The sequence below is a fragment of the Monashia sp. HAY1-11D genome, from assembly GCF_056868035.1.
Genome location: NZ_CP200320.1, coordinates 797,109 through 1,024,575, shown reverse-complemented (window position 1 = coordinate 1,024,575; position 227,467 = coordinate 797,109). Strand labels below are relative to the sequence as shown.

The 227,467-nt window shown below is 70.2% G+C and carries 210 protein-coding genes, 3 tRNA genes, 9 pseudogenes and 2 riboswitches (1 of these 224 running past the window's edge); of the genes and pseudogenes, 144 read left to right on the top strand and 78 right to left on the bottom strand.

Annotated elements, in window-relative coordinates; translation table 11 throughout:
• Positions 1-91: 91 nt before the first annotated feature.
• On the top strand, positions 92-607 hold the full coding sequence (locus AC1VM9_RS04735; RefSeq protein ID WP_481346568.1) for a vitamin K epoxide reductase family protein: 516 nt from the start codon (positions 92-94) through the stop codon (positions 605-607).
• 39 nt (positions 608-646) lie between these two features.
• On the opposite strand, the gene AC1VM9_RS04730 is transcribed toward AC1VM9_RS04735, so the two are convergent.
• Positions 647-1,891 (bottom strand): DUF4032 domain-containing protein, encoded by a 1,245-nt coding sequence (locus AC1VM9_RS04730; protein ID WP_481342535.1) that lies wholly within the window; start codon positions 1,889-1,891, stop codon positions 647-649.
• A gap of 160 nt (positions 1,892-2,051) precedes the next feature.
• Complete coding sequence (locus tag AC1VM9_RS04725) at positions 2,052-3,155, bottom strand: ABC transporter ATP-binding protein (protein ID WP_481342534.1); 1,104 nt, start codon at positions 3,153-3,155, stop codon at positions 2,052-2,054.
• A gap of 311 nt (positions 3,156-3,466) precedes the next feature.
• Between AC1VM9_RS04725 and AC1VM9_RS04720 the strand changes: the two genes are divergently transcribed.
• From AC1VM9_RS04720 to AC1VM9_RS04700, 5 genes are all read left to right on the top strand, one after another.
• The gene (locus tag AC1VM9_RS04720) at positions 3,467-4,777 is read left to right on the top strand and encodes a sugar ABC transporter substrate-binding protein (protein ID WP_481342533.1); all 1,311 of its coding nucleotides are present in this window, start codon (positions 3,467-3,469) and stop codon (positions 4,775-4,777) included.
• A 114-nt stretch (positions 4,778-4,891) separates the two neighbouring features.
• Positions 4,892-6,448: an ABC transporter permease subunit gene (locus AC1VM9_RS04715; protein WP_483121465.1), complete on the top strand. Its 1,557-nt coding sequence runs from the start codon at positions 4,892-4,894 to the stop codon at positions 6,446-6,448.
• 1 nt (position 6,449) lies between these two features.
• Positions 6,450-7,361 (top strand): sugar ABC transporter permease, encoded by a 912-nt coding sequence (locus AC1VM9_RS04710; protein WP_481341693.1) that lies wholly within the window; start codon positions 6,450-6,452, stop codon positions 7,359-7,361.
• Positions 7,358-9,250, top strand: a complete 1,893-nt coding sequence (locus AC1VM9_RS04705; protein WP_481341692.1) for a glycoside hydrolase family 13 protein — start codon at positions 7,358-7,360, stop codon at positions 9,248-9,250. Before AC1VM9_RS04710 ends, AC1VM9_RS04705 begins: the two co-directional genes overlap by 4 nt.
• Position 9,251: 1 nt before the next feature.
• The gene (locus AC1VM9_RS04700) at positions 9,252-10,265 is read left to right on the top strand and encodes a LacI family DNA-binding transcriptional regulator (RefSeq protein ID WP_481341691.1); all 1,014 of its coding nucleotides are present in this window, start codon (positions 9,252-9,254) and stop codon (positions 10,263-10,265) included.
• A gap of 64 nt (positions 10,266-10,329) precedes the next feature.
• Here the strand turns inward: AC1VM9_RS04700 and AC1VM9_RS04695 are convergent, their stop codons facing one another.
• The 3 genes and pseudogenes from AC1VM9_RS04695 to AC1VM9_RS04685 form a co-directional block, all read right to left on the bottom strand.
• Positions 10,330-10,476: a hypothetical protein gene (locus AC1VM9_RS04695; RefSeq protein ID WP_483121462.1), complete on the bottom strand. Its 147-nt coding sequence runs from the start codon at positions 10,474-10,476 to the stop codon at positions 10,330-10,332.
• Between the two features lie 169 nt (positions 10,477-10,645).
• Positions 10,646-11,023 (bottom strand): annotated as a pseudogene (locus AC1VM9_RS04690) (trehalose-phosphatase); the annotation flags it as partial.
• A gap of 107 nt (positions 11,024-11,130) precedes the next feature.
• Entirely contained in the window at positions 11,131-12,609 is a 1,479-nt protein-coding gene (locus tag AC1VM9_RS04685) for an alpha,alpha-trehalose-phosphate synthase (UDP-forming) (RefSeq protein WP_481346752.1), read from the bottom strand.
• A gap of 289 nt (positions 12,610-12,898) precedes the next feature.
• Between AC1VM9_RS04685 and AC1VM9_RS04680 the strand changes: the two genes are divergently transcribed.
• The 7 genes and pseudogenes from AC1VM9_RS04680 to AC1VM9_RS04650 all read left to right on the top strand — a co-directional run bounded on the left by AC1VM9_RS04680 (position 12,899) and on the right by AC1VM9_RS04650 (position 19,668).
• Positions 12,899-13,330 (top strand): CBS domain-containing protein, encoded by a 432-nt coding sequence (locus AC1VM9_RS04680; protein ID WP_481341688.1) that lies wholly within the window; start codon positions 12,899-12,901, stop codon positions 13,328-13,330.
• A gap of 63 nt (positions 13,331-13,393) precedes the next feature.
• Positions 13,394-15,238, top strand: a complete 1,845-nt coding sequence (locus AC1VM9_RS04675; protein ID WP_481346753.1) for a serine/threonine-protein kinase — start codon at positions 13,394-13,396, stop codon at positions 15,236-15,238.
• A gap of 324 nt (positions 15,239-15,562) precedes the next feature.
• A riboswitch (cyclic di-AMP (ydaO/yuaA leader) is annotated at positions 15,563-15,748 on the top strand.
• A 5-nt stretch (positions 15,749-15,753) separates the two neighbouring features.
• Positions 15,754-16,416 carry a transglycosylase family protein gene (locus AC1VM9_RS04670; RefSeq protein ID WP_481346754.1) on the top strand — a complete coding sequence of 221 codons (663 nt, stop codon included), beginning with the start codon at positions 15,754-15,756 and terminating at the stop codon, positions 16,414-16,416.
• Positions 16,417-16,607: 191 nt separating this feature from the next.
• Positions 16,608-16,679, top strand: a tRNA-Thr gene (locus tag AC1VM9_RS04665).
• 52 nt (positions 16,680-16,731) lie between these two features.
• Positions 16,732-16,953: pseudogene (locus tag AC1VM9_RS04660) on the top strand (hypothetical protein); the annotation flags it as partial.
• 496 nt (positions 16,954-17,449) lie between these two features.
• Positions 17,450-18,943 (top strand): aldehyde dehydrogenase, encoded by a 1,494-nt coding sequence (locus tag AC1VM9_RS04655; RefSeq protein WP_483121459.1) that lies wholly within the window; start codon positions 17,450-17,452, stop codon positions 18,941-18,943.
• Positions 18,940-19,668 carry a gamma-glutamyl-gamma-aminobutyrate hydrolase family protein gene (locus AC1VM9_RS04650; RefSeq protein WP_481347527.1) on the top strand — a complete coding sequence of 243 codons (729 nt, stop codon included), beginning with the start codon at positions 18,940-18,942 and terminating at the stop codon, positions 19,666-19,668. The genes AC1VM9_RS04655 and AC1VM9_RS04650 overlap by 4 nt, the downstream gene beginning before the upstream one ends.
• 27 nt (positions 19,669-19,695) lie before the next feature.
• Here the strand turns inward: AC1VM9_RS04650 and AC1VM9_RS04645 are convergent, their stop codons facing one another.
• Entirely contained in the window at positions 19,696-20,379 is a 684-nt protein-coding gene (locus AC1VM9_RS04645) for a TetR/AcrR family transcriptional regulator (protein WP_481347526.1), read from the bottom strand.
• 252 nt (positions 20,380-20,631) lie between these two features.
• Between AC1VM9_RS04645 and AC1VM9_RS04640 the strand changes: the two genes are divergently transcribed.
• The 13 genes from AC1VM9_RS04640 (at position 20,632) to AC1VM9_RS04580 (ending at position 33,850) form a co-directional block, all read left to right on the top strand.
• Entirely contained in the window at positions 20,632-21,780 is a 1,149-nt protein-coding gene (locus tag AC1VM9_RS04640; protein ID WP_483121456.1) for a pyridoxal phosphate-dependent decarboxylase family protein, read from the top strand.
• Positions 21,777-22,049: a hypothetical protein gene (locus tag AC1VM9_RS04635; protein WP_483121454.1), complete on the top strand. Its 273-nt coding sequence runs from the start codon at positions 21,777-21,779 to the stop codon at positions 22,047-22,049. The genes AC1VM9_RS04640 and AC1VM9_RS04635 overlap by 4 nt, the downstream gene beginning before the upstream one ends.
• A 39-nt stretch (positions 22,050-22,088) precedes the next feature.
• Complete coding sequence (locus AC1VM9_RS04630; protein WP_481346979.1) at positions 22,089-23,783, top strand: FAD-dependent oxidoreductase; 1,695 nt, start codon at positions 22,089-22,091, stop codon at positions 23,781-23,783.
• Positions 23,780-24,556, top strand: coding sequence for an SDR family NAD(P)-dependent oxidoreductase (locus AC1VM9_RS04625; protein ID WP_481346978.1), 777 nt, complete (start codon positions 23,780-23,782; stop codon positions 24,554-24,556). Before AC1VM9_RS04630 ends, AC1VM9_RS04625 begins: the two co-directional genes overlap by 4 nt.
• Positions 24,557-24,603: 47 nt before the next feature.
• Positions 24,604-25,959, top strand: coding sequence for a glutamine synthetase family protein (locus AC1VM9_RS04620; protein ID WP_483121451.1), 1,356 nt, complete (start codon positions 24,604-24,606; stop codon positions 25,957-25,959).
• Between the two features lie 60 nt (positions 25,960-26,019).
• Complete coding sequence (locus AC1VM9_RS04615) at positions 26,020-26,841, top strand: acetoacetate decarboxylase family protein (RefSeq protein WP_481346977.1); 822 nt, start codon at positions 26,020-26,022, stop codon at positions 26,839-26,841.
• Positions 26,838-28,340: an aldehyde dehydrogenase gene (locus tag AC1VM9_RS04610; RefSeq protein WP_483121449.1), complete on the top strand. Its 1,503-nt coding sequence runs from the start codon at positions 26,838-26,840 to the stop codon at positions 28,338-28,340. Before AC1VM9_RS04615 ends, AC1VM9_RS04610 begins: the two co-directional genes overlap by 4 nt.
• Complete coding sequence (locus AC1VM9_RS04605; protein ID WP_481346976.1) at positions 28,340-29,296, top strand: DODA-type extradiol aromatic ring-opening family dioxygenase; 957 nt, start codon at positions 28,340-28,342, stop codon at positions 29,294-29,296. The genes AC1VM9_RS04610 and AC1VM9_RS04605 overlap by 1 nt, the downstream gene beginning before the upstream one ends.
• Positions 29,293-30,147, top strand: coding sequence for a fumarylacetoacetate hydrolase family protein (locus AC1VM9_RS04600; protein ID WP_481341674.1), 855 nt, complete (start codon positions 29,293-29,295; stop codon positions 30,145-30,147). The genes AC1VM9_RS04605 and AC1VM9_RS04600 overlap by 4 nt, the downstream gene beginning before the upstream one ends.
• A gap of 216 nt (positions 30,148-30,363) precedes the next feature.
• A complete protein-coding gene (locus AC1VM9_RS04595) occupies positions 30,364-31,239 on the top strand; it encodes a transporter substrate-binding domain-containing protein (protein ID WP_483121446.1) in 876 nt (291 codons plus the stop codon).
• 133 nt (positions 31,240-31,372) lie between these two features.
• Complete coding sequence (locus tag AC1VM9_RS04590; RefSeq protein WP_483121444.1) at positions 31,373-32,245, top strand: amino acid ABC transporter permease; 873 nt, start codon at positions 31,373-31,375, stop codon at positions 32,243-32,245.
• Complete coding sequence (locus AC1VM9_RS04585; protein ID WP_481347077.1) at positions 32,242-33,006, top strand: amino acid ABC transporter ATP-binding protein; 765 nt, start codon at positions 32,242-32,244, stop codon at positions 33,004-33,006. Before AC1VM9_RS04590 ends, AC1VM9_RS04585 begins: the two co-directional genes overlap by 4 nt.
• A gap of 298 nt (positions 33,007-33,304) precedes the next feature.
• Positions 33,305-33,850, top strand: coding sequence for a DinB family protein (locus AC1VM9_RS04580; protein ID WP_481347078.1), 546 nt, complete (start codon positions 33,305-33,307; stop codon positions 33,848-33,850).
• An 897-nt stretch (positions 33,851-34,747) separates the two neighbouring features.
• Here the strand turns inward: AC1VM9_RS04580 and AC1VM9_RS04575 are convergent.
• Both AC1VM9_RS04575 and AC1VM9_RS04570 read right to left on the bottom strand, forming a co-directional pair.
• On the bottom strand, positions 34,748-35,713 hold the full coding sequence (locus AC1VM9_RS04575; RefSeq protein ID WP_483121442.1) for an endonuclease/exonuclease/phosphatase family protein: 966 nt from the start codon (positions 35,711-35,713) through the stop codon (positions 34,748-34,750).
• A 538-nt stretch (positions 35,714-36,251) separates the two neighbouring features.
• Positions 36,252-37,172 carry an AraC family transcriptional regulator gene (locus AC1VM9_RS04570; RefSeq protein ID WP_481347083.1) on the bottom strand — a complete coding sequence of 307 codons (921 nt, stop codon included), beginning with the start codon at positions 37,170-37,172 and terminating at the stop codon, positions 36,252-36,254.
• Positions 37,173-37,536: 364 nt separating this feature from the next.
• Here AC1VM9_RS04570 and AC1VM9_RS04565 point away from each other — a divergent pair, with 364 nt between their 5' ends.
• From AC1VM9_RS04565 to AC1VM9_RS04550, 4 genes are all read left to right on the top strand, one after another.
• The gene (locus AC1VM9_RS04565) at positions 37,537-38,901 is read left to right on the top strand and encodes an ABC transporter substrate-binding protein (RefSeq protein ID WP_481347084.1); all 1,365 of its coding nucleotides are present in this window, start codon (positions 37,537-37,539) and stop codon (positions 38,899-38,901) included.
• Between the two features lie 415 nt (positions 38,902-39,316).
• Entirely contained in the window at positions 39,317-39,943 is a 627-nt protein-coding gene (locus tag AC1VM9_RS04560) for a carbohydrate ABC transporter permease (protein WP_483121440.1), read from the top strand.
• Positions 39,940-40,770, top strand: coding sequence for a carbohydrate ABC transporter permease (locus AC1VM9_RS04555; protein WP_481343699.1), 831 nt, complete (start codon positions 39,940-39,942; stop codon positions 40,768-40,770). Before AC1VM9_RS04560 ends, AC1VM9_RS04555 begins: the two co-directional genes overlap by 4 nt.
• A gap of 29 nt (positions 40,771-40,799) precedes the next feature.
• Complete coding sequence (locus tag AC1VM9_RS04550) at positions 40,800-41,546, top strand: SDR family oxidoreductase (RefSeq protein ID WP_481346777.1); 747 nt, start codon at positions 40,800-40,802, stop codon at positions 41,544-41,546.
• A gap of 131 nt (positions 41,547-41,677) precedes the next feature.
• Here the strand turns inward: AC1VM9_RS04550 and AC1VM9_RS04545 are convergent, their stop codons facing one another.
• From AC1VM9_RS04545 to AC1VM9_RS04530, 4 genes are all read right to left on the bottom strand, one after another.
• Positions 41,678-42,073 (bottom strand): (R)-mandelonitrile lyase, encoded by a 396-nt coding sequence (locus AC1VM9_RS04545; protein ID WP_481346778.1) that lies wholly within the window; start codon positions 42,071-42,073, stop codon positions 41,678-41,680.
• Between the two features lie 43 nt (positions 42,074-42,116).
• Positions 42,117-42,701: a cyclophilin-like fold protein gene (locus AC1VM9_RS04540; protein WP_481346779.1), complete on the bottom strand. Its 585-nt coding sequence runs from the start codon at positions 42,699-42,701 to the stop codon at positions 42,117-42,119.
• A gap of 11 nt (positions 42,702-42,712) precedes the next feature.
• Positions 42,713-43,735, bottom strand: a complete 1,023-nt coding sequence (locus AC1VM9_RS04535; RefSeq protein ID WP_481346780.1) for a zinc-dependent alcohol dehydrogenase family protein — start codon at positions 43,733-43,735, stop codon at positions 42,713-42,715.
• Between the two features lie 87 nt (positions 43,736-43,822).
• Positions 43,823-45,130 (bottom strand): multidrug effflux MFS transporter, encoded by a 1,308-nt coding sequence (locus AC1VM9_RS04530; RefSeq protein ID WP_481346781.1) that lies wholly within the window; start codon positions 45,128-45,130, stop codon positions 43,823-43,825.
• Between AC1VM9_RS04530 and AC1VM9_RS04525 the strand changes: the two are divergent.
• The 5 genes and pseudogenes from AC1VM9_RS04525 to AC1VM9_RS04505 all read left to right on the top strand — a co-directional run.
• Positions 45,129-45,902: pseudogene (locus AC1VM9_RS04525) on the top strand (helix-turn-helix transcriptional regulator); the annotation flags it as partial. The gene AC1VM9_RS04530 and the pseudogene AC1VM9_RS04525 overlap by 2 nt on opposite strands.
• A 46-nt stretch (positions 45,903-45,948) precedes the next feature.
• Entirely contained in the window at positions 45,949-46,116 is a 168-nt protein-coding gene (locus AC1VM9_RS04520; RefSeq protein WP_483124059.1) for a hypothetical protein, read from the top strand.
• A gap of 302 nt (positions 46,117-46,418) precedes the next feature.
• Entirely contained in the window at positions 46,419-46,739 is a 321-nt protein-coding gene (locus AC1VM9_RS04515; RefSeq protein ID WP_481343724.1) for a divalent metal cation transporter, read from the top strand.
• 31 nt (positions 46,740-46,770) lie between these two features.
• Positions 46,771-47,856 (top strand): homoserine dehydrogenase, encoded by a 1,086-nt coding sequence (locus AC1VM9_RS04510; RefSeq protein ID WP_481343723.1) that lies wholly within the window; start codon positions 46,771-46,773, stop codon positions 47,854-47,856.
• On the top strand, positions 47,849-49,288 hold the full coding sequence (locus AC1VM9_RS04505) for an aldehyde dehydrogenase family protein (protein WP_483121436.1): 1,440 nt from the start codon (positions 47,849-47,851) through the stop codon (positions 49,286-49,288). The genes AC1VM9_RS04510 and AC1VM9_RS04505 overlap by 8 nt, the downstream gene beginning before the upstream one ends.
• Positions 49,289-49,365: 77 nt before the next feature.
• On the opposite strand, the gene AC1VM9_RS04500 is transcribed toward AC1VM9_RS04505, so the two are convergent.
• On the bottom strand, positions 49,366-50,838 hold the full coding sequence (locus tag AC1VM9_RS04500; protein WP_483121434.1) for an ABC transporter substrate-binding protein: 1,473 nt from the start codon (positions 50,836-50,838) through the stop codon (positions 49,366-49,368).
• A 574-nt stretch (positions 50,839-51,412) separates the two neighbouring features.
• Positions 51,413-51,913 (bottom strand): Lrp/AsnC family transcriptional regulator, encoded by a 501-nt coding sequence (locus AC1VM9_RS04495; RefSeq protein WP_481343868.1) that lies wholly within the window; start codon positions 51,911-51,913, stop codon positions 51,413-51,415.
• Positions 51,914-52,288: 375 nt separating this feature from the next.
• Here AC1VM9_RS04495 and AC1VM9_RS04490 point away from each other — a divergent pair, with 375 nt between their 5' ends.
• Together AC1VM9_RS04490 and AC1VM9_RS04485 are read left to right on the top strand one after the other, a co-directional pair.
• Positions 52,289-52,525 carry a hypothetical protein gene (locus AC1VM9_RS04490; protein WP_483121432.1) on the top strand — a complete coding sequence of 79 codons (237 nt, stop codon included), beginning with the start codon at positions 52,289-52,291 and terminating at the stop codon, positions 52,523-52,525.
• A 92-nt stretch (positions 52,526-52,617) separates the two neighbouring features.
• Positions 52,618-53,352 (top strand): SDR family NAD(P)-dependent oxidoreductase, encoded by a 735-nt coding sequence (locus AC1VM9_RS04485; RefSeq protein WP_483121430.1) that lies wholly within the window; start codon positions 52,618-52,620, stop codon positions 53,350-53,352.
• Between the two features lie 158 nt (positions 53,353-53,510).
• Here the strand turns inward: AC1VM9_RS04485 and AC1VM9_RS04480 are convergent, their stop codons facing one another.
• The 6 genes from AC1VM9_RS04480 to AC1VM9_RS04455 all read right to left on the bottom strand — a co-directional run bounded on the left by AC1VM9_RS04480 (position 53,511) and on the right by AC1VM9_RS04455 (position 58,461).
• On the bottom strand, positions 53,511-53,864 hold the full coding sequence (locus AC1VM9_RS04480) for a cupin domain-containing protein (protein WP_483121428.1): 354 nt from the start codon (positions 53,862-53,864) through the stop codon (positions 53,511-53,513).
• Between the two features lie 46 nt (positions 53,865-53,910).
• Positions 53,911-55,353 carry an NAD(P)/FAD-dependent oxidoreductase gene (locus tag AC1VM9_RS04475; RefSeq protein ID WP_483121427.1) on the bottom strand — a complete coding sequence of 481 codons (1,443 nt, stop codon included), beginning with the start codon at positions 55,351-55,353 and terminating at the stop codon, positions 53,911-53,913.
• 109 nt (positions 55,354-55,462) lie between these two features.
• Entirely contained in the window at positions 55,463-56,227 is a 765-nt protein-coding gene (locus AC1VM9_RS04470; RefSeq protein WP_481343903.1) for an amino acid ABC transporter ATP-binding protein, read from the bottom strand.
• Positions 56,224-57,141, bottom strand: coding sequence for an amino acid ABC transporter permease (locus AC1VM9_RS04465; protein ID WP_481346996.1), 918 nt, complete (start codon positions 57,139-57,141; stop codon positions 56,224-56,226). Before AC1VM9_RS04465 ends, AC1VM9_RS04470 begins: the two co-directional genes overlap by 4 nt.
• Positions 57,142-57,221: 80 nt before the next feature.
• A complete protein-coding gene (locus tag AC1VM9_RS04460; RefSeq protein WP_483121424.1) occupies positions 57,222-58,040 on the bottom strand; it encodes an ABC transporter substrate-binding protein in 819 nt (272 codons plus the stop codon).
• A 175-nt stretch (positions 58,041-58,215) separates the two neighbouring features.
• A complete protein-coding gene (locus AC1VM9_RS04455; RefSeq protein ID WP_481343351.1) occupies positions 58,216-58,461 on the bottom strand; it encodes a hypothetical protein in 246 nt (81 codons plus the stop codon).
• Between the two features lie 259 nt (positions 58,462-58,720).
• Between AC1VM9_RS04455 and AC1VM9_RS04450 the strand changes: the two genes are divergently transcribed.
• The 4 genes from AC1VM9_RS04450 (at position 58,721) to AC1VM9_RS04435 (ending at position 62,262) form a co-directional block, all read left to right on the top strand.
• A complete protein-coding gene (locus tag AC1VM9_RS04450) occupies positions 58,721-59,257 on the top strand; it encodes an Lrp/AsnC family transcriptional regulator (RefSeq protein ID WP_483121422.1) in 537 nt (178 codons plus the stop codon).
• A 73-nt stretch (positions 59,258-59,330) separates the two neighbouring features.
• Entirely contained in the window at positions 59,331-60,089 is a 759-nt protein-coding gene (locus tag AC1VM9_RS04445; RefSeq protein WP_483121421.1) for a (Fe-S)-binding protein, read from the top strand.
• Positions 60,086-61,591, top strand: a complete 1,506-nt coding sequence (locus AC1VM9_RS04440; RefSeq protein ID WP_483121419.1) for a lactate utilization protein B — start codon at positions 60,086-60,088, stop codon at positions 61,589-61,591. The genes AC1VM9_RS04445 and AC1VM9_RS04440 overlap by 4 nt, the downstream gene beginning before the upstream one ends.
• 182 nt (positions 61,592-61,773) lie before the next feature.
• Positions 61,774-62,262 carry a LutC/YkgG family protein gene (locus AC1VM9_RS04435; protein WP_483121417.1) on the top strand — a complete coding sequence of 163 codons (489 nt, stop codon included), beginning with the start codon at positions 61,774-61,776 and terminating at the stop codon, positions 62,260-62,262.
• A gap of 103 nt (positions 62,263-62,365) precedes the next feature.
• Here the strand turns inward: AC1VM9_RS04435 and AC1VM9_RS04430 are convergent, their stop codons facing one another.
• The 3 genes from AC1VM9_RS04430 to AC1VM9_RS04420 all read right to left on the bottom strand — a co-directional run bounded on the left by AC1VM9_RS04430 (position 62,366) and on the right by AC1VM9_RS04420 (position 64,221).
• Positions 62,366-63,067, bottom strand: coding sequence for a GntR family transcriptional regulator (locus tag AC1VM9_RS04430; protein WP_481343346.1), 702 nt, complete (start codon positions 63,065-63,067; stop codon positions 62,366-62,368).
• A 73-nt stretch (positions 63,068-63,140) separates the two neighbouring features.
• Positions 63,141-63,386 carry a cupin domain-containing protein gene (locus AC1VM9_RS04425; protein ID WP_483123970.1) on the bottom strand — a complete coding sequence of 82 codons (246 nt, stop codon included), beginning with the start codon at positions 63,384-63,386 and terminating at the stop codon, positions 63,141-63,143.
• Between the two features lie 157 nt (positions 63,387-63,543).
• The gene (locus AC1VM9_RS04420; protein ID WP_483121415.1) at positions 63,544-64,221 is read right to left on the bottom strand and encodes a haloacid dehalogenase type II; all 678 of its coding nucleotides are present in this window, start codon (positions 64,219-64,221) and stop codon (positions 63,544-63,546) included.
• Between the two features lie 255 nt (positions 64,222-64,476).
• Between AC1VM9_RS04420 and AC1VM9_RS04415 the strand changes: the two genes are divergently transcribed.
• Both AC1VM9_RS04415 and AC1VM9_RS04410 read left to right on the top strand, forming a co-directional pair.
• Positions 64,477-64,686, top strand: a complete 210-nt coding sequence (locus AC1VM9_RS04415) for a dodecin (RefSeq protein ID WP_481343343.1) — start codon at positions 64,477-64,479, stop codon at positions 64,684-64,686.
• A gap of 391 nt (positions 64,687-65,077) precedes the next feature.
• Positions 65,078-65,566 (top strand): hypothetical protein, encoded by a 489-nt coding sequence (locus AC1VM9_RS04410; protein ID WP_481346254.1) that lies wholly within the window; start codon positions 65,078-65,080, stop codon positions 65,564-65,566.
• A gap of 384 nt (positions 65,567-65,950) precedes the next feature.
• Here AC1VM9_RS04410 and AC1VM9_RS04405 read toward each other — a convergent pair whose 3' ends face one another.
• The 4 genes from AC1VM9_RS04405 to AC1VM9_RS04390 all read right to left on the bottom strand — a co-directional run bounded on the left by AC1VM9_RS04405 (position 65,951) and on the right by AC1VM9_RS04390 (position 70,315).
• Positions 65,951-66,871 (bottom strand): carbohydrate ABC transporter permease, encoded by a 921-nt coding sequence (locus AC1VM9_RS04405; protein ID WP_481343341.1) that lies wholly within the window; start codon positions 66,869-66,871, stop codon positions 65,951-65,953.
• Positions 66,868-67,737, bottom strand: coding sequence for a carbohydrate ABC transporter permease (locus tag AC1VM9_RS04400; RefSeq protein ID WP_483121412.1), 870 nt, complete (start codon positions 67,735-67,737; stop codon positions 66,868-66,870). The genes AC1VM9_RS04405 and AC1VM9_RS04400 overlap by 4 nt, the downstream gene beginning before the upstream one ends.
• A gap of 60 nt (positions 67,738-67,797) precedes the next feature.
• Positions 67,798-69,120 carry an ABC transporter substrate-binding protein gene (locus AC1VM9_RS04395; protein ID WP_483121410.1) on the bottom strand — a complete coding sequence of 441 codons (1,323 nt, stop codon included), beginning with the start codon at positions 69,118-69,120 and terminating at the stop codon, positions 67,798-67,800.
• Positions 69,121-69,307: 187 nt separating this feature from the next.
• Entirely contained in the window at positions 69,308-70,315 is a 1,008-nt protein-coding gene (locus AC1VM9_RS04390) for a LacI family DNA-binding transcriptional regulator (protein WP_481346257.1), read from the bottom strand.
• A gap of 197 nt (positions 70,316-70,512) precedes the next feature.
• Here AC1VM9_RS04390 and AC1VM9_RS04385 point away from each other — a divergent pair, with 197 nt between their 5' ends.
• Positions 70,513-71,871, top strand: coding sequence for a glycoside hydrolase family 172 protein (locus tag AC1VM9_RS04385; protein WP_481343784.1), 1,359 nt, complete (start codon positions 70,513-70,515; stop codon positions 71,869-71,871).
• Positions 71,868-73,106 carry a glycoside hydrolase family 32 protein gene (locus AC1VM9_RS04380; RefSeq protein WP_483121408.1) on the top strand — a complete coding sequence of 413 codons (1,239 nt, stop codon included), beginning with the start codon at positions 71,868-71,870 and terminating at the stop codon, positions 73,104-73,106. The genes AC1VM9_RS04385 and AC1VM9_RS04380 overlap by 4 nt, the downstream gene beginning before the upstream one ends.
• Positions 73,107-73,145: 39 nt before the next feature.
• Here AC1VM9_RS04380 and AC1VM9_RS04375 read toward each other — a convergent pair whose 3' ends face one another.
• From AC1VM9_RS04375 to AC1VM9_RS04365, 3 genes are all read right to left on the bottom strand, one after another.
• A complete protein-coding gene (locus AC1VM9_RS04375) occupies positions 73,146-74,300 on the bottom strand; it encodes a glycosyltransferase (RefSeq protein ID WP_483121406.1) in 1,155 nt (384 codons plus the stop codon).
• 125 nt (positions 74,301-74,425) lie between these two features.
• Positions 74,426-75,421 (bottom strand): glycosyl hydrolase family 32, encoded by a 996-nt coding sequence (locus AC1VM9_RS04370; protein ID WP_483121404.1) that lies wholly within the window; start codon positions 75,419-75,421, stop codon positions 74,426-74,428.
• A gap of 48 nt (positions 75,422-75,469) precedes the next feature.
• Positions 75,470-77,026, bottom strand: coding sequence for a glycoside hydrolase family 32 protein (locus AC1VM9_RS04365; RefSeq protein ID WP_483121403.1), 1,557 nt, complete (start codon positions 77,024-77,026; stop codon positions 75,470-75,472).
• A 145-nt stretch (positions 77,027-77,171) separates the two neighbouring features.
• On the opposite strand from AC1VM9_RS04365, the gene AC1VM9_RS04360 reads away from it, so the two are divergent.
• Positions 77,172-77,666: a hypothetical protein gene (locus AC1VM9_RS04360; RefSeq protein WP_483121401.1), complete on the top strand. Its 495-nt coding sequence runs from the start codon at positions 77,172-77,174 to the stop codon at positions 77,664-77,666.
• On the opposite strand, the gene AC1VM9_RS04355 is transcribed toward AC1VM9_RS04360, so the two are convergent.
• The 5 genes from AC1VM9_RS04355 to AC1VM9_RS04335 form a co-directional block, all read right to left on the bottom strand.
• Positions 77,636-79,222, bottom strand: a complete 1,587-nt coding sequence (locus tag AC1VM9_RS04355) for an ABC transporter substrate-binding protein (RefSeq protein ID WP_483121399.1) — start codon at positions 79,220-79,222, stop codon at positions 77,636-77,638. The genes AC1VM9_RS04360 and AC1VM9_RS04355 overlap by 31 nt on opposite strands.
• 142 nt (positions 79,223-79,364) lie before the next feature.
• A complete protein-coding gene (locus tag AC1VM9_RS04350) occupies positions 79,365-80,318 on the bottom strand; it encodes a carbohydrate ABC transporter permease (RefSeq protein ID WP_481346264.1) in 954 nt (317 codons plus the stop codon).
• Entirely contained in the window at positions 80,315-81,295 is a 981-nt protein-coding gene (locus tag AC1VM9_RS04345) for an ABC transporter permease (protein ID WP_483121397.1), read from the bottom strand. The genes AC1VM9_RS04350 and AC1VM9_RS04345 overlap by 4 nt, the downstream gene beginning before the upstream one ends.
• A complete protein-coding gene (locus AC1VM9_RS04340; RefSeq protein WP_483121395.1) occupies positions 81,292-82,332 on the bottom strand; it encodes a LacI family DNA-binding transcriptional regulator in 1,041 nt (346 codons plus the stop codon). Before AC1VM9_RS04340 ends, AC1VM9_RS04345 begins: the two co-directional genes overlap by 4 nt.
• A gap of 107 nt (positions 82,333-82,439) precedes the next feature.
• Entirely contained in the window at positions 82,440-83,645 is a 1,206-nt protein-coding gene (locus tag AC1VM9_RS04335) for a LacI family DNA-binding transcriptional regulator (protein ID WP_483121394.1), read from the bottom strand.
• A gap of 138 nt (positions 83,646-83,783) precedes the next feature.
• Between AC1VM9_RS04335 and AC1VM9_RS04330 the strand changes: the two genes are divergently transcribed.
• The 4 genes from AC1VM9_RS04330 to AC1VM9_RS04315 all read left to right on the top strand — a co-directional run bounded on the left by AC1VM9_RS04330 (position 83,784) and on the right by AC1VM9_RS04315 (position 88,295).
• A complete protein-coding gene (locus AC1VM9_RS04330; RefSeq protein WP_483121392.1) occupies positions 83,784-85,109 on the top strand; it encodes an ABC transporter substrate-binding protein in 1,326 nt (441 codons plus the stop codon).
• An 82-nt stretch (positions 85,110-85,191) separates the two neighbouring features.
• On the top strand, positions 85,192-86,043 hold the full coding sequence (locus tag AC1VM9_RS04325) for a carbohydrate ABC transporter permease (protein WP_483123969.1): 852 nt from the start codon (positions 85,192-85,194) through the stop codon (positions 86,041-86,043).
• Positions 86,040-86,876, top strand: a complete 837-nt coding sequence (locus AC1VM9_RS04320; protein WP_481340419.1) for a carbohydrate ABC transporter permease — start codon at positions 86,040-86,042, stop codon at positions 86,874-86,876. The genes AC1VM9_RS04325 and AC1VM9_RS04320 overlap by 4 nt, the downstream gene beginning before the upstream one ends.
• A 66-nt stretch (positions 86,877-86,942) precedes the next feature.
• A complete protein-coding gene (locus AC1VM9_RS04315) occupies positions 86,943-88,295 on the top strand; it encodes a right-handed parallel beta-helix repeat-containing protein (RefSeq protein ID WP_483121390.1) in 1,353 nt (450 codons plus the stop codon).
• 99 nt (positions 88,296-88,394) lie between these two features.
• On the opposite strand, the pseudogene AC1VM9_RS04310 reads toward AC1VM9_RS04315, so the two are convergent.
• A pseudogene (locus AC1VM9_RS04310) lies at positions 88,395-90,775 on the bottom strand (GH32 C-terminal domain-containing protein).
• Positions 90,776-91,109: 334 nt separating this feature from the next.
• Positions 91,110-92,120, bottom strand: coding sequence for a LacI family DNA-binding transcriptional regulator (locus tag AC1VM9_RS04305; protein ID WP_483121388.1), 1,011 nt, complete (start codon positions 92,118-92,120; stop codon positions 91,110-91,112).
• A 184-nt stretch (positions 92,121-92,304) separates the two neighbouring features.
• Here AC1VM9_RS04305 and AC1VM9_RS04300 point away from each other — a divergent pair, with 184 nt between their 5' ends.
• Positions 92,305-93,195, top strand: a complete 891-nt coding sequence (locus AC1VM9_RS04300) for an SDR family oxidoreductase (RefSeq protein ID WP_483121387.1) — start codon at positions 92,305-92,307, stop codon at positions 93,193-93,195.
• Positions 93,196-93,220: 25 nt separating this feature from the next.
• On the opposite strand, the gene crcB is transcribed toward AC1VM9_RS04300, so the two are convergent.
• The 4 genes from crcB to selD all read right to left on the bottom strand — a co-directional run bounded on the left by crcB (position 93,221) and on the right by selD (position 95,706).
• Entirely contained in the window at positions 93,221-93,592 is a 372-nt protein-coding gene (gene crcB, locus AC1VM9_RS04295) for a fluoride efflux transporter CrcB (protein ID WP_483121385.1), read from the bottom strand.
• Complete coding sequence (locus AC1VM9_RS04290; protein ID WP_483121383.1) at positions 93,589-93,996, bottom strand: DUF190 domain-containing protein; 408 nt, start codon at positions 93,994-93,996, stop codon at positions 93,589-93,591. The genes crcB and AC1VM9_RS04290 overlap by 4 nt, the downstream gene beginning before the upstream one ends.
• Entirely contained in the window at positions 93,993-94,553 is a 561-nt protein-coding gene (locus AC1VM9_RS04285) for a fluoride efflux transporter FluC (RefSeq protein WP_483121381.1), read from the bottom strand. Before AC1VM9_RS04285 ends, AC1VM9_RS04290 begins: the two co-directional genes overlap by 4 nt.
• Positions 94,554-94,683: 130 nt before the next feature.
• On the bottom strand, positions 94,684-95,706 hold the full coding sequence (gene selD / locus AC1VM9_RS04280) for a selenide, water dikinase SelD (protein WP_483121380.1): 1,023 nt from the start codon (positions 95,704-95,706) through the stop codon (positions 94,684-94,686).
• A gap of 97 nt (positions 95,707-95,803) precedes the next feature.
• On the opposite strand from selD, the gene AC1VM9_RS04275 reads away from it, so the two are divergent.
• Together AC1VM9_RS04275 and selA are read left to right on the top strand one after the other, a co-directional pair.
• Positions 95,804-95,898: transfer RNA gene (locus AC1VM9_RS04275), tRNA-Sec, on the top strand.
• Between the two features lie 80 nt (positions 95,899-95,978).
• A complete protein-coding gene (gene selA / locus AC1VM9_RS04270; protein ID WP_483121378.1) occupies positions 95,979-97,280 on the top strand; it encodes an L-seryl-tRNA(Sec) selenium transferase in 1,302 nt (433 codons plus the stop codon).
• Between the two features lie 101 nt (positions 97,281-97,381).
• Here selA and AC1VM9_RS04265 read toward each other — a convergent pair whose 3' ends face one another.
• Entirely contained in the window at positions 97,382-97,966 is a 585-nt protein-coding gene (locus AC1VM9_RS04265; RefSeq protein WP_481340439.1) for a helix-turn-helix domain-containing protein, read from the bottom strand.
• 77 nt (positions 97,967-98,043) lie between these two features.
• Here AC1VM9_RS04265 and AC1VM9_RS04260 point away from each other — a divergent pair, with 77 nt between their 5' ends.
• Positions 98,044-98,766, top strand: a complete 723-nt coding sequence (locus tag AC1VM9_RS04260; RefSeq protein WP_483121375.1) for a class I SAM-dependent methyltransferase — start codon at positions 98,044-98,046, stop codon at positions 98,764-98,766.
• Between the two features lie 15 nt (positions 98,767-98,781).
• Here the strand turns inward: AC1VM9_RS04260 and AC1VM9_RS04255 are convergent, their stop codons facing one another.
• Together AC1VM9_RS04255 and AC1VM9_RS04250 are read right to left on the bottom strand one after the other, a co-directional pair.
• Positions 98,782-99,993: an MFS transporter gene (locus tag AC1VM9_RS04255; protein WP_483121373.1), complete on the bottom strand. Its 1,212-nt coding sequence runs from the start codon at positions 99,991-99,993 to the stop codon at positions 98,782-98,784.
• Positions 99,994-100,018: 25 nt separating this feature from the next.
• Positions 100,019-100,825: a sigma-70 family RNA polymerase sigma factor gene (locus tag AC1VM9_RS04250; RefSeq protein ID WP_481340445.1), complete on the bottom strand. Its 807-nt coding sequence runs from the start codon at positions 100,823-100,825 to the stop codon at positions 100,019-100,021.
• A gap of 209 nt (positions 100,826-101,034) precedes the next feature.
• Between AC1VM9_RS04250 and AC1VM9_RS04245 the strand changes: the two genes are divergently transcribed.
• A complete protein-coding gene (locus tag AC1VM9_RS04245; RefSeq protein WP_481345984.1) occupies positions 101,035-101,364 on the top strand; it encodes a DUF952 domain-containing protein in 330 nt (109 codons plus the stop codon).
• A gap of 42 nt (positions 101,365-101,406) precedes the next feature.
• Here AC1VM9_RS04245 and arfB read toward each other — a convergent pair whose 3' ends face one another.
• From arfB to AC1VM9_RS04205, 8 genes and pseudogenes are all read right to left on the bottom strand, one after another.
• Positions 101,407-101,862 (bottom strand): alternative ribosome rescue aminoacyl-tRNA hydrolase ArfB, encoded by a 456-nt coding sequence (gene arfB / locus AC1VM9_RS04240; RefSeq protein ID WP_483121371.1) that lies wholly within the window; start codon positions 101,860-101,862, stop codon positions 101,407-101,409.
• Positions 101,863-101,959: 97 nt separating this feature from the next.
• Entirely contained in the window at positions 101,960-102,727 is a 768-nt protein-coding gene (locus tag AC1VM9_RS04235; RefSeq protein WP_483121369.1) for an SDR family NAD(P)-dependent oxidoreductase, read from the bottom strand.
• Between the two features lie 82 nt (positions 102,728-102,809).
• Positions 102,810-103,961 (bottom strand): acyl-CoA dehydrogenase family protein, encoded by a 1,152-nt coding sequence (locus AC1VM9_RS04230; protein WP_481345985.1) that lies wholly within the window; start codon positions 103,959-103,961, stop codon positions 102,810-102,812.
• A gap of 149 nt (positions 103,962-104,110) precedes the next feature.
• Positions 104,111-105,190: an ABC transporter ATP-binding protein gene (locus AC1VM9_RS04225; protein ID WP_481345986.1), complete on the bottom strand. Its 1,080-nt coding sequence runs from the start codon at positions 105,188-105,190 to the stop codon at positions 104,111-104,113.
• The gene (locus AC1VM9_RS04220; RefSeq protein WP_483121367.1) at positions 105,187-105,972 is read right to left on the bottom strand and encodes an ABC transporter permease; all 786 of its coding nucleotides are present in this window, start codon (positions 105,970-105,972) and stop codon (positions 105,187-105,189) included. The genes AC1VM9_RS04225 and AC1VM9_RS04220 overlap by 4 nt, the downstream gene beginning before the upstream one ends.
• A 100-nt stretch (positions 105,973-106,072) precedes the next feature.
• Entirely contained in the window at positions 106,073-106,477 is a 405-nt protein-coding gene (locus AC1VM9_RS04215) for a substrate-binding domain-containing protein (RefSeq protein ID WP_483121365.1), read from the bottom strand.
• Positions 106,478-106,592: 115 nt separating this feature from the next.
• Positions 106,593-106,718: pseudogene (locus AC1VM9_RS04210) on the bottom strand (extracellular solute-binding protein); the annotation flags it as partial.
• Positions 106,719-106,915: 197 nt separating this feature from the next.
• On the bottom strand, positions 106,916-107,311 hold the full coding sequence (locus tag AC1VM9_RS04205; protein WP_481340461.1) for a TOBE domain-containing protein: 396 nt from the start codon (positions 107,309-107,311) through the stop codon (positions 106,916-106,918).
• Positions 107,312-107,448: 137 nt separating this feature from the next.
• Here AC1VM9_RS04205 and AC1VM9_RS04200 point away from each other — a divergent pair, with 137 nt between their 5' ends.
• The 5 genes from AC1VM9_RS04200 (at position 107,449) to gabT (ending at position 110,928) form a co-directional block, all read left to right on the top strand.
• Complete coding sequence (locus tag AC1VM9_RS04200) at positions 107,449-107,841, top strand: ArsR/SmtB family transcription factor (RefSeq protein WP_481340463.1); 393 nt, start codon at positions 107,449-107,451, stop codon at positions 107,839-107,841.
• Positions 107,838-108,332, top strand: coding sequence for an SRPBCC family protein (locus tag AC1VM9_RS04195; RefSeq protein ID WP_481340465.1), 495 nt, complete (start codon positions 107,838-107,840; stop codon positions 108,330-108,332). The genes AC1VM9_RS04200 and AC1VM9_RS04195 overlap by 4 nt, the downstream gene beginning before the upstream one ends.
• 5 nt (positions 108,333-108,337) lie before the next feature.
• The gene (locus AC1VM9_RS04190; protein ID WP_483121362.1) at positions 108,338-108,778 is read left to right on the top strand and encodes a VOC family protein; all 441 of its coding nucleotides are present in this window, start codon (positions 108,338-108,340) and stop codon (positions 108,776-108,778) included.
• A gap of 69 nt (positions 108,779-108,847) precedes the next feature.
• Positions 108,848-109,438 carry a dihydrofolate reductase family protein gene (locus tag AC1VM9_RS04185; RefSeq protein WP_481340469.1) on the top strand — a complete coding sequence of 197 codons (591 nt, stop codon included), beginning with the start codon at positions 108,848-108,850 and terminating at the stop codon, positions 109,436-109,438.
• Between the two features lie 152 nt (positions 109,439-109,590).
• On the top strand, positions 109,591-110,928 hold the full coding sequence (gabT, locus tag AC1VM9_RS04180; RefSeq protein WP_481340471.1) for a 4-aminobutyrate--2-oxoglutarate transaminase: 1,338 nt from the start codon (positions 109,591-109,593) through the stop codon (positions 110,926-110,928).
• A gap of 153 nt (positions 110,929-111,081) precedes the next feature.
• Here the strand turns inward: gabT and AC1VM9_RS04175 are convergent, their stop codons facing one another.
• The 3 genes from AC1VM9_RS04175 to AC1VM9_RS04165 form a co-directional block, all read right to left on the bottom strand.
• Positions 111,082-112,077: a DUF559 domain-containing protein gene (locus AC1VM9_RS04175; protein ID WP_483121360.1), complete on the bottom strand. Its 996-nt coding sequence runs from the start codon at positions 112,075-112,077 to the stop codon at positions 111,082-111,084.
• A gap of 244 nt (positions 112,078-112,321) precedes the next feature.
• Positions 112,322-113,146, bottom strand: a complete 825-nt coding sequence (locus tag AC1VM9_RS04170) for an SGNH/GDSL hydrolase family protein (RefSeq protein ID WP_481340475.1) — start codon at positions 113,144-113,146, stop codon at positions 112,322-112,324.
• The gene (locus AC1VM9_RS04165; protein WP_483121358.1) at positions 113,143-113,820 is read right to left on the bottom strand and encodes a uracil-DNA glycosylase; all 678 of its coding nucleotides are present in this window, start codon (positions 113,818-113,820) and stop codon (positions 113,143-113,145) included. Before AC1VM9_RS04165 ends, AC1VM9_RS04170 begins: the two co-directional genes overlap by 4 nt.
• A 45-nt stretch (positions 113,821-113,865) precedes the next feature.
• Between AC1VM9_RS04165 and AC1VM9_RS04160 the strand changes: the two genes are divergently transcribed.
• The 6 genes from AC1VM9_RS04160 (at position 113,866) to AC1VM9_RS04135 (ending at position 119,433) form a co-directional block, all read left to right on the top strand.
• Positions 113,866-115,047 (top strand): N-acetylglucosamine-6-phosphate deacetylase, encoded by a 1,182-nt coding sequence (locus AC1VM9_RS04160; RefSeq protein ID WP_483121356.1) that lies wholly within the window; start codon positions 113,866-113,868, stop codon positions 115,045-115,047.
• A 25-nt stretch (positions 115,048-115,072) separates the two neighbouring features.
• On the top strand, positions 115,073-115,720 hold the full coding sequence (locus tag AC1VM9_RS04155; protein WP_481340481.1) for an HAD family hydrolase: 648 nt from the start codon (positions 115,073-115,075) through the stop codon (positions 115,718-115,720).
• 88 nt (positions 115,721-115,808) lie between these two features.
• The gene (locus tag AC1VM9_RS04150) at positions 115,809-117,170 is read left to right on the top strand and encodes a pyridoxal phosphate-dependent decarboxylase family protein (protein ID WP_481340483.1); all 1,362 of its coding nucleotides are present in this window, start codon (positions 115,809-115,811) and stop codon (positions 117,168-117,170) included.
• Positions 117,171-117,520: 350 nt separating this feature from the next.
• Entirely contained in the window at positions 117,521-117,820 is a 300-nt protein-coding gene (locus AC1VM9_RS04145; RefSeq protein ID WP_483121354.1) for a DUF3263 domain-containing protein, read from the top strand.
• Between the two features lie 87 nt (positions 117,821-117,907).
• Entirely contained in the window at positions 117,908-118,372 is a 465-nt protein-coding gene (locus tag AC1VM9_RS04140) for an N-acetyltransferase family protein (protein ID WP_481340487.1), read from the top strand.
• Positions 118,369-119,433, top strand: coding sequence for a P1 family peptidase (locus AC1VM9_RS04135; protein WP_483121351.1), 1,065 nt, complete (start codon positions 118,369-118,371; stop codon positions 119,431-119,433). Before AC1VM9_RS04140 ends, AC1VM9_RS04135 begins: the two co-directional genes overlap by 4 nt.
• A gap of 51 nt (positions 119,434-119,484) precedes the next feature.
• Here the strand turns inward: AC1VM9_RS04135 and AC1VM9_RS04130 are convergent, their stop codons facing one another.
• On the bottom strand, positions 119,485-120,996 hold the full coding sequence (locus AC1VM9_RS04130) for an MBL fold metallo-hydrolase (protein WP_483121349.1): 1,512 nt from the start codon (positions 120,994-120,996) through the stop codon (positions 119,485-119,487).
• Here AC1VM9_RS04130 and AC1VM9_RS04125 point away from each other — a divergent pair.
• Positions 120,995-121,429, top strand: coding sequence for an HIT family protein (locus AC1VM9_RS04125; protein ID WP_481340493.1), 435 nt, complete (start codon positions 120,995-120,997; stop codon positions 121,427-121,429). The two genes, AC1VM9_RS04130 and AC1VM9_RS04125, sit on opposite strands and share 2 nt — an antisense overlap.
• Before the next feature lie 239 nt (positions 121,430-121,668).
• Entirely contained in the window at positions 121,669-123,297 is a 1,629-nt protein-coding gene (groL, locus tag AC1VM9_RS04120) for a chaperonin GroEL (RefSeq protein WP_481340495.1), read from the top strand.
• A gap of 90 nt (positions 123,298-123,387) precedes the next feature.
• Here the strand turns inward: groL (AC1VM9_RS04120) and AC1VM9_RS04115 are convergent, their stop codons facing one another.
• Positions 123,388-123,678, bottom strand: a complete 291-nt coding sequence (locus tag AC1VM9_RS04115; protein ID WP_483121347.1) for a WXG100 family type VII secretion target — start codon at positions 123,676-123,678, stop codon at positions 123,388-123,390.
• Between the two features lie 133 nt (positions 123,679-123,811).
• Here AC1VM9_RS04115 and AC1VM9_RS04110 point away from each other — a divergent pair, with 133 nt between their 5' ends.
• Complete coding sequence (locus tag AC1VM9_RS04110; RefSeq protein WP_483121346.1) at positions 123,812-124,585, top strand: DUF4031 domain-containing protein; 774 nt, start codon at positions 123,812-123,814, stop codon at positions 124,583-124,585.
• Positions 124,586-124,659: 74 nt separating this feature from the next.
• Positions 124,660-126,144: an NAD-dependent malic enzyme gene (locus AC1VM9_RS04105; protein WP_483121344.1), complete on the top strand. Its 1,485-nt coding sequence runs from the start codon at positions 124,660-124,662 to the stop codon at positions 126,142-126,144.
• A gap of 27 nt (positions 126,145-126,171) precedes the next feature.
• Here AC1VM9_RS04105 and AC1VM9_RS04100 read toward each other — a convergent pair whose 3' ends face one another.
• Positions 126,172-126,666 carry a YajQ family cyclic di-GMP-binding protein gene (locus tag AC1VM9_RS04100; protein ID WP_481340503.1) on the bottom strand — a complete coding sequence of 165 codons (495 nt, stop codon included), beginning with the start codon at positions 126,664-126,666 and terminating at the stop codon, positions 126,172-126,174.
• Positions 126,667-126,832: 166 nt separating this feature from the next.
• Between AC1VM9_RS04100 and AC1VM9_RS04095 the strand changes: the two genes are divergently transcribed.
• Both AC1VM9_RS04095 and AC1VM9_RS04090 read left to right on the top strand, forming a co-directional pair.
• A tRNA-Tyr gene (locus AC1VM9_RS04095) sits at positions 126,833-126,913 on the top strand.
• Positions 126,914-127,058: 145 nt separating this feature from the next.
• Entirely contained in the window at positions 127,059-127,415 is a 357-nt protein-coding gene (locus tag AC1VM9_RS04090) for an AAA family ATPase (RefSeq protein WP_483121342.1), read from the top strand.
• Positions 127,416-127,530: 115 nt separating this feature from the next.
• Here the strand turns inward: AC1VM9_RS04090 and AC1VM9_RS04085 are convergent, their stop codons facing one another.
• Both AC1VM9_RS04085 and AC1VM9_RS04080 read right to left on the bottom strand, forming a co-directional pair.
• Entirely contained in the window at positions 127,531-129,114 is a 1,584-nt protein-coding gene (locus tag AC1VM9_RS04085; protein WP_483121340.1) for an FMN-binding glutamate synthase family protein, read from the bottom strand.
• Positions 129,115-129,220: 106 nt separating this feature from the next.
• Positions 129,221-129,394: pseudogene (locus AC1VM9_RS04080) on the bottom strand (response regulator); the annotation flags it as partial.
• A gap of 926 nt (positions 129,395-130,320) precedes the next feature.
• On the opposite strand from AC1VM9_RS04080, the gene AC1VM9_RS04075 reads away from it, so the two are divergent.
• The 3 genes from AC1VM9_RS04075 (at position 130,321) to AC1VM9_RS04065 (ending at position 135,017) form a co-directional block, all read left to right on the top strand.
• Positions 130,321-132,738, top strand: coding sequence for a GmrSD restriction endonuclease domain-containing protein (locus AC1VM9_RS04075; RefSeq protein WP_483121339.1), 2,418 nt, complete (start codon positions 130,321-130,323; stop codon positions 132,736-132,738).
• A gap of 422 nt (positions 132,739-133,160) precedes the next feature.
• On the top strand, positions 133,161-133,583 hold the full coding sequence (locus AC1VM9_RS04070; RefSeq protein ID WP_483121337.1) for a DUF1003 domain-containing protein: 423 nt from the start codon (positions 133,161-133,163) through the stop codon (positions 133,581-133,583).
• A 1,077-nt stretch (positions 133,584-134,660) separates the two neighbouring features.
• A complete protein-coding gene (locus AC1VM9_RS04065) occupies positions 134,661-135,017 on the top strand; it encodes a DUF1622 domain-containing protein (RefSeq protein ID WP_483121335.1) in 357 nt (118 codons plus the stop codon).
• Between the two features lie 189 nt (positions 135,018-135,206).
• On the opposite strand, the gene AC1VM9_RS04060 is transcribed toward AC1VM9_RS04065, so the two are convergent.
• Both AC1VM9_RS04060 and AC1VM9_RS04055 read right to left on the bottom strand, forming a co-directional pair.
• The gene (locus tag AC1VM9_RS04060; protein WP_483121334.1) at positions 135,207-135,902 is read right to left on the bottom strand and encodes an SCO family protein; all 696 of its coding nucleotides are present in this window, start codon (positions 135,900-135,902) and stop codon (positions 135,207-135,209) included.
• A 131-nt stretch (positions 135,903-136,033) separates the two neighbouring features.
• Positions 136,034-137,644 (bottom strand): chloride channel protein, encoded by a 1,611-nt coding sequence (locus tag AC1VM9_RS04055; protein ID WP_483121332.1) that lies wholly within the window; start codon positions 137,642-137,644, stop codon positions 136,034-136,036.
• Between AC1VM9_RS04055 and AC1VM9_RS04050 the strand changes: the two genes are divergently transcribed.
• Positions 137,628-138,353 (top strand): MarR family winged helix-turn-helix transcriptional regulator, encoded by a 726-nt coding sequence (locus tag AC1VM9_RS04050; protein ID WP_483121330.1) that lies wholly within the window; start codon positions 137,628-137,630, stop codon positions 138,351-138,353. The genes AC1VM9_RS04055 and AC1VM9_RS04050 overlap by 17 nt on opposite strands.
• Before the next feature lie 71 nt (positions 138,354-138,424).
• On the opposite strand, the gene AC1VM9_RS04045 is transcribed toward AC1VM9_RS04050, so the two are convergent.
• Both AC1VM9_RS04045 and AC1VM9_RS04040 read right to left on the bottom strand, forming a co-directional pair.
• The gene (locus tag AC1VM9_RS04045; RefSeq protein ID WP_483121328.1) at positions 138,425-138,745 is read right to left on the bottom strand and encodes a hypothetical protein; all 321 of its coding nucleotides are present in this window, start codon (positions 138,743-138,745) and stop codon (positions 138,425-138,427) included.
• A gap of 281 nt (positions 138,746-139,026) precedes the next feature.
• Positions 139,027-139,221, bottom strand: coding sequence for a hypothetical protein (locus tag AC1VM9_RS04040; protein ID WP_483121327.1), 195 nt, complete (start codon positions 139,219-139,221; stop codon positions 139,027-139,029).
• Positions 139,222-139,315: 94 nt separating this feature from the next.
• Between AC1VM9_RS04040 and AC1VM9_RS04035 the strand changes: the two genes are divergently transcribed.
• The 4 genes from AC1VM9_RS04035 (at position 139,316) to AC1VM9_RS04020 (ending at position 141,919) form a co-directional block, all read left to right on the top strand.
• Complete coding sequence (locus AC1VM9_RS04035) at positions 139,316-139,645, top strand: PadR family transcriptional regulator (protein WP_483121325.1); 330 nt, start codon at positions 139,316-139,318, stop codon at positions 139,643-139,645.
• Between the two features lie 89 nt (positions 139,646-139,734).
• Complete coding sequence (locus AC1VM9_RS04030; protein WP_483121323.1) at positions 139,735-140,037, top strand: hypothetical protein; 303 nt, start codon at positions 139,735-139,737, stop codon at positions 140,035-140,037.
• 394 nt (positions 140,038-140,431) lie between these two features.
• Positions 140,432-141,280 carry a polysaccharide deacetylase family protein gene (locus AC1VM9_RS04025; protein WP_483121322.1) on the top strand — a complete coding sequence of 283 codons (849 nt, stop codon included), beginning with the start codon at positions 140,432-140,434 and terminating at the stop codon, positions 141,278-141,280.
• Between the two features lie 315 nt (positions 141,281-141,595).
• The gene (locus tag AC1VM9_RS04020) at positions 141,596-141,919 is read left to right on the top strand and encodes an ANTAR domain-containing protein (protein ID WP_483121320.1); all 324 of its coding nucleotides are present in this window, start codon (positions 141,596-141,598) and stop codon (positions 141,917-141,919) included.
• Positions 141,920-142,854: 935 nt separating this feature from the next.
• Here AC1VM9_RS04020 and AC1VM9_RS04015 read toward each other — a convergent pair.
• Positions 142,855-144,312 carry a right-handed parallel beta-helix repeat-containing protein gene (locus AC1VM9_RS04015; RefSeq protein ID WP_483121319.1) on the bottom strand — a complete coding sequence of 486 codons (1,458 nt, stop codon included), beginning with the start codon at positions 144,310-144,312 and terminating at the stop codon, positions 142,855-142,857.
• 558 nt (positions 144,313-144,870) lie between these two features.
• Between AC1VM9_RS04015 and AC1VM9_RS04010 the strand changes: the two genes are divergently transcribed.
• The 15 genes and pseudogenes from AC1VM9_RS04010 to AC1VM9_RS03940 all read left to right on the top strand — a co-directional run bounded on the left by AC1VM9_RS04010 (position 144,871) and on the right by AC1VM9_RS03940 (position 159,810).
• Positions 144,871-145,083 carry a hypothetical protein gene (locus tag AC1VM9_RS04010; protein WP_483121317.1) on the top strand — a complete coding sequence of 71 codons (213 nt, stop codon included), beginning with the start codon at positions 144,871-144,873 and terminating at the stop codon, positions 145,081-145,083.
• The gene (locus tag AC1VM9_RS04005; RefSeq protein ID WP_483121315.1) at positions 145,080-145,565 is read left to right on the top strand and encodes a sensor histidine kinase; all 486 of its coding nucleotides are present in this window, start codon (positions 145,080-145,082) and stop codon (positions 145,563-145,565) included. The genes AC1VM9_RS04010 and AC1VM9_RS04005 overlap by 4 nt, the downstream gene beginning before the upstream one ends.
• A complete protein-coding gene (locus AC1VM9_RS04000) occupies positions 145,562-146,257 on the top strand; it encodes a response regulator (RefSeq protein ID WP_483121313.1) in 696 nt (231 codons plus the stop codon). The genes AC1VM9_RS04005 and AC1VM9_RS04000 overlap by 4 nt, the downstream gene beginning before the upstream one ends.
• 268 nt (positions 146,258-146,525) lie before the next feature.
• Positions 146,526-147,293 (top strand): ABC transporter ATP-binding protein, encoded by a 768-nt coding sequence (locus tag AC1VM9_RS03995; protein WP_483121311.1) that lies wholly within the window; start codon positions 146,526-146,528, stop codon positions 147,291-147,293.
• Between the two features lie 10 nt (positions 147,294-147,303).
• Positions 147,304-148,065 (top strand): ABC transporter permease, encoded by a 762-nt coding sequence (locus AC1VM9_RS03990; RefSeq protein ID WP_483121310.1) that lies wholly within the window; start codon positions 147,304-147,306, stop codon positions 148,063-148,065.
• Positions 148,066-148,135: 70 nt separating this feature from the next.
• Positions 148,136-148,909, top strand: a complete 774-nt coding sequence (locus tag AC1VM9_RS03985) for a MerR family transcriptional regulator (RefSeq protein WP_483121309.1) — start codon at positions 148,136-148,138, stop codon at positions 148,907-148,909.
• Positions 148,910-149,034: 125 nt separating this feature from the next.
• Positions 149,035-149,147, top strand: a riboswitch (SAM riboswitch).
• A gap of 32 nt (positions 149,148-149,179) precedes the next feature.
• The gene (locus AC1VM9_RS03980) at positions 149,180-149,251 is read left to right on the top strand and encodes a putative leader peptide (protein ID WP_483123967.1); all 72 of its coding nucleotides are present in this window, start codon (positions 149,180-149,182) and stop codon (positions 149,249-149,251) included.
• A gap of 349 nt (positions 149,252-149,600) precedes the next feature.
• On the top strand, positions 149,601-150,623 hold the full coding sequence (locus AC1VM9_RS03975) for an ABC transporter substrate-binding protein (protein WP_483121307.1): 1,023 nt from the start codon (positions 149,601-149,603) through the stop codon (positions 150,621-150,623).
• A 5-nt stretch (positions 150,624-150,628) separates the two neighbouring features.
• Positions 150,629-151,525 carry an ABC transporter ATP-binding protein gene (locus AC1VM9_RS03970; protein WP_481346088.1) on the top strand — a complete coding sequence of 299 codons (897 nt, stop codon included), beginning with the start codon at positions 150,629-150,631 and terminating at the stop codon, positions 151,523-151,525.
• Positions 151,525-152,467 (top strand): annotated as a pseudogene (locus tag AC1VM9_RS03965) (ABC transporter permease). The gene AC1VM9_RS03970 and the pseudogene AC1VM9_RS03965 overlap by 1 nt, the downstream one beginning before the upstream one ends.
• Before the next feature lie 98 nt (positions 152,468-152,565).
• The gene (locus AC1VM9_RS03960; RefSeq protein WP_483121305.1) at positions 152,566-153,534 is read left to right on the top strand and encodes a TauD/TfdA dioxygenase family protein; all 969 of its coding nucleotides are present in this window, start codon (positions 152,566-152,568) and stop codon (positions 153,532-153,534) included.
• Between the two features lie 823 nt (positions 153,535-154,357).
• Entirely contained in the window at positions 154,358-154,768 is a 411-nt protein-coding gene (locus AC1VM9_RS03955; RefSeq protein WP_483123966.1) for an ANTAR domain-containing protein, read from the top strand.
• Positions 154,761-156,320 carry an alkaline phosphatase D family protein gene (locus AC1VM9_RS03950; protein WP_483121303.1) on the top strand — a complete coding sequence of 520 codons (1,560 nt, stop codon included), beginning with the start codon at positions 154,761-154,763 and terminating at the stop codon, positions 156,318-156,320. Before AC1VM9_RS03955 ends, AC1VM9_RS03950 begins: the two co-directional genes overlap by 8 nt.
• Before the next feature lie 355 nt (positions 156,321-156,675).
• Positions 156,676-158,910 carry a LuxR C-terminal-related transcriptional regulator gene (locus AC1VM9_RS03945; RefSeq protein WP_483121301.1) on the top strand — a complete coding sequence of 745 codons (2,235 nt, stop codon included), beginning with the start codon at positions 156,676-156,678 and terminating at the stop codon, positions 158,908-158,910.
• A 408-nt stretch (positions 158,911-159,318) separates the two neighbouring features.
• Positions 159,319-159,810 (top strand): pyridoxamine 5'-phosphate oxidase family protein, encoded by a 492-nt coding sequence (locus AC1VM9_RS03940; RefSeq protein WP_481341246.1) that lies wholly within the window; start codon positions 159,319-159,321, stop codon positions 159,808-159,810.
• 379 nt (positions 159,811-160,189) lie between these two features.
• Here AC1VM9_RS03940 and AC1VM9_RS03935 read toward each other — a convergent pair whose 3' ends face one another.
• Positions 160,190-162,067: a glycoside hydrolase family 15 protein gene (locus tag AC1VM9_RS03935; protein WP_483121299.1), complete on the bottom strand. Its 1,878-nt coding sequence runs from the start codon at positions 162,065-162,067 to the stop codon at positions 160,190-160,192.
• 194 nt (positions 162,068-162,261) lie between these two features.
• On the bottom strand, positions 162,262-164,049 hold the full coding sequence (locus AC1VM9_RS03930; protein WP_483121297.1) for a sigma-54-dependent Fis family transcriptional regulator: 1,788 nt from the start codon (positions 164,047-164,049) through the stop codon (positions 162,262-162,264).
• A gap of 264 nt (positions 164,050-164,313) precedes the next feature.
• Here AC1VM9_RS03930 and AC1VM9_RS03925 point away from each other — a divergent pair, with 264 nt between their 5' ends.
• The 9 genes from AC1VM9_RS03925 to AC1VM9_RS03885 all read left to right on the top strand — a co-directional run bounded on the left by AC1VM9_RS03925 (position 164,314) and on the right by AC1VM9_RS03885 (position 173,486).
• A complete protein-coding gene (locus AC1VM9_RS03925; RefSeq protein ID WP_481341249.1) occupies positions 164,314-165,945 on the top strand; it encodes a ferritin family protein in 1,632 nt (543 codons plus the stop codon).
• Positions 165,946-166,076: 131 nt separating this feature from the next.
• Positions 166,077-167,153, top strand: coding sequence for a 2Fe-2S iron-sulfur cluster-binding protein (locus AC1VM9_RS03920; RefSeq protein WP_483121295.1), 1,077 nt, complete (start codon positions 166,077-166,079; stop codon positions 167,151-167,153).
• 48 nt (positions 167,154-167,201) lie between these two features.
• Positions 167,202-168,308, top strand: a complete 1,107-nt coding sequence (locus tag AC1VM9_RS03915) for a ferritin family protein (RefSeq protein WP_483121293.1) — start codon at positions 167,202-167,204, stop codon at positions 168,306-168,308.
• Positions 168,309-168,310: 2 nt separating this feature from the next.
• Positions 168,311-168,646, top strand: a complete 336-nt coding sequence (mimD, locus tag AC1VM9_RS03910) for a propane 2-monooxygenase effector subunit MimD (RefSeq protein WP_481341263.1) — start codon at positions 168,311-168,313, stop codon at positions 168,644-168,646.
• Between the two features lie 114 nt (positions 168,647-168,760).
• Positions 168,761-169,801 (top strand): amidohydrolase family protein, encoded by a 1,041-nt coding sequence (locus AC1VM9_RS03905; protein ID WP_483121291.1) that lies wholly within the window; start codon positions 168,761-168,763, stop codon positions 169,799-169,801.
• Positions 169,798-170,586, top strand: coding sequence for an iron-sulfur cluster assembly protein (locus AC1VM9_RS03900; RefSeq protein WP_481346451.1), 789 nt, complete (start codon positions 169,798-169,800; stop codon positions 170,584-170,586). The genes AC1VM9_RS03905 and AC1VM9_RS03900 overlap by 4 nt, the downstream gene beginning before the upstream one ends.
• Complete coding sequence (locus AC1VM9_RS03895; RefSeq protein ID WP_481341254.1) at positions 170,583-171,608, top strand: NAD(P)-dependent alcohol dehydrogenase; 1,026 nt, start codon at positions 170,583-170,585, stop codon at positions 171,606-171,608. Before AC1VM9_RS03900 ends, AC1VM9_RS03895 begins: the two co-directional genes overlap by 4 nt.
• A gap of 69 nt (positions 171,609-171,677) precedes the next feature.
• On the top strand, positions 171,678-173,327 hold the full coding sequence (gene groL, locus AC1VM9_RS03890; protein ID WP_481341255.1) for a chaperonin GroEL: 1,650 nt from the start codon (positions 171,678-171,680) through the stop codon (positions 173,325-173,327).
• Between the two features lie 9 nt (positions 173,328-173,336).
• Positions 173,337-173,486 carry a hypothetical protein gene (locus AC1VM9_RS03885; protein WP_481341256.1) on the top strand — a complete coding sequence of 50 codons (150 nt, stop codon included), beginning with the start codon at positions 173,337-173,339 and terminating at the stop codon, positions 173,484-173,486.
• Positions 173,487-173,585: 99 nt separating this feature from the next.
• On the opposite strand, the gene AC1VM9_RS03880 is transcribed toward AC1VM9_RS03885, so the two are convergent.
• Complete coding sequence (locus AC1VM9_RS03880) at positions 173,586-173,789, bottom strand: hypothetical protein (protein ID WP_481341257.1); 204 nt, start codon at positions 173,787-173,789, stop codon at positions 173,586-173,588.
• 239 nt (positions 173,790-174,028) lie between these two features.
• Here AC1VM9_RS03880 and AC1VM9_RS03875 point away from each other — a divergent pair, with 239 nt between their 5' ends.
• The 5 genes and pseudogenes from AC1VM9_RS03875 to AC1VM9_RS03855 all read left to right on the top strand — a co-directional run bounded on the left by AC1VM9_RS03875 (position 174,029) and on the right by AC1VM9_RS03855 (position 179,873).
• Complete coding sequence (locus AC1VM9_RS03875) at positions 174,029-175,198, top strand: Nramp family divalent metal transporter (RefSeq protein WP_483121287.1); 1,170 nt, start codon at positions 174,029-174,031, stop codon at positions 175,196-175,198.
• Positions 175,199-175,327: 129 nt separating this feature from the next.
• Positions 175,328-176,089, top strand: a pseudogene (locus AC1VM9_RS03870) ((Fe-S)-binding protein); the annotation flags it as partial.
• A 187-nt stretch (positions 176,090-176,276) separates the two neighbouring features.
• The gene (locus AC1VM9_RS03865) at positions 176,277-177,683 is read left to right on the top strand and encodes a multidrug effflux MFS transporter (RefSeq protein WP_483121285.1); all 1,407 of its coding nucleotides are present in this window, start codon (positions 176,277-176,279) and stop codon (positions 177,681-177,683) included.
• A gap of 132 nt (positions 177,684-177,815) precedes the next feature.
• Positions 177,816-178,664 carry an alpha/beta fold hydrolase gene (locus tag AC1VM9_RS03860; protein ID WP_483121283.1) on the top strand — a complete coding sequence of 283 codons (849 nt, stop codon included), beginning with the start codon at positions 177,816-177,818 and terminating at the stop codon, positions 178,662-178,664.
• A 42-nt stretch (positions 178,665-178,706) separates the two neighbouring features.
• Positions 178,707-179,873, top strand: a complete 1,167-nt coding sequence (locus AC1VM9_RS03855) for an acyl-CoA dehydrogenase family protein (protein WP_483121281.1) — start codon at positions 178,707-178,709, stop codon at positions 179,871-179,873.
• A gap of 140 nt (positions 179,874-180,013) precedes the next feature.
• Here the strand turns inward: AC1VM9_RS03855 and AC1VM9_RS03850 are convergent, their stop codons facing one another.
• Positions 180,014-180,820 carry an IclR family transcriptional regulator gene (locus AC1VM9_RS03850; protein WP_483121279.1) on the bottom strand — a complete coding sequence of 269 codons (807 nt, stop codon included), beginning with the start codon at positions 180,818-180,820 and terminating at the stop codon, positions 180,014-180,016.
• Positions 180,821-181,132: 312 nt separating this feature from the next.
• Between AC1VM9_RS03850 and AC1VM9_RS03845 the strand changes: the two genes are divergently transcribed.
• From AC1VM9_RS03845 to AC1VM9_RS03780, 14 genes and pseudogenes are all read left to right on the top strand, one after another.
• Entirely contained in the window at positions 181,133-182,128 is a 996-nt protein-coding gene (locus tag AC1VM9_RS03845; protein WP_481343218.1) for an ABC transporter substrate-binding protein, read from the top strand.
• A gap of 63 nt (positions 182,129-182,191) precedes the next feature.
• On the top strand, positions 182,192-182,983 hold the full coding sequence (locus AC1VM9_RS03840; protein ID WP_481343217.1) for an ABC transporter permease: 792 nt from the start codon (positions 182,192-182,194) through the stop codon (positions 182,981-182,983).
• A 1-nt stretch (position 182,984) separates the two neighbouring features.
• Positions 182,985-183,767, top strand: a complete 783-nt coding sequence (locus AC1VM9_RS03835) for an ABC transporter permease (protein ID WP_483121276.1) — start codon at positions 182,985-182,987, stop codon at positions 183,765-183,767.
• Positions 183,764-184,618, top strand: coding sequence for an ABC transporter ATP-binding protein (locus tag AC1VM9_RS03830; protein WP_481343215.1), 855 nt, complete (start codon positions 183,764-183,766; stop codon positions 184,616-184,618). The genes AC1VM9_RS03835 and AC1VM9_RS03830 overlap by 4 nt, the downstream gene beginning before the upstream one ends.
• A complete protein-coding gene (locus tag AC1VM9_RS03825) occupies positions 184,615-185,091 on the top strand; it encodes a GlcG/HbpS family heme-binding protein (RefSeq protein ID WP_483121274.1) in 477 nt (158 codons plus the stop codon). Before AC1VM9_RS03830 ends, AC1VM9_RS03825 begins: the two co-directional genes overlap by 4 nt.
• A gap of 77 nt (positions 185,092-185,168) precedes the next feature.
• Complete coding sequence (locus tag AC1VM9_RS03820) at positions 185,169-186,353, top strand: flavin reductase (protein ID WP_481343213.1); 1,185 nt, start codon at positions 185,169-185,171, stop codon at positions 186,351-186,353.
• 106 nt (positions 186,354-186,459) lie between these two features.
• Entirely contained in the window at positions 186,460-187,329 is an 870-nt protein-coding gene (locus AC1VM9_RS03815) for a VOC family protein (protein WP_483121272.1), read from the top strand.
• A gap of 23 nt (positions 187,330-187,352) precedes the next feature.
• Positions 187,353-188,519 (top strand): acyl-CoA dehydrogenase family protein, encoded by a 1,167-nt coding sequence (locus AC1VM9_RS03810; protein ID WP_481343211.1) that lies wholly within the window; start codon positions 187,353-187,355, stop codon positions 188,517-188,519.
• Positions 188,519-189,406: an alpha/beta fold hydrolase gene (locus tag AC1VM9_RS03805; RefSeq protein WP_483121270.1), complete on the top strand. Its 888-nt coding sequence runs from the start codon at positions 188,519-188,521 to the stop codon at positions 189,404-189,406. The genes AC1VM9_RS03810 and AC1VM9_RS03805 overlap by 1 nt, the downstream gene beginning before the upstream one ends.
• A 147-nt stretch (positions 189,407-189,553) precedes the next feature.
• Entirely contained in the window at positions 189,554-190,345 is a 792-nt protein-coding gene (locus AC1VM9_RS03800; protein ID WP_483121268.1) for an IclR family transcriptional regulator, read from the top strand.
• Positions 190,346-190,480: 135 nt separating this feature from the next.
• Positions 190,481-191,218, top strand: coding sequence for an IclR family transcriptional regulator (locus AC1VM9_RS03795; RefSeq protein ID WP_481344873.1), 738 nt, complete (start codon positions 190,481-190,483; stop codon positions 191,216-191,218).
• 92 nt (positions 191,219-191,310) lie between these two features.
• On the top strand, positions 191,311-192,201 hold the full coding sequence (locus AC1VM9_RS03790) for a fumarylacetoacetate hydrolase family protein (RefSeq protein ID WP_483121266.1): 891 nt from the start codon (positions 191,311-191,313) through the stop codon (positions 192,199-192,201).
• A gap of 9 nt (positions 192,202-192,210) precedes the next feature.
• On the top strand, positions 192,211-193,179 hold the full coding sequence (locus AC1VM9_RS03785) for a cupin domain-containing protein (RefSeq protein ID WP_483121264.1): 969 nt from the start codon (positions 192,211-192,213) through the stop codon (positions 193,177-193,179).
• An 11-nt stretch (positions 193,180-193,190) separates the two neighbouring features.
• Positions 193,191-194,377 (top strand): annotated as a pseudogene (locus AC1VM9_RS03780) (FAD-dependent monooxygenase).
• Between the two features lie 87 nt (positions 194,378-194,464).
• Here the strand turns inward: AC1VM9_RS03780 and AC1VM9_RS03775 are convergent.
• The 4 genes from AC1VM9_RS03775 to AC1VM9_RS03760 all read right to left on the bottom strand — a co-directional run bounded on the left by AC1VM9_RS03775 (position 194,465) and on the right by AC1VM9_RS03760 (position 198,882).
• On the bottom strand, positions 194,465-195,874 hold the full coding sequence (locus tag AC1VM9_RS03775) for an MmgE/PrpD family protein (RefSeq protein WP_483121262.1): 1,410 nt from the start codon (positions 195,872-195,874) through the stop codon (positions 194,465-194,467).
• Between the two features lie 66 nt (positions 195,875-195,940).
• Positions 195,941-196,741 (bottom strand): cyclase family protein, encoded by an 801-nt coding sequence (locus tag AC1VM9_RS03770; protein ID WP_483121261.1) that lies wholly within the window; start codon positions 196,739-196,741, stop codon positions 195,941-195,943.
• Positions 196,738-197,619, bottom strand: coding sequence for an HpcH/HpaI aldolase/citrate lyase family protein (locus AC1VM9_RS03765; RefSeq protein WP_483121259.1), 882 nt, complete (start codon positions 197,617-197,619; stop codon positions 196,738-196,740). Before AC1VM9_RS03765 ends, AC1VM9_RS03770 begins: the two co-directional genes overlap by 4 nt.
• A complete protein-coding gene (locus AC1VM9_RS03760) occupies positions 197,620-198,882 on the bottom strand; it encodes a CaiB/BaiF CoA transferase family protein (RefSeq protein ID WP_483121257.1) in 1,263 nt (420 codons plus the stop codon).
• Between the two features lie 209 nt (positions 198,883-199,091).
• Here AC1VM9_RS03760 and AC1VM9_RS03755 point away from each other — a divergent pair, with 209 nt between their 5' ends.
• From AC1VM9_RS03755 to AC1VM9_RS03705, 11 genes are all read left to right on the top strand, one after another.
• Positions 199,092-200,675: a thiamine pyrophosphate-binding protein gene (locus AC1VM9_RS03755; RefSeq protein ID WP_483121256.1), complete on the top strand. Its 1,584-nt coding sequence runs from the start codon at positions 199,092-199,094 to the stop codon at positions 200,673-200,675.
• 54 nt (positions 200,676-200,729) lie between these two features.
• Complete coding sequence (locus AC1VM9_RS03750) at positions 200,730-201,914, top strand: acyl-CoA dehydrogenase family protein (protein WP_481343037.1); 1,185 nt, start codon at positions 200,730-200,732, stop codon at positions 201,912-201,914.
• 3 nt (positions 201,915-201,917) lie between these two features.
• The gene (locus tag AC1VM9_RS03745) at positions 201,918-203,396 is read left to right on the top strand and encodes an MmgE/PrpD family protein (protein WP_483121254.1); all 1,479 of its coding nucleotides are present in this window, start codon (positions 201,918-201,920) and stop codon (positions 203,394-203,396) included.
• A 12-nt stretch (positions 203,397-203,408) separates the two neighbouring features.
• Entirely contained in the window at positions 203,409-204,551 is a 1,143-nt protein-coding gene (locus tag AC1VM9_RS03740) for a beta/alpha barrel domain-containing protein (protein ID WP_483121252.1), read from the top strand.
• Positions 204,548-207,277 (top strand): aldehyde dehydrogenase family protein, encoded by a 2,730-nt coding sequence (locus AC1VM9_RS03735; protein ID WP_483121250.1) that lies wholly within the window; start codon positions 204,548-204,550, stop codon positions 207,275-207,277. Before AC1VM9_RS03740 ends, AC1VM9_RS03735 begins: the two co-directional genes overlap by 4 nt.
• Positions 207,278-207,303: 26 nt before the next feature.
• Positions 207,304-208,083, top strand: coding sequence for an enoyl-CoA hydratase/isomerase family protein (locus AC1VM9_RS03730; protein WP_481343996.1), 780 nt, complete (start codon positions 207,304-207,306; stop codon positions 208,081-208,083).
• A gap of 89 nt (positions 208,084-208,172) precedes the next feature.
• The gene (locus AC1VM9_RS03725; RefSeq protein WP_483123965.1) at positions 208,173-209,465 is read left to right on the top strand and encodes an MFS transporter; all 1,293 of its coding nucleotides are present in this window, start codon (positions 208,173-208,175) and stop codon (positions 209,463-209,465) included.
• A gap of 105 nt (positions 209,466-209,570) precedes the next feature.
• On the top strand, positions 209,571-210,419 hold the full coding sequence (locus AC1VM9_RS03720; RefSeq protein WP_481343119.1) for a 2-keto-4-pentenoate hydratase: 849 nt from the start codon (positions 209,571-209,573) through the stop codon (positions 210,417-210,419).
• Positions 210,416-211,396, top strand: a complete 981-nt coding sequence (locus tag AC1VM9_RS03715) for an acetaldehyde dehydrogenase (acetylating) (protein ID WP_483121248.1) — start codon at positions 210,416-210,418, stop codon at positions 211,394-211,396. The genes AC1VM9_RS03720 and AC1VM9_RS03715 overlap by 4 nt, the downstream gene beginning before the upstream one ends.
• Positions 211,393-212,490, top strand: coding sequence for a 4-hydroxy-2-oxovalerate aldolase (gene dmpG, locus AC1VM9_RS03710; RefSeq protein WP_481344858.1), 1,098 nt, complete (start codon positions 211,393-211,395; stop codon positions 212,488-212,490). Before AC1VM9_RS03715 ends, dmpG begins: the two co-directional genes overlap by 4 nt.
• A 539-nt stretch (positions 212,491-213,029) precedes the next feature.
• Positions 213,030-213,353: a histone-like nucleoid-structuring protein Lsr2 gene (locus AC1VM9_RS03705; protein ID WP_481343116.1), complete on the top strand. Its 324-nt coding sequence runs from the start codon at positions 213,030-213,032 to the stop codon at positions 213,351-213,353.
• Between the two features lie 347 nt (positions 213,354-213,700).
• Here AC1VM9_RS03705 and AC1VM9_RS03700 read toward each other — a convergent pair whose 3' ends face one another.
• Positions 213,701-214,114 carry a cupin domain-containing protein gene (locus tag AC1VM9_RS03700; protein ID WP_483121245.1) on the bottom strand — a complete coding sequence of 138 codons (414 nt, stop codon included), beginning with the start codon at positions 214,112-214,114 and terminating at the stop codon, positions 213,701-213,703.
• Positions 214,115-214,634: 520 nt separating this feature from the next.
• On the opposite strand from AC1VM9_RS03700, the gene AC1VM9_RS03695 reads away from it, so the two are divergent.
• Together AC1VM9_RS03695 and AC1VM9_RS03690 are read left to right on the top strand one after the other, a co-directional pair.
• The gene (locus tag AC1VM9_RS03695; protein ID WP_483121243.1) at positions 214,635-216,476 is read left to right on the top strand and encodes an NAD(P)/FAD-dependent oxidoreductase; all 1,842 of its coding nucleotides are present in this window, start codon (positions 214,635-214,637) and stop codon (positions 216,474-216,476) included.
• Complete coding sequence (locus AC1VM9_RS03690) at positions 216,469-217,911, top strand: adenylate/guanylate cyclase domain-containing protein (RefSeq protein WP_483121241.1); 1,443 nt, start codon at positions 216,469-216,471, stop codon at positions 217,909-217,911. The genes AC1VM9_RS03695 and AC1VM9_RS03690 overlap by 8 nt, the downstream gene beginning before the upstream one ends.
• Positions 217,912-218,071: 160 nt before the next feature.
• Here the strand turns inward: AC1VM9_RS03690 and AC1VM9_RS03685 are convergent, their stop codons facing one another.
• Positions 218,072-218,254, bottom strand: coding sequence for a hypothetical protein (locus AC1VM9_RS03685; RefSeq protein ID WP_483121239.1), 183 nt, complete (start codon positions 218,252-218,254; stop codon positions 218,072-218,074).
• A gap of 528 nt (positions 218,255-218,782) precedes the next feature.
• The gene (locus AC1VM9_RS03680; protein ID WP_483121237.1) at positions 218,783-219,502 is read right to left on the bottom strand and encodes a DUF4386 domain-containing protein; all 720 of its coding nucleotides are present in this window, start codon (positions 219,500-219,502) and stop codon (positions 218,783-218,785) included.
• Between the two features lie 69 nt (positions 219,503-219,571).
• Here AC1VM9_RS03680 and AC1VM9_RS03675 point away from each other — a divergent pair, with 69 nt between their 5' ends.
• The 3 genes from AC1VM9_RS03675 to AC1VM9_RS03665 all read left to right on the top strand — a co-directional run bounded on the left by AC1VM9_RS03675 (position 219,572) and on the right by AC1VM9_RS03665 (position 222,108).
• Positions 219,572-220,309, top strand: a complete 738-nt coding sequence (locus AC1VM9_RS03675; protein ID WP_483121235.1) for a TetR/AcrR family transcriptional regulator — start codon at positions 219,572-219,574, stop codon at positions 220,307-220,309.
• Between the two features lie 148 nt (positions 220,310-220,457).
• A complete protein-coding gene (locus AC1VM9_RS03670; RefSeq protein ID WP_483123964.1) occupies positions 220,458-221,249 on the top strand; it encodes a DUF11 domain-containing protein in 792 nt (263 codons plus the stop codon).
• 514 nt (positions 221,250-221,763) lie between these two features.
• Entirely contained in the window at positions 221,764-222,108 is a 345-nt protein-coding gene (locus AC1VM9_RS03665; RefSeq protein ID WP_483121233.1) for a hypothetical protein, read from the top strand.
• 36 nt (positions 222,109-222,144) lie between these two features.
• Here AC1VM9_RS03665 and AC1VM9_RS03660 read toward each other — a convergent pair whose 3' ends face one another.
• Positions 222,145-222,750 (bottom strand): LysE family translocator, encoded by a 606-nt coding sequence (locus AC1VM9_RS03660; protein WP_483121232.1) that lies wholly within the window; start codon positions 222,748-222,750, stop codon positions 222,145-222,147.
• Positions 222,751-223,034: 284 nt separating this feature from the next.
• Positions 223,035-223,667 carry a TetR/AcrR family transcriptional regulator gene (locus AC1VM9_RS03655; protein WP_483121231.1) on the bottom strand — a complete coding sequence of 211 codons (633 nt, stop codon included), beginning with the start codon at positions 223,665-223,667 and terminating at the stop codon, positions 223,035-223,037.
• 292 nt (positions 223,668-223,959) lie between these two features.
• On the opposite strand from AC1VM9_RS03655, the gene AC1VM9_RS03650 reads away from it, so the two are divergent.
• From AC1VM9_RS03650 to AC1VM9_RS03630, 5 genes are all read left to right on the top strand, one after another.
• Positions 223,960-224,715: an SDR family NAD(P)-dependent oxidoreductase gene (locus tag AC1VM9_RS03650; protein ID WP_483121230.1), complete on the top strand. Its 756-nt coding sequence runs from the start codon at positions 223,960-223,962 to the stop codon at positions 224,713-224,715.
• A gap of 212 nt (positions 224,716-224,927) precedes the next feature.
• Positions 224,928-225,530: a sulfite oxidase-like oxidoreductase gene (locus tag AC1VM9_RS03645; RefSeq protein ID WP_483121228.1), complete on the top strand. Its 603-nt coding sequence runs from the start codon at positions 224,928-224,930 to the stop codon at positions 225,528-225,530.
• Complete coding sequence (locus tag AC1VM9_RS03640; protein WP_483121227.1) at positions 225,530-226,252, top strand: FAD-binding oxidoreductase; 723 nt, start codon at positions 225,530-225,532, stop codon at positions 226,250-226,252. The genes AC1VM9_RS03645 and AC1VM9_RS03640 overlap by 1 nt, the downstream gene beginning before the upstream one ends.
• A 178-nt stretch (positions 226,253-226,430) precedes the next feature.
• Positions 226,431-227,321 (top strand): sigma-70 family RNA polymerase sigma factor, encoded by an 891-nt coding sequence (locus AC1VM9_RS03635; RefSeq protein WP_483121226.1) that lies wholly within the window; start codon positions 226,431-226,433, stop codon positions 227,319-227,321.
• Between the two features lie 81 nt (positions 227,322-227,402).
• Positions 227,403-227,467 carry the beginning of a TraR/DksA family transcriptional regulator gene (locus AC1VM9_RS03630; RefSeq protein WP_483121224.1) on the top strand. It continues 286 nt past the right edge of the window, so 65 of the gene's 351 nt are visible here — the first part of the coding sequence; the start codon lies at positions 227,403-227,405; its stop codon lies beyond the right edge, outside the window.

Sequence of the window (227,467 nt, the reverse complement as noted above, 5' to 3'; positions counted from 1 at the left end):
CAGCTGTGCCAGCTGACCGGCGGCAAGCCGACGAACGTCTGCACGTCGACGGGCGTCATGTCGGCCTCCGTCCTGCTGAAGAAGTGACGCCGTGAGCCGCGTCGACCGTGCCGGCCACGCCGGCGGCACCCGTGCGCCGGGCGGGCGGGTCCGCCCGCCGTGGCTGGCCCCGACGACCCTCGCCCTCGTCGTGGTCGGCCTCGGCGTCTCGGTCTACCTGACCGTCGAGCACTTCACGGACAACGCGACGCTCGCGTGCAGCATCGGGGGCATCGTCGACTGCGCCAAGGTGACGACGAGCGCGTGGAGCACGTTCATGGGGGTCCCGGTCGCGCTGCTCGGGCTCGTCTTCTTCCTCGTGCTGCTGCCCCTGGTGTGGCCCTCGACGTGGCGCAGCCGGGTCGGCTGGCTCGACGTGGCGCGCCTCGGCTGGCTCACCGTGGGTCTCGGCATGGTGCTCTACCTCGTGTGGGCCGAGCTGTACCGCATCCACTCGATCTGCCTGTGGTGCACGGCGGTCCACGTCGTGACGTTCCTGCTGTGGGTCGTCGTGCTCTTCGGGCAGATCCTGTCCGGGCCTGCCGACGAGACGGCCTACGACGCGTGACCGAGGTGTGACCGAGGCGGGACCGAGGCTTGACCGAGGTCAGTCCAGCCGGCTGATGACCGGCATCTCCTCGGTGTCGACCCCGAGCACCGACTGCTCCTCCGGCTTGGCGGGCAGCACCGTCGACAGGTAGTCGCGCACCGCCTCGTCCATCGGCACGTCCCCGCCCGCCCGCTCGCTCATGTACCAGCGGTGCTCGAGGATCTCGTGGAACACCTCGGCCGGCTCGAGGCGACCGACGAGCTCGCGCGGCACCGACCGCACGACCGGCTCGTAGACCTTGGAGAGCCACTCGTGCGCGACGATCTCCTCGTCGACGCCCTGCTGGTCCGTGGCCGCGACGTAGGCGTCGAGGTCGTTGAGCAGGCGGCGTGCCTGGTTCTCGCCGACGTCGAGGCCGGTGAGGCGCAGCAGACGCCGCGAGTGGTGGCCGGCGTCGACGACCTTGGGGGTGATGACGATCTCGGTGCCGCCGATGTCGGTGGTGATCTGCAGCTCGTCGACGTCGAAGCCGAGCTCGTTGAGGCGGCGGATCCGCTCGTCGACCCGCCACCGGTCACCGACCTCGAACCGCTCGGTGCCGGTCAGGGCCTCCCACAGGGCGTGGTAGCGCTCGATGATCGAGCCGGACACCTCGAACGGGTCGGCCTGCTCCTCGAGGAAGCCGCCGGCCTGGAGGTCCATGAGCTCCCCGGCGATGTTGACCCGGGCGATGTCCAGGTCGTGCTCGCGCTGCCCGTTGGACAGCGAGGGGTGCAGCTCGCCCGTCTCGGCGTCGACGAGGTAGGCGGCGAAGGCCCCGGCGTCGCGGCGGAAGAGGGTGTTCGACAGCGACACGTCGCCCCACCAGAAGCCGTGCAGGTGCAGCCGCACGAGGAGCAGGGCGAGGGCGTCCATGAGCCGCACCGCGGTGTCGGGCCGCAGGTTCTGGCTGTAGAGGGCCCGGTAGGGCAGGGAGAACTGCAGGTGCCGGGTGACGAGGCACGCGTCGAGCGGCTCCCCGTCGGCGTCGGTGCGGCCGTGGACGACGCCGAACGGCTCGACGCACGGGATGTCGAGGCGGCGCAGGTTGCGCAGCATCGCGTACTCGCGGTCGGCGATGTCGGACTTGATCTCCTTGACGGCGAGGACACGTCGCCCCAGCTTGACGAAGCGCACGACGTGGCGCGAGATGCCACGGGGGAGGGCTGCCAGGGTGCTCTCGGGCCAGTCCTCGAGGGGCGTGGACCACGGCAGGTCGAGGAGGGCCGACTCGGGCCGGGCGGTGGTGATCTCCAGCGTCACGCGCTCATCGTGGCACGCGCCCGGGAGGGGCGTCGATCCGCCGGCGGCTCATGGGCACCCGGCGCAAGGAGGACGCGAGGCGGGTCGCCGGGAGACGGCACCGGGCCGGCACCCCGCGAAGGGTGCCGGCCCGGCGGCGTGTGCCGTTGGCGCGTCGTGCTCAGTCCCCGATGCGCTCGCCCGACTCCGGGTTGAACAGGTGGACGTGACCCTGCTTGGGCTTGAGGTGCAGGACCTGGCCCTTCTCCGGGGGACGGCGACCGTCGACGCGGGCGATGAACGGCTTGCCCGACTCCTCGTCGCCCTCGATGTCGATCTGGTGGGCCTTGGTCGAGCCGTAGATGTACGCGTCGGCGCCGAGCTCCTCGACGACGTCGACAGTGACAGCCAGGCCCGCGCCGTCCTCGGCCACCTCGAGGTCCTCGGGGCGGACGCCCATCGTGATGTGCTTCCCGACGCCGCCGAGCAGGCCCCGCTCGATCGGCACCGCGTGGCCGCCGAAGTCGGCGCCCGACTCGGTCAGCGGGACATCGAGCAGGTTCATGGCCGGAGACCCGATGAAGCCGGCGACGAAGACGTTGGCGGGGTGGTCGTACATCCGGCGCGGGGTGTCGCACTGCTGGAGGATGCCGTCCTTGAGGACCGCGACGCGGTCGCCCATCGTCATGGCCTCGATCTGGTCGTGCGTGACGTACACCGTCGTGACGCCGAGGCGCCGCTGGAGCGAGGCGATCTGCGTGCGGGTCTGCACCCGGAGCTTGGCGTCGAGGTTCGACAGCGGCTCGTCCATGAGGAACACCTGGGGCGAGCGGACGATGGCGCGGCCCATGGCGACGCGCTGGCGCTGGCCACCGGAGAGGGCCTTCGGCTTGCGGTCGAGGTACGGCTCGAGGTCGAGGATCTTGGCGGCCTCGTCGACGCGCTTGCGGATCTCGGCCTTGTCGACGCCGGCGATCTTGAGCGCGAAGCCCATGTTGTCCGCGACCGTCATGTGCGGGTAGAGCGCGTAGTTCTGGAACACCATCGCGACGTCGCGGTCCTTGGGGGACAGGTTCGTCACGTCGCGGTCACCGATGAGGATGCGGCCGCCGTTGACCTCCTCGAGGCCGGCGAGCATGCGCAGCGAGGTGGACTTGCCGCACCCGGAGGGTCCGACGAGGACGAGGAACTCACCGTCCGCGATGTCGATGTTGAGCTTGTCGACGGACGGCACCGGGTTTCCCGGGTACTGACGCGTCGCGTTGTCGAACGTCACTGTTGCCATGGCTTCTTTGCCTTCCTTCACCGGCAGGAACGTGCCGGACGATCCGTTGTAAAGGGCTGCCGCCCGGGCGGGCAGGCACCGCCATCCTGCCGCATGCCCGCCGTGGTGACCACCCCTGGCTCACCCCGGACGGCCGGCGCCGGCCCGTCGTACCCCGAGCGCAGCCGAGGGCCGGCGAGCGCGGTGTCCAGGAATCGTTTCCCGATCGTTGCAAGATCTTGCTGCAAGTGGATGGAAAGATCGCTGCAACTTCTTGCTATGGTCTGCGCCACCGGTGGCGGCGTGTGCCACCAGGCTTCAAAGGAGAATCCATGCACAAGCGTGCGTTCGGCGCTGTCGCCGTCACGGGTGTTGCCGCCCTGGCCCTCAGCGCCTGTGGTGGTTCCACCCCCACCACGACGAACACCGCGGGAGGCTCGAGCTCGACGACGACCTCGTCCGCGGCCCCCGCCCCGTCGAACACCACGGCCGCCCCGGTCCGTGACGCGTCGGTCGACCTCGTGATCTGGACCGACAACGACCGTGCCGCGGCGATCAAGAAGTACGCGGACATGTTCGGCCAGGAGCAGGGCATCAAGGTGGCCGTCCAGGTGGCCCCCGACGTCCGCGCCAACTTCAAGGACGCCACGAACGCGGGCAAGGGCCCGGACGTCATCGTCGGCGCGCACGACTGGCTCGGCGAGCTCGTCCAGAACAACGCGGTGTCGCCGATCAACCTCTCGAGCGACCTGCAGGCCAAGTTCTCCAAGGACGCCATGGCGGCCACGAAGTTCAACGGCCAGATCTACGGCGTGCCCTACGCCGTCGAGAACATCGGCGTCGTGCGCAACACCGCCCTCGCGCCCGATGCCCCGAAGACCTACGAGGAGATGGTCGCCAAGGGCAAGGAGCTCAAGGCGGCCGGCAAGGCCGACGGGACCGTCGTGCAGGAGGTCTCCAAGGTCGGCAACGCGTACTACACCTACCCGTACCTCAAGGCCTTCGGCGGCGGCATCTTCGCGCAGAAGGACAACGGCGACTACGACCCCAACAAGGTCATCGTCGACAACGCCGGCTCGATCCAGGGCGCCGAGCAGCTCGCGAAGCTCGGCAAGGAGAAGGTCCTGACGACGAACGTCGACGGCACCAACGCCGACGCGCTCTTCGACTCGGGCAAGTACCCGTACTACATCACCGGCCCGTGGGCCATCGACAAGGCCAAGAAGGCCGGCATCAAGTACGCCATCTCGCCGCTGCCGACGATCGGCGGCAAGAAGATGGAGCCGTTCCTCGGCGTCCAGATGTTCTACGTCTCGGCCAAGGCCAAGAACAAGGCCTTCGCGGAGGAGTTCGTCACCAAGTACGTCCCGAACAAGGACCTCCAGGTCGACCTGTTCAACGTCGGCCACCGCCCGCCGGCCCTGACCGAGGCCTACCAGCAGGTCGCGGCGAGCGACCCCGACGTCAAGGCGTGGTTCGAGGCCGGCCAGGGTGCCCTGCCGATGCCGAACATCCCCGCCATGAACTCCGTGTGGGGCCCGCTGGGCCAGGCCGGTGCGGACGTCATCTCCGGCAAGGCCGGCGCGCAGGAGCGCTTCGCCGCCGCCGCGAAGGAGATCGTCGCCAACATCAAGAAGGGCTGACGCCCGCGTCGACCTGACGTCGTACCCACCGCGGGCGGTGGCCGGGGCCCCGCGCTCCGGCCACCGCCCGCGGACCACCGCCCCCAGCCCTTCCCTCCCGACGGAGATTCAACGATGAGTCGCTCTCCCTACGTCGTGCTCAAGTGGGTCGTCATCGCGGTCGTCCTGGCCGCCGTCGTCTACATGGCCGGCCTGTTCGCCGCCAACGGTCAGCTCATCGGCACCGTGGTGCTCGGGCTCGTCGGTCTGGCGGTGCTCCTCGTGTACTCCACGCGGCGCAACGTCCCGGCCAAGTACCTGTTCCCCGGCCTCGTCTTCTTCCTCGCCTTCCAGATCTGGCCGGCCGTCTTCACCGGCGCCACGGCGTTCACGAACTGGGGCGACGGCCACAGCCTGAGCAAGGAGGAGTCGGTCGCGGCCATCGTCGGCTCCTCGGTGGAGGAGGTGCCCGGCAAGCCCCGCTACGCGCTGAGCGTCGCGGTCAAGGCCGGTGACGACAAGGCCACCGGCGACCCGGTCTACATCCTGACCGACCCGACGACCAAGAAGGTCTACGCGGGGACCAAGGACGGCCTCACCGAGCTGCCGGCCGGCGACGTGACCGCCGGCCTGACCGGGAAGGTCACCGCGGTCAAGGGCTACACGATCCTCAACGGTCGCGAGGTCAACGGCCGCCAGGACCTCGACGACTTCTCCGTCCCGACGGGCGGTGGGGCCGCCATCAAGCGGGTGGGCCTGTCCGAGGCGTTCGAGGGCAAGCCGGCCGTCAGCTACGACGCGAGCACCGACCGGCTCACCGACAGCCGGCCGGTCGCCGACGGGCAGCCCGCGAAGGTGTACGGCCCGAACAACGCGTCGTGGGTCAACCTGGCCGACCCCAACGACCGGCTCCCGCAGGGCTGGAAGGAGAGCGTCGGCTTCAAGAACTTCTCGAACGCGCTGACCGACCCGACGCTGCGTTCCGGGTTCTTCAAGATCCTGCTGTGGAACTTCGTCTTCGCGGCCGTGTCGGTGCTCTCGACGTTCCTGCTCGGGCTCGCCCTCGCCCTGCTCTTCAACGACGACCGGCTCAAGGGCAAGAAGATCATGCGCGCGGTCCTCGTCCTGCCCTACGCGCTGCCCGGCTTCGTCACGGCTCTCGTCTGGGCCTCGATGTTCAACCAGCAGTTCGGGCTCATCAACAACGTCACCGGCCTGACGGTCGACTGGCTCGGCAGCGGCACGGCGGCCAAGGCGGCGATCCTCATCACCAACCTGTGGCTCGGCTTCCCCTACATGTTCATCGTGTGCACCGGTGCGCTGCAGTCGGTCCCGGGCGACGTCAAGGAGGCCGCGGCCATCGACGGCGCCACCGGCTTCCGGACGGTCCGGTCGATCATCATGCCGCTCGTCCTCGTCGCCGTCGGGCCGCTGCTCATCGCCTCGTTCGCCTTCAACTTCAACAACTTCAGCCTGATCTTCCTCATGACCGAGGGCGGGCCGTTCGAGGGCAGCCAGAGCGCCATCGGGTCCAGCGACCTGCTCATCACGTACGCGTACCGCCTCGCCTTCACGAGCGCGGCACCGAACTTCGGCTACGCGGCGGCGATCTCGATCATCATCTTCTTCATCGTGGCGGTCATGTCGTTCATCGGCTTCCGCCAGACCAAGGCCCTGGAAGAGGTGAACTGACATGGCGACGACCACGACGACGGCCACGACCTCGGCCGACCTCGAGCAGGCCAACGCGATCCACCCGGTCGGGCAGAAGCGTCGGTCCGGCATGTGGTGGAAGTACGTGCTGGCGGCGGTCGCCCTCGTCTGGGCGCTGTTCCCGCTCGTGTTCATCGTGTCGGCGGCGGTCAACCCGTCGGGGACGCTGAGCACGACGAGCCTGCTGCCGAACAACGCCGGTTTCGGCAACTTCGGCGAGCTGTTCGACCTGCGTCCGTACTGGTCGTGGTACCGGAACACGCTCGTCATCTGCGGTGTCGGAGCGTTCGCGAGCGTGATGATCGGCGCCTCCGCGGCGTACGCGTTCTCGCGGATGCGCTTCTACGGCCGCCGGGGCGGGCTCATGGCGCTCCTGCTGGCGCAGATGTTCCCCGTCATGCTCGCGTTCGTGGCGATGTACCTGACGTTCGACTACATCGGGGACTCCGTGCCTCCGATCGGCCTCAACACCCAGGCCGGCCTCATCATCGCCTACCTCGGTGGTGCCATGGGGGCCAACGTCTGGCTCTTCAAGGGGTACTTCGACACGGTGCCGCGCGAGCTCGACGAGGCGGCGAAGGTCGACGGCGCCAGCCACGCGCGCATCTTCTTCACGATGACGCTGCGCCTCGTCCTGCCGATCCTCGCGACGGTCGCGATGCTGTCGTTCGTCGGCCTCTTCAGCGAGTTCCTGCTCGCGAGCATCTTCCTCAAGGACGCGGAGAACCAGACTCTCGCCGTGGGCCTGTGGTCGCTGCTCAAGGCGGACAAGAACAAGTACTTCGGCCCGTTCTGCGCCGGCGCCCTCCTCGCGTCGGTGCCGGTCATGGCCCTCTACTTCGCCGTCCAGAGGTATCTGGTGGGCGGGCTCACCGCGGGCTCGGTCAAGTGAGCCCGAGCCCCGCACCGATCCCCACCCTCCTGTCCGAACCGCATCACGACGGTTCCGCCCGCTACGTCTCGAACCTCACGCCACGGTTGGGCGACACCGTCGACCTGCTCGTGCGCGTGCCGCTCGAGTGCGAGGTCGACGCCGTGCACGTGCGTACGGCGCCGGACGGCGAGCAGCAGTTCGCCAGGGCGCGCCTCGTGCGGACGACGGCCACCGACGCGTGGTGGAAGGCGAGCCTCGTCTGCCACAACCCGGTGACGACCTACCGGTTCCTGCTCGCCGGTGGCCCGACGAGGTACGCATGGCTCAACGGCACCGGCGTGCACCTGCGCGACGTGCCCGACGCGAGCGACTTCCGCCTCGTCGCGCACGAGCGCCCGGCGCCGGCGTGGGCCCAGGGCTCCGTCGTCTACCAGATCTTCCCCGACCGGTTCGCCCGGTCGGCCCGGGCCGACCGCCGCGCCGTGCCCGACTGGGCGGTGCCGGCGGCGTGGGACGACCCGGTGGACACGAGCCGGCGCGCCATCGCCCACCAGCTCTACGGCGGCGACCTCGACGGCGTCGTCGAGCGCCTCGACCACCTCGAGTCCCTCGGCGTCGACGTCGTGTACCTGACGCCGTTCTTCCCGGGCCGCTCCAACCACCGCTACGACGCGTCCTCCTTCGAGGCCGTCGACCCGCTGCTCGGGGGCGATGCCGCGCTGCGTCGCCTGACGACCGCCGCGCACGAGCGGGGGATGAAGGTCCTCGGGGACTTCACGACGAACCACACGGGCGACGCGCACGAGTGGTTCCTCACGGCGTCCGGACCCAACGGCAAGGGGACCCCGGAGCGCGACTACTACATCTGGCAGGGCCACGACTACGTCTCGTGGCTCGGCGTGAAGTCCCTGCCCAAGCTCAACCACCTCAACCACGGCCTCCGCCGGCGCCTCTTCGAGGACCGCTCCGGTGTCGTGCGCAAGTGGCTGGGGCGCTCGGGCGGGCTCGACGGCTGGCGCGTCGACGTCGCGAACATGACCGGCCGGTGGCGCGCCACCGACGTCAACCACGAGGTGGCCGCCCAGATGCGCGACGCGCTGGGGCGATGGGCACCGGAGGCGCTCCTCGTCGGCGAGCACGTCCACGACTACACGGTCGACATGCCGGGTGACGGCTGGCACGGCGTCATGAACTACGCCGGGTTCTGCAAGCCGGTGTGGACGTGGCTGCGCGAGGAGACCGGGGACCCGAACTTCCTCGGCGCGCCGGTGCCCGTGCCGCTGCTCGAAGCAGACGCCGTCGTCGAGACGATGCGGGACTTCACCTCCCGCATCGCGTGGTCCTCGCTCGTCCACTCGTTCAACCTCGTCGGCTCGCACGACTCGACCCGCGTGCGCACCCTCGTCGGCGACGACGACCGCAGGGTCGACGCGGCCGCCGGCCTGCTCTTCACGCTACCGTCGATGCCCATGCTGACCTACGGTGACGAGATCGGCATGCGGGGCAGCTTCGGCGAGGACGGCCGCCGTCCGATGCCGTGGGACGAGTCGGCTTGGGACACCAGGATCCTGGGGACCTACCGAGGACTGATCTCGGCCCGGAGGCGGTCCGCCGCGCTTCGGCACGGCGGTCTGCGCTGGGTGCACGCCGCGGGTGATGCCATCGTCTTCCTCCGCGAGACGGCCGACGAGGTGGCCCTCGTCCACGTCGCCCGCGCCGCCCACGAGCCCGTCGTGGTCGACAGGCGCCACCTCGGCGGCATCGAGGAGGGCACGTCGGCGTACGGACACCGTCCGAAGATCGGCGCCCGTGCTGTCACACTGTCGGCGACCGGCCCGGGGGTGCGCATCTGGACGTGGAGGCCCACCGACGGCGGCGCCAGGCACGTCCGACGGAGAGGGCACTGAGGTGAAGGCACGGCTGCGCGACATCGCCGAGCAGGCGAACGTGTCCGAGGCGACGGTGTCGCGCGTGCTCAACGGCAAGCCCGGCGTGGCCGAGTCGACGAAGCAGGCGGTGCTGACGGCCCTCGACGTCCTCGGCTACGACCGACCGAGCCGCCTGCGGCGCAAGAGCGCCGGTCTCGTCGGACTCATCGTCCCGGAGCTGACCAACCCGATCTTCCCCGCGTTCGCGCAGATCATCGAGAGCTCGCTCGCGCAGAACGGCTACACGCCGGTGCTGTGCACCCAGGTGGCCGGGGGAGTCCACGAGGACGACTACGTCCAGATGCTCCTCGAGCGCGGCGTCGCCGGCATCATCTTCATCTCCGGGCTGCACGCCGACACGATGACCGACCCCGAGCGCTACATCGCGCTGCGCGAGCGGGGGCTGCCGCTCGTGCTCGTCAACGGCTACATCGAGGGTGTCGACGCGCCCTTCATCAGCAACGACGACGTCGCGTCCATGGGGCTGGCCCTCGAGCACCTCGTGGCGCTCGGGCACCGCGAGATCGGCCTGGCCGTCGGCCCGGACCGGTACGTGCCCGTCATCCGCAAGATCGCCGGGTTCCGCCACTCCATGCAGGAGCTCACCGGCCGGCCCGACGTCGACGACCTCATTGAGCGGTCGCTGTTCTCGGTGGAGGGCGGGGCCTCCGCTGCCGGGCGGCTGCTCGACCGGGGGGCGACCGCTGTCGTCTGCGGCTCGGACCTCATGGCGCTCGGTGCGATCCGCGAGGCGCGCAAGCGCGGCCTGCAGGTGCCGCGCGACTTCTCGGTCGTGGGGTACGACGACTCGACGCTCATCGCCTTCACCGACCCGCCGCTGACGACGGTGCGCCAGAGCGTCAACGCGATGAGCGCCGCGACGGTGCGGGCGCTGCTCGACGAGATCGCCGGGCAGCCTTCTCCGCGTGCGGAGTACGTGTTCCGGCCCGAGCTGGTCGTGCGCGGCTCGACGGGCGCCGCCCGGCACCGTTGACCCGACACGCCGGACGCGGCGAACGTGGCGTGCGTGCGCCGGCGGTCAGCGCGCGCGCCCGCGGTCAGTCGGCCGTGTGCGTTCCCCGGCGTTCCTCGAGCAGGCTGGTGAGGAACCGGGCGACGGCGGGCTCGTCGTCGAGGCGGTAGCGGGCCGCGGTCGAGCCGGTGCCGACCTTGACCGTGACGTCCTCGGGACGCGTCATCCTCATGAAGGCGTCCTCGTCGGTGACGTCGTCGCCGAGGTAGACGCGAGCCGTGGCGCCGACCGCCCGGCCGAGGGCGGTGACCGCGGATCCCTTGTCCGCGTGGGAGACCGAGAAGCTCGAGCACCGACTTGCCCTTGAGCACCTTGACGCCCTGGTGGTCGAGGGCCACGCGTCGGGCGTCCGCGATGGCCGCATCGCCGACCTCCCTCGGCAGGCCGCGCGTGTGCACCACGACCGCGGCCGCCTTGTGCTCGATGCCTGCGTCGGGGTGGCGCTCCTTGACGAGCGCCTCGATGTCTGAGCGCAGCTCGGCGAGGGTGACCTCGTCGTCGGGGGTGACGGCCGCGGCCTCCATCGCCGCGCGCACCCGCCCGTCCGAGGACTCCGCGCCGTGGCTGCCGATGAGCACGAGCGGCTCGTCCTCGGTGATACGGGTCAGGATGCGCAGCGTGGCGAGGTCGCGACCGGAGACAACGGCGACGGTGACGCCCGGCAGCCCGGCCAGGGCGCGCAGCGTGTCGACGCTGCCGGGCAGGGGCGCGGCGCGCATCGGGTCGGTGTCGAACGGCGCCAGCACGCCGTCGTAGTCGGTGGCGACGAGCAGCGTCGGCGCCGACGCCGCCTGCCGGAGGGCTGTGTCGGGCAGCGCGGACGCGCTCATGCCGTCGCCTCCCGACGGGTGGACCCGGGCGCGCGGCCGGCCGCGTCGTCGGGCACCGGATGCGGCACGTCGGGGGCCGCGTCGAGGGCGGCGAGGAAGCGCGCGGCCCACCGCTGGACGTCGTGGTCGGCGACGCGTCGGCGCAGCGCCCTCATGATCCGCTGCTTGTCCTTGGCCGGAGTGTTGATGGCGCGCAGGATCGTCTGCTTGAGGCCCTCGATGTCGTGCGGGTTGCACGCGAAGGCCTGGTGCAGCTCGTGCCAGGCGCCGGTGAACTCCGACAGCACGAGGGCGCCGCCGAGGTCGTACCGGCAGGTCACGTACTCCTTGGCGACGAGGTTCATGCCGTCGCGCAGCGGGGTGACGAGCATGACGTCGGCGGCCTGGAACAGCGCCGCCATCTCCTCGCGCGGGTACGAGTGGTGCATGTAGTGCACTGCCGGCGCGCCGATCTTGCCGAGGTCCCCGTTGATCCGGCCCACCGTCTGCTCGATCTCCGCCCGGAGGTTGCGGTAGGCGTCGACGCGCTCACGGCTCGGCGTCGCGACCTGGACGAGCGTCACCTCCGGTGGGCCGAGGCGCCGCTCGGACAACAGCTCCTCGTAGGCCTTGAGGCGGTGCCGGATGCCCTTGGTGTAGTCGAGGCGGTCGACGCCGAGCATGAGCACCTCGGGGTTGCCGAGGCTCTCGCGGATCTCGCGCGCCCGCGCCATGACCTCGGGGGTCCTGGCCAGCTCCTCCAGGCCGTGGAAGTCGACGGAGATCGGGATGGCCGCTGCCCGGACGCGCCGCCCGGTGCCCTCGACCGTGACGAGGTCCCGCTTCGTCGGTGCCCCGAGCAGCTGCCGGCACGCGCGGACGAAGTTGCGGGCGTCGGCCTGGCGCTGGAAGCCGAGGAAGTCGGCGCCGAGCAGCCCCTCGAGCAGCTGGGCTCGCCACGGCAGCTGGGCGAACAGCTCGACCGGCGGGAACGGGATGTGGTTGAACCAGCCGATCCGCACGTCGGGTCGCAGCCGGCGCACGAGGGCCGGGACGAGCTGGAGCTGGTAGTCCTGCACCCAGACGCGGGCGCCCTCGGCGGCCACCTCCGCAACGGCGCGGGCGAACCGCTCGTTGACGGCCTGGTAGGCGGCCCACCACTCGCGGTGGAAGGTGGCCGGCACGATGACGTCGTGGTAGATCGGCCACAGGGTGTCGTTGGAGAAGCCCTCGTAGTAGTCGCGGACCTCGTCGGCGGACAGCGCCACCGGGTGCAGGTGGATGCCGTGCTCGTCGAACGGTTCGGGCGCCTCGCCGGAGTCCCCGGCCCAGCCCACCCACGCGCCGGGCTGCGAGCGCATCACCGACTCCATCGCGGTGACGAGACCGCCGGGGGAGCGGCGCCACTCGCTGGCGCCGTCGTCGAGGACCACCTTGTCGACGGGGAGGCGGTTCGCCGCGATGACGAGGTCGAAGGTCTGCCGGTCGGACGGCACCGGGGATCAGCTCCTGTCGTTGGGGCGCGACGCCGCGGGTGACGTCGTGCAGGTCGTGCTGCCTGGCCACCACCCGGCATACCCACCGAGACGACTCGGGTGGCGACGGGCGGGACCGCGGCGGTCGCGTCGGCGCGAGGACGTGCCGGCGGATCGGTCTCACTCTAACGAGGGAACGGTGGCGCCCCGTCGGCGTGCGCTCTAGGGTCGAGTCAGGGCACCGCGCAGGGTCGTCGAGATCGACGGAGGCACGTGTCCGGGGCACTCACCCGAGGTGAAGGAGGTCGCCGTGAAGATTTCTGACGTGCTGAGGGCGAAGGGCGGCGGGGTCGTCACCGTCCGGCCCGACGAGACGGTGTCCGGGCTGCTCGCCGTGCTCGACGAGCACCGCATCGGAGCCGTCGTCGTCAGCTCCGACGGCACGACCGTCGAGGGCATCGTCAGCGAGCGCGACGTCGTACGGCACCTGCACGCCGCCGGGGCCGGCATCCTCGACGCACCGGTGTCGCAGATCATGACGAGCGAGGTGTCCACGGGCACCGCCGCGGACAACATCGCCGACCTCGCCGCGACGATGACCGAGCAGCGGGTGCGCCACGTGCCGATCCTCGACGACGAGGGCCGCCTCACCGCCATCGTCAGCATCGGTGACATCGTCAAGCACCGGCTGTCCGAGCTGCAGTCCGAGCGTGACCAGCTGCGGGACTACATCTCCCGCTGAGCCGACCTGCGCCACGCGCCGAGGTCGTCGGCGACACCCCCTGCGGTCGCATACCGTAGGAGCATGACTGCGTACGACCGGACCGAGCGGGTCGCCGCTCCGCGGTCCGGCCGGCGCACCGGCCCGCGCACCGGCGGCGTGCCCATCGGCGCCGGCCGCGACGCGTACGGCTCCGGGCGCATCGGACCGTACCGCCTCGTCGAGGAGATCGGCGAGGGCGGCATGGGCGTCGTGCACCTCGCCCTCGACCCGCGCGGGCGTGCCGTCGCCATCAAGGTGCTGCGGGCGCACGTGGCCCACGACGCCGACGCCCGGCAGCGCCTCATGCGTGAGGTCGAGACGCTCTCGCGCGTCCGCGACCCGCGCGTCGCGAGCGTCATCGACGCCGACGTCATGGGCCCGCGCCCGTACATCGTCACCCGCTACGTGCCCGGGCCGGCGCTCGACGAGATCGTCGAGGAGCACGGCCCGCTCCATCCGGGCGAGCTCGTCAGCCTCGCGCGAGGCGTCGCGGAGGCGATCCGGTCGATCCACGCGTGCGGCGTCGTGCACCGCGACATCAAGCCCGGCAACGTCCTCGTCGAGGAGGGCGAGCCGGTCCTCATCGACTTCGGCATCGCGCACGTGCAGGACGACGTCCGGCACACCGTCGGCGGTCTGGTCATGGGCACGCCCGGCTACCTGTCGCCCGAGCTCGTCGAGGGTGCCCCGATCACCGACGCCACCGACTGGTGGGGCTGGGCGGCGACGATCACGTACGCCGCGTCCGGTCGCCCCCCGTTCGGGCGCTCGCGGATGGACGCCGTGCTGAGCCGAGTGCGCGCCGGTGACGTCGACGTCGACGGTGTCGATCCCCGTCTCGTGCCGCTGCTGCGTGCCTCCCTCTCGCCCGACCCGGCCCGCCGGCCGCAGGCCGACGAGGTCATCGCCGCCCTCGAGCAGTACGCCGCCGGGCGGGCGGCCACCGTGCCCTCCCCGAGCGCCCCGTGGGACGACGGGCGCACCGAGGTCCTCGACGCCGCGGGCGACACGCAGGTCTTCCCGGACCGCGGTACCGCGGTCCTGCCGCCGGTGGCCCCGCCGCCGAGCCCGTCGCCGACGCCGTTCCTGACGCGGCCCGCCCCGGACGACGTCCGGTGGGCGCCGCCGCCGAGCGGGCCGCGTCGCAGCGCCGCGCCCCAGCACGACCCGGCACCGTGGGACGGTGACCGTGGCCGGGACCTCTACGACGAGCGCCACGGCCCGGGCGCCGGGCCCGACGACTGGGACGACGACTGGGACGAGGAGGAACCCGAGCAGGCCCCGCGCGAGGGTGACCCCCGCATCGGCCTGGCCATGCGCACCGGGCTGCTCGGGGCCGCGGGCATCGCCTGGGTCGGCGCCCTGATGTCCTGGCCGGGGTACGCGTTCCTCGCGCTGCTCGTGTGGTCCGTCGTCGCCCGCGCCACCGACCGGTCGGTGTCCGCGCTCGTGTTCCGTCGGTACGCCCATGGCCGCCGCGGCACCGACATCCCGCTCGCCGTCGTGACGAGTCCGTGGCACCTCCTCGTCGGCGCCGTCGCCACGGCCGTGAGCCTGGTGCTGCCGCTCGCGGTGGCGCTCGCGGGCATCTTCGCGACGGCGTTCCTGCTGGCCGGTGCCACCGGTTCCGACCTCGGGCCGGGATCGCCGACGACGCTCGCCGTCGGTGGCATCGCGGGGCTCGCCATGCTGTGGTGGGGTCCCGGCGGGGTGTCGCTGCGCCGCGGGTCCCGCTCGATCGTGCGCCGGCTCGTGCCGGTGGGGACACCGTCGCAGGTCGTCGCGGTGGCACTGGTCGTTGCCGGGCTCGTCGTCGGGCTCGTCGCCGTCGACCAAGGTTCGAGCCTGACCTGGCTGCCCTTCAGCGGCAACCCGTTCACCCGCTGAAGCGCTCGCGGGGTGGGTGTGGCGGCGTCCGTGGCGGCCGCCGTCCGGTCCTTGCCGATCGGCCCCGTTCGGTCAAGGCCAGATCTCGAGAAGATCACGAAATCATCTCGGATCGGGTTGTGGTTCATTCACTCGTCACGTACCGTCGTGCCTCGGCGGTCCCGGTTCTCCGGGCCGGAAAGGGGTGGTCTCGGGTTTCCGGGGTGTCCACCACCGGTAGGCGCCGTGCGTCCGGCCTCCACACGGCACGCTGGATAACTTCACATGGACACCCAGCAATCCGGTCCCTGAGCGCGCCGAGCCTCGCCAGCCAGGGACGCAGCCCACACCCGTGGGCCGGGCGAGGACGGGGGACCCAGTGTGGTCAGTGAGTTGTCATGTCGAAGACCGTCGTTCGCCGACGGTCGAGGGCCGACTCGACTGACCTTGGGGTGAAGCCGCAGCCGCGGCAGGGCACCTGACGTCCCCAACCCGACAGCTAACCCCGCAGGCGCGCGTCAGGAAGGAATACCCCTATGCAGTACCTGTCCAAGCATGCTGCCGCCAAGCGGGTCTCGATGAAGCAGCGCATCGCCGGAGTCGGCATCGCCGGAGCGGCCACCGTCGTCGGTGGCGTCACCGCCGCCGGGTCGGCCAAGGCCGCCACCGTGTGGGACGCGGTCGCCCAGTGCGAGTCCGGTGGCAACTGGCACATCAACACCGGCAACGGCTACTACGGCGGCCTGCAGTTCTCGAGCAGCACCTGGGTCGGCTTCGGCGGTCGCGCCTACGCCTCCCGCGCCGACCTCGCGAGCAAGGCCGAGCAGATCACCATCGCCCAGAAGGTCCTCGCCGTGCAGGGCCCCGGTGCGTGGCCGGTCTGCTCCAAGCGCGCGGGTCTGACCCGAGCCAACGGTGGCGCCGACGCCGCCGCGTCGCGCTCGAGCGACCGCAAGCCGGTCACGACGAAGAAGAAGGTCTCGAAGAAGAAGACCTACGCGACGAAGAAGACGACGAAGAAGGTCAACAGCTACGCCGGAACCGGCAAGCGGGTGACCGTCCGTCGGGGCGACACGCTGGGCACGCTGGCGCAGCGGTACCACGTCTCCGGCGGCTGGAAGACGCTGTACGCTGCGAACAAGGCTCGGGTGCACAACCCGAACCTCATCTACGTCGGCCAGGTGCTGCGTCTGCCGTGACGCTGTCTGACCGAGCCTGACCGGACGGCCTCGCGCGACCAACCCCTGGGTCCCGCGGGGCCGTCCTTCATGTGTCGCCCTGGTTCCATGGTGGGGCAGGGCTCCGCTCCTCGACCGGTCTGGGCCCGGAGGCTAGTGCTCGGTTACGCTGGCGCCCGACCGGGCGGGGCGATAGTCGCTCCACCGGTACCGCTGGCGTGGCGCAATTGGCAGCGCACCTGTCTTGTAAACAGGTGGTTGGGGGTTCGAGTCCCCCGCCAGCTCTGTGCTCAGCGCGTCGGATAGTGCCCCTGACCTGCGGTTTCGCCGTTATGGGTGCGAGGGACGTCGAGGGACACGAGTGGAGGGGTAGGGGCGGTAAGCCACTCGGCCTCGCACGCAGATTGCCGGACTCGCTCGCCGCCGCTGCCCGTCCGGCAGCACGCAGGACGGCGACCAGAGTGTCAAGTAGGCCGAACCGCCGAGGGTTTCGGATACTTGCGAAGATTGCCCTCGAAACGATGGCAGGCCAGCTACATCGGGCCGGATCTCACTAGACACCGTGCTCCGCCCAAGCCAAGGCGCTGCTGGCCGGGGGTCCGGGCGCGGGACGCCGTGGGCAAGACCCGCAAGCGCGTGGCCATGGAGCTGGTGGCCGGCCTGGAGCGGATCCATGCCAAGAAGAAGGCCGCCGACACCGAGCTGTAGCAGCTCGTCGCGGCGACCGGGACCTCGCTGCTGGGCCTGCACGGCATCGGGCCTTCGGGTGTGGCCCGGCTGCTCGGCGACTCAGCTCGTAGCGGCGGGGCTGCTTTCGCCACTTCGCGCTGGGCCGCACCCCTTGGACCCAGAGCCAACCCTTATCGAAAGCGTGACCGACATGTCTGGCGTCGTGGCGGGCGACTCTTGAGCGCTTGACGACTCTTCGGCCCGGGCTTAAGTTGGACACCTGTAGAAAAACGCACCCGCGTCTACCAGCGAACCGCCTCCTGAGCATGGATCCGTCTGCTGAGGAGGCCCACCCGCGAACCTCCTCGCAACGAAGGGTCACCCGATGCCAGCCGGACAGACAGCAGAGATGTGGCGCGCCCAAGCGGAATCGCTGGCCCCGCCCCGGCTGATGGTCATCGATGGTCGCTGCCGGCCGGCGGCGGACGGACGCGTGATGGAGGTCCTGGCGCCTCGAGACGGAAAGCCCTTGGCGACAGTCCCGGACGGGACGGCCGTCGATGTCGACATGGCGGTCGCGGCGGCCCGGCGTGCCTTTGCCGATTCGCCCTGGTCCCGGATGTCCCCTGCGGATCGGAAGCGTGTGCTGCACCGTTTCGCCGATGTCATCGAGGCTCGCCGCGACGAGCTTGCCTTGTTGGTCTCGCTCGAGATGGGTAAGCCCATCGAGTATGCGCATTCGATCGAGATGCGGACGACCGTCGCGTGCTACCGCTGGTATGCCGAGTGGGCGGACAAGCTGACTGGTGAGGTGCCCGAGGTTGGCAGCAATGCGCTCGCGCTCGTCACGCGCGAACCGGTTGGAGTGGTTGGCGTGGTCGTGCCGTGGAACTTCCCCATGACCCTGCTGGCATGGAAGGTGGCTCCCGCTCTGGCGGTTGGATGCACCATCGTGGTGCGACCATCGGAGCTGTCGTCGCTGTCGGCCTTGCGGGTGGCGGAACTCGCGCTCGAGGCAGGTCTGCCCGATGGCGTGCTCAATGTCGTTACGGGCCAGGGTTCTACGACGCCGCGAGCCCTGGCACTGCACCCCGACGTCGACACGGTCGCCTTCACCGGGTCGACGGAGGTTGGCAGGGAGTTCCTGCGCTACGCCGCGGACTCCAACTTGAAACGGGTCTGGCTGGAGCTCGGCGGGAAGTCACCGAGCATCGTGCTGCCGGACGCCGACCTTCCTGCAGCTGTGGCGGGCACCGCCGGAAACATCTTCTTCAACCAGGGCGAGATGTGCACGGCACCCTCGCGTCTCCTTGTGCACCGTTCGGTGCGAGACGAGGTGGTCGATGGGGTCGTCCGGGCTGCGGAAGCGCTGCACATCGGTGACCCGCTGGACCCTGGGACCCAGGTCGGTCCGCTGGTCAGCGCAGCTCATCGGGAGCGAGTCGAGGCGCACACCGCCCGGGCCCTCGATGAGGGCGCGCGGTTACGTACCGGCGGGGGTAGGCCACCCGTTCCGCAGGACGGCTTCTACTCCCGGCCCACCGTGCTGGACAACGTCGAGCCGCACATGGCCATCGCCCGGGATGAGGTGTTCGGGCCGGTCCTGTCGGTTCTCACGTTCGAGGACGAGGCCGAGGCCGTGCGTATGGCAAACGACTCGGTCTACGGCCTCGCCGCCGCCGTGTGGACCCGCGACGTCGGAACCGCCCACCGGGTCTCCCGCCGGCTCCAAGCCGGGACGGTGTGGGTGAACTGTTACGAGGAGGGCGACATGACCGTTCCCTTCGGCGGTTACAAGCAGAGCGGCAACGCTCGTGACAAGTCCGTCCACGCGCTGGAGAAGTACACGGAGCTCAAGACCACCTGGCTGGCCCTGTGAGCCGTCGACCGCTGATCATTGTTCCGGCTCGGTTCTCCGAGTCCGCGTCAGCCCTGAGGTTTCGCGCTGAGGTCACTGCGCGCGCCTTGGCTACTGCAGTGTTCGAGGCCGGGGGTGAGCCGGTCGCCGTGCATCCTCACGCGCCGGACGGGCTGGTGGATGAGGTGCAGGTCGCCGATCGCTTCGACTTCGCTGACGGAGTGCTACTGCCCGGAGGCGGAGACATCACGCCGGCCCTGTATGGCGGCGTCGAGCATGCGGAGCACTACGACATGGATCCTGAGCAGGACGCCTTCGACCTCGCTGTGGCGCGATGGGCGTTTCGCACCGGGCGGCCGCTGCTTGCCGTCTGCCGGGGGCTGCAGGTGGCGAACGTCGCGATGGGCGGAACCCTGGTTGCTCACATGGATCGTCCGCACCGCCATGTCGTCTCCGAGCTCGCACTCGAGCCGGGGTGCGCCCTGACCCAGGCTCTCGGCACCCGCATGCTGTCGGTCAGCTGCTACCACCATCAGGCGCTGGACCGGCTGGGTGATGGGTTGGTGGCGGTCGCCCGGTCGGTAGACGGCACCGTGGAGGCCGTCGAGATGGTTGCACCCGACACGCCATGGTTCCTGGGCGTGCAGTGGCACCCGGAAGACACCGCGGCGATCGACCCCCTGCAGAAGGGCATCTTCACCCAGTTCGTGGCAGCCAGCCGTCGGACGCTGCAGCCGTCGAGCTGAAAGCCATCGGCACCGGCCGGGCGTGGCTCAAGAGTGAAGCAGTGATCGATCCAGTAGGACGTCCGGCGGGTCGACAAGGCCGGCCACGTCGGCGGGCCACCTGCCACGGAGCGACGTTCCGGGCTCGGTCCACGGCGCCAGGATCTGCTCGACCAGGAGCCGCTGCATCGCCGGTGGCGTGCGCTGGGGCAGTGTCACCACTCGGACCTGCATGGCATGCACGGTGGTAACGAGCAGCTCTGCCAGCGGCGCCGGCTCCGCCTCGGCTCTCAGGTCATGGGCCTCGATCGCCTGCTCGAGCATCTCCTGGGTGCTCCGGGTCCAGGCTTGGTGTTCCTTGGGCAGCAAGGTGCGGAGGCCCTCGTCGGTGGTGATCCGGCCCCAGAAGCAGACGACGATGCGGGCCTCGTCGACGGTCGCGGCCTCCATGGGAAGCAGCTCGCGCAACGTCGCCAGGAGCGCGTCGAGACCCTTCAGACCGGCAGCGCGTTCGGCGGCGCGCGCATTGGTCCGGGCGAAGACCTCTTCGTAGGTGGCGGCCAGCAAGGCGTCCTGATTCGTGAAGTAGTGGCCCACCGCCCCGTTGGCGACGCCGAGCTCCTTGGCGATGGCCCGCATGGTGGCGCCCCCGAGCCCATCCCGGGCCACGAGACGCAGGGTGGCATCGATGATCTCGGCCCGGCGCTGTTGGTGGTCGACAAGTTTCGGCACGGTGCCGCCCTCTCCTCGGTGCTGGCTGTTCAGCCACGACTGTCGCCGCGGACCGGCAGGGCCGACCCGAGCCGGGCCCATCGGGGGCGGCGATCGCTCGCCGCTGAGCCTACCGCGAGTTTTTGGTCATGCGTCCAAGAAAACTCTGGACACGGATGGGGGGCTGTCGCTACGGTGGCAGAAGTTGACTCTACAAGTGTAGAAGAAAACAAGGCAACGAACCGCCCACGGGCCACGAGAGGCAGGGACACGATGACGATCCCCGGAGCGCCAACTCCCTTCGAGGCGGCACCGACGGCCCCGGCACAGCTGCAGGACAACCTCGCTCGCGTCGTCGACGGGATCTCGCAGTGGATGTCACAGTTCGGAGCCTTCGAGCCTCATCCGGCGACGGCGATCGACGAGGACCAGCTCGACGCCGCCCTGCACGCGCTGATCGGTCGGCTGGGGGACAACTATCCCTTCTTCCATCCCCGCTACGCCGGCCAGATGCTCAAGCCGCCGCACCCCGTGTCAGTGATCGGATACCTCGCCGCGATGCTGATCAACCCCAACAACCACGCCCTCGACGGCGGGCCGGCCACGGCAAAGATGGAGAAGGAGGTCGTCGCCAAGCTGGCGGCCATGTTCGGGTACGGAACCGACTTCCTTGGTCACCTGACCAGCAGCGGCACCATCGCGAATCTGGAGGCCCTGTTCGTGGCCCGGGAGACCCACCCCGGCAAGCACATCGCCTTCAGCGCGGACGCTCATTACACACATGGCCGCATGTGCCACGTGCTCGGCGTCGAAGGTCATGCTGTGGCCACGGACTCGGCCGGCCGGATGGACCTGGCAGCCCTCGAGGACCTGCTGCGCACCGGAACCATCGGCACCGTCGTCCTCACCACCGGCACCACCGGGCTCGGAGCCGTGGACCCGGTCCACGAGGCAGTGCCGCTGTGCCGCAGATACGGCGCGCGCATCCACGTCGATGCCGCCTACGGGGGGTTCTTCCGCCTCATCGCCGATGACTCAGCCGATGGGGTGCAGGCGGCGCCGTTCCGGTCGATCGCCGACTGCGACTCGGTGGTGGTCGACCCGCACAAGCACGGGCTGCAGCCGTACGGCTGCGGGGCGGTGCTCTTCAAGGACCCGCAGGTGATCCGGTTCTACACCCACGACTCCCCGTACACGTACTTCACCTCGGACGACTCCACCTGGGCGAAATCTCTCTCGAGTGCTCACGCTCCGGTGCCGCCGCAGCGGCGCTCTGGGTCACGTCCCAGGTGCTGCCGTTCACGGCAGAGGGCCTGGGCCGTGTGCTGCGACCGGGCCGGCGAGCGGCCCTTGCCTGGGCAGACCTGCTCGCTGACTCCGCCACGCTCGACCTGTACCAACCGCCGGAGCTGGACATCGTGACCTACCTGCCCCGTCGGACCTGTCTGTCCGACGTTGATCGGGCATCCGCCCACGTGCTCGAGGCGGGGATGACGAGGCCCAAGGAAGACGCGGTGTTCGTGGCGACGTACAGCGTGACCGCGGAAGCCCTCGCCGCCCGGGGCCACGACATCACGGCAGACGTGGATCAGGGCCGGATTCTCCGCAGCGTGCTGATGAAGCCGGAGAGCGAGCACTGGGTCGACTTCCTGCACACCGCAATCGACGAGCTCGCCTCGGCCGCCCGCTGACAGCCCGTCGCCACCACCAGTTCACCGAAAGGAGAGCCGATGAGTACCAAGACGGAGCACTACGACGTTGCGGTCGTCGGCTCTGGGGGAGCGGGACTTGTCGCGGCATGTGCAGCGGCCGACCACGGCGCCAGGGTTCTGGTGCTCGAGGCCACGGATCTGTTCGGCGGCGTCACCGCGGTGTCCGGCGGCCAGCTCTGGATACCCGACAACCCCGTCATGCACCGAGCCGGCTACACCGACTCGCGAGCCGATGCCCTGCAATACCTCCGGCGGAACACCCTCGGAGCCGCCAGCGAGGCGCACCTCAGCGCGTTCCTCGAGGCCGGTCCGCGGCTTGCTCGGTACCTCGAGGAGCTGGGGATTCCACTGCAGGCCGTCCCTCGACCCGACTACCACCCGGCGTGGCCCGGGGCGCGGACCGGCCGAAGCCTGGAACCGCTCCCTGTCCCCACGGAAGCGTTGGGAGAGTGGCGCGGAAAGATGCGGACGTCATCGGTGCGAGAACCGCTGACCAGCACCGAGTCGCGTGAAGGCCTCGACCCCAAAGAGCTGCTGGTTCGACAGAGCCGTGACGTGAGGACTCAGGGGGCCGGTCTGGTGGCCGGGCTGGCCGCCGCGGCACTGGCGCGAGGCGTAACGCTCGTGGCCGGGCATCGCGTCCGGTCGATCTCGCGGGGCCGAAGCGACGGGTTCACCGTCACCGCTCGCCGCCCCGACGGTTCGAGGAGTGCTGTCGACGCCGACGCGGTCGTCCTCGCCAGCGGAGGCTTCGCCGAGAACACCGCGTTGCGACGCGACTTCCTCCCGCCGGTTCAGATGCTGCCCACCGCGGCGGTCGGCAGTCTTGGCGATGCCCTCCGCCTGGCACTGCCTCACGGCGCCCACCTGGCCGGCACGAGCGAGGCATGGTGGACAGCAGCCACAACGATTCCCGCCTCGAAGGGGGCGCCGGCGACTCATCGCAACCTCGTGCGCGAGCTCGCTTACCCTGGGTCCGTCCTCGTCAACGACCGCGGCGCCCGGTTTGTGGACGAGGCCAGCTCCTACAACGATCTGGGCAAGGCGTTCCTGCGCTTCGACCCGGGCACGCACAGGTACCCGAACGAACGCGCCTGGCTGGTCTTCGACGCGGCGTTCAAGAGCCAGTACGCGGTCGCTGGCATCGCACCCCACATGCCCGCTCCAGAGTGGTTCGCATCAGCACCAGATCTTCGATCGCTCGCCGAGCACGTCGGGATCGAACCGGCCGGGCTGATGAGGACGGTCGCCGCGATGGCCCAACATGCCCTGCGCGGCGAAGACCCGGACTTCGGTCGCGGCGGCAACCCGCACGACGCCTTCAACGGCGACAGCAGCCACCGGCCGAACCCCTGCCTGGGCACCCTGGGCACCGCGCCGTACTTCGCCATCACGGTCTCGTTGGGCCTGAACGGCACGAAGGGTGGCCTGGTCACCGACCCCACCGGCACGGTTGTGGACTTCGACGGCAAACCCATCCCCCGTCTATTCGCCTGCGGCGAGGCCGCGGCCGCGCTGATGGGCCCTGGCTACGCCGGATCCGGAGCCTCGCTCGGTCCGGCTCTGACGGCGGGCCTGCTCGTAGGCGAGCGCATCGGGAGCCCGGTCCTCCGCCCGGGTGGCGCCGTGAACGAAACACCGGGGCAGTCGCACACGGCGTCACACGGCCACCTGCCGAACGCCACGGAACCGATCAGGGAGAAGACATCGTGAGCACGTCTCGTTTCGCCGGCCGCGTGGTGATCGCGACCGGCACCGCTTCCGGTTTGGGCCTGGCGGCTGCGCGGCAATTCGCAAGCGAGGGCGCCGATCTCGTCCTGGTGGACCGAGACGAAGCGTCCCTGCATGACGTCGTCACCGCCCTGTCCGCCACGGGTGCGCACGTCGTTTCCGTGGTGGGTGACGTCTCGCGCGCCGCCACCGCGACGCAAGCCGTACGGACCGCCCTTTCGCAGTTCGGGCGTCTCGACGTCCTGTTCAACAACGCCGGAATCGACCCGCTGGAAGCCACCACGCTCGTGGAGACCACCGAGGAGCTGTGGGACGCGATCATCAACGTCAACGTCAAGTCCGCATACCTGTTCGCGAAAGAGGCGATCCCCGCCATGATCGCTGCGGGGGGCGGCTCGATCGTCAACACGGCGTCATCGGCCGGGATGCGGGCCTCGGCACACGAAGCGGCCTATGGCATCTCGAAGGCCGCCATCATCGCCCTGACCCGGTCGCTGGCCCGAGACTTCTCCGGTCAAGGCATCCGCACCAACGCCATCTGTCCGGGGCCACTCGAAGCGATCACCACCGACCGCCGGGCCACCATGAGCGAAGACGAGAAGGCGGCCCGCCGCGAACGGGTCAGCGGGCTTGTGCCCCTGGGGCGGGAGGGGACATACGAAGAGGTCGCCCGGTCCGTCCTCTTCCTGGCCAGCTCGGAGTCCAGCTACACCAGCGGCGCGGCGCTGCTCATCGATGGCGGGTTGATCGCGTGAACGGCTCCCGGCACCCCACGCGTCCAGGTCACACCAGGAGCAGGTCTGTGAAGCTGGACATGAACGGCCCGCTGACCGACGCTGCCGCGCAGCTCACCGCTGCGGGAAGCGACGTCCTGCGAGTCGGGTACGCGGACGTGCTCGGCACCGAGCGCGGCCGCGATGTCCTGGTCAGCACGCTGCCGCGCAGTCTGGGAGGCGGTCTGGCCTTCTGCCGGTCGGTCTTCGGCACAACCCCGCAGGGGGACACCGTCGACATCGACGGCGGGCGCGGCGACGGCTTGCCCGACGTCGTTGCCGTGGCGGATCTGGCGACACTGCAAGCCGTGCCATGGGAGCCCGGGGTCGCGCACTGCATCGCCGACCTCTACGAACCGGACGGCTCGCCGGCCGGCGACAGCCCCCGTCAGGTGCTTCGTCGGGTCATCGACCAGTTCGCCGAGCTGGGCCTTCGCCCGGTGGTGGGGCCCGAGCTGGAGTTCTATGTGCTCGAGCGCGCCCCCGAAACCCCGACGGGCTGGCGGCGTTACGGCGAAGCGCCCGGCAACGTCTACGTCTCCGGGTTGAAGGGCGACCCCGACAACTTTCTCCTTCGGACCCTGCGGCTGCTGGGTGACTACGGCATCGAGGCTGTGTCCGGCAACCACGAGTACTCCTCAGGTCAGTTCGAACTGAACCTGTGGCACTCGGATGCGCTTGATGCTGCCGATCGGGCCTTCCGCTTCAAGGCAGCCATCAAGGAGCTTGCCCGCCGGGAGGGCAAGATGGCCACGTTCATGGCCAAGCCGTTCAACGACGAGGGCGGGTCAGGCTTCCACCTGCACTTCTCGGCCTGGGCTGACGACGGTTCAGCCGCCTTCGACGGAGGGCCGGGCTCCGAGCACGGGTTGTCCAAGACGGCACTGTCAGCGCTCGCCGGAATTCTGGCCCATGCCCCCGCGCTGGCCGCCGTGAGTAACCCGACGATCAACTCCTACAAGCGATTTGGACCAGACACCATTGCCCCGTGGCTCATCGACTGGGGCCTGGACAACCGCAGCGCGATGGTGCGCGTCCCACCCGAGCGTGGAAAGGCGACCCGGCTGGAGCTTCGGCTCGGTGACGCCACCGCCAACCCGTACCTGGCCATCGCCGGGCTGCTCAGCGCTGCCTATCTCGGGATCCGCGATGCCCTCGTCCCGCCGGACCCACTTGAGGGCTACGGATACGACCCCACCAAGGCCGACAAGCTGCCCGCCGACCTGGCTGCTTCACTCGCCGCCCTGGAGTCGGACACCGAGCTTCCAGAAGATGTTGGGCCCCAAGTTCATCAACAACTTCCTGACGTACAAGCGCAACGACTCGAACGCTACTCCCGCTTCGTCACCGACTGGGAGTTCACCGAATACGCCTACCACCTCTGATCCAGACACCAGCTGTAACCGGGGCAACGTCGCCCCATCCGTACCAGCAAAGGAGTTCCTGTGGCCAAGGTCCAGGGTTTCTATCACCCGAGAACGGCGACCGGACGAGCTTCGCTGCTTCCGCCGCCGCCGTGGCACTACTCCGGCGACCTCCTCACGGTCGAGTACCGCACAGATCCACGACGCGTCGCAGACCTGTTGCCGGACCCGCTGGAGCTGGCCGAGGACGATCCCGGGGCCGTTGCCTTCATCTGGGCCGACTGGCAGTCAACGGCCGCCGACGGGGCCCAGCTGCTGGACCCGGTGCTCGGCCAGTACAAGGAAGCCTTCGTCGTCGTTCGGTGCCAGTTCAAGGGCCAGACGTTCAGCCGCTGCGTGTTCATCTGGGTCGACACAGACTTCGCCATCGCACGCGGCATCCACCAGGGCTACCCGAAGAAGCTCGGTTCCATCCACCAGACCCGGCCGCACCCGTACGGGCCGGCGCCCCGCCTGGAAGCCGGCGCCCGGTTCGGTGCCTCGCTGGCGGCGGCAGACCGAAGACTCGCGGAGGCACGGATCACGCTGACCGGTCCCTCTGCCACCAACGGCTTCGTGAACAGCCACAAGATGGCGCACCACCGGCAGGTCAGCGCCATAGACAAGTCAGGCACGTACCGACTCGACGAGATCATCTCGACCGGCGCTGCGTCGGCCGAAGGCGGAACCCCATGGCACGCCGACGTCGACACCTTCACCCTCTTCGACTCACCCACCGAGGAGCTGACCATGCTTCAGCCGCAAGAACTCATCGGTGCCTATTACTGCCAGGTCGGCGTGATCTGGGACGGCGGCGAGGTGCTGCACGACAACCTCGCCGCAGCGAAGGTGGAAGCCTCATGAGCGGTGCGGCGACCCTGGGACAAGAGACGATCGAGGTCGAGGGCGTGCAGGTGGACACCCGGCATTGGATCGACGGACGGCGGGTGGGCTCGCGGACGACCTTCGCCGACGTGTCGCCCATCGACGAGGCCGTGCTCGGGCACATCTCGGCCGGCGGCACGGCTGAGGTCGACGCCGCCGTCTCAGCAGCACGCCGAGCCTTCCCGGCCTGGAAGGCCTTGCCGGCGGCCGCACGCGCCGACGTGCTGGAGCGGGTTGCAGACGGTATCGACGCCCGCGCGGAGGAGCTGGCCCGGGTGGAGACCCGCGACAACGGCTCCCTGCTGCGTTCACATCGCCGCAGCGTGATGCCGAGGGTGGGTCACAACTTCAGGTTCTTCGCCGACCAGCTGCGAACCCTCATGCACGCAGACAGGGAGATCCGGGGCCACCGCGAGCGCATCACCTACAACCCGTCGGGCGTCACAGCAGTCATCACACCGTGGAACGCGCCGCTGATGCTCGCGACGTGGCGCATCGGGCCGGCGCTGGCGTCGGGCAACACCGTGGTGTTCAAGCCACCGGAGTGGGCTCCGCTCACCGCCTCCCTGCTCGCCGACATCACGTCAGACGCCGGCCTGCCGCCCGGCGTGCTCAATGTCGTCCAGGGCCTGGGCCCCGATGCCGGAGCAGCACTGGCAGGACACCCCGGGATCCGCCGCCTGTCCTTCACTGGGTCGGTACCGACGGCCGGCAAGGTCGCATCCGCGGCGGCACCCAACATCGTCCCGCTTTCTCTGGAGCTGGGCGGGAAGTCGCCACTGGTGATCTTCGACGACGCAGACTTCGAGCTCGCCGTCTCGCTGGCGGTCGAGCAGTTCGACAACGCCGGCCAGGTCTGCCTCGGCGCCTTCCGCATCCTGGTCCAGGACACGCTCTGCGACCGCTTCATCGAGGCGGTCGTCGAACGGGGCCGCCACCTTCGACAAGGTGATCCGCGGGACGACACCACTGATGTGTCGGCACTGATCTCCCGACAGCACTTCCAGCGTGTCAAGGGCTTCGTCGACCGTGCGCGTGCGGAGGGGGCGACGGTGCTGCTGGGCGGTGGCCCCAACACGAACCTCGGAGGCCTCTATTTCAGCCCGACGATCCTCACGAACGTATCGCCCGACAGCGAGATCGTCACCGAAGAGGTGTTCGGGCCTGTGCTGACCGTGCAGACGTTCGGCACCGAGGAGCAGGCGATCCACATGGCCAACGACACCCGGTTCGGGTTGGCGGCCACTCTCCTGACGGGCGACCCCGAGCGCGCAGAACGTGTTTCGGCCGCGCTCGACGCCGGCACCGTCTGGGTCAACTGCTTCTTCGTCCGTGATCTCGGTGCGCCGTTCGGAGGCAACGGGCACTCGGGCATCGGTCGCGAGGGCGGGCTGTGGTCGTTCGACTACTACTCCGACATCAAGAACACCGTCTTCTCGCCGACCGGCTGGAGTGCGAAGCAGAAGGGAAGCAGGTAATGGGTGAAGTCATGGGCGCCGGCCTGCTGGCGCACGTCCCGACCATCGTCCTACCGGAACAGGTACGCCGAGAGCTCAACCACGGCGAGGACTCGACCTTGCCCGCCGGGCTCAGGCAGCTGCGGCGCGAGGTCTTCGAGACGCCCGACTACGACACGGTAGTCGTGCTGGACTCCCACTGGGCAACCACGGTCGAGTTCGTCGTCACGGCCCAGCCGCGCCGGTCGGGTCTGTTCACCTCCGAGGAACTTCCCCGCGGGATGAAGCAACGACCGTACGACTTCGCGGGCGACCCTGAACTGGCGCACCTCATCGCCTCCAAGGCAGGCGACCACGGCACCTGGATCACGGCGATCGAGGACGAGCACCTACCGATCTTCTACGCCACCACCAACCTGTGGGAGTACCTCGGCCAAGGTCTACCCGAGAAGAGATGGATATCGATCGGGGTCTGCCAGACCGCAGACACTGAGGACAATCTGCGGCTCGGTCGGGCCCTCGGCGACGCCATCGCCGAGTCCGACCGAAGGGTGTTGCTCATCGCCTCCGGTGCGATGAGCCACACGTTCTGGCCGCTGCGCCAGCTACGCGAACACGAAGCGGCAGGCGTCGAGCACATCTTCACGCGCGCTGCCTACGAGGCCGACATGCAGCGGCTGGACTGGTTCGCCAGTGGAGATCACGCCAAGGTCCTCGAGTCGATGCCGGAGTTCTACCGGTTCAGTCCGGAGGCACGCTTCGGGCACTACCTCATGATGATCGGAGCCCTCGGCGAGGGCGCCTGCACGGCGCCGTCCCGGCAGTTCGGGGAGTACGAGAACTCGATCGGCACCGGTCAGGTGCACCTGTGGTTCGACCGACCAGCGGAGGGCTTTCCCCGGCCGCGGCGCACCCACATCAAGCCGGTCACGGCAGAGCAGCCGGCGTTGCACGACTCCGGGGTGGCGGGATCATGACCGAGTACCGCCGGATCCTGCTGGACGGCGCCCAGGTCGAGGCAGTGCGCGCAGGTGACGACCTCATCGTCGGCGACGGCCGTGTGGTCGCCATCCAGGACGCACGGCACCTCCCACCCGTCGTCCCCACCAAGATCATCGCGGTTCATCTGAACTACCGAAGCCGCGTCGAGGAGTTCGGGATCAGCCTGCCCGAGACACCTACCTACTTCCACAAGCCCACATCATCGCTGAACAGCCACGACGGGGCGGTCGTGCGTCCCGAGCGGTGCAAATGGCTGAACTACGAGGGCGAGATCGCGATCGTCATCGGACGAACGTGTCGCAACATCTCCGCGGAAGACGCAGGCCAGTACATCCGGGGCTACACGGTGGCCAATGACTACGGCCTGCACGACTTCCGGGACACCGATGCCGGCTCGATGCTTCGCGTCAAGGGGTCGGACACGCTCTGCCCCCTCGGACCCGGACTGGTCGAGGACTGGGACTTCCGGAACAAGCGGATCCGGGTGACGGTCAACGGCCAGGTCAGACAGGACGCCAACACCGACGAGATGGAGTGGGACATGCACTACCTCGTCGCGGACATCGCCCGCACCATCACGCTCTACCCAGGCGACGTACTGCTTTCCGGTACTCCAGCGAACTCCCGAACTGTCTACCCCGGCGACGTGGTGGAGGTGGAGGTGGAGGGCCTTGGCACCCTCCGCAACCACATCGTCACCGGCCCGACCCCCGTGCGGGATGACGTCGGCGCCCAACCCACCGAGTCCGACGAAGTCCTCTCGACGGCCCAGGGCGGCGACTGGCCGCACCGCGGAACACGGGCAGCACACCCACCGCGGCCCTAGAAGAACGGCTCAGCGCGCCGTCCCGACGAAGAGGCAGCCCTCGAGCCGACGAGCCCACCAGCCTCACCACGCGAGATCCAAGAACCCGCACCGAGTCCCAGCCCACACACCCGAAAGGCACACCCCATGTCCACGCACCCGCTGTCCGGGCGGCCTACGCCGCGCACCAACCGACCGCGTCCCAACTGCCGACGGACCATCGGCACGCTGGCCGCCGTGAGCACCATCACGCTCACCGCGGCGGCATGCGGCGCCTCCGGCGACGCATCCGCCAATGGGGGCTCATCCAGCGGCGCCGGCAGCCATAGCGCGAAGTTCGACCAGAGCATCGCCGACCAGCTCCCGCCCGCGATCAAGAGCGCGGACGAGATCAAGAACATCGTCTTCAACAACTCGCCGCCGGCAACCTTCCAGAAGGATGGCAAGGAGGTTGGGTGGGCGATGGACTTGAGCTCCGCAGTCGCTGACGTCCTGGGCGTGAAGATGAACACCACCGTCTCCGGTGACTTCTCCACCTTCATTCCCGGCATCCAGAACGGCCGCTTCGATGGCAGCTTCGGTCCGCTCATCGTCACTCCGGAACGTCTCCAGCAGATCGACATCGTCGGGGTCTTCAAGGTCGGCACGGGCTTTGCGAGCAAGAGCGGGAGCGATGTCAACATCAACACCCCGACGGACGTGTGCGGGCTCACCGTCGCAGCCGTCGAGGGCAGCGCTTTCATCAAGAGCGTCGAGTCGATCAACCCGAAGTGCCAGGAAGCCGGCAAACCGGTTCCCGTCGTGCAGTCCTTCCCCAACAACGCGGCCGCCCAGCTCGCAGTCAGCAACGGCCGCGTGCAGGTCTTCGCCAGCAACGCCGATGCACTGCAGTACCTCATCTCCCAGACCGGCGACCGGTTCGAACGCGAACCGCTCGACTACCAGCCGATCATCGAGGGCATCGGACTGAACAAGAACTCGGGCCTGTCCAAGGCGGTCAAGGCAGCGGTCGACAAGCTGATCGCGGACGGCACCTATGGAGAGATCCTCAAGAAGTGGGACCTGTCCGAGAACGCGGTCACCGAAGCAGTGATCAACCCGTCCACCAGCTAGTCGAGGGGAGACCATGGCAATGTCCAACGTCAAGGCGCCAACCGGGTCATCGCCTCCGCACGGGGGTCGCACGTCCGGCGGTGTGGCCTCCTGGGTCTCCAACGCTCACCCGGCTCGCACGGCAGGACGGGTGGTGGTGACGGCCATTGCGCTGGTCCTGGGCGCAATGTTCCTCAACCTGCTGGTGACCTCACCGACCCTCCAGTGGGACGTCGTGGCGCACTACTTCACGGGCCGGGAGGTGATCGACGGTCTCATCAAGACGATCGAGCTGACCATCGCCGCCATGGTCATCGGAGTGGTTCTCGGGATCGTGCTTGCGCTCATGCGAATGTCGCGCAGCCTGGTCCTCACCACGGGGGCGTCGGCGTTCATCTGGCTGTTCCGCGGCACACCCCTGCTGGTACAGATCATCTTCTGGTACAACCTGTCGTCCTTCATCCCCCGCATCTCCGTGGGAATACCGTTCGGCCCGAGCTTTGCGTCGTGGGACGTCAACCACATCATCACTCCACTGGCGGCGGCCCTTCTTGCGCTCGGCCTGAACGAGGGCGCGTACATGTCTGAAATCGTCCGGGCGGGCATCGCCTCGGTCGAGGGCGGCCAGATGGAGGCATCGCTCGTGCTGGGCATGACGAAGGGTCAGGCGATGCGACGCATCGTGCTACCGCAGGCGGTGCGGATCATCATCCCTCCCACCGGCAACCAAGCCATCGGGATGCTCAAGGGGACCTCATTGGTCAGCGTGATCTCGACGCCCGAACTGCTCTACTCCGTACAGATCATCTACGCCCAGACCTTCCAGACGATCCCGCTGCTGCTGGTCGCCAGCATCTGGTACCTCATCCTCACCACCGTGCTGTCCGTCGGGCAGTACTACCTCGAACGCCACTACGCCAAGGGTGCCTTGAGGGCCATGCCGCTCACCCCACTCCAGAAGGTCCGACGCTGGTACGCGACTCACGCACCAAGCGAAGTAGCCAAGAAGACGGGATCCCTGCGATGAACGAGAGGCCTCTGCTCCGCGTCGAGGACGTCCACAAGTGGTTCGGGAACGTCCAGATCCTTCGCGGTGTGTCGCTGGACGTAACGCTCGGCGAAGTGCTCTGCGTCATCGGGCCGTCAGGCTCGGGCAAAAGCACGCTGCTGCGCTGCATCAACCACTTGGAGAACCTGGACGCCGGTCGGATCTACCTCGAGGACGAGCTCATCGGCTACCGCGACGAGCGCGGCAAAGTCGTCGAGCGCACGGCCAAGGACCTTGCTCGTCAGCGAGCAGCGATGGGCATGGTGTTCCAGCAGTTCAACCTGTTCCTGCACAAGACCGTCCTCGAGAACCTGATAGAGGCACCGATGCTGGTGCTGAAAGAGTCTCGCGCGTCGGCCGAGCAGCGCGCCCACGAGCTGCTCGGCCAAGTTGGGTTGGCTGAGAAAGGACACCAGTACCCACGCCAGCTGTCCGGCGGGCAACAGCAACGGGTAGCCATTGCCAGAGCGCTCGCCATGCGGCCGAAGCTCATGCTCTTTGACGAGCCCACGTCCGCCCTCGACCCGGAGATCGTCGGCGACGTCCTCACGGTCATGCGTGATCTGGCGAAAGCCGGCATGACCATGATCGTCGTGACGCATGAGATGGAGTTCGCGCGCGAAGTCGCTGATCGCCTCATCTTCATGGACGCGGGAGCGATCGTCGAGGAGGGTGATCCCGCCAGCATCCTGACCCAGCCCACTGAAGCCAGAACACGACAGTTCCTCGCTCGGCTCTGACGGGGCCGACTCGCCGGCTCGACGTGGGACTCGATCTCAGTGGAGACTCACCCCCTCGATGGCAAACGGCGAGGGGCAAGGACGCCAGACCTCCGGGGAAGCACTCCCCCCAGCTCTCCGGCCTGCGGATGCGTGGCGCGAGCAGCGCTCATGACCCGCTCACTCACCGGTTCGCCCACCTCTTTCAGCCGCGGGGCGGCCCGGCTGAGGGTCTGCCCACCTCCGCGGCAACAGCTGGACCGAACCGCCACCGTCTACCGTTGATCCGGCACCACCTCACAGCCTTCCGGAGCGACGCATGGACAACGATGAGATCCACGCAGAGCTCGACCGTGTGCGCCGCGACTTCCGGTACCTGCTCGAGACCGCGACCAAGGCGGAACTCGGCCGGCCGAGCAACGGCACCAAGTGGACCAATGAGCAACTGCTCTTCCACATGCTCTTCGGATACCTGCTCGTACGCAACCTGCGCCCCCTCGTGCGCGGGTTCGCCAGATTGCCCGACCGGGCCTCCAAGACCTTCGCGGCGGTGCTGGATGCCGCGACCCGGCCATTCCATGTCGTCAACTACATCGGCTCCCTCGGCGGCGCCCGGATCCTCGGGCGACCCCGCATGGTCCGTCTCATGGACCGGAACATCGAACAGCTGCACGCGTCGCTCGACGCAACGCCCGAGAACACGCTGCGACGCGGGATGCACTTCCCGGTCGGCTGGGACCCCTACTTCGCCGACTTCATGACCCTGCGAGACGTCTACCACTACCCCACGCAGCACTATGAACACCACCGGCGCCAACTCACGCTGGCCAATGCCCGTGACCAGGGACACTCTCCCGGAACCTAGCCGCCGACCACCCGACTCTTCACTGCGCCAAGGACTTTCGCGCGACTTCGTCTCGAATGTCGTCCTCTACGACATCGAAGGCCGCCTGCTGCTGGCTGACGGTTATCACCGAATAGCTGCGGCCCGACAACTCCGCAGAACGGTCATCTCGGCAGATGTACGAAGAGGCACCCGAGCTGATGTTGTGCGTTTCGCCGCGGACCTGGCGCGGCAGCAGCGCGACTTCCGGAGGAACAGGTGCTGGCCGCCATCATGCGAAGGGCCGACGGCCGTACGGGATCTCACTGCCATCGGGACGATCGCCTCGGTTCGCCGCATGTGCGCGCGCTGCCGGGATACTGAACGGGTGAGTCCCTCCGTGCTGAGTGCCTTGCTCGTGGTCCTGGCCGTCGGAGCCGCCAGCCTTTGGGTGCTGGCGGATGCCCGGTCACGGGTGAAGCTCGACCGACCCGTCGTCGCCAGGTTCGGTGATCTCACGGTTGATAGGCCGGAAGTGTGGGCGGCCCTATGCCTATTGGTGCTGGTGCTGTTCTTGCCGCTTTACCTCGTGGCCCGCAGCGCCGAGTAACCCAGGGCACCTTGCACGCCCTCTCATCGGTGCGGGTTCAGGCGGTCATTGCAACGCTTCCGCTAGTGCTTCTGATGGTGTCTTGAAGCCGAGGGTCTGTCGAGGGCGGGCAACCAGCGCGGATCACGACTGTCGTCGCGTCGGTCATCACCGCGGTCATCGTCGGCCTCTGTGGCTACCTCGTCGCCACCGGACCCTGATCTGGTGGCGGTACGAGTCGCCCGCGTTCGGGTGCCAGCCCAGCGGGTCGACCTACTCGACAACCCCGCCGAGCCCTGCCGCGCCGGAGTGACGTCCGGACCTGCCGCGGTCCGCTCGAGGTCGCTCGCTCACGTCCGTTGTCCCGGGTTGAGCTCGAACTCGACCCATAGTGGGTAGTGGTCGCTGATGCGCCACGAGACCGCGATCTTCGACATGCCCGCGTAGACGTAGGGCAGGAAGTCGATGTTCCCGGCTCGTCCGGTGTAGGTCATGCCGTGGAGCAGGTTGTGGACCTGGCCGGTGGCGTCGACATCGGAGAACCAGGCGATCTGGTCGTAGTAGTGGCGCTTGCTCGGGGTGTCGAAGATGGTGCGGGGCAGCGTGCTGAGCTCGCCGGGTGGGAACAGGCCGGTGGAGACGAAGGCCCGGTAGAGCGGTGTGCCGGGGCCCTCGAGGTTGAAGTCGCCGAGCGCGAGGAGGTTGCTGTTCCAGTCGTGGCCGCGGACGGCCCAGGCGTGCATCCAGGTCGCGAAGGCGGTGATCTCTGGGATCCGGCTGGCCGGGGCGTCCCAGACGATGTGCACGGTGGTGAGGATGAACTCCACCGCGTTGCGGGTGAAGCTGGCCGCGTACGGGGTGCGGGCGAACTGTGCCGCGGCCGTGGCCGCCTGCGGGGGCAGGACGATCTCGCCGACGAGCCCGGAGGGGCGGACCCGTGTGGAGTCGTAGAGGAACGTCAGGCGCTCCCCGTTGCCGGCCTGGCCCTCGGTGACGTCACTGCAGACGAACTGCCAGTCCTGCCCGAGCGTGGTTGTCAACGCTCTCAGGGCTGTGGTGTCCCGGCGGACCTCCTGGACGGCGACGACGTCGAACGCGGACGCGACGGCGGCGATGAGGGTGATCGCGCGCCGGTCCCGTCGCGGGATGGCGTTCGCCGGTGGGTCCCAGGACTCGGTCACGTCGGAGAACCCGCGCAGGTTCCAGGACCCGATGAGCAGGTTGGTGTCCGTTCGGGCCGGCACGATGTGCCGGACGGCCGCCTGCAGGGCCGCAGCCTCGGCCTGAACCGCCGGGGGCGGCTGCGAAGTCAGCATGGTGCCATGTCAGCACGCACTACCAGCCCTCGGCACGAGAACGCGCATACCGCTCAGAGGAACCCTGACCTCGTCCTGCCTTGCCGCCGAGCGGCGGCCTTGCCGATCGAGAGCATCAGCCCGCGGGCCTCCGACCCGATCTGGCGCCGGCTCCTCGAACCTGGGTGATGGGTACACGGCCACCCCCGACCGGGTCGAACCCAGCAGCTTCCGGGTTCCCGATGCGCCGAGTGCACGGTCGTTGCTCCGAACGGGCCATGAGCTGGCTGCCCGTCTTCGCGCTGAGGGCGGCAGCGTCGACCACTTCCACGACGGCGTCGCCCAGCGAGCTGTGGTCGGCGGCTGGATCCATGCCGACCATGCCGCAGATGGCGCGTGTCATGGTGCGGGCGGCAGCCATGCCCGTGAATCTCGCAACCGTCTGAGCTTCGGTCAATAAACCGAGGGCCTTGATCATGGTGGGTCAGGCCCGTGGACGGCTTCCCTTGGAGGCAGCCGCATTCCCACCGGCACTGGACCCTGACCGACTGGGACGAGCTCAGTCCGACGGTGCGCGCCGGTTGAGGCTCAGGATCTCCGGCGGCGGCTTCTGCGCGCTCTCGAGACGCCGGTAGTTCGTGGGCGTCGTCCCCACCTCGGCGAGGAACTGCCGGTTGAAGTTGGCCATGTTGTTGTAGCCACTCATCTGGGCAATCTGCGCCACTGACGCCTCAGTGGTGTCGAGAAGGCGTCTGGCGTAGGCAATCCGCAGCTTCTTGACCATGCTCGAGAAAGTCATTCCCGTGGCCGTCTTGAAGTACTTGGAGAACGTCGGCTCCGACATGTAGGCGAGTCGGGCCGCAGTCGAGAGCCGGATGTCCCCGGTGAGGTTGTCGAAGATGTACGCCAGGCCCGCCTCGCCGGCGTCGCGCGACGCGGCGTCCGTGGGCCGACCCAACCACTCGCTCGCCACGACCTCGTACTCGTCATGGGGGGCCTGTGCGAAGAGCGCCAGGAGCTTGAAGAGGTGGGCCAACTGCTCGACCCCCTGGCTGTGCACGCACGCCAGGATCGTCTCGGCTGCGCGCCACGCGGTCGCGCCGGAGAAGACGAGTCCGCGGGTCGAGCGCTGCAGCACCTCCGAGAGCTCCACCAGCTCCGGCAGGTGCTTCATCGCCCCGCGGATCCACTCGTCGCTGAACTGGATGACGGCATCCCGGTCGACGGCGACCTGTCCCTCGGCCAGGTCGCTGACCCAGTCGTGAGGCAGCTCTGGCCCCATCATGCTGACGTGTCCCGGCGTGAACGTACCGATGTAGTCGCCGGCGATGAAGCTGCCACGCGTCTTGGTGATGAGGTGGATCTCGTACTCGGGGTGGGCGCCCCAGCCGCAGATCTCACTCGGGAAGTCATGCGTGAGCACACGCACCGAGGCCTGCGGGTGCGGTGGGATGTACTCACGCCGAATGGCTGGGCTCATCGTGGCACTCGGCGGACGGGTGGCCGCACGTGCCGGCTTCGCCCCACGGGCGGTGCCTCGATCCGGCGGGGGACCCGGTCGATACGAAATTGTCGGCTCCTTTGCAGCAGGGACGTCGTCCTTGCAGCCTCCGTGCGAAGTTCTGGCTTCGAGGGCGGCTCCGGTCGACATCCATCGGAAAAATAGTACCAACAGCGCACCGCCTGTGTCCTTGTTGACGCCGGCGCGGCCCCTCTAGCGTTCCGGCAAGTTCCAGTCAAGTCCACGCCGGACGACGCGTCCGGGCCCTTGGCCGCCACCGTTCCCGTATGCCGCTGGCGCTCGGGCCGGGTGGAACGAGAGATGCCTACCAAAGGAGTTGGGAATGCTTGCGAACAAGCGCATGCTCACGTTCGGCACGGGCATGGTGGCGATCACCGTGGCCCTGGCCGCGTGCTCGTCCGGCGCCGTCCAGGCCGGCGGCGGTTCGACCGGGGGAGCCGGTGGCACCGTCACCCTCAAGCTGGCCACGGTCAACAACGGCCAGATGAAGGACATGGAGAAGCTCAAGACCGAGTACGAGGCGGCCAACCCGGGCGTCAAGGTCAACTTCCAGGTCATGGAGGAGAGCGACCTGCGGGCCGCCGTGACGGCGGACGTGGCCAGCGGCGCCGGCCAGTACGACATCGTCACCATCGGCGCCTACGAGACGCCGCAGTGGGGCGCCAACGGCTGGCTCGTCGACCTCACCCCCGATCTGCAGAAGGACTCCTCCTACGACGTCGACGACCTGCTCCCGCCGGTGCGTGACGTCAACACCTACAACGGCAAGCTCTACGCCGTCCCCTTCTACGGCGAGTCCTCGATCCTCATGTACAACAAGGAGGTCCTGGACAAGGCCGGCGTCAAGATCTCGCAGAACCCGACGTGGCAGGAGGTCGCGGCGGCGGCCAAGAAGGTCAAGACCAACGACATGGCTGGCATCTGCATGCGGGGCAAGCCGGGGTGGGGCGACCTGTTCGCTCCACTCACGACGGTCGTGCAGACCTTCGGTGGGAACTGGTACGACAGCAACTGGAAAGCCACGGTCGACACCCCGGAGTGGAAGAACGCCGTGACGTTCTACAAGACGATGCTCGACGACTCCGGCGAGAAGGACCCAGTCTCCTACAGCTTCAACGAGTGTCTGACGGCGCTCAAGGAGGGCAAGGCCGCGATGTGGGCTGACGCGTCCGTGGCGGCGTCGATGCTCGAGGCTGCCGACTCTCCCGTCAAGGGCAAGATGGGCTACGCCCACATGCCGGTGGACAGCACGAAGGAGTCGGGCTGGCTCTGGAGCTGGAACCTCGCCATCCCGGCCACCTCCAAGAACCAGGACGCCGCGGTCAAGTTCGTCAAGTGGGCCACGAGCAAGGACTACATCAAGCTCGTCGGGCAGAAGATCGGCTGGTCCAACGTGCCGCCGGGCTCGCGCACCTCGACCTACTCGATCCCCGAGTACAAGCAGGCCGCCAAGGCGTACGCGCCCATCACCCTCGACGTGATGAGCTCCGTCAACCCGAAGCAGCCGGGGGTGAACCCGCAGCCGTGGGTCGGCATCCAGTACGTCTCCATCCCGGAGTTCCAGGACGTGGGCAACCAGTGCGCCCAGCTGGTCGCCGACTACCTGGCCAACCGGGGCACGGTCGACGACGCGCTCGGCAAGTGCCAGGCAGTCGCCCAGGCGGCTGGCGACAAGCACAAGAAGTGACGCCCCGATGACACGTGGTGTCGGGTCCGGCACTCCACGGGCCCGGCACCACCCACCTTCTCCGACCCCGCAGTCGCACGAGGGAGTGCCGACATGACCACCACTACCACCCAACCGACCGAGCTCGAGGACGTCCGCACCACCACAGCGACCGACAATCGGCGCCTGAAGCGGAAGGAGCTGCTGGCGCAACCGGGGCCTGCTGCTGCCCGCCGTCGTCTTCCTCATCCTGCTGACGCAGATCCCGTTCCTGACCACCATCGGGTTCTCGCTGACGAAGTGGAACCTGCTCTACCCCAACGACCGCGCCTTCGCGGGTTTCGACAACTACACGAGCGCGCTGACCTCCGGTGACCTGTGGCCCGCGATCCGCGCCACGGTTCTCATCACGGCCTTCTCGGTCACCTTGGCCGTCTTGTTCGGCCTGCTCTTCGCGGTCCTGCTCGACCGCACGTTCCGCGGCCGCGCCGTGGCCCGGACCCTGATGATCACGCCGTTCCTCATCATGCCGGCGGCCGCGTCACTCATCTGGAAGTACTCGATGTTCGACACCAACATCGGGATGATCAACTGGGTCCTGCAGTCGCTGCACCTGCCCGTCGTCCCATGGAGCACCCAGTACCCGATGGCCACGGTCATCATCGTGCTGACCTGGCAGTTCACGCCGTTCATGATGCTGATCCTGCTGGCCGGTCTGCAGGGGCAGGACAAGGGAATCCTCGAGGCCGCCCAGGTCGACGGCGCCGGCACGTGGCGGACCTTCACGTGGATCACGCTGCCGCACCTGCGGATGTACGTCGAGATCGGCGTACTGCTCGGGTCAGTGATCATCCTGCAGGTCTTCGACCCGATCGCCATCCTCACCAAGGGGACCGGCGGCACCAAGACGCTTGCCTACCTTCTCTACGAGCGAGCCTTCATCGGTCTCGACGTCGGGCAGGCAGCCGCATACGGCGTCGTGACCGTCGTCCTCACCATCATCGTCGCGACCATCGCTCTCAAGAGCGTCTTCAAGGTCTTCATGGCAGGAGGAAGCCGATGAACGGCAACAGGTCCAACGGATCCGCCAGGAGGGCCCTCACCACCCTCGTCACGTGGATCCTGGTGCTGGTCTTCTTCTTTCCCGTCCTCTGGATGGTCCTCAACGGGTTCAAGCCGGAGTCGCTCGCGTCGTCGGTCAACCCGACGTTCATCTTCAAGCCCGTCACCGAGGGCTACCAGCTCGCAATGGACCGTGGCATGACCGGCTACCTCCAGAACTCGCTGACTGTCGCGGTGATCTCGACGATCATCTCGGTGTCACTCGCGATCCCGGCCGCGTACGCGCTGTCGATCCGCCGCGTGAAGAACGTCGAGGGCTCGCTCTCGTTCTTCATCTCGACCCGGTTCATGCCCCTCGCCGCGATCGTCCTGCCGCTGTTCATGATCTTCAAGACGATCGGGCTGCTCGACAACGTCTACGTGCTCGCGATCGTGTACGGCGCGATGAACCTACCTGTCACGGTGTGGATGATGCGCTCGTTCTTCCTCGAGGTCCCCTTCGAGATCATCGAGGCGGCGCGCGTCGACGGGGCCGGCATGTTCCGCGAGATCGTGCGGATCGTCCTGCCGCTCGTCCTGCCCGGGGTCGCGGCCGCGGCGCTGATCAGCTTCATCTTCGCCTGGAACGAGTACTTCCTCGCCCTGCTGTTGACGAGCTCGGCCGCTCGGACGACGCCGCCCTTCCTCGGCAGCTTCGTCGACGGACGCGGGCAGTTCCTGGCGGTCCTGTCGGCCGCAGCGACGATCGCCGCCCTGCCGGTCATCGTCGCCGGCTGGGTCGCCCAGAAGCAGCTCGTCCGCGGCCTGTCGATGGGAGCGATCAAGTGACCACCACCCTCCGGTCAGAAGGAGCACCTGTGAGGCAAACCTACGGACGAAACCTGAAGGACACGGTCGTCGTCGTCACCGGCGCCGGCGGCGGCATCGGCGGGGCCATCGCCCGGTCGGTCCTCGACAGCGGCGGTCGGGTCGTGGCCGGGGACCTGCGTGCCGACACGGTGAGCCGCCTCTCCGAGGAGTGGGACGAGAGCCGGCTGGTCGTCAGCGTCGGTGACGTCCGCGAGGAGGTCACGGCCGACGCCCTGGTCGCCGCTGGCGTGGAAGCCTTCGGAAGGGTGGACTCCGTGGTCGCGAACGCCGCGATCGGCTTCTACGGCGGAGTGCTCGACTACTCCGCGGACGAAGTGGCGCTGATGGTCGATGTCAACGTCAAGGGCACGATCTGGCTCGCCCGTGCAGCCGTGCGGCAGTTCCGGGACCAGGGCGACGGCGGCGACATCGTCGTCATCGGCTCCGTCGCCGGTCTGCTCATCGGCGGCGGCAGGGAGGCTGTGTATGCCGCCACCAAGGGCGCTCAGATCAACCTCGGCTACGCGCTCGATCGGGAGCTGCGCGCCGAGGGCATCCGGACGACGACCATCGCACCGGCCGGCGTCAACACGCCCTTCGCGGCGGCCGACGGCCGCTTCGGCGACCAGGACCCCGCGCAGGGTCACTTCATGGAGCCCGGTGACATCGCACAGGCGGTGACCTACACCCTGCGGCAGCCCCGCCGGATGCGGACGGAGCTGTGGACCATGTGGAGCCTTTCCGAGAACCACTAGCCCGCAGCGGGCCCGGCTGACCGGCTCCCTCTGCCGTCCACCACCTCGCGTGACACCTCCTCCGACCGAACCGTCCCAAGACACCGCATCCTCGAGACGGTCGGCGAGATCGCCCGGTGCTGGGAGAGGCTTCAGCGGCGGTATTCGCGGTCGGTGACGTCGTCGAGCCACGTGACGACTTCTCCGTCGCCGTCGGCTTCCTGGATGGCGATGTGAGCCATGAACCTGTCGGGTGTGGCGCCGTGCCAGTGCTCCTCGCCGGGTTCGATGTAGACGACGTCGCCGGGGCGCACCTCCTGGACGGGTCCGCCGCGGCGGGCGACGTAGCCGATGCCGTCGGTGATGTACAGCGTCTGGCCGCGGGGGTGGGTGTGCCAGGCGGTGCGGGCGCCCGGGGTGAAGCGGACGTGGGCACAGCCGACGGCGGACTGGCGGTCGGGGTTGCGGATGCCGTCGATGTAGACGGTGCCCGTGAACCAGTCACTGGGTCCGGTGGCGGTCTGACCGCCGCTTTGGGTGAACTTCACGATCGGGTCCTTTCGCGGAGTGGGGGTCGTTCGGTCATCGGGGTCAGGAGTCGAGCCCGCTGAGGTGAGCGGTGAGGTCGCCAGGAAGCTGAGCCAGGCGTGACGTGGCGTGGGCATCGAGGGCGCCGAGGATGACGATGCCGTGGTAGTAGGACTGGTCGCCGTAGTAGAAGACGAGGTCGTTGCCGGGCGCGTAGTACCCGAGGTCACCCACGCTGGGGTCCGCACCGGCGGGTTGGCCGTCCAGGCTGAGTGGGGCCCGGAGCGGTCCTGTCTTCTCGACGCCGCCGTGGTCACGCATCTGCAGGGTCTGCGGGAGCTGGGCCAGCAGGTCGCGGCCGGCGGGAGTGGCGTCGACGGTGGCGGTGAACAGCTCGTCTCCGACTCGGATCTCTATCTGCATGCTGCCCTCCTCGGGGGTGCTGTTGCTGCTGTTGCTGGATTCGCGGGGGCCCCGGACCCGGGTCGTCGTGGCGGTGCCGGCTCGATCCCGGTTCGGTGGGTCGGCGGGCGACTGACCGGCTTCGACGCCGCTGGTTTGGTTGTCGGCGGTGGTGCTGCACCCGGTGAGAACCGCGACGGCCAGGACCGTCGCGGCTCCCAGCAGGCCGGCTGCTCGGCGGGGCATGCGATGGCTGGTCACGGGTGCAGGAGGACCTTGATGGCGCGCCGCTCGTCCATGGCGGTGTAGCCGGCGGCGGCCTCGGCCAGGGGCAGCTCGAGGTCGAAGACCTTGCCCGGGTCGATCTGCCGAGCCCAGATGCGCTCGATGAGGTCGGGCAGGAACCGTCGTACGGGGGCGGGGCCGCCGTGGAGGTGGACTTGGGAGAAGAACAGCTCGTCACCGGGAAGCTCGACGTCGTGGGAGACGCCGACGTAGCCGAGGTGGCCGCCGGGGCGGGTGGCCCGGATGGCCTGCATCATCGACTCCTGGGTGCCGACGGCCTCGATGACCGAGTGCGCACCGAGCCCGCCGGTCAGCTCCTTGACCCGAGCGACGCCGTCGGCGCCGCGTTCCTCGACGATGTCGGTGGCCCCGAACTCGCGGGCCAGGGCCTGCCGAGGGGCGTGGCGGCTCATGGCGATGATGCGCTCGGCCCCGAGCTCGCGGGCGGCGAGGACGCCGAGGAGCCCGACCGCGCCGTCACCGACGACCGCAACGGTCTTGCCGGGTCCGACCTCGGCGGCGACGGCGGCGAACCATCCGGTGCCGAGGACGTCGGACGCCGCCAGCAGGCTGGGGACCAAGTCGTCGGACGGTATGCCGGGGGTGGCGACCAGGGTGCCGTCGGCGTACGGGATGCGGGCCCGTTCGGACTGGGTGCCGATGGTGCCGTGGACGAACTCGGCGTGCGCGCACCGTGACGGGTATCCGGCGCGGCAGATCTCGCAGGTGCCGTCGGAGATGACGAATGACCCGACGACGAAGTCTCCGCGCTTCACGGTCTCGACGGCCGGGCCGACGTCCTCCACGACGCCGACGTACTCGTGGCCCATGGGCAGCCCGTCGGCGGGTTCTGCGCCCCGGTAGGGCCACAGGTCGGACCCGCAGATGCAGGTAGCGGTCAGCCGGATGACGGCGTCGCTCGGTTCGACGATGCGGGGCTCGTCGCGGTCGACGACGCGCACATCGCCGGGACCGTACATCACTACTCCACGCATGATGCTTTCCTCTCGGATTGGTGTCGGTTCGCTGCCCTGGCGGGCGCGCCGGCTCGGTGAAGGGAGGCGCCAGCGGCTTCAGCCGGGTCAGTGGGTGGCTGGTGCCGGTGGCCCCACGCGGTGGGTGGGGTGTGGTCGGCCAAGGAGGTAGGCGGCCGCAGATGCGCCAGCGAGGACCAGGACGATGGCGGCCATCGGGACGGCCGTGTGCTGGCCCCCAAGACCCGCCAGGGGTGCGATGGTGCCGGCCATCACCCATTGCAGGAAGCCGAGCAGCGCCGATCCGGTGCCGGGATGCTCCGGAACCGCAGCGGAGGCAAGGGCGCCCGCATTCGGCCCGACCAGTCCCTGGGCGGTCATGAGGAGGAAGAAGCCCGCCAGCGCGGTCGCGAGGGGCATCGAGAACCACAGGGCCCCGACAGCCAGCACCGCGCCGGCGACACCGGTGGCACCGAGTCCTACCTTGACGAACACGCGGGCCGGGACCCGGTGGGCGTACCGAGCGGCGACCAGCGCCGCAGCCGTCATACCGGCGGCGTTGACGGCGAAGTCGACCGAGTACTGCAACGGGGTGAAACCGTTCATCGACTGCAGCACGTACGCGGAGGTTGCCACGTAGGCGAACGTGGTCCCCATCGAGAACGCGAACACCACGAGGTGCCCGCTGAACACGCGTGAGGAGAGCACCTCCCCGGTGGCGCCGAGGAGACGGCCGAGACCACCTGCGTGGCGTCGTTCGACGGGGAGCGACTCGGGCATCGCGAAGGCCACCGCCGCGAGCATCACGGCCGCCAGGGCAGCAACCAGCCAGAAGGAGACCCGCCAGTGTGACACCGACAGCACCAGCGCCCCCAGAAGGGGCCCGACGACAGGCGCGGTGCCGGCGGCGGCAGCGACCACGTTCATCGCGCGGACCATCCGGGTGCCGTCGGTGAGATCCACGACCACGGAACGGGCGATGACCATGGCCCATCCGCCCGCGAGGCCCTGCACCAGTCGGGTGGCCATCATCACCGGCACGGTCGGGCTGAGCGCGCACAGCACCGAGCCGGCCACGAACGCCGCCAAGGCGATGAGCAGCGGGCGGCGGCGACCCGCCCGATCCGAGAACGGCCCACCCACCAGCTGCCCCAGCGCCATGCCGACGAAGAACGTCGTGAGCGTCAGCTGAACCTGGGTCGCCGACGCCTCAAGGTCGCGCCCGACCAGCGGGAACGCGGGGACGTACGTGTCGGTGGCCAACGGTGCGATCGCCGTGATGAGAACGATGGTCCCCAGCACGGACCCCGTCAGCGTCGCAGCAGTCGTCGGCGCGGACGAGTCCCGGGGACCGGGCGTCGGGCCGACTGCGGCGGAGCTCGGACGCGTGCTGGTGTGGTCCTGCAGAAGTGGCATGCCTCCATGGAACCGGCGCCCGCGGACGCGAAGAAGTCACGCTCGTGAGGTGTACCAGCAGGGCATCCCTCACGAGCTGGCCGGGCGGGTAGCGTCCGAAGGTATGGACAACCGATCGGAGGTGCGCGAGTTCCTGAGCTCCCGACGCGCGAAGCTGACACCCGAGGACGTCGGGCTCCCTGACGTCGGGCAGCGGCGAGTACCCGGGCTGCGCCGGGGCGAGGTCGCGGCCCTGGCCGGGGTCAGCATCGAGTACTACTCGAAGCTCGAACGAGGCGCCCTGGGAGGCGTCAGCGCCTCGGTCCTCGACGCCATCGCTCGCGCCCTGCGCCTGGACGACGCCGAACGCAGCCACCTGTTCAACCTCGCCCAGGCCGCGGACGGGACCAGCGAGATCCTTCGGCCCCGACGTCGCAGCCGGACGTGGACTCCTCGGCCCAGCCTCACATGGGTGCTGGACTGCATCACCGGCGGTCCGGCGCTGGTCCGCAACGGACGCATGGACCTGCTGGCCACCAACCCGCTCGGACGCGCCCTGCACGCCTCCCTGTACGAACGCTCGCGGGGACCCGTCCCGAACTTCGCGTCGTACACGTTCCTCGACGAGGACTCCCACCGCTTCTACCCCGACTGGGACACCGCCGCCGACACCGCGGTTGCCATCCTGCGCACCGAAGCCGGCCGGGACCCCCACGACAGACTCATGCACGACCTCGTGGAGAAGCTCGCCACCCGGAGCGAGGAGTTCCGGCGTCGCTGGTCCAGCCACGACGTGCGCCTCCACGGTGCCGGGACCAAGACGTTCCACCACACGGCCGTTGGCGAGCTCGCTCGCCTACGAGAGCGTCGACATGCTCTCCGACCCCGGACTCACCCTCACCATCTACGCCGCCGAACCCGGTTCGCGGACCGCGCAGGCACTGGCCCTCCTGGGGTCGTTGGCGGCCTCGACGACCGTGGTGGACGCCGAGGCCCGCAACGCCTGACGCCCTCATGCCGCCTGCCCTGCACGTCCACTCGGCAGCCTCGCAAGCGCGGGACGAGGCCACGCTGGGGCGGCGGGCCGTCAGACAGTGCACTCCGTCGTCGTCGCCATGACCATCGCCGGCGCGGCCGACATCGGCCTCGTCGTCTTCTCGGCCGCGCTGCCCTCCGAGGCCGGCTCGAGCATGGAGGCGGCATACGCGGCCCTGGGGACCAACGCCGGCCAGATGGCTGCGACGATCCTCGCCCTTCCGGCCGCGGGTCTGCATCAACCCTGGTCGGCGTCCAGACAGGCGACGTCGTCATGCAGGGCTTCGGCCGCCGACCGATCACGCCCCTGCATCGCCGCCTGCTCGGGGTCATCCCGGCTCTCATCCTCGGCGCGGGTGTCGAACCGACCGATGCGCTCGTCTGGAGCCAGATCGTGCTCTCCTTCGCCCTCCCGGGAACGCTCGCGCCGTTGCTGCTCCTCACGTGCGACCGCCAGGTCATGGTGACCGCGCCGGGCGGCTGGGGGACTGACGGATCGTGCCCCCGACGTGCCATCCGGCATGCCCTTTGGCCGTTGCGACATGGGGCCACTGACGCGTCGGGCGTCGAGGATCTCAGCGGAGAGCCACCGTGAACGGTGCGCCCCGGTGCCAAGGAGTGAACACATGGACCGATACGACCTCTGTCTCATCGGGTTCGGCGGCGTCAACCGCGCGCTCGCCGAGCTCATCGTCGAGCGCGGCGACGACCTGGCGGCCCGGCTCGGGTTCTCGCTGCGCGTCGTGGCCATCACGGACCTGCGAGCCGGCTCCCTCGTCGACCTGGCCGGTATCGACCTCGTGCCGGTGCTGTCCGCCGAGCCTCGTGCCTTGAGCTTCGCGGCTTTCGAGGGCGGGAGTGCGGATCCGCGCAACGAGTGGGTGATCCGGCAGGTCGCGGCGGACATCGTCGTCGAGGCGACCTACACGAACCCCACGGACGGTGAGCCCGCCGTCTCGTATGTGCGCTGGGCCCTCGAGTCGGGCAAGCACGTGTGCACCACCAACAAGGGGCCGGTCGCCCTCGCCGGTTCGGCACTCAAGGCGCTGGCAGCAGAACACGGTCTCGGCTTCGAGTTCGAGGGCTCCGTGCTCAGCGGCACCCCGGTGCTGCGCACCGCCCAGCGCCTGCTCCGCGGACTGGAGATCACCGGGGTCCAGGGCATCATGAACGGCACGTCAAACTACATCCTCGGCCGGCTCGAGGACAACGTCGATCTGCCGGACGCCATCGCGGAGGCCCAAGCGCTGGGCTACGCCGAAGCCGACCCCACCGCAGACATCGAGGGTCACGACGTCCAGCTCAAGGTCATGATCCTGGCCAACGAGGTGCTGGGCGCCCGGCTGCGCCGCGAGGACGTGCCGTGCGAGGGGATCTCGGCGATCACGGCGCACGAGGTGCGGGACGCCGCGTCGAAGGGGCTGCACTGGAAGCTGGTCGGTTCCGCCACCCGCCGGGACGATGGCAGCGTCGAGGCCCGTGTCGCCCCCCTCGCGCTACCGAGCCACCACCCGCTCGCCGGGGTCTGCGGCGCGTCGAACGCCGTCGCCTTCACCACCGACCTGCTCGGCACGGTCACGGTGTCCGGGCCGGGCGCGGGCCGGATCGAGACGGCCTATGCCCTGCTGTCGGACATCATCGCCATCCACCAGCGCCACGCCCATGACACGGCACCCACGCGTCCTGCTCTCGAGGAGACCTTCCATGCCTGACACCATCGCGCCGCCCCTCGCTGACCTCTGCACAGACACGGGCACCGACACGGTGCCCGTGCGCAACCCCTACACCGGCGACATCATCGCCTCCGTGCCAACCGTCCATGCCGGCGCCATCGACGGCATCCTGCAGCAGGCAAGGAGCGGCCGCCTCGCCGCGGCTTCGCTGTCCCGCGCCGCACGGGCCTCCATCCTTGAACGCACCTCCCGCCTGGTCGAGGATCGGGCGGAGTCGTTCGCCCGGCTGATCGTCGGCGAGGCCGGCAAGACCATCACCCAGGCCCGGAAGGAGGTCGCGCGCGCGGTCAACACCCTGTCCCTGTCCGCAGCCGAGGCCCGCCGCAACGCCGGGGAGGTGGTCCCCTTCGACGCGTACGAGGGCTCGGAGCGACGGCAGGGCTGGTTCACCCGTGAGCCGCTCGGCATCATCGCGGCGGTCACCCCGTTCAACGACCCCTTGAACCTCGTGGCCCACAAGCTGGGACCGGCGATTGCCGGCGGCAACGCCGTCATCCTCAAGCCGTCCGCCCTGACGCCGCTGTCCGCCGTGCGGTTGGTCGACACCCTGGTCGAGGCCGGCCTGCCCGAGGACGTCGTCACCGTGGTCAACGGCGACGCGGAGGTCGCCGCCGCCGTCGTCTCGGCCCCGGACGTGCGCATGGTGTCCTTCACCGGGGGGTTCAGGACCGGCGAGGCGATCTCTCGCAGTGCCGGGCTGAAGAAGCTGGCCATGGACCTCGGGGGTAACGCCCCGGTCATCGTCATGGCGGACGCCGATCTCGACGAGGCCGTCGCGTCGTGTGTCTCCGGCGCGTTCTGGGCCGCGGGCCAGAACTGCATCGGGACCCAGCGGATCCTCATCGCCCGCGACCTCTACGAGCGGTTCCGCGACGCCTTCGTCGCCCGCACCACGCTACTGCGCATCGGCAACCCGCTGGACGACCTCACCGACGTTGGCCCGATGATCACGCCGGAGGCCGCACTCGCCACCCGGGCGAAGGTCGCGGCGGCGCTGGACCAGGGGGCAACACTCTTGTGCGGCAACGACGTCGACGGCTCGTTGTACACGCCGGCCGTGCTGGAAGGCGTGGCGGCCGACAGCTCGATCTGGCAGGACGAAGCGTTCGCGCCCGTGGTGGTGCTGCAGCCGTTCGAGTCCTTCGAGGACGCGATCGCACAGGCCAATTCGATCGACTACAGCCTCCACGCGGGCATCTTCACCTCCAGCCTGGACCGCGCGTTGGCGGCGGCACGACTGCTGGAAGCCGGTGGCGTCATGATCAACGACTCGTCCGACTACCGGTTCGACGCGATGCCGTTCGGTGGGTTCAAGTACGGCAGCATGGGCCGCGAAGGCGTCCGCTTCGCCTTCGAGGAGATGACCCAGCCGAAGGTCGTGTGCATCAACCGGCTCGGCAACGGGTCCTGACGGTCTTCGGCCAGGTCCCCGGGGTGAGGGCAGACCGTGAACATCGGTCTGTCTGCCCTCACCCCGGCATGCCGACCTCAGCCGAGGCTGAGGTCGGCTGTCAGGACGTAGTAGTCGAGCGGGTGGGGCTTGAAGCCCTTGACGTTGGCCCGCAGGCCCCAGGTGGCTTGCTCGTGCAGGAGGAAGACGCTGGCGGCCTGGGCCTGCAGCCGGGCGGCGATCGCGGCGTACTTCTGGTTGCGGGCGTCCGGGTTCGCGGTCGCGACCGCGTCCTTGATCATCTGGTCGGTCTGCTTGTCGCAGTAGTGGGCCAGGTTGTAGCTGCCGTCGCAGGTCCAGTCCGAGACCAGGTACCCGCCCGGGTCGGCGACGTCGACCAGGTAACCGCGGGAGAACAGCGTGGCCTGGAAGCTGCCATCGAGCCAGCCCGGCTCCATGGCGGCGGACTCGCCGGTCTTGACCTTGACCTTGATCCCGAGCTTGGCCAGCTGTGCCTGGATGACGGCGGCGTCGTCGGGCAGCTCCGGCCGGTCGATGTAGGCCTGCAGCTCGAAGGACAGCGACGTGGGGTCGACGCCGGCCTGCTGCAGCAGCGAGCGCGCCTGGTCCAGGTTGGTCCCGGTCGGTTGCGCGTTCGCCGGTGCCCAGTGGGTGTCGGGCGAGAACGGCCCGACCGCGGGCTGGCCGGTGCCCTCGTAGACGCCGTCGATGATCGCCTTGGTGTCGACGGCCTTCTGGATCGCCTGGCGCACCAGCGGGTTGTTGAACGGTGCCTTGGCGTTGTTCAGCAGCATGACGGTGGTGCGCGGCAGCGCCGTGGTGGTGGTGCGCACCTGGTCATCGCCCTTCACGGTGGCCAGGCTCACCGCCGGGATGCCGCGCACGATCTGGGCCTCACCGGTCTGCAGCTGCGTGGCACGCGTGGCGCCCTCGGAGATGAAGCGGACCTCGGCCGAGGCGAGCTTCGGCTTGCCGCCCCAGTAGTTCTGGTTGGCCTCCAGCGACAGCGACTGTGCCGGCACCTCGTTGGTCACGGTGAACGGACCGGTGCAGGTGCCCTTGATGTCGATCTGGGACCCGGTGTAGGCCTGCGGTGCCAGGATGCCCGAGTTCGGGCTGGCGAACCGCAGCGGAACCATCGGGTCCGGGGCGGGGGTCGTGACCTTCACGGTCGAGGTGTCCACCGCCGTCACGGCCGAGATGGTCTTCGGGTTGAGCGCCCGGGCCGGGACCTTGGCCTTGAGCACGTGCTCGATCGCGCCCACGACCGCCTGGGCGTCCAACGGGCTGCCGTTCTGGAACTTCACGCCGTCACGCAACGTGAACTGCCAGTTCGTCGGGTCGACCTGGGTCCACTTGGTGGCCAGCATCGGCTCGAGGCTGGTGCCGTCGTAGCCGTACTTGACCAGCGTCTCCAGACACCCCGCGCGGACGAGCGCGTGGGCGTCGTCGGTCTCGGTCGCCCAGTTCGCCTTCGGCGGGATCTGCTCGTCGTAGACGACACGGTCTCCCCCGCGATTCGCACCCTGGCCGTCTGGCGTGCCACCCATGCCACATGCCGTGGCGGTCAATCCGACAAGTGCAAGGCCACATGCCCAGCGAAGTCGTCTCATGTCTCGGGTTCCTTCTGCTATGCCGGAGGACCCGGCGCAAATGGTTGTGTCGCGGCACTCCTTGGGCACGATCACGCCGACTGAGAGCACCCTTCCCCAGTGACGTCAGGCTAGGAGCGTGCTCTTGCCGGGTCCACAGGTCAGACGGGGGTTCAGACGATCTGATATCACCGCGCGATGTGCCCCGGCGATCGGTCACGTTGTGACCGTTGCCATCGCAGGACCGTCCGACAGGGCATCCGCGCGGGGGGTCATCTCGTGGGACGTCGATGTGGAGAGGGCCCGGGACCTGGTGCGGCAGGAAGTGGTGCACCTCCTGGGGGCTGGCCGCTCATGCGGCCGGCTGGAGCGCTCCGAACCCGGCGCCCGATCACTTCTCGCTGTCAAGCGGTCGGCGAGCGGGTCGAAACCGAGGCCACGTTCCCAGGGCCAGGAGTGCAAACATCGTCAGACTCACCAAGCACATCAGCCTGCCCCGAGCGTGGCAGCCCAGCCACAACCGGGCGGGCCCTCACTTGGGCGGCAGCACGAGCGAGCGCTCGGGAACCTGGTTCAGCACCAAGAGCGTGCGCGTGCCGGCGATGCCGGGGATGCGCGGCCGCAACTCTTCGGTGATGAAGCGCTGCAGGTGTTCGGCGTCGCGCAGCCTCACGAGCAGCAGGATGTCGAACTCCCCGGCGACGTCTGCAGCGAACTCGACCTCGGGCATCTCCTCGAGCAGCGGTGCGAGTTCCGACCACGGCTTCCAGACGTCCGTCGTCGATCGGAGCAGGATCACAGCGGTGACGGTGAGGCCAACGCTCTTCGGGTTCACCGTCACGGTAAAGGAGTTGATGACGCCCTCCTCCCGCAGTCGAGCCAGACGAGCGTAAGCGGTGGCTCGAGAGACGCCGGCGGCCGTGCTCAGCTCACCGATCGGTGCACGCGCGTCTTCCTTGAGCGCACGCAGCAAGGCGAGGTCGATGCCGTCGATCGGCTGATGCGCTGATCCGGTGTTCTGACGCTGTGCCATGGTCCACCTCATACCGAGTCGTGCGCGAGTCTCGGGCCGAGCCAGCGCCCGAACGGCAGAAGCAAGGCTATACCTCCGTGGACGATCAGCGCCATCGAAGGGCTCGGAGCATCCAAATGCCTCCGTATGACGACCGTCGATCATACGAATACCTCGATCTGCTGCCGTGGTCTGGACTCGTCTTCGGGGTGGCCGTAGCGTCGACCGGTCAGACGTCGCAGTTGACAAGGAGATCTGGGAAAGATGATTCCCGCACCGCCATCGGCATAGCCGGCCTGTCCCTGAACAGCCCGGTCGAGGTCCAGATGGTCTGTACGGCGGCCTGGGACCGGCAGACAGAAGCGCGCCCACCTCGTTGCGTGGCTGAAGGACCGGGTGCGTGGATTCCAGCCCAGCCGTTCCCGCTGTCTCAAGGAGAGAACGTGCAACGAGTACCACGGGTTCGTCGCGGTGCCCGGTGGCGAGCCGCGTCCGAGCGTCGGCCAGGTGGTGCCCGTGGTGCCCAACCACGTCTGCCCGGAAGTGGCCAGCTTCGAGGAGCTCCTCGTGACCAACACCGACGGGACGATGCTGGAGCGGTGGCCGGTGGCCGCCCGAGGGCTTCTCAGCTGAGGTCCACGCAGCCTGTCCAACCCCGAAGAACTCACCCCCAAACCGTGAGAACTCAACCCCTCCCAACCCCAGAACCTCCAGGAGAAGCCGAGATGAGACTCGACAAGGTGACTGCGCTGGTCACCGGTGCCAGCAGCGGGATCGGCGAGGCGGTGAGCTCCCGCTTCCGTCGCGAGGGTGCGCGGCTGCTGCTGACGGGCCGCCGCGAGCAGCTGGCCAGCGCCCAGCCCGATGACGTGTACGTCCCGGGGGACCTCAACGACGAGGCGTTCGTCGCCGGTCTCGCGGCGCGGGCCGGGGAGTCCTTCGGTTCGGTCGACGTGGTGGTCCTCAACCACGGCCTGCAGGCCAGCAGCCCGCTGATGGAGATGGCGTACGCCGACGCGAAGAACGTGCTCCACAGCAACCTGCTCAGCGCGTTCCTCGTCATGAAGCACTTCGCGCCGCTGATGCCCGCCGCCGGGGGCTCGATCGTGTGTGTCAGCTCGCGGCTCGGGGTGGTCGGCATGCCGGACCAGGTGCTGTACTCCGCCGCCAAGGGCGGCCTGATCATGCTCGCCAAGGGGGCGGCGATCGAGTGGGCCCCGCGCAACATCCGGGTCAACGTCGTCGCCCCCGGCCTGACCTCCACGCCGGTCATCGAAGCAGCGATCCAGCGCCGGCCCGACCCCGAGGCGTACCGCCGCGAGCGCGCGTCCCAGATGCCGCTCCAGCGCCTCGCCACCCCTGAGGAGGTGGCCGACGCCATCCTGTTCCTCGCGTCGTCGGAGTCGTCCTACATCACCGGGGCCGTGCTCCCCGTCGACGGCGGGTACACGGCCTTCTAGGCCTTTCGACTGATTCCCGTCCTGCGGGTCGCAGACCATCGACCCATGGAGAAGCGGTGAGCGCTGATGCGCTCACCGCTTCCTGGGTTACGCGGACCGCCATGCCTCCACCCGGGGAGGCGACGTCTCGGTGTCGCCCGTGCCGGGTGGGACGCCACTCAGTCGAAGCCGTGGCAGGCGAACTTCCGAATGGTCTCGGTCACGTCCCAGCGGCCCGTCCAGTGCTTGGGCTGCACGATCACGTCGCCGCCGGTGATCTCGAAGCGGTTGCCGGTCGCGTGGTCGGTGATGGTCGCGCGGCCGCTGAGGATGTAGCACACCTCGGTGTCCACGCGAGGCGTCACCTCCCAGCCTCCGGGCTGGCACTCCCAGACGCCGGTCTTGGCGACGGGATCGGTGTCGAACGACAGCTTGAACGTCTGGGGGTCACCGGAGTCGTAGCCGGGGCGGTGACCGTTGGGCTCGAGGTCGCCGAGGATCGTGGCGGCGGGTACGTGCAGGTACGGCAGCATTGAGGTTCTCCTTTGGTGTGTCTTGGGAAGGTCGGCTGGGCGTCAGTCAGCTCGGTGGCAGGAACGGCTTGACCAGCCATGCCCGCTTCGCCGGCTTGCCGGTCCGCTCCTCGTAGGCGTCGGACGACGCGAGCGTCCTGGTGATGGCCCTCGAGGCGACGAACCGCAGCGGCTCGGGTTCCCAGTTGCGGGTGTGGTGCCCGACCCACGGCAGCGAGGTCAGGTCGGTGTTGTGGCCCAGGATCAGGTCGCGCATCGTCCGGCCGGAGATGTTGGCGGCCGTGACGCCGTGACCGCCGAACGCACCGACGAATCCCATTCCCGTGGTGCGGTCGAACGTCGTCCGCATGCACCAGTCGCGCGGGACCGCCAGGGGCCCGCCCCAGTGGTGGGTGATGCGAGCCTGCGCCGCCGCCGGGAACGCCTCGCGCAGGGTCTCGGTGAGCCTCTGGAAGACCCCGGCGTCGCGCTCGTTCTCGGGGGAGATGGGGTTGGTCAGTCGGTACGGCGCCCCTCGGCCGCCCAGGGCGATCCGGCCGTCGACCGTGCGCTGGGCGTAGTAGTAGAGGTGCCTCACGTCGCCGATACCCATGCCGTCCCGCCAGCCGAGCTCGTCCCACGTCTCCTGCGGGAGCGGTTCGGTGGCGATCATCAGGGAGTAGAGGGGCAGGAAGCCGCGTCGCTGTCCGCGCTCGCGGATCGTGTAGGACTCCGTGGCCCGAACCACGACATCGGCCCGCACTCGACCGTTCCGGCACTGGACCACCTTGGGGCCCAAGCGTTCCGCTGCACTCTGCTCGTAGATCGTCACCCCGAGGCGCTCGCAGGCATCGGCCAGTCCGCGGGCGAGCCGGGCGGGGTCGACTCGAGCGCAGTGCGGCGTGAAGGTTCCCGCGAGAACGCCCTCAGCGCCCCGGACGAGGTCGGCGCACTCCTCGGCCGTGAGCAGCCTGATGTCCTCGGGACCCAGCCCGAAACGGTGCTTGGCATCGACCCTTTGGTGGAGACGCTGTACTTGCGGCTCCGTGGTCGCCAGCGTGAGCGCACCCGACTTCGTGTAGCCGCAGTCGATGCCTTCGGCCGCCACGACGCGGCCGATCTCGTCAACCCCGTGCTGGACCTCGCGCTCGGCCCGCAGGACGCTGTCCCAGCCGCCGGTGCGGGCGTAGCGTGCGCCGCTGCCGGCGATCCCGGCGGACACGAAGCCGCCGTTGCGACCGGCAGCGCCGAACCCCGCGATCTCGGCCTCGACGACCGTGACCCGCAGGGACGGGTCGGCCGCCTTGAGGTAGTAGGCCGTCCACAGCCCGCCGAAGCCGGCGCCGACGATCGCGACGTCGCACGTGTGGTCACCGGAGAGCTGCTCCCTCGGCATCAGGTCCCCGACGACGCCTTCGAGCCACAGGCTCCGCGACCACGGGTTGTCGTGTGCCGGTGGGAGTGCTGCCACCGCATCCGGCCCGTTCATGGGGTATGTCGTGAACTTCATGACGATCGTCTCTCCGAATCGTGAATGATGCTGGACGGTGGGCGCGGGATGGTGGCTGCCCGGCCACGACCGCGGGAACTGATGGGCCCGGCGTCCCGTCCTCGACGTGTCAGATGACGCATTCGAGAAACTCCTGGGTGCGGCGTTCCTGCGGATTGCTGAGAACCTCTCTGGCATCGCCACGCTCGACGATGACGCCGCCGTCCATGAAGACCAGGTTCTGGGCCACCTCCCGGGCGAAGCCCATCTCGTGAGTCACGACGACCATGGTCATCCCCGCACTGGCGACGTCCCTCATGACGTCGAGCACCTCGCCGACCTTCTCCGGGTCCAGGGCGCTCGTCGGCTCGTCGAAGAGCAGGATGCTGGGCTGCATGGCCAGGGCCCTGGCGATCGCGACACGCTGCTGCTGTCCACCCGACATCTGCGCCGGGTACTGCTTCTCGCACTGGCTCAGGCCGACCCTCGCCAACAAGGTGCGCGCCTGCTCCCGGGCGACGTCGCGTGAGACCTTCTTGACGACCACCGGTCCGGACATGACGTTGTCGAGCGCCGTCATGTTGGGGAACAGGTTGAACTGCTGGAAGACCATGCCGACCCGGGTGCGTTGCTTCGCCAGCCGGCGGGGCCCCACGGCGTGGAAGGCGTGGGGGTGCTCGACGTAGCCGAGGTCCTCGCCGTTCACCTTCAGGACGCCTCGGTCGACGGTCTCCAGGCCGTTGAGACAGCGCAGCAGCGTGGACTTGCCCGACCCGCTGGGTCCGATGATGCAGGAGATCTCACCCGCCGCGACCTCGAAGTCGATGCTGCGGAGGACGGGATTGTCGCCGAAGCTCTTGTGCAGCTTTCGGGCGAGGATGGTTCCTTCACTCACAGCAACGACTCCTTCTGGACGAGTTCGACGGTCCGCGGACCGCCACTCCCACTGACGGTGCGACTCGACTTCACCGTGCGGGAGGGTCGGGAGAACCGGCGCTCGATCATCGACTGCGGCACGCTCAGGGCCAGGGTCATGATCAGGTACCAGATGCTGGCGACGATGAGCAGCGGGATCGTCTCGTAGGTCCGGGCATAGATCGCCTGGGCGCTCTGCAGCAGGTCGGCCACCCCAAGGACGCTCACCAGGGACGTCTCCTTGAGCATCCCGATGAACTGGTTGCCGATGGGAGGGATGATGGACGGCAGCGTCTGCGGGAGGATCACCGTCCTGAGCTTGTCGAACCCGTGCATGCCGAGAGACTCGGCCGCCTCGAGCTGGCCACGTCCCACCGCGGCGAAACCGCCCCGGATGATCTCCGCCATGTAGGCGGCCTGGTTCAGCGTCAGTCCGATGAGGGCTGCCGTCAGGGGGCTGAGCAGCTCGTTGACGTCGACCGGCATCGAGATGTCCGTGAACGGGACCCCGATCGACAGACGCGGATACAGCGCTGCGATGTTGAACCAGAAGACGAGCTGCACCAGCACCGGCGTCCCGCGGAAGAACGTGATGTAGAGCCGCGCCAGACCGGAGACCGGTAGCTGGGACGACGAGCGCATCAGGGCGAGAACCAGTCCCAGGACGATTCCCAGCACCATGCTCACCATGGTCAGCAGCAACGTGATCCAGATGCCGTGGATGATGGACTCGGCCGTGAAGTACTTCAGGACGACCGGCCAGCGGTAGTTCTCGTTCGCGACGAGCGTGTAGACCAGAGCCGCGATCGTTCCGGCTGCGAGCACCCAGAGGACGTAGTCGACCGGGCGCTTGAGCCGAACGCGGGGCTTGTCCTCGGGAGGGAGTTCCGCCATGGTTCAGTTCCTTTCCGGGTGGCTGGGCGGTGGCGACGGAGGTTGCCACCGCCCAGCCGCGCTGTTGCCCTGACGAGGCGTCAGCCCTGGGGGGTCGCGATGGAGGCCTTGTCGATGCCAAGGGAGGGGAATCCCCAACGGTTGAGCGCCTCTTTGTACTTGGGGCTGTCGATGATCGACTGGATCGCCGCCTGGACGGCCGGCGTCAAGGGGGAGCCCTTGGCGAGGGCGACGGCGTTGTCCGCCGTGGCGACCTGGGGCTTGAGCACCTGGAAGGTGTTCGGCTGCTGCGCGTCGGCCCAGTTCAGCGATGTCGTGTCGTAGAAGACACCGTCGATCCGATGAGAGGCGACCTGGGTCAGCGCGTCCTGCACGCTCGGCAGCGAGACGGGCTTGATCGCAGGCTTGCCCTTGGACTCGCAGGTCTTCTGGGAAAGGGTCGGGAGGCGCTTCAGCTCCTGCACCGAGCCCGACTGCACGCCGATGCTCATGCCACAGAGCGTGTCGTTCGTGAGGTTCTTCGGGTTGCCATGGGCGACGGCGATCGACGAACCGTTCTTGAAGTAGAAGACCATGTCGAGGACCTTCAGGCGGTCCTCGTTGGCCGACATCCCTGACACCGTGAGGTTGTACCGACCGCCGTCGAGCCCGGGGATGATCGTGTCGAACTTGACGTTCTTGATCTCGAGCTGCAGACCCAGCTTCTTGGCGATGAGCCGGGCGATGTCGACGTTGAACCCGATCGGTGTCGTGTTGTCGCTCGCGATGAAGTTGGTCGGCGGAGCCTCGAGGTCCATGGCCACAACCAGCTTGCCCGAGGTGCGGACGTCCGGCGGGACCAGCTTGGCGGCAGCGGTGTCGGTCGGGACCCCGTTCGAGATGTCGTCGGTGTGTTCCACCGGGGCGGACGCGGCCGGCTTCGTGGCGTTCGCCGCTTCGCTACATGCGGTGAGGGGCAGGGCAGCGGCGATGGCAGCGAGCGCAAGGCCAGCCCGGAAACGTGTGTGCATCAATGATTCTCCTGCTGAGGCGTGTGTGGCAGCGGAGGGCGAGGGTTGCGTAGCGTGAGCCGGGTCAGCTCACCCCGATGGGGTGGCCGCGGCTCGACCCCGTCTCCTTCCAGACGTCCGCGGTGCTCGACGGCATCCGCTGGAAGGTCTGACCTGACAACGCTAGGGCCGCTGCTGAAGGCACGTCCAGATCGACGGTGCAAAGCCGGGCGATCATGTGATAGGCCAGCGCATATGCAGCCGTTTGCCCGGCGAGGACGCCCTTTCGGCCACTTTTTGTCCAGCAGTAACCGATGACCTGCAAGGGCACGTTGGTGCGCTCCTCCCGGCGCTTTGACCGCAGGTGGAACTCGCGGAGGCCCCCGCCGGCGCACATCCGCGTCGGACCATTCGGCGCTCTGAGGCCGCTCGGCCTCGCTCGTTCGTCTGGCGGACTCGTCGGCCAGGAGCAATCTGTCTTGTCGTGCTGTGGCGGTCTGGACGGCCGCCCCCGCAACTCCCTAGCCTTCGCACGGTGTCGCAGCAGCCGGGCCAGTGGTCGTGGACCGCGTGCGTGAAGGGCCCGGAGCGTGGCGCAGGCACACGACACACCGGTGCGGCCGGAGGCCCTCTGCCTGACCGCGAACTCGGCCCCGGAGGAGGCGGTCACCGTGGACGCCATTGACCAGAAGATCATTGCCGAGCTGACCCGCAACGCCCGGGTCTCCTACGCCGAGCTCGCCAGCCAGGTGCTGCTGTCGCGCAACGCCGTACGCCAGCGCATCGAGCGACTCGAACGGCAAGGTCACATCGCCGGCTACACCATCGTCCGGGCCGGCGACGGAACGGGCGATGCCGTCTCGGCGGTCGTACTCGTCTACCGCCAGGACCGCCTGCGAGGTGGAGACGTCCTGGCTGCGCTCAAGCGCATCCCCGAGGTCGTCATCTGCGAGATCCTCAGCGGCGACTTCGACATCATGGTGCGCGTGGAGGCGGGCTCCCTCGAACGGGTACGCGGCGTCTGGGAGGACATCGCCAGGATGCCAGGCGTCCGGGACACGGTCACGGCGCTCACCTTGTCGAGCGTGGTCGACCGCCGGAGAGCACCCCGGCCTCCCGCGGGATGATGACAGCTCACGGCCGCACCGACAATCTCGTGCCTCGGCCCCTCCGCAGGCCCGACGGCCGTAGCGTGCTGTTGTGAGAGTCGCGCTGTTCGCCACGTGCTTCAACGACACGATGTGGCCCTCGACGCCGGCGGCGGTGGTGACGCTGCTCGAGCGCCTCGGGTGCCGGGTCGAGTTCCCGACGGCCCAGACGTGCTGCGGCCAGATGTTCACCAACACCGGGTACGCCGCTGAGTCGGTGCCGCTCGTCCGTTCCTTCGTCGAGGTGTTCGGTGGTTTCGATGCGGTCGTTGTGCCGTCGGGGTCGTGCACCGGGTCCGTGCGCGAGCAGCACGCCGGACTGGCGCGGCGGGCAGGTGACGTGGCGCTCGAACGGGCGGTCGCTTCGCTGACGCCGCGGGTGCACGAGCTGTCGGAGTTCCTCGTCGACGTGCTCGGCGTCGTCGACGTCGGCGCGTACTTCCCCCACCGCGTGACGTATCACCCGACGTGCCACTCGCTGCGGATGATCCGGGTCGGCGACCGGCCGCTGCGGTTGTTGCGGGCCGTACGGGGGATCGACCTGGTCGAGCTGCCGAGGGCGGAGGAGTGCTGCGGTTTCGGCGGGACCTTCGCCATGAAGAACCCGGACGTGTCGGTCGCCATGGGTTCCGACAAGGCCCGGCACGTGCGCGAGACCGGTGCCGAGGTGCTCGTCGCCGGCGACAACTCGTGCCTCGCCCACGTCGGCGGCCTGTTGTCCCGGCAGCGGGCGGGGGTGCGCACGCTCCACCTGGCCGAGGTGCTTGCCTCGACCGAGGACGCGCCGTTCGCGCCGGAGGGGGTCCGATGAGCCGCACCTTCGTCGGCATGCCGGCCTTCCCGGAGGCCGCGCGGGCAGCCGTGGCCGACACGCAGCTGCGACGCAACCTCGGTCACGCGACGGCGACGATCCGGACCAAGCGGGCCGCCGTCGTCGGGGAGGTCGAGGACTGGGAGGCCTTGCGGGTCAAGGGCGCTGCGGCCAAGGACCGTGTTCTCGCCCACCTCGACACGTACCTGCTCGAGCTCGAGGCGCGGCTCACGGAGGCGGGTGCCACGGTGCACTGGGCCCGCGACGCCGCTGAGGCCAACGCCATCGTCGTGGCCATCGCGAAGGACCGGACCTTGGGCGACGAGACCCCCGAGGTGGTCAAGGTCAAGTCGATGGCCACGCAGGAGATCGGCCTCAACGAGGCCCTCGAGGCGGCCGGCGTCCACGCCTGGGAGACCGACCTCGCCGAGCTCATCGTCCAGCTCGGCGACGACCTGCCGAGCCACATCCTCGTCCCGGCCATCCATCGCAACCGCGCCGAGGTGCGTGAGATCTTCCGCCGCGAGATGGCCCGGGTCGGGCGTCCCGCGCCTCACGACCTCACCGACGAGCCCGCCCGGCTGGCCGAGGCAGCGCGGCTCCATCTGCGCGAGAAGTTCCTGCGCGCCAAGGTCGCCGTCTCAGGGGCCAACTTCGCTGTCGCAGAGACCGGCACGCTCGTCGTCGTCGAGTCCGAGGGCAACGGCCGCATGTGCCTGACCCTGCCCGACACCCTCATCAGCGTCGTCGGCATCGAGAAGCTCGTCCCCACCTGGGACGACCTGGCGGTCTTCCTCGAGCTGTTGCCGCGCTCGTCCACGGGTGAGCGGATGAACCCGTACACCTCGATGTGGACCGGCGTCACGAGCACGGACGGGCGACCCGACGGACCCCAGGACGTGCATGTCGTGCTCGTCGACAACGGCCGCACCAACGTGCTCGCGGACGTCGTGGGCCGGCAGGCGCTCAGGTGCATCCGCTGCTCGGCCTGCCTCAACGTCTGCCCGGTCTACGAGCGCGTCGGCGGGCACGCGTACGGCTCGGTCTACCCCGGCCCGATCGGCGCAGTCCTCGGTCCCCAGCTCCGCGGCCGGCAGGGTGCCCTCGAGCAGTCGCTGCCCTACGCCTCGACGCTGTGCGGCGCGTGCTTCGACGCCTGCCCCGTCCGCATCGAGATCCCGGAGCTCCTCGTGCACCTGCGCACGAAGGTCGTCGACGACCACCGAGGTGGCGTGCCGACTCCGGAGGCTGCGGCCATGAAGGCGGGCGCCTTCACGTTCGCCACGGCGACGCGCCTGGAGAAGGCGCAGCGTGCGGCGACGACAGCGGGCCGGCTGCTCGGCCGACGCGTCCGCCTCACGCGGCTGCCGTGGCCGCTCTCGGCGTGGAGCGAGGCCCGCGACGCACCGGTGCCGCCGACCGAGACTTTCCGGCAGTGGTGGGCACGCACTCGCGACGGTGAGCTGGGCGAGAGCGACACGACGCGAGAGGAGGAGCGATGACACGGCAGAGCGGTCTCCCGGACACCAGTGCGGCCCGGGCCGAGATCCTCGAGCGAGTGCGAACGGCTTTGTCCACCAGAGGAACCCACCATCCCAGGACGGACTCGCCGGACAGCCGTCCCCCAGGCGCGTCTGCTGCTGCGGCGGCCGCTCCGACTCTGATCGAGCTGTTCGTCGAGCGCGTGGAGGACTACCGGGCGACGGTCGTCAGGTGCCCGGCCACGGGGGTGGCGGCGGCGCTCGCGGAGGTGCTCAGGGAGTCACTCGGGAAGGCGTTCTCCGTCGTCATCCCCGAAGGCTTCGGCACCGAACTGCCCGGGCACGTGCTGCGCGAGCGCGACGTCGCGGACGTGCACGACGTCGAGGGAGTCGACGCGGTGGTCACGACGGCGGCGGTCGCCGTCGCCGAGACCGGGACGATCGTGCTCGACCACGGCCCGGGGCAGGGTCGACGCGGCCTGAGCCTCCTGCCTGACCTGCACGTGTGCCTCGTCCGCGCGGACCAGGTCGTGCGCACCGTCCCCGAGGCGGTCGCTGCCCTGCGCCCCAGCGTCGAGGCGGGCAGGCCCCTGACCTGGGTCAGCGGCCCCAGCGCAACCAGCGACATCGAGCTCGACCGCGTCGAGGGGGTGCACGGCCCGCGGACGCTGTGCGTGGTCCTCGTCGAGTAGCCGACGGACGTCGAGGGGGCCGACCGCTCCTGGAGTGTTCGGCGGCGTCCGGGCCGGCCCGTCCCGGCGCCGAGGCGCGACTCGAAGGCGCGTCAGGGCGCGGTCAGAAGCCGGCGCCCCGGTGCTCGAGCATGCCCGGAGGGGGTGGGTTTCCTGGCTCGCGCGTGCCGGCGAGCGCTGACGGGAAGTGGTCCGCCAGCGCCCGCCGGAACGCGTCCGTGCCGCCCTGCAGAGCGACCTCGGCGAGCCTCTCGTGCTCGTCCGCGATGGCGTGCAGGTCGCTGTAGGAGCGATGGTCCACCGAGAAGTACAGGCGCAGCTTGGTCTCCCAACCGTGCCAGAGGCTGCGGAGGACGCCGTGGCCCGACAGGTCGTAGAACAGACTGTGGAACTGGAGGTGGGCGTCGATGCTGGCCGGGACGTCGTCGTCAGCCGCCGCCCGACGCAGGTCCTCGATCGTCCGGGTGAACCTGGGCCGCTCGGGACCGCGCAGCGCGTCCAGGGCCAGCTCCCCGGCATACGGCTCGACCAGCAACCGGACCGACGCGATCTCCGCCACCTCGTGGGCGCTCACCTCCACCACGAACGCGCCACGGAAGGGGAACTTCACGACCAGGCCCTCCTCCTCGAGCTTGGTCAGTGCCTCTCGAAGAGGCGACCGGCTGACCCCGAGGTCCGCGGCGATGTCCCTCTCGCGCAGCTGTCCGCCGGGTGGCACGCGCCCCTCCAGGATGGCGGCGCGGAGCATCCGGTAGATCCCCTCCGGGGTCGTCCTGCGTTCCAGCCCGCCGAGCTTGAGGTCCATGTGGCCACCTTTCTGGTCGTTTGTCGACCATATCAATGCCGGGACTGCCATGGCCCCAGCTGTCGAACCACCCTCAGTCGAACCCGTGGCAGTACACCTTGCGAATGGTCTCGACGACGTCCCAGCGGCCGGACCATCCCTTGGGCTGCACGATGACGTCGCCCGCCGAGATCTCGTAGCTCGCGCCGGTGTCCCCCTCGGTGACGATCGCGCGCCCGCTCACGATGTAGCACACCTCGGTGTCCTCCCGGGTCGACTGCCAGCCGCCGGGCTGGCACTCCCAGACGCCCGTCTTGACCGCCGTGTCGAATGTGAGGATGGAGGTCCTGGGGTCGCCCGAGTCGAAGCCGGCTCGGTGTCCGTTGGGCTCGAGCTTCTCCCAGGATCGTGGCCGCGGATACGTGGACGTACGGATGCATGAGCTGTTCCTTCGGTCTGGTGTCGATGGTCGGGCGGTTAGCTGTTGGGTGCCCGCGTCAGGGGCGGGGCAGGCCGAAGAGGACGGGCAGGTCGGCGATGTCGGTGATCCGCTCGTAGCCGAGCCAGTGCTCGTCCTGCTCGAAGCCGCGGTCGACGTAGACCTTGTCCCGGATGCCCATGACGGCCGCGGTGCGCAGGTCGTACATCGGGCTGGCGGAGACGTGCACGAGCTCGGCGGGGGTGACGCCGAGCTTGTCGAACAGGTACTCGAACGCGGCCAGGCGCGGCTTGTAGGTGCCCATCTCCTCGGCGCTGATGACCAGCTCGAACGGGGCCTGCAGGTTCTCGGCCAGGCGCACGGCGTGCTGGGTGTCGCTGTTGGTGATGATGACCAGCGGCACCGCCTCGGCGACCCGGTTCAGTGCCGCGGTGACCCCGGGGTAGGGGCCCCAGGTCGGGACGATGTCGTAGACGGCCCGGGCGTCCTCCTCGCGGAAGGGCAGGCCGACCCAGCGCGAGGCGCGCTCCATGGAGCGGGCCACGATCTGGTGGAAGGGCTGGTAGGCGCCGGTGCACTCGTCGATCCGGTAGGCCTTGCAGATGCGCAGGTACTCGTCGGCGACCTCGGCCGGCAGCCGGTCGCCGAGGACCTGGCGCATCGCGTCGTTGATGGCGAACTTGATCAGCGTGCCGTTCATGTCGAACGTGACGAACGTCGGCGGTGCGAAAACCACGGGTCCTCCTGGTGTCAGGGTGAGCGGTCGCATCCGCTCTGGTCGATGGTCGACCATATGAGAGTCGCCGTTGACTGTCAACAGTTCCAGCGTTCGGTGGTGTGGTCAGGCCACCTCGCCCCGGCTCCGTCCCGCCCGTGTCTCGGCGTCAGCGCTGGCGTCGCGATCCCGGCCGGCCCATCCGCATGCCGCCCTGGGACTACCGTGGGGTGGCGGCTCGGAGAGCCCGGGCACCGTGCACTGGAGGCGAGAAGCATGGCCAATCACGTGTATGCCATCTCCGAGGTGGTCGGCACCTCTCCCGACGGCGTGGAGGCGGCGGTGGCGAACGCCGTGGCGAAAGCGAACACCACGCTGCGCAACCTCGACTGGTTCGAGGTCCAGGACGTGCGCGGTCAGCTCGCCGACGGGGCGATCGCCCACTGGCAGGTCACGGTGAAGCTCGGCTTCCGGATGGAGGACTGAGCGGACTCGTCGAGCAACCGCGGTGTCCTGCCGGCAGGACCGGCCCGCGTCGAGACGAGCCCGAGCTCCCGGCCGCGGCGGCCTGGATGTCTGGCGCCTGTCGGTCACCGCCGCACTCGCGGCCGGGCTAGCCGCGTGCGTCGGTCCGCCGGGCGGAGGAACGAGCCCGCCCGGCCCGGATCCGGGCCGGGTCACGACGGCAGCCACGAGGGTCGAGGGGACACCCGGGTCGCACGCCGTCGACCGGAGCTACCGGTTGGCTGAGGCGCCGCACGTCGTGGAGCGCGATGCGTACGCCTTCCGGACCCTGAACGCCCTCCGACCGGGAGCGACCTACCGGTTGCGAATGCCCGGCAACCTCTATCCGGCTGCCCCACACTCGCATCTGGCCGTGGAGCTCACGCTCTCCGGCGACACCTGGTGGCTCTTCGAGCAGGGGGTCGTGATCCAGGCGCCGTCCTACCTGCGGGAGGACGCCGGCATCCGCGTCATGGAGCTCGATGCGCTCCCGTACGGGCCGTGCCAGGCCCAGGCACGTCCCCCGGCCGAGGCCGGGCCGACGCCGGCCGACCTCGCCCGGGCCATCCTGTCGAGGTATCCCTTCACCGTCATCGAACCCGCTGCCCCCGTCGCGCGGTTCGGCGGGTCCGGTGTTCACCTGGTGGCGCGGCTCGATGACCCGCAGGCCGACCGGTGTGACAACGGCGGGGTGATGACGTACCGCCCCATGGCGGCCCAGCACGAGCTCGTCGAGCTGTGGATCGTGATGGTCCACGGCGAGCGCGTGGTGATCGAGCGATCGTGGTTCCAGGACACCACCCCTCGCGCCCTGGTCGACCAACAGCGCACCCTCGATTCGCTCCGCCTCCTGCCCGTCTGACACCGGCAGCGAACCACCGCGCCGGGGCGCGAGGCCGCGGGCCTGCCGCTCGAACGGCGACTCGGGCGTGCGCGGGGCCTCCGACCGGCCCGTCGGGTGGTGGACGTCCGCCGCGGGTGGTGACGAGCATCCGGTGAGGGCGGCCGCGGCAGCTACTCCACCGCCGAACAGCGCGCTGACGGCGGTACGGCGAGCGGGCAGGAACGCCTCGGGCCCATCGGGGACCCTGTCGCTGTCCGGACCCCGGGTTGGGGCGGAGGTGGCGTCATCGGCCGTCCCTGGTGCCGGTGTGCGCCCGGCCGACGCCCACCTGTCCGCGAGCACGGGGTGCCGCTCGTCCCGGAGCGAGCGGCAACCGCGCCGGGGACGCCAGGCCCGGGATGGTCAGCCCTTGACGGCGCCCACGGTCATGCCGGCGATGACCTGCTTCTGGAAGAGGGCATAGATGACGAGCTGGGGGAGCAGGACGAGAGTCGCGGCCGCCATCATCGCGCCGTAGTCGACGGTGTACTGGCCCTGGAACCGTGACACGGCCAGCGACACCGTGACCATGTCGGGGTCGTTGATGAGGATCGAGGCGAAGGGGAACTCGTTGAAGACGTACACGACGTTGAAGATGAGGATCGTCGCGATGACCGGCCGCATCAGGGGCAGGACCACCGTCCAGCACAGCCGCCACAGGCCGGCGCCGTCGATGATGGCGGCCTCCTCGAGCTCGGTGGGGAACTCACGCAGGAAGCCGGTCAGCAGCAAGGTGTTGAACGGCACCGACACCGCGACGTACGGCAGGATGAGCGCGGCGTAGGAGCCGAAGACGCCCAGGGTGAGGTCGAGGCGGTAGACGGGGAACAGCAGGATGTACACGGGCACCGCGAGCCCCGCCAGGATGTAGAAACGAAGGCTGGACTGGACTCGCTTGTGACGGAAGACCATCCGAGTCAGGGCGAAGGCTGCCATGAACGAGATCGCCGCGCCGACGGTCACGGAGACGGTCGCGATGAGCAACGTGTTGCCGTACATCCGCAGCAACGGTGTGGAGCTGAGGACCGCCAGGTAGTTGTCCAGCGTCAGCCCGGACAGGGAGAAGGGGTTGCCGAGGATGTTGCCGCTCGGCTGGAACGACAGCAGGACGATCCACAGCAACGGCAGGATGATGAGGAACGTGACGAGGTAGGCACCGGCGCCAGCGATCAGGGCCGCGGTGCGGCGCCGGCTGCGTCCGTCGCTGCCGGCCTCCGGCTGGGGGTCGGCCACGGTGGTCCTCCGGAGGTCGCGGGTGGGGCGCGGGCTGGTGGTGGTGCTCATGAGGACCTCCGCTCACGGGATGCCACGAGGTAGGCGACCGAGACGATGGCGCCGAGGGCCGTGATCAGCACGGCCAGCGCCATGCCCAGGCCGTACTTCTGGTTGGTGAAGGTGAGGAAGTACATGTAGCTGACGAGCGTCTCGGACCGGTGCACCGGACCACCACCTGTGAGCATGTAGACGAGCTCGAAGATCTTGAAGACGTTGGTGATCATCAGGATCGTGACGATGGCGAACGTCTCACGCATCATCGGCACCGTGACGTAGCGCAGCTGCTGCCAGCCGGTGGCTCCGTCGAGCTCGCTCGCCTCCATGACGTCCTCGGGCAGGACCTGCCGCCCGGCGTAGAAGATGGTCATCGCGAACCCGACGCTGCTCCAGATGAACACCAGGGCCACCGCGTACGGGGTCAGGGTGTCGCCGCCGATCCACTGCACGGGACCGACGCCGATGCGAGCGAGCAGACGGTTGAGCAGGCCGATCTTCGGGTCCAGGAGGAAGACCCAGATGAGGCCCACGAGGATGGGCGCGATGATGGCGGGCGCGAAGACGAGGGCCCGCAGGGCTCCGCCGGCGCGGACGCTGCGTCGCAGCAGCAGCGCCAGCCCGAACGAGCCGGGCACGAGCAGGACGATGCTCACGACGAGGATGATCAGCGTGTTCTGCAGGGCGCGCCAGAAGAACGGGTCGTCGAGGAGCGAGGAGTAGTTGCCCAGCCCGATGAAGGAGGGCTTTCCGAAGCCCTGGAACTTGGTGAGGCTGAAGACCAGGGAGTACCCGACGGGATAGGCGACGAAGACCGTGAAGAAGGCGAGCGCCGGCGCGAGCATCAGGGCGATCTTCCAGCGGGAGCTGATCCAGGTCACGAGAGGTGGCTTTCTGAAGGTGGGGTGTGGCCCCGGGCGCAAGCCGGGGCCACACCGGGCTCACTTGGACTTGATCGCCGTCTCGACGAGCTCGAGCGCCTGCTTGGGGGTCAGCTGGTTCTGGATCACGCCGTAGATGCTGTCGTACATCGCGTTCGCGACAGCGGTCGGCACGAGCAGGTCCGGCTGCGACTCCGGGCTGGTGACGCCCGGGGCGCTTGCAGCGTCGAGCGCAGCCTTCAAGGCGCTCTGGGACTTGGCGTCGACCTTGGGCTGGTACGTCGTCACCGGGGGCTGCCCGTTGTCGACGAGGAGCTGCTGGGCGGCGTCGCTGTAGTAGAAGGCGATGAACTTCTTGACGGCTGCGAGCTTCGCCTCGTCCTCGGAGACCTTGGCGCTGACGACGAGCGGCGCCGAGGCGACGTTCATGATGATGTTCTGGTCGCCGACCCCGTCGGAGAACTTCGGGCCGGCCCAGAAGCCGACGTTCGCGGCCACGGGCGACTTCTGGATCGCACTCGAGGCCCAGACGCCCGCGTCGAGCATGGCAGCCTTGCCGCTCGTGAACTGGTCGACGGCCTGCTGGTAGGTCTGGGTCGACACGTTGGACGCGAACGCGCCGGCGTCGCGCAGCTCGGCGATGTGCTGGTACAGCCGGAGGAAGTCCGGGTTGTCGTAGCTCTGGGTGCCCTTGAGGATGCCGTCGATCTTGTCGGCGTAGCCGAAGCGGCTGAGGTCGGTCAGGAAGCTCCAGACACTGAAGGCCGACTGGTTCGCACCGTTGGAGATCGTCGTGACGCCCTTGGCCTTGAGGGTCTTCGCTGCGGCGAGCAGGTCCTCGAACGACTCGGGCTGCTTGATGCCGTTGTCGGCCAGGATCTTCTTGTTCACCCACAGCCCGGTGAGCAGGCCCTGGTAGGGCACTCCGTAGACGGTCTGTCCGGCGGTGAAGTTCGTCAGCGTGCTCTTGGGGAACTTGTCCGAGAGGCCGAGCTCCTTGAGGACCGGGGCGAGGTCGAGCAGCTTCTCGCCCTGGACCATCTCCTCGGCGTTGGCCTTGTAGACCCAGAACACGTCGGGCAGCGTGTCGCTCTGGGCGGCGATCGACAGCTTCTGCAGGTGCTCGGCCACGGCTTCGCCGGTGACCTGCACGGTGACCGTGGGGTTGGCCTTCTCGAACGCCTGGACGATGGCCCAGGTGGCGGGGTCGGCCGTCTTGACGTCGGGGTTCTGCATCGACAGCGTGATCGTCGTCCTGCCGGACGCGTCGGCACCGCCGGAGTGGGATGAGCAGGCGCCCAGACCGGCTGAGAGGGTCGCGGCGGCCACGGCCGTGATGACCACGCGTCTGGTGGGCCCGATCCTGAGGGACGAGATGGACACTTTCATCTCCTTCGATGAGCGAGGCGGTTTCGGCCGCCTCAGGTGGGGTGCCACGGGTGCGCACCCGGGGTGACGGATCACGTGGAGCCGAGAATCGGCGAAACGTTTGCGCGAAACGTTTGTCCGACGGTAGAGCGGCTCCGCGAGGGTGTCAAGCGTCATGTCGTGGCGCTCGTCCGGAACGTGGTCAGGCCTGCGGTACCCAGGCCTCCGTCGACTCACGCCACTCGATGTGCTGGCGCAGCCGCACCGTCCGCGGGCTGGCCTCGGGCGTCCTGAGGCGTTCGACGAGCAGCTGCACGGCGGCGACACCCATGTCGAAGGCGGGTTGGCGCACCGTGGTGACCTGGGGGCGGAACAGGTCCGAGTTGTCGAAGCCGTCGAACGTGGCGAACGCGATGTCGTCCGGGACGCGCAGACCCTCCTCGGCGAGCGTCCGGAGTGCCAGCACGGCCAGCGGCGTGCTGCTCGCGATGACCGCCGTGGGGCGCTGGGACGTCAGGGCGGTCCGGAGGCCGGCTCGGACGCCGTCGTCTTCGGTGCCGGTGAGGATGTGCTGGTCCTGGATGGACTGCCGGGTCTCGAAGAGGGCGCTCGTGAACCCGTCGAGCCGCTCGTGGAGCGTCGGGACACGGGTGTCGCCGGCCACGATCGCCATGCGTGTGTGGCCGCGGTCGATGAGCCGCAGGCTCAGCTCCCGCATCGCGGCACGGTTGTCGGCGCCGACCTGGTCGAACGGGAGCATGGGGAAGATCCGGTCGAGCAGGATCGTCGGTGGCTTCTCGGTCTCGAGGGACTCGATCAGGCCCGGGTCCGACTCGGCGGCCCGGGCCAGGATGAGGCCGTCGACGCGCCGGTCGAGCAGCGTCTGCACGGCCTTCCGCTCCCGGTCCGCGTCCTCGGCGGAGTTCGCGAGGACGAGGGTCAGCCCGTGCTCGACCGCTGCGTGCTCGACGCCATGGGCCATCGCGGCGAAGGCCGGCTCGCCGGCGTCGGAGACGACCAGCCCGATGCTGTCGGTCTTGGCCCGTCGCAACGCCCGGGCCAGGGCGTCCTGGCGGTAGCCGGTCGCCTCGATCGCGGCGAGCACGCGCTGCCGCGTCTCCCCCTCGACGTGCCGTGTCCCGTTGAGGACGTGGGACACCGTCGACACGGACACGTTGGCGCGTCGCGCCACCTCCACCATCGTCGCCATGACTTCCCTCTCCAGTGCATCGTTTGCGCAAGTGTAGGGCCTACGGCCGGATCGGGGTATCTGGGCGTCTCACCTGCGCTTTCTCGGGCATCCTTGCGCTCCGAATCGAGCGGGACGTAGCATACGGCTACGCAAACGTTTCGATGCCTATCGAGCGCCGTTTCCCACGGCGGCCGACGGCTCAGGGAAGGACCACCGTGACCCAGCACCAGCCACCGGGCGGCCTGCTCGGCGACCTCACCCGGGCCCGTCGAGCCCGGACCGCTCGCGCGTCGAGCTTCGACCAGACGGGGCGCAACCAGGACAACTGGATCGTCATGCCCGGAGAGTCCAGGACTCTGGCCGACCTCGAGGGCCCCGGCTACATCACGCACATCTGGATGACCCAGTCGTGCCGCATCCAGCCCGGTCCGGGACAGATCGACCCCGCCGTCGTCGGCGTGCCGATGCTGGAGATCCACAACGCCCTCGGCGTCAGCTGGGAGGTCGTGGACCCGGACTACTACCGCAAGGTCGTCCTCAAGATGTACTGGGACGACCAGGAGACCCCCAGCGTGGTCGCACCGCTCGGGGACTTCTTCGGCCTCATGAACTCGCTGTCCGGGACGTACGACTCGCTACCGCTGTCGGTCTCGGCCAAGGAGGCGGAGCTGCACACGTTCGGTGGCTCGGCTGCCTTCAACAGCTACTTCCGGATGCCGTTCGGCACGCGCGCGAGGATCGTCGTGGAGAACCAGAACGACATCCCCTACCTCCAGTACTTCTACATCGACTACGAGCTCGTCCCCGAGCCACTGCCCGACGACACCCTGTACTTCCACGCGCACTGGCGCAGGGCGCTGCCCAACCGGGGCTGGGCGCCCGACCTGCAGGCCAACAGCATCGAGACGACCGTGGCCAACCTCGACGGCAAGGACAACTACGTCGCGCTGGAGACGGAGGGCCGCGGCCACTACGTCGGCTGCACCCTCGCCGTCCGTCACTTCCAGGGATCGTGGTGGGGTGAGGGTGACGACATGATCTTCATCGACGACGACTCGTGGCCGCCGAGCCTGCACGGCACCGGGATGGAGGACTACTTCGGTCACGCCTGGGGCATGCAGCGGAACGCCTTCCAGTTCAACGGGACCATCGTCCACGAAGAGGACGTGCCGGGCTTCCACCACAGCTACCGCTTCCACATGGTCGACCCCATCCGGTTCGACAGGCGCATCCGGGTCACCTTCGAGCACGGCCACGGCAACCACCTGTCGGACGACTGGTCCTCGACGGCCTACTGGTACCAGACGCTTCCGTCGCCGGCGCTCGACCTCCCGCCGGTGGAGCAGCGTCTGCCGCTGCGGCCCATGGATCGCGTCATCGAGACTCCGCTGCCGGAGCTGACCGACGAACAGCGTCGGGCCAGGGAGACGGCTGCGCGGCGCATGGCCGACTTCGTCGCCAGACGGGATGCACTCCGCGAGGCGCGACGCAGCCAGGTGGACGAGTGGGAGAAGAGCAACGTGGCCATCGCCCGGGCCGTCCGTGCCCGCTACGACGCAGGAGAGCAGCGATGAGGCCCCGCTTCCACTTCACCGCCGAACAGGGTTGGATCAACGACCCCCACGGCATCACGGTCCGTGACGGCCTCTACCACTCCTTCTACCAGTACGTCCCCGGGAGCACCGTGTGGGCGCCGACCTGTCACTGGGGCCATGCGGTGGGGCCGGACCTCTTGTCCCTCAAGCCCCTACCGGTCGCCATCGCGCCCGGCGACGGCGACGACGGTATCTGGACGGGCTCGCTCGTCACCGGGCCCGACGGGACGGCACGCATCTTCTACACGGCGACGACGGTGCCGGACTTCGGGATCGGCCGCATCCGGGTCGCCACGCCCACCGGTCCGGACTGGGTCTCGTGGCAGAAGGGAGGCATCGTCGTCGACGCCCCCACGGACCTCGAGCTCATCGCCTACCGAGACCCGTTCATCGTGCGTGACCCCGACGCGTGGCGCATGTTCGTCGGCGCAGGAACGGCCGACGGGACGGCCATGGCCCTCAGCTACCGCTCCGACGACCTGGAGACCTGGACCTACGAGGGTGTTGCCCTGGAGCGGTCGACGGACGAGCGGGACCCGGTCTGGCTCGGTGCCCTGTGGGAGTGCCCGCAGGTCATCGAGGTCGACGGTGTCCATGCCATGGTGTCCTCGGTGTGGGACGCCGACGTGCTGCACTACGCCGGCTATGCGCTGGGCAGCTACGGGGCGGGGCAGTTCGACGCCAAGACGTGGGGCCGTCTCACGTACGGACCCAGCTACTACGCGCCGTCCTTCTTCCGTGACGCCGACGGCCGGCCCTGCCTCCTGTTCTGGATGCGCGGGGTCGAGGATGCCGAAGCCGGCTGGGCGAGCGCCCACAGCGTCCCGTACGTCCTCGGGGTCGAGGGCGACCGGCTCACCGCGACGCCCCACCCGGACGTGGAACGGTACCGGGCCGCTGCCGTGCCGGGTGGGTTCGTCCCCGGGCTCGCGGCCGACGTCACGTGGTCACCTCGGGAGGGCGCGAGCCTGGTCGTGACCAGCGCGGGTGAGGAGGTCGTCGGCCTCCAGGTCGGTGACGGGATGCTCGTCGCTCGGGCGGGCGGACGGCGCTGGGACATGCCGTTCGCGGGCGGGGACGTCCGTGTGCTCCTGGACGCCCAGACGATCGAGATCGCCTGCCCCAGTGGGGTGCTGGGTCTGGTCTCCGAACCGCGAGGTGAGTCCTTGCACGTGGTCGGCGACGACACGACGGTCTATCCGCTCGTCCGCTGAGAGCGGGCCCGGGCACCATATGCACCCCGGTCGCCGCCCCTACCACGCTGACGAACGGGCCCAGGCCGTGAGCTCGTCGACCACGGCGTCGGGGTGGGGGAGGGCCTCGATCGCGGTGCGCAGCCGCGCCGCTGCCTCCCGGTACGACGCGTCGTGCAGCAGCGTGCGCAGCGCGGCGGCGACCGTCGCGCTGTGTGTCTCGTCCGGCGACAGGGAGAGCCCGGCGCCGGTGGCGACCAGGCTGGCCGCGTTGAGCGGTTGGTCGGTGCTCTGGGGCAGGCACAGCTGGGGCAGCCCGAAGCAGAGCGCTCCGAGCATCGTGCCGGCGCCGGCGTGGGAGACGACGGCCGAGCAGGAGGGCAGCACATCCGCCTGCGGCAGGAACGGGTACACGAGGGCAGACCTCGGGAGCGGGCCGATCGCCTCCGGGTCGAGGCCGGGTCCCGTCGTCGTCACGACGTTGACCGCGACGTCCTCGGCCGCGTCCAGCACGGCTCGGAACACGTCGAGGGCTTGGTTCATGACCGTGCCGAGGGTGAGGTAGACCGTGTCCGGGTACGGCAGGGCGGCGATCGCCCCGGCGACCGAGCCGTCCCCAGGCGGCCCGGCCCAGGGGCGCAGCGAACGAACGTCGTTCCAGGCCACCTGACCTCGTGTCCGCATGCCGGGGGGACAGATGTCCAGGTAGGGCGCCGCGAACACCCGTTCCCCCGGATCGACGCCCATGGCCCTGCCCAGCGTCGAGCCGATGACGCGGATCATGTCCTCGTTCACGGCGAGCATGGGTCCGTAGCCGTGGGTGACCTGAGCCGTCCCGGTGTCGGCGGCCACCGCCGCAGCGCCCAGCTCGAGCGGGTCGTGCACGACGAGGTCCGGCATCCAGGTCGCGAAGAACGCCGCCAGGTCACGTGCCCGCACCACGCCGGCCGCCCCGAAGAGGTGCTCTCCTGCGAAGGCGGTCTGCTCCGAGGCCGGCAGTCGGCTGATCAGCACGTCGCTCGGCAGGCGGGAGTAGGACTCGGCCGCAGTGGGACCCGCGGTCACGGTCGCCACGCCGAGGCTCGACGCGTATGGCACGAGGTCGGGCCCGGTCGCCACGACCACGTCGTGACCGGCCCGCTGCGCCGCACCGACGAGCGGCACCATCGGCAACAGGTGCCCGTACCCGGGCCACGCGCTGAACAGGATCCGCATGCGCTCTCTCCACGTCGACCAGCCCCCGTGCACAGCCTTCGCCACGAGCAGCACCAGCGCAAGCGACGCGTGCAACGCCCGATGCCCTCTCCGGCTGCTTCGGTGCGCCGGGTGGCCGGCCCTCGCTAGCGCAACAGGGTGCAGGCCGCCTGCACCACGCTCTCCGGCGACTGTCGGAGCCTCAAGGATCCGTCCGGCAGGACGTCGATCGGGACAGGGTCGCTGAGACCACCGACGAACCGGCCGTCGCCGTCGAACTGGAGGAAGGCCAGCAGCGCAGGGCCACCGGTCATCGGGTCGGTGACGATCTTTCCCGCGTAGAGCGAGCCCGCCTCGTCGGCGGCGAAGAGGTCGTCCGACTCGGGGGCGAACGGGCCGGTGGGGCTGTCGCCCACGAAGTAGTGCGTGCCGGTCACGGCACCGACCCGTGCCTGTCGCTCCGCGCTCGTGCAGTCCGCATAGGCACAGCAGACGAGGCGCTGCCGGCCGCCGACCTCGACCACCTGCGGAACCTCCAGATGGCCCCAGTCGCCGAGCGGTGTGACGGGCCCGATCGGCGTCCAGGTGCGGAGGTCGTTCGAGCGCAGCAGCGCCACGACACCCCGGGCATCGGCCGGGCCCGTCGGCACGCGTGCCGTCACGAGCATCGCCCAACCGCCGTGCTCGGGGTCGGCGAAGACGCACGGGTCGCGCCAGCAGAGATCCGGCCAGACCGACGGGTCCAGCTGCTCGAACATGTCCGGGGCGTCGAGGACGAAGCCGGGATCCTTGGTCCAGGACGCGAGGTCGGTGCTGTGGGCGCGGCCGATCCGCTGCCGCAGGCCGTCGCTGTCGGTACCGATGCCGGTGTAGAACATCCACCAGCGGTCACCGTCGGGCACGACGCTGCCGGTCCACGTGGCGAGGTCGTCCCACGCCCCGGGTGCGCCCGGAGCGAGCGCGTCCTCGAGGACGGTCCACTCGCGCAGGTCGCGGGAGACCGCGTGGCCGATCGTGGCGTTGCGGTGCCGCAGGTCGGGGTCGCCGAGCGCCCGCGGCGCCTTGAGGAAGTAGAGGTGGGTGTCCGGGCCGTCAACGGCGGTCCAGAAGTCCCAGGTCCAGTGGTCGTCGAGCAGCAGCACGTGAGCAGTCCCGTCAGTGGGCGGTGGGCAAGGGCAGGGAGAAGGTGGTCAGTCCACCGGTTCGGCCGGTGGCGTGAGGTCGGCACGACCGAGGCGCCAGGCCCGGACGCTCCAGTCCGCAGCCTCCGGTGGGAGCACGACCCGCAGTCGAGCGCCAGCCGGCGGTCGCACCCGGGTTGTGAGGGCGGCCCGGTCGCCGAGGTACGCCTCGAGCATCGACCCGTCGAGGAAGACCCGCAGCCGCAGGCGCTCGTCCGCGCGGGGCGCCACGGCACCGTCGCACTCGGTCGGGCTCCACGTGTCGTATGCCCGGGCGTCGGGCCGCTGCACCTGGAAGAGGCCTGTACCGCAGTCGAACCCGACCGATGCATGCAGCTCGTCGTGGCCGTGCACGATGTCGACCCGTAACGTGCCGGCCACCGCGGCGCACCGGACGTCGAGCTCGAGCGGGGCCACCGACAGCTCCGCGACGGCGCCGGGCGCCGTGACCGTCTCGCCGGCCGGATCTCTTCCGGCCGGTTCCTCCGAAACCGCACTGCCACCGTCGACGTCGAGGATCGCGTCCTCGCGCAGCGTCGCCAGCTCACGCAGAGGGGCGACGCGCAGCGTGTCGTCGGCGCCGAGCGAGAGCTCGAGGGGCAGCCCGGCGTTGTGGGCCCAGCCGACCTCCGCCTGCTCGGCGGCCGTGCGGCCGTCCTGGGTGATCGACCACAGGAAGGTGCGCCCGTCGGACAGGACGTTGCCGCTCGGGCCGGTGAAGTGGCGGCCGACGTCGAGGCGCCGAGGGTCGGGGTGCCACGGCCGGAAAGAGCGGGTGCCGGCATGCCAGTCACCGAGCCAGTGGACGACCTCGACGACGCGCCCTTCGGGCACCGTCTCCCACCACGGGCACACGAGGAGCACGTGGGCCGTCCGCCCGGAGGGGGAGGAGACGGGGAGCAGCACGGGCAGCTCCCACATCTGCCCGACCTCCGGATGACGCGCCTCGTCACCGACGAGCAGCGGTCCCACCTCGCGCCACGTCTCGCCGTCGCGCGACTCGAACAGCAGCGCCGTGCCACCCCGGCCGACGACCCCGGCACCGACGAGCATGAACCAGAGGTCTCCCTCACGCCAGACGAAGGGGTCGCGGAACTGGCCGGGCACGAGGGCCTTGCTCGTCGGCATGCGCAGCACGGGCTCGGCGTCAGCCACCCACGAGGTGGCTGCGCCCAGGCCCCGCGGGCGCGCCACGGCGACCGACTGGTCCGGGCTGCAGCGGACGTCACCTGCGGTGAAGAAGAGCATCGGTCGGCCCGAGTCGTCGAGGACGCTGCCACCGCTCCAGACGCCGTCGGGCGCCACCGGGGTGTCCACCGGCGAGAGGGCCGGCGGCAGGTGTCGCCAGTGCACGAGGTCGGTGCTGACCGCGTGTCCCCACTCGATGCCGCCCCAGTGCGCGCCGGTGCGGTTGGACTGGAAGAAGAGGTGGTGCAGACGCCCGACCTGGATCGGCGCGTGCGGCTCGTTCATCCAGTGCGCCGGCGGCAGGAAGTGGAAGGTGGGCCGGTAGGGGTCCGTCCGACGCCAGCGGGCGAGCCTCTGCCACGACGTCGACCGGCGCATGGTCGGCAGGACCGTCGTCGTGCAGGGCTGCCGACGCGCTGGCGCGGTCGCGATGGCCCGCCAGCCCCACCGCCCCGACCACGCCGGTCACGCTCTCCCCCGCGAGGAGGGTCCCGCCGGAGGTTGTGTCGCAGAGGGCGGTGTCGTGACGACCCCCGACCAGGACGTCCCCGGGCGCCGGGAGCGAGGCGCCGGGGAGCCGCACCGACCCCACCAGCAGCCCGTCGACGTGCAGGCCGACCTCGTCGTCCCCGACGACGAGACCGAAGCGGTGCCAGTCGCCCAGCCGCACGGGCTCTGCGGCGGTCACGGTGTCCACCCGTCCCGGCACTGCCCTCGTGCGCACCTCGACGCAGGGGCGGCCCGAGCGGTCGAGCCCCAGGACGACACGCCCACCCCCGTCCTTGCCGCCACCGTCCTCGGACCAGCTCACCAGACCCGAGACGCCGCCGGTGACCGAGCCGAGGGAGACGGCCGCGTAGTCCAGCGTGAGGACGACGACCGACGCGCAGACCGCAGCATCGTCCGCGAGGAGGTCGGCCAGGCGGGACGTGCGCCCGCCCCCGACGAGGTGGCGCCGGCGGAGACCCGCCGGCGCCTGCACGCTCGTCACCGGCTGTTCTTCTTGTTGCGGTCGTAGGCGGCCTGGTAGATCGAGACGAGCTCGTCGATGCCGGCCTGCTTGAGCGACGCGACGTAGCCGTCCCAGTCCTGCTCGATCCCGCCGCGGACGATCCAGGCGGCCCGCTTCTCGTCGACGATGGCCTTGACGTCCGTCCCGATCTGGCCGATGCGGGCGAGCTCGTCCTGGGTGAAGAAGACGAGAGGGTAGGACTGCTTCTCTGCATAGGGCAGGTAGATCTGCTGAAGGTCCTTGGCGCGCTGGGCCGCCCGCGGCTCAGGAGCGACGACCGACTGGAAGTCCTCCTTGAGGACCACGTGGGGGCCGTTCGGGGCGATCTTCTGGCGGCGCTCGCCGGCGTCCTCGCCCGCCTTGAGCGGGGTGGCGACGAGCACGCCGGATGAGTCCTTCTGCAGGCCCTCGCCGATCGGACCCCACGCGACCTGGGCCGACATGACCGGGTCGTAGAGGCGGTCGACCCAGCGCATCGTCGCCTCGGGGTACTTGTCGGCCCGGGTGATCGCGAACGCGTTGCGGCTGTAGTCGACGTTGTTGGAGCGTCCGACCAGCTTGCCGGCCGGTCCCTGGAGCGGGCCCATGAGGGCGTAGTCCTTGGTCCGGTCGGGCCCGACCACCTCCTCGGTCTCCCACCACACGTACGAGCCGAGGACCTCGGGGTTCGTCTTGCCCTTGGCCAGGTACTGCTTGTCGTTCTGGGTGAAGGACTCGGGGTCGATGAGCCCCTCGGAGTACCACTGGTGCAGCTTCGCGATCGCGTCGCGGTACTCGGGCTGGATCGCCGTGTAGATGACCTTGTCGTCGCGCACGATCCGGTGGTCGACGTTGTCCGGCATGCCGGACAACGCGGCGAAGAGGTCGCCGACGTCTGCGCACCACCAGTTGTTCATGAAGCTGAGCGGGATCTCGTCGGCCTTGCCGTTGCCGTTCGGGTCCTTGGTGTGGAAGGCGGTCAGCACGTCGTGGTACTGCTCGATGGTCTGCGGCATCGACAGGCCGAGCTTCTTGAGCCAGGTCGTGTTGATCGACCAGAAGAACGGGACGGATCCCAGGTCGAGCTCTTCCGCGCTGGGCAGCGCATAGATGTGGCCGTCGGCTGCCGTGACGGCCGCCTTGAGGGCCGGTCGCCGCTCGAAGACCTTCTTGAGGTTGGGGGCGTACTTGTCGATCAGGCCTTCCAGTGGGATGAGGGTGCCGTTCGAGCCGTAGGTCATGATGTCGGAGTCGCTCAGCTCCGAGTTGTAGAACGCATCGGGCAGGTCGCCGCTGGCGAGGATGAGGTTCTTCTTCTCCTTGTACGCGTCGAGGGGCAGGTTCTGCCACCTGATCGCGACGTTCGTGTCCTTCTGCCACTGCTTGACGAGGCTCATGGCGGGCAGGTCGGCGAGCGGGGCCTTGCTGCCGGTGAAGGTGAGCGTGATCGGCTGGGTGACGATCGGCAGGCCGGTGGTCCTGAAGCCGGTGCCGGCCTGACCGTCTGCGGCGTCCGAGGATGCCGAGCAGCCGGCCGCGAGCGAGAGGCTCAGGGCGGCGACCACGGCGAGGGTCTTCTTCATGGGTACTCCTTGGCGCGGGACCGAACGGCAGCGCCGTCGGTGCGTTCGGTGGTTGTGCTGGGGTGGTGCGGCGGTGCGGGTGGAGCGGTCTTTCCGAGGTCCGGAGGAAGGTCGAGCGGCAGTGCGTTATACGTATGACCGCTCAGGCCTTGAGCGCGCCGGAGACGCCACCGCGGTTGAGGTAGCGCTGGGCGAACGGGGACACGACGAGCAGGGGAAGGGTGGAGACGACGACCATGGCGTACTTGACGAGCTCGCCGACCCGCTGCGCCTCGGCGTAGGAGGCCAGGTCGGAGGTCAGGTTGCCCTGGGCCGCGACCTCGGAGCGGATGAGGATGTTGCGCAGCACCAGCTGCAGCGGGTACCTCGTGTCGTCACCGAGGAAGATCAAGGCGTCGAAGAACGCGTTCCAGTTCCACACGAGGTGGATGAGGACCATGACGCCCACGAGCGGCTTCGACAGCGGCAGGACGATGGAGAAGAAGTGCCGGAACTCCGATGCCCCGTCGAGCTGCGAGGCCTCCCGCAGCTCCTCGGGCAGGGCCGACCGGAAGTACGTGCGAGCGATCATGACGTTCCACACGGCCAGTGCGTTCGGCAGCACCATCGCCCACACCGAGTCGAGCAGGCCCAGGTCCTTGACCACGAGGTAGCGCGGGATCATGCCGCCGTCGAAGAACATCGTCGTCATGAAGAGAACCGTGAGCAGCCGTCGCCAGGGCAGGTCCCGCCGGGCGAGGACGTACCCGCTGGTCAGCACGAGCGAGCAGCTGACGACCGTGGCGAGCGTCGTGTAGAGCACCGAGTTGCCGATGCCGCGCCACACCGTGGCGTCGGACAGCAGACGCGTGTAGCCGTCCGTCGTGAACCCCTGCGGCAGCAGCCAGACCGCACCGGCGTTGACCGCGTCGGGGTCGCTCAACGAGGCGACGAGGATGAACCACAGCGGGTACAGGATCGCGACCACCGCTCCGCCGAGGACGAGGCCGGCCACGACGGTGTAGGTGCGCTCACCCGCCGACCGCCGACGGGTGCGGGGATGCCTCGGGCCCACGGCCCGTGGACGCGACAGGGAGGGGGCGGTGCGGGCGCTCACTGCCCGGCTCCCCGCTGGAGGCGGGAGACGACCCGCGCGAAGGTGAGCAGGAGGGCGAGGTTGAGCAGCGAGTTGAACAATCCGATGGCGGCGCTGTAGCTGAACTGCGCCTGCTGGAGGCCGGCCTGGTAGATGTAGGTCTGGATGATCTGGGAGGTCTCGAGGTTGAGGGGCGTCTTCATGAGGAGGGCCTTCTCGTAGCTGACGTTCATGAGGTTGCCGACCGCCAGGAGGAACATCACGGCGATGGTCGGCGCGATGCCGGGCAGGTCGACGTGACGCAGGCGTTGCCACGTGTTGGCGCCGTCGACCCGGGCGGCGTCGTGCAGGGCCGGGTCGACGCTCGCGAGCGCGGCGAGGTAGATCACCATCTGGAAGCCGGACTCCTGCCAGACGGTCGTGCCGACGAAGATCGGCCGGAACCACTCGGGCGATCCCATGAAGAGGATGCGCTGTCCGCCGAGGAGCTCGATCGCGTTGTTCACCAAGCCGGTTCGTGGCGACAGCAGCAGATAGAGCATGCCGACCACGACGACGGTCGAGATGAAGGTCGGCGAGTAGAGGACCGCCTGGACGACCGAACGCAGCCGCCCGTCCGGCAGCTGGTTGAGCATGAGGGCGAGGATGATCGGCACCGGGAAGGCGACGACGAGGTTGGTCACCGCGAGACCCAGCGTGTTCTCGAGCAGGGTCGCGAACTGCGGTGAGGTGAAGAACCGGTGGAAGTGCTGGAGGCCGGCCCACGGACTGCCCGCGAACCCGTCGAACGGGTTGAAGTTGCGGAACGCGATCTGGACGCCGTACATCGGCCAGAACTTGAAGAGCGCGAGGTAGACGAGCGCAGGGGCGAGGAGCGCGTACAGCTGCCACCGGGCCGCCATCCGCGTCGCGAGCGACGGGCCGGTCGTGGGTGCAGGGGCCTGCGGCCCCGCGCCCGGTGCCTCCTGCTTCGGTCGCCGGAGCGTGAGGGCGGTCATGACGCGGGCACCGGGCGGCCGACCGACCCGCGGGACACGAGCGGGCAGTGCAGCAGCTCGACGGTGGGGTCGGTGTCACCCGAGAGCAGGCGAGCGACGCCGCGCCGCCCCATCTCGGCGAACGGCAGCTCCATCGAGGTGAGGCCTGGGCGCAGGTGTGGCGCGATGACCGGCATGTTGTCGAAGCCGACCACCGAGACGTCCGTGCCGACCTTGAGGCCGAGCTCGCCGGCGGCCAGGTAGGCACCCCAGGCGGTGCGGTCGTTACCGCAGAAGATCGCGCTGGGCCGGCGCTTGCGCCGGAGCAGCTGGGTGGCGAGCCGGTGACCGGCCACGGCGTCACCGTCGCCGTACTTGACGAGGGTCCGGTCGACGCGCAGGCCCGCCTCGGTGAGGGCGTCCACGTAGCCACGTTCGCGCTCGACGACCGCCGGCAGCATCGACTCGGCCGGAGCGATGTTGATGAAGGCCACGCGCTCGTGACCGTGCTCGACGAGGTGTCGGGTGGCCTCGAGTCCGCCGGTGTACTCGTCGGGCGCGACCGCGGGGAGCGAGCCGTCGTCCGCCGTGCCGTTGACGACGACGGTCGGCACCTCGCGCAGCAGCGGCGGGATCTTGAGGCGGCGGTTGTACATCGACGCGTAGACGATGCCGTCGACCTGGCGTGACAGGAGCGAGTCGATGGCGCGCTCCTCGATGAGGGGGTCACCGCCGGTGTTGATGATGAGCATGAGGTGCCCGTCGACCCATGCCTGGTCCTGCGCACCCTCGACCAGGTCACCGGCGAACGGCTCGCTCGCGACGGTGTCACCGACGAAGCCGATGAGGCGCGACTGGCCTTCTCGGAGCGACTTGGCGGCCGAGTTCACCCGGTAGCCAAGGCGGTCCACCGCGTCGAGCACCCGCTGACGGGTCTCGGCCGAGACGCGCGAGCCGGCGGCGTCGTTGAGGACCAGGCTCACCGCAGCCTGGCTGACGCCCGCCTCCCGTGCGACGTCCTTCATCGTCGGGCCGCCCCGACCGCCGGTTCGCGCCATCGCGAACTCCTAACCGTTATACGTTTAACTCGGTCGCCGGCGAATCTAGCCGCGCCGGCTGGTGCCGGTCAAGGGGTCTGTCGTCCTTGCGCATGCCGGTCGTCGCGTCAGGGCACCAGTCGACGCGTGGTTCCGCGACCGTGCGGGGGTGGGCCGACGGAATCCCGCGACACGAGGGGGCACTCGAGCAGGACCGGTTCAGAGCGTCGCTCACCGTCGAGGAGCATGCGGACCGCCTCGTGGCCCATGGCCCGGTAGGGGAGGGCGACCGTGCTGAGGCGCGGGCGCATGTGGTCGGCGATCTCGACGCGGTTGTCGAAGCCGATGACGCTGACGTCCCCGGGGATTGCCAGGCCGAGCTCGCGCAGGGCGTCGTAGGCGCCCATGGCCATCCAGTCGTTGCCGCAGAAGATCGCGGTCGGCGGGTCGTCGAGGCGAAGCAGCTCCGTGGCGGCAAGGGAGGCCGACTCCTGCCACCAGTCGCCGGGGCGCACGAGCTGCTCGTCGAAGTCCACGCCTGCGGCCTCGAGAGCTGCGCGGTAGCCCTCGAGCCGTCCGGCCGAGGCGGGGAAGGTGTCGGGTCCGTTGATGAACCCGATGCGCCGGTGCCCGGCGTCCAGGAGGGTCTGGGTGGCGAGCCGCCCACCCTGCACCTCGTCGGGCAGCACCGTGGGCAGGGGTCGACGGGGGACGTCGGCGCCGGCATCCGGGTCGACGGTGGTCGGAGCCGGCGGTGCCTCCACGAAGCAGTCGACGAGCACGACGGGAAGGTCACCGAGGCCGGGCGGTAGCTCGACCTGGCGGTGGTAGTCGGTGGCGAGGATGAGCCCGTCGGCGCGCCACTGGCGCAGCCGGGCGACGGCGTCGACCGCGGCGGCCTGCTCGCCCTCGGTGTCGATGACGAGCAACGTCTGCCCGCGCTCGAAGGCGGCGTCCTGTGCGCCCTTGATGATCGCCACGGCATACGGCGTCGTCGCGATCTCGCTCGTGACCAGGCCGACGATGTTGCTGTGCCCACCACGCAGGCTGCGCGCCACGGCGTCGGGCTGGAACCCGAGGCGGGCGGCGGCGTCCCAGACCCGCTGTCGGGTCTCCTCCGGGATCGCCACGCCCTCGACGTCGTTGAGCACGAGCGAGACCGTCGTCCTCGACACGCCGGCGAGATCGGCGACGTCGCGCTGTCGCGGACGGCGGACGACCGCGCCGGTCGCGCCGGTCGCGCCGGTCGCGCCGGCGCCGGTTCGGGGGGTCGAGGTGTCCGTGGCAGGCCGCGTGATCCGGCCGGGGGAGTCGCTCTGGGGCACGGTCGTCACCATCCCATCGTCCGACGAAGTATTGACACGTGACAATAACACGAGTTAACTACGGCCCGTTAACACGAGTTAACAGGCAACGGAGCCGGTCCTCGGAGAACCCGTCACCCGCTGTCGCCCCGTCCCTGTGGAGGCACCATGAACCCGCAATCACCAGCGACGCCGGGCTGGTCCCGACGATCCTTTCTCCAGCTCGCCGGCCTGACCGGCGCCACCGCCGCGCTCGCCTCGTGCGCGGCCGGTGGCCCGGCCCCTGCGAGCAGCGGCGCGGGTACCGGCTCGTCCGGCTCCCTCTCGGTTCTCGTCGAGGCCGGCGGCAAGGCCGAGCTCGAGAAGGTCGCTGCCGGCTTCACGTCGCAGACCGGCACGAGGGTCGAGCTCGTCGAGCTGCCCTACGACGGCCTGTTCAACCGGCTCCAGACCGAGCTGTCGGCCGGCTCCGTCTCCTTCGACGTCGCGGCACTCGACGCCGTGTGGCTGCCGACCTTCGCCGGTGCGCTCGCGCCCCTCGACGCCCTCTTCACCGACGCCGTCAAGGGCGACCTCTTCGAGTCCCTGGTCACGGGGGCGCAGATCAACGGCGCCTACGTCGGCATGCCGGTCTGGACCAACGCCGAGATCCTCTTCTACCGCAAGGACCTCTTCGAGGACGCGAAGGAGAAGGCAGCGTTCGAGAAGAAGTACGGCTACCCGCTCGCGCCGCCCACGACGTGGCAGCAGTTCCAGGACGCCGCTGCGTTCTTCACCCGGGGCACCTCCCTGTACGGGACGGACGTCAAGGGTGCCGTCGAGACGGAGTGGCTCGCCCACGTGGGCCAGGCAGGCGCCAAGGGCCTCGTGCTCGACCCGTCCGGCAAGGTCATCATCGACAGCCCCGAGCACCTCGCCGCGCTGACCTTCTACAGCGACCTCAACAACAAGCTCAAGGTCGCCCCTCCAGGCGCCGCACAGGTCGACTGGGCTGGCGCGCAGAACCTCTTCAACCAGGGCAAGACGGCGATGATGCGCTTCTGGGCGCACGCCTTCCCGCTCATCCCGGCAGACTCGCCGGTCCATGGCAAGGTCGGTGCCGCCCCGATGATCGGCGGCTCGGCCGGTGTCGGCGGCGTGCCGGGTCCGTGGTACCTCTCGGTCCCCAAGTCGGGCGGAAAGACCGAGCAGGCCACGAAGTTCATCCAGTTCGCCTATGACAACAACGCGCTGAGCATCAAGTCGTCGCTCGGCCTCGCCGCCCGCAAGTCGGCCTTCGCCGAGTACGCCGGCAAGCCGGGCTACGAGCACTTCGCCGCGCTCACGGCCACGCTCGACGGCCCCGCCACCAAGGCGCGCCCGGCGACGCCGAAGTGGCAGCAGATCGTCGACACCGTCCTCGTGCCGATGCTCCAGAAGTCGCTCGTCCCCGGTGCCGACTACGCCCAGCTGCTCTCCGCGGCCAAGGGCCAGGTCGAGTCGCTGGTGTCGTGAGATGACCACGAGCACGCCGGCACCATCGCCGCCGTCCCGCCTGCGTCAGCCCGTGAGCGACCGACGCTTCGCCCTGCTGCTCATGGTGCCGGCGGCTCTGTTCCTCTCGGCGTTCGTCGCGTGGCCCGTCGTCAAGCTGTGCTGGGACAGCCTCTTCGACACCCAGCCCCTCGCCGGTACGAGCGAGTTCGTCGGCTTCGGCAACTTCACCGACGTGCTCGGCTCCGCCGACTTCCGGGCCGCGGCCGGGCGCACGGTGGTCTACACCGTGTTCGTCGTGACGTGCGAGTTCGCCCTCGGCCTCGCCACGGCGCTGTTGTTCAACGCCTTGGGGCAGCGCTCCCGGGTGTTCCGCACGATCTTTCTCTACCCGTTGATGATCGCGCCGGTCGTGGCGGGCCTGCTCTGGCGGTTCCTGCTCATCGACAACTTCGGCATCGTCGGGCAGCTGCTGTCCCAAGTGGGCATCCTCGAGGACCCCAATGCCGTCGGCTGGCTCAGCAACCCTGACATCGTGCTGTTCTCGGTCGCCATCCCGGACATCTGGCTCACCACCTCGTTCATGACGCTCGTGCTGTTCGCCGGGCTGCAGAACATCCCCGGAGACGTCCTCGAGGCTGCCCGGCTCGACGGCGCGAGCGCGCCCACCATGCTCGTGCGCGTCATCCTGCCGATGCTCCGTCCAGTCATCGCGGTGGCGCTGATCGTGCGGGGCGTCGACGCGGCGCGTGCCTTCGACGTGATCCTCATCCAGACCGGCGGCGGGCCGCAGTCGGCGTCGCAGACCCTGAGCCTGCTCATCTACCAGACCATGGTCCGTTTCGGTGAGCCCGGAAGGGCCGCGGCGATGAGCATCGTCTACCTCGTCGTGCTGCTTGCCGTCGCCGTCGTCGCAGCTCGCACCATCTGGAGCCCGGGAGGTGAGCGTTCATGAGGAACGTCGGCCAGAAACGCTCGACCGTGGTCGCCCTGTGGGTTTGCCTCGTGGTGGTCGTGGCCCTCTTCGGCTTCCCGTTCGTCTACCTCGTGCTCACGTCCTTCAAGACGCCGTCGGACGCGATCGCCATCCCGCCCGCGGTGCTGCCGCGGACGTGGAGCCTGGAGAACTACACCGCCGCGCTGCAGGCCCCCGGCGTCGTCGCCTCGTTCGTCAACTCCCTGAGCACCGCGCTCATCAGCACCGCGCTGTCGATCGGCCTGGGGGTGCCGGCGGCGTACGGCATCACCCGGTTCGCCAGCCGGGCCGGACGCGTGTTCATGTCGGCCACGCTCGTCACGCGGATGGTGCCTCCCGTCGCGATCGGCATCCCGCTCGTCGCGATGACGAGCGCGCTCGGGCTTCGCGACACCCCGACGGGCCTCGGCCTCGCCCACGCGACCATCTCGCTGCCACTGTCGATCTGGCTGCTGTGCAGCTTCTTCGAGTCGGTGCCCGCCGAGCTCGAGGAGGCCGCCCGGGTAGACGGCTGCGGTCGGCTGCGCGCGCTGTGGTCGGTGATCCTGCCGGTCGTGTCGGGAGGCGTGGCGGTGACGGCGATCTTCGCTTTCCTCGCCTCATGGAACGAGTTCCTCTTCGCGCTCCTGCTGACCGCGACCCGGGGGCAGACGACCCCCATCGTCATCGCGAACTTCCAGACCCAGTTCGGCCTGCAGTGGGGACCGATGACCGCCCTGGCCTGTCTCTACTCGGTACCCGTCGTCGTCCTGACGCTCTTCCTCCAGCGCCGCATCGTCGCCGGCCTCACCCTGGGCGCCGTCAAGGGCTGACGAACGCCCGACGCCGCCACATCGCACGAGCCGGGGGTCGGACCCCGGCGGAAAAGGGAAGTACTCGTGTCGAGCAAGAACCACTACGACGTGACCGCATGGCCCGTCGGCGACCCGTTCGAGGACGTCGGTGAGGTGATCAACAGCATCATCGCCGACATCAAGTCCCGGCAGCACGGCACCGGTACCGGGGAGGAAGGAAGGCCCGGCGCGGTCATCTACCTCCCGCCGGGGGACTACCGCCTTCGCACGCAGGTGCTCGTCGACGTCAGCTTCCTCACGATCCAGGGCTCCGGACACGGCTTCGCGTCGTCGAGCATCCGGTTCAACGTCCCCGAGCACGAGTGGCCCGACCTGCACGAGCTGTGGCCCGGAGGGAGTCGCATCCTCGTGGACCTGCCCGTCGGCGTGGCCTCGGAGGAGTCCACCGGGGCTGCCTTCCTCGTCGCACGCAGCGGCAGCCCGCGCCTCAGCTCGGTCGAGTTCTCGAACTTCTGCCTCGACGGGCTGCACTTCGAGCCCGACGGGTCGGGACGGCACCGGGAGAACACCTACACCAACGGCAAGACCGGCATCTACGTCGCGGACGCCAACGACTCGTTCCGGGTGACCGGCATGGGGTTCGTCTACCTCGAGAACGCCCTCACCGTCTACCACGCGGACGCCCTGTCGGTGCACGACAACTTCCTCGCGGAGTGTGGCAGCTGCATCGAGCTGCGCGGGTGGGGGCAGGCGTGCAAGGTCACCGACAACCTGGTCGGAGCCGGCTTCAAGGGCCACTCGATCTACGCCGAGCACCACGGCGGGCTCCTCATCACCGCGAACAACGTCTTCCCCCGGGGCGCGAGCAGCGTCCATCTCGAAGGGGTCACGCGCTCCAGCGTCACGAACAACCGGCTGCACTCGTTCTACCCAGGGATGGTCGTCCTCACGGGGAACAGCTCGGAGAACCTCGTGGCCACCAACCACTTCCTGCGCGACAACGAGCCCTGGACGCCGTTCCTGGGAGTCGACAACGGAGTGGACGACTGCAGTGGGCTGCTCCGTGTGAGCGGGAGCAACAACTCGGTGGTCGGCAACCACTTCTCCGAGGTCGTCGACTCACGAGGGGTCCGACCCAGCGGCGCGACCCCCGTCATCATCCGGCTCGTGGCGGGGGCCGGCAACTTCGTCTCCACCAACCACGTCGTCGCGATGGACGTGCGTTCGACGTCGAGCGACTCCTGCTACGCGGCCCAAGTGGACGCCCTGCTGACGACCGAGGCCGCGGACGACCTCGATGTCACCGCCGTCATGGTCGACCCCGAGTCGGCGCGGAACACGATCCTCGACTCCGGCAGCGATGGCCAGGTCGTCGCGGACCGGGCGGTCAACGCCGTCAGGGCCACACCCATGCTCCGGTCCTCCGTGGCCCGCTGAAAGCCGGTCGGACCGTCGTTCTCCCGCGACCTTCCCCTAGTCGGGGGCAGCCGCGGGAGAACGACGGTCGAGCACGGGTGGGGGTTCGGCCCTTGTGGGCTAGTCGACCCAGGCGGAGTGGAGCGGGGTCACCTTGACCGTCTTGAGCGTTGCGGTGCCGCCTGTGGAGAACGCCTCGAGGCCGTCGCTTCCCGCGTCGGGGAAGATCTGGTCGGTGATGGCGACCGAGCCGTCCTGACCGAAGACCTCGACCGACGACCAGTCGACGAGGACCCGCACCCTCACCTCCCCGTTCGCGTCGACCGCCATCGGAGCGCGCTGCACGCCGGGGAAGTCGGAGCTGAAGCCGACGTCCCCGGACCGGGTCCGGTCGACGAAGAGCTCCCGGCCGACCGGTCGTAGCCGATGCGGGTCTGCTGGCCGTTCCCGGTTCGCACCGCGAGCCCGAAGGTGCTCGCCGTGCCCGGCGCGAACGTCGCGGTCAGCTCGTACGCCGTGCCCTTGGCCGGTAGCCGCGTGGAGCCGTCCGGCAGCGCGAGGTTGCCGGTGTTGAGCGTGGCGGCCTCGCGCAGCCCCTGCAGCTCGCGGACCGGCTGCTGCACGAGTCGCAGGCCGTCCCCGCTCGTGCGCAGGCCGAGCTCGCGCGGGACCGTCATGGCGCTGCGCCACGGGTAGGTCGGGATGGAGCCGGAGTACTCCCAGTTGTTCATCCAGCCGATCATGACGCGTCGGCCACCGGGGGCGTCGTTGACGGTGACGCCGGCGTAGTCGTCCTTGCCGTAGTCGACCCAGTGGGCGCGTTGCAGGCTGGACCTCGCCGGGGTGCTCGACAAGCTGAACTGGTCGGCCAGGATGTGGCCCCAGCCGCCGGTGTTGTTGTCGGCCAAGACGATTCGAGCGGTCTTGCCGGCCAGGTTGCGGACGTCCCAGCCGTTCCAGTCGAGCGTCTCGCTGTCCGAGCCGGTGGCGGACCGGACGACCTGGCCGTCGACGACGAGGCGCACGGACGTGTCCACGGCTCGTGGTGACGCGGCCTCGTCGGAGAACATGATGTGGTCGACGTTGATGTGTCCCCAACCGCCGGAGTTCTTGTCGACGATCTGGATCACCGCGCTCCGACCGGCGTACTCGGCGACGTCCCAGCTCGTCCAGTTCAGTGCCTCGTTGTTCGTACCGGTGGCAGACCTGACGACCTTGCCGTCGACGAGGAGGTTCACGGCGGTCGGCTCACTCGTCGTCGACGGGTGGTTGCCGCCACCCACCAGCAGGTTGATGTGGCTCTTGCCGATCGTGAACTCCGGCGAGGTGATGGTCCCCTGCGAGGCGTCGTGGTCGATGAAGGTGTTGACCAGCTGCTCGCCGAGGTAGCCGGTGACCTGCTGCTGGTCGCCGATCGTGCCCTTGACGGGACCGGTACCGACGAAGTCACCGGTCGTCGTCCACCCGGGGCCGTAGTCGGTGCCCTCGAAGTCGGCGAAGACGTCCCCTGCCGGCGGAGCCGGGTCGACGGTCGACCCCGGCACGTAGGGGTGGTTCCCACCGCCGACCTTGAAGTTGAGGTACCCGGCATCGAGGGTGAACGGGGGAGAGGTCAGGGTGCCGACGCTTCCGTCGCCACCGTTGAAGCTGTTGGCCAGCCCGGTGCCCACCCAGTCCGAGACGCCTCCCTGTCCCGGCAGGTTCCCGGTCGCGGGCGTGGTGCCGAACGCGGCGCCGTCGGACGCCCACCCGCCGTACGTGCCGTCGTCGAAGCTGCCGACGTCACGCCCGGTCGGCGGGACGTACGGCTTGTCGTCGGCGACGAAGCGCGTGCCGTCGAACGTCCCGGTGAAGTACTGGTTCGCCGACCCGCCCGCGATTCCGCCGGGGTTCATGTTGACGAGCAGCACCCACTTGGTCTTCTTCCTGTCGCCGTCCACGGCGAGCGGGAACAGGTCCGGGCACTCCCAGACGCCGCCCGTGGCACCGGCGGGTCCGAAGTCGCTCAGGTGTTCCCACGTCCTGAGGTTGCTCGAGCGGTAGAAGCGCACCTTGTGCTCCGCGCTCAGGGCCACGGTCATGATCCACTCGTGACCGGGCTCGTACCAGAAGACCTTGGGGTCTCGGAAGTCACGCGACCCGATGTCGAGAACGGGGTTGTCGGCGTACTTGGTGAACGTCCGTCCGTGGTCGGTGCTGTAGGCCAGCGCCTGGGACTGGATGCCGGTCGCCTTGTCGAGACGGGTGTACACGGCGACCATCGCGGGGTTGTCCCTGGTGCCGAACCCGCTCGTGTTGTCCTTGTCGACGACCGCGCTGCCGGAGAAGACCATCTCCTGGTCGTCCTGGGGAATCGCGACCGGCAGCTCGGTCCAGTGCACGAGGTCGGGGCTCACGGCGTGGCCCCACGACATGTTGCCCCACTGGTTGCCGGACGGGTTGTGCTGGTAGAAGAGGTGGTACTCGCCCGCGTAGTAGACGAGCCCGTTCGGGTCGTTCATCCAGTTCTTGGCCGGCGTGTAGTGGAACTGTGGCCGGTACTGCTCGGTGTACGGGGCCGGTTCGGCCGAGGACGCAGCCGGGCCGGTCGCCAGCGTGGCGAGGACGGCGAGGGCCCCGGCTGCAGCCGTGGTGGTGGTACGCCTTCTGCGGAGGGCTCCGCTGCGGTGTCGGTTGAGCAGGTTCACACGATCGCTTCCTTGGGTCGTGACGGAGGTGGACTGGCTGGCGCAGGTGGGTCGTCGGGGCGCGCGGCATCGCCGCTCGTCGGGTGGGGGTGCGCTACGGCGTCCAGAGCGGACGGCGCGACGACGGTCCTGCGGGTGGAGCTGCCGGCTAGGTGGGGCCTGGTGGGCCCACCGAGCGGCGCCGTACCACGGGGCACGGCAGGGACTGGTGGCTCGGGGTGGCCGGCGCCGCCAGGTCGATCTCGTGCAGCAGCCGCTCGACCGCCCGCACCCCCATCTCGTGGTGCGGGAGAGCAACGGTGGTCAGCTCGGGACGCAGGCCGTCTGCGATGAGCTCGTGGTTGTCGAAGCCGACGACCGACACGTCGTGGGGGATCCGCAGCCCCAGCTCCGCCGCGGCGTGGTAGGCGCCCATCGCCATCGAGTCGCTGAAGCAGAACAGGGCGGTCGGGCGATCCGGTCCACCGAGGAGCCGGCGGGCCGCCCGCTGGCCACCGTGGGTGTCGGGGGCCTCGGCCACGACGAGTCGGGGGTCGAACGGGACCCCGGCCTCGGCCAGGGCCTGCCGGTAGCCCTCGAGCCGGCCATGGGTGGCGGGGATGTCGTCGACGTTCGTCACGAAGCCGACCCGTCGGTGGCCGTGGCGCAGCAGCTCTCGGACGGCCGCGCGACCTCCCGCGACCTCGTCCGGGACGACGGACGACACCGAACCGTCCACAGGACGTGAGTCGAGCAGGACCGTGGGGCTGCCGGCAAGGGCACGCGGCACCTCCACGACCCGGTGGTACATCGTCGCGTAGAGGAACCCGTCCACCTGCCGGTCGAGGAGCGAGCGGATCTCGCGCTCCTCGAGGTCGCGGTCGTCGGAGGTGTTGACGAGCACGAGCAGCCACCCGAGCTTCGAGGCCGCCTCCTGGGCGCCGAGGATCAGGTGCCCTGCATGCGGGCTGGTCGCGATCTGGTCACTGACCAGCCCGAGCGTGTGGGTGCGGCGCAGTCGAAGCCCGCGGGCGACGGCGTTGGGTCGGTAGCCGAGCCGCTCGGCGGCGGACCGGACCCGGTCTCGCGTCTCGGGGCTGATCCGCTTGCCGGAGGCGTCGCTGAGGACGTGGGACACGGTCGTGACCGAGACACCGGCCAGGGCGGCCACGTCCTTCATCGAAGCTCTCGGCGTCGTTACCATGTGTGCCCAATCGATTTGTCAGCGGAATGGGGAGACTGTGGCGCACGCTCCGGGGCTCGGTCAAGGGCCTGTCCGAACGCGAGGGTGGCCGCGCCGTGGCAAGGGGTAGGAGTGGGGCAGCAGGCCGCCGCGGCGGACCCAGAGGACAGGAAGGCCACCCATGTCGGACCAGCACACGCCCCAGGACCCCAGCCGGCAGTACGACCAGCCCGAGGACAGCGCGACGATCCCGCACCCCGGGCTGACCGGCCAGATGGGCGACGAGCCCGACCACGGGGAGGAGTCCTACCGCGGCAGCGGCCGGCTCGCGGGCAAGCGGGCCGTCATCACGGGCGGCGACTCGGGCATCGGCCGGGCCGTCGCCATCGCCTTCGCCCGGGAGGGCGCGGACGTGCTCGTCGCGTGCCTGCCCGAGGAGGAGGCCGACGCCGAGGAGACGGTCCGGCTCGTGCGTGAGGCGGGCCGTCGGGGCGCCGTCTGCCTGACCGACCTCACCCGGGAGGAGGAGTGCCGACGCGTCGTCGAGGAGGCCGTCGAGAAGCTGGGCGGCATCGACGTCCTCGTCAACAACGCGGCCTACCAGATGGCCCAGCCCGGCGGCCTCGCCGCCATCACCACCGAGCAGCTCGACCGCGTCATGAAGACAAACCTCTACGCGATGTTCTGGCTCTGCCGCGAGGCGCTGCCGCACCTGCAGCCCGGCGCGACGATCATCAACACCTCCTCGATCCAGTCGCGGCAGCCCTCCCCGGAGCTGCTCGACTACGCCACGACGAAGGCGGGCATCGTCGCGTTCACGCAGGGACTCGCGCAGTCGTTGGCGCAGAAGGGAATCCGCGTCAACGCCGTGGCGCCCGGACCGATCTGGACGCCGCTCATCCCTGCCACGATGCCCGGCGACAAGGTCGAGTCGTTCGGGGAGCAGACACCGCTCGGTCGGGCGGGCCAGCCGGCGGAGCTGGCCCCCGCGTACGTGTTCCTCGCCTCGCAGGAGTCGAGCTACGTCACCGGCGAGGTGCTCGGCGTGACGGGCGGCCAGCCGCTCACGTGACCGTCCGGCCTCCGCGGTGCGGCGGCTAGAGCGCGGCGCCGAGGGCGTAGCCGGCCAGCGCGGCCGCGAGGCCGGCCACGAGCGACCCGACGACGTTGAGCGCGGCGACGAGGACGGCTCGCGACTCGAGCAGCCGCACCGTCTCGTAACTGAACGTCGAGTACGTGGTGAGCGCCCCGCAGAAGCCGGTCCCGATGCCGAGCGTGACCGCCGGTGACAGGTGGTGGGCCACCGACAGGCCGGTGACGAGCCCGAGGACCAGGGAGCCGACGACGTTCACCGTCAAGGTCCCCCACGGCACGAGGCTGTCATGGCGGGCCTGGACGGCGCGGTCGGTGAGGTAGCGGGCGGGGGCCCCGACAGCCGCGCCGGCGCACACGAGGAGCAGAGCCGTCACGGCTCGGTGCCCCCGGCGTCGGTGCGGCCGGCGTCGGGGGAGCCCGCGGTGCCGGGGGCTGCGGGGCGCGGGCGGTAGACGTGGTGCACGACGTGGACGTCGTCGATGGTCACCAGCCCCTCACCGACGACCTCCTGCACGTGCGGGAGGAAGGCGTCGATGCGGTCGGCCGTGTCGATGACGACGACGGCCACGGGCAGGTCCTCGGACAGGGAGAGCAGCCGTGAGGTGTGCACGAGGTTGGACGAGCCGAAGCCCTCGATGCCGCGGAACACGCTCGCGCCGGCGAGGCCGGCGGCGTGGGCGCGGTGCACGATCTCGCTGTGCAGCGGGCGGTGGTGCCAGGTGTCCGCCTCGCCGATGTAGACCGTGAGGCGGCGGGCGGGGCCGTCGAGCGTCGTCATCGGGAACCTCCACGGGTGGCGAGACGGTGGCGCACGGCGAGCGCCGCGCGCGTGAGCAGGACCCCGGCCGCGACGCCGGCCAGGGTGGCGACCGGGGTGCCGACGAGGTAGCCGAGGGCGAGGGCCGGGTGCCCGCCGTGGAGCAGCACCGTGGTCTCGGACGTGTACGTGCTGAAGGTCGTGAAGCCGCCGAGGACGCCGACGCCGGCGAACGGGCGCAGCAGCGGGTGCGCGCCGCCGACCTCGACGACGAAGACCATGAGGACGCCGATGAGCAGGCTGCCGGAGACGTTGATCGACAGCGTGGTCCACGGGATGCCGCCGGCCGGGGTCGGGAGCGCCTGGGCTAGGCCGTAGCGGGCGCAGGCACCGAGGACGCCGCCGAGGGCGATGACCGGCAGCACGAGCTGGTGCGCGCCCCGGTCCCGGCGCCGCTCCGGAACGGTCCGGCCGACGTCAGGGCCGACGTCGGGGTCCACCCGAGGGTCCACGCGGTGTGGCTGACGGGGCGCGACGGTCTCGTCGACCTGCGGGTCGCGGCCGAGTGGTGCGGTCATGCGGTTCTCCTACCTGGACAGGTGAATTCGTCAGGTAGGGACTGTCGGCAGCGTCGTGCTGCGGTTGTCGGCGAGCCCCACCGCCATCGGGTCGCAGTCTACGCGGAGGGTCGGACGCGTGCCGAGCACGTCAGCGGACCGAGACGACGCGTCCGTCGAGCGCGGGGTCGTCGAGCGCCACGAGACGGCCGACCACGGGGTGGCCGGGCAGCTCTCCGGCGACGAGGAGCCCGCCCGAGGTCTGTGCGTCAGCGAGCAGCACCAGCTCGTCCTCGTCCACGCGGGAGGCGAGGTGCGGGCGCACCCAGTCGAGGTTGCGCCGGCTGCCCCCGGGCACGTAGCCCGCCGCGTACGCGGCGCGGGCCCCGTCGACGTACGGCACGGCCGCGGCCGCGACGACCGCCCCGACGCCGCTCGCGCGGCACAGCTTGTAGAGGTGACCGAGCAGGCCGAATCCGGTGACGTCCGTCGCACAGCGCAGCCCGGCGGCGAGCGCCGCGCGCGAGGCGGGACCGTTAGGGGTCGTCATCACGGCGACGGCCTCGGCGAAGACCTCGCCGGTGGCCTTGTGGCGGTTGTTGAGCAGGCCGAGCCCGATTGGCTTGGTCAACGTCAGCGGCAGGCCCGGGACGCCGGCATCGTTGCGCAGCAGGCGATCCGGGTGCGCGAGGCCGGTGACGGCCAGGCCGTACTTCGGCTCCGGGTCGTCGATGCTGTGACCCCCGGCGAGGTGGCACCCGGCGGCGCGGGCCACGTCGGCGCCACCGCGGAGCACCTGTGCCGCGACGTCGAAGGGGATGCGGTCGCGGGGCCAGGCGAGGAGGTTGAGGGCGACGAGCGGCTCACCGCCCATGGCCCAGACGTCGGAGAGGGCGTTGGTCGCGGCGATGCGCCCCCAGTCGTACGGGTCGTCCACCACGGGGGTGAAGAAGTCGGTCGTCGCGACGACGGCGCGGTCACCGTCGATCCGCACCACGGCGGCGTCGTCCCCGGTCTCGACGCCGACGAGCAGGTCCGGCGCCGTGTCGGCCGCCAATGCGCCCAGGACGCGTTCGAGCTCGCCCGGAGGCACCTTGCAGGCACACCCGCCACCGGACGCGTACTGGGTCAGGCGCAGGCCTGGTTCGGTCCGAGTGGACGTGGGCGCCGTCATGCCGCCATCGTGCCACCGCGGGAGGGACATCGCGGGAGCGGCGGCGCAAGGGGACGACACGGGTCGAGGAGGCCGCCCGCGGGGTAGGGTCGGTCGCGGAGGCGTTTCCCGCCTGGTGACGGGCGCGGTCTTCAAAACCGTGGTGACCGGGTATCCCGGTCAGGCGGGTTCGATTCCCGTCCGCCTCCGCCAACACGTTCCCCCGAGCCCCCGACCCGTGCCGCCCCTTTCCGGCACCGACCGTCCGACCGCTCCTGCCGAGGGAGGCCGCGTTGCAGGACCCCCGACGCCGCGTACCGCGCACCGACGCCGTGCTCGCCGACGCGGGTGTGGCTGCGGCCGGCGACCGGCTCGGCCGTCAGCGCGTCAAGAGGGTCGTCGTGGAGGTGCTCGCCGCGTGCCGGGCCGGTGAGGTCGCGCCTGAGTCCGTCGTCGGCGAGGTGCTGACCCGGCTGCCGCACGGGCCGACGTCGATGCGGCGGGTCGTCAACGCGACGGGAGTCGTGGTGCACACCAACCTCGGCCGCGCCGCCCTGTCCGACGCGGCGGTCGAGGCAGTGACCGTCGCGGCCGGCGCCACAGACGTCGAGCTCGACCTCGGCACCGGACGCCGTGGCCGACGCGGCGCGGCCACCCTCGACGCCCTCCGCCGCGCCGTGCCCGCCGCCGGCGACGTGCACGTCGTCAACAACGGCGCCGCCGCCCTCGCCCTCGTCGCGCGGGCGCTCGCGCCCGACCGTGAGGTCCTCGTGGCGCGCGGGGAGCTCGTCGAGATCGGCGACGGCTTCCGCATCCCCGAGCTCGTCGAGTCGGTCGGGGCCCGGCTGCGCGAGGTGGGCACCACGAACCGCGTCCGCCTCGCCGACTACGCCGACGCGCTCACCGACCGGACCGCGTTCGTCCTCAAGGTGCACCCGTCCAACTTCCGCGTCGAGGGCTTCACCTCCAGCGTGGCCGTGTCCGACCTCGCGACGCTCGGACCGCCCGTCGTCGCCGACATCGGGTCGGGCCTGCTCGCCCCGCACCCACGCCTGCCCGAGGAGCCCGACGCCGACTCGACGCTACGAGCCGGGGCCGCGATCGTCACCGCCTCCGGCGACAAGCTCCTCGGCGGGCCCCAGTGCGGCCTGCTGCTCGGCGACGCCGACCTCGTGAACCGGCTCCGGCGACACCCCTTGGCGCGCGCGCTGCGCGTCGACAAGCTGACGCTGGCCGCGCTCGAGGCGACGCTGTCCGGCCCGCCCACGCCGGTGGCCCGGGCGCTCGACCAGCGCAGGGACGTCCTCCTCGCACGGGCGCGGCGGCTGGCCCTCGCCATCGGGCCCGACCTGGCGCGGGCGGTCGAGTCGGAGGGCCGCGTCGGCGGTGGGGGAGCACCCGGGGTGCCGCTGCCCAGCGCCGCCGTGGCGTTGCCGCACCGGCTCGCGGAGCCGCTGCGCCTCGGTGAGCCGCCGGTCGTCGGACACGTGCACGACGGCCGCCTGCTCCTCGACCTCCTGACGGTGCCCGAGGACCTCGACGAGGTCCTCGCCCGCGCCGTCCGTCGTGCCGCTCGGGCGGGCCGAACCGCCTGAGCGAGGCACCCCACGGCGAGGGGTGCCCTGCCACGGGTGCGGCTGCCGAGCCACCGGGGCGCCGGAGGGGCCGGGCGCCGGACCGACCGGACGCAGCGACGTCAGGCGTCGCGGAGATGGATCTGCTCGCCCTGGGGGCTGAAGAGCGACAGCAGCTCGACCGGGTGCTCGGTGGCGCTGCGCATCGCGTGCGGCGTCCGGGTCTCGAACTCGGCGGCCTCACCCTCGTCGAGCACGGTCACGGTGTCACCGAGCAGGAGCTCGAGACTGCCCCCGAGCACGTAGACCCACTCGAAGCCGTCGTGCCGCTGCGGCTTCGGCGGGGTGCGACGCCGGCCCGGCAGGATGAGCTTGAAGGCCTGGATGCCACCGGCGTTCCGGGTCAACGGGATGAAGACCATGCCGTTGCGCCGCACCGCCTTCGGGTGCACCCGCGGGTCGCCCGACGGCGGTGCGCCGACGAGGTCGTCGAGCGGGACGCGGTAGGCCCGGGCCAGCGGCAGCAGGAGGTCGAGCGTCGGACGGCGCCGCCCGGACTCAAGACGCGACAGCGTGCTGACGCCGACGCCGGTCTCGGCGGACACGTCCGCGAGCGTGCGTCCGCGCTGGGTGCGCAGTCGGCGCAGGCGGGGCGCGACGCCGTCGAGGGCCTGCGCGATGTCGTCGCCGGAGGCCGCGTCGTCCATGTCGGCAGGATGGCGGTGATTTGCTGCTAGTGCAAGCTGGCTTGCAGTCCGAGGACTGCTCGGGTCAGCATCGGGTGATGACGAGCGACGCGCAGCCCCGGGCCCGCGAGGGCCACGACGACCACCGCCACGACGACCGCCACGACGACCACCGCCACCCGGACGACCGACCGCGCGACCCCGCGGAGTACTGGGAGCAGCACTACGGCCGGCTCGCCGACGACTGGGGCACGCGGCCCAACGCGTCGCTCGTGCGGCTCGTCGAGGAGCACGTGGTCGTGCCCCCGGGACCGGGTGCCCGTGCGCTCGACCTCGGGGCCGGGCACGGCGGCGACGCCGTGTGGCTCGCCGAGCGGGGCTGGTCCGTGACGGCCGTCGACCTCTCGGCGACGGCGCTCGGGCGCGTCGACGCGCTGGCTCGAGCCCGTGGCGTGCGCGACCGCGTCAGCACCGAGCGGCACGACCTCGCGGTGTCGATGCCCGATGGGCCGTTCGCGCTCGTCACGGCCTCGTTCCTGCAGACGCCGCTCGAGCTGGACCGCGACGCCGTGCTGCACCGCGCCTCGCGCACGGTGACTCCGGGAGGATGGCTCCTCGTCGTCGACCACGCGGCGGCCCCGTCGTGGGCGCCGATCGGCCACGGACACGAGTTCCCCACGGTCGCAGCGACACTCGCGGCCATCGGTCTGGGCGACGGGTGGCTGGTCGAGCGCAGCGAGCGGGTGACCCGCACGGGAACGGGGCCCGACGGCCAGAAGGGCGAGCTGCTCGACAACCTCCTCGTCGCCCGGCGCCTCTGACCGTCCGGTGGTGCGTCAGCCGACCGCCGCGCGCCCCGCACCGACGCGTCCGAACCGCCACATCGCCAGCGCACCGGCCAGCGGTCCGGGAGCGAGGAGCAGGAACGCGAACTGCCAGCCGGCATGGGCCGCCAGCAGCGCCACGAGCTGGATCGGGACGACCGTGAGGCCGAAACCGACGGCGGTCTGCACCGTCAACGCCGTGCCCACGAAGCGCTGGTCGACCGTCTCGCTCAGCGCCGTCGAGAAGACGCCGGAGTCTGCGATGACCGCTGCGCCCCACACGGCGAGGAACGGGACGCTGGCTGCCGGCGGCCAGGAGTAGGCCCAGGCCGACAGCAGGCAGCAGGTGCCGCTGACGACGAGCGCGCTCGTCGCCGCGAACGAGCGGCCCCGGCGGTCGGCGAGGATGCCGCCCGCGAGTGCCCCCGCCGCCCCGGCGAGCCCGATGACGGCGAAGGTCAGCAGGCTCACCGCCGCACCCGGGCCCTCGCGTCCTGCGGCCGCGCGCCCGGCGACGAGGAACGCCGACAGCCACGTCCAGAAGGCGTAGAGCTCCCACATGTGGCCGAAGTAGCCGAGGTTCGCCAGGCGCGGCCGACGCTCGCGGAACACCTCGACGGCGTACCGCGCGTGCGGGCGGGCGGAGGCGGTCAACAGGGGACCGGGTCGAACGAGGGCCCAGGCGACGGTCGCGGCCAGCACGGTGATCCCCGCTGCCACGACCATGACGCCGCGCCAGGGCAGGGGGCCGAGGCTCGCGACGAGGTGCGGCATCGCGGACCCGAGCGTCAGCGCGCCGATGAGGACCCCGAACGCGCGCCCACGGTCGGACGGCGCAGCCCACGAGGCGGTGAGCTTCATGCCCACCGGGTAGACGCCGGCGAGGAAGAACCCGGTCAACGCGCGCAGTGGCACGGCGACGGCCGGGCCGTGCGCCAGGGCCGCGAGCAGGCCCGTGCACGCGGCGGCACCGACGGCGCAGGCCGCCATGAGGTGGTGCGGCCGCACGCGGTCCGCCAGCCCGAGCGTGCTCGACGTGACCGCCCCGGCGGCGAAACCGACCTGCACCGACGCCGTCAGCCAGACGGCAGCCGTCGTCGACAGCCCCCACTCCGACCGCAGGCTCGGCGCGACCGCCGTCGCCGAGAACCACACGGCGAGCCCGAGCACCTGGACGAGCGCGACGAGCCGCCGCTGCGTCCGCGCCCGGGAGTCGTTCCCCACGCGAGAACCATGGCACGACAACGGCTCAAGCGATGCGCTCCCGCAGCGTCCGGAGCACCCGACGCAGCGAGCGGGACACCTGCATCTGGCTCACGCCGAGCGCCTCGCCGATCTCGCGCTGGCTCAGGTCGTCGACGAACCGTCGGTGGAGCAGGTCACGGTCCTCCGAGGGCAGGTGACGGACGGCCGCACCGAGCCACACCCGGTCGTCGGCGCCGACGAGGTCGGCGTCGTCGTAGGCGATGCTGCGCTCGAGCGGCTGGTCGTCGTCCTCGCGGATCCGATGCTCGAGCGGTTCGCCCTGGTAGCACCGGCTGGTCGCGACGGCCTCGCGCACGTCCGACCTGGTCGTCGACAGCGAACGGGCCAGCTCGGTGTCCGACACGGGTCGTCCGAAGCACTGCTCGAGGCGCTCCCGGTGGGCGGCGGCGTCGGCGCGCAGCTCCTGGAGACGCCGTGGCGGCCGGACGAGCCACGCCTTGTCGCGGAAGTGCCGCTTGAGCTCGCCGGTGATCGTCGGCACGGCATACGCCGCGAACGAGGTGCCGCGGTCGGGACGGTAGCGTCCGACGGCCGCCACGAGCGAGAGCCTGGCCACCTGCACGAGGTCGTCGTGCTCGACCCCCCGGCCGGTGTACCGGCCGGCCAGCGTCGTGCACAGGTCGAGGTAGAGCAGGCAGATGCGTTCCACGACGGCGTCGCGCTGTGCCGGAGTCGCGGCCTCGGCGAGCTCGCCGAAGAGGGCAGCGGTGAGGTCGTCGCGGGCCGTGTGGTCCCCGATCGGCGGATCGGCGGGGGCAGGAGGGAAGGACCGGTCGGCGAAGGGCGCCATGACTCGTCCGATCAGGTGGGCACGAGTCGGCCGGGTGGCTGGACCGCTCAGTCCCAGACCCTCGCACGCCCGAGCCTCGATGACAACACCCGGTCCGCGGTGACGTGTCGCTCCCCGGCCACAGCGGGTGGAGCCGGCCCGTGCGTCCCGTGCGCGAGCGCGAGACCGGCCGGACACCCCGCCGACCGCCGACGCGTCATCATGGGACGGTGACCATCTACCACCTGGCCGAGCGGGCCCACTGGGAGCAGGCGCTGCGAGACGGCGTCTACACCCGCTCGACGCGCCGGCTGTCCCTCGCCGAGGAGGGGTTCATCCACGCGTCCTCGGCGCAGCAGTGGCCGGTCGTGCGCCGGCGTTTCTACGGCGACGTCGGCGAGCCGCTCGTCCTGCTCGAGATCGACGAGAGCCGTCTCGGCTCACGCGTCGTGCACGAGGTGGGCGACCCCACGAGCGGCGAGGTCTTCCCGCACGTGTACGGGCCCATCGAGGTCGGCGCCGTCGTCGGTACCACTGTCCTCGACCCGCCCCACGCCTGATCGATGCCTCGTCCACGGGCCGGCGGTCCGTCGCGCTGTCGGTCACTCCGGGCGGATGCGGCCGCGGCCGGACTTCACCTCGCCCCGGCGTTTCTTGCCGGCGAGCCGCCGCTGCTGCGCCCCCCGCGTCGGCCTCGTCGCCCGTCGGGTCGGCGGAGGCGGGGCGAGGGCCTCGCGCAGCAGCGCCTCGAGCCGCTCGCGAGCGGCGGCGCGGTTGCGCAGCTGGGAGCGGTGCTCCGACGCGACGACCGAGACACGGCCCCCGACGAGGCGGCCCGCGAGCGCCGCGACGGCGCGCTCGCGCTGCGTCGCGCTGAGCGCGCTCGAGGTACCCGGCTCGAAGAGCAGCTCGACGCGGCTGTCCGTGGTGTTGACGCCCTGGCCTCCCGGCCCGGAGGACCTGCTGAAGCGCTCGACGAGCTCGGCGGCCGGAATGACGAGCCCGCGCCGCAGGCCCGGCCCCGGCGCGAGGACGAGGTCGGCACCCGGCTCGCTCACTCGTCCATTGTGCCGGGCACGTACGCGGAAGCGCCGGGCCTGCACGCCGGAGCGGGCGCGCACGCCGAAGGGTCGGGCGTGCGCGGCAGGGCGGACCTCAGCGGGGCGGCATCCGGAGCGCGCCGTCGAGGCGGATGACCTCGCCGTTGAGCATCGGGTTGTCGACGATGTGCCGCACCAGTGAGGCGTACTCGGCCGGGTCACCGAGACGCGAGGGGTGCGGCACCTGCTTCTCGAGGATCTCCTTGACCTCGCCGGGCAGCCCGGCGAGCATCGGCGTCTCGAACGTGCCGGGGGCGATGGTCATGACGCGGATCGCCTTGTCCGCCAGGTCGCGTGCCGCCGACAGCGTGAGACCCACGACGCCGCCCTTGCTCGCCGCGTAGGCGGCCTGGCCGATCTGGCCGTCGAAGGCGGCGATGCTGGCCGTGTTGACGATGACACCGCGGTCGCCGTCGAGCGGTTCGTTGCCGGCCATCGCGGCGGCGGCGAGCCGCAGGACGTTGAAGGACCCGACGAGGTTGATGTCGACCACGGTCCGGAACGTGTCGAGGGCGAGCGGGCCGCCCCGACCGATGACGCGGCCCGGGGTGGCGACGCCGGCGCAGCTGACGGCGATGCGCAGCTCCCCGAGCGACGTGGCGCGATCGACGGCGGCCCGCACCTGTCCCTCGTCGCGCACGTCGGCGGGAGCGAAGACGACTCGGTCGCTGCGGAGCTCGTCGACGAGCGCCGGGGCGGCCGACCCCTCGAGGTCGACGACGACGACCGTCGCGCCGTCGCCGACGAGCCGGCGGACGGTCGCGCCACCGAGGCCCGAGCCGCCACCGGTCACGAGGGCGACGGTCGAGGAGTTCAGCTGCATGGCAAGGCCTTTCGGGTCTGGGAGCGGCGAGCAGGTCAGGCGGGTCGTGCGAGGGCGGGTCGAGAGCGCCCGGGCTCGCGGGTCAGCGGACCTGGGCGAGCAGCTGGCGGGAGACGACGAGTCGCTGGATCTGGTTGGTGCCCTCGAAGATCTGGGTCACCTTCGCCTCGCGCATGTAGCGTTCGAGCGGGAAGTCCTCGGTGTAGCCGGCGCCACCGAGCACCTGCACGGCGTCGGTGGTCACCCTCATCGCCGCGTCCGTGGCGACGAGCTTGGCCACCGCGGCCTCCTTGGTGAACGGCCGGCCCGCATCGCGCAGGCGCGCCGCGTGCAGGTAGGTCGCGCGGGCGCTGGTGACCGCGGCCTCGAGGTCGGCGAGGAGGAAGGCCAGCCCCTGGAAGTCGGCGATGCGGCGTCCGAACTGCACGCGCTCCGACGCGTACCGCACGGCGGCGTCGAGAGCGGCCTGGGCCAGGCCCGTGGCGGCGGCGGCGATGCCGAGGCGGCCGGAGTCGAGGGCCGCGAGGGCGATGTGCATACCCTCCCCCTCGCCCCCGACGAGCCGGTCCGCGGCGACCGGGACGGCGTCGAACGTCACCTGCGCGACCGGGTCGCAGTGCAGGCCCATCTTGCGCTCGGGCTCGGCGAAGGTCAGGCCGGGGGCGTCGGCCGGCACGACGAACGTCGACAGGCCCCGGCCACCGTCGTCGGAGGTGCGCGCGAAGGTCGTGTAGTAGTCCGCGTGCCCGGCGTGGCTGATCCAGGCCTTGGTGCCCTTGAGCGACCAGCCTTCGGCGGTGCGCGTGGCCCGCGTCGTCATCGAGGCGATGTCGGAGCCGGCGAGCGGCTCGGAGAGGCAGTAGGCGCCGAGCTGCCCTCCGGAGAGCATCCCGGTCAGCAGCGCGGCCTTCTGCTCGTCGGTGCCGTGGGCCGCAACCGGGTAGGCGGTCAGGCTGTGGACGCTGACGCCGACGGCGAGGCTCATCCAGACCGAGGCGATCTCCTCGACCACCTGCAGGTACACCTCGTAGGGCTGGTCCGCGCCGCCGAAGTCCTCGGGGTAGGGAAGCGACAGCAGCCCGGCCTGCCCCAGCGTGTGGAAGGCCTTCTCGGGGAACTCGCGGGCCCGCTCCGCGGCGTCGACCTGCGGGGCGAGGTCCTTGCGGCAGATCTCCCGGGTCAGCTCGATCAGGTCGGCGGCCTCTTCGGTGGGCATCAGCCTCGTCGCTGGCATGGCGAAATAGTAGGACGTCCGAGCATCGTGTCCAAAATGTGGGACGCGTGGGGCGGCTGTGCCCTCGGGTGAGCGCGCGGTCCGTCCTCGGACCCCGCGACGCGGCTGTTCGGGGCCGTGCGCCGGCGGCGGTCGAAACGCTCGACGGGTCACCGGGGGTAGGTGCGGACCTCGGTGGCCTTGACGGCGGCCCACAGCCGCTCGCCGACGCGGATGCCGAGGCCGGCGACCGACTCGAGGGTCACCTCGGCGGTCAGCGAGAGGTCGCCCTCCAGGCCGACCCGGGCCGACTGGCCCTGCATCGTCACCGACCTCACCTGCACCCCCCACGTGTTGCGGGGGGAGCCGTCCGGTCGCGTGCGGTGCAGCGCGACGCCATGGGGCGGGACGGTCGCCCACACCGGCCCCTCGGTGGGGTCGGTCGTGACGAGCACGGTGCCGGTTGACGTCGTCACGTGGCCGTGCGAGTCGCCTTGTCCTGCATAGAGGTTGAGTCCGACGACGGTGGCCACGTAGGGGCTGCGCGGCTCGCTCAGCACCTCGGCGGGAGTCCCGGCCTGGGACACGCGGCCGTCCTCGACGAAGACGAGGTGGTCGGCGAGCGTCAGGGCGTCGAGGGGGTCGTGGGTGACCAGGACGGTGACGCCGTCGTAGCCGGCGAGGCGCGCCGCGAGGTCGCTGCGGGTGCGTGCCCGGGTGTCGGGGTCGAGGGCCGCGAGCGGCTCGTCGAGCAGCAGCAGCGACGGGTCGGTCGCGAGCGCGCGGGCGAGGGCGACGCGGGCCTGCTGGCCGGAGGACAGCTCGCGGGGACGCGCGTCGGCGCGCTCGGCGAGGCCGACGCGTCCGAGCTCGGCCAGTGCCCGCTCGCGCGCGGTGCGCCGGTCGACGCCGCGGCTGCGGGGCCCGTACGCCACGTTGTCGAGTGCGCGCAGGTGGGGGAACAGGAGGCTGTCGGCGAGCATGAGCCCGACAGCGCGCTGCTCGGCGGGGACCCGTCGGCGCCCGTCGTCCCAGGTCGCCTCCCCGACGCGGACGTGACCGTCCTCGACCGGCAGCACCCCGGCCAGCGCGAGCACGGCCGTCGTCTTGCCGCCCCCGTTGGGCCCGAGCAGGCCGATGACCTGGCCGGGGGCGGCGGACAGTGCGACGTCGACGCGGAAGCCGCCGCGGCGCAACCGGATCCGCGCATCCAGCGAGCCACGCGTCCGTGGCGAGGAGGGGGCGCTCACCGCAGCCACCGCCCCCGGAGCACGCCGAGGACGAGGATGCTGACGGCGAGCAGCATGATGCTGATCGACACGGCGACCTGCGGGTCACGCTCGAGCTCGACGTAGACGAGCAGGGGGAGGGTCTGCGTGCGGCCCTGGAAGTTGCCGGCGAAGGTGATCGTGGCGCCGAACTCGCCGAGCGCCCGGGCCCACGCGAGCGCCAGACCGCCCGCGATGCCCGGCAGTACGAGGGGCACGGCGACGGTGCGCAGGTAGCGCAGGTCGCTGGCACCGAGGGTCCGGGCGAGGGACTCCAGGCGCGGGTCGAGCCCGCGCAGGGCGCCCTCGACCGCGAGCACGTAGTACGGCATGGCGACGAACGTCTCGGCGAGCACGACGGCCACCGTCGTGAACGGGATCTGGAGCCCCAGCGGCGACAGGTGCTGTCCGAGCAGGCCGTTGCGACCCCACGTCATGAGCAGGGCCACGCCACCGACGACCGGGGGCAGCACGAGCGGCACCGTCAACACCGCCCGCACCCAGCGCGTGGCCACGTGCTCGGAGCGGGCGAGGAACCACGCGAGGGGAGTTCCCAGCAGCAGGCACAGCACCGCCGTGCACGACGTCGTCGTCAACGACAGCCGCAACGCCGGCAGGACGGAGGGGGCCGTGAGATCCGCGGGCAGCCGGCCCCAGTCGGCCCGCAGGAGCAGGGCCACGAGCGGGACGACGAGCAGCAGGAGCGCCACGGCGGCCGGCACCCCGAGCGCCACGCGCGAGCGCCACCGACCGGCGCGCCTCATCTCACGCCGGCCTGAGCGGTGCGAACGAGGCACACGGGGCGAACGAGGCGGACGCAGCGACGCGGCGGACGCAGCGGACGCGGCGGACGGAGCCGGCCGCTCAGGGCGCACCGAACCCGAACGACCGCAGCGTGGCGAGCCCCGGTGCGCTGAGCAGATAGGCGACGAAGGCCGTCGTCGCGGCGTCGTCGGCGAGCGTGATCACCGGGTAGCGCAGCTGGGTGTTGTCCCGCGCCGGGATCCCGACTCCCGCGACGGCACCCTTCGCGGCGACGACGTCGGAGTGGTACACGACCGCCGCGTCGGCCTCACCGAGCTTGACCTTGGCCAGCGTCGCCTTGACGTCGATCTCCTTGCTCACGACGTTCGGGACGACGCCGGCCTTGGCGAAGGTCGCCTGGGCCGCCCTGCCGCAGGGGACCGTGTCGGCGCACAGGACGACCGTGACCCCGGGCCTGGCCAGGTCGGCGAGCGAGCTCACCTTGGCCGGGTTGCCGGGTGGCACGGCGATCTCGAGGACGTTCGTGGCGAAGGTCCTCGAGTCCTTGACGAGCTTCCCGGTCGAGCGGCTGGGCCGCCGCGGTCCCGGCGAGCGCGACGACCGACGCCGGTGCGCCGTTGTCGACCTGCTGCACGAGCGTCGCGCTGGAGCCGTAGGAGGTCTCGACGGTGACGCCCGGATGGGCCGCCTCGAAGTCCTGACCGACCTTGTCGAAGGCCTCGGTGAGCGACGCCGCCGCGAGCACCGTGACGGTGCCACTGAGGGGCGTGCCCGCCACGGCGGAGTCTCCGGGCCGTCCGCTGCCACCGCCCGGCGGGGGGACGGCGCCACCGCAGGCCGCGAGCCCGAGGACGGCGAGCGTGGCCGCGGCCCACGCCAGGGCGCGTCCGGGGGTGGTCCCCGTCCCGCGCGTGGCACGGTCCGGCCACCCGTCGTCGGCGGTCACGCGGGGACCTCGACGACGACGTGGGTCGACTTGACGGACGCCACGGCGACGGAGCCGATCTCGAGCCCCAGGTCGTCGACGGACTCGCTCGAGAGCAGGGAGGTGATGCGGAAGGGGCCGCACTGCATCTCGACCTTGGCCATGACGGTGTCCTTGGTGATGGCCGTGACGATGCCGCGCATCCGGTTGCGGGCGGACGCGCCCCCGATGGCGCCGACCGCAGCCGGATGCGCGAGCTCCTGCGCGACGGCGGCCAGCTGCGCGCCGTCGACGGTGCGGCGCCCGGCCTCGTCGGTCCCACCGCCCAGGCGTCCCGCGTCGACCATCCGGCGGACGGTGTCGTCGGAGACGCCGAGCAGGGCGGCGGCCTCGGTGATGCGCAGATGCGGCATGACGTCGACCCTACTCCCGCAGGTGCGGCATTCCAGCGGTGTCCGGGGCCGCGTTGAGAAACGCAGCGAAGGGGGTTGACGCCGAGCGTGTGGAAGGGTTTAATCAACCTATCGATTGATCAAGGAGTTGGTTGACAATGATCCTCTCGCCCGTGTCCGAGGCGGACCTCGACCGCGCGTTCGCGGCCCTGGCCGACCCGGTCCGGCGCGCGATCATCGCCCGCCTCAGCCGCGGCGCCGCGACCGTCAACGAGCTCGCCGAACCGTTCGAGATCAGCAAGCAGGCCGTCAGCAAGCACATCCAGGTGCTCGAGCTGGCCGGACTGGTGAGCCGGTCCCGCGACGCGCAACGCCGCCCGGTCCACCTCGAGGCAGCGCGGCTCGAGGCGATGACGGCCTGGATCGACCGGTACCGCCTCGTCGCGGAGCAGCGGTACCGCGCTCTCGACGCCGTCCTCGAACGCACCGCCGGCCGCGGCACGACGAACGACACGACGCACGACCACACCCAGAAGGAGCAGCAGAAATGAGCAACCCACTGAACATCGACGCCCCCGCCGGCGTGCCGTGGATCGACTTCACGCGCGAGTTCGACGCCCCGGTGGAGGCCGTCTTCAACGCCCACCGCGACCCCGAGCTGGTCCGCCAGTGGCTCGGCCCGCGCGGCTACGAGATGACCATCGAGCGCTGGGACTTCACCTCCGGCGGCGGGTACCGCTACACCCACCGCGACGGCGACAACGTCTACGGCTTCCGGGGCACCTTCCACACCGTGCGCGACAACGAGCTGGCGATCCAGACCTTCGAGTTCGAGGGCGCGCCCGACGAGGTCGCCATCGAGTTCATGCGCTTCGTCGACCTCGGCGACGGCCGCTGCCGCCTCGAGGGGCACAGCGTCGGCCCGACGGTCGAGGGCCGCGACATGATGATCCAGAGCGGGATGGAGAAGGGCATGGTCGAGGGCTACGAGCGCCTCGACGAGCTCGTCGCCACGCCTGCCGACGCGGCGACGAAGGGCTGAGCGTCGTGGACTGGACCCTCGAGGTCGTCATCGTCCCGGTCAGCGACCTCGACGCGGCGATCGCCTTCTACCGCGACCAGGTGGGGTTCCACCTCGACCACGACACGCAGAACGAGCACATGCACGTCGCGCAGCTGACGCCGCCCGGCTCCGGCTGCTCGATCGTCGTGGGGAGCCTGCCCTCGCAGCGGGAGATGCCGCCCGGCTCCCTCAAGGGCGTCCAGCTCGTCGTCGCCGACGCCGAGGCGGCCCGCGCCGAGCTCGTCTCGCGCGGCGTCGAGTGCTCGGAGATCCAGGTCATCGACCCGCGCGACGGCGCCACGTTCTTCGGGTTCGCCGACCCGGACGGCAACACGTGGGCGGTACAGCAGATCGCGGCGCGCGCCGACACGCCGCTCATCCCCGTGAACCACCGCGGCCGGTTCGGCGAGGGCGTCGAGCCGTGACGCACCGGCCGGCGGCACGACGACAGGGTGTGCCGCCGGCCGGCCCAGCACCGGACAAGGAGAGCAGCCATGAGCAGGGTCGTCTTCGACATCAGCATGTCCCTCGACGGGTTCGTCACGGCATCACCGCAGACGCCCGAGGAGCCGCTCGGCGTGGGAGGGCGGGCCCTGCACGCCTGGACCGTCGACCACGAGTACCTCGACCGGGCCATCGCCGACCTCGGCGCCGTCGTCGCCGGCCGCACCACCTACGACCACGCCATCTCGGGATGGCGGGCCGACGGACCGTCAGGGCCGGCGCGTCGCCCCGTGTTCGTCGTGACACACCGGGCCCCCGACCCTGACACGGTGCCCGCCGGCGGCGTCTACACGTTCGTCACCGACGGTGTGGAGTCAGCGGTCGAGCAGGCGAGGGCTGCGGCGGGCGGGCGGACCGTCACCGTCATGGGCGGCGCGGACCTGGGGCGGCAGTGCCTCGCCGCCGGCCTCGTCGACGAGATCTCGCTCCACGTCGCACCGCGGCTCTTCGGGTCGGGGACGCCGTTGTTCGAGGGCCTCGACCTCGGCCACGTCGACCTCGAGCTCCTCGAGTGCAGCAGCGCTCCGGAGACGGTCCACCTGCTCTACCGGGTCAAGGGCGGGAGCCCGGTTGCCCCCTGAGGGAGCCATGGCCGGGACGACGCGTTCGGTCGCGAACGGCGGTCCACACCGCTGACTCCGTGACCGGATGCGCCGTCCGTGCACGGAATGAGTGGTCCGGGGCGCCCTCTCCCGCTTTCCGGAACGCCGTTGCGGACGGCATACTGACGCGCATGAGCAGCGTCCCCCAGCAGCGCGTCCTCAAGACCGCGATCCCCGGCCCCCGCTCGGTCGAGCTCCAGCATCGCAAGGCGGCGGCCGTGTCCGCCGGCGTCTCCACCGGTCTGCCGGTGTACGTCGAGAAGGCCGGCGGGGGCATCCTCGTCGACGCCGACGGCAACCAGCTCATCGACTTCGGCTCCGGCATCGCCGTCACGACCGTCGGCAACGCCGCACCGCGCGTCGTCGAGCGGGTGACCGAGCAGGTGCAGGACTTCACCCACACGTGCTTCATGGTCACGCCGTACGAGGAGTACCTCGAGGTCGCCGAGGCCCTCAACGAGCTGACGCCGGGTGACCACGAGAAGCGCTCGGCCCTGTTCAACTCCGGCGCCGAGGCCGTCGAGAACGCCGTGAAGGTCGCGCGCCACTACACCGGCCGCAACGCCGTCGTCGCCTTCGACCACGCCTACCACGGCCGCACCAACCTCACCATGGCCCTGACGGCCAAGAACATGCCGTACAAGCACCGGTTCGGGCCCTTCGCCGGCGAGGTGTACCGGGTGCCGATGAGCTACCCGTTCCGCTGGCCGGGCGGCCCGGCCGACTGCGCGAAGGAGTCGTTCGACGTCTTCGTGTCGCAGGTCCACGCCCAGGTCGGCGAGGACAACCTCGCGGCGGTCATCCTCGAGCCGATCCAGGGGGAGGGCGGCTTCATCGTCCCGGCTCCGGGCTTCGTCAGGCAGGTCGCGCAGTGGTGCCGCGAGAACGGGGTCGTCTTCATCGCCGACGAGGTGCAGACCGGGTTCTGCCGAACCGGTGACTGGTTCGCCAGCGAGCACGAGGACGTCGTGCCCGACCTCATCACCACGGCGAAGGGCATGGCGGGTGGTCTGCCGCTCGCCGGCGTCACCGGCCGGGCCGAGATCATGGACGCCGTGCACGGTGGCGGGCTCGGCGGCACGTACGGTGGCAACCCGGTCGCCTGCGCGTCGGCCCTCGGCGCCATCGAGACGATGAGGACCGAGGACCTCTGCGGCCGCGCCAAGCAGGTCGAGGCGCTCTTCGTGCCGCGGCTCGAGGCGCTCGCCGCGCGGTACCCGCAGATCGGCGACATCCGTGGCCGCGGCGCGATGCTCGCCGTCGAGCTCGTCAACGGAGAGGGCGACCTCACGCCGAACGCTGCCCTCACCGCCGCCGTCAACAAGGCCTGCCACGCCGCCGGCCTCGTCACGCTGACGTGCGGGACGTACGGGAACGTCTTCCGCTTCCTGCCGCCGCTCGCCGCGAGCGATGCGCTGCTGTCCGAAGGTCTCGACGTCTTCGAGGAGGCGTTCGCCGCCAGCATCTGACAGGCTGGCTGACGCATCGAGGCCGACCCGCGTTCGTGGCGGGCCGGCCTCTGCGCGTCCCGGCTCCGCCCGCCTGCGCCTCTCGCCCATTCACGGACGCTTCGATCCGGGACCGAGGACGGACCTTCGCCGGGCTGACGGCTGGCCCCGTGCTCAGGCCACGACCGCGCGGGGCCGAAGGTCCGTCATGCGTCCCGACTCGTCGCCCCGCGACCGGCCCCGGCCCTCGGCGACGCGTCGCCGGACCGTCCGCTCGATGACGCGCGCGACCCACTCCGGCCGCAGCATCACCTGCTCCCACGAGAAACGGAGCACGAGCCAGCCGCGGGCCACGAGCTCGTCATAGCGCTCGCAGTCACGACCCAGGGCCGCCCGCTCGCCGTGGAACTCGAAGCTGTCGGCCTCCAGGACGATGCCGAGGGCCTCGTCGGCGAGGTCGACGCGGGCGTAGAAGTCGTCGTACCGGATCCGGTGCTGCGGTTCCCAGCACGTTCCGTCGACGCCGAGCGCGATGGCGCGCAGCACCGACTCGAACGGGTTGGCCGCCTTCGCCGTGGCGTGTCGTTCGACGGCGAGCACGCGTGCCCGGTGCCGTGGGCCGAGACGTGCCGTCGCCGAGACGACGACCTGGCGGGGCAGCCCGCTGCGCAGCGCGGAGTCGAAGACCGACAGCGCCTCGTCGAAGGGAAGGTCGAGGCAGCAGTCGATGACGGTGCGCACCGGCGTCGTCACCCAGCCGCCGGAGACGTCGGACGGGTCCAGGTTTCGGCGGTGCAGCGTCGACAGGCCCTCCGCGCTCGCACGCAGCTTGCGGTTCGCCGGGATCGCGACGTCGGGGAGGGGCGGCGAGCACTTGACCTTCCAGCCCCAGTGCAGCGCGGCGGTGCGATGCGACGCGACGCCGGTCAGGCGGCGGGCCACCACCCGGCCGTCGTGGGCGCCCGCGAGCGTGTAGACGCCCCGGGCCGGGTGCCGGACCACGCCCTCCTCGGTGGCGCGGGCGATGAGGCGCCAGGACACTGCCCGGCGCAGCTCGCGCCACGTGCAGGTGCCGCCCAGTCGGTGGACGGCAGTCGCGACGTCGGCCGTCGTGCGGCGTCGGGCCCGTCGCCGGGCGGACGCGGCGCCGGTGGAGTCGTCGGTGGACATGACCTGAGGCTGCCAACGCGCGACGGGGGCTCGCCGGCGTCGTCCACAGCCACTGGGGAACGGTGACGTACTTCGGCGCCCGACGGCGCGGCCCCGTGCTCAGCCGAAGGCTCTCCCGTCGTGAGCCTCCGTCATCGGTCCCGCTCGGCGGCCGTCCGGACGCGGGGTCAGTCGCCCGCGGCGGTCGGCGCGGCGGTCGGCGCGGCGGTCGGCGCGGCGGTCGGCGCGGCGGTCGGCGCGGCGGTCAGTCCGGCTCGACGGGCGTGACGTCGGGGCGCTTGGCCGAGCGATGGTCGCCCGAGGAGCGGCCGGTGAGGCGCCGGTGCACCCACGGCCCGACGTACTCGCGGGCCCACTGCGCGTTGGCCTGGAGCGCCTCGCGGCGGCTGATCGGGGGAGCCGGGTCGAGCGGCGTCTCCCACCCTGCCTCCGACGGCGTGTGCCCGAGCGCCTCGAGGGCGGCGAGGGAGACGCGACGGTGCCCCTCGGTGGTCATGTGGATGCGGTCCTCGGACCACATGCGCCAGTCGCGCAGCGCGTGCAGGCCCCACTGGTCGATGACGTGGGCGCCGTTGCGGCGAGCGATGCTCCAGATGTTGGCCGAGTGGATCGCGGCCCGGCCACGGGTGGCCTTGACGAGGGGCGCGTCCGCGGGGTCGACGGGCGTGGCCATGAGGACGTCGGCGCCGGTGGCGCGGATGCGGGCCACGGCGACCTCGAGCCGCGCGGCGAGGCCGTCGAGGTCGGCCTTCGGCCGCAGGATGTCGTTGCCGCCGCCGACGATGCTGACGAGGTCGGGCTCGAGGGCGAGGGCGTCGTCGAGCTGCGGGCCGACGACGTCGGCGAGCTTGCGGCCGCGGACGGCGAGGTTGGCGTAGCCGAAGTCCTGCCCGGCCGCCGAGGCGATGCCGGACAGGTGGGCGGCGAGCCGGTCGGCCCAGCCGGCGAACTCGCCGTCGTGGGCGAAGGCCGGGTCGTCGTCGCACATCCCCTCGGTGAACGAGTCGCCGATCGCGACGTAGCGGGTCCAGACGCGCGGCACGTGCACGCCGGGTGCCGGCTGGGTCATGACAGCCTCCAGTCGATGGGGTCGGCGCCCTGCCGGGCGAGCAGCTCGTTGGTGCGGCTGAAGGGCCGCGAGCCGAAGAAGCCGGAGCGGGCGGACAGCGGCGAGGGGTGGGCGGACTCGATGCGGGGCACGTCGCCGAGCATCGGTGCGAGCGACTGCGCCTGACGGCCCCAGAGGATGGCCACGAGGGGCCCGCCGCGGCTCACGAGGGCCGAGATCGCCTGTGCCGTCACGGTCTCCCAGCCCTTGCCCTGGTGGCTGGCGGGCTTGCCCGGGCGGACCGTGAGCACCCGGTTGAGCAGCATGACGCCGCGCTCGAACCACGGCGAGAGGTCGCCGTTCGAGGGCGTCGGCAGGCTCAGGTCGGTACCCAGCTCCTGGTAGATGTTCTGCAGCGACCGAGGCACCGGCCGCACGTCCGGGGCGACGCTGAAGCTGAGGCCGACCGGGTGGCCGGGTGTCGGGTACGGGTCCTGCCCGACGACGAGGACCCGGACGTCGGGCAGTGGCAGCCGGAAGGCGCGGAGGACGTCCTCGCCCGCGGGGAGGTAGCGGCGACCGGCCTGGACCTCGGCGCGGAGGAACTCGCCCATGGCGGCGATGGTGTCCGCGACCGGCTCGAGGGCGGGCGCCCACGTCGGGTGGACGAGATCGCTCAGGGGACGCGCTGGCACGGCCCACACGCTACAGCCGCGGCGCGTGCGACAGAATCGACCCCGATGGAGCTCACCCTGCGCGGCCCTGCCCTCGTCGACGACGTCGTCCTGCCCGACGTCCTCGTCCGGGTCGCGGGCGACCGCGTCCTCGACGTCACCCCCGCGGACCGCGAGGTCCCCCACGCCTCCCGGGGGTCCGGAGCGTCCGGCGGTCCGGTCGAGCGTGTCGAGGGGACGCTGCTGCCCGGGTTCGTCGACATCCACTGCCACGGCGGCGGTGGGACGGCGTTCACCGACCTGCGGGACGAGGCGGCCGCCGCGACCGCCCGCCACCACCACGAGCGCGGTTCGACGAGCGTCGTGGCGAGCCTGGTGACGATGTCGCCCGCCGACCTCGAGCGCGGGGTCGCGATGCTGGCCGAGCTCGCCGACGACGGGCTCGTCGAGGGCATCCACCTCGAGGGGCCGTGGCTGTCCGAGGCCCGCTGCGGCGCCCACGACCCGACGCTGTTGCGCGACCCCTCGCTCGCCGAGGTCGAGCGCCTCCTGCACCTCGGTCGCGGCCACGTGCGCCAGGTGACGGTGGCGCCCGAGCGCTCGCACGGCCTCGACCTCGTCCGCTGGCTCACCGACGCCGGAGTCCACGCCGCGGTCGGCCACACGACCGCGACGTTCCCGCAGGTGGAGCAGGCCCTCGCCGCCGGTGCCGACATCGCGACCCACCTGTTCAACGGCATGGACCCGTGGCACCACCGCGAACCCGGCGCCGTCGCCGCGATGCTCCGGGCCGCCGCGCGCGGCACGGCCACCGTCGAGCTCATCGCCGACGGCGCGCACGTCTCCGACGACACGACCCGCACCGTCCTCGACCTCGTCGGCCCGGACCGGGTGGCCTTCGTGTCCGACGCGATGGCCGCGGCCGGCGTGGGCGACGGCTCGTACGTGCTCGGGGGGCTCGATGTGGTCGTTCGCGACGCGGTGGCCCGCCTCGCGCGCGACCCCGACGGCACGGCTCCGGGTTCCATCGCGGGCGGCACGAGCCACGTGGCAGACCTCGTCACGCGCGCCGTGGCTTCGGGTGTGCCGTTGGCGGACGCCGCGCGCAGCGGGTCCGGCACGCCGGCCCGGGCCCTCGGGCTGCACGGACGCGGCACCATCGCCGCGGGCGCCCGCGCTGACCTCGTCGTCGTCGACGCGGCCGGCCGGGTGCGGCGAGTCATGCGGGGCGGGCGCTGGCTCGGCTGAGCGTGGCAGGCCCTAGGCTCGCCCGGTGAACTCTCCCCGCTGGACCACCGCCGTCTTCGACCTCGACGGCACCCTCGCAGACACGATCCCCCTCATCGTGGACTCGTACCAGCACGCCTTCCGCAGCGTGCTGGGGCGTGAGGAGGACCCCGACGTCATCCGCTCGTGGATCGGCCGCCCGCTCATCAACGCCTTCCGCGACCACTCGCCGGAGCACGCCGACGAGCTCTACGACACCTACCTGCGGTGGAACGCCGACAACACCGAGCGGCTCATCCGCGGCTACGACGGGGTCCGTGAGGTCCTCGGCGACCTGCGCGGCGCCGGCGTCCGCGTCGGGGTGGCCACCTCGAAGCGTCGCGACTCCGCGCAGCAGGCCATGGACATCCTCGGGCTCGCCGAGCACGTCGAGGTCCTCGTGGCGATGGAGGACACCGAGCGGCACAAGCCGGACCCGACCCCGATCCTGTCCTGCCTCGAGCGCCTCGGCCGCGGCTCCAACGACGCCGTGTACGTCGGGGACGCCGTCGTCGACGTCCTCGCCGGCAAGGCGGCGGGCGTCGACACCCTCGCGGTGACGTGGGGTGCGGGCACGACCGAGGCCCTCCACGGCGTGCGTCCGACCGTCTTCGCGCACGACGCGGCGGGGCTGCGGGACGCCCTGCTCGGCTGAGCAGGGCGGGCCGCGCGACCCCGGCGCCCGGCCCGCACGTCGGTCGCGGCGTGTCGGAGGACGCCACGCCAGGCCCTAGCATCGGCGCGTGCACAGCTTCGACAAGGACGCCGACCACCTCGCCGTCGACAAGGTCCTGAGCTACGCGCGGGAGCGCCTCCTCATGGACCCCATCCCGTTGGACGGGGCCCAGACCGAGGAGTACCTCCAGGCGGCCGTCGGTCAGACGATCACCCCGGCCGGCCTCGGACCGACGCGCGCGATGGAGCTGTTCGAGCACACGCTCGCACCGGCCTGCCTGTCCACCGACCACCCGCGCTACCTGTCCTTCATCCCGTGCGCCCCGACGCGGGAGGCGGCGGCCTTCGACGTCGTCGTCGGCGCGTCCTCGATCTACGGCGGCTCGTGGATGGAGGGCGCCGGGGCGATCTATGCCGAGAACCAGGCGCTGCGCTGGATCGCCGACCTCGCTGGCCTGCCCGAGTCGGCCGGTGGCGTGTTCGTCCCCGGGGGCACGGTCGGCAACCTGTCCGCCCTCGTCGTGGCCCGTCACACGGCCCGGGCCCGCGCGACCGAGGCCGGCACGGGCGCGCGTCCGTACCGCATCGCCGCGACCGACAACGCCCACTCGTCGGTCGTCTCGATGGCCGCCGTCATGGACGCCGAGGTCGTGGGCGTGCCCGTCGACGAGAAGCTGCGCCTCACCGGACCCGAGCTGCGACGCGTCCTCGAGGAGCACGGGCCCGACACGTTCTTCGCCGTCGTCGCGACGTCCGGGACGACGAACTTCGGCGTCGTCGACGACCTCGCGGCGGTCGCCGAAGTGTGCCAGGAGTACGGCATCTGGCTGCACGTCGACGGTGCCTACGGCGGTGCGGGCCTCGCGGCGCCTTCGGTGCGCCACCTCTTCGCGGGCATCGAGCACGCCGACTCCTTCATCGTCGACCCCCACAAGTGGCTCTTCGCGCCGTTCGACTGCTGCGCCCTGCTCTACCGCGACCCGACGCTGGCCCGCATCGCACACACCCAGGAGGCCGGGTACCTCGACGTGCTGACGTCGGCGCCCGAGTGGAACCCGACCGACTACTCGATCGGCCTGACGCGGCGGGCCAGGGGCCTGCCGTTCTGGTACTCGCTCGCGGTCCACGGCACCGATGCCTACGTCGAGGCGATCGAGAGCACGCTCGAGGTGACCCGCTTCGCTGCCGAGGAGGTCGGGCGGCGGCCCTACCTGGAGGTCGTCCGCGAGCCCGACCTGTCGGTCGTGGTGTTCCGACGCCGCGGCTGGGGCCCCCAGGACTACGCGGCGTGGACCGACCGGCTGCTCGCCCAGGAGTTCGCCTTCGTCGTGCCGACGACGTTCCGCGGCGAGACGCTGACGCGCTTCGCCATCGTCAACCCGCACACGACCAAGGAGGACGTCTCGGCGATCCTCGATACGATGTCCTGACGCCCGAGGGCCGGACGCGTGGCCCTGTGACCGCTGGGGCCGCTGGGGCCGCTGGGGCCGCTGGGGCCGCTGGGGCCGCTGGGGCCGATGTGGCTGCGGTGACGATGGCTCCGTCGAAGCCGCGGCCGGAACGCGACGACACCCCGGCGAGCCGCCACGCGGCTGAATGACACCCTTGTCATTTGCGTCTAGGGTTGGCCCCGGAGCCAACGCAGCAGCACTCGTGCTGCTCGACGTCACCGGGGGTGGTCGGCACCGGCGCGGCGCAGCCCGCGTCGGCGGTCGGCCCACAGCGGGACCAGCACGACAGCACGACAGCGACCGAGCAATCGACGCGACGAGACGGGGACATGAGCACAGAACACGCCACGGCGCAGCCGCACCGCCACGACTCCGGGGGCGGCCTGAGCGACCGCGATCTCGAGATCCTGGCCTTCGAGCGCCAGTGGTGGAAGTACGCGGGCTCCAAGGAGCAGGCCATCAAGGAGCTGTTTGACATGAGCTCCACGCGCTACTACCAGGTGCTCAACGCCCTGCTCGACGACCCCCAGGCCCTCGAGGCCGACCCGATGCTCATCAAGCGCCTGCGCCGGATGCGCGCGAGCCGCCAGCGCGCCCGCACGAGCCGGCGCCTCGGCATCAACGTCTGACCCTCCCGCCGCGCCGCCCTCGTGCCGGCGCCGCGCGCACCACCCGACGTCTCGGCCTGCGCCTCGTCCGCGTGGTTCACTTCCCCCATGGCCGAGGTGACGATCCGCCGCGCCGGGGCCGACGACGCCTTCATCGTCGCCGCGCTGCACCTGCAGTTCGCCCGCGAGCTCGGCATGCCCTCGGAGCAGGGCTACCTCGACCGCTTCGTCGACGCGTGGCTGCAGGAGCGGCCGGACCGCCCGACGTGGATCGCCGAGAGCCGGGGGGAGCACGCCGGGATCCTCGAGACGCGCCGCATCCGGGCCCTGCCGTGGCCGGGCCGGCGTGACGTCAGCTGGCTGCACGTCGGCGGCCTCTTCGTCGCCCCGAGCTGCCGCGACCGCGGGGTGGGCAGGGCCCTGACCGAGGCGATGATCGAGTGGTCCCGCTCGACCGACGTCAAGTGGATCCGGCTCAACGCGCCCGACGCCCGGGCCCAGGAGTTCTACGAACGGCTCGGCTTCACCTCGCCCGGCACGCTCATGGAGTTCGACCTGAGGGACCCGTCATGACGCGCCCCGGCCCCACCAACTCCATCGTCGACGTCGCCGGGTTGCGCGTCGGGCACGCGACGCGCGACGAGGCCGGCTGGCTCACCGGGAGCACGGTCGTGCTGACCCCGCCCGGCGGTGCGGTCGCGGGGGTCGACGTGCGCGGCGGCGGCCCCGGCACCCGCGAGACCGACCTGCTCGACCCCCGCAACCTCGTCGATCGTGTCGACGCCGTCGTCCTCGGCGGTGGTTCGGCCATGGGTCTCGCGGCCGTCGACGGCGTGGCTCGGTGCCTGCTCGCCGACGGCCGGGGCTGGCCCATGGGGGAGGGGCGCGTCGTGCCGATCGTGCCGGGCGCGATCCTCTTCGACCTCGGCCGCGGCGGCACGTGGGAGCACCACCCCGGTGCCGACGAGGGCCGCGCCGCGTACGAGGCCGCGCGGCAGGCGTCCGTCGGCGAGGCGCCGGCGGCAGGCTGCGTCGGCGCGGGCACCGGTGCCAAGGCGGGTGGCCTCAAGGGCGGGATCGCCTCGGCCAGCGTCGTGCTCGAGTCGGGGGTGACCGTCGCGGCGCTCGTCGCAGTCAACGCGGTCGGCTCGGCCGTCGATCCCGACACCGGCGCCATCCACGGCGTCCGGTACGGCCTGGGCGACGAGTTCGCCGGCATCGGCGTGCCCTCCGCCACGGAGGTCGCCGCCGCCCGCGAGCGGGGTGACGCGCTCGCGGCAGCCGGGGTCGCCATGCCGGGCCTCGCGACGACCATCGGCGTCATCGCCACCGACGCGACGCTGACGAAGGCCCAGTGCGCCAAGCTCGCCGGCATCGGGCACGACGGCTTCGCCCGCGCCATCAAGCCGGTGCACACGCTCTTCGACGGCGACACGCTCTTCGCCCTCGCGACCGGCGCCGGCCCGGCGCCGGACCCGCTCGCCCTGACGGTGCTCATGGAGGCCGGTGCCGACGCCGTCGCCCGGGCCATCGCCCACGCGCTGCTCGCCGCGACGTCCGTCGACCGCACGGCCGAGGGCGGGGTGGCGCTGCGCTCCTGGCGCGACGCGTTCCCCTCCGCGGTCAGGGCCTGAACCCTCCGGGTCCCGACCAGTCCGCGCATCCGCTGGGCGCTCGGATGCGGCTCAGGGCAGCAGGTCCAGGTGCGCGTAGCCCCGCCGGAAGGCCTCGGCGAGCCCGGCCACCGGGTACGGCAGCCGCCGGTCCGGCTCTCGCACCGCGTCCTCGACGTCGACACCGGCGCTTCGGCGCTCGCGGATGACCGCGGCCACCGCGGCGACCTCGTCGCGTTGCCGCGCGACGAACCCCACGTCGACGGGCCGGCCGTGGCCGGGCACGACCACGGTTCGGTCCGAGGTCTCGACGAGGTGGGCTGCCAGGGTGTCGGCCCACTCCAGCGGCCACGAGTCGTCGCCGAAGGACGGGTGGGCGCTCTCCTCGACGAGGTCGCCCAGGAACAGGGCGTCGGTGTCGGGGACTGCGACAGCGACGTCGCCGTCGGTGTGGCCGCGTCCGTGCCAGGCCATCGTCACCACGCGGTCGCCGAGGTCGACGGTCGCGTGCGAGCCGAACGTCCGGTCCGGACGCCGGACCCGCGTGGCGAGGACGTCGACGACGTCCTCGGCCGTGTAGCCGGCCTCCGGGGCGTCGCCGGGGTCGGCCCGGAAGAGGGCCCTGATCCGATCGGCGTGGTCCTCGATGGTGCGGCCGACGTTGTCGTGGGCATGGACCGTCGCGTCGTCGAAGGCGATGTTGCCGAACGTGTGGTCGAAGTGGACGTGCGTGTTGACGACGTGGGTGACGACGATGTCGCGGCCGAGCCGGCGCACGTCGTCGAGGACCCGGCGGCCCTGCGTGCCGCTGCCCCGCGTGTCGACGACGACCGCGCCGTCCCGCCCGAGGACGAGGCCGACGTTGACGTCCCACTCGGGGTAGCGGGCGACGAGGACCCGGTCGGCGACCTCGATGAAACCGGTGGCTCGCCCCGGCGTGGTCCGCGTCGCGTCCTCCATGCGCGCCACGGTAGTGGTCCCGGTCCCGGGAGGCGCCCCGAGCCCGATTCGTCTAGTTTGGGGGGTCATGTCCTTCGACTCCGGGGCCCGCCCTCCACGCGCGAACCGTCGTCCCGTGCTCCTGCTGTCCGCCCTCGCGGCCATCGTCCTCGCCGGTGTCGGCGGGGTGACCTTCTTCTCCGGCGACAGCTGGCGTGACGAGGCGATGTCGTCCGGCGTGTTCCCGACCCTGCCCGGCGACGAGTTCTCCACGCCGCCGACCGACGAGCCGTGGTGGACCACGGCCGGCGACCCGCCGACGTCCGGCGGCCCCACGTCAGGGGTGGCGACCGCGACCGTGCTGCCGGTGACGGCGTCGCCGCCGTCCGCGACCTCCACGACGAGCGCCGTGCCGACGAGCACCGCACCGGAGCCCGGCCCGTCGGCGACGCGCGCACCCTCCACACCACCCTCGACCGGCACGCCGTCCCCCTCCTCGACGAGCGACCCGAGGCCCGGCCCCCGGCCGACGAAGACGACTCCGCCCTCCCCGACGCCGACCTCCTCGCCGACCTCGAGCGGCTCTGGCTGCTGGCTGCTCGTCATCTGCTGACGCGTCGCCGCGGCATGGGAGCCTGATCGCATGGACTGCGTCTTCTGCTCCATCGTCGCGGGTGACGTACCGGCCGACGTCGTGCTCGACGAGCCCGACCTGCTCGGCTTCCTCGACCGGCGACCGGTGTTCAAGGGACACGTGCTCCTCGTGCCACGCCGCCACGTCGACACCCTCCTCGACCTGCCGCAGCCGCTGCACGCGCCGTTGCTCGGGGCGGCGCAGCGGCTCGCCGGTGCCGTCGTCGAGGGGCTCGGCGCCCAGGGCAGCTTCGTGGCGATGAACAACGTCGTCAGCCAGTCGGTGCCGCACCTGCACGTGCACGTCGTGCCCCGGACCAAGGGCGACGGCCTGCGGGGCTTCTTCTGGCCGCGCACGACGTACGCGTCCGACGCCGAGTCGGCCGCCTATGCCGCCCGCCTCGCGGGAGCGTTGGCGCCGCCGGTGGCGCGCGCCGACGCCTGAGGCGCGCGTGATCACCGCGACGGCTCATCGGCGAACGGGTCGGCATCGTGGCCTGCTGTTTGCACTCTCCGGGTGAGAGTGCCAATAATGGCGTTAGCACTCTCCAGGTGGGAGTGACAGAACTGGGCCGCACGCCGAGGGCTCGGTCCCGCAGCGACGTGAGCTGCCGGGTCCGGTCCCATCCGTCGCGGGCGTCGTGCGGGCCGCCACCAACGATTCGCGTGGGAGGAACCACCCGAATGGCCAAGACCATTGCGTTTGACGAAGAGGCGCGTCGCGGCCTCGAGCGCGGCATGAACACCCTTGCCGACGCCGTCCGCGTCACGCTCGGCCCCAAGGGCCGCAACGTCGTCCTGGAGAAGAAGTGGGGCGCCCCCACCATCACCAACGACGGTGTCTCGATCGCCAAGGAGATCGAGCTCGACGACCCGTACGAGAAGATCGGTGCGGAGCTCGTCAAGGAGGTCGCCAAGAAGACCGACGACGTCGCCGGTGACGGCACGACGACGGCCACCGTCCTCGCCCAGGCCATGGTGAAGGAGGGCCTGCGCAACGTTGCCGCGGGCGCCAACCCGATGGCCCTCAAGCGCGGCATCGAGAAGGCCGTCGAGGCCGTCTCCGCGTCGCTGCTCGAGTCCGCCAAGGAGGTCGAGACCAAGGAGCAGATCGCCTCCACCGCCAGCATCTCGGCGGCCGACGAGGAGATCGGCGGCCTCATCGCCGAGGCGATGGACAAGGTCGGCAAGGAAGGCGTCATCACCGTCGAGGACTCCAACACCATGGGCCTCGAGCTGGAGATGACCGAGGGCATGCGCTTCGACAAGGGCTACATCTCGGCGTACTTCGTCACCGACACCGAGCGCATGGAGGCCGTCCTCGACGACGCCTACGTGCTCGTGGCCAACAGCAAGATCGGCAGCATCAAGGACCTCATCCCGCTGCTCGAGAAGGTCATGCAGTCCGGCAAGCCGCTGCTCATCATCGCCGAGGACATCGAGGGCGAGGCCCTGGCGACCCTCGTCGTCAACAAGATCAAGGGCACGTTCAAGTCCGTCGCCGTCAAGGCCCCGGGCTTCGGCGACCGTCGCAAGGCGATGCTCACCGACATCGCGATCCTCACCGGTGGCCAGGTCATCTCCGAGGAGGTCGGTCTCAAGCTCGAGAACGCCACCCTCGACCTGCTCGGCAAGGCGCGCAAGGTCGTCGTCACCAAGGACGAGACGACCATCGTCGAGGACGCCGAGGACCGCACGCAGATCGAGGGCCGCATCGCCCAGATCAAGGCCGAGATCGAGAAGTCGGACTCCGACTACGACCGCGAGAAGCTCCAGGAGCGCCTCGCCAAGCTCGCCGGCGGCGTCGCCGTCATCAAGGCGGGCGCGGCCACCGAGGTCGAGCTCAAGGAGCGCAAGCACCGCATCGAGGACGCCGTCCGCAACGCGAAGGCCGCCGTCGAGGAGGGCATCGTCGCCGGTGGTGGCGTCGCCCTCATCCAGGCCGCCAAGGCGCTCGACGCCCTCTCGCTCGAGGGTGACGAGGCCACCGGCGCGAACATCGTGCGCGTCGCGACCGAGGCCCCGCTCAAGCAGATCGCGATCAACGCCGGCCTCGAGGGCGGCGTCGTCGCGGAGAAGGTGCGCGGTCTCGCCCCCGGCCACGGCCTCAACGCCGCCACGGGCGCCTACGAGGACCTCCTCGAGGCGGGCATCATCGACCCGGTCAAGGTGACGCGTTCCGCGCTGCAGAACGCGGCGTCGATCGCGGCGCTGTTCCTCACGACCGAGGCCGTCATCGCCGACAAGCCGGAGAAGGCCGCTGCGGTCCCCGGCGGCGGTGACATGGACGGCATGGGCGGCATGGGCTTCTGAGCCCGCTCGCTCCACCGCACAGCACGCCCAGGAGGGCGGCTCCCCGGACGGGGAGCCGCCCTTCGGCGTCCTCCGCGGCAGACGCCCCGGTCAGCGGGCGAAGAGGGCGCGCGTCGCGGTCTCGTGCTCGGCGTAGGCCCGGGAGGCCGTGAGCGTCAGGCGCCCGACGTCGGCGAGCGACTCGGTCATCTGGGCCTGGACGCGCTGGTAGTCGGCCATGACCCGCTCGAACTCGGCCTTGGCCGGCCCCTGCCAGTCGCCGCCGAGGCCGGCGAGGCGGCCGCGCAGCTCGGCGGCGCTCGAGGTGATGCTGTCGGCGAGACGGTTGATGTCGGCCGCCGCGGCGGCGATGCGCTCGGTGTCGACGACGGAACGGGTCATGGGGTCCTCCTGCTCGATCGGGTGGCCGACCGGTCCGGTGGCCTCGTGTCCCGAGGCTAGGTCGGTGCCGCGGGAGGCGTCGGGCGTCATCCACAGCCGCGACCGTCGGGGTCCTGGCCTAGGCTCACGAGTCATGACCGTGTGGATCGACCAGCCGATCTGGCCCGCCCACGGTCGGCTCTTCGCGCACCTCGTCAGCGACACGTCCTACGACGAGCTGCACGCCGTCGCCCGCGCCGCGCAGCTGCACCCGAGGGCCTTCGACGGTGACCACTACGACGTGCCCGAGGGGCGCTGGCAGGACGCCGTCGAGGCCGGGGCCACCCCGACGTCGGGGGTCGACCTCGCCCGGCGGCTCAACGCGTCGGGGCTCCGGCTGCGCAAGCGCAAGCGTGACCGCGGCGTCCGTCGCATCCTCGACGTGCCCTTCCCCAACGGCGCGAGCGACGTCGACCTCGTGGCGTCCGACGAGCCGATGGACCCGCAGCGCGTGCTCGCCGCCATGGTGTTCGTCCGGGACCGGCGCGGGGACTTCGTCGTCGTCCACAGCGTGCGACGGGGGGAGTGGGGCTCGCCCGGCGGCTGGCGCGAGGCGGACGAGACGCCGGTCGAGAACGCCGTGCGCGAGACCTTCGAGGAGACCGGCCTGCGGCTGCGCCACCCGGAGGTGCTCCCTTGCGGCTACGAGCGCTTCACGCCACGCACCCCGGACAACCTCTTCACGCCGGACAAGCCGTTCCTCCAGGTGTTCCGCACGCGCCTCGACGCGGTCCGCCCGGCCATCACCGACGGCGACGACGGCATCCACGAGACGCGATGGGTGACCCCGCCCGAGTACGCGCAGCTGTGCAGCCACCTCTTCTGGTGGCCGCTCGCAGTCGAGGTGTTCCCTGACTTGCGCGGCTGAGGCGCCCGCGCGACGCTGAGCATCGGCTCGCACACCGACGTGCCGAACCTCCCCGACGACAGAGAGGTGCCCTCATGGCGTTGCCCAGCCCCGGCTACTCGATCACGGTGCGCGTGGAGGTGGCCGCCCGGGCCGACGCCACGGCGGGACTCGTCGCGGCGATCCAGGGGGCAGGCGGTTCGGTCACCGCCCTCGACATCGCCGAGTCGAGCCACGACCGCCTCGTCGTCGACGTCACGTGCAACGCTTCGGACGCGGACCACGCCGACCGCATCTCGACGGCGCTCGCCGCCCTGCCGGGCGTCTCGGTGCGCAAGGTGAGCGACCAGACGTTCCTCATGCACCTCGGCGGCAAGCTCGAGGTCATGCCGAAGGTGCCGCTCAAGCACCGCGACGACCTCGCCCGCGCCTACACCCCGGGCGTCGCCCGCATCTGCCAGGCCATCGCCGAGCACCCCGAGGACGTGCGGCACCTGACGATCAAGCGCAACACGGTCGCGGTCGTCACGGACGGGTCGGCGGTGCTGGGCCTCGGCAACATCGGGCCGGCCGCGGCGCTGCCCGTCATGGAGGGCAAGGCCGCGTTGTTCAAGCAGTTCGCCGGCGTCGACGCGTGGCCCGTCTGCCTCGACACGCAGGACACCGAGGAGATCATCCGCATCGTCAGGGCGATCGCCGTCGTCTACGGCGGCATCAACCTCGAGGACATCGCGGCGCCGCGGTGCTTCGAGATCGAGCGCCGACTGCGCGCCGAGCTCGACATCCCCGTCTTCCACGACGACCAGCACGGCACCGCGATCGTCGTGCTCGCCGCGCTGACGAACGCCCTGCGCGTCGTCGGCAAGTCCATCGCCGACGTCCGGATCGTCGTGAGCGGCGTCGGCGCGGCGGGCCACGCCATCATCGAGCTGCTCCTCGCCCAAGGCGCGACCGACATCGTCGCCTGCGGCAGCCAGGGCGTGCTGACCCACGGGGAGAGGTACGCGGACCCGGACCGCCAGTGGATCGCCGACCACACCAACGTGTCCGACGAGACGGGTTCACTGCGGGACGTCATCGCCGGGAGCGACGTCTTCATCGGCGTATCCGCGCCCAACCTGCTCACGGGTGCCGACATCGCGACGATGGCCGACGACGCGGTCGTCTTCGCCCTGGCCAACCCGGACCCGGAGGTCGACCCCGTCGAGGCGGGGGAGCACGCGGCCGTCGTGGCGACCGGGCGCTCGGACTACCCGAACCAGATCAACAACGTGCTGGCCTTCCCCGGGTTCTTCCGCGGCATGCTCGACGCTGGCTCCGCCCGCATCACGCAGGCGGTCATGGTCGCCGCCGCGACCGCCATTGCCGACGCCGTCTCCCCGGCCGAGCTCAACGCCAGCTACATCGTCCCGTCGGTGTTCGACCCGGTCGTCGCACCCGCCGTGGCGGCCGCCGTGCGCCATGCCGTCGAGGCGGAGGCCGACCCCGAGGCGGCGTCGCGGGCAGCGGCGGGCGCGGGGACGCAGACGGCGGCAGGCGCGAGCGTCGAGGCGGAGGCGGATGCTGCACGCCCGGCCTGACGGGCCGGGAGCGCCGCGCGACAGGCGTCAGCGATAGTTGGTGAAGTTGAGCGCGACGTCGAGGTCGGCCTCGCGCAGCATCTTCTGCACGGCCTGGAGGTCGTCGCGGGACTTGCTCGTGACGCGCAGCTCGTCGCCCTGGACCTGGCTCTTGACGCCCTTGGGGCCCTCGTCGCGGATCAGCTTGTTGATCTTCTTGGCGTTCTCCTGGGAGATGCCCTCCTTGAGCGGGGCGTCGAGGTGGTACTCCTTGCCCGAGACGCGCGGGCCGGCCTCCGGCAGGTCGAGGTGCTTGAGGCTGACCTTGCGCTTGACCAGATGCGTCTGGACGACGTCGAGGACCGCCTTGCAACGCTCCTCGGTGCTCGCCCTCATCTTGATGACCTCACCGGCCAGCTCGACCGACGCGCCGACGTTCTTGAAGTCGTAGCGCTGGGAGATCTCCTTGCTCGCGCTGTTGACCGCGTTCGCGACCTCCTGCTTGTCGTACTTGCTGACGATGTCGAACGAGGAGTCGGCCATCGGTGTGGCTCCTTCGGGGTAGGCGTGGGAGTCGGTTCGCGGAGGATGCGGGGGAGGGAGGCGGCCCGGCCGAGCGTCGGCCACGGTGCTCCCAAGGGTCCATTGTGGTGCCTGCGAACCCGATTCGGCGCACGCCCCATTCCTTGCTATCCTTCCGAGCGCACGAGGCAGGTTGTCCGAGCGGCCAATGGAAGCGGACTGTAAATCCGTCGCGAAAGCTACGAAGGTTCGAATCCTTCACCTGCCACCCAGTGCTCAGAAGGGCCTTTGACCAGCGGAAACGCCGGTCGGAGGCCCTTCCGCTGTGGTAGGGCACGTCCCGGCTCCGGCCCGCCGAGCAGCGGCTCCTCGACGCCGGCCGGGCGGTCGACGCGGCCACCGTCGACCCGAACGTGGCGGCCGGTGTCGCCGCGCAAGAACTGCCGGGTCGCGACCATCCGCTCTCGGCGGAGCAGGCCGACGCCGTGCGCCGCACCACGACCTCCGGGCGCAGCCTGGATGTCCTGGTCGGGCCGGCCGGCACGGGCAAGTCGACGACCATGGCCGGGGTCCGCGCCGTCTGGGAAACGCAGTTCGGGCCGGGCTCGGTGGTCGGGCTGGCCCCGTCCGCGGCCGCCGCGGAGGTGCTCGCCGACGCCGTCGGTGTCCCACCGAGAACACGACCAAATGGCTCACCGAGGCAAGACCTGACTGAGGTCCGGGACGAGCTGAAGCTTGAGGCGGTCGCGCGCGGATGGGAAGTCGACTGACGGTGAGTGAGCCTCCCGCAGGGGACGGGCGATGACGTTGTACGCGATGCGCGCTCGCCCCCACGCGACGGATCGGCGGTCGTGCTCACTCCTATGGCGCGATGTGGCGGCTACGTCATCCTGCTGCGGTCTCGGACGCGGGCGCGTTGCCGCCCTGCGGCGCCGTCTCGGTCATGATCCGGATGATCTCGGCGCAGTCGGCGTCCGACGGCATGCCCCAGAGAGGGTCGTAGTCGTAGACCTCGTGCAGCGGCGTCGAGGCTGTGCGTCCGTCGAGAATCTCCACGGCGCTGGTGCTGATAAGTCCCGGGTGCTCCACGCCGCAGGCCTCGGCCACCTTCAGGAGGTCCCTGCGCAGCGTCTTGATGTAGTTCGCTGCACGCACGGACTTGACCCCCGGGTCGAGACCGCGGGCGAGCCAGGGGCTCTGCGTGGCGACACCGGTGGGGCAGCCGTCGGTGTGGCATCGCTGCGCCTGGATGCACCCGATGGAGAGCATCGCCTCCCGAGCGACGTTGACCATGTCGCAGCCGAGGGCGAAGGCGATGACGGCATTGTCCGGCAGGCCGAGCTTTCCGCCACCGATGAACGTCACCTGTTTGTGAAGTCCCCGCTCCGCGAACATCCGGTACACCCTGGCGAACCCCACCTGGAACGGCAGCGAGACGCTATCGGTAAAGATCAGCGGCGCTGCGCCCGTCCCGCCCTCTCCTCCGTCGATCGTGACGAAGTCGACCCCACGGTCGGTCCGCGCCATGAGGCCGGTCAGCTCCTCCCAGAACACCAGATCACCGACCGCGGACTTGATGCCGACCGGAAGACCCGTCTCGGTCGCCAACATCTCGACCCAGTCGAGGAGGCTGTCAGTGTCGGAGAACTCCGCGTGCCGCGAGGGACTGACGCAGTCCACGCCGACCGGGACACCCCGCGTGGCGGCGATCTCGGGTGAGACCTTGGCAGCGGGCAGCAGCCCGCCCAGACCCGGCTTGGCTCCCTGGCTCAGCTTGATCTCGATGGCTCGCACCGGTGCGCTCACGAGGACCTCCTTGAGCCGGTCGAGGTCGAAGCGGCCGTCCTCGTCACGGCAGCCGAAGTACGCGGTGCCGATCTGGAAGATCAGTTCCCCTCCCTTGCGGTGATAGGGAGAGAGGCCGCCCTCTCCTGTGTTCTGCAGGCAGCCGGCGAGCGCCGCACCACGGTTGAGCGCCTCCACCGCAGGCCCGGAGAGCGAGCCGAAGCTCATCGCCGAGATGTTGACCACCGACGCGGGGCGGAAGGCGTGCCGCCGGCCTCTGGGGCCGCCGAGGACTTTGGCCGAGGGGAGGCTCACCTCCTGGCCCGCCGCCGGGCCTGACGGCGGCACAGCCCTTCCGAAGGTGCGGTGGTTGATGACGGGGTAGCCGGCCGTGAACTCCAGGTCGTTGTCGGTACCGAAGCCGAAGTAGTTGTTCTGCTTCTTGGCCGAGGCGTAGACCCACCGTCGCTGGTCGCGGGTGAACGGTCGCTCCTCGTTGTTGCCCGCCACGAGGTACTGGCGCAGCTCGGGGCCGATGGCCTCAAGGAGGTAGCGCGCATGCCCGACGACGGGGAAGTTGCGCAACAGAGAGTGCTCGCGTTGGAGAAGGTCGCGCGCCGCGAGGGCTGTCAGGGCAGACGCAGCGGCCGCACCGACGTACCCGGCTTTGGGGACGAGTCGCATAGGGTCCACTATGCGCTGGGCTGCTGCAGCGGTGCCATGGCTGGACGGTCCCCGGGCGGCGCCGTCCGACGCGGGACAATCGGCCGGGTCGAACCGCCGGCGCGACAAGCCTGTCGGTGGCCAGGCCCGGGTCCACCACCCGCAGGCGTGCGTCCACCCGGCGCACCGCGTCCGCGAGCTCGGCTGCCGGCGTGTCCTTCACGACGAGGCCCGGCGCCCCAGCCCGGAGCGCCCTCCGGAGGAATCCCGGTGGGCCGAACGTCGTGACGATGAGCACCCGCGCGCGATCGCCTTTCGATCATGCCGGTGGTAGGCGGCCTCGGCCATCCGCGTCACTTCGCCGCCTGCGACCTCACGTCGAGGAGTTCCACGCCGAAGACAGTCGTACTCGCGCCGGCCTCTCGGTGATGATGTCAACGACGCTGGCGCGAGTGAGCAGAACGGCCACGTAGTTCGCTGTTTGACGAGCAACGTGCTGCTTCAAGTACCAGTCGAGTGTCTCCGGACTGCCTTGCACGTCGCGGTTGGCACCTACGCGCAGCCAAGCTTTGCCCGCGAGGTAATCGACTGTTCCTTCGAGGCACGCCCACGAGAAGAACGTGGGCGTCCGCCTGGGACCGAATAGGAGAGTGACACCGCGAGAGTCGAGGCCCTGCACTGTGAACCGCGCCAGGCCCGTCGGGGTCAACAGTTCAGCACCTTCCTCGACGGAGGCACGAATTGCGTGCTGTACAGGCCCCTCCATGTGGGAATCATGGGCCGACCTCGATGGCGGGATCAAGGGCGGTGGGGAAGCCCCACTCGGCGACCGGCGCCCTACGAGGCCGGGTTCACCCCGCGGCCGTGACGCCCTCGGCAGCGCTTCGCTTCCGGCTAGCTCCCGAACTCGGCACTGGAGGCCCGCTTCTCCCTCGTTGACAAGCATCGGCGCGCCAGGCCGCACCAGAGAGCGGATGCCATGCCATGGGATGTTTCGTCGTGAAGTCATGTGTTGGGAGTCCAGCCTTCTCCACCGCGCGTGCTTCGTCACGGCGATGTTGGCCTGGCCCGCCCCTGTCTTGCTGCGGCCGCGGCGGGACGTAAGCGCGGCGGCGTGTCCGGATCGTCCGTTCCAGCCATGGCTCCGCGTTCCTCCGTGTCCGGGGACAGAATGCTGTTGGGCCCAACCAATGAGGGGTAGTCGTGGAGACGAACGTTCGTACACCGTTGGACATCTTCAACCTGCCGCAGCATCTGGTGATCCCGCTGTTCCAGCGCGCGTACGTGTGGGACGAGGACGAGCAGTGGCTGCCGCTGTGGCAGGACGTGCGCAGGCTGGCCGAGCACCGGCTGGTTAACCCGTACTCCTCCGCAAGCCACTTTCTGGGCGCGGTGGTCGTGCAGGCGCAGGACAACCAGACCGGAAACATACCGGGCCGGAATGTCATCGATGGCCAGCAGCGGCTGACGACCTTGCAGTTGCTCATGGACGCCGCCGGTTTGGTGTTGGAGGAGACCGGCCTCGACACGCTCTCCGGCCAGCTGGAGGTGCTCACTCACAACCTCGAGTTGTACATCGCCGGTGGTGACACACGCTTGAAGCTGCGACACACGAATCGGGACGGGTCTGCGTTCGATGAGGTGATGAACGCCGAACCCCCGGTCAACCACGACGCGCTGAGGCACTCCGGGTCATTGCTGGTTCGCGCGCACCGGTTCTTCGTGGCGTCGGTGAGCGACTGGTTGGGTGACCCGGGCGATCCCGGATACTTGGCGCGGGCGTCGACCTTGGTGCAGGTGCTGACTCGCGGCTTGCAGCTTGTGGTCATTGACCTGCAGGCGCAGGAGAACTCCCAGGAGATCTTCGAGACCCTGAACGCCCGAGGGACGCCCCTGACTGCCGCGGACTTGGTGAAGAACTTCGTGTTCCAGCGGCTTGAGGGCGAGGGCGTGGACACTCGTCGCGCCTACGCCGAAGACTGGCCCTTCGAGTCAAAGTTCTGGGAGACCGAGATCAGCGTTGGTCGGTACAACGTGTCGCGCAGCTCTCTGTTTCTCAACCAGTGGCTGGTTTCTCGGGTCGGGGAGGAGATCAGCCCAAAGTCGACGTTCACCCGGTTCAAGTACTACGTCGAGCACGAGGCCGGCCAGAAGATGAGCGAGCTACTGCCTGTCATCAAGGGACAGGCCGACCTCTACCGGGAGTGGACGCTCGCGGTAGCCGACCCGGACAGGGCGTTGACCCGGACCGAGATGGCCGTTTACCGGATGGGCGCTACGGGTGTCGAACTGCTCAAGCCGATCCTGTTGTGGCTGCACGACCCGGAGCTGGACATCCCTGGCGATGTTGCCAATGCGGTAATAGCGGCGACGGAGAGCTGGGTCATCCGACGACAGCTCCTGCGCTTGAACTCCGGCGACCTCGGGCGGGTGGTGACCGACCTGATCCGCACGCATAGGTCCAGCTCGCCGGAGACGCTCGCCGAGCGAGTCCGCACGCACCTGACGCGGTTGACGTCGGAGAGCACCTACTGGCCCGGCGACGACGAGATCCGCGCAGGCCTACTCTCCGAGAACGCCTACCGGCGCTTCCCCCGCGGCAGGCTGCGGATGCTGCTTGAGGCTGTCGAGGATGCCCTGCGGACCGCGCACAAGTACCCGCCGGTGCCGCGGCGCGGCTACCCGATCGAGCACGTCCTGCCCCAGCAATGGGAGCAGAACTGGCCGGTCGAGGGACTGGAGGCTCAGCTCAACCGGGGCGCCCACCTGCATCGTCTGGGCAACCTGACCCTGCTGACGGAGAGCCTCAACAGCTCGGTGTCCAACGGGCCATGGAGCCTCAAACGGGACAAGATCGCCAAGTACGACGTCTTCTTGATGAACCGTCAGTTCCACGCCCCCGCCACTGAAACTTGGGACGAGGAGCATATCGATGCGCGCACCCGGACCATGATCGATGAGCTGCTGAGGACCTGGCCGGTGCCCGAAGGACACAGCGGAGCGGTCACGCATACCGCCCCGAGCGACCAGGGATGGGTGGAGGTCAAACACCTACTCGCCGCGGGGCTTCTTCCCGCCGGCACCCGCCTCCGGCCCCGTCCCGGCCGGTGGGCAAGCACGGAGGCGGTAGTCGACTCCGACGGCCGCCTCGAGGTGGCCGGCCAGCACTTCGACACCCCCTCCGGCGCCGGAAAGCACGTCAAGGGCGCCATCACCAACGGGTGGACGTTCTGGCAGCTCGAGGACGGCCGCAGGCTGGCCGACGTGCGTTCGGTCTACCGCGGGGAGAGAACGGACCAGAAGCAGCCGACGCCACCCTTTGACTGGTCCGTGCTCCACGCCATGTTGGAGGCATTGCCTGAGGGCCGCTGGACGACGTACGGAGACCTCGCCGATGCGGTCGGCACGGCCCCACAACCACTCGGCGCACACATGATGAACTGCGCCCAGTGCTCAAACGCCTACCGGGTTCTGACCCATCAGTCGCGCGTTGCGCCCGGGTTCTCCTGGAGCGATCCCAACGACCGACGCGATCCGGCGCAGATCCTGGTGACCGAGGGAGTCACCTTCACAGCCGGGAAGGCTGATCCGGCCAAGCGGCTCACCAGTGATGACCTTGCCGCATTGGTTACCAAGGAGGCCTGAGCCTGGCTGGCGCTCGAGGAGCCCCCTATAGTGCCAGGCCTGACATCCCACGCGGCCCAAGTCGCCTCGATCACGCGCCGCCGGACGCCACTGCGAGGCCGACATGGTCGCGCCAGTCGGCGCACCCACTTCTTCCCGCTCCCCGCGTTCAGTGACGGTGTGAAAGGTGCGTCTATCCGCCGCTTGCCGGCCGGGGTGCCTCTCACCCTCATCCTGCCGATGAGCGTGCGAGACGCTGGACACCCTGAGTGCCCGACCAGCAGGACCGCTACGCGAAGTTCGCTTTGCGGTAGGTATGGGCATCCCGCTCACATCGCCCGGGTCGCACACCAACCACGGTGCTGTTGCCAGGCAGAGAAGCTCGATCCCTCGTGGCCAGGAGCAGCGCGACGTCCGTGTCGTTCGGTCCTACGGTGATCTGCATGAGCGATGTGACCGTTGCCGCGCAGCAACACAGGCATCCCGCCTTCAACGAGATCCTTCAGCAGCGCGCCGAAGACTTCCAGTTGCGAACGGCCGACAGGATCACGGCCTTCGCGGGCTCGATGGGGTTCGTGTACCTACACGCCGCGGTGTTCGCGGTGTGGATGCTCGTCTTCGAGAGGAGCCCTTGGCCCACCCTGACGCTGGTCGTCTCGCTCGAGGCGATCTTCCTGTCGACGTTCGTCATGATTGGCCAGAACCGTCAGGCCGCATTTGCGTCGGCTAAAGCGGCGCACGATTTCAACGAGTCGGAGCTTGAGCTCAAGACGAACACCGACTTGACACGCCAAATACACGTGCTGACCACGGAACTCCATCGCCGCCTGCTTACGGACCCAAGCGACGGAGACACCAGCCCGTGACCCGAGCAAGATTCCATCCACTGCGCGCTCAGAGCCCAGATGTTTGGTCACCCGACGTCGGACCACACCGCCGCGTCTCGGCCACAGCGTTGGCGAGTGGATCACGCTCAGGCGAGCTGGGGAGCGCCGGATTCACAGGTTCCATAGTCCGTGAGGGCGAAGAAGCAGAACGACTTCGTCTTCCAGCGCCCTGGCGGTGAAGCGGTCCGCAGTGGCGGCCCAGCTAACCTCGGGCGAAAGTCGGGCCGCGGGCCCGTGGACACCTGGGGGTACTCCTAGGTGTCCATGGAACCTCCTTCGGCCCGTGTAGGCGAGCCTGCGAAGACCGAAGGGCAAGGACGAGATGTCAGGCGTTGTGGCCGGACATGCTCCCACGAGTGATGGCCGGGGTGCCAGGCGCTGCCCGCGGATCTGGACGACGACCAGCCGGGCCGTGACCTCGCACAGCGCCATGGAGACCAGGGCCAGCGGCCAGGCTGCCGCGCTGATGTGGTGGACGATGCTGAAATCGCGGATGTCCGGCCCGGCGCCGTGCTCCAGAGCGAATACGAAGACCAGTCGAGCGCTGATGCCGATGAGCAGCAGGGTCGCCGCCACGGCGCCCACGCGGGCGAACCGGGTGCCATCAGCGTCGGCACGGACGTGCGTGACGTAGCCGCACAGGACACCGAGTCCCAGCCCTAGCAGGGTGAGGGCAGCAACCAGGGCCAGGTCGGAACCGCCGGTGGGGATGGTGTTGCACGTAGTGCGTGGCGACGAAGACCACGAGGGCCATCGGAGCGATGATGCTTCGCGCGTCGAGGCACCGCTTGCGGGCCTGGCACAGTACGACGAGGAGGAAGACCGCGTTGATGAGGTAGTCGGTAAGAGCCATGGCTCAAGGCTGCGCGGCACGCACGACCTGCGTCGTCGTCGCCGAGGTTGATCAGTGGTTGACCCGTCGCTCAACCCTCGGGCCTACCATCGCAGGACCGGCGGCAGATGCGGGCGTCGAGGTTGCGACTGCGGCACCATTCGGGTTTGAACAGTTGGGTTCCCGACCGGGGTCTTGTTGTAGGGATAAGAATCAGGAGCGGCGTGGACTTCAGCGAGGCAATTGAGCTGGCCGGCAAAGCCATCGACACGGCTGGTGTGGCCGTGCTGGTCGTCGGCGCCGTGGTCGCAGCCGTGCGCGCTGCTCATAACGCCAGGACGCATCAGCCAGACGTATACCGGCGGTTCCGACAACAGCTGGGACGCTCCATCCTCCTCGGCCTTGAACTGCTCGTGGCCGCTGACATCATCCGCACCGTCGCCGTGACACCCACCTTGGCGAGCGTCTTGGTCCTCGCTCTCATCGTGGCTATCCGGACCTTTCTCAGCTTCTCCCTCGAACTCGAGATCACCGGCCGGTGGCCGTGGCAGAAGACGCCCGAGGGGCCCGGCGCGGATTAGCGCCTGATGTGCCGTGACAACCGGCCCCCGATCGTTCGCTATAAACAGCGCGGAATTCGGGCGCTTGTGTGGAACGGGGAGTTCGCCTTCGGTCGCAACGTGCCGGACGACAAAGGATCTCGGACCGAGGACGGCGCGAAGAGGTGAGCGGTAGAGGGTGTCGTTCTCGCCGCGGCGTGGAGCCGTCGGTCACTCGCGGCGAAGCCAGTCGAGGACCTGCCGTGCCTGCGGCTCGGTCCAGCTGGACGCGTCCGGCGAGGCGACGTTGTGGTGTCCCTCCTCGTTCATGAAGCGGTAGAGGGTCGGTGGGACGGTACCGGGCGTGGTGTGGGGCGGCCCTTCGAGGACGAACCGCTCGTTTCCTCGCCGGTCGAGGAAGAACACCTCGTCGGAGTGCTGCACGTCGTAGGTGAGCGGCTCGCCGGTACGCCAGTTGCGAGGTCCTTGCGGTCCGGTGGGCGTGGCTACCTTCTGGCGCCACACTCCGAGGTAGTCCCACAGCGAGTTGACCACCTTCGCGGACCCGGTGAGTGTCAGCCAGTTGGCGGGCGCCGGGCTGAAGAGCTTCCGGTACGCGGCGAGCTGGGGTCGGGTGTCGCGGGCCGGGTCGACGGTGATGGACAGGAAGACGGTGTCGTGGTGCCGATCGGTGCGGAGCTCGTCGCGCGCCGTGGCCACCAGGGTGGCGGTGTCCAGTGGGCAGGTCTCCTGGCACAGGGTCATGGAGTCGGAGAGCATGACCAGCTCGCCGCTCAGGTCCCGAAGGCGAACCGTCGCACCACTGGGGGTGGTGAAGGGTAGGTCGAGGATGCGGGCGGGGATCTGTGCGTCTAGTGCCGTTCCCACAGATGGACCGGGTGCCGCAGGGGCGGCCGGTTTGTTCATGGCGGCTGGCGCCGAGCCGCTGCACGCCGAGACCGACAGGGCGGCGAGGGCCATCGAGGCCGCCGCCCGCAGGGGCCGCCGGGACGCGGGGGCGGCGCTCGCCGGGGCTCGACGAAGGGGGTGCTGTCGAGTCAATTGCGGCTCGCCTCCACCAGCAGGTCGTGGTAGCTGAGCCACCCGACCACGGCGCCGTTCGCGTCGAGGACGGGCATGGCGCTCGTGCCGTTGCGGCTGAGCGTCTCGGTTGCCGTGGGCAGGAGGTCGTCCTCGGTGATGGTCACGGGCATCTCGGTTGCCAGGCTGGCGGCAGCGGTGTCGTGCCGTCCGTCGGCCAGGGCGTCGGAGACTCCGCGTGCCGTGACCACCCCGAGGTAGTCGCCGGAGTCGTCCACCACGGGCAGGATCCCGAACTGGGACTCGCCCAGGGCGGCGGCGACCTGGGCCAGTCCGGCGTGCCGGGGGACCGCCGGGGGGACTGCGGTCATCACGTCTCGCACGCGTCGGTGGTCGTGGGCCACGGCCTCGCGTGGGGTCCCGAGGTCCACCCCACGACGCCGCAGCTTCAGGGTGTAGATGGTGTCGCCGGTGATGGCGTGGCTGACGCCCGTCGCAAGCACGATCGCGGTCATCAGCGGCAGGATGATGGTGTACTCACCGGTGAGCTCGAAGACGATCAGGACCGCCGTGATGGGGGCGCGGGCCGCGCCGGCGAAGACGGCTCCCATGCCGATGAGGCCGTAGGCGCCGACAGAGCCGGCGGTCCCGGGAGACACCTGGTGCACGGCCTCGCCGAAGGCGGATCCGAGCATCGCGCCGATGAACAGGCTCGGGGCGAACACGCCGCCGGAGCCGCCGATTCCGATGGTGAGGCTGGTGGCGAGCATCTTGCCCAGCAGGAGGACGACGAGGAAGCCCACGGCGTACCGGCCGTCGATGGCATCGCCCAGCACCGGATAGCCGACGCCGTACATCTGCGGGAGCAGGAGCAGGACCAGGCCGAGGGCCACGCCGCCGATCGAGGGTCGCAGCCACTCGGGCCCGCGCCAGACCGCGTCGCAGACGTCCTCGACGGCATAGAGGACGCGGGTGAACAGCACCCCCACCAGACCGGCGAGGATGCCGAGCGCGGCGAACAGCAGGTACTCCTGCGGGGCGGTGACGGTGAAGGCGGGCAGCTGCAGGAACGGGACGTCTCCGAGGACTGCGCGTCCGATGACGCTGGAGACCACGGAGGCGAGAACCACCATGCCGAAGGCCTGCGCGGTGAAGTCGGCCAGGATGAGCTCCATGGCGAAGAAGACGCCGGCCAACGGGGCGTTGAACGTGGCGCTGATCCCCGCCGCGGCGCCACAGGCCACGAGCACCCGAAGGCGTGGCTCCGCCAGTCGGCTCCACCGGCCGGCGCTCGATCCGAGGGCCGAGCCGATCTGCACGATCGGACCCTCACGACCCACCGAGCCTCCACCGCCGATGCACAGCGCCGAGGCGAGGGCCTTCACCGCCGCGACCTGGGGGGCGATGCGCCCGCCGCGGTGCGCGACGGCATACATCACCTCCGGAACGCCGTGCCCGCGCGCCTCGCGGGCGAACGCCTGGACCAGGGGACCGTAGAGCAGTCCGGCCACGACGGGGGCCAGGACGACGAACCAGCGCCCAAGGGCCGGAACGCCCGGATGTGCCGCACCCGGCGAGGCCGCGTAGTCGACGTGCCCGGAGAACAGGCGGGTGAAGGCGGTGATCAACCAGCGGAAGGCCACGGCGAATCCGGCGGCCGCTGCACCGACGGCGAGGGCCAAGGCCAACAACCCCGTGCTCGAGGTACGGAGCCAGACGGCAGCTCTGTCAGAGGAAAGGCCGACGAGTCGTTGCGTCCGTGGTGGGACGAAGGCCGCTGGAGACATGGATTGCATTATGCAATCATTGTCCGGCGCAACGCAAAGCCAGTCGAGATGGGTGGAACAGGGGGAGGACATGTCACGTGAGGAGTCCCGCGTCGATGAGCTGGTGACGGCGCTGCTGACGGCGTCCCGTGTCCTGGTGGGCGTGTCGGCCAGGTCGTTGGCCGAGGTCGAGGACACCGTGACCGTGACGCAGTTCAGGGTGCTCGTCGTGCTGCGGGGGCACGGGGAGACGCGGCTGAACCGTCTGGCCGACCGCTTGGATGTCAGCCCGTCGACGGCGCTGCGAACGGTCGACCGCCTCATCGCCCGGGCTCTGGTGAGCCGGAGGGAGAACGCCGAGGACCGGCGTGAGGTGGTCATCGAGCTGACGGCCCGCGGCCGCCGCGTGGTCGACCGGGTGACCGCACGCCGCCGCGACGCCATCCGCGAGATCGTCCGGGCCATGCCCCACCAGCAGGTCAGCCGGCTGGTCGAGGCACTCAGCGCCTTTGCCGCCGCCGCGGACGAGCCTGCGGCAGCGCTGGACGCCGCCGGCGCGTTGGGCTGGTGAGGAGCATCACCGACAGCACGCCATGCAGCTCCGGCTCCGCCCGCCGCGGTCGTGGTCGTATCTCTCCAAGGTCAGTGGATGCCCCGCCGTGCAACGACTCGCCCGAGCAGGGCGGACACGGCGCCGAGGGCCGCGAGGAAGCAGAAGCCTGGGTTTCCTGTGCTCGGAGTCAGGCCGACACCTGCCGACTGCTCGCCTCGAATGAACGTGTAGAGGCGCTGCTGCCACGGCAAGTAGCACTGATCTCGACCCAGCTCCCCCTGGATCTGCCCGGCGAGGGGCGCTTCAACCCATGGGTCCGGCGCCTCCGGACCGAACACGGTCGCCAGCCCCTCGTGGACCACGCCGCACTCGGCGCAGACCAGCCCCACTCGCCCACGGAACAAGTGCATGGTCGCCATCTTGCCTCGCGACCGCGCGACAAGCGCTAGCAACCGCCTTCTGTGCTTGCTGACCCCGCTCCGCGCGGCACGAGCGGATATGCAAACGCGCCAACCGTGAACCCCCGGTGCTCCGGAGTGTGGCGCTTGCATGACGTCAGTGACCACGGTCTGCCTACGGAGCGCGTCATCTGCGGCCGCGGCCGGGGAGGTCCTTGGCCGGACCTGTCCTGGCGCTGAGCGGTGCCGGGGCGGCGCGGACAGCGCGTGGTCGCGTGTGCCCGGCGTGCGGTTCAGGGCATGATGCCGCCGCCGATCGGCACGTCAGGCTGCTTGCCGCAGTCGAGGCATTCCTGGTAGCGAGCTCCGTAGTCCGCACTGTCCGGGTAGCGGTGCGTGCGCCACCGGTGCCACAGATGCAGGCGGCACCACCACCGGCCGGCGTGGAGCTGCTCTTGGCCCGGTTCGCGATGTCTGTTCTCATCCATGGGGGTCTCACCCCTCCTTGCTAACGATGCCCCTCGGCGACGCAGCGCTTGCGGGCTTCCTTGAACTCTACCTAGGCCTAGGTAGAGTTCAAGCATGGCTCCGGCACCGCGAATGACGCTGACCACGCAGCTCGTGCTGCGTGCCCTGCTCGCCGAGCCCGGCACAGAGCTGTACGGCGCGCAGATCGGAGATGCCGCAGGCCTCATGAGCGGGACCGTGCATCCGATCCTGGCCCGCCTCGAGGCGGCCGGTTGGGTGTCGTCGCGTTGGGAGGACATCGACCCGGTCCAGGCGGGAAGGCCGGCGCGTCGGTACTACCGGCTCACCGGTGACGGCGTCGAGCAGTCCCGCGCCCGACTGGCTGAGACGCGAGCCCCGCACCCGGGGCGCCTGGCGCCACGACCAGTAGCAGGCGAATCATGAGCGGGCCCCGGCCGGCGGATGTGCCGCCCGTACGCCGAACGGCCGAACTCCTCACCCGGACCAGCACGCTCGCCCTACCCCGCGGACACGTGCGTGAGCGGTACCGGGCCGAACACCACGCCGAACTCTCCGCCCTCGAGCCATCCCACCAGGTGCCGTACGCGCTCGGCGCGCTCTCCACCGCGTGGGCCCTCAAGCGCGCCGTCACCAAGCAATCTCGAATGGGCCCGGAAGCCGTGCAGCGCAAGCCCCTGATGTGCCAGCTCAACCTGCACCACACCTACAAGCGCCACCACCACCCAGAAGGCGGCTGGTACCGCCAGTGCAGCCGATGCGGCAAAGACCACCCCAGCATCGGCAACGGACCGATGGACTGGCTCAGCGGCGGGTAACGCCGTCGAGTCGACAGCTCCACCCCACTGCGCCCGCCGGGCGCGACTCCCAGCAGGATGATCCCATTGCGGCATATGAGTGCGTTGCCGCAGCGGTCTGAGCCCGCATGCCGGCCTTGCTTGGCCGGCAGGTCGACGACCCTCTCAACGAGGCGGCGGCCGTGGAGACGCGCGTCAAGGTCCCGCAAGGGCTGGGCGTGCATTTGCGCGTTCTCAGTTTCGCCTTCTACCTTCTTCCACGGCCGAGGAGAACTTCATGTCGCCCAGGGCGATGGCGCGAGACCTGAGGGCCTCTCATAGCCCGGACCCGGACAGGAGCACGACGCATGACCGTAAGCCGGCGGGCTCTGCTCGTGGCGGGAGCGGCGTCGGCGTTCGGCACCGCGCTCGCCGCATGTTCGGCTCCCGGCCTGCCGTCGGGGAACACGCTCGCGTCGAGCACCCCGGTCCGCGGCCCGGCCCCGACGCCAACCACGGGACCCGCCCCGTCGGCGACATCGTCACCCGGCGTGTCGGCCGGCCACGGCGCAAGCCTGCCCACGCGGCGCAGGTCGAGGCCCGCTACGCCGGGCGGCTGCCGACTGTCTGGGGGCTCAACATCCCGGGTGTCGTCACGCGGACGGCGGACTCCGGCCCAACGCTGGCGCTGACCTTCGACGCCTGCGGCGGCCGGAATGGCAACGGCTACGACGCCGCCCTCATCGAGCTGCTCAGGGCCGAGCAGACGAAGGCGACGCTGTTCCTCAACAAGCGGTGGGTGGACGCACACCCGGCCGAGTTCCACGACTTGGCTAGAGACTCGCTCTTCGACATCGCCAACCACGGCACCCGACACGCGCCGCTCTCGGTCTCCGGGAAGGCGGCATACGGTATCGCCGGCACGCGAAGCCCGGCCGAGGCGTACACCGAGGTTGTCGAGAACGCGCTCGACCTGCAGCACCGGCTCGGCCGGCCGGTGATGCTCTTCCGTCCCGGCACCGCCTACTACGACGACGTCGCGGTTCGTATCGTGCGAGACATGGAGATGACCCCCGTCGGCTTCGACGTCAACGCGGACGGGGGCGCCACTTTCGCGCCCCGCCAGGTCGAGTCTGCGCTCCGCGCCGTGCGACCGGGATCCATCGTCATCGCCCACATGAACCAGCCGCACCACGGGACCGCGGCCGGCTTCCGGGCTGCCCTGCCTTGGCTCAGGGACGTCGGCTACGGTTTCGTCCACCTGCGAGACCACGTCCCGTCCTAGCTCGGAGAGAGGGCTCCCAGGCGCCCCGCCCAACGTACGCGGCGGCCGGTGTCCCGCGATGCGCCTGGGCGGCCGCGGCCGGTGGTGCGTCGAGCGCACCCGGCTCGAAGCGTGGACCGAGCAGCAGCACGAGGCCACCGCCCAATGGATCAAGGACAACCCCTGCAGAGCTGAGCCGGCGTCAAGCCCTGTACACCGCTGTATGCCGTCCCGCCTCTCGGGAGCTATGGTCGAAGGGCCGATCGGGCAGTGCGCCGGTGCCGGGGCGGCCGTGCCGAGCAATCGCAACCCCCGCCACGCGTTGAGGAGGGCCGCATGGCTCAACCCGGCGATTCCGCCGCAGCTCGGGAGCCCGACGAGGCGTCTCTGACCATCGAGGAGCGCCTGGAGCGGGCGAAGGAGAAGATCGCCAACCTGCACCGGGCCCTAGACCACAGTCGAGACATCGGCGCCGCCGTGGGCATCATCATGGCGATGCGCAAGGTGTGCCGGGACGAGGCGTTCGACCTGTTGCGCGAAGCATCGATGCGCACCAACACCAAGCTCCACCTGCTCGCGCTCGAGGTGCAGCAGACCGGCTGCCTCCCCGAGGGTGTGCGTCCGGCCCTACCCATTCCGGACTCCGACGTGGCATCCTGACGCGCACGTGTCCGCGCCGCGCATCTGGGTAGGCAGAGACCCGAGGCGCCGCCTCAAACAGCCGGGGCGGTGCCGCCCCAGACTCCACCACCTACGTCTTCGCATTCGGCGGACACGGGAGCTGCTCCGTGCCAGCGTGGAATTCGGATCGACAACCGTTTGAGCCCGCCGGGACGGCACATCGGGCATTTCAGCCCACAACCCCAGAGCCTCGCACAACTCCCTCACCCACCGGGGGGACACGGGCCTAGGCACATCGGGTGGCAGGCCCCCGAGCGCAGGGTGGACCCCGCGGAGCGAGCCGCGCGGCGGGGGTGCCTTTGCGCCATCAGAAGGGCTATCTCGGCGCGCGCGGTCGGCTCCTAGGTCGGAGCCTGTGCGGCGAGGGGGCCTGCACCGGCTGCCCGCAGCGCTGGCTCGTCTCGGTCGCGGCCGAGGCGAACTCCCCATGGTCGAGCCCGGGCGTCTCTTCCTTCGCGTGCACCCGCCGGCGCGGGTCGTGCATGGTTCGACGCGGCTCGGGCGACATCGCACATGCCAACGACAATGCAGAGCGACAGCCCTGGGCAACCCTGAACCGCGCTGCTGTCGCGGCCCCTCGAAGGACTAGGTAAGGGCACGTGTTCCGTTCAGCCGCCGGACCATCGTCGATCGCCGTGGGAGCGGGGCGGACGTCGGCGAGCTTGGCCAGTCGCAGCGTGTTCCAACTCCTACGGGGCACTCTGCTACTGCGTACGAGCGACGGAGGCTCCACAGGGCAGTTCGGGTCATTCGCGTCGGGGTACGCCCGATGGGTGGCATGAGCGGGTGCCGAGCCCTGACCTCACAGGGTTGCCTGTGGGTAGGGCCTCGTCTCGCGCGCGAACACCCTTCAGTGTCCGCTTCGGTGTTTGGCGTCAAGGCTGGCTCGGCTCGTGCTCCTGGTCGGAGCCCGGTCAACGAGGCGGCTGGAACTCGTAAGCGCCGCGGTCGTCATAGGGACGCGCGCCGACGCCGGTGTTGACGGTGGCCGGATCGTCGACGCGGGGGCGGGAGGCGGCGTCGGTGCTCGCCTGGCTCGGCGCGGCGGAGTTCGCCGAGTCGATCGCCGGCGAGCCGGGCTGGAGCGTGAGGTCGCGGCCGGAGGGGTTGGCCAGGCGCGGGTCGGCCTGCAGCCCGCTGGGCTCCTGGCCGCTCGCGGCCTGGAAGCTTGCCAACGAGCCGTAGGACGTCGACCCCCACACCATCATCGTGCCGGCCACGCTGAGGTCCACGAGGTCGAAGTCGAGGCTCGTCCCGACCTGGGAGGCGGCATCGACGCGGATGTTGCCCTTGGTCCTCGGGCACTTCACCGTCCCGCCGGTGCCGTCCGGGCACCCGATGGCGTTGTCGACGGCGATGTTGTTCGCGATCCTGAAGCCGGTGTTCGTCCCTGCCGGGACGCCCTCGAGGTTGATGCCCGACGTCGCGTTGCCGTGCACGGTGTTCCCGACCACCGTGCCTCCCGTGACCCCGAAGTTGTCGATGCCGTGGTCGCCGGTGATGCAGCCGGCGGTGTTGCCGGTGGGCGGCGCGCTGCAGTTGGACGGCACCACGGTCGTGAACCCCATGTTGTGGTAGCTGACGTTGTTGACGATCCTGTTGCGGTCACCGCCCGGAAACACCTGGATGCCGGAGTCCTCGTTGTCGTGGACCCGGTTGCCGCTGACGAGGTTGCCGGGGGACCGCAGGTCGATCCCCACGGCGTTGCGCACGTAGCCGTAGGCATTCCACGAGCTCTCGTTGCCCACGAGCTGGTTGCCGGTGGAGCCGTTCGTCAGGAAGATCCCCGACGCGGAGTTGTTGGTCACGAGGTTGCCCTTGACCACCGAACCGGTCACCGCGTTGAGGTACATCCCGTACGCGGTGGCCCCGGCCACGCGCCGCCCGGACGTCTGCACCGTGTTGCCCGACAGGGTCACGCCCTTGGCGTTGTAGACGTAGATGCCGTCCTTCGTGGTGTTCCGGATCCTGAAGCCGGACACCGTGATCCAGCTCTGGTTGGAGATCGTGAAGCCGTGCCGTGGGCCCGAGATGGTCACCGTCGCCCCGGTCACCGGGCGAAAGGTGATCGGTGATCCCTGCACGCCGGAGTGCCAGGGGAAGACCTCCCCGGTGTACGTGCCGCTGTAGACGACGACGATCTGGCCGGCGACCGCGACCTTGGCGGCCTTGACGATGGTGCAGTAGGGAAGGGTCGAGGTGCCCGACCCGGCGTCCGAGCAGCTCGTGCCCCGGACGAAGACGTAGGTCTGGGCACCGTCGGCGGCGCCCTGAGGGACTGCCGCCAGTCCCGAGGCCGCGAGGACGCCGGCGGCGACCACCGTGCGGCCCCTGCGAGCCCGCAGGTGCTGCGACGTTCGTGAGCAAGGCATGTCCGGATCCCGTGTTGTCCCGGCCCCGCGCTTCTTGCGGTCCGAGGTCAAGTCTGGGAAACCATCGGACGCGACGCTTCCGCCGACAGGCCGAGGACGCCCTACGTCGATCGGTGGACCCGGCCGCGTTGGCGCGGTCCGTCGTCGAGATGCCTCGCACGTCCTAACGGGCCTGGCAGCCCGGGAAGGTGTTCACCGTGCGCCGGGATCATGCCGGTCGCGACGACGTCCGCCGCGACCGCTCGCGCACGTCCTCGTAGTCGCCGCCGAGGTGGCGCGACCCCTCCGCTGGCGTTTCGCCGCTGACTCGGGCGCGGGCCGCACCACCGACGGGCGTGACGGGTGTCAGTTGCTGAGGGCGGGGCGGAGGAGCAGCGGCCCGGGCTCACGTATGAGGCGCTTGTGGCGTCCTTTGCCCGCAGCCCCTGGTCCACGCGGCCGAGCGGCTGGAGGCACCCGAACGGCTTCGCGACGCGCTCCTCGCGGCGCTCGGTCACGACCTGCGCACGCCCCTGGCCTCGGCGCGGGCGGCCGTGAGCAAGCCTGCGCAGCGACGACGTGACGTGGTCGGAGGCCGAGCGGGCCGAGCTGCTCGCGACGGCCGAGGAGTCACTGGGCCGGCTCGGGAGCCTCGTCTCGGACCTGCTGGACCTCTCGCGGCTGCGGGCCGAGGTGCTCAGGGTGGTCCGCCAGCCGCTGTGGCTCGACGAGCTCGTGCCCCCGGCCCTCGACGAGCTCGGGCCCGGGCGGCGAAGGTCGTCATCGCCATGACGGACAACCTGCCACCCGCACTCGGAGATGCGGCGCTGGTCATGCGGGTGCTCGTCAACATCATCGGCAACGCGCTGCGGCACGCCCCCGGCGACGCGGCGCCGCTGGTGAAGGGCGCAGCCCACGGCGACCGGGTCGAGGTCCGCGTCGTCGACCACGGGCCCGGCATTCAAGCTCTGGACCGGGAGCGGGCCTTCAGCGCGTTCCAGCGGCTCGGGGACACCGACAACCGCACCGGGCTCGGCATCGGTCTCGCACTGTCACGGGGGCTCACCGAGGCGATGGACGGCACCCTCGAGCCGGAGGAGACCCCCGGCGGTGGCCCGACGATGGTGCTGCGACTTCCCGCGGCCCAGGGGGTGCCCGAGGCCTCCGACCCCAACCGCGCCGACCGCGCCGACCGCGCCGACGGCGCCGACGGCACAAACCATCACAGCGACGGCAGTGATTCCACCGACGCCGCCCAGGCAGGTGACCGGTGAGACGCGTCCTCGTCGTGGACGACGAGCCACAGCTGCTGCGTGCGCTGCGCATCAACCTCACGGCGCGGGACTACGAGGTCCACGTGGCCGCCTCCGGTGCGGAGGCGCTGCGGGTCGCCGCGGAGGTCGAACCCGACGTCGTCGTGCTCGACCTCGGGCTGCCCGACCTCGACGGCGTCCAGGTGATCGAGGGCCTGCGGGGGTGGACCGACGTGCCCATCATCGTCCTGTCCGGCCGGCAGGGCGGACCCGACAAGGTGGTCGCGCTCGACGCGGGCGCCGACGACTACGTGACGAAGCCCTTCGGCATGGACGAGCTCCTGGCGCGCATCCGCGCGATCACCCGACGGGTCACCGGCGGCGAGCCGCAGGTGGTCCCCGCGACGGTGTTCGGCGACGTCACCGTGGACCTGGCCGCGAAGGTCGTAACCCGGGCGACGGAATCCGGCGAGCCCGAGCGGGTCCGCCTCACGCCGACCGAGTGGGCCCTGCTCGAGGCGTTGGTCCGCAGCCCGGGCAAGCTGCTGTCCCAGCGTCACCTGCTCACGGAGGTCTGGGGCGCGGCCTACGTCAACCAGCCGGCGAACCTACGCCTCTACATGGCGCAGCTGCGCCGCAAGCTCGAGCCCGAGCCGAGCCATCCGCGCTTCCTGCTGACCGAACCGGGCATGGGCTATCGCTTCCAGCCGTGAAGCATCACGACCCTCAGCCGCCCCGGGCGCTCCAGCGGTGACGGTGAGCACGGCGCCCGACGTCATCACTCGCCGCGGGGTCGACGACGGCAGGGGCACAGCCCCAGCACGGTCGGAGTCCGCTCGACCTGGAGAACGGTCGTGAGCGGGTGACCTGGTCGCTTCCTGCGTGGGTCTGGTCGGTGCCGGCCTTGGTCGTCTCCGACGCAGCGCGGCGGGCGAGCAGGGGCTTGACCTTGACGCAGCGTCAAGGTTGGACGCTTGCGTCATGACCACGACACCAGCCATCGAGATCGTCGGACTGACCAAGTCCTACGGCGACCACGCGGTGCTCCGGGGCGTCGATCTGAGCATCCCGTCCGGCACCATCTTCGCGCTGCTCGGCTCCAACGGCGCCGGCAAGACCACCACCGTCAAGATCCTGTCGACCCTGCTCAAGGCGGACTGCGGGACCGCCACCGTCAGCGGGTTCGACGTCGCCACCCAACCGGCGAAGGTCCGCGAGTCGATCAGCCTCACCGGGCAGTTCGCCGCCGTCGACGAGGTCCTCACCGGGCGGGAGAACCTGCTGCTCGTGGCTCAGCTGCGACGACTGGAGGACCCGGGCAGGGTCGCGGACGGTCTGCTGGCGCGGTTCGCGCTGACCGACGCGGGCGGGCGCAGGGTCGCGACCTACTCAGGCGGCATGCGCCGTCGCCTCGACATCGCGATGAGCCTGATCGGCAACCCGCCCGTGCTCTTCCTCGACGAGCCGACGACCGGGCTCGACCCGCAGTCGCGGATCGAGGTGTGGAAGACCGTCCAGCAGCTCGCCGGCCAGGGGACCACGGTGCTGCTCACCACGCAGTACCTCGACGAGGCCGAGCACCTGGCCGACCGGATCGCGATCCTCCACGAGGGCCGGATCATCGCGAACGGCACCCTCGCCGAGCTCAAGCAGCTGCTCCCGCCGGCCACGGTCGAGTACGTCGAGAAGCAGCCGTCCCTCGAAGAGATCTTCCTAGCGGTCGTCGGCCACGGCGATCCCGTCACGTAAGGACCCCGCGATGACCACCCACTTCCTCAGCGACACCTCTGTCCTGCTCAAGCGCTCGCTGCGCCACATCCTGCGCAGCCCGGACACCATCATCACCACCGCTATCACGCCCATTGCCATGCTGTTGCTCTTCGTCTATGTCTTCGGTGGCGCGATCGATGTCGGCGGCGGCAGCTACGTCGACTACCTGCTGCCCGGGATCCTGCTCATCACCGTGGCCTCCGGCATCGCCTACACCGCCTTCCGGCTCTTCACCGATGTCTCGACGGGCATCGTCGAACGCTTCCAGTCGATGCCCATCGCCCGATCGGCGCTGCTGTGGGGCCACGTGCTGACTTCGGTCGTGGCGAACCTCGTCTCGCTCGCGCTCGTCGTGCTCGTCGCGCTGGCGATGGGATTCCGCTCTGGCGCAGGGGTTCTCGCGTGGCTTGCGGTCCTCGGGATCCTGGTCCTGTTCACTCTGGCGCTGACCTGGTTGGCCGTGATTCCCGGGCTGACCGCGAAGTCGGTCGACGGGGTGAGCGGGTTCTCCTACCCGCTGATCTTCCTACCGTTCATCAGCTCGGCGTTCGTGCCCACCTCTGGCATGCCCGGTCCCGTGCGTTGGTTCGCCGAGCACCAGCCGGTCACCTCGATCGTCGACACCATCCGCGGCCTCTACGCCGGGCAGCCGGTCGGCAACGACGCCTGGATAGCCGTCGCCTGGTGCGTCGGCCTGCTGGTTGTCGCCCACACCCTCGCGATGCGCACCTACCGCAGCAAGATCGCCTGACTCGGCGGGAGGCGACGACGGGTGGACACCGCGAAGCGCCATGACACCGCCGCGGCAGGAGAATGACGCCATGCTCACGATCAGCCAGCTCGCGTCGTACGCCGGCGTGACGGTACGCGCGGTACGGCACTACCACGCCAAGGGGCTGCTGCCCGAGCCCGGGCGCGACCAGTCCGGCTACCGGCGCTACGACGCTGCCGCCGTGGTCGAGCTTGTCAAGATCCGCACCCTGGCCGACGCCGGCGTACCTCTGTCGCGCGTGCATGAGCTGCTCACGGCACGGGACGAGGAGTTCGCGATGGCCGTCGAGGACATCGACCGCCGGCTGCGCGCCGAGATCCGCCAGCGCCGACGTCACCGGCAGCAGATCGCCAAGCTCGCGGCCGGCGAGAGCCTCACGCTGCCGCCGGAGGCCGTCGCGTACCTGGACCGGATGCGCCAGCTCGGGTTCCGGGAGCGGCTGATCGAGGTCGAGCGCGACAGCTGGATCCTGATCGCCGGCCAGATGCCGGATGCCGTGCCGGCCCTCATGGCCATCAAGCACGCCCAGATCGAACACGACGGGCTGCGTCGGCTGTATCTCGACATCGGAGACCTCGCCGACTGCGGGCCGGACGACCCGCGGCTGCCCGCGCTCGCAGACCGGGTCGCCGCCTTCATCGAGGCCGCGGCAGCCGAGGCCGTGGGCATCGAGGACGAACATCCCGTCAGCGAGGACCTGGTCGCCCTGTTGGACGCGGCGTTCGTCGAGTCCTTCCCGTGCGCGAACCACCTGCTGGAGCTCCTCGAGGAGCGCGGCTGGACGGGCTGGACCAACATCCGGCGCATGCACCCCGCGGTCTGACCCCCCCGCGGCATCGTCCGTCGACACCCGTCTTGCCGCGACCAGCGGGGACGCGTGTCTCGGCATGAGAGACCTTTTCCTATGGAACTGGTAGGTCTTGGCGTTGTCCCGCTACTGTCAGGACAGGTCACGAGATCCAGTGCCAAGCCCCGGCTCGCTGGACGGCAACCCTTCCTCGCGATGGGGTGCCCCGGGTGATGACACGGCGGCCGCCGACCGGTGGTCGCAAGCGCGAGGCTTCCTGCCTCACGTCTCTTCCGAGGACGACTCATGAACCACATGCTCACCGGCCGACGCCACGTCGACCTGCGGCGCGTGAGCAGCGCCCTCTGTCCCGCCTGAGCAAGTCCCCCGAAACGCGGCTGCGCGACGCCACGAGGATGTCCTGCTGCCCGCCATCGCCGCATCGCGTCTTCGCGCAGCGACTCGCGGACATGCCTGAACGACGTCGATCCGCGGCCGCCCGCGGACGCGCCTACAGGCTTTCCGCAGCCGGCCTGCTGACCACCTGCAGCTGACGCGGAACACCCGCCTGCTCCCGGAGTCCCGGTACGGCACTCGCCTCGGCATGCCCTCCCGGCGCGCGGATCATCACGGCTGCCCTTCTGATCCAGCCGCCGGGACCAGCCCTGCCTCCGCGTGACCCGCCGACGCCACTTGCCCGTCCATTCCCGCAGAAAGAAGCACCGACATGAAGAAGTTCCCCACACGGATCCTCGCCCTTCCTGCCGTGACCCTCCTCGTTGCCGGACTGGCCTCGGCCTGCTCCTCCGCCTCCGGGGCCGAGCAGAAGGACTCGGGCCCCGTCACGCTGCGCTACCAGGGATGGGCCAACTCCGTCACCCTCCCCGAGCTCGCCGAGGACCTCGGCTACTTCAAGGTCGTCAAGCTCAACTGGGTGGGCAACACCATCAGCGGCCCCCAGGACATCCAGTCCGCGGCGACGAACCAGACCGACTACGGCGGCGCCTTCGCCGGCGCGGTCGTCAAGCTGATCACGGCCGGCGCACCGGTCAAGGCCGTCATCAACTACTACGGCGAGGACGCGAAGACTTTCAACGGCTTCTACGTCAGGGCCGACAGCCCCATCCGGACGGCACGGGACCTCATCGGCAAGAAGATCGCCGTCAACACGCTCGGCGCGCACAGCGAGGCCGTCATCAACACCTGGCTGCAGAAGAACGGCCTCACACCCGACGAGATCAAGCAGGTACAGCTCGTCGTCGTGCCACCGAACGACACCGAGCAGGCCCTGCGTCGGGGTCAGGTCGACGTCGGGACGCTCGGTGGTGTCCTGCAGGACCACGCCGTCGCAGCGGGCGGACTGCGCCGCCTGTTCAGCGACTACGAGCTCTTCGGCGCCTTCAACGGCGGCCAGTACGTCCTACGCGACGAGTTCATCAAGGACCACCCGGACGCCGCCAAGGACTTCGTCACCGGCGTCGCCAAGGCGATCGAGTGGGAGCGCACCACCCCGCGTGAGCAGGTCATCGCCCGGTTCACCAAGATCATCGAGCAGCGCGGCCGCCACGAGAACACCGACAACCTCAAGTACTGGAAGAGCGTCGCGGTGACCGACCGCGGCATCATCTCCGATACCGACTTCACCCGCTGGGGCAGCTGGCTGCAGGAGAAGGGCTTCCTCAGCGGCAAGAAGCTCGACCCCGCCAGCTACTACACGAACGAGCTCAACGGGCTCGCGAAGGCCGGGTGAGCTCGGTGAGCACCCAACAACACCAGGGAAACCCGCCCACTCCCCGCATCTGCCTGCGGGGCGTCACCAAGGACTTCCAGGTCCGCCCAACCAAGGACACCCCGTCCGGCCGCGTGCTCCGTGCACTGGAGGACATCACTCTCGACGTGTCGGCGGGCGAGCTGCTCACCCTCGTGGGCCCGAGCGGGTCGGGCAAGACAACGCTCCTCGACATTCTCGGCGGGCTGAGCGAACCCACCGCGGGCGAGGTCCTCGTCGACGGCAGGCCCGTCGCCGGGCCGGGCCTGGACCGGGGCATCGTGTTCCAGCAGTACGCGCTCTTCCCGTGGCGCACCGCGCTCGGCAACGTCGCCTTCGGGTTGGAGGGGCCACAGTTCCGCCGGCAGGGGCTCGGCAAGAAGGAGCGCCTGGATCGCGCGCGCGAGTACCTCGCCCTCGTGGGTCTCGGCGGGTTCGAGGAGCGTTACCCGCACGAGCTGTCCGGCGGCATGAAGCAACGGGTCGCCATCGCACGCAGCCTCGCCTACGAGCCCGGGATCCTGCTCATGGACGAGCCGTTCGCGGCGCTGGACGCCCAGACCCGTGAGCAGCTCCAGGACGAGCTGTTGCGGATCTGGGGTGCCACGGGAACGACGGCCGTGTTCATCACGCACGGCATCGAGGAGGCGGTCTACCTCGGCCAGCGGGTCGCGGTGCTCAGCTCGCGGCCGGGTCGGCTCAAGGCGGTCGTCGACGTCGACCTCGGCGACCGCACCCTGGGCGCCGAGCGCGACCTGCGCTCCGCGCCTGAGTTCGTCGCCTACCGGCACCGCCTCTGGGAGCTGCTGCACGACGAGGTGGCCAGCGCCCAGCGAGCCGGCCACCAGAAGATCCAGCCCGACGGCACCGAGAGGGCAGCCTGATGACCACGACCCACACCATCGACTCCCTCCCCGCCACCGACGCCATCGACGCTGCCCCGCCCCCCGAGGGCCCCGGCGCCCTGAACCCGGACGGCGAACCGGCTCGCGGCGACGGCGCGAGCGCGGCCGCGCCCCGCCCCCGGGGATACAGGCGTCGGCTCTCGAGGATCCTGCGCGCCGCCAAGGTGGCCCTATGGCGGTCCGCGGCGATCCTCGTGTTCCTGCTCGCGTGGGCTCGTGCCACAGTTCCTCCTCGGTGAGGACACCCGCGTGTTCCTCCCGCCGCTGCACGACGTGCTCCGAGCCCTGCTCGACGCCATCTCGAGTGGGGAGCTGTGGGACCACCTGTCGGCCAGCCTGACCCGGTCGGTCACGGGCTTCAGCATCGCCGTCACGGCCGGCATCGCCCTGGGCCTCGCGCTCGCGTGGTACCGCAAACTGGCGTCGTTCCTCACACCCCTGCTCGAGCTGTTCCGCAACACCGCCGCGCTCGCCCTGCTCCCGGTGTTCGTCCTGCTCCTCGGCATCGGCGAAACGTCCAAGATCGCGATCGTCGCCTACGCGAGCTTCTTCCCCGTGCTGCTCAACACCATCGCAGGTGCCACCACGGTCGACCCGCTGCTGATCCGAGCCGCCCGCTCCCTGGGGCTCTCGCAGGTGCGCCTCTTCCAGAAGGTGATCCTGCCCTCGGCCGTCCCGACCATCTTCACCGGCATCCGGATGGGAGGCACCGCCTCGATCCTCGTGCTCATCGCCGCCGAGATGGTCGGAGCCAAGGCCGGACTGGGGTTCCAGATCGTCAACGCCCAGAGCAGCTTCCTCATCCCACAGATGTACGCCGGGATCCTCACCGTCTCCCTGCTCGGGCTCGCCGTCAACGTCGGCCTGGTCCGCCTCGAGGCGCACTTCTCCAAGTGGCGCACCTTCGCGCCCAGCCGCTGAGCACCCCAGTCGAACAGACGACCCACCCGAACACCGCCACCCGAAAGCCGCCCAACCGAACACCCGCACGACCACCCACCCACAGAAGGAGAAGCATCATGACCACCACTACCGACCGCACCCCGACCGCGTCCGCCACCCCGGCTGCTGAGCCGGCGGGTCAGCTGACCGTGCGCAAGCTGGGCGCCCACATCGGCGCCGAGGTGTCCGGCGTCGACCTGACCCAGGACCTCGACGCCGCGACTATCGCGGGGATCCGCGCCGCCCTGCTCGAGCACAAGGCCCTCGTCTTCCGCGACGCCCCGCTCGACGACGCGGGCCAGCAGCGGTTCGCCGGCTACTTCGGCACACTCACGACGGCGCACCCGACCGTCCCCGCGGTCGACGGTGCACCGCAGGTGCTGCCCGTCGACAGCGAGCGCGGCCGGGCCAACCAGTGGCACACCGACGTCACCTTCGTCCAGGCACCCCCCGCTATCAGCACGCTCGTGAGCCACACCGTGCCCGAGTACGGCGGCGAGACCCTCATCGCCAGCTCGGCGGCGGCCTACCGTGCCCTGCCGCAGCCCCTGCGCACCCTCGCGGACCAGCTCTGGGCCGTGCACACGAACGAGTACGACTACGCCGACAAGGCCGTCGAGTCGTTCGACGAGAAGTCGAAGGGCTACCAGGAGGTCTTCCAGTCCATCCCGTTCGAGACTCACCACCCGGTGGTCCGCGTGCACCCGGAGACGGGGGAGAAGGGGCTGTTCATCGGCGGGTTCGTGCGCCGGTTCGTCGGCCTGTCGGTGACCGAGTCGCGCGACATCCTGCGGCTGCTGCAGGCGTACGTCACCAAGCCAGACCACCTCGTGCGGGTCTCGTGGCAGCCCGGCCAGCTCGTCATCTTCGACAACCGCATCACCCAGCACTACGCGGTCGACAACTACGACAGCCTCCCGCGTCTGCTGCACCGGGTCACGGTCGCTGGTGACGTGCCGGTCGGCATCGCCGGCGAGCCCAGCCGCGCCGTTAAGGGGGACGCCTCGCACTACACCGCGGCCGAGCACACGGCCAGCGCCGCCTGACAACCAGGGCCACCCTTCGACGTGCCCGGGTGCGGGTCCGTGCCCGGCACGTCGACGGTTGCCGCCATCGAAGCAGCGCCACGTGTCATCTGGCCCTGTCTCATTCGAGTTTCGTTCGGGCACAGTCACGCTCGTTCGCAGACGTCCGAGCCGCGCCCCTACGAGCGTCAACGACACCAAGGACCCGCCGGAGCGCGCTGGCACAGACCTCCAAGGCGTGGGCGCGGACCAGCTCCACCCAGGGTTGGACCCCAAGCGCCACTACAAACCAGATCGCTGTAACCGCGAGATCCTCAGTCCGCAAAAGGTCTGCAACAGGACCGGAAACGGCCGCTGGACACGTTGCCCAAGAGAACCAGCTTTGCGTCTCTGCAGGTCACGAGCTCGGGCAACACCGGCAGCACGGATCGATCGGCCCGCTGAAATCCCCGGCCTATCGGCCGGCTCATCCTCCATCTCACCGCGGGTCGTGCTGGACAACGCCCTGACCTGAGGTGATGCCGAGAAGGCGCGGGACAGTCGGAGACAGTTATAGGCCGCCCTGGCAACGGACCTAGACGGACCAGAGCGACTCGGCACAAGCTGTGACGGACCAGAGACGGACCAGAATCCGACACTCATGCCCGCCGGTGCCAGATGACCCGAAGGCTCGGTCAGACCGCCGCTAGAGGGGGAGGGAGCTAACGGTCCGACCGGGCCGCCTGGCGTTGCGGACGCAAGGCGTCGACCCGCCAGGTGGGATCGCGCGCCGACGTCCGCAGCGTCCCACGCGGCAGCAGCGCAGGTTGCCGAATCGGACAAACCTCGCAAAGGAAACCACGAGATCGCCCGCCTGCACCTGGCCTTGCACCACAGCCGGGACATCGGCGCCGCCGTGGGCATCATCATGGCGATGCAAAAGGTGTGCAGGGAAGAGGCGTTCGACCTGTTGCGCGAGGCCTCGATGCGCACCAACACCAAGCTCTACCTGCTCGCGCTCGAGGTGCAGCAGACCGGCGTCTCCCCGAGGGAGCGCACCCCTCCGTACCTATCCCGGACTGCGTACCTATCCCGGACTCCGGTCTCCACACGGGGCCTCCACATGGGGCCTTCACATGGGGCCTTCACATGGAGCCTTGACGCGGAGTCGACGAGCGCTCGCCATGCGCGGCGCGTGAACCAGGGTTTCGCCGAACCGGCGTCTGGCGGTTGCCCGGCGTCCACCACCGCCGTGCAGCGTGGTGGCCATGAGTGAACTGAACCGCCGCACTTTTGTCCTCGGCGCCGCGGCCGGCGCGGGCCTGCTCGGTCTGTCCCGAACGGCCGGGGCGTGGGCCTCGCCCGCGCTGGTCGTGGCCGGACGACCAGCCCTGACATCCGGAGTCATGTCGGGCGATGTCACCGCCACCGCGGCGACCGTCTGGGGGCGCTCGGACCGGCCAGGCCGTCTCGTGGCCGTGGTCCATGGCGCGGGTGGCTCCAGGCTGCGGATCAGTGGCCCCCTCGCCACACCCGACACCGACCTCACGGCGAAGCTCGATCTCGAAGGGCTCGCTCCCGGCCGCGAGCACACCGTCACGCTCGCCTTCGAGAACGAGGACGGGCACCTCGGCGAACAGGCTGACCTCCGTTTCAGGACCGCCCCCGCCGGACCCGGTGCAACGAGCTTCGTCTGGACCGGCGACACGTGCGGGCAGGGGTGGGGGATCAACCCCGACCTCGGCGGCTTCACCGCCTATGCCGCGATGCACGCGACCCGCCCTGACTTCTTCCTCCACTCCGGTGACACCATCTACGCCGACAACCCCATCGCCGAGCAGGTCGTCGAGCCCGACGGACAGGTCTGGCGCAACATCGTCATCCCGGAGGTCGCGAAGGTAGCGGAGTCGCTTCCCGAGTTCCGCGGCAGGCACCGCTACAACCTCCTGGACGACAACGTCCGGGCCATGTACGCCGAGGTCCCGGTCGTCGCGCAGTGGGACGACCACGAGACCCACAACAACTGGTACCCGGGTCAGGTCCTCACCGACGACAGGTACACCGAGCGTCGCGTCGACGTGCTCGCCGCGCGGGCGAAGCAGGCTTGGTGGGAGTACCAGCCGATCAGCAACCGGCTCTCGGTCGCCCGCCGGACGGCTGCGGGCACCCCCGGCCGCATCTACCGGAAGCTGTCGTACGGCCGGCACCTCGACGTGTTCTGCCTCGACATGCGCACGTACAAGGACCCCAACACGACGGGACTCGAGCCGGCGAAGACCCACATTCTCGGCACCGAGCAGACCGACTGGCTCATCCGCGAGGTGGCGGCATCCAGGGCCACGTGGAAGGTCATCGCGAGCGACCTCCCGCTGGGCCTGGTCGTGCCCGACGGCCCGGTCAACCAGGAGTCGCTCTCCAACGGCGACCCGGGAGCGCCGCGCGGCAAGGAGCTCGAGATCGCCGCTGTCCTCAGCTCCTTCAAGCGGGCCGGCGTGCGCAACATCGTGTGGCTCACCGCCGATGTCCACTACTGCGCGGCGCACCACTACGACCCGGCGCGCGCCGCCTTCGCGGACTTCGACCCCTTCTGGGAGTTCGTCGCCGGACCCGTGGCCGCGGGCACGTTCGGCCCGAACGTGCTCGACCAGACCTTCGGCCCACGGGCCGACTTCATCAAGGCGGCCGACTACCCCAACCAGTCCCCCCGCCACGGCAACCAGTTCTTCGGGCACGTCGAGATCGACGAGGACGGTCGGTTCCGGGCATCGCTGCGCAACGCCCGCGGTTTGGTGCTCTACTCGCGGACCTTGGACCCTGCGCCCCGATGACGGTGTTGGCGACCTGGCCGGCCGGGGTGGCTCGTCGGGCGGATGCACGGTGGCGCGAGCGAATCGTCTGCGTCCTTGCCTCGACCACTCCGCGACCACCCGCGGACGCCAAACCTCGGGTCTGACGGAGGTTCGGCTCGTAGACTGGGGCTCGAGAGGTGTGCGTGTCACTGCGCGCGTGGTTGTCGAGGCGGAGTTCGATGGCTGTCTCGGGAAGGCCGCAGAGGCGGAGTCCGGTATGGCGACGACGAGGCGGACGGGGTCGGGTCGCGGGGCGCTGCCCGCCGAGCTCACGAGCTTCGTAGGACGGCGGCGAGAGCTGGCCGAGACCCGGAGGCTGCTGGCGAGCGGCCGCATGCTGACTCTGACCGGCGTCGGCGGGGTCGGCAAGACGCGCCTGGCGCTGCGGCTGGCTGCCGAGGTGCGACGCATCTTTCGGGACGGCGTGTGGTTTGTCGAGCTCGCGGCCCTTCAGGACCCACAGCTGTTGCCGCACACCGTGGCCAACACCCTCGAGCTGCGCCAGGTGTCGGCCGACCCGGCCGACGACCTGGCGGCGTACCTGGAGGAGAAGCGGCTCCTGGTGGTCCTCGACAACTGCGAGCACCTCACCGACGCCTGCGCGGTGCTGGCCGGCAAGCTGCTGGCCGCGGCCCCGGGTCTGCACATCCTCGCCACCAGCCGGCACGTGCTCGGCGTCGAGGGCGAGCAGATCCTCTCCGTGCCGCCCCTGTCCACACCGGACCCCGAGGCGGATGTCGCCGCCGACGACCCCACTCACTACGAGTCGGTGGCGCTCTTCCTGGACCGAGCCACGGCGGTGGCCCCGGACTTCGCGATGGGGCCTGGCAACCGGGCAGCCGTACTCGATCTGTGTCGAAGGCTCGACGGCGTCCCGCTGGCGATCGAGCTCGCGGCCGTGTGGCTGCGCATCCTCTCTCCCTCGCAGATCCTCGAACGGGTGGAGGACCGGTTCCGGCTGCTCACCAGGGGGCGGCCCGCCGTCCCCACCCGGCACCAGGCGCTCGAGGCCACCGTCGGATGGAGCTACGACCTGTGCTCGCTCGCGGAGCGACTGATGTGGGCCCGGCTCTCGGTCTTCTCGGGAGGGTTCCACCTCGAGGCCGCCGAGGAGGTTTGCGGCAGCGCCGGAATCTCCCGCGATGACGTCCTCAACCTGATCGCGGGCCTGGTGAACAAATCGATCGTCGTACGGTGGCAGGCGACGGAAAGCACGACCGCCTGGTACCAGATGTTGGAGAGCATCAGGCAGTACGGCGCCGAGCGGCTCACCAACCCGGAAGAGGTGCGGGCGCTGCGGATCCGGCACCGGGACTACTACCAATCTCTGGCCAAGCGGTTCGCAGCCGAGAGCTTCGGCCGCCATCAAGCGGACTGGTTCATCCGACTCCGCCGGGAGTCCGGCAACATCCGAGCAGCGCTGGAGTTCTGCCTCGCTGACAAGGCTGAGGCGGCCGCAGCGTTCGAAATCGCCGCGCCCATCTGGAACTTCTGGTTCGCCGGCTTCCTCCGCGAGGGTTACCGGTACCTGCTCCGGGCCCTGGAGCTGGCTCCCGAACCAACAAGCGGCCGGGCTCACGCGCTATGGGCGGCCAGCTATCTGGCCATGTTCGCCACGGACATCGACCGCAACCCGACGATGCTTGCCGAGTGCGAGGAGATCGCTGCCGGGCTCGACGACCATCTGCTGCAGGCGCGCATCAAGGAGTGCCGAGGGCAGGCGAGGTTGTACGAGGGCGACGTGCCGGGCGCCCTCGAGCTGCTGGAGCAGGGCCGCAGGGAGTTCCAGGCGCTCGGAAACCCGCTCGGCGAGTTCGACACGCTCATCCTGCTCTCCGCCTGCACCTTCTTCCTCGACGACCCGAGAGTCCACGATTACAGCAGGCAGGCGCTGGCATTGGCGGAGCGGTACGGCGCGCAGTCATCGATGGGCTACGCGCTCTGGAGCGTCGGCATCGCGCAGTGGCGTGCCGGCGACTTCGCTGGTGCGACGCGTTCCCTGCGGATGTCGGTCAGGTCGTTCCAGCCGATGAACGACCTGACCGGCATCAGTTTCGGTGTCCAGGCGCTCTCCTGGTGCGCAGCCTTCGCCGACCCCGGCGAACGGGCGGCCCGGCTGCTCGGCGCCGCCCAGGCCGTCTGGCGGACCAGCGGCTCGAAGGTCGAGGAGAACAATGCGTACAGCGTGTTCGACAGGCGGTCCGAGGAGGCGCTGCGTCAGTCTTTCGGCTCCGGCGTGTTCGAGTCCGAGGCGTTCGAGAGGGCGTTCGCTGAGGGAGCGTCGTACTCCTTCGACCAGGCCGTGTCCCTTGCGCTGGGAGAGGCGGACGCAGCAGGCCAGCCCGAGCGGACGGGGGTTCGCCCCGGGTCCAGAAGGGGGACTGCCGACGGCCTGACCCGCCGTGAGCGGGAGGTCGCGGCACTGCTGGCGGAAGGGCTGACCAACAAGGAGATCGCGGGGCGGCTGACCATCTCCCAGCGCACCGTGGAGACGCACGTCGACAACATCCTGGGCAAGCTCGGCATGAACTCGCGAACCCAGGTCGCCAGCTGGATCACCGAGGAGTAGGCGACCTGCCGAGGGCCAACCTACAAGCCAACCGTGGGTGTTGCCTGAAGGCGTTGCGGGCTGCCCTGCTTGCGCTGAGGGTGAACGTCACCGCTACGGACCCCGACGGCACGACCAAGACCTATCTCGTCAAGTACGCCGGATCCAGAAGGGCCTAGCCGAAGCCGATAGAAGACGCGGGCCAGTCGCCCGAAACCAGCTCGCGGACGCCGAGCAGGAGCTGCGTGAGGCTGTCCGCGCAGCCCGTGCGACGGGCGACTCGTGGACCGTGATCGGTGCTGCACTCGACATCTCACGTCAGGCTGCCCAGCAGAGGTTGGGGAGCGCTGACGGCGGCAGTTCCGGATGGCCGCTGCGCACGCTGTCGGCGGCAGTTCCGACGCTGCGCGGCCAAGTAGTCTTGTGGGGATGGCCCATTCAACTTGTTGGCGGGATTTGGAGGTCGGCGCCCCCGAGATCGCTCGCTTGGGCTTGGCGCGCCTTCGCTCCACGCATGTTGCGTTGCTGGGCACGCTGCGTCGGGATGGGTCCCCACGGATCAGTCCGATTGAGACATATCTCGTCGCCGGCCAGCTTCTTGTCGGCGCGATGTCATGGTCGCGCAAGGCGGATGACCTGCAACGAGACCCGCGGTACGTACTGCACAGCGCGATTACGGGCCCAGACGCTGCTGAAGGCGAGTTCAAGGTCTATGGCGTGGCCGCGATAGCCGACAAGGACGTGCGGGATGCAGCAGCCGATGCATGGTGGATGGCCTCGCCGCCAGACAAAGCCATCGTGTTCTCCTTGGACATTGACCTGGCAGTGTTCATCGACTGGAACTTCGCGCGTGGTCAGATGACTGTGCATCGATGGTCGGATCGAAGCGGTTACAAGCAGAGCCAGCGCCGTTACCCGTAGCCGCCGAGGGTGAGCAAGTTCGGTCCAAGCACACGTACTCAATTCGGCATGTGGGTAAGACTTCGACTGTCATTCGGCGGTGGGCAACGCCCGCCGGCGCGTGCCTTTCTCCGACGTAGGCTCTGCTATCGAGAACGTGTCCGGTCGGCAAGCGGCGGACAGGCGGGACAGGGCGGGTCATGGCTAATCGCACAGGGATCGCACGAAGCGCGGCGGTCCAGCGTTCCCAGCCTGCGTTTTCGCAGGTCAGCAGTGGTTCGAGCGGCCTTCCAGGGGCCAAGATTGTAAACAGGTGGTTGGGGTTCGAGTCCCGCGCCAGCCCTGTGTTCGGTGAGCCGGATGTGGCCATGGGCCGTCGCGGCGAACTTGGTGACGAACCTCAGGCCGCATGTTCCCCTTCCGCGACCTGGCTCTCGAGGGCGGGCCGTCTCGCGGCACTGAGCAGCACCGCGGTCGTAACCACGCCGGCATGGCTGAAGGCCTGGGGTGTGTTGCCGAGGTGTCGTCCGCTCGTCGGGTCGTACTCCTCGCTCAGCAGGCCGACGTCGTTGCGCAGGGACAACAGTCGCTCGAACAGGGCCGTTGCCTCGCTGGTCCGGCCGATGCCGTGGAGGGCGTCGGCGAGCCAGAACGAGCAGGCGACGAAGATCCCTTCGTTGCCGTGGATGCCGTCGACGTTGGCTCCGTTGTCGCGGACGGCGTAGCGGCGCACCAGCCCTTCGTCGGTGAGGTACCGCTCGATGGCCTCGACCGTGGCCACCATGCGGTGATCCGACCACGGGAGGAAGCCGTACCGAGGGAGCAGCAGAACCGACGCGTCCAGGCGCGCCGATCCGTACGACTGGGTGAAGGATTGCCGCGATCTGCTGTACCCACGGTTCATGACCTCGGCGCGAATGGTGTCGCGCAGCCGGCGAACTCGTTCGAGCTGGTGCTCGGTGGCACCCGTGCGGCCCTTTTCGATCGCCTCGACGGCGCGGTTGACGCCGACCCACGCCATGACCTTGGAGTGCACGAAGTGTCGGCGCGGGCCGCGAACCTCCCACAGGCTGCAGTCCGGTTCGGCCCACGTTCGCTCGATGTGGCCGAGCAGTGCCTCGTGCAGCGCGGCCTCGGCGTGGACGGCGGGAGGGTCTGCCTTGGTGTCGGTACCGTCCGCGTGGCGGTCGCACTGTGCGTCGGTGACGCACTGGGTGGCAGCCAGCGCGTCGAGAACCTCGCCCCAGACGTCGTTCTGCTGCTGGGTGGCTGCCTCGTTGCCGATGCGCACCGGCGTGGAGCCCGCGTGCCCGGAGAGCCAGGTCAGTGCCTGCTCGGGCAGCCGCCGAGCTCCGTCGATGCCGTACATGACCTGCATCCGCTCGGGGTCGGCGGCGACGGTCCGCAGCAGCCAGTCCCGCCACGCGTGGGCTTCGTCCACGTAGCCGGTGGCCAGGAACGCCTGGACGGTGAACGTGGCGTCGCGGAGCCAGCTGTACCGGTAGTCCCAGTTCCGTAGGCCGCCGAGCTGTTCGGGCAGTGAGGTGGTGGCCGCGGCCAGGATTCCGCCGGTGGGTGCGTAGGTGAGCGCCTTGAGGGTGATGAGCGAGCGGGTGACTGCCTCGGCCCACGGACCGGTGTAGGTCGAGCGGCTGGCCCAGTTCTGCCAGAAGGTCTGCGTCGTTGCCAGGGCATGGTCCGCGTCTGCGTGGGGAGCACCGGTCTGTGTGGACGTGGTGTGCGTCAGGACGAAGGAGACCCGTTGTCCGGCCGTGATGGTGAAGTCGCTGACCCAGCTGCCGGCGGCCTGGTCGACGGCCGCCGTCGTGTGCAGCCACAGCATGTCCGGACCGGCGACTGCCACCACGTGCCCGTTGCGACTGCTGAGCATCGGCGTGATGCTGCCGTAGTCCATCCGCGGCGTGAGCGCCATGTGCATCTCGACCTGACCCTCCAGCCCCTCGACCACGCGGGTCACCTGCGATTCCACCGCTGTCGGGGACATGAGGTCGATGACCCGGACGGTGCCGTCGTCGGTGGTCCACTCCGTCTCCAGGACGAGGGTGTCGGTGCGGTACTGCCGGCTGGTGCAGCGGTCCTGCCCATTCGGTGTGATGAGCCAGTGCCCGTTGGTCTCGTCTCCCAGCAGGTTGGCGAAGACCGCCGGTGAGTCGAAGCGGGGCAGGCTGAGCCAGTCGATGGATCCGTCTCGGCCGACGAGTGCGGCCGTGCGCAGGTCACCGATGAGGGCGTAGTCCTCGATGTGTTGGGTGGTCATCGTGGCTCCCGGGATCGTTCGGGAAGGCGTCGTTGCCTCGTCCCACGATTGGAGCGCTGGTCCGGCTCAGCAGGAGTCCCATCTTGAGACAGCGTGCTCGGATCACTGACCACTCGGGTGGGCCTCGACTGCGCCAGGCCGTCCGATGGGACGACCTCGCCGTCTCCTCGTCCGGGCGAAGGCCGCGGGGTCGCTCAGCGGCGGGTGTCGATGTTGTAGCCGCGGATCTTGCGGTAGATCGTCGCCCTGGACATCCCCAGGTGCTCGGCGGCGAGCGCCTTGTTCCCGTTGTGGTCGTCGAGGGCTCGGGTGATCGCGTCCCGCTCCAGCGCTTCCAGCGGCGTGAGCGTCCGGCGGCCGACAGCCATGCACTCCGGCGGAAGGTCGACCATCTCGATCGTGCCGGCGCGCTTCTTGGCGATGATCTTGGCGAGGGTCTCGCGCAGCTGGACCACGTTGCCTGGCCACGGGTGCCGGGCGAGCTGGTTGGCCGCACTCGCAGAGACGGACAGCTCCTTGTGCGGTGACAGGGCGCGGAGCAGCACGGGGATGATGACCCGGATGTCCTCGTGCCGGTGCCGCAACGGCTCGAGCAGGACGGTCCGGTCGAAGCAGGGCAGGATCTGGGCCGCGACAGCCTCTGCCGCCCCGGTGCGTTCGGCCGGGCTTCGCGTCGCGACGACCCACCGGCCGTGCACGGAGTGCGCCAAGTGGGCGTGTTCGACGAGGAGTGCGGCGACCTCCTCGACGAGCTCGGTCGGCAGCCGGTCGAGGTGCCGGATGAGCAGGGTGCCCGGTTCGGGCGACAGCTCCTCCTCCAGCGTGCGCAGCCAGCCGTCCGGGTCGGCCGAAGCCGATGCAGCATCGAGGGTGCGGAAGTGCCGGCCGGGCGACTCAGCACCGTGAATGCCCCGCGCCAAGGCGTGCTTCCCCGTTCCCGGCTCCCCGTCGATGACGACCCAGGTGCCGCTCCTGTACGACTCTCGCAGCTGGAACACCGCGCGAAGCCACTCAGGGCTCGTTCCGGCCACCCCGGGAAGTGAGACCGCCACATCCCTACCGAGGGCACGCGGCGTCCGGGACGGCTCCCTGAGCTGGATCCGGAAGACACCGCCGACGATGGTGGTGCCCACTGACGTCGGCCGGTAGTCGAGCCGGGCTACTGCCCCACTCGGCAGGTCGGTGACGAACGTGTGCGGCTGGTCGTCCCCGAGGGCATCGCTCGTCCGGGCGACGAGCGCCGTACGGTCCGCGACGTCCAGCTGCAGCTGGACGTGGCGGTTCATCATGACGATCTCGTCCCCGAGGGCGAGAACAGGTCCGGTCGCGTGCCGGCACGCCGCGAGGTAGTCGCGAAGCAGACTCATCTCCCGGACCGAGACGGCGGCGAGGATCTCCTCCTCGATGCGGCTCGCGACCGACCGCGCATAGGTGAGCAGGAGCCCGTTGGACGACCCGGACGTGCAGGTGAGGTCGAGGACGCCAACGAGCGCACCGCTCACCGGGTGCACGACCGGAACACCGGCACAGGCGAAGGTCATGAGTGGTTCGGTGAAGTGCTCCTCGCCGGCGATCAGCGTGGGCCGCCGCAGCAGCAGGGCCGTGCCGATGCCGTTGGTCCCGACGGAGTCCTCGGCATAGGTGAAGCCCGGAGCGAGGCTCACCTTCTCGAGGCGTGCCGTCAGTGAGGAGTCGGAGCAGATGCGGTGGATGACCCGCCCGAAGGGGTCGGCGAAGATCATGCTCACGGCCTCGTCGCCGAGCTGCGCGGCCATCCGGGTCATCACCTGGCCTACGAGCTCGTTCAGGCGGGACTCGCCCAGGTCGGCGGCATAGGACGGGGTGAGCAGGCTCGGGTCGACACCCGCCAGGGTGCTGCGCTCCCACGACTCCCCGACGACGTCACGCACCGTGCCCGCCAGGACGCCGGAGCGCATGAAGTGCTCACGCGCCAGCGCCACCTCGCGTGGACGATCGGCCACGACCCACCTCCGTCACGACCCGTGGCGCACCCTTGCACCACGCGGTGCCTCCAGTGTCCGTGCTGGCCGGAGCGCACCGCAAGGAACTGGTGACCGCCCACACAGCACCTGTCTCAAAGTGAGACGCCCGCGGTCGAGCGGCCCCCTGCCTCTCAGATTGAGACATCCACCGCGCCGCCCACCTGTGAGTGTCCTGGCACACGGCGAAACGCATCCGCCGAACCGGCTCGGTCCGCCGGACCGACCCGACACCAGGAGGCAAGAGTGAGCAGACAGAGTCTGACGAAGGCCCACGCGAAGATCTCCGAGCTGACGTGGGAGCCGACCTTCGCGACGCCCGCGACCCGCTTCGGTACGGACTACACCTTCGAGAAGGCCCCCAAGAAGGACCCGCTCAAGCAGATCATGCGGTCCTACTTCCCGATGGAGGAGGAGAAGGACAACCGCGTCTTCGGCGCGATGGACGGCGCGGTCCGCGGCAACATGTTCCGGCAGGTCCAGCAGCGCTGGCTCGAGTGGCAGAAGCTGTTCCTGTCGATCATCCCGTTCCCCGAGATCTCCGCTGCACGAGCGATGCCGATGGCGATCGACGCCGTGCCCAACCCGGAGATCCACAACGGGCTCGCGGTCCAGATGATCGACGAGGTTCGTCACTCGACGATCCAGATGAACCTCAAGAAGCTGTACATGAACCAGTACATCGACCCGGCCGGTTTCGACATGACCGAGAAGGCCTTCGCGAACAACTACGCCGGCACGATCGGCCGCCAGTTCGGTGAGGGGTTCATCACCGGCGACGCCATCACGGCGGCCAACATCTACCTGACCGTGGTCGCCGAGACCGCCTTCACCAACACCCTCTTCGTGGCGATGCCCGACGAGGCCGCGGCCAACGGCGACTACCTGCTGCCGACGGTCTTCCACTCCGTCCAGTCCGACGAGTCACGGCACATCTCGAACGGCTACTCGATTCTGCTCATGGCCCTCGCCGACGAGCGGAACCGCCCACTCCTGGAACGCGACCTGCGGTACGCGTGGTGGAACAACCACTGCGTCGTCGACGCCGCGATCGGCACCTTCATCGAGTACGGCACGAAGGACCGCCGCAAGGACCGAGAGAGCTACGCCGAGATGTGGCGGCGCTGGATCTACGACGACTACTACCGCAGCTACCTGCTCCCCCTCGAGAAGTACGGCCTGACGATCCCGCACGACCTCGTCGAGGAGGCCTGGAACCGGATCACGAACAAGGGCTACGTGCACGAGGTCGCCCGCTTCTTCGCCACCGGCTGGCCGGTCAACTACTGGCGCATCGACGCCATGACCGACAAGGACTTCGAGTGGTTCGAGGAGAAGTACCCCGGCTGGTACAGCAAGTACGGCGCGTGGTGGGAGAGCTACAACCGGCTCGCCTTCCCGGGCAAGAACAAGCCCATCGCGTTCGAGGACGTGGGCTACCAGTACCCGCACCGGTGCTGGACGTGCATGGTGCCGGCCCTCATCCGCGAGGACATCGTCGTCGAGAAGGTCGACGACCAGTGGCGCACCTACTGCTCCGAGACCTGCTACTGGACCGACGCGGTCGCGTTCCGCTCCGAGTACGAAGGCCGTGAGACGCCGAACATGGGCCGCCTGACGGGCTTCCGCGAGTGGGAGACGCTGCACCACGACAAGGACCTGGCCGACATCGTCCAGGACCTCGGCTACGTCCGTGACGACGGCAAGACCCTCATCGGGCAGCCGCACCTGGACCTCGACCCCAAGAAGATGTGGACGCTCGACGACATCCGGGGCAACACGTTCATGAGCCCCAACGTGCTGCTGAACCAGATGTCCGACGCAGAGCGTGACGCCCACATCGCGGAGTACCGGGCGAACGGCACCAAGGTCGCCTGACGCGACCTCGAGTGGTCCGACCCCGGCTCCACCGCCAGATCGGGTTGGCGGCGCTTCCAGGGATGAGTGGCGCCGCCAACCCCCGCCGCCAACCTCCCCCGTGGACCCGGCGCAATCGAGAGGAGGCCATCGTGGCCGACACACACAAGATCTACTTCGAGCCCGTCGACATCGAGATGGAGGTAGGGGAGGACGAGAAGATCCTCGACGCTGCCTTCCGGCAGGGCATCCACCTGATGCACGGGTGCCGTGAGGGACAGTGCTCGGCCTGCAAGAGCTACGTGCTCGACGGCGAGATCCAGATGGAGCGCTACTCGACGTTCGCCTGCAACGACGCCGAGGTCGACGAGGGCTACGTCCTGCTCTGCCGGGCGCACGCCTTCAGCGACTGCACCATCGAGCTGCTCAACTTCGACGAGGACGAGCTGCTGGGTGGGGTGCCGATCCAGGACGTCCGGACCCGTATCACCGCGATCGAGCCGATGACGCGCGACATCGTGTCGTTGCGCCTGGCGGCGGTCGAGCCGGCGACCTACGAGTTCAAACCCGGTCAGTACAGCGACATCGGCATCCCCGGGACGGACGAGCACCGCTCGTTCTCCATGGCGACGACGCAGTCCACACCGGGGGAGGTCGAGTTCCTCATCAAGAAGTACCCGGGCGGGAAGTTCTCGACGCTGCTGGACGGCGGCTCGTCCGGCCTCGCGGTCGGCGACGAGCTCCACGTCAACGGCCCCTACGGCTCGTTCACCATCAAGGAGGGGCACGTCCTTCCCGTCGTGTGCATCGGAGGAGGGGCGGGGATGGCCCCGATCCTCTCGCTCCTGCGGCACCTGCACGAGACCGGGAGCACCCGCCCGGTGCGCTTCTACTACGGCGCGCGGACAGCGGCCGACCTCTTCTACGTCGACGAGATCCTCGCCCTCGGCGAGGGCCTGCGCGACTTCGAGTTCGTCGCCTGCCTGTCGGAGTCCCTGCCCGACCCCGACTCACCAGAGGGTCGCCTGCCGCTCGGCCTGCTCCCCGAGGCCGGCAACGTCACCGACGTGGTGGCGCGGCGTGAGGGCGAGCTCGCGAAGTGCGAGGTCTACCTGTGCGGCCCCCCGCCCATGGTCGACGCCGCCCTGCTCTTCCTCGAGGCCCAGGGAGTGCCCGGTGACCAGGTCTTCCACGACTCGTTCACGAGCCCGGTGACCGTCACGGGCTGAACGCTGTACATCCACGAATCATCCACACCAACAATGGAGTTGACTGACATGGCGGACATCACCGACCAGAAGACGCGCAGCTTCCCCAAGATCGAGTTCACGGACTCCGAGGCCGGCGCCCTGGACTTCCCGAGCTCGAAGAGCCGCACGTACAACTACTACAAGCCGGCCAAGCTGCGGGCCACGATGTACGAGGACGTCACTGTCGACGTGCAGCCTGACCCGGACCGGCACCTGACCCAGGGCTGGATCTACGGGTTCGGCGGCGGGCCCGGCGGCTACCCCAAGGAATGGACGAAGGCCCAGTCCTCCGACTGGCACACCTTCCTCGACCCCAACGAGGAGTGGGAGCAGACGATCTACCGCAACAACTCAGCGGTGGTCCGTCAGGTCAACCTCTGCCTCGAGAACGCCAAGCGCGCCGGTGCCTACGCGAACTGGAACCACGCGTGGGTCGCCTTCATCCAGCGCAACCTCGGAGCCTGGATGCACGCGGAGAACGGCATCGCGCTGCACGTCTTCACCTCGATCCAGCGGTCCGCCCCGACCAACATGATCAACAACGCCGTCGCCGTCGCGGCGGCACACAAGATGCGCTTCGCGCAGGACCTGGCCCTGTTCAACCTGGACCTCGCCGAGGCGGGCATCGACTTCGACGGTGCGGCCCACCGCGAGGTCTGGCAGAAGGCGCCGGAGTGGCAGCCGACGCGCCGGACGGTCGAGGAGCTGACGGCGGTCGGCGACTGGGCCGAGCTGACCTTCGCGACGAACATCGTCTTCGAGCAGCTCGTCGGCCAGCTGTTCCGCAGCGAGCTCGTCATGCAGATTGCGGCGCGCAACGGCGACTACATCACGCCGACGCTCGTGGGCACTGGGGAGAACGACTACGCACGGGACCTCGCGGCCTCGCGCAACCTCTTCCAGCTCCTCGTGCGTGACGAGGAGCACGGCGCCGCCAACAAGGACCTCTTCGGCCAGTGGCTGTCCACGTGGGTCCCGAAGTGCCTCGCCGCCGCGCAGGCGCTGCAGCCGATCTGGTCGCAGCCCGCAGAGAAGACCATCACCTTCGCCACGTCCCTCGACGCGGCCAAGGACAAGTTCCGCACCCTGCTCGAGGAGATCGGGCTCGACATTCCGAAGGAGTTGGACCAGTGAGCATGCAGTTCGGTTCGGAGGCCTCGTTCTCCAACATGTGCGGGGTCACCCTGATGAACACACCGGTCGGCCGGGTCGTGGCCCAGGTCATGGGGACCAAGGAGGGCGTCGAGCTCACCGAGTACCCGTCGATGATCCGCGTCGACGGCCCGACGCTGCTCAGCTTCGACTACGAGGAGCTGACCGACGCTCTCGGCACCGAGTTCGACGGCTCCGTCTTCGAGGAGATCAGCTCCACCCACTACGGGCGGATGGTCCACCTCGACGACAAGACGATGCTCTTCGCGAGCCCGGAGGACGCCGCCGAGTACATCGGCTTCGACCTCAACGTCCACTGACCGGATCTCGCGAAACCCCTGACGCCCAAGGTGGCTCGTATGCCGCTGGGCTGGCTCCCAGCCCAGCGGCGTCCGGCGGGCGTCTCATCCCAACCACAACGAAGTGAGGAAGCCATGTACGAGAAGAACGGCGAGAAGTACTACGTCGTCGATGCCCACGTCGCCCTGTGGGACGGCCGCGAGTCGAACCTGAGGAACGTCCACGGCAAGCAGTTCATCGACTGCTTCTACGACTACCACAAGAACCTCAGCCCGGAGGAGGTCGTGTGGGACTACGACACCTACACGTACTACGGCGGCGACCGACTCATGAAGGACCTCTTCGAGGACGGCTACGTCGACCACGCGATCTTCCAGCCGGCGTTCCTGGGCGACTTCTACACCAACGGGTTCGGGCAGACCGAAGAGGCGTGGGCGCTCACCCGTGCCAACCCCGGCCGACTGACCTACAACCACAACTTCGACCCGCGCAACGAGCAGGCCGGCCTCGACCAGCTCAGGCGCGACGCCGAACGCTTCGGGCTCAAGGGCGTCAAGCTCTACACCGCGGAGTGGCACGGCGACTCCCGCGGCTACAAGCTGACCGACCGGTGGTCCTACAAGTACCTCGAGGCCTGTCAGGAGCTCGGCATCACGAACATCCACATCCACAAGGGGCCGACGATCATCCCGCTCGACCGCGACGCCTTCGACGTCGCCGACATCGACGCGGTGGCGACGGACTTCCAGGGACTCAACTTCGTCGTGGAGCACTGCGGGCTCCCGCGGCTGGAGGACTTCTGCTGGATCGCGACCCAGGAGACGAACGTCCACGCCGGCCTCGCCGTCGCCATCCCGTTCATCCACACGAGGCCGCGCTACTTCGCGCAGATCATCGGCGAGCTCCTGTACTGGATCGGCGAGGACAAGATCCAGTTCTCGAGCGACTACGCCCTGTGGACACCCAACTGGCTCATCGAGAAGTTCGTCGACTTCCAGATCCCTGAGGACATGACGGAGTACGCACCCCTGACGACGACCGCCAAGAAGAAGATCCTCGGCCTCAACGCAGCGAAGATGTACGGCCTCGACGTGCCCGCGGAGCTGCAGCTCGCCGACCCCGGCGACGTCGGCCTCGAGGTCGCGGCCGGGGCGAGGGAGAGCGTGCTGTCATGAGCGCCGTCGCCACTCCGGTCGCGTCGCCGTCGGCCCGCAACACGGCCTCGGCACCGCACGGGGCATCCCTGGCGAACGACGTGCTCGAGGCGCTCGCCACCGTCATGGATCCCGAGCTGGACGAGCCGATCACCGAGCTCGGGTTCGTCCGCTCGGTGGCGCTGCACCCGTCCGGCGTCACGGTGCACCTGCGGCTTCCGACGTCGTTCTGCGCACCGAACTTCGCCTACCTCATGGTCTCCGACGCACAGGACGCCCTGCGGCGGGTCCGGGGGACGGGTCGGGTCACCGTGCTGCTCGACGACCACCACGACTCCGACAAGATCAACGCCGGGATCGCCGCGGATGCCGGCTACCTCGGAACCTTCGGTGCCGAGGCCGAGGAGAGCCTCGACGCTCTACGGCTGACCTTCCAGCGGAAGGCGCACACCGCGGCGATGGAGCGCTGCGTCATGGCCGCGCTGACCGGAGGGTCGGTCCGGCTCGAAGACCTCGGGCGCCTGAGGCTCGGCGACCTGCCGGCCGGCCGCACCAAGGAGGCGCTGCTGCGCAGACGGGCGGACATCGGCCTGGGCGTCGCTCCCACGGAGCTCGTCGTCGTCGACGAGCAGGGAGCGCCCGTGCCGGACGAGGAGCTGCCCCTGCGTCTGCGTCTCGCGACGTCGGTGCGGATCTCCATCGAGGGCAACGCGCACTTCTGCCGCGGCCTGCTGGCCACCCGCTACGCGGACGGCGACCCCGCAGCCATCACCACGCACATCACGGACACGAGGAGCACGTCATGAGGGCCGTCCAGGTCGTCGGGTACCACACCAAGCTGCAGCTGACGGACGTGCCGGAGCCGCAGGTCCAGGGACCGCTCGACGTCGTCGTCAGGATCGGGGGCGCGGGCGTGTGCCGCACCGACCTGCACATCCTCGAAGGGCAATGGGAGGAGAAGACGGGCGTCGCTCTGCCGTACACGATCGGCCACGAGAACGCCGGCTGGGTGCACGCCGTCGGTGACGCCGTCACCAACGTCGCCATCGGCGACAAGGTGATCCTGCACCCGCTCATCACGTGCGGGCTGTGCCGTGCGTGCCGCTTCGGCGACGACGTGCACTGCGAGAACAGCCAGTTCCCCGGTATCGACACCAACGGCGGGTACGCGGAGTATCTCCGCACGACCGCCCGGAGCGTCGTGCGCATCGATGACGGCCTCGAGCCCTCGGACGTCGCGGCGCTCGCGGACGCCGGCCTCACGGCATACCACGCGGCCGCCAAGGCGGCTCGGGTCACGAGACCGGGCGACGTCTGCGTCATGATCGGCGCCGGCGGGCTCGGCCACATCGGCATCCAGGTGATGAAGGCGATCTCCGGTGCGACGGTCGTCGTCGTCGACCGCAACCCCGACGCCGTCGCCCTGGCCACCTCGATCGGGGCCGACCACGGCGTCGTCGCCGACGGCAGCCACATCGAGAAGGTCCTCGAGCTGACCGGCGGGCGGGGCGCCGAGGCGGTCGTCGACTTCGTCGGCGAGGGGGGCGCGACGAAGGAGGGCACGGCGATGCTGCGCCGGGCCGGCAGCTACTTCGTCGTCGGCTACGGCGAGAACATCGACATCCCGACCATCGACGTCATCTCCACGGAAATCAACTTCATCGGCAACCTCGTCGGGTCGTACAACGACCTCCAGGAGCTCATGGTCCTCGCCGCCCAGGGCAAGGTCACGCTCCACACCACGAAGTACCCCCTGGAGGACTTCCAGCAGGCGATCGACGACCTCGACGCCGGGCTCGTGCGCGGACGCGCGATTCTCATCCCCTGACGACGGCCGGTCCGGCCGTCATCGGCGGCCGGCCCCGACCACGTCCGAATCACGAAGGACTGACACACCATGGCCAAGGAACTGCGCTTCAACAAGGACGCCCGACGACTGCTCGAGTCCGGCGTCAACGCCCTCGCGGACGCCGTCAAGGTGACGCTCGGACCGAAGGGACGCAACGCCGTCCTCGAGAAGCTGACCGGACCACCGACGATCACGAACGACGGCGTCACCATCGCCCGCGAGATCCAGCTCCGGGAGCCGTTCGCCAACATGGGCGCCCAGCTCGTCAAGGAAGTGGCGATGAAGACCAACGGTGTCGTCGGTGACGGCACCACGACGGCCACCGTGCTCGCCCAGGCGATGGTCCGGGAGGGGCTTCGCGCCGTCGATGCCGGCGCCAACCCCATGCGGGTGCGCCGGGGCATCGAGCGGACCGTGCCCGTCGTCGTCGAGACCCTCACCGGTTGGGCGGCCGACGTGGGTGGCCCGGGCGACCTGCGCCACATCGCCACGCTGGCTGCCAGCGACGACGAGTCCATCGGTGACGCCGTCGCCGAGGCCGTGGGCAAGGTGGGCCGGCGAGGCATCGTCACGACCCAGGAGTCGGACACGCTCGGCCTGTCCGTCGCGGTCGTCGACGGCATCGAGTTCGACCACGGTTACATCTCCGGCTACATGGTGACCGACCGGGAGCGGATGGAGACGGTCTACGACAACCCGCTCATCCTGCTGACGAACAAGAAGATCAGCCAGGTGCAGGAGATCATGCCGACGGTCGAGGCGGCCAAGCGCGCCGACCGGCCACTCGTCGTGCTCGCGGAGGACGTCGACGGGCCGGCGTTGCAGCTGCTCGTCGGCGGCAACATGCACCAGACGATGCGCTCGGTGGTGGTGCGCGCGCCCGGCTTCGGGCACCGGCGCGTGGCCGAGCTGGAAGACCTCGCCATCGCGCTCGGGGGCCAGGTCGTCGCCAAGGACACCGGGCTCGAGCTCTCGGAGGTCGCGCTCGAGCACCTCGGAGGATGTGACCGGATCACCATCACCGAGGAGTCGACGACGATCGTCGGCGGCCACGGCGACCAGACCCAGGTCGAGTCGCGGATCCGCCAGCTCGAGACCCAGTTCGAGCGGGCCCGGATCGAGGCGGACCAGGACAGCCTCCAGCTGCGCATGGCGCGGCTCTCCGGACAGGTGGCCGTCATCCGGGTGGGTGGTGCGACGAGTGTCGAGCTCAAGGAGCGGATGCTGCGAGTCGAGGACTCGCTCGCTGCCACGCGTGCTGCTCTCGAGGAGGGCATCGTTGCCGGCGGAGGGACGGCCCTGACGCAGGCCCACGATGCCGTGTCACGCGTCGAGCTCACGGGTGACGAGGCGGTCGGGCGCGAGGTGGTCCGACGGGCCCTGTCCGAGCCCCTCCGATGGATCGCGATCAACGCCGGCTTCGACGGCGACGAGGTGGTGCACCGGGTCGCGACCCTGCCCGTGGGCCACGGGTTCAACGCCCTCGACGGCGCCTACGGCGACATGTTCGACTTCGGCGTCATGGACCCCCTCAAGGTGACCCGGGCGGCCTTGGAGAGCGCGGCGTCCATCGCAGCGCTGCTCATCACGACGGAGACCGCGATCGTCGAGGAGGTCGACGTCCATCCAGGGGCCATCATGGCTCCGGGCTTCGGTGACCTCGCCGAGGGCATGGTCCGCCCCAGCAACATCTACTGAGGCGTCGAGATGGCGCACGGGTCGTCACTTCTCGTGACCCTCCTGCAGGGCGCGGCCGTTCTTGTACCGGTGGCGCTGCCGCGCCTCGTCTGGTCACGCGTCCAGCAGCGCCGTCTCAGCTTCCTGCTGTTGCAGGGGCCTCACGACGGCGGGCTCTAGCCGACTCATGGCGAAGCCGCCCCCACCCTCGCCGGGTGGGGGCGGCTTCTTCGCACGTCCGGAGCGCTCCGGGGAGGCCCGCCAGCGAGCGGAACGACGTCACCCAGCCTGCTGCTGCTTGCGGGCGCGGACGGCTGCGCACTCCGGGCACCGGCCTCGAAAGAGCATCTCTATCCGCTCGACGACGAACCCTTCGGTGTCGTGCATCGCGTCGGATGGCCAGGGGGTGGGAGCGACCTCCGCGACGTGCGTCCGTGCGCAGTCACGGCAGACCAGCTTCTCGGAGCGAGGCGTCTCGAGCATGGCTCCACGCAACCATCGGGCGCACCGAGCGGCACCATGCCTTCTCAGGTTGAGACGGCTGGTGTCCCGAGGTCTGGGCGCGACCTGTCGATCTGTCTCAATCGCAGACGCCGGCACGAGTCAACGAGCCCGGGGCGCGATGCTGTCTGCCATGGGTGATCGCCTGATGCAGGCGGCGCGTCGAGGACCGCTCTCCGGAGCCCGGGCTCGGCGGCACGTTGAGGACGCCCAGAACCTTCGTGCCTGCGCTGCTCGCCGCGATCGCCTATGTCGACCCCGGCAACTTCGGCGTCAACATCAGCTCGGGCGCCCAGCACGGCTACGCCCTCGTCTGGGTCGTCGTCTTCGCCAGCTGCTCGGCGATGGTCATCCAGTACCTCGCCGCGAAGCTCGGGATGGTCACGGGGATGAGCCTCGCCGAGCACAGCGCCCGTCGATATCCCGGTGTCGGCCGGCTGCTGCTGTGGGCCCAGGCCGAGATCGTCGTCATCATGACCGACCTCGCCGAGATCGTCGGTGGCGCCATCGCGCTCCACCTGCTCTTCGGGCTTCCACTCATGTGGGGGGCCGTCGTCGTCACGCTGTTCAGCTTCGTCGTGCTGTTCCTCAGGGTGCGCGGCCGGAGCCACTTCGAGTCCGTCGTACTCGTCCTGCTCGCGGTCATCATCGGCTCGCTGCTGTGGCAGGTGCTCGTCGCCGACGTCGACCGCGTGCAGCTGCTCCGCTCCGTCGTGCCCAGCCCGCTCCAGTCATCTGCCGCCCTGCTCGCCGTCGGCATCGTCGGTGCCACCGTCATGCCACACGCCCTGCACTTCCACTCGGCCGCCTCGCGCGCGCGGGACGACGCCACGCTGGAGCCGACGCGGCAGAGGAGGATGCGGGCGGGCCGCCAGACAGTGCGCTCCGTCGTCGTCGCCATGACCATCGCCGGCGCGGCCAACATCAGCCTCGTCGTCTTCTCGGCCGCGCTGCCGTCCGAGGCCGGCTCGAGCATAGAAGCGGCGTACACAGCCCTGGGGGCCAACGCCGGCCAGCTGGCTGCGACGATCTTCGCGCTCGCCCTGCTGGCCGCGGGTCTGGCATCAACCCTGGTCGGCGTCCAGACCGGAGATGTCGTCATGCAGGGCTTCGGCCGCCGACCGATCGCGCCCCTGCCTCGCCGCCTGCTCGCCGTCATCCCGGCTCTCGTCATCCTCGGCGTGGGTGTCGAACCAACCGATGCGCTCGTCTGGAGCCAGGTCGTGCTCTCCTTCGCCCTCCCGGGAACGCTCGTGCCATTGCTGCTCTTCACGTGCGACCGCCAGGTCATGGGCGTCCTCGCCAACCACCGCATCACGACCGTCGTGGCATCGCTCATCACCGCCGTCATCGTCGGCCTGTGCGGCTATCTCGTGGCCACCGGACTCTGACTCCTGCCCGAACGCGGTTCGTCTACGGGCAAGGGTCGGCAGGCCTGTGCCGCGGCGCTTTCTCGGCACTAGCGAGCAGGCCGGTCAAGAAGGTGGGATCAACATTGCCTCCGGACACCACCGCCACCGCTCGTCTGGGACAAGCGCCTGACCCCGGTGGCCCGCCCCGGCGACGCCGCGTCCAGCGGGACCCTCACCCGCGCCGCGTCCACCGGCGCCGCGTCCACCGGCGCCGCGTCCACCGGCGCCAGGGTCACCTACCACGACCCGTGCTACCTCGGCCGGCACAACCAGGTCTACGCCCCGCCTCGCGAGCTGCTGCAGATCCTGCCCGGCGTCGAGTACGCCGAGATGCCCCGCTCGAAGGAGACCTCGTTCTGCTGCGGCGCCGGCGGGGCCCGGATGTGGATGGAGGAGAAGCTCGGCACCCGGATCAACACCAACCGCACCGCCGAGGCCCTGGCCACCGGCGCCGACCGGATCGCCGTCGGCTGCCCCTTCTGCAAGGTCATGCTCACCGACTGCGTCAACGCCGCCGTCCAGGACGGCACGAAGGCCGATGGCGAGGGCGAGGTCGTCGACGTCGCCCAGATGCTCCTAGCGGCCGTCCGCCGCGGCAACGAGGGCGGCGAGCACATCGAGATCAACGCGGAAGGCCCAGGCTCAGGGGCGGAAAAGAGCAGGCCGCAGGGCACGCCGCGAGAGAGCGTGCTTGGCCCAGCGGCAGATGGGCCGAGGTTACGGTTTGGCGGGCGACGTCGGATCTGCCGGCAGGGCGGTGGGGACCGTCGCCGAAGGCTCATTTCACTCGATCCGGCGGTCGGCAGCGGAGACGCCGGTCAGGGCCTCTCGCCTGTACGTGGTTCGGGTATGTGTCGCCGCCACCGCTGACTCCGACGCTTCCTGTGGCAGGGCTGCCCACATCCGTCGCCAGGAGTTGGCGGCGCGCCCGCTCGACAGCGGATCGGATCCGCGCGGCGCTGGCCTGGTGGTTCGGCGGAGGGACACGCCACCCGAGGCCGGAGCGGCCTGCCCCTCGGCGCTCTGAACGTCGTGTTCCGCTCGGCGGCACGCGGCAATGGAGAGTCGCCCACCCGCGCAGCACGCTGGGCAGCGGGCGCTTGGCACGCGCAGCAGACAACGACAAAAGGTACTGATGAGACGCGAGGGCAGCAGCACGGTGGGCACCGTGCCGAGCGGGGCACGGGAGAAGATGGCCGCCCCAGTCGGGATCGCCGCAGTCACTCCCGCGCTCTTGCCGCCCCCTCGCAGCGGCGCTCGGGCAATCCTGCTCGCATCGCTGGCCCTCCTGTCGATGATCTCGCCGTTCGCGACGGACATGTACCTTCCGTCCTTCCCGCGGATCGCCGTCGAGCTGTCGACGGTGCCCTCAGGTGTCCAGCTGACCCTCACGACCTTTCTCGTCGGCGTGGCTCTCGGTCAGCTCTTCTTCGGCCCGTTTTCGGACCGCCGCGGGCGCAAGCGACCCCTGGTCGGGGGTTCCCTGGTGTGCGTGGTCGCCTCCTTCGTGGCGGTCTACGCGCCGTCCATCGAGGTCCTGCTCGCCGCGCGCCTCTTCCAAGGGTTCGGAGGCGCCGCCGGGATCGTGATCGCGCGCGCCATCGTCGCGGACCTGTTCCGCGGGGCGGAGGCGGCAAGCATCTTCAGCGTGCTCGCTGTCCTCGGTGGGCTCGCACCGATCGTGGCCCCGGTCGCTGGGGGATTGCTGGCCGGTCCGGTCGGGTGGCGCGGAGTGCTGGGAGTGCTGGCCGGCCTGACGGTCGTCATGAGCCTCGTCGCAGTGTTCGTCGTCCGCGAGACCTCGCCGGCGCAGCGTGGCAACGCGGCATCCTCGGTCACTTCCCATTCGTCATCGTCTGCGGGAGTCGCGAAGAGCCCCAACCTCCGGATGGTGCTACGCCGTCCCGGCTTCGCGGCGTACGCCCTCGTGAAGACGTTCAGCTTCGCCATCCTCATGGGTTACATATCGGCGTCGCCCTTCATCTACCAGGACTACGTCGGTGTCGGCGAGCTTGCAGGAGCGGCCCTGTTCGCGCTGAACTCGCTCGCGATGATCGGTGCCAATGCGGTGAACGCGCGACTCGTGCGCACCCGGGGCCCGGCCTACATGCTGCGCGTGGGACTGGTCCTGCTCACGACCGCAGTCGTCGCCCATTCGCTCATCGTGTTCCTGGCGGCGTCGCCGCGGATCCTCGTGCCCGTCTTCGTGCTGCTTGTGGGCAGCATGGGGCTCATCTTCGGCAACTCGATCGGACTTGCGATCGCCCACGTTCGCGATGCGGCCGGGTCCGGATCTGCCGTCATCGGCTTCGGGCAGTTCGTCGCCGGCGCAGCCGTCGCACCCCTGGTCGGGCTCGGGGCGCGAGCCACCCCGGTCCCCATGACCGTGCTGTTCATCGCTGCCACCGGTGCGACGTGGGTGTGTGCCGTCGTGGCGAAACGCGTCGGCGCGCCTGACGACTGAAGAGCAGGTCCTCGGGGGGCGTTCCACGAGGTGGCACGACCGGCTCGGCAACCTCAGGCGCCTGCGCGATGCTGCTTGGAACGCCGGTGTCGAGCCTGACGCCGGACTGACACCGCTACGAGGAGTTGGCCGATGACCACCACGACTGTGGAACTGACCGAGCAGAGCACCAGCCGCACGGTCGAGACGCCCAGCGGCACGATCCACTACAACGAGGCGGGGGAAGGGCATCCCCTGCTCCTTCTGCACGGCAGCGGTCCGGGTGCCACCGGCTGGAGCAACTTCGGCCCCAACCTGAAGGCGCTGAGCAGGCAGTTCCGGGTCATCGCAGCGGACATGCCGGGCTGGGGCAAGTCCTCGCCCGTCACCTACGAGCGTCGCGACCACATCGCTGCGGTGCGAGACCTGCTGGATGCGCTTGGCATCGACAAGGCGGCCATCGTCGGCAACTCGATGGGCGGCGCGACGACGTTGAAGTTCTCGGCGGTCCACCCCGAGCGGGTGTCCCACCTGGTGACCATGGGAGCCGGTGCAGGCGGAGCTCGCCTCTTCTCCCCGAGCGACGGCCCATCCGAGGGACTAAAGATCCTCAACCAGGGCTACCTCGAGCCGTCGGTCGAGGTCATGGCGAAGCTGGTCGACATCATGACCTACGACAGCGGTAGCAAGAGCGACGCGCTGGCCAAACAGCGTTACGACAACGCCACCGCCAACCGCGAGCACCTGCAGAACTTTGCCGCGGGGATCGGCAAGCCCCGCCGCGGGACGGCCACCGACGAGGAGCTGGCCAGCATCGCGGCCCCGGCCCTCATCGTCCACGGCCGTGACGACAGGGTCGTCGGCTACGAGCACAGCCTCAAGCTCGTGACAGTCATCCAGAACGCACGGCTCGTGCTGTTCAACCGTTGTGGACACTGGGCCCAGCTCGAGCACGCCGATGAGTTCAACCGGCTCGTGGCCGACTTCGTGGCCAACAACTGACCGGACGACAGTGACGAGAAGGGCAACACCGCGATGAACACCGTGCTCGACCGCGTTGAGGAGCTGGCCGTCTTCTTGCAGGAGCAGGCGGAGGAGGCCGACGACCTGGGTCGCCTGCCCGACGAGACGCGCAAGCGTCTGGAGGACACCGGGGTCATTCGCATGCTGCAGCCCAAGGACTTCGGCGGCCTGGAGAGCTCGCCGGTCGAGTTCTTCGAGACGGTCCTGGCGATCGGATCCCGGCATGGGTCCTCGGGTTGGGTCGCCGGCGTCGTCGGGGTGCACCCGTTCGAGCTCGCGGTCGGCACGAGGGAGATGCAGCAGGAGATCTGGGGCGAGGACCCGGATACCTGGGTGGCTTCGCCCTACGCACCCTTCGGACGCGCTCGTCCCGTCGACGGGGGCTTCCTCTTCAGCGGACGCTGGCCGTTCTCCTCCGGCACGGACCTGTGCGACTGGGTCGTGCTGGGCGGCATGGTCACCGATCAACAGGGCGAGGTCACCGAGCCCAACCCGGTCAGGCACTTCATCGTGCCGCGCTCCGACTACGAGATCGTCCAGGACTCCTGGCAGGTCGTCGGCCTCCGAGGTACGGGCAGCAAGGACGTCATCATCAAGGATGCGTTCGTCCCCGCCCACCGGGTGATCGACCCCACGGACCTCGAGACGGGCGCCGCAGCGGAACAGACCGGACGGGCGGACGTGCCCCTCTATCGGATGCCGTTCCACACGATGTTCAGCGGCACGATCGCGTGCGCGACCCTCGCCCTGACGGAGGGTGCGCTCGCGGCTTTCGTCTCGCACAGCCGGTCCCGGGTGAGCCGGGCAGGTCACCAGGTCAGCCAGGACCCGCACCAGCTGGCCGCACTCGGTGGGGCGGCGTCGGACATCCAGGCCAGCCGGGTCCAGTTCCTCTCCGACATGGAGCGGCTCTGGGACCTCGCCCAGCGCAACGTCCCGATCGACGTGGCGGTGCGGGCGGAGGTCAGGAGGAACCAGGTGCGGGCAGTCCGACGCGCCGTGGACGCCATGGACCGCATCGTGGCCCACGCGGGTGGTCACGCCATGCGTCTGGACAATCCGATCCAGCGGTTCTGGCGCGACGCGCACACCGGGCTGGCCCACGCCTCCAACGTCGCCGACCCCGTCTACGCGGTCTACGGCCTCAACCTGTACGGGCACGACCTGCCCCCGGGTACACGCCTCTGAACGGGGCCGGAACGTCCTGTCGATGGCGGTGAAGAGCTGGCCCGGGCCTCAGGCCCGGGCCAGCTCTTGGTTCGTCGTGGTGTCGTGCGCAGCGAGTCGCGTCCGGCCGGCGGCCTCAGGACAGCGTCCGGCCAATGGCCTCAGGACACCTGGGACATGTTCAGCGCGTAGGCGCTGCTCACTCTGCGGGCGGCGTGACGCACGTGCGACTCGATGCGCCGCCAACTCGTGCCGTGGGGCGGGCCCGACGCAGAGATGGCGGCGACGACCCGTCCCTCGACGATGACCGGGGCGGCGACGCAGGTGAGCCCCAAGGTCCCTTCCTCCCGGTCGTAGGCCACCCCGGCTTCACGGATGCGGCGCAGCTCGCGCACGAAGCGGCCCGGCTCCGTGATGGAGTTGCGGGTGCGGCGGGGCAGGCCCGCCTCGACGACCGCACGGACGGTCGCGCCGTCACTGAAGGCCAGCATCGCCTTGCCCAGGCCGGTGCAGGAGGCCGGGAGCCGGGCTCCGGGCACCGTCACCAGACGCACGGGGTTGCCCGCGTGCACCTTCTCGACGTAGACGATGTCGGTTCCCTCGAGGATCGCCAGGTGCGCCGTCAGGCCGGTGTTGATGTGCAGCTCGCTCAGGTCGTGGATGGCCACGTCACGCAGGCCGTGCGGGCGACAGAAGCCGACCCGGCTGCCGAGCTCGAACAGGGACAGGCCCAGCCGGTACTTGGCCCCCGACCGCGCGACGAATCCGGCGCGCTCGAGGTCACCGAGGAGCCGGAAGGCCGTGGACTTCGGCATGCCGGCCCGGCGGGCCAGCTCACTGACGCCGAGCTCCGGGATGGTGCCGCGGAACGCGGCCAGCAGCTCCAGCGCCTTGCCCACTGACGTCATCTGCCGGTCGTCGCACTCCGGGGAGACGTCCTGCAGCGGGCTTCGGACGGAAACGGTCATCGGTTCTCCTTCGCCACGACACCTCGTCGTCGAGATGCGCTCGTCGTCACAGTCCCAGCCGTTCGGCTCAATGGGACGTGCGTCCCATTATGCGGAACTCTGCAGAGAGGTGGAGGAGTATTCCGCATGGTGAGGCAAAGCAGTTCCCGGGGCGCCGACGCGTGTCACCGTCATGTTCCGAAGGACGGCACGAGACGCATCCGTGATTGCCACAGGCGTGGCGATCATGACTGCGGCGAGGTCGCCGACCTGCCGACGTCAACGTAGACGAGATGACACCGGGCCCAGCGGGCGCCGAGTAAGGAAACGATCATGGTCACAACAGGTAGAACCCGCCGGGCGGTTGTCGCGCTCGTCGCGATCACCTCGGTCAGCCTCGCCAGCGCCTGCAGTTCCGGTTCCCAGGCCGCGACCGGCACGGGCGGCGGTGTCGAGAAGCCGGACATCTCCGTGGCGGTGTTCCCGAGCTTCAACGCCTTGGGCGCACAGGCGGCCAACGCCGACGGCACCTTCAAGGCCGAGGGCCTCAACGTCACGCTGACCAAGGTCGCGACGCCGGCCGAGGGCATGCCCCAGCTGCTCGGCGGCAAGGTCCAGTTCGCGCTCATGGACATGACGGTCCCGGCGGTGGCCCGCAGCAAGGGCGTGCCGCTCGTGCTCGTCGCGCCGGGCGCCAAGGGCACGCCCCCCAAGGACGGCTTCGGAGTCGGCAACCTCTGGGTGAGGGCCGGCAGCCCCATCAAGACGATGAAGGACGTCCAGAATGCCACGTTCGGCATCCCTCAGATCAACAGCCAGATCTGGGTGGACATCCGCTCGGCGGTGGACGAGGCGGGCGGCGACTCCTCGAAGATCACGTTCGTCGAGGTGCCCAACACCCTGTCGGCCCTCAAGGCCGGCAACGTCGACGTCACCACGACCTCCGAGCCGGCCGGGACCGCGGCCCTCGGGGACAGCTCCATCCACCGGCTGGCGGGCTACACCGCCGCCGGCGCGGACCTCGCCTACGCCTACGTCACCACGAAGGAGTTCGCGCAGCAGAACCCCAACACCGTCAAGGCGTTCGAGCAGTCGATCCTCAAGGCCAACTCGGCAGTGAACGCCGACCCGGCCAAGCGCGTGCAGGTCGCCTCGACCTACGTGAAGGCGCCCAAGGCGCTGCTCGAGAAGGCGCACTACCCGGAGTTCGGCACGGAGCCGATCAGCCCGTCGTCGGTGCAGACGGCCCTCGACCGCCTGGTCAAGTACGGCCTGCTCGAGCAGGCCAAGGCCCCCAAGGCGGCCGACCTGATCGTCGCCGGCCAGTAGATCGCAGCGGCCCGGGTCGCGGCAGCCACGGCTGCCGGGGCCCGGGAAGGAAGGAGACTCGCGATGGCGCGATCGGAACCCCAACGCGCGAGCGCCGGCTGGCGCCTGTCCCGGCAGGTGGCGGCGGTCCTCATCGCCCTCGTCATCTGGCACCTGTTCGCCGTCGGCCCGGGTCGGGCAGCAGACGTCCCGACGCCGTGGCTCACCCTGACCACGGCGATGGAGATGGCCAGGACGGGTGACTACTGGACCGCCGTCGGCAACACGCTGCTCACGGCGAACCTCGGGCTCCTGCTGTCGATCCTGGTCGGTGTGCCGCTCGGACTCATCAACGGGTCCAGCCGCAAGGTGGCCCTCAGCTCCCAGTTCGTCGTCGACTTCGGCCGGACCATCCCGGGGGTGGCCATCCTGCCGCTCGTCCTGCTGCTCTTCGGCGGCACCCGCGCGATGGCCCTGATCCTCGTCATGTTCGGCGCCGTCTGGCCGATGCTGGTGCAGTCCACGTACGCCGTGCAGCAGGTGTCGCCGCAGCTGCGCCAGGTCAGCGCGGCGTTCCACCTGAGCCTCACCGACCGGATCAGGACGGTCTACCTGCCGAGCGCCATGCCTTTCCTGACCACGGGGCTGCGCATCGCCGCGACGATCAGCCTGCTCCTGGCCATCTCGGCCGAGTTCCTCGGCGGGACGGACGGCCTGGGACGCAACCTGTTCAACGCCCTGACGGTCAACAACCCCGACGAGATGTTCGTGTACGCCTTCACGGCGTCCCTGCTCGGGGTCGCGCTCAACCTCATCCTGCTCGCCGCGCAGCGTCGGATCCTGTGGTGGCACCCCTCCCAGCGAGAGAGAGCCTGACATGAAGTCGCTGCGCTCGAAGGTCCTCTGGGAGATCTGGCTCCCCGTCCTGCTCCTCGTCATCTGGTGGGTCGCCAGTGCGAACAGCACGTCGTTCTACTTCCCGCCGCTCGCCACGATCCTCACCGAGTTCAAGGCGCTCTGGATCTTCCAGAACGTGCCCACGGAGATCGTGCCCAGTGTGGGTCGGCTCGCCGCCGGCTTCGCCATCGCCATCGTCGGCGGCGTCACTCTCGGCCTGCTGCTCGGCTCGGTCCGCGCGCTCGAGGAGGCGGTTCGCCCGATCATCGAGTTCCTCCGGGCCACCCCCGGTGTCGCCATGCTGCCCATCATGATGCTGCTGCTCGGCATCGGGACCCCGATGAAGATCGCCATCATCGGGGTGGTCAGTGCGTGGCCGGTCCTGCTCAACACCATCGACGGCGTCCGCTCCGTGGAGCCGGTGCTGCGGGACGTCTCGAGGAGCTACCGGCTCTCGCCGTGGGACCGGATCCGCTTCATCATCCTTCCGACCGCGACGCCCCAGGTCTTCGCCGGGGCCCGGACCGCGTTGGCGATCGGGGTGGTCGCCATGGTGATCTCCGAGATGGTCGGCACCCCGGGCGGCATCGGCTACTTCATCCTCAACTCGCAACGCGAGTTCGACATCCCCGCGATGTGGACGGGCATCATCGCCCTGGGCATCGTCGGTTACCTGCTCAACAAGCTCTTCGGCCTCGTGGAGAACCGGGTCCTGAGCTGGCACAAGGGCATGATGGCCCACCACGAAGGAGGCGGCTCATGAACGAGACCGATGACCAGAGCGCAGCGTGCGGCACCGTCCTGGAGGTGACCGGGCTCGGCCACTCCTACGGACAGCACACGGTCCTGCAGGGACTCGACTTCGCCGTCGCCAAGGGCGAGTTCCTCTGCATCGTCGGTCCCTCCGGCGCCGGCAAGACCACCCTGCTCCAGTGCCTGACCGGCCTGCGCAAGCCGACGGAGGGTCGTGTCGTCTTCGAGGGCGAGGTGGTGCGCGACACCCCACGCGGCATGGCCGTCGTCTTCCAGGACTACAGCCGGTCCCTCATGCCCTGGCTGCGTGTCATCGACAACGTCGCCCTGCCGCTTCGCTCGGCGGGCGTGCCGAAGAGCGAGCGGCTCGAGCAGGCACGGGCGGCGCTGGCCGAGGTCGGCCTCGCCGACTCCACCCACGCCTACCCGTGGCAGCTCTCCGGAGGCATGCAGCAGCGCGTCGCCATCGCGCGCGCGCTCGCCTTCCGACCCCACGCCATCGTCATGGACGAGCCGTTCGCCTCGGTCGATGCCCAGACGCGTGCCGACCTGGAGGACCTCGTCATCCGGCTCAAGGAGCGACTCGGCATCACCGTCGTCCTCGTCACCCACGACATCGACGAGGCCGTCTACCTGGCCGACACCGTCCTGGTCCTGTCGGGCAAGCCGGCCAGCGTCGCGGCGCTCATCCCCGTTGACCTGCCGGCGCCCCGGGACCAGCTCGCCACCAAGGCGCTGCCGGCCTTCGCCGAGCTGCGCAGCCGCGTCTACACCCTGATCCGCAAGCCACCCTCCGCGGGTGCCGAGCAGCCGGACGACGAGCGCGACGTCGCGCCGGTCAGCGCGGGCACGGGGGCGTGACGGACCCCCGCGACCACGTGCTGACTGCAGCCGGGGCCCAAGCCTTGGTGCAGTCGGTGCTGGAGTCCGCTGCGCAGCTCCGGTTGCGGGTCAGCGTCGCCGTCGTCGACGAGCGCGGCTTCGACCTCCTCGTCGTGCGCGGCGACGGGGCGAGTTGGTTCACCCCCGAGGTGGCCCGCACCAAGGCGCGGACCGCGGCAGCGTTCGCCCGCCCCTCGGAGAGCCTCTCCGAGCTGCGCGCGGCGCATCCGGACCTGTTCGTGCTGCTCGGCGAGGGGCTGCCGTTCAGCCCCACGCCCCTGCCCGGCGGCCAGCCCGTTCGCCAGGGCGACCGGCTCATCGGCGGGCTCGGCGTCAGCGGTGCCAGCCCGGACCAGGACGTCCGTCTCGCGGAGGCTGCTCTGTCGGCTGTGGCGCTGCCCGGGGAGCGCTCCGGCCAAACGTCCCGCCCGCCGGGACGGCAGCCTAGGTAGGGCTCGCCCGGCGGACGAGACTGGGGCGCGCGGGCCGCCAGGTGGTGGCCCCACCACCACCACACGAGGAGACACCGATGACTCAGCTCGACACGACGGTGGCTGTGGGTGACGACACCATCGACCCGGCACTGTTCCGCGAGACCCTCGGGCACTACCCGACCGGCGTGGCCGTGGTCACCGGGATCGCCGAGGACGGCACGCCGGCGGGCATGGTCGTCGGCTCGTTCACCTCGGTCTCGCTGGACCCGCCTCTGGTGGCGTTCCTGCCGACGCGCGAGTCCGGTAGCTTCGCCAAGTTGCGCACGGGAAAGACCTTCTGCGTCAACGTGCTCGCCTCTGACCAGGAGCAGACCTGTCGCCGGTTCGCCTCACGGGCGCCGGACAAGTTCGAGGGCGTCGCGTGGTCACCCGCCCCGGCCGGGGCGCCCATCCTGGACGGGGCGGTCTCGTGGATCGAGTGCACCTACGAGGACGTCCTGGAAGGCGGGGACCACTACATCGTCCTCGGACGCGTCCGCCACCTCTCGGTGGCCCGGCCCTCGCTGCCGCTGCTCTTCTTCCAGGGAGGCTACGGGCGCTTCGCGCCTCCGTCGCTCGTCGCGCCGTCACACCCCGACCTCATCCACGCGGTGCGGCTGGCAGAGCTGGCGCGGCACGACATCGAGCAGCTCAGCGCCGAGCACGGCGTCGACTGCGCGGTGCTCGCGAAGGTGGGCGGCGACGTCGTGTTCGTCCTCACCTCCAACCAGTCGCAGGAGCGGACCACGCCTTCCGTCGGGCACCGGGTGCCGCTCGTCCCGCCGCTCGGTTCGGTCTTCCTGCGCGATGCCTCGGAGGAGGACGTGCAGGAGTGGCTGGCGCGTGCACCGGGACAAGGGGCTGCCACGGTCGAGACGTTCCGACGCAACCTCGACCGGGTTCGCGAGCGCGGCTTCTCGCTGTCGCTCATGCCCGACCCGACGGTGGACCGCATCTCGTTGATGTCGGACTACTCCTCGACAGATCGACTGCCGAAGCACGAGCGGCTCATGAAGCAGATGATCGCCGACACGGCAGCCCTCTACGAGCCCGACCTCGACCCCGAGCAGACCTATCACCTGCACTCGATCGTCGTTCCCGTCCCGGGGCCGGCCGACACGCCCCCCATCGCGATGCGGATGTCCGGCCTCCCGGCCGGCGCCGCGACCGGTCAGGTGCAGCAGTGGGTCGAGGCGCTGTCCCGGGCTGCGTCCTCCGCTGCCGCGAGGTTGTGCCGATGATCGGCCCCACGTCCCCGGCATTCCGCCATCTGGCACGGTTCGCTGGTCGGGCCGGCGCCGAGGACAGAGCATGACGACCAGACAACGTGTGATGAAAGGACCAACGATGGATGCACGCGTCAAGGCCCTCGGGTATGCCGTGGTGTCGAGTACCGACCTGCAGGCCTGGGAGCGCTTCGGTGCCGACCTGCTCGGCCTGCAGGTCGCCCAGCGCACCGAGGACCGACTCACCCTCCGGATGGACCAGTACGTCCACCGCGTGGACATCCGCCGCTCGGACAGCAACGGTGTCATCGCACTCGGGTGGGACGTGGGCAGCCAGTGTGCCCTCGAGGAGATCTCGCAGCGGCTGGAAGCGGCCGGCTACGAGGTGACCCAGCGCGATGCCCAGTCGGCGGCCGAACGCGGCGTCGACGGGCTGGCCAGCTTCCGCGACCCCGACGACAACTACGACGTCGAGCTGTTCTGGGGGCTGCGCAACGCGACCGAGCCGTTCGTCTCCCCGATCGGGGCGACCTTCGTGGCGCGCGAGCTGGGCCTCGGGCATGCCTTCCAGGTCGTGCGTGACGAGCAGACCTACCGCCGGCTGTACTTCGACCTGCTGGGCTTCCGTCTCAGCGATCACATCGACATGCCCGGGGGAGTCACCGGCGTCTTCACGCACTGCAACCCGAGGCACCACTCGTTCGCGTTCGCAGCAGCGCCCAGCCGGCCCGTCGGGGTCGGTCACCTCATGTTCGAGATCGACGACCTCGACGTTCTCGGCCGCAACTACGACAAGGTCCTCGCCGGAGCGGCCCCGATCCTGTCGACCTTCGGAAAGCACACGAACGACAAGATGATCTCCTTCTACGTCCGGTCACCCTCCGGCTTCGGGATCGAGTACGGCATCGACGGCATCCTCATCGATGACGAGACCTGGCTTCCCACCCGCTACGACGTGGCCCACTACTGGGGACACCAGCGCACCCCGTGACCAGATCGACGAAAGGAGCGGCCATGGCCGTCCTGGACGACATCGAGCAGATCGCGGACCTGCTCGAGACCAACGCGGCAGCAGCGGAGGAGCTGGGGCGACTCACCGACGAGTCGGCATCGGCACTGCGGGCGTCGGGCGTGATCCGCATGCTCCAGCCCAAGGACTTCGGTGGGCTGGAGTCGCACCCCGTCGACTTCTTCCGTGCCGTCCTCGAGATCGGGTCGCACGACCCCAGTGCGGGATGGGTCGCCGGAGTCGTGGGCGTTCACCCGCACGAGCTGGCCCACGGTGACCGCCGGGTTCAGGCGGAGGTCTGGGGAGAGGACCCGGACACCTGGGTGGCCTCGCCCTACGCGCCGATGGGCCGGGCCAGGCCGGTGGACGGCGGCTACGTCTTCAACGGGCGCTGGAACTTCTCGTCCGGAACCGACCACTGCCAGTGGGTCATGATCGGTGGCCTCGTCACCGACCAGGACGGCAACGTCGCCGAGCCGGACGCGGTGCACTTCCTCCTCCCGCGCCCGGACTACGAGATCGTGCAGGACTCCTGGGACGTCATGGGGCTGCGCGGCACGGGCAGCAAGGACCTCGTGGTGCGCGACGCCTTCGTCCCGGCATACCGCACGATCGAGACGAAGGGCGTGACCGAGGGCACCGGGGGCAAGGACCCCAGCCGCGAGTCGGTGCCGCTGTTCCGGATGCCGCGCAACGTGATGTTCTCGGGAGCGATCACGACGGCCACCCTGGCGATGGCCAAGGGCACCCTGGCCGCATATGTGGCAATGACCCGTTCGCGGCAGGGGCGCGGCGGTCGGGCGGCCCTCGACCCGTTCCAGCTGTCGGCGATGGGCGCGGCGGCCGCGGACATCGACGCGAGCGTGCGTCACGTGCTCTGGGACGTCGAACGCGTCTTCGAGATGGTGTCGCGCGGAGAGGTCGTGCCGCTCGAGCTGCGTGCCGAGGTGCGTCGCAACCAGGTCCAGGCGAGCCAGCGTGCCGCCGCCGCCGCCGACAGCGTCTTCCGGCTCAGCGGAGGAGGGTCGCTGCACCACAGCGGCGCCCTCCAGCGTCGGTGGCGTGACACCCAGGCTGCGCTGCACCACGTCCAGAACGGGTCCGGACCGATCTTCCAGGCCTACGGTCTCAACCTTTTCGGCCACCCGATCCCGGGCCACGTGAAGATCTGATGTCCACGACCGTTCCCGCTGCCGCGGCGACCGTCCCCGTCACCGCCGAGTCGACGAGCCGCTTCGTCGACGCCGGCGGCGTCCGGGTGCACTACCACGAGGCCGGGTCTGGCCCTGTGCTGCTCTGTGTCCACGGCGGCGCCCCGGGGGCCTACGGCTGGGGCAACTTCGGGGCCAACGTCCCCGGCCTCGCCGAGCGCTTCCGGGTGCTCGTGGTCGACCTCCCGGGCTACGGCCGTTCGGACAAGCCCGAGATCAGCGGAGGCCGGTACGCCTTCTACGCGAAGGTCTTCGCCGACATGTTGGCCACCCTCGAGATCGAGTCCGCCCACGTCCTCGGGATGGCCACGGGTGGCGCCGCGGCCATGATGCTGGCCATCGAGCACCCCCAGGTCGTCGACGACCTCGTCCTCGTCAGCTCCGCCGGGGGGCTCCCCCTGTTCACGCCCATGCCGTCCGAGGGTCAGAAGCTCATCCAGTCCTACTACGGCGGCGACGGGCCCTCGCGCGCGAAGATGCGGTCCTACCTCGAGATGATGATGTACGACACCTCGTCGATCACCGAGGACCTGGTCGAGGAGCGCTACCTGGCGAGCGTCGAGCCTGAGTTCATGACGGGCGCGCCCGAGGGCCGCGGCGCCCAGAACCGCCCGGTCACCGAGCAGGTGTGGCGCGACGTCGACCGCATCCGCGCACGCACGCTCGTGGTCTGGGGGCGCGACAACCGCGTCCAGGGCTACGACAACGCGCTGTTCCTGCTCAACCGGATCCCGGACGTCCAGGTGCACGTCTACGGGCGGACGGGTCTCTGGGTGCCCTTCGAGCGGACCGGCGAGTTCAACGCCCTCGTGGTCGGCTTCCTCGCCCCCTCCCGCGACGACCGTTGACCTCCGGCCCGGCGCGGCGCCCGGCGTCGCCCGGGGTGGTCGCTCGACGAGCCGGGGCCCGGGGCCCCGTACCTCTTGACAGCCGAGAGAGCGCGCCTCTACCGTTCAGCATATTGGAATAGCGTTCCGAATAATGGGAGGCAGACGATGGGGTCTGGAAACCTGCTCGACGGCGACCACAAGCGCTCGGTCCTGGGGCGAGCGTTCGACATCCTCGACTGCTTCGGTGCCGAGACCCCCGAGCAGACCATCGCGGGAGTGTGCTCCCAGACCGGGCTCCCGCCGGCGACGGTCCACCGGATGCTGGCGCACCTCGTCGAGTGGGGCGCCGTCGAGCGCGCGTCCCGCGGCCGCTACCGGCTCGGTCGCCGACTCTGGCGGCTCGGCTGGGGGGTGCCCGAGGTCCGCCGACTGCGCGACGTGGCACGACCGTTCCTCGTCGACCTCTACTCGGCCACCGGCGCCCCTGTCGCGCTGTGGTCCCGTGACCGCGACCACGCCATCCTGAGCGACCTCATCTGCGGCCACCAGGCGTCGGGCTCCTGGCAGCCCGATCGGCGAGTCCCGTTGGCGCAGGGGGCGGGTGGCCTCGCCATGCTCGCCTACCTTCGTCTGGACGAGATGGCGGACGAGCCGGGCGGGCCGCTCGGTGACGGCAGCGACTTCGTGCTGCGTCAACGGCTCGGCGACGTCCGCCGCCTCGGGTATGCCGTGAGCCGCTCCAGCGTGCAAGAGGAGGGCAGCCTGATCGCTGCCCCGGTCTTCGACGAGGACGGTCAGGTCCGTGCTGCCGTGTCGGTCAGGCTGTCCTCGGAGCCCCTGAGCCCCGCCGCGCTGGCTCGTGTGGTCGTCGAGGCTGCCCTGCTGACCTCCCGCGGCCTCGGGTACCGGGGTCTTGGTCGTCGGGGCGGTCTGCAGCCCGTGCGTCGATACGCCTGAGACGTCCGGTCGCCCGCGGACGCTGCTGCTGCATACCCTTTGACCGCCGACCTCGGGCGGCCGTCGAGCAGCGTCGGTTGCCGCGGGCGGCAGCTGCCCGCCGTCGGCGGAACCTCGACAGAAGGAGCACCACCGATGTCAGTGTTGGTCAAGACGACCCAGGCGATCGACAGCCTCGCGCGGGCCGGGCGACCGATGCGTCTTGCCGAGGTGGCCGAGGACCTCGGAATGCCCAAGTCGTCAGTCCATCGACTTCTGACGGAGCTGACAGAGCTTCGGATCGCACGTCGCACCTCCGAGGGGCTCTTCGCCTTGGGCCCGCGGCTGCTCTCCTGGGGCGCCAGCGCAGCCGACTCCTTCGTGATTCGCGGGGTCGCCGAGCCGTGGATGCACCGGCTGCGCGACTCCACGGGCGAGAGCGTGCACCTCTACATCCGGCACGGCTCCCATCGCGTCTGCCTCGCCTCCGTCGAGGGACGGGCAGCCCTGCGTCCCGTCGTCCCCACCGGCGGGCAGCAGCCGCTGGGGATCGGGTCCTCCGGCAAGCTGCTCCTCGCTTTCGCGCCCGCCTCGGTGGTCGAGGAGGTCCGCGCTGAGGCGAAGAAGAACCGGAGGCCGGTGCCCGACGACGAGGAACTCGCCATGATCCGGGAGACGCACTGGTCGGTCTCCATCGACGAGCGCGAGAAGGGGCTCAGCGGCGCCGCGACCTCCATCCGTGGCAGCGACGGTGAGGTGGTCGCTGCCCTCAGCATCTCGGGATCCTCCACCCGACTGACGCTGCAGCGGTACGCCGAGGTCAAGGACGACGTCCTCACCATCGCGAACGAGATCGGGGCAGCCGTCGGCGGTCGTGCGGAGCGACCCGCCTGAGGGGCGTTCCGGTAGGTGCGAGGAGCTCTGCCGGGGGCGTAGCCGGGCTCGCAGGATGAGCAGGAACCACCTGCCTAGTCCCAAGGAGCGCCATGAGGATCGCCCGTTTCGACGATGACCGCATCGGTGTGGTCGTCGGTGAAGGCGTCGTCGACGTGACGGACGCGCTGGAGCTCAGCGCGGGGGAGTGGCCGCCAGTCGGGATGAACCGGCTGATCCGCGACTTCCCGATCGTCCGCCCGGTGCTCTCCCGGGCGGCTGACCGGGGAACCGTCCACCCACTCTCCGAGGTCACCCTGCGCACACCGGTGCCCTGGCCCAACAAGGTGATCGCCTTCCCGGTCAACTACCACGACCACGGCAGGGAGATGCAGGCGCAGTACCGCGCCGACGTGCAGGGGTTCTTCCTCAAGCCGCCGTCGTCGCTCTCCGGAGCCGGGGAACCGGTCGTCCTGCCCGCCCTCACCGGCCGGGAGGTCCACCACGAGTCCGAGCTGGCGATCATCATCGGTGCCGGGGGGCGCGACATCCCCCGCGCCGACTGGCAGGCCCACGTGTTCGGCTACGCCTGCCTGCTCGACATGGTGGTGCGCGGTCGCGAGGAGCGGGTCTTCCGCAAGGCCTACGACACCTTCTGCCCCGTCGGTCCGTGGATCACGACGGCCGACGAGGTCGGGGATCCCACCCAGCTCGGGATGCGGCTCTGGGTCGGTGACGAGCTGCGCCAGGACGCCAACACCCGTGACCTCGTCCTCGACATCCCAGGGATGGTCGAGATGGCCTCGGCGGTCATGACCCTCCACCCCGGGGACATCATCGCGACCGGCACCCCCGCCGGCGTGGGGCCCGTCACCGACGGCGACACGATCCGCATCAGCATCGAGCGCGTCGGCGTGATGAGCGTCGACGTCGTCCAGGGCACCAACGGGCGGACCGAGGTGTTCGCCCGCCCGTACGACCCACCCATCGTCAAGCAGCACTGAGGAGCCGACATGACCACGACCCCTTCCACCTCCGTGGAGGACATCGACAACCTCGATGACCTGTATGCCGTGTTCGACGCCCTGAGCGTCGAGGGTGGCTGGCACCGTCGCGCTCCCGCGCTGTGGCCGGAGCCGCGACGCAACTTCCTGCCGCACGTGTGGCACTACGCCGAGCTCAAGGCCGTCCTCGAGGTGGCCGGCGATCTCGTCGACCACCAGATGGCCGACCGGCGCAACCTGACCCTGACCAACCCCGTGGAGGGCAACCTCTACGCCACCGTGCGGACGCTCGTGGCGGCCTTCCAGCTGATCAAGCCCGGTGAGGTCGCTCTGGCACACCACCACACGCCCGCCGCCCTCCGGATCATTCTCGACGGACGCGGCACCCACACCGTCGTCGACGGTGACCGCGTCGAGATGCGTCCGGGCGACGTGCTGCTCACGCCCAGCTGGGCCTGGCACGAGCACTCCGCGTCGGGTCCCGACGACTGCTACTGGGTCGACATCCTCGACGTGCCGCTCGTCCACCTCCTCGAGCCGATGTTCTTCGAGAAGCACCCCGACGGCGTCCAGGCCCAGCCCCGTGAGGTCGAGACCTCGCCCATCGCCTTCCGGTGGGAGGACTCCCTCGCACGCCTCGCAGAACAGACGACGGCGCCCGCGCACGGCATGGCCGAGCGCGAGATCGAGCTGGGAGGGCCGGCGATGCCGACCATCGCACTGCACGTACAGGAGCTGCCGGCCAACTTCACGTCCGCCCGGCGGCGGACGACGGCGAACTCGATCTTCACCGTCGTCGAGGGTGCAGGTCAGACCGTCGTCGACGGCGAGACGCTGACGTGGGAGCGCGGCGACATCGTGGCCGTCCCCGCGTGGCGGCCCTACCAGCACGTGGTGTCCGAGTCCGCCCGGCTCGTGCGGTCGAGCGACGAGCCGGTTGTGGCCGCCCTCGGCCTGCTGCGCACCGAGACCCTCTGAAGGAGAAGCTGATGCACGTGGTCCTGGCCGGCGGTGGAGTCGGCGGAATGACAGCGGCCCTGGCGCTCTTGCAACGCGGGGTGCGGGTCACGGTCCTGGAGCAGGCGCGGGAGCTCACCGAAGTCGGAGCGGGAATCCAGATCAGCCCCAACGGAAACCGGGCGCTCGACCACCTCGGCGTCTTCGAGGAGCTGCGGAGGCAGTCGTGCGATCCGGTGCGAAAGGAGTTCCGGCTCTGGAACACCGGACGCCCCTGGCCGATGTTCGACCTCGGCCCGATGGCCGTGGAGAGGTACGGCTACCCCTACCTCACGGTGTACCGCCCCGACCTGCTCAAGGCGCTCGAGGACGGCGTGCGAGCCGCGGGGGACGACGTCATCCGCCTCGGCTCCCGGGTCGTCGGCGTCGAGCAGGACGAGTCGTCGGCGAGCGTCCTTCTGGCAGACGGGAGCCGGGTGACCGGTGACGTCGTCATCGGGCCGACGGGGTGCGCTCAGTGGTGCGCAACACCGTGTGGGGCCCGAGCGACCCACAGTTCTCGGGCATGGTGGCCTGGCGCGGGCTGATCCCCATGGACGACCTGCCGAGGCACCTGCAGGCGCCCGTCGGATCGACGTGGATCGGGCCGGGCGGGCACGCTGTCACGTATGCGCTCCACGGCGGTGCGCTGATGAACTTCGTCGCCACGATCGAGGGCAAGACCTGGACCGCGGCCGGCGGCAACGAGCCGGGCACCGTCGAGGAGTGCCTCGCCGACTTCGACGGTTGGCACGAGGACATCCTGACCCTCATCAAGGCCTCGCCCCGACTGCTCAAGTGGGCCCTCGTCAGCCGCGAACCGATCCCCTCCTGGACCTCGGGACGGATCAGCCCTCTCGGCGACGCCGCGCACGCGACCTTGCCGTTCCTCGCGCAGGGGGCCGTCCACTCCATCGAGGACGGGGTCGTGCTGGCCCGCGCGCTCGTCGCCTTCGGGGACGACCCGGCTGTCGCCCTCAAGCGCTACGAGGAGGCACGGATCGACCGCACGAGCCGGATGGTCCGCGGAGCGACGGCCAACACGGACCGGTTCCACAGCCGCGAGCTCGCGACCGAGGAGACCGCGCAGGCCTACCTCGAGCGCGAGTGGAGCGACGAGCCGATCGCCGACCGGTACGACTGGCTCTACTCCTACGACGCGGTGACGGCCCCCGTCTGACGACCGCGTGCGGCGTGCGTCGGCCTGTGGCCTCTCGCAGTGCGAGGGGCCACAGGCCTGTCACGGGATGAGAGGCCCCATGTCCCGTCAGTGCGTGAGCAGGCCGGCCACGGTGGGGCGGTCGAGGACCCGCGCGATGCGCTCCGCCAGGACGTCGGCCCCGGCCCCGAGCCGACGGGCGTTGAGGTCGTACTTCACCTGGACCTCGGCGTCGCTGAGGGGACGCTGCGCCGTGCCACGGTTGGTCAGCACCTCCTCGCGCAGGACGCGTCCGTCGACGGTGCGGACCTCGACGACCGACGGGAAGTGCCGCGGGAAGATCTGCTCACAGCGCGGGTCCGACGCGTGCTCCACCGTGGCGGCCACGCGGAGGTTGAGCGGATCGCGCACGGCGGCGTCGGTGAAGTCGTCGAGGTAGACCCCGAGCCCACCGCCACCGCGCAGCGCGAGCGCGAAGGTGAACGGCCCGCTGAACTGGGCGTGGTAGCCCGACTCCGGCCGGATCTTGGCGTCCCGCGGCTCGGCGATCGTGCGCAGTGTCGCCGCCGCCACGCCGATGCGGACCGACTCGACCTGCTCGGGACGCAGCCCCCGTTCGCGGAGCGCGACAGCGGCATCGATGCCGGTGTGGGTGAAGACGTTCGTCGGATACGGCTTGACGAAGCACGAGGCCGTCTCCCACTCGGTGCCGAGTCCCCCGAGCAGGGCGCCCTCGTCGTAGATGTCGCCACAGTAGGCACGGAAGAAGCCGAACCGCCCCTCGAGGACCGTCGGGGGACCGGTCAGCCCGGCCTGTGCCGCCTGGGCGGCGGCCACGCCGCCGTGTGCAGCCCAGCCGCAGTGCATCCGCTTGACCGATCCGCCGGCCCGGTTGGCCTCGAGCAGCCCGGCGCCCATGCTGCAGGCGATCGCCATCGCGTGGGCGAGGCGCTCCGTGTCCAGACCCATGGCGACGCCGGCAGCAGCTGCGGCGCCCACCGTGCCGCAGATCGAGGTGGCGTGCAGTCCCCGGTCGAAGAAGACGGAGTTGTTGATCGCCGGGTCGTAGCCGGCGTTGCCGAGGCGGATGGTGATCTCGTTGCCCACCGCGATGGCGGCCAGGAGCGCCCGGCCGGAGGCCCCGGCGTCCTCGGCCGCAGCCAGGGCGGCCGGCACAACCGAGGCGCTCGGGTGCAGGATCGAGGGCACGTGCGTGTCGTCGAAGTCCAGGGCGTGAGCGAGGGTCCCGTTGACGAGGGCAGCCGACGGGACAGGGACGGCGAGGTCGAGACCGATCGCACCCGCCGCCGGCTGTCCGCCCCAGCGGCGGGCGAGGGTCCGGACCACGTTCGCCGGCGCGGTGTCCAGGGCCGCGACCGAGATGCCCACCACGTCGAGCAGGCGCCGGCGGGCATCCTCGAGCGCCTCCTCGGGCGGTGCAGCCGCCACGGCAGCGGCGAACTGTGCGAGCCGGGCAACTGCGGTGCCCTCCATGGGTGTGGTGGCAGCGGCGGCCATGTCTTCCTCCGGGCGATGGACGGTGGAGTGCTCGGCCCTGTGGGCGGCGCTCCGGGAGCGGATGGTTCAGTGCACGAGTGCCAGCGGGCGCAGCGGCGAGCCGGTGGCACCCAGGAGCCGCAGGGGCGCTGCCACGACGGTGAAGGCTTCGGGAGCCAGCGCGGCCAGCTCCTCGAGGTTCAGCATCTCGATGATCGGGATCCCCTTCTCCACCAGCAGGATCCGGTGACCGGGCAGGCGCGCGTGGCCCTGTCCTGGCGGAATGTGCTCGAAGGCGGTGGTGTCGGATCCGACGACCAGCGGTTGGTGCGACGCCAGCCAGGCGACGGCGTCCTCATCGGGTCCGGGCACCCCGCCCTCGTGGTCGAGGAAGGCAGTGGGGTCGTCCCACAGCTGCGCCCAGCCGGTCCGCACGAGCAGCGCCGAGCCGGGCGCGGGGCGGCGGTCGCCGAGCGCGCGGGCCAGCTCCTCGGCCGTGACGGGGTGGCCGGGGTCCAGCCGTCGGACGCCGAGTGCCGCTGGCACGTCGAGCAGGTGCCCGACGCACACGATGGGCGCGACAGCGTGGACCCCGTGCTCGAGGTACCGACCGCCCACCTGTGCCTCGAGGGCGGACACTCCTCCGTGCAGCAGGCCGTCGTGGCTGATGTGGGCGAGCGCGTCGAGGTGCGTGCCGGTGTGGGTGCCCATGACCAGCAGGTCGTTGGCTCCCGACGTGCCGTCGGCCCTGACCGCGTCGCCGTGCCGGCGTAGCAGGGCGTGTCGGAAGCCGGGGTGGTTGGGTGAGGTGGGGATGCCGGGATGCAGCGGCTGGGCGAGGTCGACGACGCGGACCGTCGCCCCGTCCGCGGTACGCCCGGTGCTCACGCGTTTGCCCGCTCGTGGATCAGACGCGCCTGGCGAAGGATCGCCGGGTCGACGAAGCTCCCGTCGTCCAGGGTGGCGGCGGCCGACCGGGAGCGATCCATCGCTGCAACCGTCTCGAGCACCTCGTTTGCCCAATGGAGCTCGTCGGCGCGGGGCGCGAAGGCGCCGCGCACCACGGGAACCTGTCGGGGGTGGATGACCGAGCGACCGTAGAACCCGAGCTGGCGCAGCGCCTCGCACGACCGGCGCAGTCCGTCGAGGTCGGTCACGTGGGGGTGGACGCTCGCGACGGGGGAGGGGAGGCTGGCCGCTCGTGCGGCCTGCGCGACGGTCAGACGCGCGAGGAGCAGGCCGTCCTCGCTGCCGTCCCGCGGCAGCCCGAGGTCGGCGCGCAGGTCGCTCTCGCCGAGGGTGAGAGAGTGCACCCCGGTCTCGGCGGCGATCTCGGCAGCGTGGAGCAGGCCCAGGGCCGACTCGATGAGGGGGACGAGGTGCGGCCGGTCCAGGAACCGGCTCGAGGCGGCGTACGCCTTCCTCACGTCCGTCGCTGACTCCACCTTGGGCAGCCGGATGCCGTGCACCCTTCCCTCGGCGAGAAGGGGGCCGACGGCCGCGAGGTCCGCCGCGAAGTCGGCCGAGTCCACCGGGTTGACCCGCACGACGACCGGGACGTGACCGTCCCCTGGGAACCCCGTGCTGGCGCCGGCCGCGGCGGCCAGAGCGGAGGGCAGCAGGGCCCTCACGCCCGGACGGGCCGACGGGTGGACGGCGTCCTCGAGGTCGATGACGATGCCGTCGGCCGTGCGTGCGGCCTTGGCCAGCAGCTCGGGCAGCCGGCCACCGGGCACGTACAGCCAGGTGGCGATGTCGGCCAGCACTCAGATCACACCCGTGCGGCGCAGCCGAGCGAGGCGCTCGTCGTCGACACCGATCTCTGCGAGCACACGCTCGGTGTCGGCGCCGTGCTCCCGCCCGGTGTGTCGGATCGTGCCGGGCGACTCCGACATGCGGAAGAGCACGTTGGGCATCCGCACCGGTCCGAGGTCCTGGTCCTGCACGGTGGCGATGGCGCCGATCGCCGCGTACTGCTCGTCGGTGACCACCTTGGACACGTCGTTGACCACAGCGAGCGCGGCCTGTGCGCGTGCGAACTCCGCGACGACCTCGCACGTGGGTCGCTGTGCGATCCACGAGCCGACGGCCTCGTCGAGCACGTCGGCGTGCTGGGCGCGTTGGAAGCCGTCGTGGAACCAGGGCTCGCGCACCAGATCGGGCCGTCCGACGAGCGTCATCACCCGTTCGGCGATCGAGTGGGCGCTCGTCGAGATCGCGACCCAGTCGCCGTCCGCGGTGCGGTAGGTGTTGCGCGGCGCGTTGTTCTCCGACCGGTTGCCACGCCGGTGCGTGACGATGCCGAGCTGGTCGTACACGGTCACCTGCGCACCGAGCATCGCAAGGATCGGCTCGATGATGGCCAAGTCGATGACCTGACCCTCGCCCGTTCGCTCGCGACGGTGGAGGGCCGTCAGGGTGGCCACCGCGGCCGCGAGGCCGCTGATGTTGTCCGCGAGGGCCAGCGGCGGCAGGGTGGGCGGGCCGTCCGGCTGGCCGGTGGAGTGCGCGAAGCCGCTCATCGCCTCCGCGATGGTGCCGAACGCGGGCTCGGTGGCGCGGGGCCCGGTCTGCCCGAACCCGGTCACCCGGGTCAGGATGATGCGCGGGTTCACCGCGCGGAGCCGGTCGTAGCCCAGGCCCCACCGCTCGAGCGTCCCGGGCCTGAAGTTCTCGATGACGACGTCCGCCGTGCCGACCAGCTCGAGGAAGACCTCCTGCCCCTCGGGATGCGAGAGGTCGAGGGTCACGGCGCGCTTGTTGCGCCCGAGGATCTTCCACCACAGGCCGATCCCGTTCTTGCTCTGGCCGTGCGTGCGCGCCGGGTCCGGCTTTCGGGGGTGCTCGACCTTGATGACGTCGGCGCCGAAGTCGGCCAGGACGGTGGCCGCCGACGGCCCTGCGAAGAGCGTCGCGATGTCGAGGACCCGGATGTCGTCGAGGGCGGCGCCCCTGGGAGACGGATCCGGTGCGGCGGTCCGCTCGGCGTCTGCTGACGCCGGTGCCGGCGTACCCGTGGTCGTTGACATGGTTCCTCCTGCTCGAGCGGGACACCGGCGACGTTAGGGGCCGCAACCACGGACGGTCAGGCGACGCCTCACCCAGTGAGAGGAAGGACGCGCCGCCGGGAGGCTCTTCCGCTGGGTGCGACAACGCCTGCCACCGGCGTCGGTGCCCCTTGACGATGGCGGTGTCCGGGGCACCTCCTGCCCCGGTTCCCAGCAGAGAGGAGCAGGCCGTGACGACGGTGCGCGATGCAGCGTTCGAGGTGCTGCGCCAGTTCGGCATGACCCGGCTGTTCGCCAACCCCGGCTCCACCGAGGTGGCCCTGCTCACCGACCTGCCCGACGACTTCGAGTTCGTGCTCGGGCTGCACGAGGGGTCGGTCGTCGGGATGGCCTCGGGTCATGCCCTGGCCACGGGGACACCCGCCCTCGTCCTGCTGCACACCACCGCCGGCTTCGGCAACGCGGTCGGGGCCATCGCGACCGCGCGCACCAACAAGGCTCCGCTCGTCATCCTCGTCGGCCAGCAGGATCGCCGCCATCTGGCGTCGGACCCCTTCCTGGCCGGGCACCTCGAGGGACTGGCCGGCCGCTACCCGGTCTCCCTCCGTCAGCCCGGCCGCCCGGCCGACGTGCCCGCTGTCATCGCCAGGGCCGTCCACGAGGCGACCCTGCAGCGGGGCCCCGCCGTCGTCGTCGTGCCGATGAGTGACTGGTCCGAACCGGCCGACGAGACGATCGACCTGCCCGCGCCGGCTCGCCTGCGCGTCGCCAGCGGCGTGGGCGAGGAGCTGGCCGCCGAGCTGACCGCGCTCGTCGACGCGTCCGGCACGCCTGCTGTCGTGGTGGGTCCCGGCGCCGACTCGACCGACGCGTGGAGCGGCCTCACGGCGCTCGCCGAGCGCCTGGCCTGCCCGGTCTGGCAGGAGGCACACGGCTCGCAGTCCGGCTTCCCGCAGGACTCGCCGCGATTCCGCGGCCACCTGCCCCCGACACGCAGGGCCATGCGCGAGACCCTGGCGGGCCACGACCTCGTGCTCGTCGTCGGCGGCCCGGCCTTCCGCCAGGGCACCTGGGAGCCCGGACCGTTCGTCAGCCCCGGCACGACCGTCGTCGTCGTCACGTCGGACCCGGAGGAGGCGGCGTACAGCGCAGCAGACCTGGCCGTGGTCGGCGACGTGGCCGGCATCGTCACCGAGCTGGCGGGCCGTGTCGCCCCGCGAGCGGAGGCCGCGCCATCCCCAGCCCGCCGACCGGTACCCGTCCCGGAGGGTGGCACCCTTCGGGCCGAGCACGTGTATGCCGCGCTCGCCGAGCGCCTTCCGGAGGACGCGACGGTCTTCGAGGAGAGCCCCTCGACCCGGCGCCTCCTGCTCGACCTCATCCCGACCCGCCGCCCGTTCGGCTTCGTCACCGTGGCGCAGGGCGGCCTGGGCTTCGCCCTTCCGGCGAGCATCGGCGTGCGAATGGCGCGGCCCGACCGGCCCGTGGTGGCCCTGCTCGGCGACGGCGCGTCGCTCTACAACGTGCAGGGACTCTGGAGCGCGCAGCACTACCGGGTCGGCGCCCTCTTCGTCGTCCTGTCCAACGGCGGGTACGCCGTGATGGACCGGCTGGCCGCAGCCCACGGCGGCAAGCCACCGTGGCCGCACTTCGACGACGTGAGCGTGTCCACCATCGCGAGCGGATTCGGTTGCGCAACAAAGCGGGTCACCACGCATCAAGAGCTGGTCGAAGAGCTGGATCGCATCGTCCCCACCTTGCGGGAGAGGGCCGAACCCCTCCTGCTCGAGGTCGCCGTGGAGGCGACTGCCTGACCACCCGCGCGGGCGGAGCGACCCGCGCACTCCCAGAACGAGAAGGAGGCCGCCATGGCCCAGGACTGGCTCGCCGAGGACATCCTCACCGAGGACCAGGAAGCGTTGCGCGACACGGTGTCGGACATCGCCCGCGCGTACGACATGCAGTACTGGATCGAGGTGGAGGAGTCGGGTCGCTACCCCGCCGAATGGGTCAAGGACCTGAGCGACGGCGGGTGGCTCTCCCTGCTCATCCCCGAGGAGTACGGCGGTGGCGGTGGCACCATCCCCGACGCCGCCCTGTTCCTCGAGACGCTGAACCGGTGGGGCGGCAACGCCGGGGCCATCCACGCGCAGATGTACCAGATGGGTGCCATCCTGCGGCACGGCACCGACGAGCAGAAGAAGCAGTGGCTGCCGCAGATCGCCAACGACGGACTGCGCCTGCAGTCCTTCGGGATCACCGAGCCCGACGCCGGCACGGACACCACCCGCATCCGCACCTTCGCGCGGCGGGAGGGGGACGAGTACGTCGTCAACGGGGGCAAGATCTTCACGTCTCGCTTCCACCAGACCGACCTCATGCTCCTGCTCGTGCGCACCGAGAAGTACGAGGACGTGGAGAAGAAGACCGACGGCATCACCGTCCTGCTCGTCGACGTGCGCGAGGCCAAGGAGAACGGCCAGATCGAGTACCGGCCGATCAAGGTCATGTCCGGCCACCACACGAACCAGCTGACCATCACCAACCTGCGGGTGCCGGTGGAGAACCGGATCGGCGAGGAGGGCAAGGGGTTCCGCGTCATCCTGTCCGGGATGAACTCCGAGCGTCTCCTGGTCTCCAGCGAGTACATCGGCTCCGGGCTCTACTTCATCGACCGTGCCGTGCAGTACTCCAAGGAGCGCGAGGTCTTCGGCCGCCCGATCGGGATGAACCAGGGGATCCAGTTCCCGCTGGCCACCGCCTTCACCGAGCTGCGGGCCGCGAGCCTCATGCGCTGGCACGCGGCCAAGGTCTTCCAGGAGGGGAGCCGGGACGGCTTCTACGCCAACACCGCCAAGCTGCTCTCGTCCAAGGCGTTGTGGAACGCCGCGAACGCGGCGATGGACACGTTCGGTGGAGCGGGACTGGCCTCGGAGTACGGGATCGAGCAGAAGTTCCGCGCGGCTCGCGGGCCACTGATCGCTCCGATCTCCACCAACCTGGTCCTCGCGGGCATCGCCCACCGGGACCTGGGCATGCCGAAGAGCTTCTGAGCCATGACCACTCCCGGCTCAGCACCTCCCGCGCCGCCCCACCCGCAGGACCGCTCGGACGCGCTGCGTGACGCCGACGACGGGGCCACGTACGCCGTCGCCTCCTTCGCTGTCCAGGCGGCCGCTCGGCGTGCGGGCAGCGCGCGGTCCGACGCCGTGCTCTCCTCGCTCGTCGACACGTTGGCCGTGGGCGTCGCGGGTGGCCGCACCGCTGCCGTCGAGGCTCTCCTCAGCCTGCTCGAGGAGGAGCCGGCGCCCGGTGGCTGCAGCATCTGGGGCTCGCACCTGCGCGTCGGTCCGTCGGCCGCGGCACTGGTCAACGGCACCGCCGCCCACGCGCTGGACTGGGACGACGCCTCGCCCACCATGCCAATGCACCCGGGGGCGGTGCTCTTCCCCGCGCTGCTCGCACGGGCCGGGGTGACGCCGGTGACCACCGACCGGTTCGTCTCGGCGTACGCGGTCGGCTCGGCGGTGTTCCGTGCCGTCTCCGAGGTGCTGCCCCTCGAGGTGCACTACGGCCGCGGATGGCACAACACCTCGACGACCGGCCGCCTCGCGGCCACGGCCGCGGTGGCCAGCCTGGCCGGGCTCGACGTGGAGACGACGCGTCATGCCCTCGGACTGGCTGCCTCGACGGCGTCGGGGAGTCGGGCCAACTTCGGCACCATGACCAAGCCACTCCACGCCGGGCTGGCCGCGCGCGACGCGGTCACCGCCATCGCTCTGGCCTCTCGCGGGTTCACGTCCCGGGTCACCCAGCTCGAGGCGCCTGGAGGCTTCTTCGCGCTCTTCGGCGAGACCGACGCGGCGATGCTCGCCGAGCTTCCCGAGCGGCTCCGCCGCTGGGAGGACGGCTGGAGCGACGACTGGGCGGTCAAGCGCTACCCGTCCTGCTACGCGACGCACCGGGCCATCGACGCCGTGCTCGACCTGCGCCCCGGGCTCGACCTCGCGGCGATCTCGTCGGTGGAGGTCACCGTGCATCGCGGCGGGCTGAAGCCACTCCTGCCGCACCTGCCCAGCAGTGGGCTGGAGGGCAAGTTCAGCCTGCTGTACACCGTGGCGCGTGCTCTGCGGACGGGGCTCGTCCGACTTGCCGACTTCACCGACGAGGCCGTCCGCGACGCCGGGGTGCGCTCGCTGATGGACGCGGTCGTGGTGCGCGAGGGCGCGGACCCGGACGACCCTGCATCGACCGAGCCGTTCACGGTGCTCACGGTGCGGACCGCCGACGGTGCGACGCGCACGCGACGCGTCGACGTCAGCCGGGGAGACTCACGCAACCCGCTGACCCCGGAAGAGCTGGAGGACAAGGCGATCGACGCCTTCGCCTCCGTCGGCTGGGCGTCCGATCGGACGCGTGCGCTCCTGTCCGACCTGACCGCGCAGTGGCGAGGAGGCGACCTGGCCGGCTTCCAGGACGTGCTCGCCGGTCCGCCCGTGGGCGCGCCGGTCCTCGTCGGGAGGGCGGAGGCATGAGCGGTCTCCCCCGTGTCGAGATCATCGAGGAAGGCATGCGCGAGGGCATGCAGATCGAGAAGCTCCGAGATCCCGGTCGAGGCCAAGATCCGACTGCTCGACGCCCTCTCCCGGACCGGGCTTCGCACCATCCAGGTCGGCTCGTTCGTGAGCCCCAAGTGGGTGCCGCAGATGGAGCACATCGAGCAGGTGATCGCGGGCTTCACGCCCGTCCCGGGCGTCCGGTACACCGCTCTGGCCCTGAACCAGAAGGGCGCCGAGCGTCGCGCCCGGCACGTGCCGCCGCTGGCTCCGCAGGAGGCGGCCGCCCGCACGACGATCCACCTCTGCGACGTCTTCGTCCAGCGCAACGCGGCGCGCACCCAGGCGCAGGAGATCGCCGCCGTGCCTGCCACCGTCGCCTCCGCCGTCGAGCGGGGCGTGACCGAGGCCGTCGTGGCCATCAACGCGGCCTGGGGCTCGAACTGGCTCGGGGCCTTCCCGCAGGAGCGGCGCACGGAGCTCATCCGGCTGCAGATGCAGGCCTGGGAGGCGGCCGGGATCACCCCGCACGCAGTCTGGATCGGCGACCCGATGAGCTGGAACTCCCCTCGGGCCGTGGAGGAGCAGCTCCAGGTCATCCGCGGGGAATGGCCGCAGGTGCACACCTTCCACCTGCACCTGCACGACGGCCGGGGCAGTGCCCTGACGTCGGCCTACGTCGCGCTGAGGACGCTCTCGTCGGAGCACACGCTGGTGCTGGACACCTCGATCGGTGGGATGGGCGGGTGCCCCTACTGCGGCAACGGGCGCGCCACCAAGATGATCCCCACCGAGGACCTGGTGGACCTGCTCGAGACCGAGGGCATCGACACCGGCATCGACGTCGCGAAGCTCGTCGAGGCGGCGCACCTGGCCGAGGAGGTCGTCGGCCACCCGCTTCACGGCAAGGTCAGCAAGGCCGGACCGCGTCCGAGCCTCGAGGCGCTCTACCCGATGGACATGCCGCTCGTCGAGACCGAGGAACAGGCGCAGCACTTCCGTCTGGGGCCTTCGACGTATGCCGGGTGCCCCAGTCCGTGGAGGCAGCCGATCACCTCGCCCGCGCGGGACGAGATCGACGGGATCCGCCGCGCCGGCCGTCCCGAGGGAGGCGCACGGGAGGACGTGCCATGACAACGACGGAGTCGACGATGCAGAGCCAGATCCCCACCGGGACCGCACCGGGGTCGCTGGTCGGCCTGCGCGTGGTCGAGCTCGGAACGAGCGTTGCCGGGCCCACGACCGGCCAGATCCTCGGTGACCTCGGCGCCCAGGTCATCAAGGTCGAGCGGGTGGGTGCCGGTGACGACACGCGTGGCTGGGCGCCCCCGTACTGGGGGAGCGAGCCGATGGCGTTCCTCGGCCTGAACCGCAACAAGAAGAGCCTGGCACTGGACTTCAAGGACGGCCGCGGCTCGCAGGTGCTCGAACGGCTCCTCGCCGACGCCGACGTCCTGGTCCAGAACCTGCGGCCCGGCGCGCTCGCCAAGGCCGGCTTCGACGCCGAGCGTCTGCGCGAGCTCAACCCCCGTCTGGTCTACTGCGAGATGAGTGGCTTCGGCTCTGTTGGTCCGAGAGCCAGCGAGCCGGCGTACGACCCTCTGCTGCAGGCGTATTCAGGCATCGTCAGCATGCTGGACACGGGCGATGGGCCGCCCATGCGGGTGCCGCTGTCGATCCTCGACAAGGGCACGGGCATGTGGGCCGTCATCGGCATTCTCGACGCCCTGCGCCGTCGGGACCAGTCGGGGGAGGGGAGCCACGTGCAGGTGTCGCTGCTGCAGACGGCGGTTTCATGGGTCGACCAGAAGGTCATGGGCTCCAGGGCGGGCAACCCGGCACCTCGCAACCTCGGGTCGGGCCACGCAGGTGTCGTCCCCTACGGCGCGTTCCCCGTCGCGGACGGTCACGTCTTCATCTCGGCGGGCAACCAGACCCTGTGGACGCGCCTCGTCGGGGCCCTCGGGGCGCCGGAGCTGCTGGAGCGGCCGGGCTTCGGGTCCAACCCGGAGCGCGCGGAACACCGAGCCGAGGTCAACGAGGCAGTCTCCGCAGCGACGCGTGCCTTCACGGCCGAGGACCTGCTGGAACGCCTTGCGGCGGCGGGCGTCCCGAGCGCCCCCGTGCGACCGGTGCACGAGGTGGCCGACGACCCGCAGGTGCGTGCCGTGGGTCTCGTGACGCCGTTGCCGCACCCCAACGTGCCCGAGCTCGAGGTCGTGCACCTGCCGGTGACCTTCGACGGGGCGTACCTGCCGCACCAGTGCCCTCCGCCGGAAGCTCGGGCAGCACAGCGCCGAGGTGCTCCGGGACCTCGGCTTCAACGACGACGAGATCGACGGGATGCTGGCGGACGGCGTGGTCGGGTGTGCGGAGGCAGCCGTGGGGTCGCCCGCATGAGCTCGCCGCTGCTGTGCGAGAGCCACTGGTCGGGGCGCTACTTCAGCGACGGCTGGCAGCCCGGCGTGTCCCAGGGGCCTGTCATCGAGAAGGCGACCGGGAACCAGCTGGAGACGGTCGGGCTCGCGGACGCGTCCGCCGTGGAGCGCGCCGTCGACGCGGCGGCGGCCGCGCAGCCGGGATGGGCGGCGCTCGGCTACGACACACGCGCCGCGGTGCTGCGCCGTGCCGGACTGCTCTTCGAGCAGCATGCGGACGAGGCGGCTGAGTGGACGGCGCGGGAGTCGGGGGCGCCACTGGCCATGGCCCACCGTGCTCAGGCCGTCGCGGCGCAGGAGTGCTTCGAGGCGGCCGGACTGGCGAGTGCACCATACGGCGAGCTCCTGCGCTCGACCGCTCCCCGCCTCTCGTTGGCGCGCCGGAGGCCGGCGGGCGTCGTGGGCGTCATCGCACCCTTCAACGCGCCGCTGCTGCTCGCGATCCGGGCGGTCGCTCCGGCGCTCGCCCTGGGCAACGCCGTCGTGCTGAAGCCCGATCCGCGGACCGCGGTCAGCGGTGGCGTGCTCATCGCGCGGGTGTTCGAGGAGGCCGGGCTGCCCGCGGGTCTGCTGCACGTGCTCCCCGGTGGTGCAGACGTCGGCCAGGCCGTGGTGGCCCACCCTCGAGTGCCGGTCATCTCCTTCACGGGGTCGACGCCGGCCGGCCGAGCTATCGCGCGCGCCTGCGCCGACCAGCTCAAGCGCGTCCACCTCGAGCTCGGTGGCAACTCCGCCCTCGTCGTCATGGCCGACGCGGACGTGCGGAGGGCGGCCGCGGCCGGTGCCTTCGGGTCATTCCGCCACGCCGGCCAGATCTGCATGGCGAGCGGACGGCACCTCGTCCACGAGTCCGTCGTGGACGACTACCTCACCGAGCTGACGCGCATCGCCACGTCGACAAGGGTCGGCGACCCGCTCGGCGCGGGCGTCGGCTACGGCCCGCTCATCGACGCGGGTCAGCGCGACCGCGTCCACGGCCTCGTGACCCAGTCGGTGGACGCCGGCGCGTCGCTGCTCGCCGGCGGAACGTTCGAGGGCCTGTTCTACCGGCCCACGGTGCTCTCCCAGGTCCCCGTCGAGGCGCCCGCCTACGCGCAGGAGGTGTTCGGTCCGGTGGCGCCGGTGGTCTCCTTCGCCGACGCGGACGAGGCCGCCGCTCTCGCCGCCGACTCCTCCTACGGGCTCTCGCTCGGCATCATCACGCGCGACGTCATGGGGGCGCTCGCGCTGGCCGACCGGGTGCCGACCGGGTCGGTGCACGTCAACGACCAGACGATCAACGACGAGCCCACCGCTCCGTTCGGTGGTGTCGGCGAGTCGGGCCTGGGGGCACGCCACGGCGGCCACCAGGCCAATCTCGATGCGTTCACCGAGCTGCAGTGGGTCACCGTGCGGCGCGAGGCGCCCGTCTATCCCGCCTGAAGGCTGCTCGACCGAAAGGACGACCCATGAGCGACGACATCCTCCTCGTCGAGGACCGGGGCCACGTGCGCTACCTCACCCTCAACCGGCCCGAGGTGCGCAACGCCCTGAACCGCGATCTCAACGACCGTCTCGTCGACGCCGTCATCGAGGCCGACCACACCCCCGAGGTCTATGCCATCGCCATCACCGGCGCCGGTTCGGCGTTCTGCTCCGGCGCGGACCTCAAGGACGCGCGGGACCTCGCGGCGGCGGGCAAGCCGTTCTACGGGCCGCTCCACAACAACCGGCGCAGCCTCATGGAGGTGATGATCGACTCGCGCAAACCGACGCTCGCGATCATCAACGGGCCCGCGATGGCGGGCGGCTTCGAGCTGGCGCTCTCGTGCGACATGCGGATCGCCGCCGAGGACAGCGTCTTCGGGGTTCCCGAGGCCAAGCGGGGCCGCGGAGCGCACTTCGCCTCGGTGCTGCTGCCGACCACGGTCCCCCCGGGCATCGCGATGGAGTGGCTCTACACCGGTCGGCGGATCGCCGCCACAGAGCTTGAGCGGTGGGGACTGCTCAACCGGCTGGTGCCGGCCGACCAGCTGCAGAGGGCAGCCAAGCAGCTGCTGGACGATGTCGTCGCCTCGGCGCCGCTCTCCCTCCAGCGACTCAAGCTGACCTATCGCAAGACGGCAGGCATGTCACCCCACGCAGCGATCCGGTTGGACACCGGCCCGGACGTGTACCTCTCCGAGGACCAGAAGGAGGGCGCGCGCGCGTTCCTCGAGCGGCGAGAGCCACGGTGGCAGGGCCGGTGAGTAGCCCGAGGCGCCACCAACCGGGCCGAGACCGAGTGACCTCAGTGTGGTGGCCTACGGGCGGGCCGCAGTCACGGACCGTCCTATGACTGAACTCGAGCAGCGAGCGGAGCTTCCCGGCCCGAGGACTGCGCCACTCCCTGCGGGCCTTCCGGCACCGCGACTACGCCGTCTTCTGGATGGGTGCGATCACCTCCAACACGGGCGGGTGGCTCTCCAACCTGACCGTGCCCTTCGTCGTCTACCAAGTGACCCACAGCGCTTTGTGGGTGGGGCTCGTGAGTGTCTTCCAGTTCGTGCCGAACATCGCCCTCGGGCCGTGGGGTGGTGTGCTGGCAGATCGGCACGATCGGCGCCGGGTCCTGCTCGTCACCCAGTCCGGGATGGCGCTCAGCGCCCTGCTTCTGTGGCTCGTGTGGATTGCGGGCGTGCGCGAGCCGCTCGTCGTGATGGCACTTGTCGGGGTGGCCGGGATCTTCCAGGGCATCAACATGCCCAGCTGGCAGTCGTTCGTCAACGACCTCGTCCCGCGCTCCGACCTCGACTCTGCCGTCGCCCTGAACTCCCTCCAGTTCAACGCCGCCCGGTCGTTGGGACCGGCGGTCGCCGGACTGATCCTGGCGACCATCGGGCCGGGACCGGCTCTCCTGCTCAACGCCCTGTCCTTCGTCGCCGTGCTGCTCGCCCTGGCAGCAGTCAGGGTGCGCAACCGCCCGCGGACGACGGACCCCGCGCCGGTGTGGCGTCAGTTCGCGACGGCTGTCGGCTACATCCGCGGGCAGCCCGGAATCCAGATGGGCCTGCTCGTCGCGGTCGCGGTCGGTCTGCTCGTGAACCCGATCTTCCAGTTCACCGTCGTCTTCGCCGGCAGCGTCTTCCATGTCGGTCCCTGGACCTTGGGGTTGCTGAATGCCGCCCTTGGTGTCGGTGCGCTGGTCGCCGCGCCGGTGCTCGCCGGCTGGAGCCACGTCCTCCCCCGGTCGCTGCTCACGCAGGTCGGCCTGATCGGACAGGCGGTGGGGCTCGCTGGATTCGCGCTCTCCCCGACACCCGGCTGGGCGGCGGCAGCCCTGCTCATCGTCGGCTGGGCGCTGCTGCTCACCATCTCGGCAACCAACACGGCGGTACAGATCATCGTGGCCGACCGACTCCGCGGCCGGGTGCTCGCGGTTCGGATCATGGCCTACACGGGGTGCTTCCCGGTGGGTGGTCTGGCCCAAGGCGCCCTCGCCGATGCTTTCGGTCCGCGCGCCACGGTGCTCGGTGCAGGGATCGTGCTCCTCGCCCTGGCCGGGGTGCTGTCATCGTGGCGCGGGCGCCTGCGGATGCAGCGTCTGGACGATCCCCACGACGACCTGCTGCCCAGCATGGGCCGCAGCTGAGCGTCGCTGTGGCGCAGCGACAAGCGTTCCACCCTGCGGCACCAGTCGGTGGCGCGTGACGACGGCCGATGCGCACGATGGCACCCATCTACCCGGGAGGTCCACATGAACGTCACATCCGAGCCACCCACCACGCTGGCGCCCTCCACCGCGATCGACCGTGCGGTCGAACGTCTGGAGACCGCCTCACGCACCGGCACGCCCTGTGCACCGGTGCGTGACCTTCTCGGTGAGGACGACCTCGAGAGCGCCTACGAGGTCCAGCGACGCCTGGCGCACCGGCGGTCTCTCGCAGGCCGCCGTGTCGTCGGGCGCAAGATCGGCCTCACTTCGCCGGCGGTGCAGCAGCAGTTGGGCGTCGACCGGCCAGACTTCGGCATTCTCCTCGACGACATGGACGTGTCGGCACTGGCAGCGGTCCCGATGGCCGGACTGCTGCAGCCGAAGGTGGAGGCCGAGGTCGCGTTCGTGCTCGGCGCCGACCTGGACGCCCCCGACCTCGACGTCGAGGACGTGCGCGCGGCAGTCGACCACGCGGTGGCCGCTCTCGAGATCGTCGACAGCCGGGTGGCCGGCTGGGACATCGCCATCACCGACACCATCGCCGACAACGGGTCGAGCGCCCTGTTCGTGCTGGGGCGCGACCGCCGGACTCTCGAGGAGCTCGAGCCCGTCTCGGTGACGATGCGGATGCACGCCGACGGCGCCCTGGTCTCCGAGGGCAACGGAGCCGCCTGCCTCGGCGACCCGCTCAACGCGCTGCTGTGGCTCGCCCGCACGGCCCAGCAGGTCGGCGACCCGCTGCGCGCCGGGCAGGTCGTGCTGTCAGGGGCGCTCGGCCCCATGCACCCGGTGAGGCCGGGCTCCACGGTCCGTGCCGACATCACCGGCCTCGGGTCCGTGACGGTCTCGTTCGCCCCCGCCGAAGACCCTTCCCCCGAGGAGCACTCATGACCAGGACCAAGGTGGCCATCATCGGCCCCGGCAACATCGGGACCGACCTGATGTTCAAGGTGATGCGACTGTCCAGCACGCTCGAGGTGGGCGCGATGGTCGGCATCGACCCGGCCTCCGACGGGCTGCGCCGCGCGGCGAGCCTCGGCATCCCGACGACCCACGAGGGCGTCGACGGGCTCATCGCCCTCGACGGCTTCGACGAGATCGACATCGTCTTCGACGCCACCTCCGCGAAGGCCCACGTCGCCAATGCCGCCAAGCTGGCCGCGCACGGCAAGAAGCTCGTCGACCTGACGCCGGCGGCGATCGGCCCGTACGTCGTGCCGCCCGTCAACCTCGACCGGTACCTCGAGGACGACGGGGCCGGCGTCGAGAACGTCAACATGGTCACCTGCGGCGGACAGGCCACGATCCCGATCGTGGCCGCCATCTCCCGGGTGACGACCGTGCCCTACGCCGAGATCGTCGCCTCCATCGCGTCGAAGTCGGCCGGGCCGGGCACGCGGGCCAACATCGACGAGTTCACCGAGACGACGACGGCGGGCATCGAGAAGGTCGGCGGCGCCCTGCGCGGCAAGGCGATCATCATCCTCAACCCGGCCGAGCCACCCCTGATCATGCGCGACACGGTGTTCGCCCTCATCAGCGAGGACGACGAGCAGACGCACGAGGCGATCCGCGCCTCCGTCGACGAGATGGTCGCGAAGGTGCAGGAGTACGTCCCCGGCTACCGGCTCAAGCAGCAGGTGCAGTTCACGCCCATCGCGCCCGACGAGCCGGTGCGGACCCTGCTGCCCAAGGGCGCTCCCGCGGTGACGACGAAGGTGAGCGTCTTCCTCGAAGTCGAGGGCATGGCGATGTACCTGCCCGCGTACGCCGGCAACCTCGACATCATGACCTCCGCCGCCATGCGCGTGGCCGAGAGCATCGCCGAGCGCGCGCGCCCGCGCGCCGGTTCGGCGGTGACCGCGTGAGCACCTCGACGGCCGACACCGACGTCGTCGCCCCCACCCCAGGAGACCCCACCGTGACCCGCCCGAGCACCGAGACCCACCTGCTCTACGTCCAGGACGTCACCTTGCGCGACGGGATGCACGCCGTACGGCACCGGATCAGCCCGAAGGACGTCGGCCGGATCGTCGCCGCACTCGACGCGGCCGGCGTCGACGCCATCGAGGTGGCGCACGGCGACGGGCTCGCGGGCGGCAGCCTCAACTACGGCCCCGGCTCGCACAGCGACTGGGCGTGGATCGAGGCGGCAGCCGAGAACATCAGGCAGGCCACCCTGACGACGCTGCTGCTGCCCGGCATCGGCACCATCACCGAGCTGGAGGACGCGTACTCCCTCGGTGTCCGGTCGGTCCGCGTCGCCACGCACTGCACCGAGGCGGACGTCTCCGCCCAGCACATCAGCAAGGCGCGCGAGCTCGGAATGGACGTCTCCGGCTTCCTCATGATGAGCCACCTGAGCGACGCTGCGGAGCTGGCCACCCAGGCCAGGCTCATGGAGTCCTACGGCGCACACTGCGTGTACGTCACCGACTCCGGCGGCCGCCTGACCATGAATGGTGTGCGGGAGCGCGTGCGGGCCTACCGCGACGTGCTCGACCCGCAGACCCAGATCGGCATCCACGCCCACCAGAACCTGTCGCTCGCCGTGGCCAACTCGGTGGTCGCGGTCGAGGAGGGCGTCGTGCGCGTCGACGCCTCGCTCGCTGGCCACGGAGCGGGAGCGGGCAACTGCCCCATCGAGCCGTTCGTCGCCGTGGCCGACCTCAACGGGTGGAAGCACCGCTGCGACCTCTTCGCCCTGCAGGACGCCGCCGACGACCTCGTGCGGCCCCTGCAGGACCGACCCGTCCAGGTCGACCGGGAGACGCTGACCCTCGGTTACGCGGGGGTCTACTCCAGCTTCCTGCGCCATGCCGAGGCTGCGTCGCAGCGCTACGGCATCGACGTGCGCTCGATCCTGCTCGAGGTCGGGCGACGCAAGCTCGTCGGCGGCCAGGAGGACATGATCGTCGACATCGCGCTCGACCTGGTGGGTGCCCAGCAGCGCGCTGGCTGACACCTCCACCTGACGGCTGAGGCCGGCGTCCGCGGAGCGCGGCGCTGAGGACCCTATCGATCCTCGGCTGACGGCAGGGGTGAGTCAGCGCGGCTGCTTAATAGCCGCTGCCCCCACCACCACCGCCACCGCCACCGCCACCGCCGAAGACGATCGCGAGAACGACCACCACGACAGCCACTGCAACAAGTCCTGCGATCACCCATCGCTTGGGTAGCACCCTGACCATCCCTTCCATCGGGCGCCAATCCTTCAGGGTCGGTCACACACACCACGACGCACCGCGCCGATGCATGGTTCAAGCGTGCGACGGGACATCGCCCGCTCGACCTGGCGACGGACTCCGTCTGGAAGGTCCGTGAGGCCCAGGAGGCTGCGTCCGGTGACCAGCGAGCGCCCGGGCGCTCAGCACGGCGATACCGAAGCGCGGCGAGGGGTCGTTCGGCCGCCTGGCCAGGGTGGGGTCGTACCCGGAGGCTCAGCGCCTCACCCTGGGCGGCCAGACAGGGGGATGTCGCGGATGCCAGTACGTTGAGCGCATGGCATCGCAGCTCATCACGACTTTGGTTGACGACATCGATGGCAGTGATGCCGCCGAGACGGTCAGCTTCTCGCTGGACGGCGTGGACTACGCCATCGACTTGAGCACCGTCAACGCTGCGGCACTGCGCCGAGCCATCGCGTCCTGGGCCTCGGCTGGTCGCCGTATGGGGGGAGCCCCGACGTCGCGCCGTGTTCTCAAGCCGGTGGGGGACTCCCGCGGTGCCTTGATCCGTGCGTGGGCCGCGAGGGAAGGTCTTGCCGTGCCGGCTCGCGGACGCATCCCGAGGGACCTGCAGCGCCAGTACGACGCCGCGCACTGACGCAAGGGCGTTCGACCCGCCGGCATCCGGAAGCCAGCGACACGCTCGGACATCGGAGCCGCAGCCAGAACTCCTGACTGCTCGGGCCGCCGGTCGGCGGCCGTGGGCGAGACTCGCGTCGAAGCACCCCGACCGGGTGTCCCGGAGCGTCGCTGCGCGGTGCGGGCCTCGAGACGCCGACCGCGCTGTTCGGATGACACGCGCGCGACCGATTGGTCTTCAGACGGAGCGTTATCGGGGCCCACGTTCGACCGTCTCGTCGTCGCTGCTCTTCATGTTGTCGAGATGCAGCGGAGGACGAGGAGCCCACGCGGGGAACCCTGCCGAGTCGGTCGACTTGTGAGCCTTCAGATCTCCCAGTAGCCGAGCAGATCTGTGTCATCGCCCGCAGGATTGGGGCCGTAGATCGCGATCATCCGCGCATGGACAGGCGCCCAGTAGCGCCCGACCTGTCCTGGCGGGACGATGACGGTGTCCCCGGCCGAGGCGACGACAGTCGCTCCGCCGGACTCGACGTGCAGCTCGCCCTCCAGCACGACGTTCGTCTCCGAATGAGGATGACGATCCGACCAGCCTGCCGCCGTCAGCTCCCACTCGGACAGCGCCATGTCCGCCCATCCCTCGCTGTGGGGCGGCAGGATCCACCGAGTACGCATCCGGGGTCGCTCGGCCTGCGCCTGCAGTCCCGGGGCGCCGCTGATCACCCGCGGGGCGCTCGAGTCTCCCGCGGGTTGCCCCGCCGGTTCCTGGCTCTTCGTCACGCGACGAGACTACGGCGAAGACTCTGAGAAGCGATGGGTGCACGTCCCGGGTGTCCTTCGGCGTCCGGGACATCTGTGGCCCCCGTCGCCGCCACCGACAACGAAGATCGAGGCGCCCCGCTCATCGGAACGACCGCGCGGAGCGCGGCATGGAAAGGCGTTCTGCGCGGCGGGGCCCTGCGTGGCGAACGCCCTCCTGGCGGCGTTGGACTGGGCCGCCGACCGGGCCTACGCGAAGGGGTTCGCTGGGGTGACGGTGGCGTGGGAGCCGACCGGGCACCGGTGGATGGTCCTGGCGCAGCTCGCTGCGGAGCGCGGGATCGGGTTCGTGTGCGTACAGCCGGCCGCGTCCTCATGGGCCCACGCTGATGAGCGGACGGTGTCGTTCAAAGCCCTATGGCCCCATCTGGGCCGAAGGGTAGCCCGTTCCACTGTTCGGACCCGGGCGAGCGGTCGACCGGCCTAACGTTGACAGGAGGGGTGGTCGTATCGACCCCGCACGCTCTGGTGAGGAGTGACCATGACCCGCCCTCTCCTGCTTGTCGTCGATCCCGACCTTGATGCTCTCGCCCGCACGGAGGCCGAGCTGGCCCGGCGTTTCAGCGCGGACTTCCGGATCCGCGGTGAGTCCGACAGTGCAGTCGCCTCAGAGCAGCTCGAGCTCGCCGCCGCGCGCGGGGATCCCGTCGCGCTGGTCCTCGCCGATCCGTGGCTGCCCGGGCTCACAGGTGCCGAGCTGCTCCGCTCGGTGCGCACCCTCCACCCGAATGCCGCGAGGGCCTTCCTTGTCCCCTGGGGGGCGTGGGCCGACGGACGCACCGCGGACGCCATCCTGCGTGGCATGTCGATGGGTGACATCGACTACTACGTGCTCGAGCCGTGGACCTCCCCCGACGAGCTGTTCTGCCGCACCGTCTCGGAGTTCGTGCAGGCGTGGTCGCGCACCGTCGAGAACCGCCGGCGCGAGGTCGTGGTCGTCGGCGCGGCCCGTGACCCGCGCGGGCACGCCGTGCGCACTCTCCTGACGCGAAACGGCATACCCCACGCATACCTCGATCGCGGAACGCCGGAGGCGGTCGCGGTCCTCGAGTCGGTGGCAGCGCCGCGGCCCGCGGACCCGGAGGGACCCCTCGTCATCTGGTTCGCGGCGCTCGGCGGGCGGGTGCTGCTCGACCCGACGGACGTCGAGATCTGCCAGGCCTGGGGCATCGGCACCGACTTCACCTGGCCGGACGGGGTCGAGCTTCGCGAGTTCGATGTGCTCGTGGTCGGTGCCGGGCCCGCTGGCCTGGCGGCCGCCGTCTACGGCTCGTCCGAGGGACTGTCGGTCCTCTGCGTCGAGGAGCTGGCGCTCGGCGGGCAGGCGGGGACGAGCTCGCTCATCCGCAACTACCTCGGCTTCTCGCGGGGCCTCTCCGGCGCAGAGCTGGCCCAGCGGGGCTTCCAGCAGGCGTGGGTCTTCGGCGCAAGGTTCGTCCTGACCAGGCGGGTCACCGCGATCGAGCCGCTCGGCGACGGAGCGGGCTTCCTCGTGACAGTCTCCGACGTCGGTCAGGTGCGCACCCGGGCGGTGCTCCTCGCCACGGGGGTCGCCTACCGCCGGCTGGGGGTTCCCTCGCTCGAGGCCCTCACCGGGTCCGGCGTCTACTACGGCGCCAACGTCTCGGTGGCGCACGGCCTTGCCGGCGCGCACGCCGTCATCGTCGGCGGTGGCAACTCGGCCGGCCAGGCGGCCCTGCACCTGCAGCGGTATGCCGCGGACGTGACCATCGTGATCCGCACTCCGGACCTGTCCGCGACGATGTCGCGCTACCTCATCGACGAGATCGAGGCCTCCGACACCATCTCGGTCGTCGGCAACGCCGAGGTGGTCGGCGGGGGCGGCGACGGGTGGCTGTCCGAGGTGGTCGTGGCCGACCGGACGACGTTCGAGCAGCGGGCGCTGCCGGCCGACGGCCTCTTCGTCATGATCGGGGCGGAGCCGCACACCGCGTGGCTCCCGGACGCCGTCGTGCGCGACCGCTGGGGGTTCGTCGTCACCGGCGCCGACCTCCGCGAGTCCGGAGCCTGGAGCCTGGAGCGACCCGCAGGGGCCCACGAGACGTCGGTGCCCGGCCTGTTCGCGGTGGGCGACACTCGGGCCGGATCGGTCAAGCGGGTCGCCTCGGCGGTCGGCGAGGGGTCGGTCGTGGTGTCCGAGGTCCACCAGTACCTCGCGCTCCTCGACGCCGGGCGCCGCCCCGAGTCTTCGAGCGGCGCGGTCCGGGCGAGAGCGACGAGCACGAAGAGCACGGAGAGCACGAAGAGCACGCAGAGCACGGAGAGCACGGAGAGCACGGGAGCCGCCGGTCGCCATGGCTGAGCAGCCGTCCGCCGGACCGGCCGCGAGCACCACGGCGCCGCCGGATGGTCATGCCCGGGCGGGGGCCGCGCGTCGCCTCGCCGTGGGAGCGGCCGCGCTCGCCCTGCCGCTGGCCGGTCTCGTCGTGCTCCGGCTCTCGAGCGGCCTCGACCTGCAGTGGCAGCACGACACGACCCACTTCTGGATCGTCTTCGGCGCCGCTCTGCTCAGCGCGGTGACGGCATACGGCACGGGGGCAGCGGCCGCCCGACGCGGCGACCTGCGCGTCATGTACGTCTCGCTCGCCTTCCTCTCGGCTGCAGGCTTCCTCGGCCTCCACGCCCTCGCCACCCCGCACGTGCTGCTCGACATCCCGTCCGTCGGGTTCAACGTGTCGACGCCGACCGGCATCGCGCTGGGCTCGCTGTTCGCCGTCGCGTCCGTGCGTGAGGTCGCCGCGGACGAGGCGGCCGCCGCGATGCGCCGGGCACGCCGGCTCCGGATCGCGCTCCTGGTCGTCATGGCGGCCTGGGGCGTCGCCTCGCTCCTTCGGTTGCCGCCGTTCGACGTCGGCCCCGGTCCCGAGCACGGCTCGGGACCGCTGGTCGTCGCAACGGTGGTCGCAGTCGTCCTCTACGCTGTGGCGACGGTGACGTACGGGCGGCTCTGGTGGCGGCGTGGTGGCCTGCTGCCGGCGGCCATGGCCTCCGCGATGGCGCTGCTGGCCGAGGCGATGGTCGCCGTCGCGGTCGCGCCCAACTGGCACCTGTCGTGGTGGGAGTGGCACCTGCTCCTGCTCGCGGCCTTCGCCCTCGTGGCATGGGGCGCGCAGCAGTCCTGGCACGAGGAGCGGTGGGCCGACCTCTACACTGCCGACACGCTTGCCGGGCACCGGGAGATGTCGATCCTCTTCGCCGACCTCAAGGGCTTCACGACCTTCTCGGAGACGCACGACGCAGCCGTGGTCACCGAGATGCTCAACGCGTACTTCACCGTCGCGATCCCGGCCGTGGTGAAGCGGCACGGGGGCACGGTCGACCGGCTCATCGGAGACGCCATCATGGCAACGTTCAACCGGCTCGGTGACCAGCCGGACCACGCCCGTCGCGCGGCGCTGGCCGGCCTGGACCTGCAGACCGAGACCTCCCGCATCGCCGATGCGCACCCGGGCTGGCCGCGGTTCCGGGTGGGCATCAACTCCGGTGAGGTGGTGGTCAGCGTGCTCGGCAGCGAGGGTGGACGCACGGCCACCGTCATCGGGGACGCCGTCAACGTCGCCTCCCGCATCGAGGGCCAGGCGCCCGTGGGACGCGTGGCCGTCACCGTCAGCACCCTGGACGCCCTGCCGGGTGCGGTCACGCAGCCGCTCGGTGCCCTCACGCTGAAGGGCAAGGACGAGTCCGTCGAGGCCTTCGTGCTCGTGTCGCTTCCCGACCACACGACGTCCGCGCCCTGACACGGTCGGCCGAGCCCCGCTCGTCCGTGCGGTTGAGCGGCATGCTGCGCGCTGGGGTCGCCGGCCTGCGGCGGGCGGCTCGAGCGTGGGCGGCGGTGCCGGACCGGTCGGCGGATGCCGGGGCGAAAGGGCGGACCTCGTCGTCACTCCGGGCCGTTCATCAGCCCGGGTCCGGACCATCTCCCTCGGCGAGTGCGAGCAGCAGGTCCTCCACCGAGGCCTTGCGCCCGGTCTGGATCTCGCGCGCCCAGTCCTCGGCGGAGATGAGTCCCCGCGCTGCGGCCCAGGCCTCGGCCCGCTCCTCCTCCTGGAAGGGGTTGGGCAGCGACAAGCGGTCCCTCATGGCTTCCTCGGCGCCGATCAGGTGCGCAGCGCGCACGGGATTCGCGAGCGCGACGAGGATACGGTCCCGGAAGGCAGCTCCCGCACGGCGGCCTCCTTTCCCACCGTTCCGAGCGTGAGTGCTGGGATTTGCGGCTCGTCAAGGACGTCGTGGCGCTTCCACAGGTGTGCCGGTGCGAGTTGACGCCAGCGCTGCCGCCCCGTCTCGAGGGCGCGTAGACCTTGCGCGCCAAGGGGGCGGCGCCCGCCTTCGCGGTGCGCTGGCCGACCGCCGTAAGACGTGCTCACCACGACCGTTGCCTGCCAGCGTTCGGGCATCGAGCCGAGGGCCCGGCCAATCCCGTTATGGAAGGGCACAGCCGGGCCGAGCCCCGGCACCGCCATCAGCGGCTACGGTCGAGGACGCCCACCTGGGCGGGAGTCGCCAGTGTGACGGGCGACTCCGCCACGGCGATGCTGCGCCAAGCCCTCCAGCGTTCCACGACCCTCAGCCGACCCTGTCCGACAGGGAGCCGGCCGCCTGGTCGACTCAGTGGGCTTCAAGAGGGGTGGTAGGGAATCCCTTGGCAACGAGCCAGATACCTAGGGCCAGCTCCCAGAGGGCCACGGGCAGTGCAGCCAGGACGGCGAGCGGGGACTGTGGGCCGTAGGCGCCCCAGAGGATTGCGGCATCGGAGGCCAGCAGCAGCGGGGCGCCGAGCAGGCCGAGCAGGGGGATGCCGCGTGGCACGAGGCGCGCCCGGTACAGCACCGACCCGAGGCACAGGGCGCTGAAGGCGGGCATGAGGCTCTGGCTGAGCAGGAAGGCCTGGTGGTAGACCGCGACGAGGACCTGTCCGGCGGTGACCAGGGACGCCGGATCCGAGGGTCCGGGGTTGTGACGCAAAGCGATGACTGACAGGAGGCTGACGACGCCGACGAGAATGAGGGCGCCTTCGACCAGCCGAGCGGCGAGGTACCCGAGAGCAGCCGTCTCGCTCCATCTGCGCACCACCGGGACCAGCACGACGGCCGTGCCGACGCAGGAAACGGCAAGGAGGACCTCGAGCATCGTGCCCGCCAGGACGCCGGTGGCGCTCCCCGCGCCCAGGACGAAGTCGGTGCGCTCCAGCACCGGGCGGTACAGGCCCAGAGTCGGCACGGAGGTCAGGAACGTCAGCAGATACAGCGCTCCGGCTACGAAAGCGGTGCGCCTCCTCGCTGAGTGGCGCTGTCGGGTCGGCGTGGACAGGCGGGCGGCAGGTGACATGAGAGGCTCCTCGAACCCGGGTGTACGGCGTACACCTGGTTGGCCGCAGCGTAGGTGTACGGTGTACACGTGTCAACGGTCATCGAGAAGCGTCCTAACCGGGCACCCTTGAGCCGCGACCGGGTGTTGATGGCTGCAGTGCAGCTCGCCGACGATGAGGGCCTTGCCGGGGTGAGCATGCGCCGGCTGGCGCAGCGGCTCGGTGTCGTGCCGATGGCGCTGTACAAGCACGTCGCGGACAAGGACGAGCTGCTCGACGGGATGGTCGACGTGGTGATCGACAGGTTCGCCGCACCGGACCCGGCGCTCGGCTGGAAGGACCGCGTACGCCAACAGCTCCTGGCGGCACGTGGAGCGGTCCTGAGCCACCCCTGGGCTCGCCGGGCGATCGAGTCGCGCACCAGACGCACCGCGACGGTTCTGGCCTACATGGACTCGGTGGCCGGCATGTTCATCTCCGCCGGGTTCTCCGCCGACCTGACCCACCACGTCATGCACGCCCTGGGCAATCGCATCTGGGGCTTCAGCCCGGAGATGTTCGACGAGTCTGCAGGCGAGGCCGACTCACCCACCGAGAGCCAGCCCGACAAGCGGCCCGACGCCGAGCAGCAGGCTGCCTTCGCGCAGCGATACCCGAACATCGTCCAGATTGCCGTGGCGGCGATGGAACGCGATCGCCCTGACGGCAGTGCACACGGGTGCGACGAGCAGTTCGAGTTCGAGTTCGGTCTGGACCTGCTCCTCGACGGCGCCGAACGCCTGCACCGAGCAGGCTGGAGGTCAAGCACCACCGGACCGAACTCATAGGTCCGGTCGTCGACGACTCTGTGGACGAGAGGCACCCGCCGCCCGGTGTTGGCGTCCACCAGCGCCCTGTCTCTACCCGGCCGCTTGAGACGGACGGCGACCAGGTGGCGACTGCGGGTTGACGCTCCAGGAGGTCGAGGGTGAGTGGATGGTCGAGGCGGGTTGGCACGTGCGCGCACCACTACGCAGGCTGGGGACGGGCTCGCACATTCCTCAGCCACATTCGCACGTCCGCGACCGACTGGTGCCCGCATCCTTGAGCGGACCGAGCCCGCTTCGCTCCCCTCACGGGCGGCCATCCCGGCACCCTGCGGCCCGCGATCCGAGGGCTTCGCGCGGGTCGGTGCCCGGCGCCTACGTCAGATGCACGAGGCGCCCGATGCTGCCGTCGAGGACTGTTGGCGCTGAGGGGTCTTCCTTTCCGGGAATCGGCCCGAGGATCTCCTGGTACGGGGGCTTGACGATGCGGCGAGTCATTACGGGTCTTGTGTGTCTGCTGGCCGCGGTCACCACCGCGGCGCCGGCCTGGGCCCAGGAGGGAACTCCGGATCTGGCCGTGACCCTCGCGTGGGCCCGGAACGGTGGGCCACACGTACGAAGCGGCGAGACTGCGACGTGGACAATGACGGTGACGAACCTGGGAGATGCGACCGCGCCGGCGGTCGAGGTGCTAGCCAGTGGTTCCGACCAGTTCGGCCGGTTCACGTCCAGTTGCGGCGAGCAGCTCTGCGTCCTCGGGGACCTCGGGCCGGGAGAAGCTCGGACTGTCACGTTCTCGGCCACGGCATGTTTGATCCAAGCGGGAGAGCCGCCGGCCCGCCGCATCTGGTGGGTTACCGGGTCCGCGTGGACGGCAACGGACCCGAATCCGTCGAACAACACGGCGAGCCTGGACGTCAGGATCACAGGCTCTGCCAACTCCTCGTGCTTCGGTGCTTGACTGCCGCTCAGGCCCTTGCCGCTCGTGGGCAGACACACGGGGCGGTGCCGGCGCCCCGAAGTCACGCGGCCGCACGCACGAGACGACGCAGTACGGACGTGCGGATCGGTTGCGGGCGCATTTCGGACAGGCGTCCACGCGCCCAGCGAGCGATGGCTTGGTTCGGGCCGTCGGCCGCGCTCATCGCGAACCCGCAGTAGCCGGGTCGGGGGGCCTTGGCCAGCAGCTCGACTGCGTCAGGGGCTGCCCTGACAGATCCATGATGTCGCGTGCCAGGCGGCACGTGTTCGGCAAAGCCGCGGACGTCTTGCGCCTATCGTGGGTGCAGTGACCGAGGGCCCGACTCGTCCCCTGCTCTTCCTCGACGTCGACGGGACGCTGATCCCCACAGCCGACGTGCAGATGCCCATCGACGCTCGAGGACTGGAACACGACGTGGCAGAGTCCCTCCAACCCACGACTCGCCACCATCGCGGCCGAGCACGGCCAACGCCTCATCCGGATGTCTTGCGACGTGGTCTGGGCGACCGCCTGGATGCACGATGCCAACCGGGTGATCGCACCCATCCTGGGTCTGCCGGAGCTTGCCGTTGTCGAGTTCGGCGAGTTGCCCGGGATGGATGAGACCGTCTGGTCGGAGGATGACCAGGCGGCGGCCCTGAACTGGAAGACCCAAGCTCTCGTCGAGCTCGCGTCGGGCCGTCCGTTCGTCTGGGTCGATGACGAGCTGACCGATGTCGATCGCACCTGGGTGTCGGCGAACCACTCCGGCGCAGCCCTGCTTCATCGCGTTGACTCAGCCGTCGGGCTGCGCGCGGCGGATCTTGCCGTCGTCGAGGAGTGGCTCCGCTCGCTGTGAGCCGCGGTCCGCGCCGGGTCGCACGAGAGCGGCCGCTTAGGCCTCCGTAGCGAGGCGCACGCAGAATCCTGCGAGAACGAGCCCTCCGGCGGCGTCCACCGCGCGCCGCACGGGGCGGCGTTGGAGCCGGTCACGCACCAGGTCGACGAACCCGACGACCGCCAGGCACCAGATGGTGCCGAGGAACGGCACCGTCCACGCGTGCATGAGCCAGGTCGTCCACGGTGCGTCCGGCGCCACGAACTGTGAGAGCAAGGACAGGTAGAAGACGAGGATCTTCGGGTTCGTCGCATTGCACAGCAACCCCTGCCGGTACGCTGCCGCTGCGCTCATGCGGGGGCCCGTCCCGACGTCCGGGTAGTCGGCGCGCACCGCACTGCGCAGCATTCCGAAGGCCAGCCACGCCAGATACACCACGCCGCCCCACTTCAAGGCCAGGAACAGCGGCTGAACACGCACGATCACACCAGCCAGCCCGATCGTCACCAGCAGCCCCTGGATCGCAGCGGCGGAACTGACACCTGCCGTCGTGATCGCCCCCCGACATCGACCACCGCTCAACGTGTTTCGCACGATGAGGGCGAAGTCCGCCCCCGGCACCAGGACCAGCGCAACGACGACGACGATGAAGGACCAGGTCACGCCTGAACGCTACGGGAAATCGAGTCCGCCTCATCCGCAGACGCTCGACGGCATCGGGCCGAAAATCCGTGCTGCGACGACGAATGCGCGCACCTTCGTGGTGACCTGGTTGCTCGTCGCGCGGCGTAGAGCTCTGGACGCGTGCCGGCCGAGGGTCTCGATGTCGGGGATCGGCACCCTCGTTGCACGACGTCTCGTCTTGCCCGTCCGCGCGGTGGCCGGTGCGCTGGTTCACCCGCACGAGTCAGGGGCCGGACGCACGGAACGTGCGGAGTCCTTCGGCTCTACGCCGCCTTGGTCGCGTACGAGGCGATGTGCTCGAGTGCCATGTCCAGTGACGCCTGCATCGGGGTCGCGTTGTGGGCCGCCTGCGACAGCAGGTAGCCGCCCTGCAGGGCAGCCATGAGACCGGTCGCGAGGCGTTCGGTGTCTGCGTCGGGCCGTAGCGCCCCGTTGCTGCTCATCCGGTCGAGCGCGTCCTTCATCAGCATCTGCCACGTGTGGAAGTGACCGGCCAAGGCAGTGAGCGCGTCGTCGTCCTGGTCGGCGAGCTCACTGAGCAGGGAGCCGAGGGCGCAGCCGTGAGCGCCGCGCCGCAGCTGGACCCGGTTCACCGCTGCGGTGCGCCAGCGTTCCAGACCACGCATGGAGTCGACGCGGCGCAGCAGGTCGCGCTCGCGCTCCATGATGACCTCGGCGCGGCGCTCGATGACCGCGGCCACCAGGGCGCTCTTGTCCGGGAAGAAGTGATACAGCTGCGACTTGCTCACGCCGGTCGCGGCCCGCACGTCGTCGAGCCGGGTGCGGTTGACCCCGTGGACGAGAATGAGGTCGTCGGCTGCTTGCAGGATGCGGGCACGCGTGGCTGCGCCCCGAGCTGTCAACCGCGGCGAATGCCGACCCTCGTCACCGGGCACACCGCGAGCATATCCGCAGGTGGTGTGATCGCACAGAGGTGGACGGCTCGGTCCTCATCGGGGTCGCGCAGCGGACACCCGTGGCAGCGTCTTCGGTTGCTCCTCAAGGGGCAGCGGGTCACCTCAGGCCCCAGCCGGCGGCGACAACCATCGGGCCGACGGGCCGGTCCCCATAAGGAACGGCTGCCGCGCGCCACCTACGTGCCATGGCTTCGCCGACCGAAGCCCCCGCCCCCACAGCGGCGGCGGATTCACACTCAACCGGAGGTTGCGGCACATGTCAGATCGATTCGTGGGACACAAGCTGGTCGTCACAGGCGGCAGCAGCGGAATGGGCCGGGCCACCGCTGCCACCGTGCTGGGCGAGGGCGGTTCGGTGGTGCTCATCGGGCGCAGCCACACCAAGCTGGACGAAGCAGTCCAGTACCTGGACGGCGGCGACCGCGTCACCGCGCTCGCCGGCGACCTCAACGACGCGGCACAGGTCGACGCCATGGTCGACGCGCTCGCTCGCGACCACGCCGACACCAGCCTCCTCGTCAACTCTGCAGGCTTCTTCATCCCGAAGAACTTCCTGGACTACGACCTCGCCGCCTACGACTCCTACCTGGACATCAACCGTGGCACGTTCTTCCTCACCCAGGGCGTGGCCCGCCTCATGGTCGCCCGTGGCGGTGGCTCCATCGTCAACATCGGCTCCATGTGGGCGCACCAGGCCCTCGGTGCGACCCCGTCGTCGGCGTACTCCATGGCCAAGGCGGGCCTGCACGCTCTGACGCACAACCTGGCCATCGAGCTCGCACCCCGGCGCATCCGGGTCAACGCGGTCGCTCCCGCGGTCGTGGCCACGCCCCTGTACGAAGGCTTCGTGCCGGCGGACCAGATCGAGGAGACGCTGCACGGGCTGGACGGGGTGCACCCGCTCGGTCGTGTCGGCACCCCCGAGGACATCGCCGGAGCCGTCACGTACCTGCTGTCCGACGACGCCGGCTGGGTCACCGGCAGCATCGTCAACGTCGACGGTGGCGTCATGGCGGGACGCAACTGACGGCGACAGCCGCGCGACGCCACGAGTCCCCGGGCGCCCGCGCCGTCGACCCGGCGACCGCTGACCTGTTCAACCAGACGATCCTCGAGATCGAGAAGCAGGCGTGGATGCTCGAGGCCGAAACGGCTCGACAGGCGCGGGCAGGCCATGAAGGGCCCGCGGGCCCACCCCGAACACCACCACCCACCACTGGAAGCAGGTGACGTTCCGACATGTCAGTGACACGAGGGTTCACGAGGCGCGACCGCAGTGACGCGAGGCTCCCTCCGGGGCAGTACGACACCGGCGACAACTGGCCGGTCCTGAGCTACGAGCCCACGCCGAGGTTGGACACTGCCACGTGGACGTTCACCGTCGACGGGCTGGTGCGGGACCCGCACACGTGGTCATGGGTACAGCTGCACCGCATGACGCCATCGACGTACGAGGGCGCCATCCACTGCGTCACCACGTGGTCCAAGTCCGACATGACCTTCCGCGGTGTGTCCGTCGACACCCTTCTGGACCTCGCCGGCGTCCTGCCGGAGGCCACGTTCGTCCTGGCCCGTTCCCACACCGGGTACACGACCAACCTGCCTCTCGAGGACGTCCTCGGCGGCAAGGCCTGGGTCGTGTGGGAGGTCGGCGGCCAGCCCCTGCCGGCCGAGCACGGTGGCCCCGCCCGGCTGCTCGTCCCGCACCTCTACTTCTGGAAGAGCGCCAAGTGGGTGTCGGGCCTGCACCTGATGGACCACGACGAGCCCGGCCTGTGGGAACGCAGCGGCTACCACGACCGTGGGGACCCGTGGCTCGAGCAGCGGTACCAGGGAGACTGATGGACCGGTTGGTCACGACCCGTGTTCCGCCCGTCCAGCCGTGGCAGACGGCCTCGGTCGTCGGGCTCCGATGCGAGACCCTCACGGCGAAGACGTTCCAGCTCATGCTTGCCGGCCCGCATGACTTCGTTGCCGGCCAGCACTTCATCGTTCGGCTGATGGCTGAGGACGGGTACCGGGCGCAGCGGGCGTACTCGGCCGCCTCCGCGCCGGGCAGCGACCCGTTGGAGATCACGGTGGAGCTGCTCCGCGGAGGTGAGGTGTCCACGTTCCTGCACGAGGGCCTCGAGATCGGTGACACCGTCCAGGTACGCGGCCCGATCGGCGGCCATTTCGCGTGGGACGTGTCGGTACCCATGCTCGGGATCGCCGGAGGAAGTGGGGTCGTCCCGCTGATGTCGATGCTTCGCGCGGCCCGAGCCGTCCGTCGTGAGGACCTCGTGACGTTGGTGGTCTCGGCGCGCAGCCCGAGCGAGCTGTACTACGCCAAAGAGCTCGCCGCAGAGCAGACCACGGTCGTCTACACGCGGCAGGCGCCGCCGCGGCATCCCCGTGCTGCGGGACGCCTCACCGAGGCCGATCTGGCTCCCGTGCTGCGACCGGGGCAGCAGCCGTTCGTGTGCGGGTCGCCCGCCTTCTGCGACACCGCCACCATGCTGCTCGACGCCCTCGGCGTCCCTTCCACGGACATCCGGGTGGAACGGTTCGGGCCCTCCGGATGACGAGAACGCCACGGCCCGAACGATGCCGCCCCCTACCGGCGCAATTGCCAACGCCCGTGCTCGCCCTGCCCCAGCGAGACCAAAGAACCCGCGCGTACCGGACACGAACACGGACATGAGCGTCCCTGCCGCGGGCATGCGCCGCGTGCCTGACCGGCGCCGACCGAAGGAGTAACAGATGAGGTGTAGCGCGGTCGCGGCCTATGGAGGGCTGGTGCTCAGCGGAGCTGTCCCGGCGTCCGACCTCGTCGACACGGCGCGTCATGCCGCTCGGTGCTCGGCGTGCACGACGCACCTGGACCAGGTCGCGACGACGTCCGCTCTGATGGCGGCGCCGAGGACGGCACGGCGGACGCGGGCCACGCCAACGATTCCGGGGCACCACGGCCCCCCGGCCAACGACCCCGTCGGGGACCAGCAGAAGTTCCTGGCACAGCTGGCTCGGGCCGCTGATCCTGCCCATGCCGATGACCTCGTTCAGGAGACCTGGGACTACTTCCTGTCGCAGCTGCGGACTCGCACCCCCCGGCGTGAGGAGCTGGCCGCGCACCTGCTCCGTCAAGCGGCGAGGCACGTGACGGACGACGAGGACACCCGAGAGGAGTGGGCCGACAGCATCCTGGCGCACCACGCGCACTCCTCGTCCGAACCGATCGAGGGCGACCTGCCGGCGGGGTTCGAGGTGAACGGGTCCCTTCGTGACCTGGCTGAGCTGCAGATGTTGGACGCGGACGCCGACCCAGCCGAACTCCTTCTGCCAGAGCTGTACAGCGAGGGCAGCGATGTCGGCAGCTGGGTCAGCCCGCCGAGGGCGTGGCCGGCGCTGACGAGGTTCCTCGGCCCCGAAGCCGAGCTGGAGACCGAAGAGCTGTACGGCGTCGTCGACTCGGCGCTGGACGACCTGCCGCGGCAGGTGGCCGACGTCGTCGACCTCGTCGACATCCAGGGTCAGGAGCTCCTGTCGGCAGCGCTCGTCCTGGGGCGCGAGGTCCCGGACGTGCAGCGTGACCTCGCCCGCGGGCGCAACGTGGTCCGAGCGCGTGTCGGCGCCTACCTCGCGGGCCGCTGAGCCGCCCTGCGCCGCCGCGACGCACCCCACGAACGGACCGCGCGACGGACTGCCGCGCGAGGACAGACGAAAGGACTTCTTGTGGACGTTGACCAGGCCAAGACGCTCTTGGATGCCGAGCGCGCCCGCGTGACCGAGCTGCTGGC

Bases quoted from the DNA above. Each gene is read 5' to 3' on its own strand.
- AC1VM9_RS04145 (WP_483121354.1), top strand. From the start codon at position 117,521: ATGAGCACAGAACACGCCACGGCGCAGCCGCACCGCCACGACTCCGGG.
- AC1VM9_RS04025 (WP_483121322.1), top strand. From the start codon at position 140,432: ATGTTCGGCTCCCGGCCTGCCGTCGGGGAACACGCTCGCGTCGAGCAC.
- AC1VM9_RS04220 (WP_483121367.1), bottom strand. From the start codon at position 105,972: ATGAGGCGCGCCGGTCGGTGGCGCTCGCGCGTGGCGCTCGGGGTGCCG.
- AC1VM9_RS04185 (WP_481340469.1), top strand. From the start codon at position 108,848: ATGAGCAGGGTCGTCTTCGACATCAGCATGTCCCTCGACGGGTTCGTC.
- AC1VM9_RS04345 (WP_483121397.1), bottom strand. From the start codon at position 81,295: ATGACCGCCCTCACGCTCCGGCGACCGAAGCAGGAGGCACCGGGCGCG.
- AC1VM9_RS03860 (WP_483121283.1), top strand. From the start codon at position 177,816: ATGACCACCACGACTGTGGAACTGACCGAGCAGAGCACCAGCCGCACG.
- AC1VM9_RS04045 (WP_483121328.1), bottom strand. From the start codon at position 138,745: ATGCACTTGTTCCGTGGGCGAGTGGGGCTGGTCTGCGCCGAGTGCGGC.
- AC1VM9_RS03670 (WP_483123964.1), top strand. From the start codon at position 220,458: ATGGTCGAGGCGGGTTGGCACGTGCGCGCACCACTACGCAGGCTGGGG.
- AC1VM9_RS03800 (WP_483121268.1), top strand. From the start codon at position 189,554: ATGGGGTCTGGAAACCTGCTCGACGGCGACCACAAGCGCTCGGTCCTG.
- AC1VM9_RS03830 (WP_481343215.1), top strand. From the start codon at position 183,764: ATGAACGAGACCGATGACCAGAGCGCAGCGTGCGGCACCGTCCTGGAG.
- AC1VM9_RS04715 (WP_483121465.1), top strand. From the start codon at position 4,892: ATGAGTCGCTCTCCCTACGTCGTGCTCAAGTGGGTCGTCATCGCGGTC.
- AC1VM9_RS04325 (WP_483123969.1), top strand. From the start codon at position 85,192: ATGGTGCCGGCGGCTCTGTTCCTCTCGGCGTTCGTCGCGTGGCCCGTC.
- AC1VM9_RS04530 (WP_481346781.1), bottom strand. From the start codon at position 45,130: ATGCCACTTCTGCAGGACCACACCAGCACGCGTCCGAGCTCCGCCGCA.
- AC1VM9_RS03805 (WP_483121270.1), top strand. From the start codon at position 188,519: ATGTCCACGACCGTTCCCGCTGCCGCGGCGACCGTCCCCGTCACCGCC.
- AC1VM9_RS04195 (WP_481340465.1), top strand. From the start codon at position 107,838: ATGAGCAACCCACTGAACATCGACGCCCCCGCCGGCGTGCCGTGGATC.
- AC1VM9_RS03715 (WP_483121248.1), top strand. From the start codon at position 210,416: ATGACCAGGACCAAGGTGGCCATCATCGGCCCCGGCAACATCGGGACC.
- AC1VM9_RS04405 (WP_481343341.1), bottom strand. From the start codon at position 66,871: ATGAGCACCACCACCAGCCCGCGCCCCACCCGCGACCTCCGGAGGACC.
- AC1VM9_RS04260 (WP_483121375.1), top strand. From the start codon at position 98,044: ATGACGAGCGACGCGCAGCCCCGGGCCCGCGAGGGCCACGACGACCAC.
- AC1VM9_RS04355 (WP_483121399.1), bottom strand. From the start codon at position 79,222: ATGAAGAAGACCCTCGCCGTGGTCGCCGCCCTGAGCCTCTCGCTCGCG.
- AC1VM9_RS04250 (WP_481340445.1), bottom strand. From the start codon at position 100,825: ATGGCGCCCTTCGCCGACCGGTCCTTCCCTCCTGCCCCCGCCGATCCG.
- AC1VM9_RS03915 (WP_483121293.1), top strand. From the start codon at position 167,202: ATGGCGGACATCACCGACCAGAAGACGCGCAGCTTCCCCAAGATCGAG.
- AC1VM9_RS03880 (WP_481341257.1), bottom strand. From the start codon at position 173,789: ATGCTCGAGACGCCTCGCTCCGAGAAGCTGGTCTGCCGTGACTGCGCA.
- AC1VM9_RS04070 (WP_483121337.1), top strand. From the start codon at position 133,161: ATGAGCGATGTGACCGTTGCCGCGCAGCAACACAGGCATCCCGCCTTC.
- AC1VM9_RS04235 (WP_483121369.1), bottom strand. From the start codon at position 102,727: ATGCAGCTGAACTCCTCGACCGTCGCCCTCGTGACCGGTGGCGGCTCG.
- AC1VM9_RS04485 (WP_483121430.1), top strand. From the start codon at position 52,618: ATGAGACTCGACAAGGTGACTGCGCTGGTCACCGGTGCCAGCAGCGGG.
- AC1VM9_RS03720 (WP_481343119.1), top strand. From the start codon at position 209,571: ATGAACGTCACATCCGAGCCACCCACCACGCTGGCGCCCTCCACCGCG.
- AC1VM9_RS04655 (WP_483121459.1), top strand. From the start codon at position 17,450: ATGCCAGCCGGACAGACAGCAGAGATGTGGCGCGCCCAAGCGGAATCG.
- AC1VM9_RS04380 (WP_483121408.1), top strand. From the start codon at position 71,868: ATGAGGCCCCGCTTCCACTTCACCGCCGAACAGGGTTGGATCAACGAC.
- AC1VM9_RS04375 (WP_483121406.1), bottom strand. From the start codon at position 74,300: ATGCGGATCCTGTTCAGCGCGTGGCCCGGGTACGGGCACCTGTTGCCG.
- AC1VM9_RS04230 (WP_481345985.1), bottom strand. From the start codon at position 103,961: ATGCCAGCGACGAGGCTGATGCCCACCGAAGAGGCCGCCGACCTGATC.
- AC1VM9_RS04475 (WP_483121427.1), bottom strand. From the start codon at position 55,353: ATGAAGTTCACGACATACCCCATGAACGGGCCGGATGCGGTGGCAGCA.
- AC1VM9_RS04605 (WP_481346976.1), top strand. From the start codon at position 28,340: ATGGGTGAAGTCATGGGCGCCGGCCTGCTGGCGCACGTCCCGACCATC.
- AC1VM9_RS03820 (WP_481343213.1), top strand. From the start codon at position 185,169: ATGACTCAGCTCGACACGACGGTGGCTGTGGGTGACGACACCATCGAC.
- AC1VM9_RS04500 (WP_483121434.1), bottom strand. From the start codon at position 50,838: ATGGGTGGCACGCCAGACGGCCAGGGTGCGAATCGCGGGGGAGACCGT.
- AC1VM9_RS04720 (WP_481342533.1), top strand. From the start codon at position 3,467: ATGCACAAGCGTGCGTTCGGCGCTGTCGCCGTCACGGGTGTTGCCGCC.
- AC1VM9_RS04175 (WP_483121360.1), bottom strand. From the start codon at position 112,077: ATGTCCACCGACGACTCCACCGGCGCCGCGTCCGCCCGGCGACGGGCC.
- AC1VM9_RS04555 (WP_481343699.1), top strand. From the start codon at position 39,940: ATGAACGGCAACAGGTCCAACGGATCCGCCAGGAGGGCCCTCACCACC.
- AC1VM9_RS04585 (WP_481347077.1), top strand. From the start codon at position 32,242: ATGAACGAGAGGCCTCTGCTCCGCGTCGAGGACGTCCACAAGTGGTTC.
- AC1VM9_RS03900 (WP_481346451.1), top strand. From the start codon at position 169,798: ATGAGCGCCGTCGCCACTCCGGTCGCGTCGCCGTCGGCCCGCAACACG.
- AC1VM9_RS03975 (WP_483121307.1), top strand. From the start codon at position 149,601: ATGAAGAAGTTCCCCACACGGATCCTCGCCCTTCCTGCCGTGACCCTC.
- AC1VM9_RS03985 (WP_483121309.1), top strand. From the start codon at position 148,136: ATGCTCACGATCAGCCAGCTCGCGTCGTACGCCGGCGTGACGGTACGC.
- AC1VM9_RS03735 (WP_483121250.1), top strand. From the start codon at position 204,548: ATGACAACGACGGAGTCGACGATGCAGAGCCAGATCCCCACCGGGACC.
- AC1VM9_RS03840 (WP_481343217.1), top strand. From the start codon at position 182,192: ATGGCGCGATCGGAACCCCAACGCGCGAGCGCCGGCTGGCGCCTGTCC.
- AC1VM9_RS03995 (WP_483121311.1), top strand. From the start codon at position 146,526: ATGACCACGACACCAGCCATCGAGATCGTCGGACTGACCAAGTCCTAC.
- AC1VM9_RS03895 (WP_481341254.1), top strand. From the start codon at position 170,583: ATGAGGGCCGTCCAGGTCGTCGGGTACCACACCAAGCTGCAGCTGACG.
- groL (WP_481341255.1), top strand. From the start codon at position 171,678: ATGGCCAAGGAACTGCGCTTCAACAAGGACGCCCGACGACTGCTCGAG.
- AC1VM9_RS04505 (WP_483121436.1), top strand. From the start codon at position 47,849: ATGCCTGACACCATCGCGCCGCCCCTCGCTGACCTCTGCACAGACACG.
- AC1VM9_RS04290 (WP_483121383.1), bottom strand. From the start codon at position 93,996: ATGACGACGCTCGACGGCCCCGCCCGCCGCCTCACGGTCTACATCGGC.
- AC1VM9_RS04540 (WP_481346779.1), bottom strand. From the start codon at position 42,701: ATGCCCCGCCGAGCAGCCGGCCTGCTGGGAGCCGCGACGGTCCTGGCC.
- AC1VM9_RS03730 (WP_481343996.1), top strand. From the start codon at position 207,304: ATGAGCGACGACATCCTCCTCGTCGAGGACCGGGGCCACGTGCGCTAC.
- AC1VM9_RS03940 (WP_481341246.1), top strand. From the start codon at position 159,319: ATGGCCCATTCAACTTGTTGGCGGGATTTGGAGGTCGGCGCCCCCGAG.
- AC1VM9_RS04710 (WP_481341693.1), top strand. From the start codon at position 6,450: ATGGCGACGACCACGACGACGGCCACGACCTCGGCCGACCTCGAGCAG.
- AC1VM9_RS04130 (WP_483121349.1), bottom strand. From the start codon at position 120,996: ATGCGATCAGGCTCCCATGCCGCGGCGACGCGTCAGCAGATGACGAGC.
- AC1VM9_RS03785 (WP_483121264.1), top strand. From the start codon at position 192,211: ATGACCACGACCCCTTCCACCTCCGTGGAGGACATCGACAACCTCGAT.
- AC1VM9_RS03635 (WP_483121226.1), top strand. From the start codon at position 226,431: ATGAGGTGTAGCGCGGTCGCGGCCTATGGAGGGCTGGTGCTCAGCGGA.
- AC1VM9_RS03790 (WP_483121266.1), top strand. From the start codon at position 191,311: ATGAGGATCGCCCGTTTCGACGATGACCGCATCGGTGTGGTCGTCGGT.
- AC1VM9_RS04610 (WP_483121449.1), top strand. From the start codon at position 26,838: ATGAGCGGTGCGGCGACCCTGGGACAAGAGACGATCGAGGTCGAGGGC.
- AC1VM9_RS04415 (WP_481343343.1), top strand. From the start codon at position 64,477: ATGGCCAATCACGTGTATGCCATCTCCGAGGTGGTCGGCACCTCTCCC.
- AC1VM9_RS04100 (WP_481340503.1), bottom strand. From the start codon at position 126,666: ATGGCCGACTCCTCGTTCGACATCGTCAGCAAGTACGACAAGCAGGAG.
- AC1VM9_RS03905 (WP_483121291.1), top strand. From the start codon at position 168,761: ATGTACGAGAAGAACGGCGAGAAGTACTACGTCGTCGATGCCCACGTC.
- AC1VM9_RS04465 (WP_481346996.1), bottom strand. From the start codon at position 57,141: ATGGCGGAACTCCCTCCCGAGGACAAGCCCCGCGTTCGGCTCAAGCGC.
- AC1VM9_RS04035 (WP_483121325.1), top strand. From the start codon at position 139,316: ATGGCTCCGGCACCGCGAATGACGCTGACCACGCAGCTCGTGCTGCGT.
- AC1VM9_RS03745 (WP_483121254.1), top strand. From the start codon at position 201,918: ATGACCACTCCCGGCTCAGCACCTCCCGCGCCGCCCCACCCGCAGGAC.
- AC1VM9_RS04115 (WP_483121347.1), bottom strand. From the start codon at position 123,678: ATGACCCGTTCCGTCGTCGACACCGAGCGCATCGCCGCCGCGGCGGCC.
- AC1VM9_RS04725 (WP_481342534.1), bottom strand. From the start codon at position 3,155: ATGGCAACAGTGACGTTCGACAACGCGACGCGTCAGTACCCGGGAAAC.
- AC1VM9_RS04340 (WP_483121395.1), bottom strand. From the start codon at position 82,332: ATGGCGCGAACCGGCGGTCGGGGCGGCCCGACGATGAAGGACGTCGCA.
- gabT (WP_481340471.1), top strand. From the start codon at position 109,591: ATGAGCAGCGTCCCCCAGCAGCGCGTCCTCAAGACCGCGATCCCCGGC.
- AC1VM9_RS04430 (WP_481343346.1), bottom strand. From the start codon at position 63,067: ATGGACCTCAAGCTCGGCGGGCTGGAACGCAGGACGACCCCGGAGGGG.
- AC1VM9_RS03835 (WP_483121276.1), top strand. From the start codon at position 182,985: ATGAAGTCGCTGCGCTCGAAGGTCCTCTGGGAGATCTGGCTCCCCGTC.
- AC1VM9_RS04305 (WP_483121388.1), bottom strand. From the start codon at position 92,120: ATGAAGGACGTGGCCGCCCTGGCCGGTGTCTCGGTCACGACCGTGTCC.
- AC1VM9_RS03935 (WP_483121299.1), bottom strand. From the start codon at position 162,067: ATGACCACCCAACACATCGAGGACTACGCCCTCATCGGTGACCTGCGC.
- AC1VM9_RS04510 (WP_481343723.1), top strand. From the start codon at position 46,771: ATGGACCGATACGACCTCTGTCTCATCGGGTTCGGCGGCGTCAACCGC.
- AC1VM9_RS04005 (WP_483121315.1), top strand. From the start codon at position 145,080: ATGACGGACAACCTGCCACCCGCACTCGGAGATGCGGCGCTGGTCATG.
- AC1VM9_RS04675 (WP_481346753.1), top strand. From the start codon at position 13,394: ATGACTGCGTACGACCGGACCGAGCGGGTCGCCGCTCCGCGGTCCGGC.
- AC1VM9_RS04440 (WP_483121419.1), top strand. From the start codon at position 60,086: ATGAGCCGCACCTTCGTCGGCATGCCGGCCTTCCCGGAGGCCGCGCGG.
- AC1VM9_RS04600 (WP_481341674.1), top strand. From the start codon at position 29,293: ATGACCGAGTACCGCCGGATCCTGCTGGACGGCGCCCAGGTCGAGGCA.
- AC1VM9_RS03695 (WP_483121243.1), top strand. From the start codon at position 214,635: ATGACCCGCCCTCTCCTGCTTGTCGTCGATCCCGACCTTGATGCTCTC.
- AC1VM9_RS04170 (WP_481340475.1), bottom strand. From the start codon at position 113,146: ATGACCCAGCCGGCACCCGGCGTGCACGTGCCGCGCGTCTGGACCCGC.
- AC1VM9_RS03645 (WP_483121228.1), top strand. From the start codon at position 224,928: ATGTCAGTGACACGAGGGTTCACGAGGCGCGACCGCAGTGACGCGAGG.
- AC1VM9_RS03810 (WP_481343211.1), top strand. From the start codon at position 187,353: ATGGCCGTCCTGGACGACATCGAGCAGATCGCGGACCTGCTCGAGACC.
- selD (WP_483121380.1), bottom strand. From the start codon at position 95,706: ATGACGGCGCCCACGTCCACTCGGACCGAACCAGGCCTGCGCCTGACC.
- AC1VM9_RS04040 (WP_483121327.1), bottom strand. From the start codon at position 139,221: ATGGATGAGAACAGACATCGCGAACCGGGCCAAGAGCAGCTCCACGCC.
- AC1VM9_RS04125 (WP_481340493.1), top strand. From the start codon at position 120,995: ATGGACTGCGTCTTCTGCTCCATCGTCGCGGGTGACGTACCGGCCGAC.
- AC1VM9_RS04640 (WP_483121456.1), top strand. From the start codon at position 20,632: ATGACGATCCCCGGAGCGCCAACTCCCTTCGAGGCGGCACCGACGGCC.
- AC1VM9_RS04205 (WP_481340461.1), bottom strand. From the start codon at position 107,311: ATGCCGCATCTGCGCATCACCGAGGCCGCCGCCCTGCTCGGCGTCTCC.
- AC1VM9_RS04575 (WP_483121442.1), bottom strand. From the start codon at position 35,713: ATGCTGACTTCGCAGCCGCCCCCGGCGGTTCAGGCCGAGGCTGCGGCC.
- AC1VM9_RS04060 (WP_483121334.1), bottom strand. From the start codon at position 135,902: ATGAACAAACCGGCCGCCCCTGCGGCACCCGGTCCATCTGTGGGAACG.
- AC1VM9_RS03760 (WP_483121257.1), bottom strand. From the start codon at position 198,882: ATGTCAACGACCACGGGTACGCCGGCACCGGCGTCAGCAGACGCCGAG.
- AC1VM9_RS04285 (WP_483121381.1), bottom strand. From the start codon at position 94,553: ATGACCGCACCACTCGGCCGCGACCCGCAGGTCGACGAGACCGTCGCG.
- mimD (WP_481341263.1), top strand. From the start codon at position 168,311: ATGCAGTTCGGTTCGGAGGCCTCGTTCTCCAACATGTGCGGGGTCACC.
- AC1VM9_RS04020 (WP_483121320.1), top strand. From the start codon at position 141,596: ATGGCTCAACCCGGCGATTCCGCCGCAGCTCGGGAGCCCGACGAGGCG.
- AC1VM9_RS03775 (WP_483121262.1), bottom strand. From the start codon at position 195,874: ATGGCCGCCGCTGCCACCACACCCATGGAGGGCACCGCAGTTGCCCGG.
- AC1VM9_RS04570 (WP_481347083.1), bottom strand. From the start codon at position 37,172: ATGAGCCCAGCCATTCGGCGTGAGTACATCCCACCGCACCCGCAGGCC.
- AC1VM9_RS04535 (WP_481346780.1), bottom strand. From the start codon at position 43,735: ATGCGTGGAGTAGTGATGTACGGTCCCGGCGATGTGCGCGTCGTCGAC.
- AC1VM9_RS04105 (WP_483121344.1), top strand. From the start codon at position 124,660: ATGGCGTTGCCCAGCCCCGGCTACTCGATCACGGTGCGCGTGGAGGTG.
- AC1VM9_RS03795 (WP_481344873.1), top strand. From the start codon at position 190,481: ATGTCAGTGTTGGTCAAGACGACCCAGGCGATCGACAGCCTCGCGCGG.
- AC1VM9_RS03685 (WP_483121239.1), bottom strand. From the start codon at position 218,254: ATGAGGGACCGCTTGTCGCTGCCCAACCCCTTCCAGGAGGAGGAGCGG.
- AC1VM9_RS04565 (WP_481347084.1), top strand. From the start codon at position 37,537: ATGCTTGCGAACAAGCGCATGCTCACGTTCGGCACGGGCATGGTGGCG.
- AC1VM9_RS04320 (WP_481340419.1), top strand. From the start codon at position 86,040: ATGAGGAACGTCGGCCAGAAACGCTCGACCGTGGTCGCCCTGTGGGTT.
- AC1VM9_RS03945 (WP_483121301.1), top strand. From the start codon at position 156,676: ATGCTGACTCTGACCGGCGTCGGCGGGGTCGGCAAGACGCGCCTGGCG.
- AC1VM9_RS04300 (WP_483121387.1), top strand. From the start codon at position 92,305: ATGTCGGACCAGCACACGCCCCAGGACCCCAGCCGGCAGTACGACCAG.
- AC1VM9_RS03705 (WP_481343116.1), top strand. From the start codon at position 213,030: ATGGCATCGCAGCTCATCACGACTTTGGTTGACGACATCGATGGCAGT.
- AC1VM9_RS04365 (WP_483121403.1), bottom strand. From the start codon at position 77,026: ATGCGCCGGTCGACGTCGTGGCAGAGGCTCGCCCGCTGGCGTCGGACG.
- AC1VM9_RS04110 (WP_483121346.1), top strand. From the start codon at position 123,812: ATGACCGTGTGGATCGACCAGCCGATCTGGCCCGCCCACGGTCGGCTC.
- AC1VM9_RS04200 (WP_481340463.1), top strand. From the start codon at position 107,449: ATGATCCTCTCGCCCGTGTCCGAGGCGGACCTCGACCGCGCGTTCGCG.
- AC1VM9_RS04330 (WP_483121392.1), top strand. From the start codon at position 83,784: ATGAACCCGCAATCACCAGCGACGCCGGGCTGGTCCCGACGATCCTTT.
- AC1VM9_RS04670 (WP_481346754.1), top strand. From the start codon at position 15,754: ATGCAGTACCTGTCCAAGCATGCTGCCGCCAAGCGGGTCTCGATGAAG.
- AC1VM9_RS04160 (WP_483121356.1), top strand. From the start codon at position 113,866: ATGGAGCTCACCCTGCGCGGCCCTGCCCTCGTCGACGACGTCGTCCTG.
- AC1VM9_RS04630 (WP_481346979.1), top strand. From the start codon at position 22,089: ATGAGTACCAAGACGGAGCACTACGACGTTGCGGTCGTCGGCTCTGGG.
- AC1VM9_RS04265 (WP_481340439.1), bottom strand. From the start codon at position 97,966: ATGGACGACGCGGCCTCCGGCGACGACATCGCGCAGGCCCTCGACGGC.
- AC1VM9_RS04390 (WP_481346257.1), bottom strand. From the start codon at position 70,315: ATGGCGACGATGGTGGAGGTGGCGCGACGCGCCAACGTGTCCGTGTCG.
- AC1VM9_RS03960 (WP_483121305.1), top strand. From the start codon at position 152,566: ATGACCACCACTACCGACCGCACCCCGACCGCGTCCGCCACCCCGGCT.
- AC1VM9_RS03950 (WP_483121303.1), top strand. From the start codon at position 154,761: ATGAGTGAACTGAACCGCCGCACTTTTGTCCTCGGCGCCGCGGCCGGC.
- AC1VM9_RS04015 (WP_483121319.1), bottom strand. From the start codon at position 144,312: ATGCCTTGCTCACGAACGTCGCAGCACCTGCGGGCTCGCAGGGGCCGC.
- AC1VM9_RS03990 (WP_483121310.1), top strand. From the start codon at position 147,304: ATGACCACCCACTTCCTCAGCGACACCTCTGTCCTGCTCAAGCGCTCG.
- AC1VM9_RS04695 (WP_483121462.1), bottom strand. From the start codon at position 10,476: ATGAGGATGACGCGTCCCGAGGACGTCACGGTCAAGGTCGGCACCGGC.
- AC1VM9_RS03690 (WP_483121241.1), top strand. From the start codon at position 216,469: ATGGCTGAGCAGCCGTCCGCCGGACCGGCCGCGAGCACCACGGCGCCG.
- AC1VM9_RS04515 (WP_481343724.1), top strand. From the start codon at position 46,419: ATGCAGGGCTTCGGCCGCCGACCGATCACGCCCCTGCATCGCCGCCTG.
- AC1VM9_RS04580 (WP_481347078.1), top strand. From the start codon at position 33,305: ATGGACAACGATGAGATCCACGCAGAGCTCGACCGTGTGCGCCGCGAC.
- AC1VM9_RS04135 (WP_483121351.1), top strand. From the start codon at position 118,369: ATGACGCGCCCCGGCCCCACCAACTCCATCGTCGACGTCGCCGGGTTG.
- AC1VM9_RS03750 (WP_481343037.1), top strand. From the start codon at position 200,730: ATGGCCCAGGACTGGCTCGCCGAGGACATCCTCACCGAGGACCAGGAA.
- AC1VM9_RS04495 (WP_481343868.1), bottom strand. From the start codon at position 51,913: ATGGCACAGCGTCAGAACACCGGATCAGCGCATCAGCCGATCGACGGC.
- AC1VM9_RS03640 (WP_483121227.1), top strand. From the start codon at position 225,530: ATGGACCGGTTGGTCACGACCCGTGTTCCGCCCGTCCAGCCGTGGCAG.
- AC1VM9_RS03680 (WP_483121237.1), bottom strand. From the start codon at position 219,502: ATGTCACCTGCCGCCCGCCTGTCCACGCCGACCCGACAGCGCCACTCA.
- AC1VM9_RS03850 (WP_483121279.1), bottom strand. From the start codon at position 180,820: ATGACCGTTTCCGTCCGAAGCCCGCTGCAGGACGTCTCCCCGGAGTGC.
- AC1VM9_RS04140 (WP_481340487.1), top strand. From the start codon at position 117,908: ATGGCCGAGGTGACGATCCGCCGCGCCGGGGCCGACGACGCCTTCATC.
- AC1VM9_RS04085 (WP_483121340.1), bottom strand. From the start codon at position 129,114: ATGCGACTCGTCCCCAAAGCCGGGTACGTCGGTGCGGCCGCTGCGTCT.
- AC1VM9_RS03885 (WP_481341256.1), top strand. From the start codon at position 173,337: ATGGCGCACGGGTCGTCACTTCTCGTGACCCTCCTGCAGGGCGCGGCC.
- groL (WP_481340495.1), top strand. From the start codon at position 121,669: ATGGCCAAGACCATTGCGTTTGACGAAGAGGCGCGTCGCGGCCTCGAG.
- AC1VM9_RS03865 (WP_483121285.1), top strand. From the start codon at position 176,277: ATGGAGAGTCGCCCACCCGCGCAGCACGCTGGGCAGCGGGCGCTTGGC.
- AC1VM9_RS03815 (WP_483121272.1), top strand. From the start codon at position 186,460: ATGGATGCACGCGTCAAGGCCCTCGGGTATGCCGTGGTGTCGAGTACC.
- AC1VM9_RS03845 (WP_481343218.1), top strand. From the start codon at position 181,133: ATGGTCACAACAGGTAGAACCCGCCGGGCGGTTGTCGCGCTCGTCGCG.
- AC1VM9_RS04480 (WP_483121428.1), bottom strand. From the start codon at position 53,864: ATGCTGCCGTACCTGCACGTACCCGCCGCCACGATCCTCGGCGACCTC.